Annotated in this window: 147 protein-coding genes, 5 tRNA genes and 2 pseudogenes (1 of these 154 running past the window's edge); 104 read left to right on the plus strand and 50 right to left on the minus strand. The window is 69.7% G+C overall.

Translation table 11 applies throughout. The features are described from left to right. Positions 1 to 892 carry the 5' portion of a cytosine permease gene (locus OO70_RS34775; RefSeq protein ID WP_043680308.1) on the minus strand. The gene continues 542 nt to the left of window position 1, outside the view, so 892 of the gene's 1434 nt are visible here — the first part of the coding sequence; its start codon is at positions 890 to 892; the stop codon falls past the left edge of the window. Positions 893 to 1009: 117 nt separating this feature from the next. On the opposite strand from OO70_RS34775, the gene ureA reads away from it, so the two are divergent. The 7 genes from ureA to cimA all read left to right on the plus strand — a co-directional run bounded on the left by ureA (position 1010) and on the right by cimA (position 10386). Then, complete coding sequence (gene ureA, locus OO70_RS34780; protein ID WP_043680310.1) at positions 1010 to 1690, plus strand: urease subunit gamma; 681 nt, start codon at positions 1010 to 1012, stop codon at positions 1688 to 1690. Continuing rightward, positions 1687 to 3372 (plus strand): urease subunit alpha, encoded by a 1686-nt coding sequence (locus OO70_RS34785; RefSeq protein WP_043680313.1) that lies wholly within the window; start codon positions 1687 to 1689, stop codon positions 3370 to 3372. The genes ureA and OO70_RS34785 overlap by 4 nt, the downstream gene beginning before the upstream one ends. Before the next feature lie 22 nt (positions 3373 to 3394). Then, positions 3395 to 4408 carry an agmatine deiminase family protein gene (locus tag OO70_RS34790; protein ID WP_043680316.1) on the plus strand — a complete coding sequence of 338 codons (1014 nt, stop codon included), beginning with the start codon at positions 3395 to 3397 and terminating at the stop codon, positions 4406 to 4408. Between the two features lie 11 nt (positions 4409 to 4419). Next, on the plus strand, positions 4420 to 5022 hold the full coding sequence (locus OO70_RS34795) for a TetR/AcrR family transcriptional regulator (protein WP_043680319.1): 603 nt from the start codon (positions 4420 to 4422) through the stop codon (positions 5020 to 5022). Between the two features lie 123 nt (positions 5023 to 5145). Beyond that, entirely contained in the window at positions 5146 to 7200 is a 2055-nt protein-coding gene (locus tag OO70_RS34800; RefSeq protein WP_106971818.1) for a TolB-like translocation protein, read from the plus strand. A 29-nt stretch (positions 7201 to 7229) separates the two neighbouring features. Beyond that, positions 7230 to 8480 (plus strand): TolB family protein, encoded by a 1251-nt coding sequence (locus OO70_RS34805; protein ID WP_043680322.1) that lies wholly within the window; start codon positions 7230 to 7232, stop codon positions 8478 to 8480. A gap of 301 nt (positions 8481 to 8781) precedes the next feature. Beyond that, positions 8782 to 10386, plus strand: coding sequence for a citramalate synthase (gene cimA / locus OO70_RS34810; protein ID WP_043680324.1), 1605 nt, complete (start codon positions 8782 to 8784; stop codon positions 10384 to 10386). A 7-nt stretch (positions 10387 to 10393) separates the two neighbouring features. Here the strand turns inward: cimA and OO70_RS34815 are convergent, their stop codons facing one another. Genes OO70_RS34815 through OO70_RS34825 form a run of 3 tightly spaced genes read right to left on the minus strand, consistent with a single transcriptional unit; the run spans position 10394 to position 13302 of the window. Then, positions 10394 to 10885 (minus strand): hypothetical protein, encoded by a 492-nt coding sequence (locus OO70_RS34815; RefSeq protein WP_199827472.1) that lies wholly within the window; start codon positions 10883 to 10885, stop codon positions 10394 to 10396. After that, positions 10879 to 11388 carry a hypothetical protein gene (locus tag OO70_RS34820; protein ID WP_158711557.1) on the minus strand — a complete coding sequence of 170 codons (510 nt, stop codon included), beginning with the start codon at positions 11386 to 11388 and terminating at the stop codon, positions 10879 to 10881. Before OO70_RS34820 ends, OO70_RS34815 begins: the two co-directional genes overlap by 7 nt. 39 nt (positions 11389 to 11427) lie before the next feature. Further along, positions 11428 to 13302 carry a ricin-type beta-trefoil lectin domain protein gene (locus OO70_RS34825; protein ID WP_043680327.1) on the minus strand — a complete coding sequence of 625 codons (1875 nt, stop codon included), beginning with the start codon at positions 13300 to 13302 and terminating at the stop codon, positions 11428 to 11430. A 133-nt stretch (positions 13303 to 13435) separates the two neighbouring features. Between OO70_RS34825 and OO70_RS34830 the strand changes: the two genes are divergently transcribed. Together OO70_RS34830 and OO70_RS34835 are read left to right on the plus strand one after the other, a co-directional pair. Continuing rightward, positions 13436 to 16447 carry a glycoside hydrolase family 3 protein gene (locus OO70_RS34830; RefSeq protein ID WP_043680330.1) on the plus strand — a complete coding sequence of 1004 codons (3012 nt, stop codon included), beginning with the start codon at positions 13436 to 13438 and terminating at the stop codon, positions 16445 to 16447. Positions 16448 to 16553: 106 nt separating this feature from the next. Next, positions 16554 to 17903, plus strand: a complete 1350-nt coding sequence (locus OO70_RS34835; protein WP_043680333.1) for a hypothetical protein — start codon at positions 16554 to 16556, stop codon at positions 17901 to 17903. A 6-nt stretch (positions 17904 to 17909) separates the two neighbouring features. On the opposite strand, the gene OO70_RS34840 is transcribed toward OO70_RS34835, so the two are convergent. Next, on the minus strand, positions 17910 to 19472 hold the full coding sequence (locus tag OO70_RS34840) for a hypothetical protein (protein ID WP_043680336.1): 1563 nt from the start codon (positions 19470 to 19472) through the stop codon (positions 17910 to 17912). Positions 19473 to 19594: 122 nt separating this feature from the next. Beyond that, entirely contained in the window at positions 19595 to 20020 is a 426-nt protein-coding gene (locus tag OO70_RS34845; RefSeq protein ID WP_043680339.1) for a MarR family winged helix-turn-helix transcriptional regulator, read from the minus strand. Between the two features lie 62 nt (positions 20021 to 20082). On the opposite strand from OO70_RS34845, the gene OO70_RS34850 reads away from it, so the two are divergent. Beyond that, positions 20083 to 21153, plus strand: coding sequence for an FUSC family protein (locus tag OO70_RS34850; protein ID WP_043680342.1), 1071 nt, complete (start codon positions 20083 to 20085; stop codon positions 21151 to 21153). A 55-nt stretch (positions 21154 to 21208) separates the two neighbouring features. After that, entirely contained in the window at positions 21209 to 21766 is a 558-nt protein-coding gene (locus OO70_RS34855) for a hypothetical protein (RefSeq protein WP_043680344.1), read from the plus strand. Positions 21767 to 21775: 9 nt separating this feature from the next. On the opposite strand, the gene OO70_RS34860 is transcribed toward OO70_RS34855, so the two are convergent. Together OO70_RS34860 and OO70_RS34865 are read right to left on the minus strand one after the other, a co-directional pair. Further along, positions 21776 to 22435 (minus strand): response regulator, encoded by a 660-nt coding sequence (locus OO70_RS34860; RefSeq protein WP_043680347.1) that lies wholly within the window; start codon positions 22433 to 22435, stop codon positions 21776 to 21778. After that, the gene (locus OO70_RS34865; RefSeq protein WP_043680681.1) at positions 22432 to 23583 is read right to left on the minus strand and encodes a sensor histidine kinase; all 1152 of its coding nucleotides are present in this window, start codon (positions 23581 to 23583) and stop codon (positions 22432 to 22434) included. Before OO70_RS34865 ends, OO70_RS34860 begins: the two co-directional genes overlap by 4 nt. Before the next feature lie 134 nt (positions 23584 to 23717). Between OO70_RS34865 and OO70_RS34870 the strand changes: the two genes are divergently transcribed. The 3 genes from OO70_RS34870 to OO70_RS34880 are packed head-to-tail and all read left to right on the plus strand — an operon-like array spanning position 23718 to position 26946. Beyond that, entirely contained in the window at positions 23718 to 24665 is a 948-nt protein-coding gene (locus tag OO70_RS34870; protein WP_043680350.1) for an ABC transporter ATP-binding protein, read from the plus strand. Continuing rightward, positions 24662 to 26200 (plus strand): DUF1349 domain-containing protein, encoded by a 1539-nt coding sequence (locus tag OO70_RS34875; protein WP_043680353.1) that lies wholly within the window; start codon positions 24662 to 24664, stop codon positions 26198 to 26200. Before OO70_RS34870 ends, OO70_RS34875 begins: the two co-directional genes overlap by 4 nt. Further along, positions 26197 to 26946, plus strand: a complete 750-nt coding sequence (locus tag OO70_RS34880) for an ABC transporter permease subunit (protein WP_043680357.1) — start codon at positions 26197 to 26199, stop codon at positions 26944 to 26946. The genes OO70_RS34875 and OO70_RS34880 overlap by 4 nt, the downstream gene beginning before the upstream one ends. Here the strand turns inward: OO70_RS34880 and OO70_RS34885 are convergent. Continuing rightward, the gene (locus tag OO70_RS34885) at positions 26927 to 27151 is read right to left on the minus strand and encodes a DUF397 domain-containing protein (protein ID WP_043680360.1); all 225 of its coding nucleotides are present in this window, start codon (positions 27149 to 27151) and stop codon (positions 26927 to 26929) included. The two genes, OO70_RS34880 and OO70_RS34885, sit on opposite strands and share 20 nt — an antisense overlap. After that, entirely contained in the window at positions 27151 to 27969 is an 819-nt protein-coding gene (locus OO70_RS34890) for a helix-turn-helix domain-containing protein (RefSeq protein WP_043680363.1), read from the minus strand. Before OO70_RS34890 ends, OO70_RS34885 begins: the two co-directional genes overlap by 1 nt. Positions 27970 to 28081: 112 nt before the next feature. On the opposite strand from OO70_RS34890, the gene OO70_RS34895 reads away from it, so the two are divergent. Next, positions 28082 to 28501, plus strand: coding sequence for an ATP-binding protein (locus tag OO70_RS34895; protein WP_043680366.1), 420 nt, complete (start codon positions 28082 to 28084; stop codon positions 28499 to 28501). On the opposite strand, the gene OO70_RS34900 is transcribed toward OO70_RS34895, so the two are convergent. Together OO70_RS34900 and OO70_RS34905 are read right to left on the minus strand one after the other, a co-directional pair. Next, entirely contained in the window at positions 28492 to 30741 is a 2250-nt protein-coding gene (locus tag OO70_RS34900) for a tetratricopeptide repeat protein (protein ID WP_051741926.1), read from the minus strand. The genes OO70_RS34895 and OO70_RS34900 overlap by 10 nt on opposite strands. Before the next feature lie 22 nt (positions 30742 to 30763). Next, positions 30764 to 31981: an MFS transporter gene (locus tag OO70_RS34905; RefSeq protein WP_051741927.1), complete on the minus strand. Its 1218-nt coding sequence runs from the start codon at positions 31979 to 31981 to the stop codon at positions 30764 to 30766. A 54-nt stretch (positions 31982 to 32035) separates the two neighbouring features. Here OO70_RS34905 and OO70_RS34910 point away from each other — a divergent pair, with 54 nt between their 5' ends. Further along, positions 32036 to 32782, plus strand: a complete 747-nt coding sequence (locus OO70_RS34910) for an AraC family transcriptional regulator (RefSeq protein ID WP_043680369.1) — start codon at positions 32036 to 32038, stop codon at positions 32780 to 32782. Continuing rightward, the gene (locus OO70_RS34915; protein WP_043680372.1) at positions 32775 to 33845 is read left to right on the plus strand and encodes a DNA glycosylase AlkZ-like family protein; all 1071 of its coding nucleotides are present in this window, start codon (positions 32775 to 32777) and stop codon (positions 33843 to 33845) included. Before OO70_RS34910 ends, OO70_RS34915 begins: the two co-directional genes overlap by 8 nt. A gap of 9 nt (positions 33846 to 33854) precedes the next feature. Here the strand turns inward: OO70_RS34915 and OO70_RS34920 are convergent, their stop codons facing one another. After that, entirely contained in the window at positions 33855 to 34463 is a 609-nt protein-coding gene (locus OO70_RS34920) for a YceI family protein (protein WP_043680374.1), read from the minus strand. Between the two features lie 397 nt (positions 34464 to 34860). Here OO70_RS34920 and OO70_RS34925 point away from each other — a divergent pair, with 397 nt between their 5' ends. Both OO70_RS34925 and OO70_RS34930 read left to right on the plus strand, forming a co-directional pair. After that, complete coding sequence (locus OO70_RS34925; protein ID WP_043680376.1) at positions 34861 to 36444, plus strand: acyl-CoA carboxylase subunit beta; 1584 nt, start codon at positions 34861 to 34863, stop codon at positions 36442 to 36444. A 57-nt stretch (positions 36445 to 36501) separates the two neighbouring features. Further along, positions 36502 to 36693, plus strand: coding sequence for an acyl-CoA carboxylase subunit epsilon (locus OO70_RS34930; RefSeq protein WP_043680378.1), 192 nt, complete (start codon positions 36502 to 36504; stop codon positions 36691 to 36693). A 61-nt stretch (positions 36694 to 36754) separates the two neighbouring features. On the opposite strand, the gene OO70_RS34935 is transcribed toward OO70_RS34930, so the two are convergent. From OO70_RS34935 to OO70_RS34975, 9 genes and pseudogenes are all read right to left on the minus strand, one after another. Further along, on the minus strand, positions 36755 to 39886 hold the full coding sequence (locus OO70_RS34935) for an NACHT domain-containing protein (RefSeq protein WP_078651677.1): 3132 nt from the start codon (positions 39884 to 39886) through the stop codon (positions 36755 to 36757). 70 nt (positions 39887 to 39956) lie between these two features. Next, a pseudogene (locus tag OO70_RS34940) lies at positions 39957 to 40310 on the minus strand (GTP-binding protein); the annotation flags it as partial. Then, entirely contained in the window at positions 40292 to 40852 is a 561-nt protein-coding gene (locus OO70_RS34945; RefSeq protein ID WP_043680382.1) for a DUF742 domain-containing protein, read from the minus strand. The gene OO70_RS34945 and the pseudogene OO70_RS34940, both read right to left, overlap by 19 nt. A 94-nt stretch (positions 40853 to 40946) precedes the next feature. Then, the gene (locus OO70_RS34950; protein ID WP_005479603.1) at positions 40947 to 41360 is read right to left on the minus strand and encodes a roadblock/LC7 domain-containing protein; all 414 of its coding nucleotides are present in this window, start codon (positions 41358 to 41360) and stop codon (positions 40947 to 40949) included. 10 nt (positions 41361 to 41370) lie between these two features. After that, positions 41371 to 44646: a nitrate- and nitrite sensing domain-containing protein gene (locus tag OO70_RS34955; protein ID WP_043680385.1), complete on the minus strand. Its 3276-nt coding sequence runs from the start codon at positions 44644 to 44646 to the stop codon at positions 41371 to 41373. A gap of 398 nt (positions 44647 to 45044) precedes the next feature. Beyond that, positions 45045 to 45398 (minus strand): annotated as a pseudogene (locus OO70_RS34960) (GTP-binding protein); the annotation flags it as partial. Next, complete coding sequence (locus tag OO70_RS34965) at positions 45380 to 45763, minus strand: DUF742 domain-containing protein (RefSeq protein ID WP_043680388.1); 384 nt, start codon at positions 45761 to 45763, stop codon at positions 45380 to 45382. The gene OO70_RS34965 and the pseudogene OO70_RS34960, both read right to left, overlap by 19 nt. Positions 45764 to 45874: 111 nt before the next feature. Continuing rightward, complete coding sequence (locus tag OO70_RS34970; protein WP_005479910.1) at positions 45875 to 46288, minus strand: roadblock/LC7 domain-containing protein; 414 nt, start codon at positions 46286 to 46288, stop codon at positions 45875 to 45877. 11 nt (positions 46289 to 46299) lie between these two features. Then, a complete protein-coding gene (locus tag OO70_RS34975; protein ID WP_078651679.1) occupies positions 46300 to 50205 on the minus strand; it encodes a sensor histidine kinase in 3906 nt (1301 codons plus the stop codon). Between the two features lie 572 nt (positions 50206 to 50777). Between OO70_RS34975 and OO70_RS34980 the strand changes: the two genes are divergently transcribed. The 10 genes from OO70_RS34980 to OO70_RS35025 all read left to right on the plus strand — a co-directional run bounded on the left by OO70_RS34980 (position 50778) and on the right by OO70_RS35025 (position 55453). Further along, positions 50778 to 50963, plus strand: a complete 186-nt coding sequence (locus OO70_RS34980) for a hypothetical protein (RefSeq protein WP_043680389.1) — start codon at positions 50778 to 50780, stop codon at positions 50961 to 50963. An 80-nt stretch (positions 50964 to 51043) separates the two neighbouring features. After that, positions 51044 to 51820, plus strand: a complete 777-nt coding sequence (locus OO70_RS34985; RefSeq protein WP_043680392.1) for a fumarylacetoacetate hydrolase family protein — start codon at positions 51044 to 51046, stop codon at positions 51818 to 51820. Further along, the gene (gltX, locus tag OO70_RS34990; RefSeq protein ID WP_043680394.1) at positions 51804 to 53288 is read left to right on the plus strand and encodes a glutamate--tRNA ligase; all 1485 of its coding nucleotides are present in this window, start codon (positions 51804 to 51806) and stop codon (positions 53286 to 53288) included. Before OO70_RS34985 ends, gltX begins: the two co-directional genes overlap by 17 nt. Positions 53289 to 53402: 114 nt before the next feature. Then, positions 53403 to 54074 (plus strand): DUF4241 domain-containing protein, encoded by a 672-nt coding sequence (locus OO70_RS34995; RefSeq protein WP_043680397.1) that lies wholly within the window; start codon positions 53403 to 53405, stop codon positions 54072 to 54074. 40 nt (positions 54075 to 54114) lie between these two features. Next, complete coding sequence (locus OO70_RS35000) at positions 54115 to 54846, plus strand: HAD family hydrolase (protein ID WP_043680400.1); 732 nt, start codon at positions 54115 to 54117, stop codon at positions 54844 to 54846. 92 nt (positions 54847 to 54938) lie between these two features. Beyond that, positions 54939 to 55010 (plus strand) — tRNA-Gln (locus OO70_RS35005). 42 nt (positions 55011 to 55052) lie between these two features. Continuing rightward, a tRNA-Glu gene (locus tag OO70_RS35010) sits at positions 55053 to 55125 on the plus strand. Between the two features lie 62 nt (positions 55126 to 55187). After that, a tRNA-Glu gene (locus OO70_RS35015) sits at positions 55188 to 55260 on the plus strand. Positions 55261 to 55280: 20 nt separating this feature from the next. Further along, positions 55281 to 55352, plus strand: a tRNA-Gln gene (locus tag OO70_RS35020). Positions 55353 to 55380: 28 nt separating this feature from the next. Beyond that, positions 55381 to 55453, plus strand: a tRNA-Glu gene (locus OO70_RS35025). Positions 55454 to 55502: 49 nt separating this feature from the next. Here the strand turns inward: OO70_RS35025 and OO70_RS35030 are convergent. Continuing rightward, positions 55503 to 56147 carry a MerR family transcriptional regulator gene (locus tag OO70_RS35030; protein WP_043680402.1) on the minus strand — a complete coding sequence of 215 codons (645 nt, stop codon included), beginning with the start codon at positions 56145 to 56147 and terminating at the stop codon, positions 55503 to 55505. A gap of 79 nt (positions 56148 to 56226) precedes the next feature. On the opposite strand from OO70_RS35030, the gene OO70_RS35035 reads away from it, so the two are divergent. Continuing rightward, on the plus strand, positions 56227 to 56739 hold the full coding sequence (locus OO70_RS35035; RefSeq protein WP_043680405.1) for a DUF4188 domain-containing protein: 513 nt from the start codon (positions 56227 to 56229) through the stop codon (positions 56737 to 56739). A 174-nt stretch (positions 56740 to 56913) separates the two neighbouring features. Here OO70_RS35035 and ndgR read toward each other — a convergent pair whose 3' ends face one another. Next, positions 56914 to 57630, minus strand: coding sequence for an IclR family transcriptional regulator NdgR (gene ndgR, locus OO70_RS35040; protein WP_019068721.1), 717 nt, complete (start codon positions 57628 to 57630; stop codon positions 56914 to 56916). A gap of 189 nt (positions 57631 to 57819) precedes the next feature. On the opposite strand from ndgR, the gene leuC reads away from it, so the two are divergent. From leuC to OO70_RS35060, 4 genes are all read left to right on the plus strand, one after another. Continuing rightward, positions 57820 to 59244 (plus strand): 3-isopropylmalate dehydratase large subunit, encoded by a 1425-nt coding sequence (leuC, locus tag OO70_RS35045; protein WP_043680408.1) that lies wholly within the window; start codon positions 57820 to 57822, stop codon positions 59242 to 59244. Positions 59245 to 59249: 5 nt separating this feature from the next. Then, entirely contained in the window at positions 59250 to 59843 is a 594-nt protein-coding gene (leuD, locus tag OO70_RS35050) for a 3-isopropylmalate dehydratase small subunit (RefSeq protein ID WP_043680410.1), read from the plus strand. A 275-nt stretch (positions 59844 to 60118) separates the two neighbouring features. Continuing rightward, on the plus strand, positions 60119 to 60349 hold the full coding sequence (locus OO70_RS35055) for an SCO5555 family protein (protein ID WP_019068724.1): 231 nt from the start codon (positions 60119 to 60121) through the stop codon (positions 60347 to 60349). Positions 60350 to 60487: 138 nt separating this feature from the next. After that, positions 60488 to 61123, plus strand: a complete 636-nt coding sequence (locus tag OO70_RS35060; protein ID WP_043680413.1) for an HU family DNA-binding protein — start codon at positions 60488 to 60490, stop codon at positions 61121 to 61123. Positions 61124 to 61210: 87 nt separating this feature from the next. Here OO70_RS35060 and OO70_RS35065 read toward each other — a convergent pair whose 3' ends face one another. Both OO70_RS35065 and cofC read right to left on the minus strand, forming a co-directional pair. Then, positions 61211 to 61414: a hypothetical protein gene (locus tag OO70_RS35065; protein WP_043680415.1), complete on the minus strand. Its 204-nt coding sequence runs from the start codon at positions 61412 to 61414 to the stop codon at positions 61211 to 61213. A gap of 27 nt (positions 61415 to 61441) precedes the next feature. After that, positions 61442 to 62083: a 2-phospho-L-lactate guanylyltransferase gene (cofC, locus tag OO70_RS35070; RefSeq protein WP_043680417.1), complete on the minus strand. Its 642-nt coding sequence runs from the start codon at positions 62081 to 62083 to the stop codon at positions 61442 to 61444. Between the two features lie 145 nt (positions 62084 to 62228). Between cofC and OO70_RS35075 the strand changes: the two genes are divergently transcribed. Genes OO70_RS35075 through OO70_RS35085 form a run of 3 tightly spaced genes read left to right on the plus strand, consistent with a single transcriptional unit; the run spans position 62229 to position 65262 of the window. Beyond that, positions 62229 to 63038, plus strand: coding sequence for a lysophospholipid acyltransferase family protein (locus OO70_RS35075; RefSeq protein ID WP_043680419.1), 810 nt, complete (start codon positions 62229 to 62231; stop codon positions 63036 to 63038). Beyond that, the gene (locus tag OO70_RS35080) at positions 63035 to 64045 is read left to right on the plus strand and encodes an NAD(P)H-dependent glycerol-3-phosphate dehydrogenase (protein ID WP_043680421.1); all 1011 of its coding nucleotides are present in this window, start codon (positions 63035 to 63037) and stop codon (positions 64043 to 64045) included. The genes OO70_RS35075 and OO70_RS35080 overlap by 4 nt, the downstream gene beginning before the upstream one ends. Positions 64046 to 64104: 59 nt before the next feature. Beyond that, positions 64105 to 65262 carry a D-alanine--D-alanine ligase family protein gene (locus OO70_RS35085; RefSeq protein ID WP_043680424.1) on the plus strand — a complete coding sequence of 386 codons (1158 nt, stop codon included), beginning with the start codon at positions 64105 to 64107 and terminating at the stop codon, positions 65260 to 65262. Positions 65263 to 65290: 28 nt separating this feature from the next. Here the strand turns inward: OO70_RS35085 and OO70_RS35090 are convergent, their stop codons facing one another. Next, positions 65291 to 65782, minus strand: coding sequence for a DUF3515 domain-containing protein (locus OO70_RS35090; RefSeq protein ID WP_043680426.1), 492 nt, complete (start codon positions 65780 to 65782; stop codon positions 65291 to 65293). 20 nt (positions 65783 to 65802) lie between these two features. After that, on the minus strand, positions 65803 to 66036 hold the full coding sequence (locus OO70_RS35095) for an Lrp/AsnC family transcriptional regulator (RefSeq protein WP_003997603.1): 234 nt from the start codon (positions 66034 to 66036) through the stop codon (positions 65803 to 65805). A 203-nt stretch (positions 66037 to 66239) separates the two neighbouring features. On the opposite strand from OO70_RS35095, the gene OO70_RS35100 reads away from it, so the two are divergent. After that, the gene (locus tag OO70_RS35100) at positions 66240 to 67205 is read left to right on the plus strand and encodes a thiamine-phosphate kinase (RefSeq protein WP_043680430.1); all 966 of its coding nucleotides are present in this window, start codon (positions 66240 to 66242) and stop codon (positions 67203 to 67205) included. Next, positions 67202 to 67987 carry a bifunctional hydroxymethylpyrimidine kinase/phosphomethylpyrimidine kinase gene (thiD, locus tag OO70_RS35105; RefSeq protein ID WP_043680432.1) on the plus strand — a complete coding sequence of 262 codons (786 nt, stop codon included), beginning with the start codon at positions 67202 to 67204 and terminating at the stop codon, positions 67985 to 67987. Before OO70_RS35100 ends, thiD begins: the two co-directional genes overlap by 4 nt. Positions 67988 to 68078: 91 nt before the next feature. On the opposite strand, the gene rpmB is transcribed toward thiD, so the two are convergent. Beyond that, on the minus strand, positions 68079 to 68264 hold the full coding sequence (gene rpmB / locus OO70_RS52930; RefSeq protein ID WP_078651681.1) for a 50S ribosomal protein L28: 186 nt from the start codon (positions 68262 to 68264) through the stop codon (positions 68079 to 68081). Between the two features lie 257 nt (positions 68265 to 68521). Here rpmB and OO70_RS35110 point away from each other — a divergent pair, with 257 nt between their 5' ends. Further along, the gene (locus tag OO70_RS35110) at positions 68522 to 70258 is read left to right on the plus strand and encodes a DAK2 domain-containing protein (RefSeq protein ID WP_043680435.1); all 1737 of its coding nucleotides are present in this window, start codon (positions 68522 to 68524) and stop codon (positions 70256 to 70258) included. A 2-nt stretch (positions 70259 to 70260) separates the two neighbouring features. Here OO70_RS35110 and OO70_RS35115 read toward each other — a convergent pair whose 3' ends face one another. Next, entirely contained in the window at positions 70261 to 73203 is a 2943-nt protein-coding gene (locus OO70_RS35115; protein ID WP_043680438.1) for a tetratricopeptide repeat protein, read from the minus strand. Then, positions 73203 to 75029, minus strand: coding sequence for an HSP90 family protein (locus OO70_RS35120; RefSeq protein WP_043680441.1), 1827 nt, complete (start codon positions 75027 to 75029; stop codon positions 73203 to 73205). Before OO70_RS35120 ends, OO70_RS35115 begins: the two co-directional genes overlap by 1 nt. Positions 75030 to 75198: 169 nt before the next feature. Here OO70_RS35120 and recG point away from each other — a divergent pair, with 169 nt between their 5' ends. The 8 genes from recG to mutM all read left to right on the plus strand — a co-directional run bounded on the left by recG (position 75199) and on the right by mutM (position 82512). Continuing rightward, positions 75199 to 77406, plus strand: coding sequence for an ATP-dependent DNA helicase RecG (recG, locus tag OO70_RS35125; protein ID WP_043680443.1), 2208 nt, complete (start codon positions 75199 to 75201; stop codon positions 77404 to 77406). A gap of 78 nt (positions 77407 to 77484) precedes the next feature. Continuing rightward, positions 77485 to 78072 (plus strand): 16S rRNA (guanine(966)-N(2))-methyltransferase RsmD, encoded by a 588-nt coding sequence (rsmD, locus tag OO70_RS35130; RefSeq protein WP_043680446.1) that lies wholly within the window; start codon positions 77485 to 77487, stop codon positions 78070 to 78072. Positions 78073 to 78098: 26 nt separating this feature from the next. After that, entirely contained in the window at positions 78099 to 78578 is a 480-nt protein-coding gene (coaD, locus tag OO70_RS35135) for a pantetheine-phosphate adenylyltransferase (protein ID WP_199827476.1), read from the plus strand. A 99-nt stretch (positions 78579 to 78677) separates the two neighbouring features. Further along, positions 78678 to 79751, plus strand: a complete 1074-nt coding sequence (locus OO70_RS35140) for an ATP synthase F0 subunit B (protein WP_043680453.1) — start codon at positions 78678 to 78680, stop codon at positions 79749 to 79751. A gap of 133 nt (positions 79752 to 79884) precedes the next feature. After that, positions 79885 to 80538: a YceD family protein gene (locus OO70_RS35145; protein ID WP_043680456.1), complete on the plus strand. Its 654-nt coding sequence runs from the start codon at positions 79885 to 79887 to the stop codon at positions 80536 to 80538. A gap of 2 nt (positions 80539 to 80540) precedes the next feature. Next, entirely contained in the window at positions 80541 to 80714 is a 174-nt protein-coding gene (rpmF, locus tag OO70_RS35150; RefSeq protein WP_015657589.1) for a 50S ribosomal protein L32, read from the plus strand. 19 nt (positions 80715 to 80733) lie between these two features. Beyond that, on the plus strand, positions 80734 to 81579 hold the full coding sequence (gene rnc / locus OO70_RS35155; RefSeq protein ID WP_043680461.1) for a ribonuclease III: 846 nt from the start codon (positions 80734 to 80736) through the stop codon (positions 81577 to 81579). Between the two features lie 78 nt (positions 81580 to 81657). Next, positions 81658 to 82512 carry a bifunctional DNA-formamidopyrimidine glycosylase/DNA-(apurinic or apyrimidinic site) lyase gene (gene mutM / locus OO70_RS35160; RefSeq protein WP_043680464.1) on the plus strand — a complete coding sequence of 285 codons (855 nt, stop codon included), beginning with the start codon at positions 81658 to 81660 and terminating at the stop codon, positions 82510 to 82512. Here the strand turns inward: mutM and OO70_RS35165 are convergent. Together OO70_RS35165 and OO70_RS35170 are read right to left on the minus strand one after the other, a co-directional pair. Then, positions 82509 to 82910: a winged helix-turn-helix transcriptional regulator gene (locus tag OO70_RS35165; protein ID WP_043680467.1), complete on the minus strand. Its 402-nt coding sequence runs from the start codon at positions 82908 to 82910 to the stop codon at positions 82509 to 82511. The genes mutM and OO70_RS35165 overlap by 4 nt on opposite strands. A gap of 89 nt (positions 82911 to 82999) precedes the next feature. Continuing rightward, positions 83000 to 84316 (minus strand): CAP domain-containing protein, encoded by a 1317-nt coding sequence (locus OO70_RS35170; protein WP_043680694.1) that lies wholly within the window; start codon positions 84314 to 84316, stop codon positions 83000 to 83002. A gap of 155 nt (positions 84317 to 84471) precedes the next feature. Between OO70_RS35170 and OO70_RS35175 the strand changes: the two genes are divergently transcribed. From OO70_RS35175 to OO70_RS35190, 4 genes are all read left to right on the plus strand, one after another. Then, the gene (locus tag OO70_RS35175; protein ID WP_078651682.1) at positions 84472 to 84753 is read left to right on the plus strand and encodes an acylphosphatase; all 282 of its coding nucleotides are present in this window, start codon (positions 84472 to 84474) and stop codon (positions 84751 to 84753) included. A gap of 393 nt (positions 84754 to 85146) precedes the next feature. Continuing rightward, entirely contained in the window at positions 85147 to 85347 is a 201-nt protein-coding gene (locus tag OO70_RS35180) for a hypothetical protein (RefSeq protein ID WP_033282668.1), read from the plus strand. 218 nt (positions 85348 to 85565) lie between these two features. Then, positions 85566 to 89171, plus strand: coding sequence for a chromosome segregation protein SMC (smc, locus tag OO70_RS35185; protein WP_043680471.1), 3606 nt, complete (start codon positions 85566 to 85568; stop codon positions 89169 to 89171). A 208-nt stretch (positions 89172 to 89379) separates the two neighbouring features. Continuing rightward, positions 89380 to 90801: a sugar porter family MFS transporter gene (locus tag OO70_RS35190; RefSeq protein WP_043680474.1), complete on the plus strand. Its 1422-nt coding sequence runs from the start codon at positions 89380 to 89382 to the stop codon at positions 90799 to 90801. Positions 90802 to 90887: 86 nt separating this feature from the next. Here OO70_RS35190 and OO70_RS35195 read toward each other — a convergent pair whose 3' ends face one another. Together OO70_RS35195 and OO70_RS35200 are read right to left on the minus strand one after the other, a co-directional pair. Beyond that, a complete protein-coding gene (locus tag OO70_RS35195; protein WP_234337015.1) occupies positions 90888 to 91247 on the minus strand; it encodes a hypothetical protein in 360 nt (119 codons plus the stop codon). 52 nt (positions 91248 to 91299) lie between these two features. Continuing rightward, positions 91300 to 92271 (minus strand): LLM class flavin-dependent oxidoreductase, encoded by a 972-nt coding sequence (locus OO70_RS35200; RefSeq protein WP_043680480.1) that lies wholly within the window; start codon positions 92269 to 92271, stop codon positions 91300 to 91302. A gap of 178 nt (positions 92272 to 92449) precedes the next feature. Here OO70_RS35200 and ftsY point away from each other — a divergent pair, with 178 nt between their 5' ends. Then, positions 92450 to 93637: a signal recognition particle-docking protein FtsY gene (ftsY, locus tag OO70_RS35205; RefSeq protein WP_043680483.1), complete on the plus strand. Its 1188-nt coding sequence runs from the start codon at positions 92450 to 92452 to the stop codon at positions 93635 to 93637. 155 nt (positions 93638 to 93792) lie between these two features. On the opposite strand, the gene OO70_RS35210 is transcribed toward ftsY, so the two are convergent. Then, positions 93793 to 94458 (minus strand): bifunctional DNA primase/polymerase, encoded by a 666-nt coding sequence (locus OO70_RS35210; RefSeq protein WP_043680486.1) that lies wholly within the window; start codon positions 94456 to 94458, stop codon positions 93793 to 93795. A gap of 446 nt (positions 94459 to 94904) precedes the next feature. Between OO70_RS35210 and nsdA the strand changes: the two genes are divergently transcribed. From nsdA to ftsH, 6 genes are all read left to right on the plus strand, one after another. Further along, a complete protein-coding gene (gene nsdA, locus OO70_RS35215; protein ID WP_043680488.1) occupies positions 94905 to 96389 on the plus strand; it encodes a transcriptional repressor NsdA in 1485 nt (494 codons plus the stop codon). A 532-nt stretch (positions 96390 to 96921) separates the two neighbouring features. Then, on the plus strand, positions 96922 to 98253 hold the full coding sequence (locus OO70_RS35220; protein WP_043680490.1) for an ammonium transporter: 1332 nt from the start codon (positions 96922 to 96924) through the stop codon (positions 98251 to 98253). After that, positions 98250 to 98588 carry a P-II family nitrogen regulator gene (locus OO70_RS35225; RefSeq protein ID WP_043680493.1) on the plus strand — a complete coding sequence of 113 codons (339 nt, stop codon included), beginning with the start codon at positions 98250 to 98252 and terminating at the stop codon, positions 98586 to 98588. Before OO70_RS35220 ends, OO70_RS35225 begins: the two co-directional genes overlap by 4 nt. A gap of 23 nt (positions 98589 to 98611) precedes the next feature. Next, positions 98612 to 101062, plus strand: coding sequence for a [protein-PII] uridylyltransferase (locus tag OO70_RS35230; RefSeq protein WP_043680495.1), 2451 nt, complete (start codon positions 98612 to 98614; stop codon positions 101060 to 101062). 105 nt (positions 101063 to 101167) lie between these two features. After that, entirely contained in the window at positions 101168 to 102724 is a 1557-nt protein-coding gene (gene ffh / locus OO70_RS35235; protein ID WP_043680498.1) for a signal recognition particle protein, read from the plus strand. Between the two features lie 50 nt (positions 102725 to 102774). Beyond that, a complete protein-coding gene (gene ftsH / locus OO70_RS35240) occupies positions 102775 to 104712 on the plus strand; it encodes an ATP-dependent zinc metalloprotease FtsH (RefSeq protein ID WP_043680500.1) in 1938 nt (645 codons plus the stop codon). 6 nt (positions 104713 to 104718) lie between these two features. Here the strand turns inward: ftsH and OO70_RS35245 are convergent, their stop codons facing one another. Continuing rightward, complete coding sequence (locus OO70_RS35245; protein WP_199827474.1) at positions 104719 to 105576, minus strand: SAM-dependent methyltransferase; 858 nt, start codon at positions 105574 to 105576, stop codon at positions 104719 to 104721. A 198-nt stretch (positions 105577 to 105774) separates the two neighbouring features. Here OO70_RS35245 and proS point away from each other — a divergent pair, with 198 nt between their 5' ends. The 18 genes from proS (at position 105775) to OO70_RS35335 (ending at position 120703) form a co-directional block, all read left to right on the plus strand. Further along, the gene (gene proS / locus OO70_RS35250; RefSeq protein WP_043680698.1) at positions 105775 to 107190 is read left to right on the plus strand and encodes a proline--tRNA ligase; all 1416 of its coding nucleotides are present in this window, start codon (positions 105775 to 105777) and stop codon (positions 107188 to 107190) included. Positions 107191 to 107450: 260 nt separating this feature from the next. Further along, positions 107451 to 108047: a hypothetical protein gene (locus tag OO70_RS35255; protein ID WP_019058697.1), complete on the plus strand. Its 597-nt coding sequence runs from the start codon at positions 107451 to 107453 to the stop codon at positions 108045 to 108047. 287 nt (positions 108048 to 108334) lie between these two features. Next, positions 108335 to 108754, plus strand: coding sequence for a 30S ribosomal protein S16 (rpsP, locus tag OO70_RS35260; protein WP_043680506.1), 420 nt, complete (start codon positions 108335 to 108337; stop codon positions 108752 to 108754). A 2-nt stretch (positions 108755 to 108756) separates the two neighbouring features. After that, the gene (locus OO70_RS35265; protein ID WP_005479813.1) at positions 108757 to 108996 is read left to right on the plus strand and encodes an RNA-binding protein; all 240 of its coding nucleotides are present in this window, start codon (positions 108757 to 108759) and stop codon (positions 108994 to 108996) included. A gap of 117 nt (positions 108997 to 109113) precedes the next feature. Continuing rightward, positions 109114 to 109659, plus strand: a complete 546-nt coding sequence (rimM, locus tag OO70_RS35270; protein ID WP_043680510.1) for a ribosome maturation factor RimM — start codon at positions 109114 to 109116, stop codon at positions 109657 to 109659. Continuing rightward, complete coding sequence (gene trmD, locus OO70_RS35275) at positions 109659 to 110492, plus strand: tRNA (guanosine(37)-N1)-methyltransferase TrmD (RefSeq protein WP_043680513.1); 834 nt, start codon at positions 109659 to 109661, stop codon at positions 110490 to 110492. The genes rimM and trmD overlap by 1 nt, the downstream gene beginning before the upstream one ends. Positions 110493 to 110625: 133 nt before the next feature. After that, positions 110626 to 110976, plus strand: coding sequence for a 50S ribosomal protein L19 (gene rplS / locus OO70_RS35280; RefSeq protein ID WP_043680516.1), 351 nt, complete (start codon positions 110626 to 110628; stop codon positions 110974 to 110976). Positions 110977 to 111022: 46 nt separating this feature from the next. After that, a complete protein-coding gene (gene lepB, locus OO70_RS35285; RefSeq protein WP_043680519.1) occupies positions 111023 to 111739 on the plus strand; it encodes a signal peptidase I in 717 nt (238 codons plus the stop codon). Beyond that, on the plus strand, positions 111732 to 112844 hold the full coding sequence (gene lepB, locus OO70_RS35290) for a signal peptidase I (RefSeq protein ID WP_043680700.1): 1113 nt from the start codon (positions 111732 to 111734) through the stop codon (positions 112842 to 112844). The genes lepB (OO70_RS35285) and lepB (OO70_RS35290) overlap by 8 nt, the downstream gene beginning before the upstream one ends. Further along, the gene (lepB, locus tag OO70_RS35295; protein ID WP_078651684.1) at positions 112732 to 113706 is read left to right on the plus strand and encodes a signal peptidase I; all 975 of its coding nucleotides are present in this window, start codon (positions 112732 to 112734) and stop codon (positions 113704 to 113706) included. The genes lepB (OO70_RS35290) and lepB (OO70_RS35295) overlap by 113 nt, the downstream gene beginning before the upstream one ends. Before the next feature lie 78 nt (positions 113707 to 113784). Next, entirely contained in the window at positions 113785 to 114564 is a 780-nt protein-coding gene (gene lepB / locus OO70_RS35300) for a signal peptidase I (RefSeq protein WP_043680524.1), read from the plus strand. Beyond that, positions 114554 to 115093 carry an NUDIX hydrolase gene (locus tag OO70_RS35305; protein ID WP_043680527.1) on the plus strand — a complete coding sequence of 180 codons (540 nt, stop codon included), beginning with the start codon at positions 114554 to 114556 and terminating at the stop codon, positions 115091 to 115093. Before lepB (OO70_RS35300) ends, OO70_RS35305 begins: the two co-directional genes overlap by 11 nt. Before the next feature lie 56 nt (positions 115094 to 115149). Then, positions 115150 to 115458, plus strand: coding sequence for a DUF2469 domain-containing protein (locus OO70_RS35310; RefSeq protein WP_003965949.1), 309 nt, complete (start codon positions 115150 to 115152; stop codon positions 115456 to 115458). Positions 115459 to 115610: 152 nt separating this feature from the next. Beyond that, positions 115611 to 115973, plus strand: coding sequence for a YraN family protein (locus tag OO70_RS35315; RefSeq protein WP_043680530.1), 363 nt, complete (start codon positions 115611 to 115613; stop codon positions 115971 to 115973). A gap of 1 nt (position 115974) precedes the next feature. Further along, entirely contained in the window at positions 115975 to 117600 is a 1626-nt protein-coding gene (locus OO70_RS35320) for a YifB family Mg chelatase-like AAA ATPase (protein WP_043680533.1), read from the plus strand. Further along, positions 117597 to 118901, plus strand: coding sequence for a DNA-processing protein DprA (dprA, locus tag OO70_RS35325; RefSeq protein WP_407702855.1), 1305 nt, complete (start codon positions 117597 to 117599; stop codon positions 118899 to 118901). The genes OO70_RS35320 and dprA overlap by 4 nt, the downstream gene beginning before the upstream one ends. Before the next feature lie 283 nt (positions 118902 to 119184). Beyond that, positions 119185 to 120027 carry an RNA polymerase sigma factor WhiG gene (gene whiG / locus OO70_RS35330; RefSeq protein WP_043680536.1) on the plus strand — a complete coding sequence of 281 codons (843 nt, stop codon included), beginning with the start codon at positions 119185 to 119187 and terminating at the stop codon, positions 120025 to 120027. A 118-nt stretch (positions 120028 to 120145) separates the two neighbouring features. After that, positions 120146 to 120703 carry a TetR/AcrR family transcriptional regulator gene (locus tag OO70_RS35335; protein ID WP_043680539.1) on the plus strand — a complete coding sequence of 186 codons (558 nt, stop codon included), beginning with the start codon at positions 120146 to 120148 and terminating at the stop codon, positions 120701 to 120703. Positions 120704 to 120792: 89 nt separating this feature from the next. Here the strand turns inward: OO70_RS35335 and OO70_RS35340 are convergent, their stop codons facing one another. Then, the gene (locus tag OO70_RS35340; protein ID WP_051741930.1) at positions 120793 to 121359 is read right to left on the minus strand and encodes a murein hydrolase activator EnvC family protein; all 567 of its coding nucleotides are present in this window, start codon (positions 121357 to 121359) and stop codon (positions 120793 to 120795) included. Positions 121360 to 121642: 283 nt separating this feature from the next. On the opposite strand from OO70_RS35340, the gene rpsB reads away from it, so the two are divergent. From rpsB to OO70_RS35390, 10 genes are all read left to right on the plus strand, one after another. Beyond that, complete coding sequence (gene rpsB, locus OO70_RS35345; protein ID WP_043680542.1) at positions 121643 to 122614, plus strand: 30S ribosomal protein S2; 972 nt, start codon at positions 121643 to 121645, stop codon at positions 122612 to 122614. Between the two features lie 193 nt (positions 122615 to 122807). After that, positions 122808 to 123644 carry a translation elongation factor Ts gene (gene tsf, locus OO70_RS35350; RefSeq protein ID WP_043680545.1) on the plus strand — a complete coding sequence of 279 codons (837 nt, stop codon included), beginning with the start codon at positions 122808 to 122810 and terminating at the stop codon, positions 123642 to 123644. A gap of 204 nt (positions 123645 to 123848) precedes the next feature. Beyond that, positions 123849 to 124607, plus strand: coding sequence for a UMP kinase (gene pyrH, locus OO70_RS35355; RefSeq protein ID WP_043680547.1), 759 nt, complete (start codon positions 123849 to 123851; stop codon positions 124605 to 124607). A gap of 130 nt (positions 124608 to 124737) precedes the next feature. Further along, positions 124738 to 125295 carry a ribosome recycling factor gene (gene frr, locus OO70_RS35360; protein WP_019058716.1) on the plus strand — a complete coding sequence of 186 codons (558 nt, stop codon included), beginning with the start codon at positions 124738 to 124740 and terminating at the stop codon, positions 125293 to 125295. Continuing rightward, complete coding sequence (locus OO70_RS35365) at positions 125295 to 126485, plus strand: phosphatidate cytidylyltransferase (protein ID WP_043680549.1); 1191 nt, start codon at positions 125295 to 125297, stop codon at positions 126483 to 126485. Before frr ends, OO70_RS35365 begins: the two co-directional genes overlap by 1 nt. Positions 126486 to 126577: 92 nt before the next feature. After that, positions 126578 to 127684 (plus strand): 23S rRNA (adenine(2503)-C(2))-methyltransferase RlmN, encoded by a 1107-nt coding sequence (gene rlmN, locus OO70_RS35370; protein WP_043680551.1) that lies wholly within the window; start codon positions 126578 to 126580, stop codon positions 127682 to 127684. A 134-nt stretch (positions 127685 to 127818) separates the two neighbouring features. Next, a complete protein-coding gene (locus OO70_RS35375) occupies positions 127819 to 128895 on the plus strand; it encodes a thiamine ABC transporter substrate-binding protein (RefSeq protein WP_043680553.1) in 1077 nt (358 codons plus the stop codon). A 44-nt stretch (positions 128896 to 128939) separates the two neighbouring features. Continuing rightward, positions 128940 to 130541, plus strand: coding sequence for an ABC transporter permease (locus OO70_RS35380; RefSeq protein WP_043680709.1), 1602 nt, complete (start codon positions 128940 to 128942; stop codon positions 130539 to 130541). Then, positions 130542 to 131573, plus strand: coding sequence for an ABC transporter ATP-binding protein (locus tag OO70_RS35385; RefSeq protein WP_043680555.1), 1032 nt, complete (start codon positions 130542 to 130544; stop codon positions 131571 to 131573). Positions 131574 to 131598: 25 nt separating this feature from the next. Beyond that, complete coding sequence (locus OO70_RS35390; protein ID WP_043680557.1) at positions 131599 to 132399, plus strand: maleylpyruvate isomerase family mycothiol-dependent enzyme; 801 nt, start codon at positions 131599 to 131601, stop codon at positions 132397 to 132399. A gap of 61 nt (positions 132400 to 132460) precedes the next feature. Here OO70_RS35390 and OO70_RS35395 read toward each other — a convergent pair whose 3' ends face one another. The 7 genes from OO70_RS35395 to OO70_RS35425 form a co-directional block, all read right to left on the minus strand. Then, entirely contained in the window at positions 132461 to 133153 is a 693-nt protein-coding gene (locus OO70_RS35395) for an LAETG motif-containing sortase-dependent surface protein (protein WP_043680560.1), read from the minus strand. A gap of 159 nt (positions 133154 to 133312) precedes the next feature. Beyond that, positions 133313 to 134434, minus strand: coding sequence for an LOG family protein (locus tag OO70_RS35400; RefSeq protein ID WP_043680563.1), 1122 nt, complete (start codon positions 134432 to 134434; stop codon positions 133313 to 133315). A gap of 25 nt (positions 134435 to 134459) precedes the next feature. Continuing rightward, complete coding sequence (locus OO70_RS35405) at positions 134460 to 134867, minus strand: VOC family protein (RefSeq protein WP_043680565.1); 408 nt, start codon at positions 134865 to 134867, stop codon at positions 134460 to 134462. Positions 134868 to 134930: 63 nt separating this feature from the next. Beyond that, the gene (locus OO70_RS35410; RefSeq protein ID WP_043680567.1) at positions 134931 to 136262 is read right to left on the minus strand and encodes a hypothetical protein; all 1332 of its coding nucleotides are present in this window, start codon (positions 136260 to 136262) and stop codon (positions 134931 to 134933) included. Continuing rightward, positions 136244 to 136984: an ABC transporter ATP-binding protein gene (locus OO70_RS35415; RefSeq protein WP_043680570.1), complete on the minus strand. Its 741-nt coding sequence runs from the start codon at positions 136982 to 136984 to the stop codon at positions 136244 to 136246. The genes OO70_RS35410 and OO70_RS35415 overlap by 19 nt, the downstream gene beginning before the upstream one ends. Positions 136985 to 137176: 192 nt before the next feature. Further along, complete coding sequence (locus tag OO70_RS35420) at positions 137177 to 138556, minus strand: aspartate aminotransferase family protein (protein ID WP_043680573.1); 1380 nt, start codon at positions 138554 to 138556, stop codon at positions 137177 to 137179. Beyond that, entirely contained in the window at positions 138541 to 139056 is a 516-nt protein-coding gene (locus OO70_RS35425) for an Lrp/AsnC family transcriptional regulator (RefSeq protein WP_043680575.1), read from the minus strand. The genes OO70_RS35420 and OO70_RS35425 overlap by 16 nt, the downstream gene beginning before the upstream one ends. A 165-nt stretch (positions 139057 to 139221) precedes the next feature. Here OO70_RS35425 and OO70_RS35430 point away from each other — a divergent pair, with 165 nt between their 5' ends. After that, the gene (locus OO70_RS35430) at positions 139222 to 140661 is read left to right on the plus strand and encodes a gamma-aminobutyraldehyde dehydrogenase (RefSeq protein ID WP_043680578.1); all 1440 of its coding nucleotides are present in this window, start codon (positions 139222 to 139224) and stop codon (positions 140659 to 140661) included. A gap of 87 nt (positions 140662 to 140748) precedes the next feature. Here OO70_RS35430 and OO70_RS35435 read toward each other — a convergent pair whose 3' ends face one another. Beyond that, positions 140749 to 141363: a hypothetical protein gene (locus OO70_RS35435; protein WP_043680580.1), complete on the minus strand. Its 615-nt coding sequence runs from the start codon at positions 141361 to 141363 to the stop codon at positions 140749 to 140751. 123 nt (positions 141364 to 141486) lie between these two features. Between OO70_RS35435 and OO70_RS35440 the strand changes: the two genes are divergently transcribed. From OO70_RS35440 to OO70_RS35450, 3 genes are all read left to right on the plus strand, one after another. Then, a complete protein-coding gene (locus OO70_RS35440) occupies positions 141487 to 142143 on the plus strand; it encodes a response regulator transcription factor (RefSeq protein ID WP_043680583.1) in 657 nt (218 codons plus the stop codon). Between the two features lie 32 nt (positions 142144 to 142175). Then, complete coding sequence (locus OO70_RS35445; RefSeq protein ID WP_043680586.1) at positions 142176 to 143399, plus strand: sensor histidine kinase; 1224 nt, start codon at positions 142176 to 142178, stop codon at positions 143397 to 143399. Between the two features lie 109 nt (positions 143400 to 143508). Then, positions 143509 to 144699: an extracellular solute-binding protein gene (locus tag OO70_RS35450; protein WP_043680589.1), complete on the plus strand. Its 1191-nt coding sequence runs from the start codon at positions 143509 to 143511 to the stop codon at positions 144697 to 144699. A 67-nt stretch (positions 144700 to 144766) separates the two neighbouring features. On the opposite strand, the gene OO70_RS35455 is transcribed toward OO70_RS35450, so the two are convergent. Further along, positions 144767 to 145714 (minus strand): SDR family NAD(P)-dependent oxidoreductase, encoded by a 948-nt coding sequence (locus tag OO70_RS35455; protein ID WP_043680592.1) that lies wholly within the window; start codon positions 145712 to 145714, stop codon positions 144767 to 144769. Positions 145715 to 145823: 109 nt separating this feature from the next. On the opposite strand from OO70_RS35455, the gene OO70_RS35460 reads away from it, so the two are divergent. The 4 genes from OO70_RS35460 to OO70_RS35475 all read left to right on the plus strand — a co-directional run bounded on the left by OO70_RS35460 (position 145824) and on the right by OO70_RS35475 (position 154926). Then, positions 145824 to 146489 carry a TetR/AcrR family transcriptional regulator gene (locus tag OO70_RS35460; protein WP_043680714.1) on the plus strand — a complete coding sequence of 222 codons (666 nt, stop codon included), beginning with the start codon at positions 145824 to 145826 and terminating at the stop codon, positions 146487 to 146489. Positions 146490 to 146682: 193 nt separating this feature from the next. Beyond that, a complete protein-coding gene (locus OO70_RS35465) occupies positions 146683 to 149091 on the plus strand; it encodes a carbohydrate-binding protein (protein ID WP_234337017.1) in 2409 nt (802 codons plus the stop codon). Positions 149092 to 149335: 244 nt separating this feature from the next. Beyond that, the gene (locus tag OO70_RS35470; RefSeq protein WP_043680595.1) at positions 149336 to 152896 is read left to right on the plus strand and encodes a choice-of-anchor D domain-containing protein; all 3561 of its coding nucleotides are present in this window, start codon (positions 149336 to 149338) and stop codon (positions 152894 to 152896) included. Positions 152897 to 152961: 65 nt separating this feature from the next. After that, positions 152962 to 154926, plus strand: a complete 1965-nt coding sequence (locus OO70_RS35475; RefSeq protein ID WP_043680599.1) for a galactose-binding domain-containing protein — start codon at positions 152962 to 152964, stop codon at positions 154924 to 154926. Positions 154927 to 154957: 31 nt separating this feature from the next. Here OO70_RS35475 and OO70_RS35480 read toward each other — a convergent pair whose 3' ends face one another. Next, a complete protein-coding gene (locus tag OO70_RS35480) occupies positions 154958 to 155410 on the minus strand; it encodes a MarR family winged helix-turn-helix transcriptional regulator (protein ID WP_043680602.1) in 453 nt (150 codons plus the stop codon). Between the two features lie 93 nt (positions 155411 to 155503). Here OO70_RS35480 and OO70_RS35485 point away from each other — a divergent pair, with 93 nt between their 5' ends. The 6 genes from OO70_RS35485 (at position 155504) to OO70_RS52940 (ending at position 160396) form a co-directional block, all read left to right on the plus strand. Further along, positions 155504 to 156547 (plus strand): ABC-2 transporter permease, encoded by a 1044-nt coding sequence (locus tag OO70_RS35485; RefSeq protein WP_043680605.1) that lies wholly within the window; start codon positions 155504 to 155506, stop codon positions 156545 to 156547. Between the two features lie 79 nt (positions 156548 to 156626). Then, complete coding sequence (gene lpdA, locus OO70_RS35490; protein WP_043680609.1) at positions 156627 to 158057, plus strand: dihydrolipoyl dehydrogenase; 1431 nt, start codon at positions 156627 to 156629, stop codon at positions 158055 to 158057. 192 nt (positions 158058 to 158249) lie between these two features. Further along, positions 158250 to 158639, plus strand: a complete 390-nt coding sequence (locus OO70_RS35495; RefSeq protein ID WP_043680611.1) for a hypothetical protein — start codon at positions 158250 to 158252, stop codon at positions 158637 to 158639. Next, positions 158636 to 159265: a class F sortase gene (locus OO70_RS35500; RefSeq protein WP_043680614.1), complete on the plus strand. Its 630-nt coding sequence runs from the start codon at positions 158636 to 158638 to the stop codon at positions 159263 to 159265. The genes OO70_RS35495 and OO70_RS35500 overlap by 4 nt, the downstream gene beginning before the upstream one ends. A gap of 125 nt (positions 159266 to 159390) precedes the next feature. Then, positions 159391 to 159882 (plus strand): RNA polymerase sigma factor, encoded by a 492-nt coding sequence (locus OO70_RS35505; RefSeq protein ID WP_043680617.1) that lies wholly within the window; start codon positions 159391 to 159393, stop codon positions 159880 to 159882. Further along, on the plus strand, positions 159866 to 160396 hold the full coding sequence (locus OO70_RS52940; RefSeq protein WP_078651685.1) for a hypothetical protein: 531 nt from the start codon (positions 159866 to 159868) through the stop codon (positions 160394 to 160396). Before OO70_RS35505 ends, OO70_RS52940 begins: the two co-directional genes overlap by 17 nt. Before the next feature lie 19 nt (positions 160397 to 160415). Here the strand turns inward: OO70_RS52940 and OO70_RS35515 are convergent, their stop codons facing one another. Continuing rightward, positions 160416 to 160766 (minus strand): IclR family transcriptional regulator C-terminal domain-containing protein, encoded by a 351-nt coding sequence (locus OO70_RS35515; protein ID WP_051741935.1) that lies wholly within the window; start codon positions 160764 to 160766, stop codon positions 160416 to 160418. Positions 160767 to 161140: 374 nt separating this feature from the next. Between OO70_RS35515 and OO70_RS35520 the strand changes: the two genes are divergently transcribed. Then, complete coding sequence (locus OO70_RS35520) at positions 161141 to 161671, plus strand: hypothetical protein (protein ID WP_043680622.1); 531 nt, start codon at positions 161141 to 161143, stop codon at positions 161669 to 161671. Here OO70_RS35520 and OO70_RS35525 read toward each other — a convergent pair. Then, positions 161664 to 162815 carry a serine hydrolase domain-containing protein gene (locus tag OO70_RS35525; protein WP_043680625.1) on the minus strand — a complete coding sequence of 384 codons (1152 nt, stop codon included), beginning with the start codon at positions 162813 to 162815 and terminating at the stop codon, positions 161664 to 161666. The genes OO70_RS35520 and OO70_RS35525 overlap by 8 nt on opposite strands. Before the next feature lie 247 nt (positions 162816 to 163062). Here OO70_RS35525 and OO70_RS35530 point away from each other — a divergent pair, with 247 nt between their 5' ends. Then, positions 163063 to 164361 carry an alginate lyase family protein gene (locus OO70_RS35530; protein ID WP_043680628.1) on the plus strand — a complete coding sequence of 433 codons (1299 nt, stop codon included), beginning with the start codon at positions 163063 to 163065 and terminating at the stop codon, positions 164359 to 164361. A 43-nt stretch (positions 164362 to 164404) separates the two neighbouring features. Beyond that, on the plus strand, positions 164405 to 165302 hold an 898-nt coding region (locus OO70_RS35535), incomplete at its 3' end, for an RNA polymerase sigma factor (protein WP_043680631.1).

Consider the following 165302-nt stretch of genomic DNA (forward strand, 5'->3'; position numbering starts at 1 on the left):
AGCCCGCGGAGGCGGCGAGGAGGAGCGGGACCAGGTACCAGGTCGGGGACGCCGACACCAGCGGGCCCGCGTAGTCGAGGGCCGCCCGTGCCCCGAACGCCGTGAACGTGCCGAAGAGTTGGGGCACGAGGAGACCGGCGATCAGCCCGAGCCAGGTCGCGTGCAGGACCGTGCGGGAGGTGTGCCGGGCCGGGGAGATGTAGCGCGTGTAGTCGCCGAGGAGGGTGATGAACGCGATCGGCCCGGACAGTCCCGCCGCCACCGTCGCCAGACACCACGTCGGCCAGAACCCGCCCAGCAGATAGCCGCCCGCCCCCGGCAGCGCGCCGGTCGTGAAGTGCGGGGCGTAGGCGACCACGCCCAAAATCAGCAGCGCCGTCATGCCGACGGACAGGACGCGGGACATGGCCAGCAGTACCCGGTAGCCGTACACCGCGCCCGCCACCGTCGCGCCCGCGAGCAGCGCGTACACGACGGCGTACGACGCCCCGCCCGTCGGCAGCCCGAACAGCCGGTGCAGTACGCCCACCATCACATCGCCGCCGATCCACACGGTCAGCGCGGTGTAGCCGAGGGCGAGGAGCAGCCCCACGACCGAGCCGACCAGCCGGCCCCGCACACCGAACTGGGCACCGGACGAGGTCGACAGGTTGGTGGCGGTGCGCAGGGACACCAGCGCCAGCGGGGCCGTGAACACCGTGCCGACCACCGTGCCCACGACGATCGACGAGACCGACGCCCACCAGCCGAGCCCGAACGACGGCGGCAGCCAGCCGAAGATGATCACGCCGAGACAGAGGTTGGAACCGAGCAGGATCGACACCAGGTCACGCGGACCGCTGGTGCGTTCCTCGTCAGGGATGGTGTCGACTCCGCGCTGTTCTATCGGCATGGTGGGTCCCCTCATTCTTAGAGTGACGTTCAATGTGAACCGGGGATGGCGAGCGCGTCAAGCGTTCCGGAAATGGGTTTTACTGTTTAGAGTGGTGTTCTAAAGGAGGGATACGGGATGAGACTGACCCCCACGGAACGTGACCGGCTGCTGCTGTTCTCGGCCGCCGAACTGGCCCGCGCCCGCAAGGCGCGCGGCCTCAGACTCAACGTGCCGGAGGCCACCGCGCTCATCGCGGACACGGTGTGCGAGGCGGCCCGGGACGGGCGACGACTGGCTGATGCCATCGAGCGCGCCCGCTCCGTGCTCGGCCCCGACGACGTCCTGCCGGGTGTCGCCGACGTCGTCACCGAGGTGCACGTCGAGGCCGTCTTCGACGACGGTTCCCGGCTCGCGGTCGTCTCCGACCCCATCGGCGCCGGACTCGGCGGCGACGCCCCGGGCGCGCTCCTCCCCGGCCCAGCGCACGCCGAACCCCAGGCCGTCGTCCGCGTCACGGTCACCAACACCGCGACCGTCCCCGTCTCCGTGACCTCCCACTTCCACTTCTTCGAGGCCAACCCCCGCCTTGACTTCCCGCGCGCCGAGGCCTACGGCATGCGGCTCGCCGTACCCGCCGGATCGTCCGTCCGCTTCGGGCCGGGCGAGAGTGCCGAGGTCGGTCTGCTGCCGATCGGCGGCGAGCGGATCGCGATCGGTTTCGCGGGGCTCATCGACGGACCGCTGGACGCGCCGGGCGCGAAGGAAGAGGCCCTGCGTCGGGCAACTGCCTGCGGCTACCTGGGAGTTGAGCTGTGAACCCGTACGAGTACGCCGCCACCCACGGCCCCCGCGCCGGCGACCGGGTCCGCCTCGGCGACTCGGGCCTGACCATCCGCGTCGAGTCCGACTCCCAGCGCTACGGCGACGAGTTCCTGGCCGGCTTCGGCAAGACGGCCCGTGACGGACTGCACCTCAAGGCCGCCGCCGTGCGCGACACCTGTGACGTGGTCGTCAGCAACGTGGTCGTGATCGACGCCGTGCAGGGCATCCGCAAGGTGTCCATCGGCATCCGTGAGGGGCGGATCTGCTCGATCGGGCGGGCCGGAAACCCCGACACCCTCGACGGGGTCGACGTCGTCGTCGGGACGGGCACCTCGATCGTGTCCGGCGAGGGGCTCATCGCCACCGCCGGGGCCGTCGATACCCACGTCCATCTGCTCTCGCCGCGCATCATGGAGGCCTCGCTGGCGTCCGGCGTCACCACGATCATCGGCCAGGAGTTCGGCCCGGTGTGGGGCGTCGGCGTCAACTCGCCCTGGGCACTGCGCCACGCGTTCAACGCCTTCGACGCCTGGCCGGTCAACATCGGCTTCCTGGGCCGGGGTTCGTCGTCCTCGGACGCGCCACTGATCGAGGCGCTGGCCGAAGGCGGGGCCAGCGGCTTCAAGGTGCACGAGGACATGGGCGCCCACACCCGCGCGCTGGACACCGCGTTGCGGGTAGCGGAGGAACACGACGTCCAAGTCGCCCTGCACAGCGACGGGTTGAACGAGTGCCTGTCGGTGGAGGACACCCTGCGCGTGCTGGAGGGCCGGACGATCCACGCCTTCCACATCGAGGGCTGCGGCGGCGGACACGTGCCGAATGTCCTGAAAATGGCGGGAGTCGCGAACGTCATCGGCTCCTCCACCAACCCCACCCTCCCCTTCGGCCGGGACGCGGTCGCCGAGCACTACGGCATGATCGTCTCCGTCCACGACCTGAAGACCGACCTGCCCGGCGACGCCGCCATGGCCCGCGACCGCATCCGCGCCGGGACGATGGGCGCCGAGGACGTCCTGCACGACCTCGGCGCGATCGGCATCACCTCGTCCGACGCCCAGGGCATGGGCCGGGCGGGGGAGACGGTCCGCCGTACGTTCGCGATGGCCGGGAAGATGAAGGCCGAGTTCGGCGCGCTCGGCGGTTTCCCGGAGGCGGACCACGACAACGACCGCGTCCTGCGCTACATCGCCAAGCTGACCATCAACCCCGCGATCGCACACGGGCTTTCGCACGAGGTCGGCTCCATCGAGGTCGGCAAGCTGGCCGACATCGTGCTGTGGCGGCCCGAGTACTTCGGCGCGAAACCGCAGCTCGTCCTGAAGTCCGGGTTCCCGGCGTACGGCGTGGTCGGCGACCCGAACGCGGCGACCGACACCTGCGAACCCCTCATCCTGGGACCGCAGTTCGGCGCGCACGGCACCACACCCGCCGACATCTCCGTGGCCTTCGTCGCGCAGGCCGCCCTCGACCAGGGCGGCGACGCGATGCCAACTCGGCGTCGGCGCGTGGCAGTTCGCGGCACCCGGGGCATCGGACCGGCCGACCTGCGCCTCAACTCCCGTACCGGGGCGGTCGACGTCGACCAGCGCACCGGCCTGGTCACCCTCGACGGGGAGCCGATCCGCTCCGAACCGGCCGAGTCCGTCTCCCTCAACCGCCTCTACTTCCTCTAGAACGCTAGGACTTGGACTTCTGATGAGCTTCCGTATGCCGCCCGAGTGGGCCCCGCACGAGCGCACCTGGATGGCCTGGCCAGGACCCAACCCGACCTTCACCAACGCCGAGGAACTGGCGGAGGCCCGTACCGCCTGGGCGTCCGTCGCCCGCGCCGTGCGCCGCTTTGAACCGGTGACGATGGTGCACGGGCCGGGTCAGGGCGAGTCGGCGCGCGAGCTGCTCGGCCCGGACGTCGACCTGGTCGAGCGCGAGCTGGACGACGCGTGGATGCGCGACATCGGCCCCACGTTCGTCACCGATGGTCGTGAACTGGCCGCCGTGGACTGGACGTTCAACGGCTGGGGCGGCCAGGAGTGGGCCCGCTGGGAGCACGACGCGAAGATCGGCTCGCACGTCGCGGACCTCGCGGGCGCGAAGACGTACACCTCGAAACTCGTCAACGAGGGCGGCGCGATCCACGTCGACGGCGAGGGCACGGTGCTGCTCACCGAGACGGTCCAGCTCGGCGCCGGCCGCAACCCCGGCTGGACGCGCGAGCAGGTCGAGGCGGAGATCCACGCCAGGCTCGGCACCACCAAGGCCATCTGGCTCCCGCACGGCCTCACCGGCGACTACGGCGTCTACGGCACCCAGGGCCACGTCGACATCGTCGCGGCCTTCGCCCGGCCCGGCACCGTACTGGTCCACAGCCAGCGCGACCCGGCCCACCCGGACCACGCCCGCTCCCAGGAGTACCTCGCCCTCCTCCGCGCCGAGACCGACGCGAAGGGTCGCCGCCTGGAGGTCGTGGAGGTTCCGGCCCCCACCGTGCTGGAGGCCGACGGCCACTGGGTCGACTACTCCTACATCAACCACTACCTCTGCAACGGCGGCGTCGTGCTCTGCGCCTTCGATGACCCGCAGGACGAGATCGCCGCCGGGATCTTCCGTCGCCTCTTCCCCGACCGGACGGTGACCCTGGTCGACGCCCGTACGATCTTCGCGGGCGGTGGGGGCATCCACTGCATCACCCAACAGCAGCCGAAGATCTAGGGAGTCGGACGATGGCCGGTGCGCGGAAGAACGCGCCGCCGCGCGAGGACGTCCTCGCCGCCGCCATGGGCATGATCGCCGAACGCGGTCTGGAGAAGCTCACCATGGCGGCGCTCGGCCGCGAGGTCGGCATGAGCAGCGGCCATCTCCTCTACTACTTCCACTCCAAGGACGAACTCCTCCTCCAGACCCTGGAGTGGAGCGAGGGCAGACTCGGCGCCGAACGCGGGCGCCTGCTCACCCGCAGTACGGCCACTGCCCGCGAGCGCGTCGACGCGTACGTCGACCTGTACGTCCCGCACGGCCACCGCGATCCGCACTGGACGCTGTGGCTCGAGGTCTGGAACCGCTCGCAGAACGCCGACGAGGACGCCCGCGACCGGCAGGCCGCCATCGAGGGCGTCTGGCACCGCGACCTCGTCGCGCTGATCGCGGAGGGCGTGTCTCGGGGTGAGTTCCGGGCCGTCGACCCGGACCGTTTCGCCGCCCGGCTCCGCGCCCTCCTCGACGGCTTCTCCATCCACGTGGCGATCGGGCTGCGCGGCACGGACCGGGCGCAAGTTCTCGGCCACGTACGGGAGTTCCTCGACGAGGGGCTCCTCGCGGACGCGTGACCTTCCGCCCCGGTTGTACGTAATAAGGCCGATTGACCCTGTGGTCGGCGGTGCGTTTGCCTCGGAGGAAGCCCTCGGCGCAGGGCCGGGGGAGAAGCGTCCACGGGGATCTCAGGGGGAAGCATGTCCAGATCCACAGGTGTGTTCGGTGTTGGCTTAGGGGTGACGCTGCTGCTCGCGTTCCTCTCGCCGACGGCCGCGTCCGCCGCACCGCACGTGTCCAGCACGGAGAGGGTGAGCACGGCCGCCGACGGCAGCCAGGCCGACGGACCCTCGGGCGACCCGGCGATCAGCGCCGACGGCCGCCATGTCGCGTTCGTGTCCACCGCACCGAGTTTCGGCTGCGCGGAGTTCACCCCGTGCCTGCTGGAGAAGGACCTGGGCACCGGCGAGGTCACCAGGATCGACCTCGGCAGCGGCTATCTGTACGGCTCGCCGATGCTGAGCGCCGACGGGAGCCGCGTCGCGTTCTCCGCGGGCACCCGGTTCATGGCGCCGTACCTGTACGACCGCGCCACCGGCCGCACGGAGCGGCTGTGGCCCGAGAACCCGCCCGGATCCAACGAGTTGGGCCGCGCCCAGTCGATCAGTCCGGACGGCACGCACATCGCGTACACCATCGGCAACCGCAACGGTTCGTCGAACTTCCGGCTCCTGTACGTCCGTGACACGGCCACCGGCACCGACACACTGGTCTCACCGGCCGAGGAGGGCGACAAGAACGGGGCCTCGGTGAGCGGCGACGGCGAGCGGGTCGCGTACGGCATCCACACCGACTCCGAGACGGACCCGGCCGACATCTTCGTCAGGGACCGGCGGACGGGCGAGCGGACCCAGGTCGACCAGGGCTTCGGCGCGGCCTTCCTGCTCCGCATCACCGCCGACGGCAACCGCGTCCTCTTCGACGCCGAGAGCGGCCTGTACGTCCACGACCTGCGCACCGGCGAGTCGCGGCGCGTGGCCGACGGACAGCCCCGGGCGGCCACGGCGGACGGCCGGTACGCCGTCGTCGCGGGCGAGGACGGTGTGCGGGTGCGTGACCTGCGGACGGGCCTGCGCGGTGCCGACCTCTCGCCGTACGCCGTGCCGGGAGAGCAGGGGCTGGCCGCCAAGGGGCGTGCGGTGGCGTTCTCTTCGGACGCGTCCCACCTGGTGGCGGGCGACACCAACGGGGAGACGGACGTGTTCGTCTTCTCCGGCGAACTCGCGAAGAACCCGGCCCCGATGCCGTCCGTCACCGAACGGATCAGCACGACGCGGGACGGACAGCAGCTTGCCGCCGCGTCCCACGACCCGGTGATGGCGGACGGCCGAACCGTCTCCTTCACCTCGGACGGCAACGTCTTCGTCAACGCGTCCGGCGGGATCTCCGAGGTCAACTCCAGCACACAGCAACCCTCGTCCGAGGGCACACCCTGCGCCAACGGGCGCATGGTCGGATACGTGGCACCGCACGCGACGGACGGCGCCCCCGAGGTCTTCGTCCGCAACCGCTCGGTCGGCAAACTGACCGGCATCTCCTCCTACCAGGGCATCCGCTTCACCTGGATGGGACAGCCCGCGGTGGACCCCACCTGCCAGTGGATCACCTACGCGGCCACACTCCCGGCCACCGACACCGACCCGCACCCGCAACCCCGCGTCTACCGCTTCAAGTTCAACGGCGGCACCGTCGACGTGGTCAGCGCGCCCACCGGCGAGGCCGCGGGCAACCCGGCCGTCAACTACAACGGCCGGTACGTCGCCTTCGAGCAGGGTGACGCCGTCTACGTCCGTGACCTGGACACCGGCGCCCTGGAGAAGGCCGGCGACCACGCGTCGCAGCCCTCCCTCGCCGACGACGGCCGCAAGATCGCCTTCCAGCAGGGCCGGTACGTGTACGTCCGCGACCTCGACGCCGGGACCACGATGCGGGTCAACGGCACACAGCCCTCGCTCTCCGGGAACGGCGCGCGTGTCGCGTACGTCCGCGCCGGGGCCGTATACCTGCGTGAACTGACCACCGGCACAAGCCAGTTGATCAGCGTCGACGTCCGGGGCCACCGCAACGACCTCCCGGCCGGGCACCCGTCCGTCAACGCCGACGGCACGGTCGTCGCGTTCGAGTCGGCGTCACCCGATCTGGTGGCGGGGGACACCAACGGGGTGTCGGACGTCTTCCTGCGGACAGTGCAGTGACAAGCAGCGACCACTACGGGGGAACAACCATGCACGGCAACAAGCGAGCCCTCGCGCTCGCGCTCGCCCTGGCCGCGGCCACGGCGACACTGACGGCGACCACGGCGAGTGCCGCACCCAGGGCCCCGCGCACCGAGAAGGCGAGCGTGGCCCCGGACGGCGCGGACGGCAACAGCGGCTCCAACGGGCAGAGCCTGAGCGTGGACGGCCGCTACCTGGCCTTCGTCTCCGGCGCCGACAACCTTGTCGCGGGCGACACCAACGGCACCGAGGACGCCTTCGTGCGCGACCTGAGGACCGGCACCACCCGCCTGGTGAGTGTCACCGGGGACGGCGGCGCGTGGGACGGCCATGTCCTGGACGTCAGTCTGAGCGCCAACGGCCGTTATCTGGCGTTCAGTTCGACCAAGACCTACGAGGGCGACGACAACGCGATCTGGGTCAAGGACCTGAGGACCGGAGCCCTTCAGCGGCTGAACAACGCCGTCGACACGGGCTACGACGCCATCGGCTCGCCCGCGATCAGCGCCGACGGCCGCTATGTCGCCTTCGTCGCCCAGCACACGAGCGACGAGGGACCGCAGGGCGACCGGTGGAGCCGGGTGTACCGCGTCGACCGGGTCACCGGCGAGCGGGTGCGCATCAGCCAGGTGCCGGGTGAGGGCGCCCGGAAGTCCGCCGCCACCAACCCGTCGATCAGCGCGGACGGTCGCCGGGTCGGTTACCAGTTCTTCGTGCCGTATCCCACCACTGGCGACTGGAGCGACGCCTACGTCCGTGACGTGCCGAGCGGGAAGCTGTTCTGGGCCGACAAGGCGCCGGACGGTGTGGTGTCCGACGGGCAGACCGAGTTCCCGCAGGTCAGCGCCGACGGACGGTACGCGGTGTTCAACTCGCTGGACTCGAAGCTGACGCCGGACGACACCAACAACGGGCACAACGTCTTCGTCCGCGACCTGAGGACGGGGAAGCTGCGCCGCGTCGACGGCGCCGGGCCGACCGCCTACACCGGCTATCCGCAGCTCAGCGCGGACAGCCGGTATCTCGTGTACGCCTCGGGAGACCCGGGCGGCGCGCGACAGGCGTACGTGCGCGACCTGCGCACCGGACGCACGGTGCTCGCCAGTCCGGCGGTGGGCGGCGGCCCGAGCGCCGGCGGGGTGGACTTCCCGGTGATCGACCGGCACGGCCGCACGGTCGCCTTCAGTAGCTGGGCCACCGACCTGGTGCCCGGCGACACCTACGACACCACGCACGTCTACGTACGTCACCTGAAGTGATCGACCGCATCCTGAGACACCCATGAGCGGAGCACGGGGGCTGTGCCAGACTGCCTCCGTGCTCTCGTTCGCCACGATTATTGGCAGCAGGCGCGCCGGTCCGCAGTGACCGCCTCGTACGACCAGGTACGGGCGGCCATCGTCGTCCTCGACCCGCGCGCAGACCTCTCGCACCCGCGAGGGGTTTTTCGCTTTTCTGGCCCACCTTCAGCCGGGAGCGCAGCGCGAGGGATCATTGGGGAACGGTGGAGCCGGTCATTCCGGTACAGACCGAGATCCAGATTCTCAGGAGCCAGAGACCATGACGGAAACCAGCGAACTCGACGATTCGTTCCACGTCTTCGACACGACCCTGCGTGACGGCGCGCAGCGGGAGGGCATCAACCTCACCGTCGCGGACAAGCTGGCCATCGCACGGCACCTGGACGACTTCGGCGTCGGTTTCATCGAGGGCGGCTGGCCGGGGGCGAACCCGAGGGACACCGAGTTCTTCGCCCGCGCCCAGCAGGAGATCGACTTCAAGCACGCCCAACTGGTCGCGTTCGGCGCCACCCGCCGCGCCGGCGCCAAGGCCGCCGAGGACCCGCAGGTCAAGGCGCTCCTGGACTCCGGTGCCGACGTCATCACCCTCGTCGCGAAGTCCCACGACCGCCATGTCGAACTGGCCCTGCGCACCACCCTCGACGAGAACCTGGAGATGGTCCGCGACACCGTCTCCCACCTGGTCGCCCAGGGCCGCCGCGTCTTCGTCGACTGCGAGCACTTCTTCGACGGCTACCGCGCCAACCCCGAATACGCGAAAACGGTCGTCCGCACGGCCTCGGAGGCCGGCGCGTCCGTCGTGATCCTCTGCGACACCAACGGCGGGATGCTCCCGGCGCAGGTCCAGGCGGTCGTCGCCACCGTCCTCGCCGACACCGGCGCCCGGCTCGGCATCCACACCCAGGACGACACCGGCTGCGCGGTCGCCAACACCCTCGCCGCCGTCGACGCGGGCGCGACCCACGTCCAGTGCACGGCGAACGGCTACGGCGAGCGCGTCGGCAACGCCAACCTGTTCCCGGTGGTCGCCGCCCTGGAGCTGAAGTACGGCAAGAAGGTCCTGCCCGACGGCAAGCTCCGCGAAATGACCCGCATCTCGCACGCGATCGCCGAGGTCGTGAACCTCACCCCGTCCACGCACCAGCCGTACGTAGGAGTGTCCGCTTTCGCGCACAAGGCGGGCCTGCACGCCTCCGCGATCAAGGTCGACCCGGATCTGTACCAGCACATCGACCCCGAGCAGGTCGGCAACACCATGCGGATGCTGGTCTCCGACATGGCGGGCCGCGCGTCGATCGAGCTCAAGGGCAAGGAACTCGGCGTCGACATCAGCGGCGACCGCGAGCTGGTCGGCCGGGTCGTGGACCGGGTCAAGGCACGCGAACTCAAGGGCTACACCTACGAGGCGGCCGACGCGTCCTTCGAACTCCTCCTCCGAGCCGAGGCGGAGGGCAAGGCCCGCTCCTACTTCCAGGTCGAGTCCTGGCGCGCGATCGTCGAGGACCGCCCCGACGGCAGCCACGCCAACGAAGCCACCGTCAAGCTCTTCGCCAAGGGCGAGCGCATCGTCGCCACGGCCGAGGGCAACGGCCCGGTCAACGCCCTGGACCGCGCCCTGCGAGTAGCCCTGGAGAAGATCTACCCCCAGCTCGCCAAGCTCGACCTCGTCGACTACAAGGTCCGCATCCTGGAAGGCGTCCACGGCACGTCCTCCACGACCCGCGTCCTGATCTCCACGTCCGACGGCGCGGGCGAGTGGTCGACGGTAGGCGTCGCGGAGAACGTCATCGCCGCGTCGTGGCAGGCGCTGGAGGACGCGTACACGTACGGCCTCCTCCGCGCGGGCGTCGAGCCCGCCGAGTAACCCGCCCTCAGCAGGAGTCCTCGGCGAGCTTCTCGAACTCGCCGAGGCTCATGGCCCTGCCGTCGGCCCATACCTGGCCGGGCTCGAGAGCGGTGATCTGCTCGGTCGTGAAGTCGACGATGCCGTTGTAGGAGTCGCCGGTGATGTAGTGCCCGAAGCCGAGCGAGTAGTGGTATTTCGGCTGGAGTCGCTGCGCACCGCGATGCCGGGCCTTCCAGGCGACCGGAGGCGAGAAGAGCGCGAACTCGGCGTCCCCGCTCAGCTTCTCCTTCCGCACGTCCCACCCCGTGGTGACCGGTCCGTCGTCGATCCCCTTGGCCCACCCGCCGAGCGACGGCTTCCGGTAACTGTCGTCCCCGCACGGCCGGATCAGTGCGTACGGCATCCCGTCCGCCCCGAGCCGTACCCCGGCCAGCGGCAGATCGACGGCCCCGCACCCGCTGAGCAGCAGACACCCCGCCGCCACACCCGCGACCGCCGCCACCCTCCGGGTCAGCACGCGTCGTCCACGAGGTCGTCGAAGTCGTCCCGGCTCATCGCACGGTCGTCGGCCCAGACCTGGCCGGGTTTCAGCCGGTTCAGGTCGGCGGTGGTGAAGTAGACCACGATGTCGTACGGGTCCCAGCCCGAGCGGGGGCCGGTGACGTCGAGGGCATAGGTGCGGCCGGGCCGCAGCCGCTGCGGTCCCGTCGCCTCCGTGTGCCAGGCGGCGGGTGGTGAGAAGAGCGGGAACGTCGCCGTGGAGACCTCGATCTCCGCGCCGAAATCCGGCCGCCAGCCGGTCTGCTGGTCGACCGGCTCACTGGCGCCCGCGTCCCCGGTGGGCCAACTGCTCAGTTCCGCCCGGGAGCCGCGGTCACCGTCGCACAGCCGCAACGTGGCGACCGGCGTGCCGTCCCCGTCCAGCCGGACGGCCGCGAGCGACAGGTTTGCCGGGCTGCACCCACCGAGCAGCACAGATCCCGCGACCGCACTCACAACACCCACCACGACACGTTTCATGTCCCGCCCCCGTCGAGGGCGGGACACGACCCGCCCTGCCTACTGCAAGTGCCACTTCTGGTTGGCAGCCCCCGTGCACGTCCAGATCTGCGCCCGCGTCCCGTTGGTCGACGAATTGCCCGTCACATCAAGGCACTTGTTGGCCGCCGTATTCACCACATCACCGGTCGTGGAGTTGTACGACCACTGTTGCGCGGCGGTTCCGTTGCAGTCGTACAACTGCACCTTCGCCCCGTCAGCCGTCGAAGCCGAGGTCACGTCAAGGCACTTGCCGAGCGACCGCACCGTTCCGTCGGTCCCCACGGTCCACTGCTGGGCGGTCGACCCGTTGCAGTCGTAGAGCTGGACGGCCGTGCCGTTGGTGGTCGAACCTCCGGCCACGTCAAGGCACTTGCTCGCGAGACCGACGAACGCGCCGGTCTGGCTGCCGCCGCCGGACTGTGTCCCCGTCCAGGTGAACGTGGCGGACGTCTTGCCGGGGAGGGAGTAAGTCGCGTGCTGGCCACCCCAGTTGATGGTCACCGTCTTCGCCGTGGACGCGTCGTTGTACGCGATCAGCGCCTTCGAACCGTCCGGGTTGCGCCACGCCACATTCGGCACGTTCGTGGACGCCGTGGAAGCGATCCGCTGGGCGCCGGGACGGACGAACTTCGTCAACTGGCCCATCGTGTAGTACTCGACGGTGTAGTCGACGGTCCCGCTCGCGCCGTCGCCGTTGTGGACGGTGATCAGGCCGGTGCAGGTGCCGCAACCGCCATTGTGCGGGCCCATGTTCTGGTCCACGGCGAGGGACCACTTGGTCACCGACTTCGCCCAGTTGCGGGTGTAGTCGATGATGTTGTTCATGTCCTCGCGCTGCTGGTTGGCGACCCAGGTGCCGCCGGAGTGCTCGGTGCCGAAGGCGTCCAGCGTCGGGTACTGGTTGTGGACGGTGGTCTGCTTGGTGACGCCGCTGATGTCGCTGTAGCCGTGCCAGGCGATGCCGCCGAAGTTGGGGTTGGAGCGGACGGCCGCGTCGTCCACGGTCGCCGCCGCGTACGAGTCGTATACGTCCCAGTTCCAGTCGTGCGCCAGGACCTTCGTCGTCAGGCCGGACGCGTTGAGCTTCGGCAGCAGCTCGCTCTTCGTGAAGTACGCGAGCCCGGACGCGTTCCAGCTCATCGACGGGTAGCCGGAGCAACACGTCGGCTCGTTCTGGACGGTCACGTACGAGACCGGAACGCCCTGGTCCTTGTACGCCTGGAGGTACTTGACGAAGTAGTTGGCGTAGGCGCCGTAGTCCTCCGACTTCAGCCAACCGCCGTTGAGCGACCCGCTGTCCTTCATCCACGCGGGAGCCGTCCATGGCGAGGCCATGACAGTCAGAGAGGGGTTGAGGGAGAGCGCCTGCTTGGTCAGCGGAACGACGTCCGCCAGGTCGTGCGCGATCGAGAAGGAGGTGAGGTTGGGGTCGGTCTGGCCGGAGGCCACGTCGTCGTACGAGTAGCCGTAGCGGGCCAGGTCGGAGGCGCCCATCGGATTGCGCAGGAACGAAAGGCCGATCCCGTCCGTCGGCGAGAACAGCTTGGTCATGGTCGCGTTCCGGGTCGCCGTCGACAGCGCGCCGCTGCTGTTCATCAGCCAGGCCGCGGTGTCCGTGAAGGACGCGCCGCCGCCGGTGAAGGTCTGGTAGCGGGTGTTCTCGTCGACGGTGATGTTCTCGCCGCTGCCGCCCGTCCCGGACGAGAAGGCGAACGGAGTCTGGGCCTGGAGGCCGCGGGTGACATGGCGTCCGGCGGCGTCGTCGGTGGTGGTGAGCCAGGCCGTGACCTGCTCACCGGCGGCGTGCGCGGGGGGTACGGCGGCGGTGAAGCCGGCCACGGAGAGCAGTCCGGCGACGAGCAGCCGGGCCGTGCGGGGGGTTCTCCTGGACATGGATGCGTTAGCCCTTCCTGACGAGATGTCTTGACGGGTCCTCGGGCCGTTAGTTAACTCACGGCGTGATCTAAGTCATGAGTGAACTGTGCGAACCAGAGTGAACCAGAGCCCCAGAGCCGAGGGAAGGTCCATGCCAAGAACCGCCCTGCTCGTTTCCACCGCACTGTGCGCCGCGCTGCTGACACCGGCCGCCGTGACCCAGGCGTCCGCCGCCGCCGACCCGGCCCCCACTCCCGTCGACCGCTTCGAGGGCGAGGTGCCCTTCGCGAGCCAGCCCGCCGAAGGCATCTTCACCTGGGGCAGCGACAACGACGACCCGCCCCAACTCGCCCTGACCGCGAGACCGGACGCCCCCGAGGGCGAACACGTACTCTCCGGCACCTACGACATCAGCGGCTACGGCGGCTTCACCCACGACTACGCCGCGACCGAGCCCGGCCACGACTGGTCGGCGCACCAGGGCATCCGGTTCTGGTGGGACGGCCAGAACACCGGCAAGTCGACCAACTTCGAGATCAAGGACGGTGGCGCGAACGGCGAGGCCTCCGAGCTGTGGACGACGTCCTTCACGGACGACTTCACCGGCTGGAAGCAGATCGAGATCCCGTTCACGAACTTCGTCTACCGGACGGACTACCAGCCCGTCGGCGGCATCGACCACGTCCTCGGGCTGACCCAGATGTGGGGCTACGCGGTCACGCTCCCCGTCGGCGTCAAGAGCCAATTCTCCATGGACGACGTGGAGTTGTACGGCAAGGCCGACCAGTCGCTGCGCGCCTCCGTCACCACCGACTCGGCCGTCTACCCGGTCAAGGAGGGCGGTACGGCCACGGTCAAGGTCACCGTCGCCACCACCGGCGCCGTCCCGCTCGACGACCCAGTGACCGTCGCCTACGCGTCCGACGGAGGCACCGCCACGTCCGGCAAGGACTACACCCCGGTCGCCGGCACCCTCACCTTCCCGGCGGGCACCGCGTCCGGCACCACGCAGACCGTCAAGGTCCGCACGCTCAAGGACAAGTCGGCCGAGAACGCCGAGACGATCCCGCTCAAGCTCACGGTGACCGGCGCCAAGGCCTCGACCGAGACCCCGCAGGTCGTCGTCGACGCGCACGGACTGCCGTACCTGGACAGCAAGTTGCCCATCAAGAAGCGCGTCGCCGACCTGGTCAAGCGCATGTCGCCGGCGGAGAAGGCCGGGCAGATGACCCAGGCCGAGCGCGGCGGTGTGGGCACCGGCGCCGACGTCGCCACCTACGACCTCGGCTCCCTGCTCTCCGGCGGCGGCTCGACCCCGACGCCCAACACGGCCGCGGCCTGGGCCAAGATGATCGACTCGTTCCAACTCCGGGCGCAGGCAACCCGGTTCCAGATCCCGCTGATCTACGGCGTCGACGCCGTCCACGGCCACAACAACCTGGCCGGCGCCACGATCATGCCGCACAACATCGGCATCGGTGCGACCCGCGATCCCCAACTCGCCGAGAAAACAGGCGCGGTGACGGCCAGTGAGGTCCGCTCGACCGGCGTCCCGTGGGACTTCGCGCCCTGCCTCTGCGTCACCCGTGACGAACGCTGGGGCCGCTCCTACGAGTCCTTCGGCGAGGACCCGGCGCTCGTGCAGTCCATGGAGACGATGATCCAGGGTCTCCAAGGCGCCGCGAACGGCAAGCAGTTGAAGGACGACGACAAGGTCCTCGCCACCGCCAAGCACTTCGTCGGCGACGGCGGCACGGCCTACGGCTCCTCCACCACCGGCACCTACACCATCGACCAGGGCGTCACCACCGTCACCCGCCAGCAGCTGGAAGCCATCCACCTGGCCCCGTACCAGACGGCCGTCGACCGGGGCATCGGCACGGTCATGCCGTCCTACTCCTCGCTCGACATCGTCGGCGACGGCCTCGGCCCGGTGAAGATGCACGCCCGCGCCGACATGATCAACGGCGTCCTCAAGAACCGGATGGGCTTCGACGGCTTCGTCATCAGCGACTGGAACGCCATCGACCAACTCCCCGGCGACTACGCCGCGCACGTCGACACGGCGGTCAACGCGGGCGTCGACATGATGATGGTCCCGTACAGCTACAAGGACTTCAGCTCGACGCTGATCGCCGAGGTGAAGGCGGGCCACGTCACCGAGAAGCGGATCGACGACGCCGTATCCCGCATCCTCACCCAGAAGTTCAAGCTCGGCCTCTTCGAGAAGCCGTACGCCGACACGAGCAACGCAGCGCAGATCGGCTCGACTTCGCACCGGGCCGTGGCCCGGCAGGCGGCGGCCGAGTCGCAGGTGCTGCTGAAGAACGCGGGTGGCGTCCTGCCGTTGAAGAAGAACCAGAAGGTCTACGTCGCCGGTTCCAACGCCGACGACCTCGGCAACCAGACCGGCGGCTGGACCATCACCTGGCAGGGCTCGTCCGGCACCAACACCACCGGCACGACGATCCTCCAGGGCATGAAGAACGCCGGCGGTGACGTCACCTACTCCAAGGACGCCTCCGCCTCGACCACCGGCTACGACGTCGGTGTGGTCGTCGTCGGCGAGACCCCGTACGCCGAGGGCATCGGCGATGTCGGCAACGGCAACGACCTGACCCTCACCCCGGCCGACCAGGCAGCGGTGGACAAGGTGTGCGCGGCGATGAAGTGCGCGGTGCTGATCGTCTCCGGGCGCCCGCAGCTGATCGGCGACCGGCTCCCCAAGATCGACGCCCTGGTCGCCTCCTGGCTGCCGGGCACGGAGGGCGACGGCGTGGCCGACGTCCTCTACGGCAAGCGCTCCTTCACCGGCCAACTCCCGGTCACCTGGCCGAAGTCGGAGGCTCAGCTGCCGATCAACGTCGGCGACACGTCGTACGATCCGCAGTTCCCGTACGGCTGGGGCCTGACGACCGTGACGAAGACGCCGACGGGTGGCGCGTCCACCTTGAAGGCACTGGAGGCCGCCGCGGGGAAGGCCCGCTCGGCGGGGACGGGCAAGGCGCTCGTCACCGAGGCGCGGCTGATCGTCCAGCAGAAGGTGGGCCAGAACATCACGGCGGCGGTGTCGAAGCCGTTCGCCGACGCGGACCATCTGTTGCTGACCGGGAAGTACGCGGCGGCCGTGAAGAAGCTGGAGGAGGCGTACCGGGCGGCGTGAGCGCGCTGCTGGAAGGGGGGCGGGGGCTGTCGTCGGCTGCGGGTCCGTCGTGGCTGGTCGCGCAGTTCCCCGCGCCCCTGGGGGGCGCTTCGGCTAGCGTCGGATTATGAAGGCTGTCGCTTGGGGCCGAAGCCTCCCGGGGTTGTTCGTGGCCCTGCTGCTCATCGCGCTGACCATGGCGGCCCCGGCCGTCGCGGACACCGGCGTCTCGACGATCGGCCGGGCCCTGCGCGCGGGCCCGGTCTACGTCGATCCGGCAGCGTCCGGGGTGTCGTCAGCCGACACCGACGCGCTCGCGCAGCGCATCAAGAAGGCCGACAAGCCGGTCTTCGTCGCGGTCCTCCCCGCCGACTACCCCACGGCGAACCTCTTCACGAACCTGCGCACCGCCACCGGCATCACCGGCCTCTACGCGATCCGCCTCGGCGACCGCTTCGACGCCCGCGCCGACTCCAGGGTCCTGTCGAACACGGCCGTGAAGAACCTGGTCGCCAGCGTGCAGGGTGAGGACGCGAAGACCCAGCTCGACGACTTCACCGACCGCGCGCTCGCCAACATGGGCGGTTCGGCGCCCGCGTCCTGGGGCTCGTCCTCGGACGGCGGCGGAGTCTCCACCACCGCGCTGATCGTCGCGGGCGGGGTCGTGGTGGCGGGTGGCGCGGGGGCGTACACCCTCGTACGCCGCTCCCGCCGCCGCAGGCTGGAGGAGCAGCGCGCGGCGCTGGACAAGCTGCGGGTGGTGGTCGACGAGGACATCACGGCGTTCGGCGAGGAACTGGACCGCCTCGAATTCCACCCCGCCGAACCGGGCGCCGACGACGCGATGCGCGCCGACTACGAACGCGCCCTCGACGCCTACGAGCAGGCGAAGTCGTACATGGCGGCGGCCACGAAACCCGAGGACGTCCGGTCCGTCACCCAGGCCCTGGAGGACGGCCGCTTCTCCCTCGCCCAGCTCGCCGCCCGCCGCGAGGGCCGCCCGCTGCCCGAACGTCGGGCCCCCTGCTTCTTCGACCCGCGCCACGGCCCGTCGGTCGCCGACGCCACCTGGACCCCGCAGGGCGGCGCACCGCGAGAGGTCCCCGTCTGCGCGGCCGACCAGGCCCGCCTCGCCGACGGCCGGGACCCGATGATCCGCGAGGTCGACACGGACTACGGCCGCCGCCCGTACTGGGACGCGGGACCGGCCTACGGCCCCTGGGCCGGCGGCTACTTCGGCGGCGGCCTCCTCCCCGGCCTCCTCGTCGGCACGCTGCTGGGCAGCATGATGGCCACCCCGTCCTACGCCTCCGACTACGGCACCGGTTACGGCGACTTCGGCAGCGGCGGTTACGACGGCGGGGACGTCTCCGGGGCGGACTTCGACTCGGGCGACTTCGGCGGCGGCTTCGGGGGAGGGGACTTCGGAGGGGGCGGAGACGGGGGAGGCGGCGGGGACTTCGGCGGGGGTTTCTGAACCGCGTCAGGGGACGATGGCCGCCGCGTCCCACACGATGAGTGTGCCGCCGCGGTCCACGCTCATCAGGTGTTTCCCGCCGGGCGACATGCGGCAGTCGAGTACGACGTCCATGTGGCCCGTGAGGGTGTCCAGGAGTTCACCGGTGCGGGTCGACCGGATCTGCACATGTTCGTCGTCGGGGACGGCCAGCCAGTCCTCGGTGGTGGCGAAGCGCGTGCCCATCATCTTGAGCGTGAAGCGCTCGCGATTGTCGGGCAGTTCCAGCACCCGGAGCCGGTCCACGTCGCCGATCGCGATCCACGAGCCGTCGTGGGCGAGCCCGAACCGGTGGACCGAGTTCGGCTGCTTGGGCAGCTCCGCGAGCAGCCGGCCGGAACGCGGGTCCCAGAGCAGGACCTGTGAGTCGCGGCCACGGGTGGCCAGGGTTTTTCCGTCGGCGGAGAGCGCCAGATGCGACATGTTCTTCGTCGTGGGCTTCGTGCCCCGGCGTTCGTTGGTGAGCGGGTCGACGAAGCTGCCGGTAGAGCTGTTGTAGGCGATCCACATGCCGTCCGGACCGTGCACGGACTCACCCACGGTGCCGACCTTGAAGGGGAGTATCTCCTCGCCGCTGACGGGGTCCCAGGCCTGTGCCTTCTCATCCACGCAGCTGGTCATGATGAAACTGCCGTCCGGGGAGACGTCGCAGTGGTCGATCGTGTACGTCGGGCCCTGGATCGCTCGCCGCAGGGCCTGCTTCTCCACGTCGTAGACCTGGAAGAGCCCCCTGAGCCCGACCACCACCAGCGAGGTGCCGTCCGGTGACAGCGCGAAGTTCCAGGGATGCGAGCCCAGTCGGAGCACGGCCCGGATCGCCGACAGCTGCCGGTCCTCGCGCCGCCCGCCGGCGGTGGGCGGCTCAAGGCCCAGGGCGCGCAGCAGCTCGGCCTGCTTCTCCCGGTCCAGCCGGGAGCCGGGCTCCGCCTCGCCCATGACCTCGTTGATCACCGCGGCGGTGGCCCTGGACTCCGGGGAGTCGACCATGGCCAGGTCGGCGAGCAGGCTCTCCGCTCCGAACCGCCGGATCTTGGCGATCTGCCAGTCCCGGGAGGCCACGAGCCGGGCGGCCTGATCGGGGTCGCCGTGGTGCAGGTGCCACACCAGGTGTCGCCACCAGTACTCGGCGCCGGCGGGCAGCGCCGACCACGGGGCATCGGGTTTCAGCAGGGCGAAGGCGTTGTTCACGAGCCGTCCGTGCCAGTCGGCCGCTTCCTCCGCCGACCAGCGCGACTTCAAGCGCTCGTGCAGCGTCTGCGGGACGGTCAGCCACCGCCTGCGGTCGTCGCTCTTCCTGATGCGCATGAGGCCCACGCGATGGAAGTGCTCGAACAGGCCCAGAGTGCTGTGGGTGGCGCCGTATTCGTGTCCCACTTTGCCCCAGGCGTCGGTGAGCTCGCTCGCGCTCAGTTCGACGCCCGGGGGGACGATCGCCAGCCGCCGGGCGTTGAGGGAATCCTGGAGGCTGAGATCCAGGCTCTCCAGTGCCCTGCCGATACGGTCGTCGCCCCAGTCCGCGTGGCCTGTCACCTGTTGCCAGTACTCCTGACGCGAGCGATCGCGCCGACGTTGACGCCACTTGTCCCCGAGCACCCGTGCCTCCCCCTGTCCGGACGTCCAGTCAAACAGTTCGAACGCCCGTACGCAGGCACTCAGGGCACATCGGCCAACCGCTCCATCAGCACCCCCGCCAACTCCAATACCCCCCGCTCCGTCGCACTCAGCGACGCCAACGCCCCCGCCAGCCACACATCCCGCTCGACCATGTCCCGGTCCAGCGCCCGCCGCCCCTCGGCCGTCAACGTGAGCACGGACTGACGCCGGTCCACGCTGTCCGGCTCGCGCGCGATCAGCCCCTCCGCCTCCAGTTCGGCGAAGGTCCGGGTGAGGGACTGGGGCCGCTGCCGCTCGGCCGCCGCGATCTCGCCGGGTGTCGCCGACGCGTGCCGGTGCAGATGCCCGAGCACGATCAGCTGGTTGGGACTGAGCCCGGCCTCGTTACCGCGCTCCTGCCGCAGCCGCCGGTTCAGCCGGACGACACCACGACGGATACGGGCGGCTTCGGAGAGATGATCCATGACAGAGATAGTACGCGAATGCTTACTATTCACGAATGCCTTCGCCAGCTACTGTGGGGCCAGTGACCGCAAAACTGATACGCAACGCGTACGAAGTGGCTCTGACGATGACCGCCGTGCTGCTCTGCTGGGGCATCGCCCTCTGGCTGGAGGGCGCCGAAGGACTCCACACCGACGTGCTGGTCCTCGCGGTCGCCCTGACCCTGACGCTGGCCCGCTCCCAGCGCACCGCCGACACCCGCCGCAGGCTCACCGCGCTCGTCGTGCTGCCCGTCACCGCCGGCGCCTCGATCTTCCTCGGCAGGTTGTTGGCGTCCCACTACACACTCGGCGCCGCCGTCTTCACGGCCGGCATGGCACTGGCCATCTGGATCCGCCGCTACGGCCCCGCCGCCACGAAGATCGGCACCCTGCTGGCCCTCCCGCTGGTGGCCCTCCTCGTCGTACCCGGCCCCGCGCTCCCGCCCAAGGCGCAGAGCGGGCTGGTCACTTGGGGCTGGTCGGCGCTGATCGGGGCGTTGGCGTGCGGCGGGGTCTGGCTGGTGCAGGGACTGGGCGACCGTTTCGGCCCCCGGTCCTGGCGCGCGGAACCCGCCCCCGAACAACCCCCGCGCCGGTCCCGTCTCCACCCCCGCCCGAGCACCCGCATGGCCCTGCAGATGGCGGCCGGTATCGCCGCCGCGTTCATCCTGGGGCGGCTGGTCTTCGACGACCACTGGCCGTGGGTGGTCCTCACCGCGTACGTCGCGGCAAGCGGCAACCGCGGCCGAACCGACGTCCTGCGCAAGGGAATTGAGCGACTCGCCGGAGCCACGGTCGGCACGCTGCTGGCCGCGGGCGTGGCGGCGGCCGGCATCACCGGCGACACCGCCGTGACGCTGATGTTCACCGTCCTCACGGTGGCCTTGTGGCTCCGCCCCCTCAACTACGCCTACTGGGCAGCCGGTATGACCTGCGCCCTGTCCCTCCTCCTCGGCTACTTCGGCCAGGACGCCCTGCACCTGCTGCCCACCCGCCTCGAAGGGATCGCGGTGGGTGCGGTGTTGTCGGTGGCGTCGGCGTGGTGGCTGCTGCCGGTGCCGCGCCGGCGGGCGGCGGTGACACGGTTCGTCATACGGCCAAGTGACGGCTGAAAACGGGCTGTTCGGCCGATATCCATCGGGCGGCCCGCGCGTCTAGGCTCTCGCCATGGTGACCCCACCCGAGGGGGACGACAGGGACGTCGTCGAGGCCCCCGGCGCGGACCGCGCGCTGTTCCGGGAGCGCTGGCGGGCGTTGTCGCGCCGCGCCCGTTTGCTGGTCACAGGCACGGCCTGTGTGGTCGTACTGGGCGTGCTCCTCGGATACGTCGTCACGAACCGCCCCACGCCCCCGCCGCCCGATCCGGTCGCCGTAACGACCGCCCGGATCACGTTCGTTGAGATGCCGCACCGTCTCCACCCCGACTTCGGCGTCACCGTCCGCGTCGAGACCGCTTCCCGTGTCACCTTCACCGGGTTGAAGGACGGTTACGCCAACCTGTTCGTGGTCGACCTGCCCGCACCGGGCATCGTGCTCGAGCCCGGTCAGGCGCACGCTCTGCACGCCCGCCTCGACGTCTTCTGCCAGACGCCCTTCCCCCGGCGCGGAACGCCGTTGCTGTTCGTGGCCGTGCGCAACGCCCACGGCGAGGGCCGGGCGCCGGTCGTGCCCACGGACTCCCAGGTGAAGTGCATTGTCCGCGCCGTCCGGCTGGCCTGCGCATAGGGACCCTCGTCAACTCGTCCGCGGCACGACCAGCCCCGTCTCGTAGGCCATCACCACCGCCTGCGTACGATCCCGCAGCCCCAGCTTGGACAGGATGCGGCTGACGTGGGTCTTCACGGTCTCCTCGCCGACGTGGAGGCGCTCGGCGAGTTCGGGGTTGGACAGGCCCTCCGCGAGCAGCCGTAGGACGTCGGTCTCGCGTGGGGTGAGGACGTCCAGCGTGCCCTGGGTGGGCGCCTTCGGGCGCAGGCGGGCGAACTCGGCGATCAGGCGGCGGGTGATGCCGGGCGCGAGCAGGGCCTCGCCGGCGGCGACGACGCGTACCGCTTCGAAGAGGCGTTCGGCGGTCACGTCCTTGAGGAGGAAACCGCTGGCGCCGGCGGCGAGCGCGTCGTAGACGTGTTCGTCGAGGTCGAAGGTGGTCAGGACGAGGACGCGGGGCGCGTGCGGGCCCTGGAGTCGCGCGGTGGCCTCGATGCCGTCCATGACCGGCATCCGTACGTCCATCAGCACCACGTCGGGCAGTTGCTCGCGGCAGACGCGGACCGCCTCGGCGCCGTCGCCGGCCGTGCCGACGACCGTGAAGTCGGCCTGGGTGGCGAGGAGTCCGGCGTAACCGACCCGCACGATCTCGTGGTCGTCGGCGACGACGATACGGATGGACGTCATGCCGGTGCCTCCTCCTCCGATGCGACAGGGAGCCGTGCCTCGACCAGGAAGCCGCCGCCGGGCGCGGGCCCCGTGTGCAACGTGCCCCCGACGGTCGCCGCGCGCTCGCGCATGCCGAGCAGGCCGTGGCCGGAGATGTCGGCGGCGGGCCCGGGACCGTTGTCGCGCACGCGTACCGCCAAGTCCTTGTCCCCGTACCGGAGTTCCACGTCCACGGCGGCGCCCGGCGCGTGCCGGCGGGCGTTGGTGAGGGCCTCCTGGACGATTCGGTACGCGGTGACCTCGATGCCGGGGTCGAGCGAGACGATCGGCCCGCTGACGATGAGCCGGGTACGGGAACCGGCCGCGTCCCGTGACTCGTCGACGAGTTCCATGAGTTGACGGAGGCCGGGCTGGGGCCGCCGTTGGACTCCGGTGTCCGCGTCCTCCCGCAGCACGCCCAGCAGCCGCCGCATCTCGGTGAGGGCGGTGCGCGCGGTGTCACCGATGGCGAGGAGGCGGGTGGCGCCCTCGGCCGGCAGCCCGGGGGTGGTGAGCCGGGCCGTCTCCGCCTGCACGGCGATCATCGAGATGTGGTGCGCGACGACATCGTGCAACTCCCTTGCGATGCGCGCCCGTTCACCCCGGGCGGCATGTTCGAGGAGCGTGTCCGCGAAGGCCCGTTCGGTCGCGCTGTGCGCCTGTGTCGTGCTGCGTACGTGGTGGGCGATCCCGGTGGCCGCGGCGGCGGAGGCGAGCGTCGCCACGAGGACGGCGACGATCCGGGTCGGTTCCTCGTGGCTGCCGAGCGCGATCACGACGTAGGGCAGGACGAACAGCCCGCCGAGCCGGGTGGCTCCGGCCCGTCCCAGCACGTACACGCACACCAGTTGGGCCACGACCCCGCCGGCGGTGAGCCCTCCGAAGGGCACGAGGGAGAGGACACAGGAGGCGCTGAGTGCCACGGCGGCGCAGCTCCGGGCGAGGCGGCCGGTGCCGAGGACGAAGGCGACGGGGAGGGTGGAGGAGAGGGCGAGCAGCAGCAGGGCGGCGAACCCGCCGGCCAAGTCGGTGCTGCGGACGAGGACTTCGGCGACGGCGAGGACGGCGAGGACGCCCCCCACGATCACGGCACGTGTACCGGCTTCGGCGGCCCGCCACCGGGACATCACCGCCCGCACGCCCGCACTCTTCTCACCCACCCGGTCATTGTGCCGACCCCCTTCCCCGTCGGCGTCCCCCTCGTGAGGGACCCCTTCGGCGTGACGACGCACGGCACTCCGCGCCCCTAGCCTCCCTCACCATGAGCGACGCAACCATCGAAGTCCGCGATCTACGGAAGCGGTTCGGCCGGACCCTCGCGGTCGACGGCCTCTCCTTCACGGTCGAGCCCGGCACGGTGACCGGCTTCGTCGGTCCCAACGGCGCGGGCAAGTCCACCACCATGCGCTCCCTCCTCGGCCTGGACACCCCGGACGAGGGCCAGGCGTTGATCGGTGGCCGCCCCTATCACGCCCTGCGCACCCCGCTGTTGGAGGTCGGCGCGCTCCTGGACGCCGCCGCCCTGCACCCCAGCCGCCGGGGCCGCGACCACCTCCGCTGGCTGGCCCACTCCCACGGACTGCCGATGCACCGCGTGGACGAGGTTCTCGAACAGGTCGGCATGGAGCAGGCGTCCCGCAGAAGGGCGGGCGGCTACTCCCTCGGCATGCGCCAACGCCTCGGCATAGCCGCCGCGTTGCTCGGCGACCCCCCGGTCCTCCTCCTCGACGAACCGGTCAACGGCCTGGACCCCGAGGGCATCCAATGGATCCGCACCCTCCTCCGCCACCTGGCTCTGGAGGGCAGGGCGATCCTGGTCTCCAGCCACCTGATGAGCGAACTCGAGGACACCGCCGACCACTTGGTGGTCATTGGCCGGGGCCGCCTGATCGCCGACACGGCGGTCGCCGACCTCCTCGCGGCGGCCTCCGGCGACCGGGTACGCCTGCGCACGAGCAGTCGTACGGAAGCGATGGAGCTCCTCGCCCGGGAGGGCGGCACGGTGGCGGTCACCGACCGCGAGATCCTCACCGTCACGGGCCTCCCCGCCGAACGGATCGTGGAACTGCTCTCCGCGTCCCGAGTCCCCTTCGCCGAAGTGGGCGCCCACCGGGCGACATTGGAAGAGGCCTACATGGAACTCACCAGGGACGCGGTCGAGTTCACGTCGACGACGGCCACGGACGAGGACGGGGTGACGTCCCGATGACGACGACACCCACGAGGACGGTCCCCCCGTACCGCTCGGTTCTGCACCCCGCCCGTGCGGGCTTCGTACACCTCCTGCGCGCGGAGTGGACGAAGTTCTGGACGGTACGGGCATGGCTGCTGGTGCTGGCGGTGGCGGCCGTGGTCACCGTCGTCATCTGCCAGTTGGGTGCGAGCGGTTCCAGCGTCAGCGGCGGCCCGCCGATCGTCCTGGGCCCGGGCGGCGAGGTCGTCAACGACGCCTTCCGCCTCACCCACCGCACGCTGACCGGCGACGGCACGGTCACGGCCCGGGTCACCGGCCTGAAGGACGCCTCCGGCAAGGGACTTGGGCCCTGGACGAAGGCCGGGATCATCGTCAAGTCGAGCTTGAAGCCGGGCTCCCCGTACGCGGCGGTGATGGCGACCCCCGGCCACGGAGTCCGCATGCAGTGGAACTTCACCCACGACAAGGCGGGCCCGAGCAGCGACCTGACGAAGGCCCCGCAGTGGCTCCGCCTGAAACGGCTGGGTGAGAAACTAACCGGCTATGCATCGGTAGACGGTCAGAATTGGACCCGGCTCGGGGAGGTGCGGCTCGACGGGCTGCCCGGGACGGTTCAGGTGGGCCTGTTCGTGGCGGCCCCCGTCCATGAGATCGTCCACCGCTCCTTCGGCGGCACGAGCGAGGTGGCGGGCAGCGGCCAGGCCACCGGAACCTTCGACCACCTGACCTTCCAGGGCAAGTCGACCGACAACGGCTGGACGGCCACGGACGTCGGTGCCCCCGCCCCCGACGCCCGGCCCGGGAACAGCCGTCCGGGCACGACGACGGTGTCCCCGACCGGCACCTACGCCCTCACCGGCCAGGGGGACATCGCCCCCGACGAGAACAGCCCCGACATGGTCCAGATGAGCTTCCAGGGAGTCTTCATGGGCCTCCTCTTCATGGTCGCCCTGGGCACACTCTTCGTGACGACCGAATACAAACGAGGCCTGATCCGTACGACGTTCACGGCGACGCCGTCCCGACTGAAGGTACTGGCGGCGAAGACGACGGTGATAGCGACGATCACCTTCACAACAGGCCTGATAGCTACGGCAATCGGCTTCACCCTGGCCCAACGGACCCTGCGCTCGAACGGCTTCAAGCCCCCGGAGTTCCCAGACCTGTCCCTCCTGGAGAACCCGGCGTTGAGGGCGGTCGTGGGCAGCGCGGTACTCCTGTCTTTGGTGGCGGTCCTAGCCCTGTCACTGGGAGTGGTCCTACGCAACAGCGCCGGCACGATCGCGACGGTGGTGGTCCTGGTGATCCTCCCGCAGATCCTGTCCTTCGCCCTCCCGCTCCCCGTAGCGCAGTGGCTGCTCCGGGCGACCCCGGCGGCGGCCTTCGCGATCCAGCAGGGCGTGACGTACTACCCGCAGGTCCAGCACAACTGCCTTCCCGAAAGCGGCTGTTACCCCCTCACCCCGTACCACGGCCTGGCGGTCCTGGTGGCCTACACGGCAGCGGCCCTGCTGCTGGCGGCCTGGACGGTAAGGAGGCGGGACGCGTGAGGCAGTTGCACGCGGAGTGGACGAAACTCCGCACCCTGCCCAGCACTTGGTGGCTCCTGGCGGCAACGGTCGCTCTGACGGCGGCGGTCGGCGCGGCGGCGGTCTCGTCCCTCACGACCCGGATCTGCCCATCACCGACGGCCTGCCACGAGGACACGGTCAAACTGGCCCTCACCGGGGTCCAGTTGAGCCAGGCGATCTGCCTGGTGCTGGGCGCACTGTCGATAGGCGCGGAGTACGCGACGGGCACGATCCGGACGACGCTCACGGCGATGCCGGGGAGGTGGCGGGTACTGGCGTCAAAGGCGGCGACACTGTCCCTGCTCACGGCGGTGGCGGGAGCCCTGGCGGTCCTGTCCTCCCTGGGCCTGGCCCACCTGATCCTCCCCACAACCCCGACGAACAGCGCGACGCTCCGAGCGGCAGCCGGCTCGATCCTCATCCTCGTCCTGGTGACGCTACTGGGCCTGTCCCTGGCGACCCTGCTCCGCGACACGGCAGGCGCGATCACGCTGGGCCTGGGCATCCTCTACGTCGTCCCGGTCCTGTCCCACCTCGTCAACTCCCCAACCTGGCAACACCGTTTCCAACGCTGGGCCCCGATGCCGGCGGGCCTCTCCATCCAGGCGACGACGAACCTGGAGAGGTTGGCGATCGGTCCGTGGCCGGGGCTTGGGGTGCTGGCGGCGTATGCGGTGGGGTTGTTGGGGGTCGGGGGAGCGTGGTTCAGGCTGCGGGACGCGTAGCCGCGACTTCGCCGAGGAAGGTCGCCCAGGTGCCGGGGGAGACGGTAAGGGCGGGACCGACAGGGGCGGTCTTGGAGTCCCGGACGTGGACGGCGGAGGGGTGGGCGGCGACTTCGACGCAGTCGCCGCCTTCGCTGCCGCTGTAGCTGGACTTGAACCACGCCAGCTCGTCCGGTCGGTTCTGCTGCCGTGCTGCGGTGTCCATCAGTCTCCTAGCAGTCCGTTCAAGAGGCGCACACTCTCGTCAGGAGTGAGAGCCTGAGACCGCAGCATTCCATACTTGTGGTGATAGTCGCTGACCTCGTCGGGATCATCGACAAGGAAGCTGGCTCGCTGCACCTCCAGCCAGACCAGGCGATCGTGCTCAGGCGTTTCCAGCAGCACCATGGGACCGTCGAGACAGGCGTGCGGAGTCCGATCCATCAGCATGATCTGCAAGCTCATGTTCACCGGCTCGGTGAAGTCCAGCAGTTGTTGGATCTGCACGCGCATGATCTCCGCGCTGCCGACCTGCCTCCGCAGGACGCTCTCCTCGATGATGAAGTGCCCGACCGGCGGCCGTTCGCGCTGCCAGATCAACTGCCGTTGCATCCGGTTGTCCACCCACTGCTCGGCGGTCTCGTCCCCAAGCGCTGGATAGCGGTACTCGAAGACGGCGCGGCAGTAGTCCCTGGTCTGAAGGAGACCCGGAATCACCAGGCTCTGATACGACAGGATGCTGAGCGCCTCCTGCTCATTGTCCACGAGCCCCTGTGCGAACGCCGGCATCCGCTCCCGCACCGGCAACTTCTCCACCAACGCGAACAACGCCCCACCCGTACCGAGCAGTTCATCGAACTCGATCGCCCGGTCGTCCTGCAACGCAAGCCGCCCCTGCTCGATCGACCTGATCGTGTCGACGTGCAGGTTCGCGATCTCGGCGAACTGCTCCTGCGTGAGCCGCGCCTTCCTCCGGAAGTGGGCGACAAGCCCGCCGACCGCCTGCCAAGTACCGACCTTCTTGGGCCTCTTCGCCGATTGCATGCGTGTCCCTTTCCCCCGCGCACACCCGAAGTCGTCGTAGTGAGGTCGTAGCAATGAGAACTACGACCTCACTCACTGACCCAAGATAGTGACTCCCTGTGACAGTGGCCCCATGAACGAACAACTCCAACAAGGCCACACCCGCGAGGCGTTCTACCGCCGCGACCGCAGATCGGTAGCCCTGGCCCGCGACTTCACCCGGGAGACCCTCAGGTCCTGGTCCATCACGACCCGCACCGACGACGTACTGCTCTGCGTAAGCGAGTTGACGACAAACGCGATCCTCCACGGCGTACCACCCGGCCGCGGCTTCGCCCTCCACCTCTCCCTGCACCCCGACGGAGTCCTCCGCATCGAGGTCCACGACAGCGGCTCCGGCGAACTCCACCTGGTCCGGACGCCCTACAGGTCACTGCACGCGGAGGACGGACGTGGGCTGATGCTGGTCGCCGTGCTCGCGGACAAGTGGGGGGTGGGGGAGCGGGAGTTGGGGAAGGTGGTGTGGTGCGAGTTCGCGGTGGGCTATCGCTGAGCGTCTTTGATCGCAGCGATCTGGCGCTCAGTCAGCGCGACTTGGTATTCATCACCGAACGCCCGGAACAGGTCGAGTGCTTGGTGCGCGGCCGACAAGGCTTCCTCCGTGCGGTCGAGACAGCCAAGCGCGACGCCCATGGAACCCCAGGCCGAGGCCTCTCCATAACGGTCGTGGAGGAATATGAACCAGTTCAGCGCTCGGGTGTGGGCCGCGAGAGCTTCGCTGAGCAACCCGAGCTGCCTCCAGACCATGCCCAGGTTGTTCCAACTGGTGGCTCTGCTGTGCCAGTCGCCGGACTCTGCGTAGAGTCCCAGGGCGCGGGTGAGGGCGGTGATGGCTTCCTCGTGGCGGTCCAGCCTGAGAAGAGCGGTGCCAAGGCCGCTACGGGCCGCTGCCTCGCCTTCCTTGTCCCCGAGTTCCATGTGTATGACCAGAGCTTCGCTGAAGGCGTCGTATGCCTCATCCGTGCGACCTGCGTCACCCAAGGCGCCGCCGAGATTGATGTGCGCATGGGCTGTCTGACGCCGCAGACCGACATCGGCATAGATCCGCGCACTGCGGAGGTGGGCATCAATCGCCGCGTCGTACCTCAGGAGCGCGCGCAATGTGACACCGAGCATGTTCCACGCCGCAGCCTGTCCCACACGGTCGCCGAGTTGCTCGGACACCCGCAGGGCTCGGCGCTCGGCGGTCGAGGCCTCTTCGAACCGCCGCAGCCTGAACAGGGCTCTGCCGAGAGCGTTGGACGCTGTGGCCTCCGCCTCGGAGTCATGGACCCGGCGGGCGGTTTCGCACGCGGTCTGCGCCACGGTGGCCCAGTCGTCGAAGGCGCGTCGAAGGTCGAGGTAGCTGTCCAGGTTCAGGGCGAGCGACAGAGAGCCGGGCTGTCCGTCGTCATCGCCGTCGGTCCATTGGGCGGCCGCAAGCAGTCCCTTGCGTTCGGAGTCGAGCCAGTTCAGGGCGCGTTCGCGTGCCTCGAAGGAATCGTGGGGCGCCTCTTCAGGGGTCCGCTCGATGAGAGCATTCGCAGACGTCAGTGTGTGGAAGTAGAAGTCCAACATCCGCATCCGGGCCTCGGCCACCTCCCTGCGTGCCCCGGGATCTTCGGCGGCCACGAGTTGGGCGTAGATCCGTACGAGGTCATGCATCACCCAGCGCTCACCACCGGGTATCGCGGTGAGGAGAGAGGAGGCGGTCAATTCGTCAAGGAGCGGCTCCAAGCGCTCCGGGACCAGCGCGACCAGGTTGACTGCCGACCAGATCCCGATACTGTCCCCCGGCGCCTGCCCCAACAGCCGGAAAACCCTGGCGAGTTCAGGCTCCAATCGCCCGTACATCACGTCGAACACGGGCCGCAGACTCAACTCTTGCCCGTACTGGTCAACCCCCTTCGCCCGCAACGCCCGCACCCGATCACCCGCGACCTGCAACTCATCGACCAGCGTGGCGACGGACCGCTGCCGACGCCGCCGTAGCAACGCCGAAACGATCAGCAACGCAAGCGGCAAGTGCCCACACAGCTCACCGAGTTGACGTACGGCCTCCGGCTCCTCCGCGACCCGGCGATCACCGGGGTCGTACCGCCGAAGCGACCGATCCACAAGCTCCCGCGACGCATCGGGCGTAAGCCCGTCGACCCTGAACTGCCGTACCGGAAGCGAGTCCTGAACCTCCCGCGATGTCACCAGAACCCGATGCCCGCTCCCTTCCCCGGGCAGTAAGGGAGCGATCTGCGCCGGGTCCGACGCGTTGTCCAGAACGATCAACACCGGCTCACGCGAGCTCAACTCACCCCGATACCGCGCGTACTGCTCATCAGCCGTAGGCGGCAGATCCGCATCCCCCACCCCCAGTGCCCGCAACAACGCCAACACCGCCTGATCCGCCGTCACCGGTACCTCGTCGTACCCCCGCAGGTCGACGAACAACGCACCCCCGGCAAACCACCCCCGCTCCCGCGCCGCATGCGCGACGCACAACGCCAGCGCGGTCTTTCCGACGCCGCCGAGCCCCGAGACCGCTGAGATGACGACGGACTCGGACCCTTCACCGACAGCGGGATCTAGGGCACCCAGCAGCTCGGCCACCTCGTCCTCACGGCCGGTGAAGACGGCGGGCGCGGCAGGCAGCGCGGACAGCGCGGTGGGGGAGGGGGCCGCACGCGGGGACTCCACCTTGCCGGTGACGGGGCCGTAGAACGTACTGCCCCGAAAGTCGATGTGATCCCCGTCGCCCACTGGCCCCGCCCACCGCTCGTCCTTACACCGCGCTACCCACCGCCGAGTCCCTAGTGTCCCGAAGCACCCGCCGCGGCGGAGCCGGTTCGCGCAACCCCCGGAACAGCAACCAACTCACCGCCGGCAACACGATCAACGGTGCCAACGCCGTCCGCAAGGACGTCGCGTCGGCGAGCGTGCCGATCAGCGGAGTGACGAGGCCGCCGATGCTGACGGTCAGGCCGAGGGTGATGCCGCTGGCCGTGCCGACACGGTTGGGCAGGTAGTCCTGGCCGAGGGTGACGTGCAGGGAGAAGGGGACGTAGAGGGTGAGGGAGGCCAGCGCGACGAACACGTAGAACGCCGGGCCGGGGGCGAACACCGTGCCCGCGATCGCCGGGATCGTCATCACGTACGACCAACGGGCCACCGTCACCCGGTCCCAGCGGCTGGCGAGGCTGCCGCCCAGCACGGAGCCCAGGGCGCCGCCGGCGTAGAGGACGAACAGTGCCGTCGTGCCGGCCGCCGTGCCGCCTCCCATGCGCTGCTGGGCGTAGAGGGAGATGAAGGTGCTCAGGCCGATGAACTCGATGGACCGGAGGATCACGGAAAGCGAGAGGCGTATGAATGACGCCTTGTCGTCGGTGCCCACCGCGGCCGTGCCGTCGGCAGCACCGCCGTCCGGTCTGCCCAGCGCGCGCAGCACCGGCAGGCACAGCACGCTGCCGGCGAGGGCGGGGAGGACGAGCAGCGGTGACAGGCGCAGGCCGCCGGTGGCGATGACGCCGCCGACCAGGAGGGGCGCGGCGGCGAAGCCGAGGTTGCCGCCGACCGAGAACCAGCCCATCGCGCTGTGGCTGCCTCCGCTGACGAGCCGGGCCACGCGGGCGGACTCGGGGTGGTAGGCGGCGACCCCTACGCCGGAGACGGCCACGAACACCAAGGTGAGTGCGTAGGAGTGGGTGAGGCCGCTCAGGGCGATGCCCAGGCCGCCGAGAATCGTGCTCACCGGCAGGATCCACGGCATCGCCCAGCGGTCGGTGAGCAGGCCGAACACCGGTTGGGCCACTGAGGAGAGAAGGGACGCGGCGAGCACGATGCCCGAGACCGCGGCGTAGCTGTAGGCGCGCTCGGCGACGAAGAACGGGATGAGCGAGGCGACGGCGCCCTGGTAGACGTCCACGCAGGCGTGGCCGACCGCCAGCAGAGTGATCGCTTTGGTCCTTGAGCTATGGGTCCTTGAGCTGTCGATCCTTGACATGTCGCTATGCTCATCGCCGGGCAGACTGTCGCGCTTCCGATAAACTGCCAACCAATGACAGAAATCCGCCACGAGCCCGTGGCGCCGACCCGCACCCAGTGGCTGGCGCCCGGCGCCGCCATCGACGCCCACCGCCATGACGACCACCAGATCGTCTACGCGGGGCGGGGTGTGCTGGCCGTGACGACCAGTGCCGGTTCGTGGATCGCGCCGGGCACCCGCGCCATCTGGGTACCGGCCGGCACCGCGCACGCCCATCAGGCCCACGGCGAACTCGCACTGCACCTGGTCGGACTGCCCGCGAGCGACAACCCGCTGGGGCTCGAGCAGCCGACCGTACTGGAAGTCGGGCCCCTGCTGCGGGAGTTGATCCTCGCCCACACGCGCACTCCGGACGACGGCAGTCCCGAACGCGGGCGCCTACTGGCCGTGTTGCTCGACCAGTTGCGGGCCTCGCCCCAGCAGCCCCTGCACCTGCCCACCCCAACTGCCCCTCTGCTGCGGGCAGTCTGCGAGATCCTGCGCGCGAACCCGGCCGACGAGCGCACCCTGGCCGCCCTCGGCAGGGAGGTCGGCGCAAGCGACCGTACGCTCTCCCGCCTCTTCAAGGCCGACCTCGGCATGACCTTCCCGCAGTGGCGCACCCAACTGCGCCTGTACCGCGCCCTGGTCCTGCTGGCCGAGGACACCCCGGTCACCGCCGTGGCCCACCAGTGCGGCTGGTCGTCCGCCAGTGCCTTCATCGACGTCTTCCGCCGCACCTTCGGACACACCCCGGGAGCACACTCACGCCATGCATGAACTCACCCGCACCGAAGCCCGCCGCATCGCCGTCCAGGCCCAACTCCTCGATGCCCAGCGCCCCACCGAACTGCATGCCGTGGTACGGCAGTTGACCCTCCTCCAGATCGACCCCACGGCGGCGATCGCCCCCAATGCCGACTTGGTCGCCTGGAGCCGCCTCGGCTCGTCGTACGCACCGGACGAGCTGACCACCGCGCTCACGGACCGCACGCTCCTCGAACTCCGCGCGATGATCCGCCCGAGCGAGGACCTGGCGCTGTACCGCGCCGACATGGCCGTATGGGAGAAGGAGTCGAAGCACTACCGCGAGTGGGTCGCCGCCAACGACGCGTGCAGGCGCGACATTCTGGAGCGGCTCGGTAGTCAAGGGCCGCTCACCTCACGGGAGTTGCCCGACACCTGTGCGGTGCCGTGGAAGTCGTCCGGCTGGACCCACAACCGCAACGTCAGTCAGCTTCTGGAGCTGATGGTGCTGAGGGGGGAAGTCGCGATCGCGGGGCGGGCGGGGCGGGAGCGGCTGTGGGACCTGGCCTCACGCGTGTATCCCGACGAGCCTGCCGTCCCGCTTGAAGAGGCGCGCCGCCTGCGGAACGAACGGCGGCTACGCGCCCTCGGTATCGCCCGCGCCACCGGCACCGCGCTCCCCGTCGAACCGGCGGTTGTCGGTGAGGTCGGCGAACCGGCCGTCGTAGAAGGGGTGAAGGGGGAGTGGCGAGTTGATCCGACGTACCTCAACCGGCCGTTCAGCGGGCGCGCCGCGCTGCTCTCGCCGTTCGACCGGCTCATCCACGACCGGAAGCGCACCACCGAACTCTTCGGCTACGACTACCAGTTGGAGATGTACAAGCCGGCCGAGAAGCGCCGCTGGGGTTACTTCGCCCTGCCGATTCTTTACGGTGACCGGCTCGTCGGGAAGCTCGACGCCCTCGCGGACCGCAAGGCCGGCGTGCTCCTGGTGAACGCCGTCCATCAGGACGTGGAGTTCAGCAGGAGCATCGCCGATGCCGTGGAGGCCGAGATCGAGGATCTGGCGGTCTGGCTCGACCTCAGGCGTTCTTGATCCTCGACCTCAGGCGCTCTTGATCGCCGAGATGTCGAAGTTCAGCTTGATCTTCTCGGAGACGAGGACGCCACCGGTCTCCAGCGCCGCGTTCCAGGTGAGGCCGAACTCGGAGCGCAGGATCTCGGCCTTGCCCTCGAAGCCGACGCGCTCGTTGCCGAACGGGTCCTTCGCCGCGCCGTTGAACTCCAGGTCGATGGTGATCGGCTTGGTGGTGCCGAGGATCTCCAGGTCGCCGGTGATGCGGTAGTCGTCGCCACCGAGGGCTTCGGCCGAGGTGGAGCGGAAGGTCATCGTGGGGAACTCGTCCGTCTTGAAGAAGTCCGCGCTCTTGAGGTGACCGTCACGGTCCGGCGAGCCGGTGTCGATGCTCTCCATCTTGACGTCGAGGGACGCGGTGGACTTGGCCGGGTCACTGCCGTCCAGGTGCAGCGTGCCGGTGAAGTCGAGGAACTTGCCCTTGACGTTGGTGACCATCGCGTGGCGGGCGGTGAAGCCGAGCGTGGTGTGCGACGGGTCGATGCTGTAGTCGCCGGTCAGCGCGGCCAGGTCGGGGTTGACGGCGGTGTCCGCCGAGGTGGTGTCGGTGTCGTCGCTCTTGCGGCCGAAGATACCCATGACGTGCTCCTAAGGGGACGGGGAGTGCGGGGGGTTAATCTGTTGAACGTTCAACGATGCGAACAAGAAGGACCGTAGACCTATTCCATTCAATTTTCAACATCATCCGCAGGGTGTTGCGACAACTACTACGAGTACGCCCTCCCGGCGGGGTCGGCAACGCGAGAATTACTCCGGACCGGCACGAGAATCACTCCGGCGATGGCATCCGGCCCATGTGAATGTGAGGTGGCTCTCAGCTGTCGCCTTTGTGTAACCCCTACAACGGGCACGCCCCCTGAGCAGTCGGAACGGCTGCATGCCGGTGAGGTTCTGTTCAGGGGTACCAGGAAAACGGGCCGGAGACTGTGCAGAGTCGACGGCGCGCATTTCTTGGTCTCCTTCGTAGGGTCGGTACATGACCGTTTTGGATGAGGCGCCGGGTGAGCCGACGGACGCGCGCGGGCGAGTGGCCGAACTGCACGAGATCCGTGCGCGGGCACTGGCCGGCCCGAGCGAGAAGGCGACCGAGGCGCAGCACGCCAAGGGGAAGCTGACCGGCCGGGAGCGTATCGACCTGCTCCTCGACCCCGGGTCCTTCCGTGAGGTCGAGCAGCTGCGCCGGCACCGCGCCGTCGGCTTCGGCCTGGAGTCCAAGAAGCCGTACACCGACGGTGTCATCACCGGCTGGGGCACGGTCGAGGGCCGCACGGTCTTCGTCTACGCGCACGACTTCCGGATCTTCGGCGGCGCGCTGGGCGAGGCCCACGCCACGAAGATCCACAAGATCATGGACATGGCCATCGCGGCCGGTGCCCCGCTGGTGTCGCTCAACGACGGCGCCGGTGCCCGTATCCAGGAGGGCGTCAGCGCCCTCGCCGGCTACGGCGGCATCTTCCAGCGCAACACCAAGGCGAGCGGGGTGATCCCGCAGATCTCGGTGATGCTCGGCCCGTGCGCCGGCGGCGCGGCCTACTCGCCCGCCCTCACCGACTTCGTCTTCATGGTCCGCGAGACCTCGCAGATGTTCATCACCGGCCCGGACGTCGTCAAGGCGGTCACCGGCGAGGAGATCACGCAGAACGGCCTCGGCGGCGCCGACGTGCACGCCGAGACGAGCGGCGTCTGCCACTTCGCCTACGACGACGAGGAGACCTGCCTCGCCGAGGTGCGCTACCTCCTGTCGATGCTCCCGCAGAACAACCGGGAGAACCCGCCGCGCGCCGAGTCGAGCGACGAGGCCGACCGCCGCTCGGACATCCTGCTGGACCTGGTCCCGGCCGACGGCAACCGGCCGTACGACATGGCCAAGGTCATCGAGGAGATCGTCGACGACGGCGACTACCTGGAGATCCACGAGCGTTGGGCCCGCAACATCATCTGCGCGCTCGCCCGCCTCGACGGCCAGGTCGTCGGCATCGTCGCCAACCAGCCGCAGACCCTCGCCGGCGTCCTGGACATCGAGGCCAGCGAAAAAGCTGCGCGCTTTGTCCAGATGTGTGACGCTTTTAACATTCCGATCGTTACGTTCCTGGACGTTCCGGGATTCCTTCCCGGCGTCGACCAGGAACACGGCGGAATCATCCGGCACGGAGCGAAGCTGCTCTACGCGTACTGCAACGCCACCGTGCCGAGGATTTCGCTCATCCTGCGCAAGGCGTACGGAGGTGCCTACATCGTCATGGACAGCCAGTCCATCGGCGCCGACCTCACCTACGCCTGGCCCACCAACGAGATCGCCGTGATGGGCGCCGAAGGTGCCGCCAACGTCATCTTCCGCCGCCAGATCGCCGACGCCGAGGACCCCGAGGCGATGCGGACGCGCATGGTCAAGGAGTACAAGTCCGAGTTGATGCACCCGTACTACGCGGCCGAGCGCGGACTCGTCGACGACGTCATCGACCCCGCCGAGACCCGCGAAGTACTCATCAAGTCGCTCGCGATGCTGCACACCAAGCACGCCGACCTGCCCTCGCGTAAGCACGGCAACCCCCCGCAGTAACCCAGCGGACTCTCCGCGCCACCCCCGCGGAAACCTCATCCACGGAGACTGAGACCTATGAGCACCCCTGACATTCGTGTCGAGAAGGGCCACGCCGAGCCCGAGGAAGTCGCCGCGATCACGGCGGTCCTGCTGGCCCGCGCGGCGGCCGCGCCTGCGGAAGCCCCGGCCCACCGTCCGCTGCCCAAGGCCGGCTGGCGCCGGCTGGAGCGCGAGGGCGGATTCCGCGCCCCGCACAGCTGGCACTAGCCTTCAGCGCGTTCACGGCCTCACTCTCCTGCGGGAGGGTGGGGCCGTTGGCGTTCGCGGGTCAGTCGACGCTGAGGTTCTTGACCGGAAGGTCGAGGGCGGTGATGGGGTCCCCGTCGGGAGACTGGCAGGACCTGATGGACAGCGAGTTGAGGGAACTGAGGTCGCGGTAGGCACGGGAGTCTCCAGGCACGACGCAGCCATGCAGCGTGAGCGTCCGCAGCTCGGCTGGAAGGGGTTCACGTGCTGTGAGCCACTCTGCCAAGTGCATGTCCCTGAGGCTGAGGCCTTGGAGCCCGGGCATGTCGGAGACACTGTTCAGGCCCTGCGGTGTACATGCGTCCGAGGCCGCAAGGAAAAGGGTTTTGACATCGGGGAAGTTGCGCAAAGCGGTCAGTTTGCTCGTCCTGCTCAGCCCGTAGAGGCGCAGCCAGGATGTGGTCGGCCCAAGACGCAGACTGTCGAGACCAGCCGTACCCCTGCGGCCAAGTGCCAGGTAGAAGAGGTTCCTCAAGTTCTCCACGGATTCGAGTCCGTGCAGCTTTCCTCGCCCAAAGACCGAGAACCATTCCAACTGTGGGTGAGCCGTCAGCACTGAGAGGTCTCCGGGGCCACGGAGGTTGTAGACCGACAGATCGCTCAGGGGTGGAAGCTGGTCCACGGCAGAGAGTGCCGTGAGAGGGCAATGGATTGACAGCCTCGTGATGGACTTCAACCGAGTTGCTGCGCGCCACTGCTGGGAGTGCGTGAGATTCACGAGGTGTCCCTCCAGCGGCAGCCCGGTCAGTACCTGCTCGCCGTAGGCATCCGCGTCGAAGTACGCCCAGGCGTCGATGATTTCGCCGATGACGTAGTCGCGCCGGTCCTCGGCGTACTTCACCATCAACGCCAACGCCTCCTCACCGCCGATCATCGCCACGGTCCGTACCGTCTGTATCGCGGCTTTCTCCGTCAACTCGCCCAGCGAACGAGGCAACCGCCGCAGCAAGCTCGGCCCCACAGCCGCCAGAGCCGGCGCATCTGTAGGTCGACGAGCCGGAAGCAACGCCGACATAGCCTCATCCAGCCGCCCCGCCAACCCGTCCGGAATCGTCGGCAACGTCTCCTGACACGAAGCCGCCAGCAGCCGCAACGCCCGTGCATGCCGGGGCTCGGCCTCCGCCCGGTCCAGGATGCCGTCCAACAGCTCCTGCCGCTGGCGGGAGTTGGCATGCCCCGCCGCCATGATGATCGTCTCGCGCCACAGGTCCAGGTGGGCTCGCCCGACCAGGTTCCCGATCCGGTCTTCCTCCGTGGCCTCCTCGGCAGCCAGGTACTCCTGAAAGGTCCGGTGGACGAAGTCGAGACGCCCCTCGACGGGTGAGCGGAGGATGCCCGAGCGGTCCCGTAGCTGCTCCAGGACCCCGTGACCCTCCTGTACCTCCAGGTGCCGCATCGCCGACAGCTTGGCCGCGACATGGACGGCCGCCTGGTCCAGGGCGATCTCGCTGCGGTTGTTGTCCGAGAGGCGCCACGCCAGATCCCGCAGCACGACCAGCTTGTCACCGAGGCTGAGCTTGCTGTTCAGCGCGCTCGGTACGTTCCGGTCGGCGTCGCGGTCGTGGACCAGCGTGTGGAGGGCGTTGCGGTACAACTCCATGCGGTCCCGGGGGAGTTGGCTGCCCCGGTTCAGGTGCATGGCGCACAGCATCGCGGCGAGCAACGGGGTGCCCGCCAACGACTGGAGATGCGCGCGGTCCTTGAGGCTGTTGAGCAGGGACTGTTCGTAGCGCGGCAACTCGTCAACGGCACAGGGGAGTTCGTCGCCCAGTTCCCGGACGGCCTGATGCCACTGCCGTACGAACGCGGCCAGGTCCGGTGGGGTCATCCGATCCAGGTGGAGCGCGGTGAAGTCCTCCCGGCGCAGCCAGTCCGCCCCGGCCGCGGTCGGGCGCGAGGTCACGACCACGCGTATGCCGCCGTACGCCCCGAGGAGCTTGCGCAGCCAGTCTCGTACCGATCGGCGTTCCGAGCCGAGGAGTTCGTCCACTCCGTCGACCAGCAACAGGACCTTGTTGTCCCGGAGTTGGCGCTCCACCCACCCCCTGGGCATGATTCCGGTGATGTTCCCGGCGACCCCGTCCAGCAACTCCTCGGGCTTCTTGGGCAGCGAACGGCCGCTGTACTCACGGAGCTTGACGAACACCGGCGTCAGACCGTTCCAGTCGGCCAGTTCAGCTGTGAAGGCGCCCCTCGCCGCCGTGATCGCCAGCCAGCGCAGCAGTGTGGTCTTGCCGGAGCCCGCCTCGCCGCGCAGGAGGACCCTGGACGCCCCGCCGAGCGCCGATTCCACCCGCATCCCGGAACTCTCCGTCCCGGACTCCTCCCAGCCGCTCAGATCGGGCCTGAGCGGCAGCGCGCGGACGGCGGCGCGGCGGCGGGTCCCGTCGTCCCCGGTGGCCCGCAGGCTGACGTAGGCCACCGACAGCCGTACCTGCGCGGCGGCGCGGTCGGACGTGCGGCGGAACAGCTCCACCTCGTCGAGGCTGTTGCTGACCAACTCCATGTACCAGCGGCGGAATTCCTGGTCCTGGTCGGTGCCGTCCGGGGCGAACAGGGAGCGGTCGGGGAGCCGTTCGAGGACGCGGGCGACGCCGTCGCTCAACGAGCTGGTGCGGGCGAGCAGTTCGGCCAGCGTCCGCTCCTCGAAGACCGGCAGGGTCCGCACGATGCTGACGTAGTACTCGCAGCACTCGCTGAAGAGGAGCTCGTACAGCTGCGTCTCGGGTTCGCTCAGGCCTACCGGTGGGCTCACCGATCGCGTGATGCGGCGGATCAGTTCGGCCGGCTGCGCGTCGGCCGCCAGGACCGCCTCGTCGGACAGGTCGGCGCGTGCGAACGTGTCGCACACCCCGTTGAGCGCCGCTTCCCGGCTGCTCTCGTCGAGACCGCGGAACTCCTGGGCCAGAAACGGCTCGATCCGTGCGGCCACGGCATCGGCCATCTCCTCGAACTGGCGCCGGACGCTGCGCTGTTGCCGCAACCCCGGCACCCGTAGCCGTACGAGATCGTCCATCGGGAGCCGGCGCTCCTGCTCCCGCCGTTTGCCCCCCAGCCACGTCTGGGCCGCCGTGTTCGCCACGGTCGTCCCCAGACGTAATGCGGCTGCCTCCGCGCTCATCCCGTCCCCCTTGCCGGATTCAAGAGCGTTCATTGTGGCAGGGGACGGTACGGCGAAGGGGCCCTCTCCCGAAGGAAAGGGCCCCTTGGCACAAGCGAGTTGGCTACCGCAGCCGCGCCATCAGCGCGTGCTCCACCAGCGTGATCAGCGCCGACTTCGCGTCCGCGCGGTGGCGGGCGTCCGTCGTGATGATCGGCGCGTCCGGGCCGATCTGCAGGGCCTCGCGGACCTCGTCCGGGTTGTACGGCTGCTGGCCGTCGAAGCCGTTCAGGGCGATGACGAACGGGAGACCCGAGTTCTCGAAGTAGTCGACCGCGGGGAAGCAGTCGGCGAGACGGCGGGTGTCGACCAGGACGATCGCGCCGATCGCGCCGCGTACCAGGTCGTCCCACATGAACCAGAAGCGGTCCTGGCCCGGTGTACCGAAGAGGTACAGGATCAGGTCCTGGTCCAGGGTGCGAGCAGTGTCACATCTGGCTGGCCGCCGGCGTTCTCGTCGCCGCCGGGTTGATGAATGGCGACCAGGCCCGCCTCCGCCAAGTCGGCGACGAGGATCCTGGCCACACCGAGAGGGATCGTCAGGAGGGCCGAGATCTCGGCCACCGACTTGATCTCACGGCAGAGGTTGCAGATCCGCTGATGCTCGGGCAACTGGCCCTGCAACTGGTGCGGCTGCGCGGTCGTGTGCACCAGCGCCTCGATGGCGAGCTGGTAGCGGGGGCGGGTCCGGCCGCCGGTCATGGCGTACGGACGCACCAGGGGGTTGCTCGACGACCCTGCGGGCGCCGCCTCGGGGGAGCGTCGATGGGGCTGCACGGGCTGGATGCGCGGCGCCGGCGGCTGGTCGTACGGCGACGGACCGGGGCCCTGCGGGTACTGCGGGTGGCGCGGGGAGGGCGAGGAGGGGAAGTTGTACCGGTTCCCGGAACCGTCGCCCTGCCCCTGGCCGGGGCCGTACGACCAGTTGCCCGAAGACGAACCGCCTGGGGGTGTTGCCACTTTCTCCTCCTCCGACTGTGCCGGGCACCCATCAATGTGGAGCCGCGTCCCGAAACCTTATGGCCTCGGGACGCCAAAACGCACCGTCCGTTTGTTAGTTGAGAAGGCTCCCCTGGAGCTCTGCTCGAAGGTCAGGGGTCAGAACCGTGCCCGCACGGTCCACCAGAAGTGCCATCTCGTACCCAATGAGGCCGATGTCCGCCTCGGGGTGGGCGAGAACCGCGAGCGAGGAACCGTCGGACACGGACATGATGAAGAGGAATCCCCGCTCCATCTCCACAACCGTCTGGTTCACGCTGCCGCCCTCGAAGATGCGCGAGGCACCGGCGGTGAGGGAGGTAAGACCCGACGCTACGGCCGCCAGCTGGTCGGCGCGGTCACGCGGGAAACCTTCGGACATCGCCAGAAGGAGTCCGTCGGCGGAGACCACCACCGTGTGGGACACACCCGGGGTGTTGTCCACGAAGTTGGTGATCAACCAGTTCAGGTTCTGCGCCGCCTGGCTCATCGGGCTCACACTAACGCTCCTGGTTGTAGGTGCTGTCAGAGCCGAAGCCCTGACCGTTCGTTTCACTGCCTGCGCTGCGTCCCCGCTGGACCCCGCGGCGCAGGTTGCTCAGCCTGCCCCGGATGTCCTCGGGAGCGCGGGAGACCTGGGGGCCGCCCTGGGGGGTGCTCTCGGCGGTGCCCTCGACCAGGTTGGCCTTGGGTACCCGCCGCGGCAGGCCGGAGGAGGTGACCCCGCCCGCCTTCGGCTTCTTCAGCGCCGAGGCCTGCTGCCAGCGCGCGTCGTTCGCCGACTGCCAGTCCACAGTGCCGGTGGTGCCGTTGGCGCTGCCGTTGCCGTTCGCGGTGCCGAAGACGTTGACCTTGCTCTCCGGAGCGGAGGGCGACGCCTCCTGGCGCACGGACGGCGAACCGTTGGTGCCGTTCGCGGCCGAACCGCGGCGCGGCAGCCCGGCGTCGGTCAGCGCGTGGACGGCGGAGGGGGCCGGTCCCGGACGCTCGAAGCCTACGTGATCCCGCTCACTCACGTCAGCGGCCTGCGTGGACTCCGCCTCCGGAGCGTACTGGTCCGGGTAGCCGTTGCGGTAACCGTCCTGCTGCGGCCAGTCACCCTGGTAGGACGGCTCTTCGAAGCCCGAGAAGGTCTCCGAGGCGGCGGGGTGCGCCGACGCGTGCTCGTCCTGGACCGGCTCCGCGTACCCGGGCTCCGGGTAACCGCCGTTCGACGGGAAGGAGTCGGCGAAGGTGTCGTTCTGCGGTGCGGTGCCGTTCGGCGCGAAGTACTGCTCGTCGTACGCGGGTTGCTGCGGCTCGTCGTACGCCGTCTGCTGGCCGTTGTACGCCGACGGCAGCTCCTGGTAGCCCTGCTGCCCGTTGCCGTACGCCTGCTGGGAGTCGTCGAACTCGGCGTACTCGCCCGCCTCCAGGGCCTCCTGGCCCGGCTTCTGGGACTCCAGGGCCGCGCGGCGCTCCTCGCGCATCAGCGAGCGGCCCACCGGGTCCAGCTCGCGGATGTCGTCCGGTACCTCGGGGTAGCGGGTGTCGTCGAAACCGAGCTCGGCGGCCGTGAGCGGGGCGCGGTTGAAGTCCTCGCCCACGTACTGCTGCTGCGGCTGCTCCGGCATGATCTGCGAGACGGTGAACTCGTCGCGCTGGAGCTGCTGTTCGCCACCGCCACCGTGGGTGATCGCGTCGGGCAGCATGACCAGCGAGGTGGTGCCGGCCTGCTCGCCCGAGGGGCGGAGCTGGACGCGGATGCCGTGCCGGTCGGAGAGTCGGCCGACCACGAACAGGCCCATGCGCTGGGAGATCGCGACGTCCACGGTCGGCGGGTTGGCCAGCTTGTGGTTGATGTCGGCGAAGTCCTCGGCGGTGAGGCCGATGCCCTTGTCGTGGATCTCGATCATGACGCGGCCGTCGGGGAGACGGGTCGCGGTCACGCGGACCTTGGTCTGCGGGGAGGAGAACGTCGTCGCGTTCTCCAGCAGCTCGGCGAGCAGGTGCACGAGGTCGGTCACCGCGCGGCCGTGGATCTCGGCCTCCGGGACGCCCGACAGCTCGATGCGCTCGTACTGCTCCACCTCGGAGGAGGCGGCGCGCAGCACGTCGACCAGCGGGACCGGCTGGTCCCAGCGGCGGCCGGGCTCCTCGCCGGCGAGGACCAGGAGGTTCTCGCCGTTGCGGCGCATACGGGTCGCGAGGTGGTCCAGGCGGAAGAGGTTCTCCAGCTGGTCCGGGTCGGCCTCGTTGTTCTCCAGGTCGGTGATGAGGGTCAGCTGGCCCTCGATCAGGGACTGGTTGCGGCGCGAGAGGTTGGTGAAGATCGCGTTGATGTTGCCGCGCAGGAGGGCCTGCTCGGCGGCGAGTCGTACGGCCTCGCGGTGGACCTGGTCGAAGGCCCGGGCGACTTCGCCGATCTCGTCCGTGGTGGTGATGGGGATCGGCTGGACGCGGGTGTCGACGCGGCCGGGGTCGGTGCGGGAGAGCTGGTCGACCAGCATCGGCAGGCGCTGCTCGGCGATGCCGAAGGCGGCGTTGCGCAGCTGGCGCATCGCGCGGCTCATCTGGCGGGCGACCGCGCCGGCCAGGATGAAGGCGAGGAGCAGGGCGACGACGACGGCGGCACCGGTGATGATGGCGTCACGCTTGGCGTTGTCGGAGATGACGGAGGCCTCGCTCACCGCGGTGTCGGCCTTGCTCGTCTCCAGCTTGTTGTACGCGTCGTACTTGAGGGTGGTGACCGCCCACCAGTTCTGCGCGGTGATGCCCTTGCCGGCGAGAGTGGCGCGCTCCGAGGCATCGGTGGTCTGCAGCTGCGACATGGCCGTGACCATGTCGACCGGGTTGGCCGGCGGCGGCACATACGTCTCGTTGGCGGCCTTCGCCTGCGCGGCGGCCTGCTTGACCATGGCCGCGCCGTCGGTCTTGATCTTCGCTTCGGCCTCGTTCAGCTTCGCGATGTCGTCGTCGGTACCGCCGGCCTGGTACTCCTGGATGGCGATGCCCTCCAGGTAGGCGTACGAGGTGATGGCGGTGCGCTGGGTGGCGAGGCTGCCCTGGCCGGGGCCGGGCTTGACCAGCAGCTGCATGCCGATGGAGCGCTCGAGGGAGAGCGCGCCCTTGGCCAGTGCGATGGCGTAGACCGAGCGGCCGTAGCTGGTGATGTTGCCGGTGCCGAGGCCGAGCTCGTTCGAGAACTCCAGGAGCGGGTGCTCGATGTTGACGTAGCTCTCCTCCGTCTGCACACCCGTCATCTTGGATGTGTAGGCGGCGGCGCGGATCGTCTGCAACGAGGGCTCGACCTTGCGGAAGCGCTCCAGGCGGCGCTCCAGGCCGGCCCGCTTGGGCATCGTCTGCACGGCTTCGTCGAAGGCGTCGGCGGCCTGGTCGGTGGCCTTGCGGACCGCGACGACCGTCTTGTCCTTCTCGCCCTTGCCCAGCAGCAGCGGAGCGGCGCTGGTGTCGCGCTCGACGGTGACCGCGTTGCTGTAGGCCAGGGCCGCCTGTATCAGGCGGGCGGTGTTCGCCGCGTCCCGCGCGTCCTGCCAGGTGTCGATCGAGCTCTTCACCTGGAAGCCGCCCATGATGAGGCCGACTCCCACGGGTATGAGCAGAATCGCGTTCAGCCTGGTCGGCACCCGCCAGTTCCGCGGGGAGAAACGGCCGCCGCTCGGAGCGGGTGGCGCCGTCGGCTCCGAGCCTGGCACAGGGGCGGGCGCCGCTCCGCGCGGCGGCGGGGTGAAGTTGCCCCGGGCCGACGGCTCGGGACCGTTCTTGCTTCGCCTCACTCGACCAACAACCTTCCGGCGGTCGGCACCTATCGTCGTGCCGCAGTGTCTCAAGCCCGTCAACGACCTCTGACTATCAGTACGTCGTTGACTATTGGGCAGTTCAGGCATTCCAGCACGTCAGCATGCGCGATTCCAAACAGTCGGAACGGCGGATTCCGAGTGATGTAAGCCCCAGATAAATCGGTCATAAAGAGCGAGCCCCGCCAAAAGGCGGGGCTTTGTTCGCGCAGTGGCACCGGATGACCGCGACGAGTGGCGGTACCACCCGATTCCTCTGCCGAAACGTTATGAACACCGGGGCCGACCGTGTCAAAGGCCACAGCCGGCTCCGGGGTGTCTACGACAACTGCCGTATGGCGCTGCCGACTTGAGCACTGCTTCCGGCTGGCCGAAAGCTACCGCAGCCGAGCCATGAGCGCGTGCTCGACCAGCGTGATCAGCGCGCTCTTCGCATCCGAGCGGTGCCGGGCGTCCGTCGTGATGATCGGCGCGTCCGGACCGATCTGCAGCGCCTCGCGTACCTCTTCGGGGTTGTACGGCTGGTGGCCGTCGAACCCGTTGAGGGCTATGACGAAGGGCAGCCCGCTGTTCTCGAAGTAGTCGACCGCGGGGAAACAGTCGGCGAGACGGCGGGTGTCCACCAGGACGACGGCGCCGATCGCGCCGCGTACCAGGTCGTCCCACATGAACCAGAAGCGGTCCTGGCCCGGTGTACCGAAGAGGTACAGGATCAGGTCCTGGTCCAGGGTGGCAGCGTCACGTCCGGAGCGCCGCCGTTGTTCTCGTCGCCGCCCGGCTGGTGGATGGCCACCAGTCCGGCCTCGGCGAGGTCCGCGACGAGGATCCGCGCCACACCGAGGGGCATGGCGAGGAGTGCCGACACCTCCGCGACCGACTTGACCTCGCGGCAGAGGTGGCAGATGCGCTGGTGCTCAGGGAGCAGTCCCATCAGCGCTGCCGGGTCGGCCGTCGTGCTGATCAGCGCCTCGATGGCGAGCTGGTAGCGCGGCCGGGTCCGGCCGCCGGTCATCGCGTAAGGACGTACCAGCGGCTGGTCGCCCTCGTCCCCGTACGGCTCGGCGTACGGATCATGAGAGGCGGTGGGCGGGGTCATGAATCCTCCGGGCGGGACAGCAAGTCGGTCGGGCTAGCCGTCTGACAGGGCCGGTGGGGGGATTGTGGCGGCCGGACGGTGATTTGGTGAGACGGGTGGTGCCGGGGCCGGTCAGTGAAGCAGACTGCCCTGGAGTTCGGCGCGCAGGTCCGGCGTGAGGACCGCCCCTGCACGGTCGACGAGCAGTGCCATCTCGTAGCCGACGAGACCGATGTCGCACTCGGGGTGTGCGAGCACTGCCAGGGACGAGCCGTCCGAGACGGACATGAGGAAGAGGAATCCCCGCTCCATCTCGACGACCGTCTGTGCCACGTCGCCGCCCTCGAAGATCCGGGATGCCCCGGCCGTCAGCGAGGTGAGCCCGGAGGCCACGGCCGCGAGCTGGTCGGCGCGGTCGCGCGGGAAGCCTTCCGACATGGCCAGAAGGAGTCCGTCGGCAGACACGACGACGGTGTGGGACACACCCGGGGTGTTGTCCACGAAGTTGGTTATCAACCAGTTGAGGTTCTGTGCCGCCTGGCTCATCTGGCTCAAAACTAACGCTCCTGCTGGTGAGTGGGGCTGGGGAAGCTGCCGGTCTGGCCGGTACCCGTACCGGCCTGTCGACCCTGTGCGATGCCCCGACGGAGATTGGTCAGCCGGCCGCGTACGTCATCAGGCGCACGGGAGACCTGCGGACCCGTTTGGTGCTGTTGCTGCTGTGCCGTACCCGGGACGAGGTTCGCCCTGGGCACCCGGCGCGGCAGGCCGGAGGTGGTGACGCCGCCCGCGGCCGGTTGCCGTACGCGCTCTGCCTGCCGAACGAGATCGTCGTTCGGCGAGCTGCGCCAGGTACCGCCCGTAGGACGCTGGGGGGGTGTCGCCGGAGCCTGCGGTGCCTGCGGCTGCGGGGCGGGAGCGGAGCCGTTGCTCAGGGAGCCGGTGCTCTGCTGTTCCGCCTGCTGGCCGTGGAACCAGTTGGTCTCCAGCGTGTCGTACAGCGGCGTCCTGCCGTCGCCGGGACCCGTGGCAGGCGGCAACGCCTCGGGCTCCTGGCGGGTGGGACGCTGCGGGGCGGGCGGCCGCGGGGCGCCGAAGTCGGCGCCGTTGCGGTTCCCGTTGACCTGCGGTCGCTCGAACTGCCCGGTGTTCGCGGGGTTCTGACGGTTCGGCAGATTGTGCTGACCGGTGGAGCCGTTGTCAAAGCCGGGCGTCGCGAACTGTCCCGTGGAGCTGCCGTCGTAGGCCGTGGGGACGGCGAACTGTCCCGTGTTGGCCGGGTTGGACGGGTTGGACGGGTTGTTGGCCGGGCTGTTCGGGCTGCCGAAGACGTCCGAGCGGACGAACTGGCCGCCGTTCTGCGGGGAGTTGGTGCCGGGGCGCGGGGCGTCGAAGTCCGGCCGGGGGAACGAGCCGGTGTCCTGCGAGCCGTTGGCACCCGGGCGCGGGAACGACCCGGTGTTCTGGGAGCCGTTGGCGCCGGGACGCGGGAACGAGCCCGTGTCCTGCGGTCCGCCGGTACCCGGGCGGGGGAAGGAGCCGGTGTTCTGCGGTCCGGTGGTACCGGGGCGCGGGAAGGACCCGGTGCTCTGCGGGTCGAGGCGCGGGATCGCCGGCATCTCCGCCGTGGCCGCGGGGCCCTGGCGGTCGTCGATGCGCGGCATCCGGGAGGTCTGCTCCGCGTCCCGCTCGTCGTGGCCGCGCGGGGCGTCGAGGTTGCCGCGGCCCAGCGGGGGCTGCGCGTTGTCGTCGCTCCAGCTGGGGCGCTGGTTGTTGCCGCCCGGCAGCTCGGCCCGCGCACCACCGCGCGGCGGGAGCTGCGGCTGACGCCCGCGGCGCCGGCCACCACCGCGGGGCGGCTCGGGCTCGTCGTTGCTGGTCCGCTGCGGCGGCACCGGGTTGCCCTGCGGCGGCATCCCGCCGAAGGCGTCCTGGCGACCGTCACCGAAGCCCTGCGGCGCACCCGGACCGGTGGCCTGGAGACCCTGCGGGGCACCCGGCGCCTGACCGAAGAGACCGGCACCCGTGTTGGCCGGACGGCCCTGCGGCGCCGAGGGACCCTGCGGTCCACGCGCACCGCCCGGACCACCGGGGCGTCCACCGCCCGCACCGGGCAGCGCGGCCCGCGGGCCCTGACCGGCACCGACCTGGCCGCGCGGAGCGGCCCCGGCACCGAGAAGTCCGTTGTTCCCGCCGCTCGGCGCACCCGCGCCGAGAGCGGAGCCGTTCTGGCCGTTGCGGCGGGCCGCACCGGCACCGGCCGCGGCGGCCGCAGCCGCGGCACCGACGGCAGCCTGGCCGGGCTTGCCCGGAGCGGGCTTCTTGCCGCCCTGGGCGACGTCGACCGGGAGCATGACCAGCGCGGTCGTACCACCGGAGTCGGACGGACGCAGCTGGATGCGGATGCCGTGGCGCTGGGACAGCCGGCCGACCACGAACAGACCCATGCGGCGGGAGACCGAGACGTCCACGGTGGGCGGCGAGGCGAGCCGCTCGTTGATCGCCGCGAGGTCCTCGGGGGAGAGGCCGATACCGGTGTCGTGGATCTCGATCAGGACGCGGCCGTCGGGCAGCGCGTGACCGGTGACCTTGACCTTGGTCTGCGGCGAGGAGAAGGAGGTCGCGTTCTCGAGCAGCTCGGCGAGGAGGTGCACGAGGTCGTTGACCACACGGCCGGCCACTTCGGTGGTCGGCACGGAGGCCAGCTCGATGCGCTCGTACTGCTCCACCTCGGAGGCGGCGGCGCGGAGCACGTCGACCAGCGGGACCGGACGGGTCCAGCGGCGGCCGGGCTCTTCACCGGCGAGGACCAGGAGGTTCTCACCGTTACGGCGCATGCGGGTGGCGAGGTGGTCGAGCTTGAACAGCGAGGACAGCTGGTCCGGGTCGGCCTCGCGCGACTCCAGCTCGGAGATGAGCGAGAGCTGACGCTGGATGAGGCCCTGCGAGCGGCGCGAGAGGTTGGTGAACATCGCGTTGACGTTGCCTCGCAGGAGGGCCTGCTCGGCGGCGAGGCGGACGGCCTCGCGGTGCACGTCGTCGAAGGCCGCGGCCACCTGGCCGATCTCGTCCCGGGAGTGCACACCGACCGACTCCACGGACGTGTCGACGTCCTGCGGGTCGGACTCGGACAGCTGCTTGACCAGCTCGGGCAGGCGGTCCTGGGCGACCTTGTTGGCGGTCTCCTGGAGGCGGCGCAGCGAACGGATCATGGACCGGGCGATGACGAAGGCGCCGACGAGGGAGACACCGAGCACCAGCAGGATCAGCGCACCGGAGATGATCGCCTCGCGCTCGGAGGCGGAGCGCAGCTCGCGGGCCTTCTGCTCCATGTCCTCGAGCAGCGTGTGCTCGATCTTCTTCATCTGCTCGATCTTGGTCGAGCTGTCGTCCACCCAGTCCTTGTACGACCGCTTGTCCAGCGAGGCCAGGCCGTTCGTGTTGCTCAGGACGCGCTGGGCGTAGACGTCGGCCGACTCGATGGTCGGGTTGCCGTCCTCGATGGGCTGGATGAGCTCCTCGGCGCCCTGCTCGCCGTAGACGTTGCGGAAGACGTTCAATTCGGACGTCTCGCTGTCGCGGGCGGAGTCGGCGTACAGCCGGTCGTTGTCGGAGAGGTTGCCCTGCTGGGTGTTGTTGTTCGGCAGGGCGGCGGCGATCACGGCGCGCTGGACGGACGCGAACTCCTTGGCGGAGGAGAAGGCCGCCAGGGCGCGGGTGCGCTGGATCATGTCCGGGTTGCTGGTGGCCTCCGCCATGTCCTGCGAGAGGTCGAGCAGCTGGGTGATCAGCCGGTGGTAGGCGTCGACCGTCTGCGTCGAGTTGTTCTTCGACTGGTACGCCGTCTTGCGGATCTTGTCGAGGTTGTCCAACTCGGTCGCGAGACCGACCAGGCTCTCGCGGACGCCCTCGAGGTTGCCCGTCTTGCTGGCGCTGTCCACCTCTTCCGAGGCGTTGATGAAGTTCTCGGCGGCGCGGTCGGTCTTCTGCTCGTAGCCCTTGACCTCGTAGTCGGTGGCCTTGCCACCGTGCGCCAGCGGGCCGGCCGACTGGTCGCGCTCCTCCTGGAGCGCGGCGGCGAGCTCGGTGGCCTGCTTGGTCATGTCGGTCAGCAGCTTCATGTTGTCGAGCTGCTGGATCTCGGTCATGGAGTCGCTGATGCGCAGCGCGCCCAGCGAGGTGGCCGCGACCACCGGGAGCGCGAGCAGCGACACCAGGCGCGTGGAGATACGCCAGTTGCGCAGAGCGACGCGCGAGCCGGGTCCGGTCGAGCCCTTCGGTGGCTTCACCGGGGGCGCCGGGGTCGGGGTTGCGGACACACCGGGGCGCCCGGGGCCTCCGCCGTCGCCCGACGGTGCCGGGCCCGGGTTCTGGGCGTGCTGGGGCGAGGAACCGCGGTCGGTCCCGCCGTGCGGCTCCGGCTCCGCCGAAGCACTGCCATCCCTCTTGAAACGTCCCTGCACTAGCGTCGCAACCTCTGGACCAGGCGCCCCTCCGCGTGAACGGAAGGACGGTGTCGGCGTCTTAGGGAGCGCCCTGAACGCGCACCCCAGTGTGTGGTCGTGAGTGACCGGCGCTGCTCCCCCTTCCGCCGCCCCTGGCGCTGCGTTGCGCCCTCTGCGCGCCGGGCTGATTCTGCGGCGGTCCGTGGAATTCCAGCACAGTGCCGGATCTCCAACAAGGCCCGTAGGCCAGGCTGTGACCTGTGTGACACCCCGTGAGGACAGTGTCACGAGACGTAGAAAGCTATTCACTCCAAAGTGGGCAAATCCCCACCATCCCGCTGGGCACGGGATGTGCCCAAGTCGCCATGATCAGGAGCGGAATGGGAGCTTCAGGGGGTCAATGTCCGTTTCGTTGAGGTGAGTTGAGGGTCCGAATTGGACGGTATGCCCACAGGGTGGTGAGCAAACTCACACGCGGATCACGGGCTCTTCACGTCTTCGGCCGGGAATTGAATGTTTAGCCTGACGCTTTACATGAGGGCACAATCTGCCAACCGCCCACCCACGGACGACGAGGGTCGAGTACAACAGTGAAGACGACGATGATGTTCCGCAACATTGCCAACCCGCGACGCACGACGCTGGCGCACCTCGCGGACGCCGACGCGCTGCAGACGCCGGAGCAGCAGGAACACTCGCTCGACCTGCCGGCCCAGACCGCCAACCCGCGCCGCACGATCCTCACCGAGATCCCGGTCAGCGCCGCCGCGGAGTAATTGCGCGAGGAGGGGACCCCGCACCGCGTTAGCCTGGAGCGTCAGACTCCAGCCAGCTCAGTGAGGGGCGCCAGGATCCCGTGCGCATCGCCAGATTCTCCATCGACGGGAACGTCGCCTTCGGCGCGGTCGAGGGCGACAAGCCGGACGAGCTCGTCCTCGACATCATCAAGGGCATCCCGTTCGCGGACTTCGAACTCTCCGGTACGAAGGTCCCGGTGAGCAAGGTCAGGCTGCTGCCGCCGGTGCTCCCGAACAAGGTCGTCGCCTACGGCCGCAACTACGCCGAGCACGCCCGGGAACTGGGCAACGAGGTGCCGGACGTCCCCTTCGCCTTCTTCAAGCCGTCCACCTCGGTGATCGGCCCCGGCGACGACATCCAGTACCCCTCCTTCACCGAGGACCTCCACCACGAGGCCGAACTGGCCGTCGTCATCGGCCGGATGTGCCGCGAGGTCCCGCGCGAGCGCGTCAAGGACGTCATCCTCGGCTACACCTGCGCCAACGACATCACCGCGCGCGACGTCCAGAAGCGCGAGAAGCAGTGGGCCAGGGCCAAGGGCTTCGACACCTCCTGCCCGCTCGGCCCCTGGGTGGAGACGGACCTCGATCCGAGCGACCTCACCATCCAGCTCACGGTCAACGGACAACAGCGGCAGCTCGGCCGCACCAGCGAGATGATCCACTCGATCGAGGATCTGATCGTCAACATCACCGAGGCCATGACGCTGCTCCCCGGCGACGTGATCCTCACGGGCACCCCGGCAGGCGTCGGACCGCTCACCGTCGGCGACGAGGTCGCCGTCTCCATCGAAGGCATCGGCACTCTCACCAACAAGGTTGTCAAGCGTGGCTAGCGCACCCGTACGCGTCCGTTTCTGCCCCTCGCCGACCGGTAATCCCCATGTCGGCCTGGTCCGCACCGCCCTGTTCAACTGGGCGTTCGCCAAGCACAACCAGGGCACCCTGGTCTTCCGCATCGAGGACACCGACGCGGCCCGCGACTCCGAGGAGTCCTACGGCCAACTCCTCGACGCGATGCGCTGGTTGGGCTTCGACTGGGACGAGGGCCCCGAGGTCGGCGGCCCGCACGCGCCGTACCGCCAGTCGCAGCGGATGGACATCTACAAGGACGTCGCCCAGAAGCTCCAGGACGCCGGCCGCGCCTACCACTGCTACTGCTCCACCGCGGAGCTGGACGCCCGCCGCGACGCCGCCCGCGCCGCCGGCAGGCCGTCCGGCTACGACGGCCACTGCCGCGACCTGAGCGCCGAGCAGGTCGAGGCCTACAAGGCCGAGGGCCGCACGCCGATCGTCCGCTTCCGGATGCCCGACGAGACGATCACCTTCACGGACCTGGTCCGCGGCGAGCTGACGTTCACCCCGGAGAACGTGCCGGACTACGGGATCGTCCGGGCCAACGGCGCCCCGCTGTACACGCTCGTCAACCCGGTCGACGACGCCCTGATGGAGATCACCCACGTCCTGCGCGGCGAGGACCTGCTCTCCTCCACCCCCCGTCAGATCGCCCTCTACAAGGCGCTGATCGACCTCGGCATCGCGAAGGAGATCCCCTCCTTCGGGCACCTGCCGTACGTGATGGGCGAGGGCAACAAGAAGCTCTCCAAGCGCGACCCGGAGTCCTCGCTCAACCTCTACAGGGAGCGCGGTTTCCTGCCCGAGGGACTGCTCAACTACCTTTCCCTGCTGGGCTGGTCGCTCGCGGCCGACCGGGACGTCTTCTCGATCGACGAGATGGTCGCGGCCTTCGAGATCTCCGACGTGAACCCCAACCCGGCGCGCTTCGACCTGAAGAAGTGCGAGGCGATCAACGGCGACCACATCCGCCTGCTCGACGTGAAGGACTTCACCGAGCGCTGCGCCCCGTGGCTGAAGGCCCCGTTCGCCCCCTGGGCGCCGGAGGACTTCGACGAGGCCAAGTGGCAGGCCGTCGCGCCGCACGCGCAGACCCGCCTCAAGGTCCTCTCGGAGATCACGGACAACGTCGACTTCCTGTTCCTGGCCGAGCCCGCCGAGGACGAGGCGTCCTGGGTGAAGGCCATGAAGGAGGGCTCCGACGCCCTGCTCCGTACGGCCCGCGAGAAGCTGGAGTCGGCGGACTGGTCCTCGCCCGAGTCCCTCAAGGAGGCCGTCCTGGCCGCCGGCGAGACCCACGGCCTCAAGCTCGGCAAGGCCCAGGCCCCGGTCCGCGTAGCCGTCACCGGCCGCACCATCGGCCTGCCCCTCTTCGAGTCCCTGGAGATCCTGGGCAAGGAGAAGAGCCTCGCCAGGATCGACGCGGCCCTGGCCAAGCTGACCGCGTAACGCACACGCGCGTGGAGGGGCGGCGGCCGTAAAAGGCTGCCGTCCCTTCGGCGTTGTCAGTGCGGGGCGTTAGGGTTCCGGATCATTGAAGATCGTTCAGGAGAGGCGCCTTTCATGCCGATGACCGCACGTGACTACACGTGGCTGTTCACGCCCGGCAGCACGTTCACGGAGGAAGAGACCGGCACGGCAGGCGTGATCCACCTCGCGGACGGCGGCGAACTCTGGCTGCCCACCGGCCATGTGGTCGCCTGCGACCCCTTCGTCTGCCTGGGCGGCGGCGAGGCCGAGCCCTTCACGGTCGCTGTGACCCCCGGCCACTACCGGGTCGAGGCGGCCGTCGCCACCCTCACCCACCCCGACGAACCCCCGTCCGACGCCCCCCACCTGCGCGTCGCCGCCGCCCGCCTCGTCATACGGGACGAACCCACCACCACCTGGGAACTCGCCCTCCAACCCGGCCAGGACCTCACCGAACTCACCGAGGACGAGTTCTACGGCTACGGAGTCGACGCCGGCACGGGCTGCTTCTACGACGCCTCGGTGGACGGCTCCTTCCCCGAGTGCGAGGGCGACGAGGGCCCGCTCTGGGACGTCTTCGAGAAGAACGGCCACGCTCCGGGGCCGTATCTGGTCACGTCCCCCTCCACCGGCCACACCCTGGCGGCCTTCGGCTCCGGCTGGGGCGACGGCGCCTACCCCACCTGGATCGGCCGTACGACGGCAGGCGAGGTCACCTGCTTCGTCACGGACTTCTTCGTCGCGCCCCTGTCTGACGACCTGTAAGGGGCAGACGTGTCCCCGGGCCCCGCGTTACCGTCGGATCATGAGCATTCGGGCCGTGGTCTGGGACGTCGACGACACCCTGTTCGACTACACCGGCGCGGACCGCGCGGCCATGAGCGCACACCTGGTGGCCGAGGGGCTGCTCGACGGGCACGCGGGCGTGGCGGACGCCCTGGAACGCTGGAGGGTGGCCACCGAGTTCCACTGGGCGCGGTTCTCGGCCGGCGAGGTCTCGTTCGAGGGACAGCGGCTGGACCGGGTCCGGCACTTCCTGGACCGGGAGCTGACCGACGCCGAGGCCGACGCCTGGTTCCGGCGCTACAAGGACCACTACGAGACGGCCTGGGCCCTCTTCCCGGACGTCCTGCCCGTCCTCGACACCCTCGCGGCCACCCACCGGCACGCCGTCCTCTCCAACTCCAGCATCACCGTCCAGGACCGCAAACTGCGTGCCCTGGGTGTGCACGACCGCTTCGAGGTCATCCTGTGCGCGGCCGAGCTGGGCGTCTCCAAACCCGAGGCCGGGGCCTTCCTCGCGGCCTGCGAGGCGCTGGAACTGCCCCCGCACGAGGTGGCGTATGTCGGAGATCACCCGGAGATCGACTGGCGGGGCGCGGCGGACGCCGGTCTGCTGTCCGTGTGGATCGACCGCCACGGCGGGCACACCCCGGGTGAGGCCCTCACGGGGCGGCACAGGATCGCCTCTCTCGCCGAACTCCCCGCGCTCCTCGGCGCCGATACCCGTTTTGGAGCCCCGTCCACCTTCAGGTAATGTTCTTCCTGCGCCGCCGGAGAACAGACCGAAAGGTCAGGTACCCGGAGGCGCACGCTAGAACAAGATCCCGACAGGTGATTGTGTTCCAGTGGCCTATGGTGTAATTGGCAGCACGACGGTTTCTGGTTCCGTTAGTCTAGGTTCGAGTCCTGGTAGGCCAGCTCGCAGAGCTCATCTGCAACCGCAGAGGTCAACTCTGCAAAGCCCCCGTTGTGTAGCGGCCTAGCACGCTGCCCTCTCACGGCAGTAGCGCCGGTTCGAATCCGGTCGGGGGTACAGATCCTTCCCAGGAAGGTGGTCCGGGTCGCACCCGCCGCCCTCCATGCAGGATCGCTAGGGCCCCCGTTGTGTAGCGGCCTAGCACGCTGCCCTCTCACGGCAGTAGCGCCGGTTCGAATCCGGTCGGGGGTACGCTTTACCTTGAATCACCTTGGTCTATGGTGTAATTGGCAACACTACGGTTTCTGGTACCGTCATTCTAGGTTCGAGTCCTGGTAGACCAGCTTTGATCTGCGGAAACGCACGATCTAGGCCCCCGTTGTGTAGCGGCCTAGCACGCTGCCCTCTCACGGCAGTAGCGCCGGTTCGAATCCGGTCGGGGGTACATACAGGAAGGCCCTCCACTTCGGTGGGGGGTCTTTCGCGTGCCTGGCTCACTCGAAGCCGTACCGCCGCGCCGACTCCTCCTCCTGCGCCAGCCGGTGCAGTGCCTGGAGCACCGGCTCGACGAAGATCGCGCCCGCGACCGCCGTCTCCACCTTCTCGGCCTCCGAGGGGTGCGTCTCTACGAAGTCCAGGTCGAGGACGGCCGCCTGGTGCATCAACTTGGCGTAGTTCACGACGAGTTCGGGCGGCCAGTCGTAGCCGAGCCGGCGAAGTGCGGCCACCGCCACCACCAGTGAGCGGTACGACGGCGAAATGGTCACCAGGGCCTGGGAGTTGGACCAGCCCAGCGTCTCCAGGAGCTTGTCGACCTCGCGGTGCGCGGCCTGGATGTGCTCGTCCTCCGCGTCCGGCTCGGGGACCTGCGGCAGGGCCCAAAGTGCCGCGCCCAGACGGATCGTACGGCCGAGGGAGTCGTCGTCGACATGGCCGAGCACCTCGCGGACCGTCGCCACCGGCAACCGGCCGACCTGGATCATCGCGCGCACCAGCCGCAGCCGACGCAGATGCTCCTCGTCGTACTCGGCGGTGGTCGTGTTGACCTGGCGGCCGGGCGCCAACAGCCCTTCGCGCAGGTAGTACTTGATCGTCGCGATGGACACACCGCTGCGCTCGCTCAACTCGGCCAGCCGCATGTCTTGCGTCCTTCCTCGGGTACCGGCACTATCCAAACACGGGTCATCGGATAGTGCTGGTACCCAACAAGGGGGAGTCATGTTCGCGAAACCGGTCAACGGCCCTACCACCGCAGCCGCCGAGGGGGAAGTGGTGGTGCTGCTGATCGGGATGCGCATCAACCGCTTCTGGGCCGTGCACCACTGGGTGCCGGTGTTCCTCGCGATGCCGCGCATGCTGCGGGAGTTGGGGAAGGACCCCGGTCGCGGACTGCTCGGGCACGTACTGCTGACGGCGTCCCCGCGGACGTACTACGTCGTCCAGTACTGGGAGTCCAAGGAGAAGCTCTACGCGTACGCGAGTTCGCCCGACATGTTCCACCACAAGGCGTGGGCGATCATCAACCGCAAGGAAAAGGCCGGCAAGGTGCGCGGACACGTCGGGCTGTGGCACGAGAGCTATGTCGTGCCCGAGGGTTCCTACGAGGCGATCTACGCCGACATGCCGGCCTTCGGACTGGCGGCGGCGCACGGCCAGGTGCCGGTGGAGAAGCGGGGGCGGCGGGCGAAGGACCGGTTCGCGTACCGGTCGGGGAGTGTGACGTCCAGCTGAGCAGGTCGGGCCAAGTCACTTGCGCTACGGCAGCGCGCCCGAAGGGGCGCGGGGAACTGCGCGACCAGCCACGACGGCGCGGCACCGGAACGACGGCCGATGCGCGCTTGACCCCGAACATGCCGAAGGCCTGCCGCGGCGTTGAGGCAGGCCCTCCTGTGACGTTCCGGGGGATCAGCCCGTGCGGCGCAAGGCCTCGGAGAGGCGGGCGGCGGCGTCGATGACCGCCTGCGCGTGCATACGGCCCGGGTGGCGCGTCAGGCGCTCGATGGGGCCGGAGACGGACACCGCGGCCACCACGCGGTTCGAGGGGCCGCGCACGGGCGCGGAGACGGACGCGACGCCCGGCTCGCGCTCGCCGATGGACTGGGCCCAGCCCCGGCGCCGTACGCCCGAGAGGGCCGTCGCGGTGAAGCGGGCGCCCTGGAGGCCGCGGTGGAGGCGCTCCGGCTCCTCCCAGGCCATCAGGATCTGGGCCGAGGAGCCGGCTTTCATGGTGAGGGTCGAGCCGACCGGGACCGTGTCCCGAAGGCCGGACAGGCGTTCCGCGGCGGCGACGCAGATGCGCATGTCGCCCTGGCGCCGGTAGAGCTGAGCGCTCTCGCCCGTGATGTCCCGCAGATGCGTGAGCACCGGGCCCGCCGTGGCGAGCAGCCGGTCCTCGCCGGCGGCCGCGGCCAGCTCGGCGAGACGGGGGCCGAGAATGAATCGGCCCTGCATGTCGCGCGCCACCATGCGGTGGTGTTCCAAAGCCACGGCCAGCCGGTGTGCCGTGGGTCGTGCCAGCCCGGTCGCCGCGACCAGACCCGCGAGGGTGGCCGGACCGGACTCCAGAGCGCCCAGGACAAGGGCTGCCTTGTCCAGGACGCCGACGCCGCTACTGTTGTCCATGAAACGATACTCGCGTCTCACTCTGTGAAACGCAAGTTCCTTTTTTCGTGAGACGCGCAACTCTTGTAGGCACAGCGGCCCGCGGACCAACGGGCCAGGCGGCGGCTGCCCGTGAACCAGGGGTGCGAGCGCCGTCTCCTCAAGATCTCTAGTTGGGCCGGCGCTGTTTCGCCGGCCGGAGGGAAAGCGATGGGTAGGACACTCGCGGAGAAGGTCTGGGACGACCATGTCGTCCGGCGCGCCGAGGGCGAGCCCGACCTCCTCTTCATCGATCTGCACCTGCTGCACGAGGTGACCAGCCCGCAGGCCTTCGACGGTCTCCGCCAGGCCGGGCGTCCCGTGCGGCGCCTCGACCTCACCATCGCCACCGAGGATCACAACACCCCGACCCTCGACATCGACAAGCCCATCGCGGACCCGGTCTCCCGGGCCCAGCTGGAGACGCTGCGCAAGAACTGCGCCGACTTCGGCGTGCGCCTGCACTCCCTGGGCGATGTCGAGCAGGGCGTCGTCCACGTCGTAGGACCGCAGCTGGGTCTGACCCAGCCCGGTACCACGGTCGTGTGCGGTGACTCCCACACCTCCACCCACGGCGCCTTCGGCGCGCTGGCGTTCGGCATCGGCACCTCCCAGGTGGAGCACGTGCTGGCCACCCAGACGCTGCCGCTGGCCCGCCCGAAGACCATGGCCATCACGGTCGACGGCGAACTGCCCGACGGCGTCACCGCCAAGGACCTGATCCTCGCGATCATCGCGAAGATCGGTACGGGCGGCGGCCAGGGCTACATCCTGGAATACCGCGGCTCCGCCATCGAGAAGCTCTCGATGGAAGCCCGCATGACCATCTGCAACATGTCGATCGAGGCCGGCGCCCGCGCGGGCATGATCGCCCCCGACGAGACCACCTTCGAGTACATCAAGGGCCGCGCCCACGCTCCCGAGGGCGAGGACTGGGACGCCGCCGTCGCGTACTGGAAGACCCTGAAGACCGACGAGGACGCGGAATTCGACGCCGAGGTCGTCATCGACGGTCCCTCGCTGGCGCCGTTCGTCACCTGGGGCACCAACCCCGGTCAGGGCGCGCCGCTTTCGGCGAACGTCCCCGACCCGGCTTCGTACGAAGACGCTTCGGAGCGCTTCGCCGCCGAAAAGGCCCTGGAATACATGGGGTTGGAGGCCGGCCAGCCGCTGCGCGACATCAAGGTGGACACCGTCTTCGTAGGTTCGTGCACCAACGGCCGTATCGAGGACCTGCGTGCGGCCGCCGCGATCGTCGAGGGCCGCAAAGTCGCCGACGGCGTACGGATGCTGGTCGTCCCGGGCTCCGCGCGAGTCGGTCTGCAGGCCGTCTCCGAGGGCCTGGACGTCGTGTTCAAGGAGGCCGGCGCCGAATGGCGGCACGCGGGCTGCTCGATGTGTCTGGGCATGAACCCGGACCAGTTGGCACCCGGTGAGCGCTCCGCGTCCACCTCCAACCGCAACTTCGAGGGCAGGCAGGGCAAGGGCGGCCGTACGCACCTGGTCTCGCCGCAGGTCGCCGCCGCGACCGCCGTGCTGGGCCATCTGGCCTCGCCCGCCGACCTGTCCGACGCCCCTGTGCCCGCTGGAGTCTGAGAGTCATGGAAGCATTCACCACGCACACCGGCCGGGCCGTCCCGCTGCGCCGCAGCAACGTGGACACCGACCAGATCATCCCCGCCCACTGGCTCAAGAAGGTGACCAGGGACGGATTTGAGGACGGGCTCTTCGAGGCCTGGCGCAAGGACGAGAACTTCATCCTCAACCGCCCCGAGCGCAAGGGCGCGACGGTCCTGGTGGCCGGCCCCGACTTCGGCACCGGCTCCTCCCGCGAGCACGCCGTGTGGGCGCTGCAGAACTACGGCTTCAAGGCCGTCATCTCCTCCCGGTTCGCCGACATCTTCCGCGGCAACTCGCTGAAGAACGGCCTGCTCACGGTCGTTCTGGAGCAGAAGATCGTGGACGCGCTGCAGGACCTCACCGAGAAGGACCCGCAGGCCGAGGTCACGGTCGACCTGGAGGCCCGCGAGGTGCGCGCCGAAGGCATCACCGCCGCCTTCGAACTCGACGAGAACGCCCGCTGGCGGCTGCTGAACGGCCTGGACGACATCTCCATCACCCTCCAGAACGAGGGCGACATCTCCGCGTACGAGGCCAAGCGCCCCTCGTACAAGCCGCGGACGGTCCAGGTCTGACCCCAAGGACCTCACGAGGCCTTCCCCGGGTCGAGATTCGGCCACACGACACCCCGTCTGTACCCCCGATCGCCACGATTGGGGGTACAGCCATGTCTGCACCCGAACGGCCCTGCGCGCCTGCAACGCTTTGCTCAACTTCCCATGTTAGACAGGGTGTTGACTGGGTAGGCGCAGCTTTGAGCCAAGCCTGCCGCCGGACTCCGGAAGGCTGTTTGAGGTGCCAGTTGCTACCCCCGCAGGCGACAACTCGCCCCAGATGGCACAATCTGTGCATGGAACACGACGGCCAACTCAAGCTCTATGCGGCAGTCGCGGACCAACTCAAGGAAGCGCACACAAGAGTGCGCGCACTGCAAGTCCCGGAGGGCGTACGGATGGCGCTGGCCCGGAAGCTGCTGGTCATTACGGCCGCGGCCAAGCACGATCTCGCCGACGCGACAAGGCGGCTGGACAGGTTCACGGCGGACCTCGACGCGGGTCGATTCCCGGAAGAGGAACGCTGAAACAAGTCCAGGACAGCCGAGTTCGTTGCGGCGCACGGGTGATTAGCCCGTTTCGTGTTTGATTTGCGGTATATATCTGCCTAACGTGCGAAAAAGCCGGAGCAGTTTCGTTCCGGCAATGTCTCCGAAGGGGAAGACGTGAACAAGGCGCAGCTCGTAGAAGCGATTGCGGACAAGGTCGGTGGCCGTCAGCAGGCCGCCGAGGCGGTCGACGCGGTTCTGGACGCGATCGTCCGTGCCGTCGTCAATGGGGACCGGGTTTCGGTCACCGGCTTCGGTTCGTTCGAGAAGGTCGACCGTCCGGCCCGTTACGCCCGCAACCCCCAGACGGGCGAGCGGGTTCGGGTCAAGAAGACCTCCGTGCCGCGCTTCCGCGCGGGCCAGGGTTTCAAGGACCTGGTGAGCGGCTCGAAGAAGCTCCCGCGCGGCGGCGAGGTCGCCGTCAAGAAGGCGCCCAAGGGCAGCCTGAGCGGCACGGCTTCGGCGACGGTCAAGAAGGCCGCGGCCAAGAAGACCACCGCCAAGAAGGCCACGGCCGCCGCGAAGAAGACCGTGGCGAAGAAGACCGTCGCCAAGAAGACGGTCGCCAAGAAGGCCACGGCCAAGAAGACCACCGCCAAGAAGACCACGGCGACGGCCAAGAAGACGGCGGCCAAGAAGGCCACCGGCACCGCCAAGAAGGCCCCGGCGAAGAAGGCGACGGCCAAGAAGGCCCCCGCCAAGAAGTCGACGGCGCGCAAGACCACCGCCAAGAAGGCCACCGCCACCCGCTAGTCAGCGGAACGCAGGGCACTCACGCGCCGGGCCGGACTCCCCTTGGGAGTCCGGCCCGCGGCGTATTCGCGGCCCGTAGGCGGGCGTTCAGAAGGTCTGCAGCGTCACCAGCGTGACCCTGAGCCCGTCCCTCGGCCCCTCGGTCTCGATCCGCACCCGCTGTCCCGGCCGCAGCAGCCGCAGCCCGCCCGCGTCGAACGCGGCGGAGTCGAAGGACACCGGGGTGCCGTCGTCGAGCAGCACACTGCCGGTACGGGAATCGGCGTCGTAGGTGTAAGCGGTCGCCTGCATGGCCCGCAGCCTACTGCCCGCCCATGCCTATGGCTGGCCCGGAATCAGCAGCCCCGCCGCCGCTGCCGCCGTGCGCGGCCCCACCCCCAGGGCCAGTGCCGCCCGCAGATCCTCGCCGGTGTCCACGTCCTGTCGTACGGAATCCACCGCGTCCAGGGTGAGTTCGCTCGCCCCCGAAGCGCGATGGCGGGCGCGGGAATCCGTGCCGAATGCCGGACGCAATTCGTGGCCCTCTCGCGCGGTGAGCAAGGTGGTGCCGATTGCGGCCGCGTCCGGGAGAAAAGCGCGCGGGAATTCCGCGGCCGCGTCCAGGACGCGGGCCAATTCCGCGGGGCGCAGAGCCGGCAGATCGGCGTTCAGGGCCGCGACCGCGCTTTCGGGTCGGGAAACCCGTACGACCGCCGCCGCGTGCCGCAGAGCGGCGTTCAGGCCGTCTCCCGGCTCGTCGGCGACGATACGGGCGCCCAGCGCGGCGAGTTCGCGGCCGGCCAGGGCGTCGTCCGTGACGACCGCCACATCGCGGACCGCCCGGCAGGCCAGCACGGCCGCCACGGTGTCCTGGGCGAAGGCGAGGGCGAGGCCCGGGCGCAGCCCGTCGTCCGCGGTGTCCGAGAGCCTGCTCTTGGCTCGCGCCAGAGACTTCAGGGGTATGACCAAGGTCCACTGCACGAGCGTTCCGTCCCTCTCTTGTCGCGGCCATTGTCACCCGGCACCCCTGGCGGTGTCGGTGGCGGGGCGTACGGTGTTCTCGACAGACCGGCGGCCTGGGGCGACACTTGTGCGGCCCCCCGAGGCCCTAGAGGAAGGTGTTCGCGTGCCCCGCCGCAGAATCGGGTTCTGGTACCGCTTCGCAGCGGTCCTCTGCAAACCGCCCTTGGTGGTTCTGATCAAGCGGGACTGGCGCGGAATGGAGCACATTCCGGCCGAGGGCGGATTTATCACCGCGGTGAACCACAATTCGCACGTAGATCCCCTTGCGTACGCTCACTTTCAGTACAACACCGGGCGCGTTCCGCGATTCCTCGCGAAGAGCGGCCTTTTCAAGAAGGGATTCGTCGGAGCCGCGATGCGCGGCACCGGACAGATCCCCGTCTACCGCGAGACCACCGACGCGCTGAGCGCCTTCCGCGCCGCGATCGACGCCGTGGAGCGCGGTGAGTGCGTCGCCTTCTATCCCGAGGGCACCATCACCCGGGACCCCGACCAGTGGCCGATGACCGGCAAGACCGGCGCCGCGCGCGTGGCCCTGCAGACCAAGTGCCCGGTGATTCCCGTAGCGCAGTGGGGCGCCAACGAGTTGCTGCCTCCGTACGCCAAGAAGCTGCACGTCTTTCCGCGCAAGACCAGCCATGTGCTCGCGGGCCCGCCGGTGGACCTCACGCGGTTCTACGGCAAGGAGATGAGCCCGGACCTCCTCAAGGAGGCGACCGAGGTCATCATGGCCGACATCACCCGCCTGTTGGAGCAGATCCGCGGCGCGAAGGCACCCGAGACGCCCTACGACCCGCGCCGTGAGCGGATCGAGCAGCGGCGCCGGACGGCCGCGGAAACCCAGGAGTTGGAGGCGCGGGCCGAGTCGGCGACCGAGCCGAAGGTCGAGCAGGAAGAGGGGCAGGGCACGTGAGCAAGCCGGTCAAGGCGGCTGTCTTCAGCGCCGGTTCGTGGGGCACGGCTTTCGGCATGGTGCTCGCCGACGCGGGGTGCGAGGTCACGCTGTGGGGGCGCCGCGCGGAAGTCGTGGAAGCCATCAACTCCACGCGTACGAACCCCGATTACTTCCCCGGCGTCGAACTCCCGGAGAACCTGCGGGCCACCACCGACCCCGCCGAGGCCGCCGCCCACGCCGACTTCACGGTCCTGTCGGTCCCTTCGCAGACGCTGCGCGCCAACTTGGCCGAATGGGCACCCCTGTTGGCGCCCGACACGGTCCTCGTCTCCCTCATGAAGGGCGTCGAACTCGGCTCCGTCATGCGGATGAGCGAGGTCATCGAAGACGTCGCCAAGGTCGGCCGGGACCGTATCGCCGTGGTCTCCGGACCCAACCTCGCGCGCGAGATCGCCTCCCGGATGCCGGCCGCCGCGGTGGTCGCCTGCACCGACGAGGCCGTGGCCCGCCGGCTCCAAGCCGCCTGCCACACCCCGTACTTCAGGCCGTACACCATCACCGACGTCGTGGGCTGCGAGCTCGGCGGCGCGGTGAAGAACGTGATCGGGCTCGCCGTCGGCATCGCGGACGGCATGGGGCTCGGGGACAACGCGAAGGGCTCGCTCATCACCCGCGGTCTCGTCGAGACGACCCGGCTCGGCATCGCGATGGGCGCGGATCCGCTCACGTTCTCCGGGCTCGCGGGTCTCGGTGACCTGGTGGCGACCTGTTCCTCGCCGTTGTCGCGCAACCACACCTTCGGCACCAACCTCGGCAAGGGCATGACCCTCCAGGAGACCATCGCGGTCACCAAGCAGACCGCGGAGGGGGTCAAGTCCTGTGAGTCCGTGCTGGACTTGGCGCGCAGGCACGACGTCGACATGCCGATCACCGAGACGGTCTTCGAGATCGTGCACGAGGGGAAGTCGCCGGTGGTCGCGGTCAAGGAGCTGATGTCGCGCAGCGCGAAGCCCGAGCGACGGTGAGCAACGCGGGTCAACGGACGCTGACTCAAGCCACTACCACCGGGTACTCTCATCGCGATATGAGCACCGAGAACCTCTCCCAGAACCCTGAGCAGCCGCCTCGCAAGCCGCGTGTGGCCGTCGTGTTCGGCGGTCGCAGCTCCGAGCACGGGATCTCCGTGGTCACCGCCGGCGCCGTCCTCGGGGCCATCGACCGGACCAAGTACGACGTCCTGCCGATCGGCATCACCCGCGAAGGCCGCTGGGCCCTCACCGCCGACGCACCGGAACGCATGGCGATCACCGACCGCCGCACCCCGGACGTCGAGCAGCTCGCCGAGTCGAACGAGGGCGGAGTGGTGCTCCCGATCGACCCCGGGAACCGCGAAGTCGTCGTCAGCGAACCGGGATCCGTGCCCAAGGCCCTCGGCGAGGTCGACGTCGTCTTCCCCGTCCTGCACGGTCCCTACGGCGAGGACGGCACCCTGCAGGGACTCCTGGAGCTGTCCGGTGTGCCGTACGTGGGCGCGGGTGTGCTCGCCTCGGCCGTCGGCCAGGACAAGGAGTACATGAAGCGGGTGTTCACCTCGTTCGGCCTCAAGGTCGGCCCGTACGTGGTGATCCGGCCGCGCGAGTGGGAGCGGGACGAGTCCGCCGCCCGCAAGAAGATCATCGACTTCGCGGGTGAGCACGGCTGGCCGCTGTTCGTGAAGCCCGCGCGCGCGGGCTCGTCGATCGGCATCACCAAGGTCGACGACCTGGCCGGACTCGACGAGGCGATCGCCGAGGCGCAGCGGCACGACCCGAAGATCCTCGTGGAGGCCGCGCTGCGCGGACGCGAGATCGAGTGCGGGGTGCTGGAGTTCGAGGACGGGCCGCGCGCGAGCGTGCCTTCCGAGATCCCGCCGCCGGACGCGCACGCGTACTACGACTTCGAGGCGAAGTACATCGACTCGACGCCCGGCATCGTGCCCGCCCCGCTGACCCCCGAGGAGACCGCCGAGGTCCAGAGGCTCGCGGTGGACGCCTTCGAGGCGGCCTCCTGCGAGGGGCTCGTGCGTGCGGACTTCTTCCTTACCGAGGACGGCGAGTTCGTCATCAACGAGATCAACACCATGCCCGGCATGACACCGATCTCGATGTACCCGCAGATGTGGCAGGCGAGCGGGGTGAGCTACCCCGAGCTGGTTGAATTCCTGATCCAGGCGGCGCTGCGCCGGTCCACGGGCCTGCGCTGATCCGGTCGCTTCAAAGGCCTGAGTCGAGCTAGTCGGCGATCCCTGCGGGGATCGCCTTCTTGACGGCCTTCGCCAGGTCGACCAGGGGCGCCAGTCCGTCTCCGGTGCGGTCCTTCGGGATGGTCACCTCGACGTACGCCTTGCGCAGCGTCGTGGTGAACCGGAAGGAGCCGTCGTCCTGCCTCTGCAGCAGCCAGCCGACCCCGTTCACCTCGACGCCGTCGGCCTCCGGGTCGTTCATCTTCGCGGGTCTCACGACACCGCAGCGCAGTATGATCGCCGGGTTCCCCCAGCCCGCGGTCAGCGCGGACGCGGGCTCGGGATCCCGGCGGCCCCGGCCGTCGACCTCGGACGGCAGCACCTTGTCCAGATTCCGGCACAGCCCGGTGCCCTTCGCGCCCGGCGAGGGAACCGCCGCCGACGCGCTGTCGTCTGCTGAGGAGCAGCCCGCGACGGTGATCAGCAGGGCGAGCACGGACAGCCCGAGGACAGAACGGTGCCGGGGACGGAGAGAGTTCACCGGCCAAGGGTAGACGGGGGCTACAGATGCACCACCGGGCAGGTCAGGGTGCGGGTGATGCCGTCCACTTGCTGGACCTTGGCGACCACCATGCGGCCGAGGTCGTCGACCGTGTCGGCCTGGGCCCGCACGATCACGTCGTACGGTCCTGTCACGTCCTCGGCCTGGATCACTCCAGGAATCTTGCTGATCGTCTCGGCGACGGTCGACGCTTTGCCGACCTCCGTCTGGATCAGGATGTACGCCTGTACCACGGAACCTCCAGGGCGGCCACGAGGATCATGTGGGGAAAAGGAACGCCACGGTATCGCGTCGCCGCTCACCGCGGGGAGACCCGCGGCGGCCCGGGCCCTTGTGCCGGGACATGGGCACGACTGAAGTCGACGGTCACCTCGACCGTACCGAGCACACCGACGGCTCGCGACCGGGCGCTGCCGTCACGAGAAGAGGACGAACGATGAAGGGCACCGTCGGTGAGTTGGGGGAGTTCGGGCTCATCAGGGAGCTCACTTCCCGGCTCACCACCACCCCCGCGGTCCGGGTCGGCCCCGGCGACGACGCCGCGGTCGTCGCCGCGCCCGACCGCAGGGTCGTGGCCAGCACCGACATCCTGCTGGAGGGCCGGCACTTCCGTCGCGACTGGTCCACGGCCTACGACGTCGGCCGCAAGGCCGCCGCGCAGAACCTCGCGGACATCGCCGCCATGGGCGCCGTACCGACCGCGCTGCTCCTCGGCCTCGTCGTACCGGCCGAACTCCCGGTCACCTGGCCCATGGAGCTGATGGACGGCCTGCGCGACGAGTGCCAGGTCGCGGGCGCCTCGGTGGTCGGCGGCGATGTCGTACGAGGCGACACGATCATGGTGTCGATCACCGCGCTCGGCGATCTGCGGGGCCGCGAGCCGGTCACCCGGGGCGGCGCCCAGCCCGGTGACGTGGTCGCCGTGACCGGCTGGCTGGGCTGGTCCGCGGCCGGGTTCGCGGTGCTGTCGCGGGGCTTCCGCTCGCCGCGCGCGTTCGTGGAGGCGCACCGGCGCCCCGAGCCGCCGTACCACGCGGGTCCGGCGGCGGCCGGGCTCGGCGCGACCTCGATGTGCGACGTCAGCGACGGGCTGATCGCCGACCTCGGGCACATCGCGGAGGCCAGCAAGGTCCGGATCGACATCCGGTCCGGCGCGATCGACATCCCGACGCAGATGAACGACATCGGGCAGGCCGTCGGCGTCGACCCCATCCAGTGGGTGCTCACCGGGGGAGAGGACCACGCGATCGTGGCGACCTTCGCGCCGGACGTGAAGCTGCCGGCCCGCTGGAAGGTCATCGGCGAGGTCCTCAACCCCTCGGCGCTGCCCCAGGTGACGGTGGACGGGGCGCCGTGGACCAGCAAGGGCGGCTGGGACCACTTCGGGGACATCGAGTCGTGAAGCCTCTGGTGCTGACGGTCGCCGGCTCCGACTCCGGTGGAGGGGCGGGAATCCAGGCCGACTTGAAGACCATGCTCGCGCTCGGCGTGCACGGCATGAGCGTCGTCACCGCGGTCACCGCGCAGAACTCCCTCGGGGTGCAAGGGGCTTGGGAACTTCCGGCGGAGGCGGTGCGCGCCCAGTACCGCAGCGTCGTCGACGACATCGGCGTACAGGCCGTGAAGACCGGGATGCTCGCGTCGGCCGAACTCGTCGAGACGGTCGCGGGGTTGATCGGCGACACGGACGTCCCTACGGTCGTCGACCCGGTGGGCATCTCGAAGCACGGGGACTCGCTGCTGGCGGACTCCGCGCTGGACGCCGTTCGGACGAAACTGCTGCCGGTGGCGACCGTGGCGACGCCGAACCTCGACGAGGTGGCTCAGCTGACCGGCGTACGGGTCGAGACGGAGGGGCAGTTGCGGGACGCCGCGGCGGCTGTTCTCGGGTACGGGCCGCGCTGGGTGTTGATCAAGGGCGGTCATCTGCCGGGTGACGCGGTGGATCTGCTGACCGACGGCTCCGAGGAGTACTGGCTGCGCGCACCCCGGCACGACAACCGGCACACCCACGGCACGGGCTGCACGCTCGCCTCGGCGATCGCCTCGGAGCTGGCCAAGGGGCGGTCGGTGCCGGAGGCGGTGACGGCGGCCAAGGCGTACGTCACCGGGGCGATCGCGGCGGGGTTCGCGCTCGGCGGGGGGATCGGGCCGGTGGATCACGGGTGGCGTTTCAGGAACTGAACCGGGCCCGAGGCACAGCAAAAAGCCGGCCCACATGAGGTGGACCGGCTCGATGCAGCGAACCAGCAGTGGCCGCGCGCTTAGCTGTGCGTCAGCGCGAGAGCTTGCCGGCCTTGATGCACGAGGTGCAAGCGTTCACGTGCTTCGGCGTCCCGCCGACCACGATACGGCGTCGCTGAATGTTCGGGTTCCAGCGACGGGACGTACGGCGGTGCGAAAACGAGATGTTGTTGCCGAAGCTCGGCCCCTTGCCACAGACGTCGCAGTTGGCAGCCACGGGTCACTCCAAAGACTTCAGATGCACAGATGCACTTACGGATGATCCCGGCATGCCGAGACCGAGATCTAAGATCTGGAATGGCATTGCCAGAGGGAAGGCCCGATCGGGATCGGGCAACCGGAGCAGCATACAACGACCGCGCCAGTACAACGAAACTACCATGCCTGGTCGGGGGCCCGCTCCGGCCCTCCTCGGGTCCGGGCCGCCCCGGGGTCTACGCTGCGTTCCCAGTCCAGCAGCTCAAGGAGGCGCAGGTGCCGCAGGTGCCGCAGACATTCTTCGATGCTCTCGCGGTGCGTACCTGGTGCGGTCTCGCGCTGCGGGCGCTGGGGCGTGCGCGCGAGGAGATCGACGCGATCAACGTGTACCCCGTGGCCGACGGGGACACCGGCACCAACCTGTACCTGACCATGGAGTCCGCCGTCGCCGCGGTCGAGGCGGTGTTCGACGGACACGGCACCCTGACCGAGCAGAAACCGCCGCTGGCCGACGCCGCCCACGCGATGGCCCACGGGGCGCTCATAGGGGCGCGCGGCAACTCCGGGACGATCCTCGCGCAGCTGCTGCGGGGCATGGCCCAGGTGCTCGCCGCCGACGGTGAGACGGCTCACACGGACGGAGAAGGGCTGCGGCTCGCCCTGCGGCGCGCGGCCGACTCCGCCCGGCACGCGGTGGCCCATCCGGTCGAGGGCACGGTCCTCTCGGTCGCCTCGGCGGCTGCCGACGCGGCCGACGACACCGAGGGCGACTGCGGCACCGTCGCACGGGCCGCCTACGACGGGGCGTGCGCGGCGCTGGCCGCGACCCCGGGGCAACTGGCCGTCCTTGAGCGCGCGGGAGTCGTCGACGCGGGCGGGCGGGGGCTGGTGGCGGTGCTGGCCGCGCTGGTGGAGACGTTCACACGGGAGGCGCCGGTCTTCGGGGGGCACGCACGCGTGGTCGCCGATGTGACGCACGCACGCGTGGAGGCCGTTTTGGATTCCGGCGCTGCTGGTGTCCCTGACGGTGATGCCGCTGTTGCCGACGTCATCCTGTGCGAGGACGGCCCGGAGGCATCGGAGGACGGCGGCCCCGCCTTCGAGGTGATCTACCTCCTGGAGGCCGACGACTCGGCCGTGACGCGGCTGCGGGAGCGGCTGGACGCCCTCGGCGACTCGCTCGTCGTGGTCGGCGGCGACGGCCTGTGGAACGTCCATGTGCACGTCGACGACGCGGGCGCCGCCGTAGAAGCGGGCGTCGAGGCGGGACGGCCGTACCGCATCCGGATCACTCACTTCGGGCTCGGTGACGTCCACACCACCGGTGCCGAACGGCCGCCCCGGGAGCGTGCGCAGCGGGCCGTCGTCGCCGTCGTGCCCGGTGAGGGGCTGGCGGGGCTCTACGGCGAGGCCGGCGCGACCACCGTGCTCGCGCGCCCCGGGGAGCCGCCCGCCAGCGGGGAGTTGGTCGCGGCCGTACGACGGGCACACGCGCGTGAGGTCGTGCTGCTGCCCAATGACGCGGACCTGCGGCACACGGCGGCGGCAGCGGCCGAGCAGGCCCGCGCCGAAGGCATCCGGGTCGCGCTGATCCCGACGCGGTCCGCGGTCCAGGGGATCGCGGCGCTCGCCGTGCACGAGCCGGAGCGCCGCTTCGACGAGGACGTCGTCTCCATGACCTCGGCGGCCGGCGCGACCCGCTACGCCGAGGTCGCCGTCGCCGAGCGCCAGTCCTGGACCATGGCCGGCATCTGCCAGGCCGGGGACGTCCTGGGCCTCGTCGACGGCGACGTGGCCGTCATCGGCGCCGACGTCACGGCCACCGCCCGGGCCGTCCTCGACCGCATGCTCGCGGCCGGCGGCGAACTCGTCACGCTCGTCCTCGGCGACGAGGCACCCGAGAGCGTCGCCGACATCCTGGAGGTGCACGTCCGGGAGTCCTACCTCGCCGTCGACACGGTGGTGTACCGGGGCGGCCGGCAGGGCGCCCTGCTGCTCATCGGCGTGGAGTAGGCCTACTCCTGGGCCGTCTGCTCCTCCATGAGCTGGAGCAGCTGCTCCGCCTCGGCACGACGCGCCTGTACCGTCTCGTCGCCGTCGTCGGCACCCTCGTAGGCCTTCAGCACGCCACGCGCGCGTGCCGCCGCGTCGGCCGGGCGGCTGAGGTCGGCCTCCAGCCAGCCCGCGGCGAGTTCGGCGCCGGTACGGGTGTGCACCGCGCCCTCCCCGAGGGCGGCGAACACGGAGACCGCCTCCGCCGTCTGCGTCAGGGCGTCCTCGAACGCGGTCTGGATCGCGGTGTCCTCGGCCTCCTCGGCGACGGAACGGGCCAGCAGTTCGCCGAACTGGCGGTGGGTGTGGCCGAGTTCACCGGTGAGCCGCTGCCGCGCCTCCTCGTCGTCCGTCACGAGCAGCGCCGCCTCGCACTCCTCGATCGCGGCCGACATCAACTCCCGCGCACCGTCCAGGCCCCGGTCCTCCCGGTCCGCGCGCAACGCCAGCCACCCGCGGGCGCGCAGCGAGCGGACGAGCCCGTGCACGTTCCCCAGGGACCGCCACAGTTCACCCGCGCGCGCGTACGCCTGATCCGCCTCGGCGTGCAGCCCCGCGTGCCCCAGCGACTCGGCCGCGAGGTGCGCGAGCGTCGCGTGGTCGTTCTGCTCGGGCCACTCCCGCGCGATCTCGGCGGCCTGCAACCGCCGCTCGGCAGCCGCCCGGTGCTCGCCCAGCTCGCTCAGACAGTCCCCGAGCCACCACTGCGTCTGTACGACCGCACCGTCGCCGTGCGTCTCGGCCGTTAGGTCGGGCAGCGCCGACTCCAGCACCTCCGCGGCCTCGGCCCATCGGCCCTGGCGCAGCAGGAAGCCGCCCAGCTGGTGCCGTGCCCAGGCGCCCAGCGTCGGGCCCTCGCCCGCCTCGTCGGACCAGTGCGCGGCCTCCAGGGCGTGTTCCGCGGCCTCCTCGGACCGCCCCCGGCCGCCGAGCACCTCGGCGAGCTGAAGATGCAGTTGCGCCCGCCCTGGAGCCTCCAGATACGGCCCGCCGTGCTCCAGGGCCGCCCGCAGCGCCCGCTCCGCCTCCGCGACGTCCCCGAGGTGATGGGCGAGCCCGGCCAGCCGGGCCTCGTACTCCACCGCGAACCACGGCAGCCCCGCACCCACGAAGGCCGTCGTCGCCTTCGAGAACAGCCGTACGGCCGTCTCCACGTCCCCGCCCCGCACCGCGAGCTCGGCCAGCATCGCCTGCCCCTCGGCCCCCCGCGCGGCCAGCCGGACATCGTCCCCGGTGTGCCCCTCGACAAGGGCCAACACTTCTCGTACGGCGGCTTCGGCGGCGGCCAGGACCGCACTGTCGGGGGAGTCGCCCGGGTCCTCCTGCACGCCCCGCATCAGAATGCGGGCCCGGCTCATCAGCACGGCCGCCGTCTGCCGTACGCCGGTGCCGTCCTCGGAGTACAGGGCGAGCACCCCGTCGTAGGGCTCGGCGATCGCCAGGAGAGCCTCGTCGATCTCGCCCGTGAGAGCACGTACGTACGCTCCACGCGCGCGTGCCGCCAGCGCCTCCCCGGGGTCGCCCGCCTCCGCGTACAGCTCGGCGGCGCGCTCGAAGAGGGCGATGCCCTCCGGGCCCTGGTCCATTGCCTGGTGGTCGGCGATCTCGGCACGGTCGAGGGCGGCAAGCTCCACGCCCTCGGCGGCCCGGGCGACCGCCAACCAGGCCTCTACGGCGTGCGGTTGGAGCGTGTCCGACAACCGCCGCGCCTCCGTGAGGAGTTCGGCGAGGTCCTTCTCCGAGGCGGGTTCAGGTGTGGTGTTCGTCTGTACCGGTGCCGCGACCGGCCGGCCCGCCGAACGCACTCCCAGGGGCAGCCGTTCCACCAGGGGCCGCTGGTCCATACGCGCGCGTGCCCGGTCGCCGACGTACGTCGTGCCGTTGCGCTCGTCGAAGCGGGCGGCCAGCGCGAGGGTCTCCACGCGTGCGTGCGCGGCGAGTTCGCGTGCCGTCCACGCGCGGCCGGCCGGTCCCGGCACCCGCTGGTCGCCGAGCCCCAGCTCGGTCAGGCGGTCCATCAGCAGGGTCACCACGGACAGGAAGTCCAGCCCGCTACGAGGGTTCCCGGAGTCCGTGAAGTACGCCGGACGCTCCGCGAGCAGCTCGAGACCGCGCGCCTCGTTGCCGCTCAGCGCGCAGAACTCCACATGGTCCGCGTACGCGCCCCGCATGCTCTCCATGGGCCGTACGAGACGGAAACCCCGAAGGTGATGGGCGCGCGCCTCGTCGGCCCGCCCGAGGCGCAGCAGGGGCGCCAGGGAGGACGCCAGGACGGTGTGCGGCTCGTGGGCGCAGGTGAACTCGCCCTCCAGGACCGGCTCCCACAGGGTGAGGGCCTCGGCGTCCCGCTCGCGCCGCACCTGCCACTCGCCCTGGCTGTGCAGCTCGCACGCGTGGCAGTCGGCCATGGTGTCCCGGTCGGCGGCCAGCCACGCGGCGTAGGCCCGCTCGGCCCTGTCCAGGTCCCCGATGTGCGAGGCGACGCTGAACTCGGCGCTGCGGACGGCCCGTTCGGAGTGTCCGGCCAGCCGGTAGCGGTGCTCCATCTCGCCGAGCCACTTCTCGATGGAGGCGAGCGGGATGTGCGGCTGGCCGAGCATGCCGGACGACATCCACTTGAAGACCCAGTGCAGCGAGTGGACCTCGTACTCGTCGAAGTCCTCGGGCTTCTCGTCCCACATGCGCAGCAGGCGCGCGAAGGGGACGAACATCTTGTCCTTCTCGGAGCTGTAGTTGTAGACCTTCAGCTGGTGTCCGAGCGCCTCGATCACCGCGAGCGGGATGTCCAACTTCTCGGCCTCTGCGAGCAGTTGCTCCGCGCGCGCGTTGCGGGCCGGTCCCTCCGGCTCCTCGGAGTTCTCCGCCATCGCCCGGCGCAGCGCGTCGAAGTCCGTGATCCCTGTCATCAGTGGTCGCCCTCCCCGTGTGTGGCCCACTCCAGGAGGCCGATGAACGCCCGGTTCAGCAGTGCCGAGTCGGCGGGGCGCAGTGGTCGCTGCGCCATCAGGAGTGCCTGCCCGTACAGGGACTCCGTGGCCGTCCCGATCAGGTCCCGGTCCCTGAGTGAACTGATGCGCCGGATCAGCGGGTTGAGATGGTTGAGCACGAGACGCGCGCGTGGAGCGCTGCCCCGCAGCGAGCCGAGAATGCCCGCCCACAGGTCGTCGGCCTGCTCCTCGGCCTCCGCGCGGGCCTGCTCGTGCCGGGCCGAACGGTCGTCCAGGTGCAGCGCGGGCACCGACAGCGGATGGAAGGCCCGCAGGACGACGTCACAGCCCAGGGGGTCCAGTTTGGCCCGCGCGGCGGCCAGGAAGTCCGCCAGCGCCAGTTCCTCGGCCGGGTCGACCGAGTCCAGGTGCGCGGTCACGGTGTCCGAGTCCAGCTCGGCGACCACCGTCCCCGGGCGCACCGACGGCAACGCCTCGACCAGCTCGCCGTCGTAGGTGTAACCGCCGTTGATCACCCCGATGCCCTGCGCGGACGCGATCGGGGCGACCTGCCGGTACTCCTCGACGGTCCGCGTGAAGTGCACCACCGGGTGCCGTTGCGCGAACTCCTCCAGGGAGACCCGTCCGTCGGTCGTCTCGAAGGGGAGCCACGGCAGCATCGTGCGCAGCATCTCCTTGTCGTGCCGCGCCAGGGACTTCACCCCCAGGTGGTGCACCGACAGGAACGCGGCCAGCCGCTCCGGATCGCCCGCCGCGAGCCCGGTCAACCAGGAGCGAATCCTTTCCCCGAGCGCCTCCCGTACGGCGGCCAGCGTCTCGTCCTCGTACAGCGACTCGCGCGAGGCCGTGGGCCGCAGACTGTCCGTGTCCAGCACACAGCGCACGAAGAACGCCCAGTCGGGCAGCAGCTGTTCGGCCCGCTCGGTCAGCAACATGCCCTTGAGATGCACCCGGTGCGTCGCGCGCTGCGCCGGACTCACCGCCGACGGCAGCACATAGGCCACCCCTCGGATACCGGCGAGCGGCACGGACAGCTCGATCGAGTCCAACGGCGTGAACCCGAACAGCTCGTGACAGTGCCGCGCCAGCGCCACCCGCCGCGTACTGGGACTCGGGTACGACCGGTCCCAGGGCGCGGGCAGATCGGTGATCGCCTCACCGTCCACCCGCACGTCGTACGGCAGCAGCGCCCCGAAGTCCCGCGCCAGCGCGAGGACCCGCTCCTTGGTGAGCCACTCCCCGGCCCCGGCGCGCGCCACCAGGTGCACGGTGGTGCCCGGTTCGGGGTGCTCGGAGTCGGGCAGCGTCCGCACGGTGTACGAGCCGTCGTCGGTCGCCGTCCACTCCACGGGCGGCGCGTCGGGCGTACGGGCGCTGCGGCTGACGACCCGGATCCGCTCGGCGACCACGAAACAGGCGAGCAGCCCGATGCCGAACTGGCCCAGGAATTCGGAGCGGACCTCCTGGAGCCCGTCGGCACGCTTGGAGCTACGGCCGATGGTCGCGAGGAGGTTGTGCACGTCCGCCTCGGTGAGCCCGACGCCGGAGTCCTCGACGCGCAGGGTGCCGCCCTCGGCGTACAGCCGCACCAGGGCAGGGGAGTCGGGCTGCTCGGCCCGGCGGGCGGTGATCGCGTCCACCGCGTTCTGCAGCAGCTCGCGCAGATAGACCTTGGGGCTCGAGTAGAGGTGATGGGAGAGCAGGTCAACCAAACCGCGCAGGTCGACCTGGAACGTATGAGGTGACTGGGATGCCTGGGATGACTGTGAGGTCTGGGAGTCCATCGTCGCAGCGCCGAGGTGGGGGAAGGTGCGAACGGCGCGGGGGTCGGGCGGTCCCTGTGAGGCGGTGACCGCGGGGGATGGCCGGAGCGCGCCATCCTAGGCCTCGAACGACCCGTCTGACCAGGGGTTTCGCAAGACGTATACGGCATTGTCAGTGGCGTGGTGTGCAATGGATCTCGTGCCCGCACTGGAAGAACCACTGAAAAAGGTGCTCGGCCCCGCCACCGCGAAGGTGATGGCCGAGCATCTCGGCCTGCACACAGTGGGCGACCTCCTGCACCACTACCCGCGCCGATACGAGGAGCGTGGCCAGCTCACACACCTCGCCGAGCTGCCGATGGACGAGCACGTCACCGTGGTCGCCCAGGTCGCCGACGCCCGCCTGCACACCTTCGCGTCCAGCAAGGCCCCCCGGGGCAAGGGCCAGCGTCTCGAAGTCACGATCACGGACGGCAGCGGCCGGCTCCAACTCGTCTTCTTCGGCTCGGGAGTTCACAAACCCCACAAGGAACTGCTGCCGGGCACGCGCGCGATGTTCGCGGGCAAGGTCTCCGTCTTCAACCGCCGTCTGCAACTCGCGCATCCGGCGTACGAGTTGCTGAAGGGCGACGCCGAGGAAACCGTGGAGACATGGGCGGGCACCCTGATCCCCATCTACCCCGCCACCGCCAAACTCGAGTCCTGGAAGATCGGCAAGGCCCTCCAGACGGTCCTGCCCAGCGCCCAGGAGGCCGTCGACCCCCTCCCGGACTCCCTCCGCGAGGGCCGCGGCCTGGTCTCCCTCCCGGAAGCCCTCCTCAAGATCCACCGCCCCCACACCAAGGCGGACATCGCCGCCGCCCGCGACCGCCTCAAGTGGGACGAGGCCTTCGTCCTCCAGGTGGCCCTCGCCCGCCGCCGCCACACCGACGCCCAACTCCCCGCCGTAGCCCGCAAACCGTCCCCCGACGGCCTCCTCACCGCCTTCGACGACCGCCTCCCGTTCACCCTCACGGACGGGCAGGTGAAGGTGTCCAGGGAGATCTTCGACGACTTGGCGACCGAGCATCCGATGCACCGACTGCTGCAAGGGGAGGTCGGATCGGGGAAAACGATGGTCGCCCTCCGCGCCATGCTCGCCGTGGTCGACGCGGGCGGACAGGCCGCGATGCTCGCCCCCACCGAAGTGCTCGCCCAGCAGCACCACCGCTCCATCACCGAGATGATGGGGGAGTTGGCCGAGGGCGGGATGTTGGGCGGGGCCGAGCGGGCGACCAAGGTCACGCTGCTCACCGGGTCCATGGGGACGGCCGCCCGGCGTCAGGCCCTCCTCGACCTCGTCACCGGGGAGGCGGGGATCGTGATCGGCACGCACGCGTTGATCGAGGACAAGGTGCAGTTCCACGACCTGGGCCTGGTCGTGGTCGACGAACAGCACCGCTTCGGCGTGGAACAGCGCGACGCCCTGCGCGGCAAGGGCAAACAACCCCCGCACCTCCTTGTCATGACCGCCACCCCCATCCCGCGCACGGTCGCCATGACAGTGTTCGGCGACCTGGAGACCTCCGTCCTCGACCAGCTCCCGGCCGGCCGCTCACCGATCGCCACCCACGTCGTCCCCGCCGCCGACAAACCCCACTTCCTGGCCCGCGCCTGGGAGCGGGTCCGCGAAGAGGTGGGCAACGGCCATCAGGCGTACGTCGTCTGCCCCCGCATCGGCGACGAGGACGACGACCCCAAGAAGGCCGGCAAGAAGAAGTCCCCCGAGGACGAGGCCGAGAAGCGCCCACCGCTCGCCGTCCTCGACATCGCCGCCCAACTCGCCAAGGGCCCCCTCCAGGGACTCAAGATCGAGGTGCTGCACGGCCGTATGCACCCCGACGACAAGGACGCCGTGATGCGCCGCTTCGCCGCCGGGGACACGGACGTCCTGGTCGCGACGACGGTCATCGAGGTCGGCGTCAACGTGCCCAACGCCACAGCCATGGTCATCATGGACGCCGACCGCTTCGGCGTCTCCCAACTCCACCAGCTCCGCGGCCGGGTGGGCCGTGGCTCGGCCCCCGGCCTCTGCCTCCTGGTCACCGAGATGCCCGAGGCCAGCCCCGCCCGCCAACGCCTCAACGCCGTCGCCTCCACCCTCGACGGCTTCGAACTCTCCCGCATCGACCTGGAGCAGAGGAGAGAGGGTGACGTGCTGGGACAGGCGCAGTCCGGCGCCCGTACTTCCCTGCGGGTGCTGTCCGTCATCGAGGACGAGGAGGTCATCGCGGAGGCTAGGGAGGAGGCGACGGCGGTGGTGGCGACCGATCCTGAACTGACGGGACTTCCCGGCTTGCGTACGGCCTTGGACGCCCTCTTGGACGAGGAGAGAGAGCAGTACCTGGAAAAGGGCTAGCGGCGATGCCCTAGGGGCGCGGGGAACTGCGCGACCAGCCACAATGGACCTGCACTCACCCACGAACAAGGACCCCAGATGACCCGCGTGATCGCCGGCGAAGCCGGCGGACGTCGACTCGCCGTCCCGCCCGGCACCGGAACCCGCCCCACCTCCGACCGCGCACGCGAGGGCCTCTTCTCCACCTGGCAGTCCCTCCTCGGCGCCCCCCTGAACGGCGAACGAGTCCTCGACCTCTACGCAGGCTCAGGCGCCATCGGCCTCGAAGCCCTTTCCCGCGGCGCGAGCCACACCCTCCTCGTGGAGGCCGACCCGAAGGCCGCGCGCGTCATCAGGGAGAACGTCAAGAACATCGGCCTCCCCGGCGCCGAGGTCAGGGCGGGCAAAGCGGAACAGATCGTCAGGACACCGGCGCCGGCGGAGCCGTACGACATCGTGTTCCTGGACCCTCCGTACGCCGTCACGGACGACGATCTTCGGGAGATTCTGCTCACACTCCGGACGGAGGGCTGGCTCGCGGACGACGCTCTCGTCACCGTGGAGCGCAGCACCAGAGGCGGCGAATTCGGGTGGCCGGACGGGTTCGACGCGATCCGGGCCCGTCGTTACGGCGAGGGGACCTTTTGGTACGGTCGCGCCGCCTCTACGTGCGAAGACGCACGATGACCGGACCGGAGAGCGAGGGAACTCAGTTGCGCCGCGCCGTTTGTCCGGGGTCGTTCGACCCCATCACCAATGGACACCTCGACATCATCGCCCGTGCCTCCCGGCTGTACGACGTGGTGCACGTCGTCGTGATGATCAACCAGTCGAAGAAGGGCATGTTCACCGTCGACGAGCGGATCGAGCTGATCCGCGAGGTCACCGCGGAGTTCGGCAACATCCAGGTCGAGGCCTACCACGGCCTGCTCGTCGACTTCTGCAAGCAGCGCGACATCCCCGCCATCGTCAAGGGCCTGCGCGCGGTCAGCGACTTCGACTACGAACTCCAGATGGCCCAGATGAACAACGGACTGTCGGGCGTCGAAACCCTGTTCATCCCAACCAGCCCCACCTACAGCTTCCTGTCGTCCTCGCTGGTCAAGGAGGTCGCGCAGTGGGGCGGCGACATCTCCCACCTGGTGCCGGCGGTCGTCCTGGAAGCGCTCCAGAAGCGGCTCGGCAAGGCCTGAGGGACTGACAGTGCGTCACCCGGTGTCGGGCGGGGCGGGAGTGGTCGTACAGTCGACCCGTCCGTCTCCAACACGTCGGTAGAGAGTGGCGAGCACACGGTGGACGTGCAGAAGAAGCTCGACGAGATCGTCGCCTCGGTCTCCAGCGCCCGGTCCATGCCCATGTCGGCCTCGTGCGTGGTCAACCGCGCCGAGCTGCTCACGCTGCTCGAAGAGGTGCGTGCGGCCCTGCCCGACTCGCTGGCCGAGGCGCAGGAGCTGATCGGCGGCCGGCACGAGATGGTCGAGCAGGCCCGCCAGGAGGCCGAGCGGATCATCCAGACCGCGCACGCCGAGCGCGGCTCGCTGATCTCCGACACCGAGGTGGCCCGCCGCTCGCAGAACGAGGCCGACCGCATCCTCGCCGAGGCCCGCCAGGAGGCCGAGGAGGTCCGTGCGGAGGCCGACGACTACGTCGACTCCAAGCTCGCCAACTTCGAGGTCGTCCTCACCAAGACCCTCGGGTCGGTGGGGCGAGGCCGCGAGAAGCTGCTCGGTACGGGCCCGGGCATCGACGACCAGGGCTACGAGGACGAGGACGCCCCCGAGCGCAGCCACGACCCCGAGACCCTGCGCCGCGACGCCGACGCGTACGTGGACGTCAAGCTCGGCGCCTTCGAGGCGGTCCTCGCCAAGACCCTGGAGGCCGTAGGAAAGGGCCGGCAGAAGCTGCACGGGCGGATCGCCAGCGACGACCTCGGGGCTCTCGCCCTGGACGACGAGGGCAACCAGGTCCAGCACACCAGCGACGCCGACTACCTCGCCGACCTCGCGACCGTCACGGACACCCCGGTCTCGAACACCCCGCTCCAGCCCGAGCAGCAGGACTACGCCCCGCAGGCGGCCTACGACTACCAGCAGACCGCGCAGCAGCAGGACCCGTACGGCTACCAGCAGCAGTACGCCCAGCCCCAGCAGCAGGACCCCTACGGGTACCAGCAGGCCGACCCGTACGCCTACCAGGGCTATGACACGGGCCAGCAGCCCGTGTACGACCCGAACCAGATGCAGCAGGCCCAGGTCGACCAGCAGGCTCAGCAGCAGGGGTACGCGCTCGACGAGACCAGTCTCTTCGACACCGGCATGATCAGCGCGGAGCAGCTGCGGGCGTACGAGCAGGGTCGAGGCCTGTAAGGAACCACCGGATTGGGCCGTGAGCGAAAGGTCCAGTATCCTGGCTCTTCGGTCGCGTGTACGTCCGCGATCAACGCTGCCCGGAAGCACCGAAGGGCAGCGTCCTCTTGAGCTAGCAGACCGAAAGACAGGGATGGCTCTGAACGCCCGCCTCGACCACCGCAACCCTCTCGTGTTCGACACTCACGAGCTGGGGCGGCGTCCTGGTGCGCTGCAGCGCCTGAACCGTTCGATCGACGCTCCCAAGGATCTCGGGATCCAGGGAGTCATCGGAGTGCCGGAAGGCGCACCGGTGGAGCTCGACCTCCGGCTTGAGTCGGTCATGGAAGGTGTGCTTGTCACAGGCACCGCCCGTGCACTGGCGAAGGGGGAGTGCGTAAGGTGTCTGGAGCCGCTCGAGCTGTCGCTCGAAGCGGACTTCCAGGAGATGTTCTCGTACCCTGACGCCGACGACCGTGGCCGTGTGAAAGCGGAACCGGTCGACGACGCCGAGGAAGACGAGGACAGGCTCTTCATCGAGGACGGCCTGTTCGACCTCGAACCCGTGCTGCGCGATGCGGTGGTGCTCGCACTGCCGATGCAGCCGGTGTGCCAGGACGACTGTCTGGGCCTGTGCTCCGAGTGCGGAGCGCGGCTCACGGACGACCCGGACCACCACCACGAAGCCGTCGACATCCGTTGGGCGGCACTGCAGGGACTCGCCGGTTCACTCGAAGACGGCGAGAAGGACGAGATCAGTGGCGAAGCGCCCCGACCGGCGCGCGCCAACGAGAAGCAGGAGAAGTAGCCGTGGCTGTTCCGAAGCGGAAGATGTCGCGCAGCAACACGCGCCACCGCCGGTCGCAGTGGAAGGCTGCGGTCACCCCTCTGGTTGCGTGCGAGCGCTGCCACGAGCCCAAGCAGCAGCACATCGCGTGCCCGTCTTGCGGCACGTACAACAAGCGCCAGGTCCTCGAGGTCTGAGCGGCTGGTGAGAGGCTCCATGTCTGACGTCAAGGCGGAATCGACCGCCAAGAAACAGGCGGACACGGCCTCGTCCCACACGCTGTTGGAAGGGCGGCTCGGGTATCACCTCGAGTCCGCCCTTCTGGTGCGTGCGCTGACCCACCGTTCGTACGCGTACGAGAACGGCGGTCTGCCGACGAACGAGCGGCTGGAGTTCCTCGGGGACTCCGTGCTCGGCCTCGTCGTCACGGACACGCTGTACACGACCCACCCCGACCTGCCCGAAGGCCAACTGGCCAAGCTGCGGGCCGCGGTGGTCAATTCTCGTGCGCTGGCGGAGGTCGGTCGCGGTCTGGAACTCGGCTCCTTCATCCGGCTCGGCCGCGGTGAAGAGGGCACGGGTGGCCGGGACAAGGCGTCCATCCTCGCCGACACCCTTGAAGCGGTGATCGGCGCGGTCTATCTCGACCAGGGCCTCGACGCGGCCTCCGAACTGGTACATCGCCTGTTCGACCCGCTCATCGAGAAGTCCTCGAACCTCGGTGCCGGCCTGGACTGGAAGACCAGTCTCCAGGAGCTCACCGCGACCGAGGGGCTCGGTGTCCCCGAGTACCTGGTCACGGAGACCGGCCCCGATCACGAGAAGACCTTCACTGCTGCCGCCCGCGTCGGAGGCGTCTCGTACGGCACCGGCACCGGCCGCAGCAAGAAGGAGGCGGAGCAGCAGGCCGCCGAGTCCGCCTGGCGGTCCATCCGGGCCGACGCGGACGAGCGTGCCGAGAAGGCGAAGGAGACGGCCGAACAACAGGCCGTCGAAACCGCCGCCGAGGCCGCTGAGCAGCCTGCCGAGGAGAGCGCCGACCAGTCGTCGGCGTCCGCCTGACCGAACAGTGCGACCCGAGCGCCCGTCCCCGAGTGGGGCGGGCGCTCGGCTCATTCACCCGTGACCACAGGGGATGCCATGCCCGAGTTGCCCGAGGTCGAGGTCGTCCGGCGAGGCCTGGAGCGGTGGGTCGCCCGGCGCACCGTCGCCGACGCCGAGGTGCTGCATCCGCGTGCGGTACGGCGTCATGTCGCCGGTGCCGACGACTTCGCGCACCGGCTCAAGGGGCATCGCATCGGCACCCCCAGCCGGCGCGGCAAGTACCTGTGGCTGCCGCTGGAGGACACCCACCAGGCGGTGCTGGCGCACCTCGGGATGAGCGGTCAACTCCTGGTCCAGCAGCACGAGTTCCCCGACGAGAAGCATCTGCGCATCCGGGTCCGCTTCGCCGACGGCCTCGGCACCGAACTCCGCTTCGTCGACCAACGCACCTTCGGCGGGCTGTCGTTGCACGACACCACCCCCGACGGACTGCCGGACGTCATCGCGCACATCGCGCGTGACCCCCTGGACCCGTTGTTCGACGACGAGTTGTTCCACCAGGCCCTCCGCCGCAAGCGCACGACCATCAAACGGGCCCTGCTCGACCAGTCGTTGATCAGCGGAGTCGGCAACATCTATGCGGACGAGGCCCTTTGGCGGGCCCGCGTCCACTACGAACGCCCGACCGCGACCTTCACGCGCCCGCGCACCGCCGAACTCCTCGGTCACGCACGGGACGTGATGAACGCGGCCCTCGACGTCGGCGGCACCAGTTTCGACAGCCTGTACGTCAACGTGAACGGGGAGTCGGGCTACTTCGACCGCTCGCTCGACGCGTACGGCCGCGAGGGTCTGCCGTGCCGGCGCTGCGGTACGCCGATGAGCCGGCGGGCGTGGATGAACCGGTCGAGCTACTTCTGCCCGAAGTGCCAGCGGGCACCCAGGCCTTAGAGGCCGCCGCGCGTCTCGTCGTAGCGCGTGCGGGCCGCGAGGACGTCGCCCATGCGGCTCTCCACGAAGTCGACGAGTCCCATCAGGCGTTCGGCGACGCCGTGTCCCAGCGGGGTCAACTCGTAGTCCACGCGGGGCGGGTTGGTCGGCTGGGCCTCGCGGTGCACCAGGCCGTCGCGCTCCAGGGCGTGCAGGGTCTGCGAGAGCATCTTCTCGCTCACGCCGTCGACGCGGCGCCGCAGTTCGTTGAAGCGCAGGGAGCCCTCGTGCAGCGCGCACAGGGTCAGACCGCCCCAGCGGCCGGTGACGTGCTCCAGGGTGACCCGGGAGGGGCATGCTTTGGCGAACACGCTGTACGGGAAGTTCTGCTCCTCCGTACGCTCCTGAGTGGTGTCCATTTCAACAGCGTACGCGAACGCAGCGCTAACCAAAAGGGAGCACTAACCAGAGGTTAGTGCTCCCTGTCGGAATCGGTGCCAGTCTTGGACTAGTACCCGAAGTCCTGCGTCCACCAGGGGCCGCCGGTGCCGAAGTGCACACCGACGCCCAGGGTCTTGAAGTCGCAGTTCAGGATGTTGGCCTTGTGGCCGGCGCTGTTCATCCAGGCGTCCATGACCGCGGCCGCGTCGGCCTGGCCGCGGGCGATGTTCTCGCCGCCGAGGTTGGTGATGCCGAGCTTCTCCGCCCGGTCCCACGGGGTGGCCCCGCTGGGGTCGGTGTGGTCGAAGAAGTCCTCGGTGGCCATCTGCGTGCTGAAGTTCTCGGCGAGTTCGGTCAGCGCGCTGTTCGCGGCCACCGGGCTGCAGCCGACGAGGGCCCGCTGCTCGTTGACGAGCTTGAGCACCTCGGCCTCGGCGGCGGCCTCCGCGGAGACCGTCACCGGCGCGGCGGCGGACTGCGTAGGCGTCGGAGTGGTGGGCTTCGCCGAGGGAGTCGTGGTCGGCTCCTCGGTCGGGGTGGCCGTCGGCTTCTTCGCCGGGGCCTTGGCGGCGGGCGCGGTGGCGGACTTGGTCGGAGCCGCCGAGGGGGAGGCCGGGCGGTTCGCGTCGCGGCTCGTGGACGAGCCGTCGTCGCGCGACTCCGCGCTGCCGGAGGTACCGCCCTGCTCGGTCGCCGAGTTGGACGGCGAGCCGGCGGCCTGCACCTTGTCCGAGCTGTTGCCGCCGCCGAGCTTGTAGTTCTCCAGCCCCGGCATCGCACCCGCGGCGACCGCCACCGTGCCGATGGCGACGGCGGCGGAGACACCGATCAGGCCCGTCTTGACCGGCGTCACGCTCTTGCGCTTACGACGGCGTCCGCGGCCCGGGCGTGAACCGTCGCCCCGCGAGGAGGCGCCGGCCGCCTCGGGGAAGACCACGGCGTAGTCCTCCTCGGTGGCGAACAGATAGGCCTCGCTCTTCAGGCGTCCTTCGGCCTTCAGACGGGACTCGGCCCGCAGACGGGCTTCGCTCTTCGGCGGGACCTCGTGGTGCGCGTGGCCCTGGTGGTCCGTGGGGACCTGGTGGTCCGTGGGGACCTGGTGGTCCGTGGGGACCTGGTGGTCCGTGGGGACCTGGTGGTTCGCGTGGGTCTGGTGCTGCTGGTGGAACTCGGCGGGACCCTCGGGGTGCAGATAGGGCGCCATGCCTATCGTCGAGCCGTCTGCCGGGTTCCAGCCGGAGTGGTCGTTCCGGTCGGAGCGGTCGTTCCAGTCGTACGAGTCATGCGGGTCGTAGCCGCTCGTATATGAGCCGTGCGTCTCTGTGACCCCCGTGGCGCGGCCCGTGGCGGCGCGGCCGGCGGCGGAGCGTCGGTGGCGTCCCATGTCCTTGCCTTTCGTCCTTGCGGTCAACTCGTCCGTGCGGTGACCCAGCTCACTCGATCGAGTGAGTTTCATATGAGATTCATTGGGGCGGACGGTACCGCATGGCGCGAGGGGAGCAAGTGCCCAGAGAGGTTTTGGCCGGTTAGGTTGCAGCCATGAGCGAGGATGTGCGGATGGTCGCCTGGGTGCGAGGGCGTGTGCAAGGTGTGGGTTTTCGGTGGTTTACCCGTGCCAAGGCTCTGGAGATCGGGGGCCTGAGTGGTTTTGCTCTCAATTTGGGCGACGGACGCGTGCAAGTGGTCGCCGAGGGGGCGCGCGAGGGCTGCGAAGGACTCCTCGGTTGGCTCCGGGGGCACGACACGCCCGGGCGCGTGGACGGCGTCACCGAGATCTGGGACACACCTCGTGGCGGCTACGACGGCTTCGCGATCCGCTGAGCACATTCTGCGAAACGGTGTAAACCGGCCCTGGCGGAAGCGGGGGAACATGCCACCGGCAGCTGCCCATAGCAGAAATTGCCTGGTGGTTGCCAAGAACGGCTCGCTCTGGCAGGCTCACCGGCTAAGAATGATCGCCACCCGCTGAGAGGCCCCGCAGGAGTCGCAACGCCGCCCGCTCCGGGCCGCGTGCCCCCGGGTTGCCCACCAATACGGCGCGTGATCGTGTTGACCGTCAAACATTTTGGTGAGACGCTGAAAACCCCGCGCACCTTAGCTGTTTGGCATGGAAGAACAGCAGAGCAACCCTCGAGTGTGTCAAGCATCGCGGGTGCGATTCCCTCACGACCCACACCGCTTCGGTCGGTCACTCAGTGTGGAGGACCATCCATCATGGCAAAGGCGCTTCTCGGTTACGTCGGCGGCTCTGACCCGCGACTCCTCGCCGAGATGCGACGGCTCCAGCAACGCGTCCAGGACCTGGAATCCGAGCTCGTTCGGATCCAGGACGAGAACGACGCGCTGACGGCTGCCGCAACTCACGATTCGCTTCTCGAGCTCGACGCACGCCAGGCGGAGCCCGCGCTCACCTGATCACTGCGACGCATCACATGACAAGCAGTGGTTGGGCGGACTGCATCAACCGCTAAATTGTCAGAGTTTGCAAGGGACGCTTCGGCGTCCCTTCTTTCTTTCCCCCGCCTGCCTCCACCCTCTTTAACGTTTGGTGTGCCCTGCACGTTCAAGGGCGAAACCGCGGGGAACCGGACGTTCATGGAGAGAGCGAGCGGCGGAAGGTAGAGTCCAGCGGCGTGCACCTCAAGGCCCTGACCCTGCGAGGGTTCAAGTCGTTCGCCTCGGCGACCACGCTCCGGTTCGAGCCGGGGATCACGTGCGTCGTCGGTCCGAACGGCTCGGGCAAGTCCAATGTCGTGGACGCGCTCAGCTGGGTCATGGGCGAACAGGGCGCCAAGTCGCTGCGCGGCGGCAAGATGGAGGACGTCATCTTCGCCGGCACCACCGGCCGCCCCCCGCTGGGCCGCGCCGAGGTGTCCCTGACCATCGACAACTCCGACGGGGCACTGCCCATCGAGTACGCCGAGGTCACCATCACGCGGATCATGTTCCGCAACGGCGGCAGCGAGTACCAGATCAACGGCGACACGTGTCGCCTCCTCGACATCCAGGAACTCCTCTCCGACTCCGGCATCGGCCGCGAGATGCACGTCATCGTCGGCCAGGGCCAGCTCGACTCCGTGCTCCACGCCGACCCCATGGGCCGCCGCGCCTTCATCGAGGAAGCGGCCGGAGTCCTCAAGCACCGCAAGCGCAAGGAGAAGGCACTCCGGAAACTGGACGCGATGCAGGCCAACCTCGCGCGCGTGCAGGACCTCACGGACGAACTCCGGCGCCAGCTCAAGCCCTTGGGCCGCCAGGCCGCCGTCGCCCGCCGCGCCGCCGTCATCCAGGCCGACCTCCGCGACGCCCGCCTCCGCCTGCTTGCCGACGATCTCGTACGACTGCGTCAGGCGCTCAACACCGAGATCGCCGACGAGGCCGCGCTGAAGGAACGCAAGGAAGCCGCCGAACTGGAGCTGCGCAAGGCACTCCAGCGCGAGGGGCTCCTGGAGGACGAGGTACGGCAGCTCACGCCGCGCCTCCAGCGCGCCCAGCAGACCTGGTACGAGCTGTCCCAGCTGGCCGAGCGGGTACGCGGCACGATCTCGCTCGCCGACGCCCGGGTGAAGAGCGCGACCTCGGCACCGCCCGAGGAACGGCGAGGGCGCGACCCCGAGGACATGGAGCGCGAGGCCGCCCGGATCCGCGAGCAGGAAGCCGAGTTGGAAGCGGCCCTGGAGGCGGCCGAGCACGCCCTGGAGGACACGGTAGCCCACCGCTCCGAACTGGAGCGGGAGTTGACGGCCGAGGAACGGCGACTGAAGGACGTGGCCCGTTCCATCGCCGACCGCCGAGAGGGCCTCGCCCGGCTCAACGGCCAGGTCAACGCGGCCCGTTCACGCGCCGCCTCCGCCCAGGCCGAGATCGACCGCCTCGCCTCCGCCCGCGACGAGGCCCAAGAACGGGCCGTCACCGCGCAGGAGGAGTACGAGACACTCCAGGCCGAGGTCGACGGCCTTGACGCCGGCGACGCGGAACTCTCCGAGCGGCACGAGGCGGGCAAGCGCCAACTGGCCGAGGCAGAGGCCGCGCTGACGACAGCGCGCGAGGCGGCCACCGCGGTGGAACGCAAGCGAGCGGCCACCCAGGCCCGCCACGAGGCGCTGGCACTGGGCCTGAGGCGGAAGGACGGCACCGGGATACTGCTCGGCTCACGAGATAGGCTCACCGGAGTCCTGGGCCCGGCGGCGGAGCTGCTGACGGTAACCCCGGGCCACGAGGTAGCTCTGGCAGCAGCCTTCGGCGCCGCGGCGGACGCGATCGCGGTGACGACTCCGGCGTCGGCAGCCGACGCGATCCGCTTGCTGCGCAAACAGGACGGCGGCAGGGCAGCGCTGTTGCTGGCAGGGGGCGTTGACCATACGACGCCGACCACTGAGGCGCCCTATAGGGGCGCGGGGAACGGCGCGACCAGCCACGACGAACCCGCAGACGCCCAACGACCTTTCGCAGCCGAGCTGGTCCGCGCCCCCGCCGACCTCATGCCCGCAGTCCGCCGCCTCCTCCACAACATCGTCGTCGTGGAAACCCTCGAAGACGCTGAAGAACTCGTATACGCGCACCCCGAGTTGACCGCAGTAACCGCCGAAGGCGACCTGCTCGGCGCCCACTTCGCCCACGGCGGTTCCGCCGGCGCCCCCAGCCTCCTCGAAGTCCAGGCCTCCGTGGACGAAGCGGCCGCCGAGCTGGAGGAACTGGCCGTCCGCTGCGAGGAGTTGGCCGACGCACAGCAGGCCGCAGGCGAGCGCCGCAAGGAATGCGCCGCACTCGTCGAGGAGTTGGGGGACCGGCGCCGCGCCGCCGAGCGCGAGAAGTCCGCCGTAGCACAGCAGTTGGGCCGGCTCGCAGGCCAGGCGCGGGGCGCCGCCGGCGAGGCCGAGCGGTCGACCGCGGCGACGGCACGGGCGCAGGAGGCGCTCGACAGGGCCGTGGAAGAGGTCGAGGTGTTGGCCGAGCGGCTTGCCGTGGCCGAGGAGATGCCGGTCGAGGAGGAGCCCGATACGAGCGTGCGGGACCGGCTCGCCGCCGATGGTGCCAACGCTCGGCAGACCGAGATGGAGGCGCGGCTTCAGGTCCGTACGCACGAGGAGCGGGTCAAGGGGCTTGCCGGGCGGGCCGATTCGCTCGACCGTGCCGCACGCGCGGAGCGTGAGGCACGCGCGCGTGCGGAGCAGCGGCTCGCGCGGCTGCGGCACGAGGCGGCCGTGGCGGAGGCGGTTGCCTTCGGGGCACGGCAGTTGCTCGCGCACGTCGAGGTGTCCCTGCGCCGCGCCGACGAGGAGCGGACCGCCGCCGATGCCGCCAAGGCGCGGCGCGAGCAGGAGTTGGCCGCTGCCCGCAATCAGGGGCGCGACCTCAAGGGCGAACTCGACAAGCTGACCGACTCGGTGCACCGCGGTGAGGTGCTCGGTGCCGAGAAGCGGATGCGGATCGAGCAGCTGGAGACGAAGGCGCTGGAGGAGCTGGGCGTGGAGCCGGCGGGGCTCGTCGAGGAGTACGGCCCGCACCAGCTCGTGCCGCCCTCGCTCGCCGCCGAGGGCGAGGTGCTGCCGGACGACCCGGAGGACCCGCGCAATCAGCCCCGGACGTTCCACCGCACCGAGCAGGAGAAGCGGCTCAAGTCGGCCGAACGGGCGTACCAGCAGCTCGGAAAGGTCAACCCGCTCGCGCTGGAGGAGTTCGCGGCGCTGGAGGAGCGGCACAAGTTCCTCAGCGAGCAGCTGGAGGACCTGAAGAAGACCCGCGCCGACCTGCTTCAAGTGGTGAAGGAGGTCGACGAGCGCGTCGAGCAGGTCTTCACCGAGGCCTACCGGGACACGGCCCTGCAATTCGAGGGTGTCTTCAGCAGACTGTTTCCGGGTGGCGAGGGCAGGTTGATCCTGACCGATCCCGACAACATGCTCACCACGGGGGTGGATGTGGAGGCCCGCCCGCCCGGCAAGAAGGTCAAGCGGCTCTCCCTGCTCTCCGGCGGGGAGCGGTCCCTTACGGCCGTGGCGCTCCTGGTGTCGATCTTCAAGGCACGGCCCAGCCCGTTCTACGTGATGGACGAGGTCGAGGCGGCGCTCGACGACACCAACCTCCAGCGGCTGATCCGGATCATGCAGGAGCTGCAGGAGGCCTCGCAGCTGATCGTCATCACCCACCAGAAGCGCACGATGGAGGTCGCCGACGCGTTGTACGGCGTCTCCATGCAGGGCGACGGGGTGTCGAAGGTCATCTCTCAGCGTCTTCGCTAGACCTCCATCAAGCGTTCAAGTGTTGAACGCACTGCCGCTGCCTGCGGGGTTGAAGTTCACAGGAGACCCCCTGTTGACTTCGAAACTTGAAGGCATATTCTCTGCAACGTTGCTTTTACCTTCAGGTGGTGGGCAGCGGGAAGCTGTGCGCCACTGGAAGGGTCGCCCCCCACCCCGGCAGCGACGCCGGTGGCCTCAGGAGTTACACGTGACCAGCACTGCGCAGGCACCTCAGTCAGGAGCCGGGTCGGCTCATCCCGAACATCTCGGGCACGTCATCTTCATCGCGGCGGCGGCCGCGATGGGCGGCTTCCTCTTCGGCTACGACAGTTCCGTGATCAACGGCGCCGTAGAGGCCATCCGGGACCGCTACGACGTAGGCTCCACGCTCCTGGCGCAGGTCATCGCGATCGCCCTGATCGGCTGTGCGATCGGCGCCGCGACCGCCGGCCGGATAGCCGACCGCATCGGCCGTATCCGCTGTATGCAGATCTCCGCGGTGATGTTCACCGTCAGTGCCGTCGGTTCGGCGCTGCCCTTCGCGCTCTGGGACCTCGCGTTCTGGCGGGTCATCGGCGGTTTCGCCATCGGTATGGCCTCCGTCATCGGCCCGGCCTACATCGCCGAGGTCTCGCCGCCCGCCTACCGCGGCCGGCTCGGCTCCTTCCAGCAGGCCGCGATCGTCATCGGCATCGCGATCTCGCAGCTGGTCAACTGGGGTCTGCTGAACGCCGCCGACGGCGACCAGCGCGGCAAGCTCATGGGCCTGGAGGCCTGGCAGGTCATGCTCGGCGTCATGGTGGTCCCGGCCGTCCTCTACGGCCTGCTCTCCTTCGCCATCCCCGAGTCCCCGCGCTTCCTGATCTCCGCGGGCAAGCTGAGCCGCGCCCACGACGTGCTGCGTGAGGTCGAGGGGGACGACATCGACCTGGACGCCCGCGTCGCCGAGATCGAGCACGCGATGAAGAGCGAGCACAAGTCGACCTTCAAGGACCTGCTCGGCGGTGGCGGCTTCTACTTCAAGCCGATCGTCTGGGTCGGCATCGGCCTCTCGGCCTTCCAGCAGCTGGTCGGCATCAACGTCGCGTTCTACTACTCCGCCACGCTGTGGCAGTCCGTCGGCGTCGACCCGACCCAGTCGTTCTTCTACTCCTTCACGACGTCGATCATCAACATCATCGGCACCGTGATCGCCATGATCTTCGTGGACCGCGTCGGCCGTAAGCCGCTGGCCCTCATCGGCTCGGTCGGCATGGTCGTCGGTCTCGCGCTGGAGGCCTGGGCCTTTTCCTACGACCTCGTCGACGGCAAGCTGCCGGCCGCGCAGGGCTGGACCGCGCTGATCGCCGCGCACGTCTTCGTCCTGTTCTTCGCCCTGTCCTGGGGTGTCGTGGTCTGGGTCTTCCTCGGCGAGATGTTCCCGAACAAGATCCGCGCCGCCGCGCTCGGCGTCGCCGCCTCCGCGCAGTGGATCGCCAACTGGGCCATCACCGCGAGCTTCCCGTCACTGGCCGACTGGAACCTCTCCGCGACCTACGTGATCTACACGGTCTTCGCCGCGCTCTCCATCCCGTTCGTCCTGAAGTTCGTGAAGGAGACGAAGGGCAAGAAACTGGAGGACATGGGCTGACCCGGCCCTCCTCATGAGCTCGGGGAGACGGGCTCAATCCCCCGCCGCCCGTCTCCCCGAAACCCCTCCGCCGTACGCCGGCGGACTCACCAGATCAGGACGCCGCCGCCGATCTCCCGGGCCCGCAGGGCCGCCGCCTCGATGTTGTCCAGCCGGCTCCCGACGAGGTCGGAAGGCTCCCCGGTGCCGGCCGCGACGGCGTCGAGATGGGCCCGCAGCAGCGCGAGCTCGTCCAGAAAGCCGGGCACGTCGGAGGCCTCGACGTACAGGTCGCTGGAGGCCAGCACGGGAAGGTACGTGGCGCCGAGCGAGCGTACGGCCTGCGAACCCCACACGGTCTCGCGCCAGTTCTCGAACCCGGCCGAGTCGTCACACCCCTCCGGAACGTCCAGGACGTTCCACTTGCCATCCGGGTCGCGCAGGAACACATCCACTGCCAAGGTCATGACCGCAGTGGACCACCGGCGGACCGGCCGGTCCACCGGTTGCGGGTAAGAGTCACTCCCCGAGCCTCGGCAGCACCCGTTCCGCGAACAGATGCAGGCTGCGCCATCCCTCGTCCACCGGCATCCCGCCCGACAGCGGATGCAGTACGAGATTGTCCAGACCCAGCGCCACGCACTGGTCCGGCGTGAGGATGCGGTAGACGCCCTCCGCGCGCAGCTCCGCCACAGTCGTGGCCCCCGATTTCACCGCCGAGCGGATCTCCCCGGACTGCCAGGAGGCGTAGGTCCGCGCCTCGTGCAGGAAGTGCGCGCCGTACTCGGCCCAGGCCCGGTCCGGGTCCTCGGCGATGTGCAGCAGCGGGGTCTCGGCCCCCGGCATCATGGTCCAGCCTTCGGTGCCGTACTCGACCAGCCGGTCCTTGTAGTACGCCTCCAGTTCCGGCAGATGCGCGCTGGGGAAGAAGGGCAGGCCCAGCCGGGCGGCCCGACGCGCCGCGGCCTTCGAGGAACCGCCGACCAGCAGCAGGGGGTGCGGGTCGGAGAAGGGGCGCGGGGTGACCCGTACGGTACGGCCGTGGTACTCGAACTCCTCGCCGGACCAGGCTTTCACGAGGGTTTCGAGCACCTCGTCCTGGAGCCGGCCCCTGCGCTTCCAGTCCACGTCGAACTGGGCGTACTCCTCGGGCCGGTAGCCGATCCCGGCCACGGTCACCAGCCGGCCGCCGCTCAGCAGATCGAGTACGGCGATGTCCTCGGCCAGCCGCAGCGGGTCGTGCAGCGGGCCGATGATCGCCGACACGGTCACGGCGATGTGCCGGGTCGCGCCGAACACCGCGCCCGCGAAGGCGAAGGGCGACGGCATCCAGTTGTTGGCCACACCGTGGTGCTCCTCCGTCTGCACGGTGGTGATCCCGCGGTCGTCGGCGTACGCGGCCATCTCCAGGGCCGCCCGGTAGCGGGCGCTCAGCGAGGCGGGGGTCGCGCCGGGTTCGACGAGGTTGAAACGTACGACCGAGACGGGCATGGGAGGTCCCCCTTACGTGGTTGGTGGGGGACGGTAGCTGACGGTACGTCAGATGGCCATGGTCATGGCGATGACCATCCGGGCGTCGTCTCGGCGGCGATGCGGTCAGGCGGCGCCGACGCCCCGGCCGTGCCCGCGCTGGGCCCCGGCGAGGCCCATGGCTGATACTGGGTGGGTTATGGAAACCGTCATCCTTGCTGTAGTCATCGCCGTGGTCGTGCTCGGTGCGCTGGGCGGGCTCGTCGTCGGCAGTCGGCGCAAGAAGCCGCTGCCCCCGCCGCCCACCTCCGTCCCCGACATCACCGCCCCGCCGGCCGAGCCGCACGTCGGCGACGAGGCCGAGACGCCGCGCGACGAACCGCGCCGGACGATAGAGGAGGTGGATCTTCCGGACGGCTCGGCCCCGGTCGCCGTCGAGGAACCCCCCGTACTGGAGGTCCCCGAGCCGACCGCCGGGCGCCTGGTCCGGCTGCGCTCCCGGCTCTCCCGCTCGCAGAGCGCGCTCGGCCAGGGGCTGCTCACGCTCCTGTCGCGCGAGCACCTCGACGAGGACACCTGGGAGGAGATCGAGGAGATCCTCCTCACCGCCGACGTCGGCGTCGCGCCCACCCAGGAACTGGTCGACGCGCTGCGCGAGCGCGTGAAGGTGCTCGGCACCCGGACCCCGCAGGAGCTGCGCGCACTGCTGCGCGAGGAACTGCTCAAGCTGGTCGGCACCGACGTCGACCGCACGGTGAAGACCGAGCCCGAGGACCGCAAGCCCGGCATCGTGATGGTCGTCGGGGTCAACGGCACGGGCAAGACCACCACCACGGGGAAGCTCGCGCGGGTGCTCGTGGCCGACGGGCGGACCGTCGTGCTCGGTGCCGCCGACACGTTCCGGGCCGCCGCCGCCGATCAGTTGCAGACCTGGGGTGAGCGTGTCGGTGCCCACACCGTGCGCGGGCCCGAGGCCGGTGACCCCGCCTCCGTCGCCTTCGACGCGGTGAAGGAGGGCAAGGAGATGGGGGTCGACGTCGTCCTCATCGACACGGCCGGGCGGTTGCACACGAAGACCGGGCTCATGGACGAGCTCGGCAAGGTCAAGCGGGTTGTCGAGAAGCATGCGCCGCTGGACGAGATCCTGCTCGTGCTCGATGCCACGACCGGGCAGAACGGGTTGGTGCAGGCGCGGGTCTTTGCCGAGGTCGTGGACATCACCGGCATTGTTCTGACGAAGCTGGACGGGACGGCGAAGGGGGGCATCGTGGTTGCCGTGCAGCGGGAGCTGGGGGTGCCGGTGAAGCTGATCGGGCTTGGTGAGGGTGCGGATGATTTGGCGCCCTTTGAGCCGGAGGCGTTTGTCGATGCCCTTATTGGGGACTGAGCGCTCCGCTGGTTGGGCGGTTTTTGGCTGCGGGTCGGTGGGGGCTGGTCGCGCAGTTCCCCGCGCCCCTTGCAGGGGCGCCCTAGTCACCGTCTCCGAAGAAGTGTCCGTTCCTCAACTCACCGTTGGGGACGGGCACTTCGTCATCTGTACGACTACGCCCGCGACCTGTGTGCCACATACGCCAGCGTGCCCAATAGCAAGCGTGCCGCCGGGGGCTTCGTCGCCGAGTCCAGTGCGGGGGAGCGGAGCCAGGTGACCGGGCCCAGGCCTGCTCGGTCGGAGGGCGGAGCCGTGATGTGGGTGCCGGGGCCGAGGCCGCGGAGGTCGAGGGACGTGGGGTCGTCCCAGCCCATGCGGTAAAGCAGGGAGGGGAGTTCGGCGGCTGCGCCGGGGGCGACGAAGAAGTGGGCGCGGTGGTCGGGGGTCGCCGCGACCGGGCCGAGCGGGAGGCCCATGCGCTCCAGGCGGGCCAGTGCGCGGCGACCGGCGGGCTCGGCCACCTCGATCACGTCGAAGGCGCGCCCGACCGGCAGCATCACCGACGCGCCCGGCAGCTCGGCCCAGGCCTCGGTCACTTCGTCCAGGGTCGCGCCGGCCCGTACCTCCGGCGCGAAGGTCAGGGGATGCGCGCCCGGCGTGGGGCACTTGGTGTCGCCGCAGGAACAGGCGCCGCCCGCGGCCCGTGCGCCCGCGACCACGTCCCAGCCCCACAGCCCGGTGAACTCGGCCACGGCCGTGCACTCCGACGAGCGGCCGCGGCGGCGCGTGCCGGACCGGATGTCGCGGATACCCCGGCTGCTGCCGATCGTGAAGCCCATGCCCCCTCCAACGGGTCCAACGCACCGGTGGTTACGAGACGGATGCGGACCGTTACTCTGCGTCCACGCCTACCCTGTGCCGCACGGTCCAGACGGCGCTCAGGAGTGCCTCGGGTGGTGTGTTCGGCGGCGCGCGCCCCTGCGTGCACCGCTGCGCCCACTCCCGGCCGTCCTATGTCAAGTGAATCGTGCGCGGGCAACCGTAGGTTCATTCGAAGGGGTGGCGAATGGTGGCGTTTCCGGGATCGCCGTGGCTGGACGGGTGATCGTAGGATTACTTTGAGTGCACAAGTCCTCGGGGCACATGCACTTGTGGGTATGCCGGAGGCAACTCGTCATCTCGTTCGAAGGGTGACAAGTGCGGGACGGGAAGCCGTATTTACCGGCATTCTGATAGGGCTTGGCGCACAGCGGCGACAAGTGGTTCCAGGGATGGGGGCGTTCCAGTGGGCGGCAACGGCGGAAGCGGGACGACCGCGGCCAGTACGGACAAGCGCCCCAATGAGCTGCTCGGCTCGTGGTTCGTGCGCAGCGGCTGGTCCAAGGGTGAGCTGGCGCGTCAAGTCAACCGAAGGGCCCGGCAGTTGGGGGCCAATCACATCTCGACGGACACCTCGCGCGTGCGCCGCTGGCTGGACGGCGAGAACCCGCGCGAGCCGATCCCCAGGATTCTCTCGGAGCTGTTCTCCGAGCGCTTCGGCTGTGTCGTCTCGGTCGAGGACCTGGGCCTGCGCGCGGCCCGCCAGGCACCCTCCGTGTCCGGCGTCGACCTGCCCTGGACGGCCCCGCAGACGGTGGCCCTGCTCAGCGAGTTCTCGCGCAGCGACATCATGCTGGCGCGGCGCGGCTTCCTCGGGGCCTCGCTGGCCCTGTCCGCGGGACCGTCCCTCATCGAGCCGATGCAGCGCTGGCTCGTCCCCGGCCCCTCCGCCCTCCAGCAGGAGCCCGAGCCGACCGCCGCCTCCCGGCACGTAGGGCGGCTCTCCCGGCCCGAGTTGGAGCTGCTGGAGTCCACCACGGCGATGTTCCGCAAGTGGGACGCCCAGTGCGGCGGCGGCCTGCGCCGCAAGGCGGTCGTAGGACAGCTGCACGAGGTGACCGACCTCCTTCAAGAGCCCCAACCGGACGCCACCAACCGCAAGTTGTTCAAGGTCGCCGCCGAACTCGCCGAGCTGGCGGGCTGGATGTCGTACGACGTGGGGCTCCAGCCCACCGCGCAGAAGTACTTCGTGCTGGCCCTGCACGCGGCCAAGGAGGCGGGGGACAAGCCGCTCGGGTCGTACGTGCTGTCCAGCATGAGCCGTCAGATGATCCACCTCGGCCGGCCCGACGACGCGTTGGAGCTGATCCATCTCGCGCAGTACGGCAGCCGGGACTGTGCGAGTCCGCGCACCCAGTCGATGCTGTATGCGATGGAGGCCCGCGCCTACGCCAACATGGGGCAGCCCGGCAAGTGCAAGCGGGCGGTCCGGATGGCCGAGGACACCTTCGCGGACGTACACGACTGGGACGACCCGGACCCGGACTGGATCCGTTTCTTCTCCGAGGCCGAGCTGTACGGCGAGAACTCGCACTCCTATCGCGACCTCGCCTACGTCGCCGGCCGCAGTCCCGCCTACGCCTCGCTCGCCGAGCCCGTCATGCAGCGGGCGGTGGACCTCTTCGCGAAGGACGACGAGCACCAGCGGTCGTACGCACTCAACCTCATCGGCATGGCCACCGTGCACCTCCTGCAGCGGGAACCCGAGCAGAGCGCGGTGCTGGCGACGGAGGCGATGACGATCGCCAAGAAGGTGCGCTCCGAGCGCGTCAACACTCGTATTCGAAAGACCGTCGACACGGCGGTCCGTGACTTCGGTGAACTGGCCGAGGTCGTCGACCTCACCGACCGGCTCGCGATCGAGCTGCCGGAGACCGCCGAAGCGGTCTGAACCCCCAAGCCCCGGCCGCGGCCGGCCTTCCCGAACCGCCCGACTCGGCTCCCCCATGCCAGGTCATCGGAAGGCCGACCGCGGCCGGTTCCACGTGTCGTATTCGAAAGGCGGTCCGCGCGATGGCCTGTGGCGTCGGCGGTCCGGCCGGAATCGTCGACCGCGCGGGCAGGCTCGCGGCCGGGTTGCGGGCGACCCTCGAAGTGGTCCGAACCCCATGCCCCGCCGGGGACCGCCCCTCCCGGACCGCCGGACCCCGGCGTCCCGTGCCAGGTCAGCGGAAGGCCGGGCGCGGCCGGTTTCGTACCGTCGGGGAAGGTTGCGCCACGATAACGATCGCGCGGTCGGAGATCCGGCAGTTCATCGACGCGTAACACGCACGGCGCCTTCGTCACTCCGGTGAAACAACGTGGGGCTTCGACGGAAACCGCGCTGCGCCAATCTCATGGCGCATAACCGGACCCCCCGCCTTGACCGGACCGCATCCAGGCTTCGCCCGCACGGGGCCGTACCAACCGACGAGGAGACGCCGATGGCATCAGCCGCCATCACGCTTGCCGCTGAGGCACCCAAACTGTCCTCCGCGAACACAGGCTTCATGCTGATCTGTTCTGCCCTGGTGCTGCTCATGACGCCGGGACTCGCCTTCTTCTACGGAGGCATGGTCCGCGTCAAGAGCACCCTGAACATGCTGATGATGAGCTTCATCAGCATCGGGATCGTCACCATCCTGTGGGTTCTCTACGGCTTCTCGCTCGCCTTCGGTTCGAGTAACGGCTTCATCGGCTACAACTCCGACTGGCTGGGCATGAGCAACGTCGGCCTGACGGAGCTCTGGGACGGCTACACCATCCCGATCTTCGTCTTCATGGTCTTCCAGATGATGTTCGCCGTCATCACGCCCGCCCTGATAAGCGGTGCCATCGCCGACCGCGTCAAGTTCTCGGCCTGGGCGCTCTTCGTCGCCCTGTGGCTCACGGTCGTCTACGTCCCGGTCGCCCACTGGGTGTGGGGCGCCGACGGCTGGGCCTTCAAGCTCGGTGTGATCGACTTCGCCGGTGGTACCGCGGTCCACATCAACGCCGGTGCCGGCGCCCTCGGCGTCATCCTGGTCATCGGCAAGCGTGTCGGCTTCAAGCGTGACCCCATGCGTCCGCACAGCCTCCCGCTGGTCATGCTCGGCTGCGGTCTGCTGTGGTTCGGCTGGTTCGGCTTCAACGCCGGTTCGTGGCTCGGCAACGACGACGGCGTCGGCGCGCTGATGTTCGTCAACACGCAGGTCGCCACCGCCGCCGCCATGCTGGCCTGGCTCGCCTACGAGAAGATCCGCCACGGCGCGTTCACCACGCTGGGTGCCGCCTCCGGTGCCGTCGCCGGCCTGGTCGCCATCACCCCGTCCGGTGGTGCGGTCTCCCCGCTCGGCGCGATCGCCGTCGGCGCCATCGCCGGTGTCGGCTGTGCCGCGGCCGTCGGCCTGAAGTACAGGTTCAACATCGACGACTCCCTCGACGTCGTCGGCGTCCACATGGTCGGCGGTATCCTCGGCTCCCTGCTGATCGGCTTCTTCGCCACCGGCAAGGGCCAGTCCGCCGCGACCGGCGTCTTCTACGGCGACCACTCCTTCACCCAGCTGTGGAAGCAGTTCGCCGGTGTCGGCGCGGTCCTCGGCTACTCCCTGGTCGCCTCCGCGGTCCTCGCCTTCCTCATCGACAAGACCATCGGTATGCGGGTCACCGAGGACGAAGAGGTCGCGGGCATCGACCAGGCCGAGCACGCCGAGACGGCGTACGACTTCAGCGGCGCCGGCGGTGGCATCGGCACCTCCGCCCTGGCCGCCCCGGAGACGAAGAAGGTGGACGCATGAAGCTCATCACCGCCGTCGTGAAGCCCCACCGGCTCGACGAGATCAAGGAAGCCCTCCAGGCCTTCGGGGTCCACGGTCTGACGGTCACCGAGGCGAGCGGCTACGGTCGTCAGCGGGGACACACCGAGGTCTACCGGGGCGCCGAGTACACGGTCGACCTGGTCCCCAAGATCCGCATCGAGGTGCTGGCCGAGGACGACGACTCCGAGCAGCTGATCGACGTCATCGTCAAGGCAGCCCGCACCGGCAAGATCGGTGACGGCAAGGTCTGGTCCCTCCCGGTCGAGACGGCCGTCCGGGTCAGGACCGGCGAGCGCGGACCGGACGCGCTCTAAAAGAAACGAACAGGAGTCGCTGGGTGACGAGTACGGACGTGCGCAAGGATGCAGAGGACTCCGGACCCAGCGGCTACGCGGCGGCCCGGCTGCGCCTCCTCACTGAGGGGGTGCGGTCCGGGCCGCCGCGCCGTGCCGCCCTCGCCGAACTGACCGACGAGTGGCTGTCCGGCCTCTTCACCGCAGGCTCCGAGGCACTCAAGGGCGTCTCCCTCGTCGCCGTCGGCGGCTACGGCCGCGGCGAACTCTCCCCGCGCAGCGACCTCGACCTGCTCCTCCTGCACGACGGCAGCGACTCCGGTGCGGTCGCCGCGCTGGCCGACCGCATCTGGTACCCGGTCTGGGACCTCGGCCTCGCCCTCGACCACTCCGTGCGCACCCCGTCCGAGGCCCGCAAGACGGCCGGCGAGGACCTCAAGGTCCAGCTCGGCCTCCTCGACGCCCGCCACCTCGCCGGCGACCTCGGCCTCACCGCGGGATTGCGTACGGCCGTCCTCGCCGACTGGCGCAACCAGGCGCCCAAGCGTCTCCCCGAACTCCAGGAGCTGTGCGCCGAACGCGCCGAGCGCCAGGGCGAGTTGCAGTACCTCCTGGAACCCGACCTCAAGGAGGCCCGCGGTGGCCTCCGTGACGCCACCGCGCTGCGCGCCGTAGCGGCCTCCTGGCTCGCCGACGCCCCGCGCGAGGGCCTCGCCGATGCCCGCCGCCGTCTCCTCGACGTACGCGACGCCCTGCACCTCACCACCGGCCGTGCGACCGACCGGCTCGCGCTCCAGGAGCAGGACCAGGTCGCCGCCGAGCTGGGCCTGCTCGACGCGGACACCCTGCTGCGCCAGGTCTACGAGGCGGCACGCGTCGTGTCGTACGCCAGTGATGTCACCTGGCGTGAAGTGGGGCGCGTGCTGCGGTCGCGGGCCGTGCGGCCCAGGCTGCGCGCCATGCTCGGTGGGGGCGCCAAACCCGCAGCCGAGCGCTCACCGCTCGCTGAAGGCGTGGTCGAGCAGGACGGCGAGGTGGTGCTCGCCCGTGCTGCCCGCCCCGAGCGCGACCCGGTCCTTCCGTTGCGCGCCGCCGCTGCCGCCGCACAGGCAGGACTTCCGCTCTCCCTGCACGCCGTACGGCGCATGGCGACCGCCGTGCGCCCGCTGCCCACTCCATGGCCCGCCGAGGCGCGCGAGCAGCTCGTGACGCTGCTCGGTTCCGGGCAGCCCACGGTGGATGTGTGGGAGGCGCTGGAGGCCGAGGGCCTGATCACCCGACTCCTCCCCGACTGGGAGCGGGTGCGCTGCCGGCCGCAGCGCAACGCCGTGCACATCTGGACCGTCGACCGGCACCTCATCGAAACCGCCGTCCGCGCCTCGGAGTTCGCCCGCCGCGTCAGCCGCCCCGACCTTCTCCTGGTCGCCGCGCTGCTGCACGACATCGGCAAGGGCTGGCCCGGCGACCACTCCGTGGCCGGCGAGATCATCGCCAAGGACGTGGCCGCCCGCATCGGCTTCGACCGCGCTGAAGTCGCCGTGCTCGCCACCCTCGTACGCCATCATCTGCTGCTCATCGAGACCGCCACCCGGCGCGACCTGGAGGACCCGGCGACGGTCCGTTCGGTCGCCGAGGCGGTCGGTACGACGAGCACCCTGGAGTTGCTGCACGCGCTGACGGAGGCGGACGCGCTGGCCACCGGCCCGGCCGCCTGGTCCTCCTGGCGGGCCTCGCTCGTCAACGACCTGGTGAGACGAGTCGCCGCCGTCCTTTCCGGGGACGCCCCCGAAGAGCCCGAGGCCGGCGCGGCCACCGCGGAACAGGAACGGCTCGCGATCGAGGCCGTGGCGACCGGCGGCCCGGTGCTGGCCCTGCGCGCCCAGACCGAACCTCCGTCCGAGGACGAGCCCGTCGGCGACCCCGAACCGCTGGGCGTGGAACTGCTGATCGCCGTACCGGACCAGCCGGGCGTCCTGCCCGCGGTGGCCGGCGTGCTGGCGATGCACCGCCTCACCGTCCGCACGGCGGAGTTGCGCGCGCTCGACCTGCCCGACGGCGTCGAGGGCTCGGTGCTGCTGCTGAACTGGCGGGTCGCCGCCGAGTACGGCTCCCTGCCCCAGGCCGCCCGGCTGCGCGCCGATCTCGTACGGGCCCTGGACGGGTCCTTGGACATCGCGGGCCGGCTCGCCGAACGTGACGCCGCCTATCCGCGCCGCCGGGGTGTCGTGGCCCCGCCGGCCCGCGTGACGGTCGCCGCGGCGGCCTCCCGGCACGCGACGGTCATCGAGGTGCGCGCGCACGACGCCCCCGGGCTGCTGCACCGGATCGGCCGCGCGTTGGACGAGGCGAAGGTCCGGGTGCGCAGCATGCACGTCAGCACCCTGGGCTCGAACGCGGTGGACGCCTTCTATGTCACCGGCGCGGAGGGCCTGCCGCTGCCGGGCGAGGAGGCCACGGCGATCGCGCGGAAACTGGAGGAGACGTTGCGGGCGTGATCCCGCCCGGGGTTTCCGACCTCGCGGGCGGGGACGATTCGCTTGCGCGGCCGGATACCCTGGAAGACGCTCACACTGCCCCCGACTCCGAGGACCGACGCCGCCGTGTTCGATACTCTCTCCGACCGCCTCTCAGCGACCTTCAAGAATTTGCGTGGCAAGGGGCGTCTGAGCGAGGCGGACATCGACGCCACCGCGCGCGAGATCCGGATCGCCCTCCTCGAAGCGGACGTGGCGCTGCCGGTCGTCCGGACGTTCATCAAGAACGTCAAGGAGCGTGCCCTCGGCGCCGACCTGAACAGGGCGCTGAACAACCCGGCCCAGCAGGTCGTGAAGATCGTCAACGAGGAACTCGTCACGATCCTCGGCGGCGAGACCCGGCGGCTGCGGTTCGCCAAGAACCCGCCGACCGTGATCATGCTCGCGGGTCTGCAGGGTGCCGGTAAGACGACCCTCGCGGGCAAGCTCGGCAAGTGGCTCAAGGACCAGGGGCACTCGCCGCTGCTCGTCGCCGCCGACCTCCAGCGCCCGAACGCGGTGAACCAGCTGAGCGTCGTCGCCGAACGTGCCGGTGTCGCGGTCTACGCGCCCGAGCCGGGCAACGGCGTCGGTGACCCGGTCAAGGTCGCCAAGGACTCGATCGAGTTCGCGAAGACCAAGGTCCACGACATCGTGATCGTGGACACCGCGGGCCGCCTGGGTATCGACCAGGAGCTGATGCAGCAGGCCGCGGACATCCGCGACGCCGTCAGTCCGGACGAGATCCTGTTCGTCGTCGACGCGATGATCGGCCAGGACGCGGTCAACACCGCCGAGTCCTTCCGCGACGGCGTCGGCTTCGACGGCGTGGTGCTCTCCAAGCTCGACGGCGACGCCCGCGGTGGTGCGGCCCTGTCGATCGCCTCGGTCACCGGCAAGCCGATCATGTTCGCGTCGAACGGCGAGAAGCTCGACGACTTCGACGCCTTCCACCCGGACCGGATGGCCTCCCGCATCCTCGACATGGGTGACCTGCTCACCCTGATCGAGCAGGCGGAGAAGACGTTCAGCCAAGAAGAGGCCGAGAAGATGGCCTCCAAGCTGGCGTCCAAGAAGGGTCAGGACTTCACCCTCGACGACTTCCTGTCCCAGATGGAACAGGTCAGGAAGATGGGCAGCATCAGCAAGCTGCTCGGCATGCTCCCCGGCATGGGCCAGATCAAGGACCAGATCAACAACCTCGACGAGCGCGACGTCGACCGTACGGCCGCGATCATCAAGTCGATGACCCCGGGCGAGCGCGCCGAGCCGACCATCATCAACGGCTCGCGCCGCGCCCGTATCGCCAAGGGCTCCGGCGTCGAGGTCAGCGCCGTCAAGGGCCTGGTCGAGCGCTTCTTCGAGGCCCGCAAGATGATGTCCCGCATGGCGCAGGGCGGCGGGATGCCCGGCATGCCGGGGATGCCGGGCATGGGCGGCGGCCCCGGCCGCACCAAGAAGCAGCCCAAGCAGGCCAAGGGCAAGCAGCGTTCCGGCAACCCGATGAAGCGCAAGCAGCAGGAGCTGGAGGAGGCCCAGCGCCGCGAGGCCGGTGCCGCTCAGGGCGGCAACGCGTTGGGGCTGCCGCAGCAGGGCGCCCAGGACTTCGAGCTCCCGGACGAGTTCAAGAAGTTCATGGGCTGAGTTCACCCTCTGCACATGCCAAGGGTTGGTCCATGTCGTAACGTCCCGATATGACCAACCCTGCGCCGCCGCGCAAGTCCCCCGATCAGCCTTGGCGTACCGAAGGCACCCCGGATGAGCCCCCGAAGCCGTCGCCGGGCGGGAAGAAGATGCGCGGCGGCTGGTGGAGCCTCGTCCTCACCGCGCTGGTCGTGTACCTGGTCGCCAACCTGATCCTGTCCTTCTTCAACGAGGGCAACGAACCGACGATCTCGTACACGGAGTTCAGCAAGCAGGTCGACGCGGGCAACGTCACCAAGATCTACGCCAAGGGCAACGCGATCCAGGGCCAGCTCAAGAAAGAGCAGAAGAACCCGGACGGCGACGGCAAGTACACCAAGTTCGACACCGAGCGGCCGACCTTCGCGGACGACCAGCTCTGGGAGGACCTGACCAAGCACAACGTCACCGTCACGGCGGAGCCGGTCGTACAACACCGTAGTTTTCTGGCCAATCTGCTGCTCTCGCTGGCGCCGATGCTGCTCCTGGTCGTCCTGTGGATCGTCATCGCGCGCCGGATGAGCTCGGGGCTCGGCGGCGCGGGCGGCATGCTCGGCCGCAAGGCCCCGCCGAAACCGGTCGAGCTGGAGCCGGGCAAGCAGCGCACGACGTTCGAGGACGTCGCCGGCATCGACGAGGTCGAGGGCGAGCTGAACGACGTCGTCGACTTCCTCAAGAACCCGGACGCCTACCGCAAGATGGGCGCGAAGATGCCCCGGGGCGTACTCCTCGCCGGCCCGCCCGGCACCGGAAAGACGCTGCTCGCGCGGGCGGTCGCGGGGGAGGCGGGGGTGCCGTTCTTCTCGGCGTCGGCCTCCGAGTTCATCGAGATGATCGTCGGTGTCGGTGCCTCACGCGTGCGTGAACTGTTCGCGGAGGCCCGCAAGGTGGCCCCCTCGATCATCTTCATCGACGAGATCGACACCATCGGCCGGGCCCGCGGCGGCGGTTCGGGTATGGGCGGTCACGACGAGCGTGAGCAGACCCTGAACCAGATCCTCACCGAGATGGACGGCTTCTCCGGCTCCGAGGGCGTCATCGTCATCGCCGCGACCAACCGCGCCGACGTCCTGGACCCGGCCCTGACCCGCCCCGGCCGCTTCGACCGGGTGGTCATGGTCTCGCCGCCCGACCGCGGCGGCCGCGAGGCGATCCTGGAGATCCACACCCGTCAGATCCCGCTCGCGAAGGACGTGAACCTCGCCCAGGTCGCCCGGACGACCCCGGGCATGACCGGGGCCGAACTCGCCAACCTCGCCAACGAGGCCGCCCTCCTCGCCGTCAAGCGCAAGCAGGACCAGGTCACCCAGTCCGACCTCTCCGAAGCCCTGGAAAAGGTCCAACTGGGCGCCGAACGCCCGCTGGTGATGCCCGAGGAGGAGCGCCGGCGCACCGCCTACCACGAGAGCGGCCACGCCCTCCTCGGCATGCTCCAGCCCGGCGCCGACCCGGTCCGCAAGATCACCATCGTCCCGCGCGGGAGGGCACTCGGCGTGACGCTCTCCACCCCGGACGCCGACAAGTACGCGTACACCGAGGAGTACCTGCGTGGCCGGATCATCGGCGCCCTCGGCGGCATGGCCGCGGAACAGGTCGTCTACGGCGTGATCACCACCGGCGCCGAGAACGACCTCGAACAGGTCACCAACATCGCGCGCGGGATGGTCGCCCGCTGGGGCATGAGCGAGCGCGTCGGCCGCCTCTCCGCCCTCCCGAACGACGCTCAGCAGGCCTACGGCCTCGCCGCCGCGCCGCAGACCCTGGACGTGATCGACGACGAGATGCGCCGCATCGTCGACGAGTGCTACGACGAGGCCATCCGCAAACTCGGCGACCACCGCGACCAGTTGGACGCCCTCGCCGAGGCCCTCCTGGAGAACGAGACCCTGGAGGAGACGGACGCGTACCGGATCGCGGGCGTCACGCGCCTGTTCAAGGAAGAGCCGTAGTCATCCTCAGGTCGTACGCGCGATCAGATACCGGAACACGTTCGGCATCCACACCGTGCCGTCCTGCCGCCGATACGGATGCAACGCTTCCGCCAACTCCTTCTCCACCTGCACCTGATCCGTCGCGATGATCGCCGCGTCGAAGAGTCCCGTCGACAGCAGCCCTCGTACGGCACTGTCCACGTCGGCGTACCCGAAGGGACAGGCCACCCGTCCCGAGCCGTCCGGCCTGAGTCCCGCTCGGTGGGCGACCTCCTCCAGGTCGTCGCGCAGGACCGGGCGCGGGCTCCCCGTGCCGCGCAGCGGGTCCGCCAGCCTGGTGGCCACCCGCAGCACGGACGAGGTCGCGCAGCGCTCCGGCGGACCCCAGCCGGCCAGCACCACGGGTGTCCCGTGCGCGGCGAGCGGTGTCGCGGCGGCGAGCAGCTCGCCGAGGCCCTCCGAGTCGCCCGCGAGGCACCCGATGGGCTCGAAAGAGGTCACCAGGGTGTACGCGGGCGTCTCCGCGTCGGCCGCGTCCCTGGGGGAGCCGTAGACGAGTCGGGTGTGCGCACGCGCGCGTGGCGACCACTGGTCCGGCAGGAGGCGCTCCCGGGCGAGGGTCAGTCGTTCGGGGGAGGAGCCTTCGACACCGGTGACCGCCGCGCCTCTGGAGGCCGCCATCAGCAGGGCGAGCCCGGAGCCGCAGCCGAGGCCCAGCAGCCGGGTGCCGGGGCCCACTTCGAGTCGCTCGTAGACGGCTTCGTAGAGCGGTACCAGCATCCGCTCCTGGATCTCGGACCAGTCACGCGCGCGTGCACCCAGGTCCACGCGGGGCGCGGGCCCCGCATGAGGCAGGTAGTGCCGCACGAGCGTAGGTGTCATCGAAAGCGCCCCAATCCGCCGAGAGTTGTGGCCGTGCCCGTTTCCGAGGCCCCCGTGATGTGCGCCCGCACTTCCCCCGTATGCCAGCAAACTCCGCACTCGCTACCGCGTCCAGGGGTTGTGGGGCCCTGCTTGTGGCTTCTCTGTGGGAGTGGCGAGAATTCACATGACGGCAACGTGGGCCCGTACGATCTCGCCATGGCCAAGGCACCCGTACTCACTCCGCGGGCGGACGACTTCCCCCGCTGGTACCAGGATCTGATCAGCAAGGCCGAGCTGGCCGACAACGGCCCGGTGCGCGGCTCCATGGTCATCCGACCGTACGGGTACGGCATCTGGGAGCGGATGCAGGCCGAGATGGACGCCCGGATCAAGGACACGGGCACCGAGAACGCGTACTTCCCGCTGCTGATCCCGCAGTCCTACCTCGCCCGCGAGGCGGACCATGTCGAGGGCTTCGCGCCCGAGTTGGCCGTGGTCACGCACGGCGGCGGCAAGGAGCTGGAGGAGCCCGCGGTCGTCCGTCCCACCTCCGAGATGATCGTCAACGAGTACTTCTCGAAGTGGGTGCAGAGCTACCGCGACCTGCCCCTGCTGATCAACCAGTGGGCGAACGTGGTCCGTTGGGAGCTGCGGCCCCGGCTCTTCCTCCGTACGAGTGAGTTCCTCTGGCAGGAGGGCCACACGGCGCACGCGACCTACGAGGAGGCGCGCGACTTCGCCGCGCACATCCACCGTCAGGTGTACGAGGACTTCATGGTCAACGTCCTCGCGATGGACGTCGTACCGGGTCGCAAGACGGTCAAGGAGCGGTTCGCGGGCGCGATCAACACCCTCACCCTGGAAGGGATGATGGGCGACGGCAAGGCGTTGCAGATGGCGACCAGTCACGAGCTGGGGCAGAACTTCGCGAAGGCCTTCCACACGCAGTACCTGTCCAAGGAAGGCAAGCAGGAACTGGTCTGGCAGACCTCCTGGGGTTCCACCACGCGCATGATCGGCGCCCTGGTGATGATGCACGGCGACGACGACGGGCTCCGGGTGCCGCCGCGGCTCGCCCACATCCAGGTCGTCGTCCTCGCGATCAAGGGGGACGAGGCGGTTCTGGCCAAGGTCCGCGAGATCGGGGCTCGGCTGAAGGCGGCGGGCGTGCGCGTCCGGGTCGACGTCCGCACGGACATCCCCTTCGGGCGCCGGGCCGTCGACTGGGAGCTGAAGGGCGTGCCCGTACGGATCGAGGTCGGGCCCCGCGACCTGGAGAACGGCACGGCGATGCTGGCCCGCCGCATCCCGGGCGGCAAGGAACCGGTGGCGATCGACTCCCTCGTAGAGCGGCTTCCCGTCATCCTTGAGGAGGACCAGGCGCTGCTGCTGAGGCAGTCGCGCGAGCGGCGCGAGTCCCGTACCTCCGAGGTGTCCACGATCGCGGAGGCCGTCGAGGCCGCCACCGCCGGCGGCTGGGCGCGCATCCCGTGGGCGAACCTCGGCGAAGAAGGCGAGGCCGAGCTGGCCGAGCACGCGGTGACCGTACGGTGTCTGGTCGCCGAGGACGGGTCGGTACCGGACGCCGACAAGGCACCCGGTAACGTCGCGGTCGTCGCGCGCGCTTACTGATGTAGCGCCCTCCGGCGGCAGAGCGACCGAAACGCCCCTTGCGCAACGGGGGAGACCAGCTCCCCCGGCGCGCGGACACCGTCTACACGCCGGGTCGTACGTGGGCCTACGCACCAGCTTGTGATGAGCTGTGAGGCTTCTCCGCAGATCAGCGCACCCGCCCTCCTCCGGACGCATCAGCGGCAACTGACGGGTACGTGCAAATTATTTGGGATGCCCCGGAATCGGAACACAGGGGCACTCCGGCTCGTTGTCATTACGTGAGCACGACACAGACACCACCTGTTCTCGCCGCAGAGCTGGCAGAGGCGTGGGCCGACATTCAGCGGTACCACCCCGAACTGCCCGATCTGGCCGCGCCCGAGTCCCTGATCGGAGAGTCGTCGTCCGCCTGCGGACACGAGCTCTCCTTCGAGCGACTGCTGCATGAGGCAGTCCATGGCATCGCCGCTTCGCGCGGCGTGCGTGACACGTCCCGTGCCGGCCGCTACCACAACCGCAGATTCCTTGCGATCGCGGAGGAGCTGGGCCTGGACCACCCCGACGAGCCGCACCCCAGCAGCGGTTTCTCGCTGGTCCAGCTCAACCCCGAGGCCAAGCGCCGCTACCGGCCGACGATCGAGCGCCTCCAGCGCGCGCTCAAGGCCCACACCGTCGCCACCTCGGCCGACACGTCCCGCACCTTCCGCGGCCCGGCCGCCCGTCACGGTTCGTCCGGTGGCGGCGTCCGCGTCAAGGCGGTGTGCGACTGCGGTCGTAACGTACGGGTCGTCCCGTCGGTGCTGGCCCAGGCGCCGATCGTGTGCGGGGGCTGCGGCAAGCCCTTCCGCATTCCGGAGGTCGTGGGCGCGGCCTGAGGACGCGGCTGCTCGTGGCAGCCGCATCCCGCAGGTCCGGGTTGCGCACACCCGCGCCGGTCACCTCCCGGCGCCGGGTGTCGCTTCCGTATGGGCGGGAGCAGGTCGGGGCATGCTCCCCGGTCGGGCGGACCGCCAGGGTGTGGCACAATGGCTAGCTGTACTCGACAGCCGCACAGGAACCCTCTCGCCTCCGGCTGACGCGTCCATCGGGCACTCGGGTACCGCAACCCCACGCGGCCATCTCGCCGTGCCCAACCACGTCAAAACCAGGAGAACCCACTCCCGTGGCAGTCAAGATCAAGCTGAAGCGTCTGGGCAAGATCCGTTCGCCTCACTACCGCATCGTCGTCGCCGACTCCCGTACCCGCCGTGATGGCCGGGCCATCGAGGAGATCGGTCTGTACCACCCGGTGCAGAACCCCTCGCGCATCGAGGTCGACACGGACCGCGCGCAGTACTGGCTGGGTGTCGGCGCGCAGCCGACCGAGCCCGTCCTCGCCATCCTGAAGCTCACCGGCGACTGGCAGAAGTTCAAGGGCCTGCCGGCCCCGGCTCCGCTGCTCGTGGCCGAGCCGAAGGCCGCGCGCCCGGTGTTCGACGCCCTCGGTGGCGACGACTCCGGCAAGGGTGAGGCCATCACCCAGAAGAAGAAGGCTGACAAGAAGGACGAGGCTGCGGCCGAGTCCGAGTCGACCGAGGCCTGAGCATGCTCGAGGAGGCTCTCGAGCACCTCGTGAAGGGCATCGTCGACAACCCTGACGATGTGCAGGTCGCCTCGCGCGACCTGCGTCGCGGGCGCGTGCTGGAGGTCCGGGTGCACCCCGACGACCTCGGCAAGGTGATCGGTCGCAACGGCCGCACCGCTCGCGCTCTGCGCACCGTCGTGGGCGCCATCGGCGGCCGAGGTGTCCGCGTCGACCTTGTCGACGTGGACCACGTCCGCTGACGCTTATCGCAAACCGGCTCGGGCCGGGGAAGGCCTGTGGGCCGTCCCCGGCCCGTCGTCGTACCGCGGGTCGTACGAGGTGTGACAGGTGAGTTGTATGACAGGAGATCAAGCACAGTGCAGCTGGTAGTCGCTCGCATCGGCCGTGCCCACGGCATCAAGGGCGAGGTCACCGTCGAGGTACGCACCGACGAGCCGGAGCTGAGGCTCGGGCCCGGTGCCGTCCTGGCCACCGAACCCGCCTCCACCGGCCCCCTGACCATCGAGGCGGGCCGTGTCCACAGCGGCCGTCTCCTCCTGCGCTTCGAGGGCGTCAGCGACCGCACCGGCGCCGAGGCCCTGCGCAACACCCTCCTGATCGCCGAGATCGACCCGGAGGAGCTGCCGGAGGAGGAGGACGAGTACTACGACCACCAGCTCATGGATCTGGACGTGGTCACCAAGGACGGGGTGGAGGTCGGCCGGATCACCGAGATCTCGCACCTGCCCTCCCAGGACCTCTTCATCGTGGAGCGGCCCGACGGCAGCGAGGTGATGATCCCGTTCGTCGAGTCGATCGTCACCGAGATCGACCTGGAGGAGCAGCGCGCGGTCATCGACCCGCCGCCCGGTCTGATCGACGACCAGGCCGAGATCGCCTCCTCCCGGGAGGAGGAGGCGTAATGCGGCTCGACGTCGTCACGATCTTCCCCGAGTACCTCGAACCGCTGAACGTCTCCCTCGTAGGGAAGGCACGCGCGCGTGGACAGCTGAATGTGCACGTGCATGATCTGCGCTCCTGGACCTACGACCGCCACAACACGGTCGACGACACCCCCTACGGCGGCGGCCCCGGCATGGTCATGAAGACCGAGCCCTGGGGCGACGCCCTGGACTCCGTCCTGGCCGACGGCTACGAGACGGGCTCCGGTGCGCCCGCCCTCATCGTGCCCACGCCCAGCGGCCGGCCGTTCACCCAGGAACTCGCCGTGGAACTGTCCGAGCGCCCCTGGCTGGTCTTCACGCCCGCCCGCTACGAGGGCATCGACCGGCGGGTCATCGACGAGTACGCGACGCGGATGCCCGTCTACGAGGTGTCCATCGGCGACTACGTGCTCGCCGGCGGCGAAGCGGCCGTCCTGGTCGTCACGGAGGCCGTGGCACGGCTGCTGCCGGGTGTCCTGGGCAACGCCGAGTCCCACCGCGACGACTCCTTCGCGCCCGGGGCCATGGCCAACCTCCTGGAGGGGCCGATCTACACCAAGCCGCCCCAGTGGCGCGGCCGGGAGATCCCGGACGTGCTGCTCAGCGGCCACCACGGCAGGATCGCCCGCTGGCGGCGCGACGAGGCGCTGAAGCGCACGTCCGCCCACCGCCCCGACCTCATCGAGCGCTGCGAGCCCAAGGCGTTCGACAAGAAGGACCGCGAGATGCTGTCGATCCTGGGCTGGGCCCCGGACCCGGCGGGGGAGCCGTACGGCCGATTTTGGCGCAGGCTCGAAGGCGTGGAAGAATAGGTCGCTGTTGTGCGTCGTCCGGCGTGCGCCCCTGCCACAGGGGGACACGACGCCCGCCCCGACAGGCACAGCATCCTTCTGAAAACCCAGCTCCCGTTGGTGACCTGTGGCATCAACGAAGAAAGCAGACGAAATGTCTCACCTGCTCGACACCGTCGACAGCGCCTCGCTGCGCACCGACGTCCCGGCCTTCCGCCCGGGTGACACCGTCAACGTCCACGTCCGCGTCATCGAGGGCAACCGCTCCCGTGTGCAGCAGTTCAAGGGCGTAGTCATCCGTCGCCAGGGCGCCGGTGTCCGCGAGACCTTCACGGTCCGCAAGGTCTCGTTCTCCGTCGGCGTCGAGCGCACCTTCCCGGTGCACACCCCGATCGTCGAGAAGATCGAGCTCGTGACCCGTGGTGACGTCCGTCGCGCGAAGCTGTACTACCTCCGTGACCTGCGCGGCAAGGCCGCGAAGATCAAGGAGAAGCGCGACAACTGATCGCGCTTGGGGAGTTCACATCTCGGCCCGATAACATCTGGCCCCGATGGACACCGAAGCACAGCCGACGGAGCGCGACCGCTCCTCCCGCCCTTCCGACTCCGAGGACACCTCGGACGAAGGGGGCCCGGAGGAACGGTCGCGTTTCGCGTTGGTGTCGCGGGTCGCCGACTGGCTGCCCGGCGGCCGGATCACCCTGACCGCCCTGGTCTGCCTGGTGTTCGTGCTGCTGCTCAACACCTTCTTGCTCCAGCCATTCCAAATTCCTAGCGGATCCATGGAATCCGGATTGAGGATCGGCGACCGCGTTCTCGTAAATAAGTTGGCGTACCGTTTCGGTGCTCATCCGCGGCGCGGCGACATCGTCGTGTTCGATGGCACCGGCTATTTCGGGGACGCCGACTACATCAAGCGCGTTGTGGGTGTGGGGGGAGACCACGTGGTCTGCTGCGACAAGGAGGGGAGACTCCAGGTGAACGGGCGGTCGGTCGACGAGACGGCGTTCCTGTACCCCGGTGACACTCCGTCCACCGTGCCCTTCGACGTGGTCGTGCCCGCGGGCACGCTCTTCGTCCTCGGCGACCACCGCGGCGACTCGAGCGACTCCCGGGACCACCTGGGCGACCCTGGCGGAGGCATGATTCCTGTTGGTGACGTCATCGGGCGAGCCGACTGGATCATCTGGCCCGCCGGGCACTGGACCCACCTCGTCCGACCCGGCGCCTACGCGCGCGTACCGGCCGCGGACGGCGCCCATGGGTAACCGCGGCAAGCCGCGCGGCGCGGCACCGGGCGGCAACTTCGGGAACGAGAACCTGCTGCCGACCGGCTTCCGACGCGCGGGCGCGCTCGCCCCGGCGGGGGGCGCCGGCCGCAGCAGGGCCGAGCGGCGCAAGCTCCAGCGCAAGGTCAAGCGGCGGCGCAGGCGCGGCGCGGTCCGGGAGATACCCCTCCTGGTCGGTGTCGCCGTCCTCATAGCCCTCGTCCTGAAGACCTTCCTCGTCCAGGCGTTCGTGATCCCGTCGGGCTCCATGGAGCAGACGATCCGCATCGGCGACCGTGTCCTGGTGGACAAGTTCACGCCGTGGTTCGGCTCCGAGCCCAAGCGCGGTGACGTCGTCGTCTTCCACGACCCGGGTGGCTGGCTGGGGGACGAGGAGACCACCAAGAAGAACGACCCCGTCGTGATCAAGCAGGTCAAGGAAGGCCTTCAGTTCATCGGCCTGCTGCCGTCCGACAACGAGAAGGACCTCATCAAGCGGGTCATCGGCGTCGGCGGTGACCACGTCAAGTGCTGTGACTCGCAAGGGCGGGTGACCGTCAACGGCGTTCCGCTGACCGAGGGCGACTACCTCTATCCCGGGAACGCACCGTCCGAAACAGCGTTCGACATCACCGTCCCCAAGGGCCGGCTGTGGGTGATGGGCGACCACCGCGGCAACTCGGCCGACTCCCGCGCACACCAGAACACCAGCTACGGAGGCACGGTCCCGCTCAGTCTGGTGGTGGGACGGGCCAAGATGATCGCCTGGCCCATGGGCCACTGGACCAGCCTGGACGAACCTAAAACCTTCGCATCGGTTTCCAACTCCGTGTCGGGGACGACCGCCGCCCCCGAACTGTCGCATAGGGTTGCCCCGGTCGATCCGAACGGATCGGTCCAACTCCCGAGCCCTGCGGAACTCCCGCTCGTTATGGGAGTGGTGGGTCTGCGCCGAGGATGGGGCAGGCGGCGGCACAGAGTGAGGAGTTGGCGTGGGGGATGTGGCGGTTGGCGCACGGTCCGGACACGATGGCGAGGAGCAGCACGGACAGCCCGTGGAAGCACCCGTCCCGGCCGCGGACAGCGCCGTGACCTCCGGGAGTGACGCCGGAGCGGACGAGGACGGTACGGCGCCGGGTGACGCGGTCCGGGTCGAGGAACAGGGGCCGGGCGAACCGACCTCGCAGGCGAGGAAGCCGCGCTCCTTCTGGAAGGAGCTGCCGATCCTCATCGTCATCGCGCTCGTCCTCGCGCTGCTGATCAAGACGTTCCTGGTGCAGGCGTTCTCGATCCCCTCCGACTCGATGCAGAACACCCTCCAGCAGGGTGACCGGGTCCTGGTCGACAAGCTCACCCCGTGGTTCGGCTCCGAGCCGGAGCGCGGCGAGGTCGTCGTCTTCCACGACCCGGACGACTGGCTGGCGGGTGAGCCTGCGGCCAACCCCAACGCCCTGCAGACGGTGCTCAGTTGGATCGGTCTGATGCCGTCCGCCCAGGAGAAGGACCTCATCAAGCGGGTCATCGGCGTCGGCGGCGACACCGTCTCCTGCAGCGGCACCGGCCCGCTGATGGTCAACGGCAAGGCGCTGAACGAGCCGTACGTCTACCCCGGCAACACCCCGTGCACCAACGACGACCAGGGCGGCCAGTTCACCGTCAAGGTCCCCAAGGGCGACATCTGGGTGATGGGCGACCACCGGCAGAACTCGCGGGACTCGCGCTACAACCAGTCCGACAAGCACCACGGCATGGTCCCGGTCAAGGAAGTCGTCGGCCGCGCCATCGTCAAGGCCTGGCCCATCAACCGCTGGGGCACGCTGCCGATCCCGGACACCTTCGACCAGACGGGCATCAACACCCAGGCCTCGGCCTCCCGTCTCCTGACGGCCGCACCTGAGGGCCTCGCCCTCGTCGGTGTCCTGCCGCTGGTCCTGTGGCGCCGGAAGCGGTCGGCCAAGACCGAGTAAAGGCCTTGTAGAGCTTGTGACCTTGGTCCCGGAGGAAGGGCTGACCACCCTCGGTACCGCCGGGTAGGGTGCGGACCCATGGGTGGCGAGAGCGCAACACGTACGGCCCCGCGTACCGGCGGTGGCACAGGCAAGGGCCCGGTGGGCAGCCGGACCGGACAGCGGTTGTCCGGACTGGCCGTCGCGCTGGGCCTTGTGCTGTTCCTCGGCGGATTCGGCTGGGGAGCGGTGGTCTACCGGCCGTACACGGTGCCGACCAGCTCGATGACGCCGACCATCGACATGGGCGACCGGGTGCTGGCCCAGCGGATCGACGGCGGCGAGGTGCGCCGGGGCGATGTCGTCGTCTTCACCGACAAGACGTGGGTGACGAACGCGCCCGTGGTCAAGCGGGTGGTCGCCGTCGGCGGGGACACCGTCTCCTGCTGCACGAACGGCAAGCTGGTCGTCAACGGCAAGCAGATCGACGAGGGCTATCTCAAGGGCGGCGCGGTCGAGGACAAGACGATCCCGACGGTGAAGGTGCCCAAGGGCCGACTGTTCCTGCTCGGCGACGAACGCCAGGGCTCGCTGGACTCCAGCGCCCACCTCACGGACGTGGCCAGCGGCACCGTCGCGAGCAGCGCCGTGAACGCCCGCGTGGACGCCGTCGTCTGGCCCATGAAGGGCATGCTGGAGCGCCCGACCGGCTTCGAGGAGCTCGGCGGTCTCTCCCAGCCCGGCCCCCTGAGCGTGATCGTCGCCATGATCGTGGCGGGTGCGGTGCTCGTCCTCGGCGGCGGCGCCTACGGCCCCGTCGCCAAGCTGCTGGCCGGCCGCCGCTCCCGCACCCGTACGGAGCCCGCCGGTGCCCGCTGAGGCCACCGAGGAGGGCGCGTACGGCGACTCGTACGAGGGCGGACTGCGCAAGGTCGCCCGGGTGGTCCTCCTCGACCCGCAGGACCGCATCCTGCTGCTCCACGGCCACGAGCCGGACGATCCGTCCGACGACTGGTGGTTCACGCCAGGCGGCGGCCTGGAGGGCGACGAGACCCACGAGGAGGCCGCGCTACGGGAACTCGCGGAGGAGACCGGCATCACACAGGTGGAGCTCGGCCCGGTGCTGTGGACGCGGACGTGTTCGTTCCCGTTCGCGGGCCGCCGCTGGGACCAGGACGAGTGGTACTACCTGGCCAGGACGCCCGCCGCGGCCGAGGGCGTGCCCGGCGCCACGGCCCTCACCGAGCTGGAGCGACGCAGCGTCTCCGGAGCACGTTGGTGGACGTACCGGGAACTGGACCGGGCGCATGAGACGGTGTATCCGACCAGACTCGCCGAGCTGCTCCGTAGGCTGCTCGACGAAGGTCCCCCGGCCGGGCCCGTGACCCTTGACACCGAAATCGTCTAGGGGCTCAGGGGACTGGCGCACAATGGTGGGATCGCACGGCTGAAGGGGAACATGCCATGAGCGCCGAGGACCTCGAAAAGTACGAGACCGAGATGGAGCTGAAGCTCTACCGGGAGTACCGCGATGTCGTCGGTCTGTTCAAATACGTGATCGAGACCGAACGGCGCTTCTACCTCACCAACGACTACGAGATGCAGGTGCACTCGGTCCAGGGCGAGGTGTTCTTCGAGGTGTCCATGGCGGACGCCTGGGTGTGGGACATGTATCGACCGGCTCGCTTCGTGAAGCAGGTCCGTGTGCTCACGTTCAAGGACGTGAACATCGAGGAGCTGAACAAGAGCGATCTGGAGCTGCCGGGCGGCTGACGGCGGGCTTTGCCGGGTCTTCGCGGGACCGGGTCTTCGCGGGACGGCCGTCGCTCGTGCGGGTGACGGAGTTCTCCACAACCACTGAACGGTCCACCAAGATCCACTTGGTGGACCGTTCCGCGTGACGGTTGGCGCGGAGGTGGTGCGAGATGAACGCACGCAGTGCACTCGGCAAGTACGGCGAGACGCTGGCCGCACGACGGCTGGTCGCGGCCGGTATGACGGTCCTGGAGCGCAACTGGCGCTGTGGCAGGACCGGCGAGATCGACATCGTGGCGCGGGACGGCGACGTCCTGGTCGTCTGCGAGGTCAAGACACGGCGGGCCGGTGCCTTCGAGCACCCGATGGCCGCGGTGACCCCCGAGAAGGCGGAGCGCCTACGAGGCCTCGCCGCGCGGTGGATCCACGCGCACGGCGGAGCCCCGCCGGGAGGGGTCCGTATCGACCTGGTGGGCGTCGTCCTGCCCCGGCGCGGCGGGCCCGTGGTCGAGCACGCGCGGGGGGTGGCCTGAGATGGGGTTCGCTCGTACGTGTTCGGTGGCGCTGGTGGGCGTCGAGGGCGTGGTGGTCGAGGTCCAGGCCGACCTCGAACCGGGCGTCGCCGCGTTCACGCTGGTGGGACTGCCCGACAAGAGCCTGACGGAGAGCAAGGACCGGGTGCGGGCCGCGGTGGTCAACTCGGGCGCGCCCTGGCCGCAGAAGAAACTGACCGTCGGGCTCAGTCCGGCGTCGGTGCCGAAGAGCGGCAGCGGGTTCGATCTCGCCGTGGCGGCGGCCGTGCTCGGCGCGGCCGAGCGGATCGATCCGCGCGTGCTCGCCGACATCGTGATGATCGGCGAACTGGGTCTGGACGGACGGGTCCGGCCGGTCCGGGGCATCCTGCCGGCGGTGCTGGCCGCCGCGGACTCCGGATACGAGCAGGTCGTCGTGCCGGAGTGCGCCGCCGCCGAGGCGTCACTCGTGCCCGGCGTGTCCGTGCTGGGCGTCCGCACACTGCGGCAGCTGATCGCCGTACTCGCCGACGAACCCGTACCCGACGAGGAACCGGACGAGCTGGGACGTCCGGACCCCCTTCTCGCCGGACTGCGCATGCCCGGCACGGGCGCTGCCACGGGAATGCACAGCATGGGCGCGGCCCAGCACGACGCGGGGCACGATCTCGCGGATGTGGTCGGCCAGTTCTCGGCGCGGACGGCGGTGGAGGTCTCGGCGGCCGGCGGCCATCATCTGTTCCTCGAAGGCCCGCCGGGAGCCGGGAAGACGATGCTCGCGGAGCGGTTGCCCGCCGTTCTGCCCCGGCTCGATCGGCAGGAGTCGCTGGAAGTCACGGCAGTGCACTCGGTCGCGGGCCTGCTGCCACCGGGCAAACCCCTCATCGACGTCGCCCCCTACTGCGCCCCGCACCACTCGGCCACGATGCAGGCCCTCGTCGGGGGCGGACAGGGGATCGCGCGGCCCGGCGCGGTGTCGCTTTCGCATCGAGGTGTTCTGTTCCTGGACGAGACACCGGAATTCAGCGGTCAGGCCCTCGACGCGCTGCGGCAGCCCCTGGAGGCCGGGCATGTGGTGATCGCGCGCAGTGCGGGCGTCGTCCGGTTCCCGGCGAGGTTCCTGATGGTGCTCGCGGCCAACCCGTGTCCGTGCGGCCGTTTCTCGCAGACCGACGATCTCTGCGAGTGCGCGCCGATGTCGATCCGGCGGTACCAGGCCCGGCTCTCCGGGCCGCTGCTCGACCGGGTGGACCTGCGGGTGGAGGTGGACCGCGTCACGCGTGACCAGCTCACCGGAAGCGGCTCGCGGGGCGAGTCCACGGCGACGGTCGCGGACCGGGTGCAGGCGGCCAGGGAGCGGGCGGCGGCGCGGCTCGCGGACACGCCCTGGCGCACCAACAGCGAGGTGCCCGGCCGTGAGCTGCGCAGCCGCTGGCACGCCGAGCGCGGGGCGATGGACGAGGCCGAGCGCAGTCTGGAGCGCGGCGCTCTCACCGCGCGCGGGCTCGACCGGGTGCTGCGCGTCGCCTGGACGGTCTCGGACCTGGTCGGCCACGACCGACCCGGCGCGACCGATGTCGCCCTCGCGCTCCAACTGCGCACGGGCGTACCGCGAGGTGTGCCGATGGCGATCGGGGCGATGACATGACCGGGACCGGTGAAGTGAGCGGGGCCGATGGCTGGGTCGGGACCGGTGATGCGACCGGGACCGACGACGAGACCTGGGCCGACGGCCGGGGCGGGACCGATGGCCGCGCCGGGGCCGACGATGCGACCGGGGTGGATGACCGGACCGGGACCCATCGCGCGGGTGACGACCTGCTCGCCCGCGTCTTTCTCTGCCGTGTCGTCGAACCCGGTGACGAGGTTGCCGGCCGGTGGATCCGGGAGCTGGGGGCCGGGGAAGTGGTCCGGCGGCTGCGGAACGGAGGGCCGCAGCTCGTCGGGGTGACCGACAAGCGGTGGGCCGGGCTGTGCGCGCGGGCCGGACTGGTCGATTCCGGGAGGGACTTGGCCGTCGCACAGGAGGCGGGGGTGAGGTTCGTGTGCCCCGGGGACGCCGAGTGGCCCGCACAACTCGACGACCTCGGGGACGCGCGGCCCATCGGACTGTGGGTGCGCGGGCACTCCAACCTGCGGGTGTGGGCCCTCAAGTCGGTCGCCGTCGTCGGGGCCCGCGCCTGCACCGAGTACGGCGCGCACATGGCGGCCACCCTTGCCGCCGGACTGGCCGAACGCGGCTGGGTGGTCGTGTCCGGCGGGGCCTACGGAGTCGACGGTGCCGCTCATCGCGGCGCCCTCGGCGCGACTGGCGTCACTGTCGCCGTACTCGCCTGCGGTGTCGACCAGCCCTACCCGCGCGGGCACGCCCAGTTGATCAGCAGGATCGCCGAACAGGGGCTGGTGGTAGGCGAGTTGCCGCCCGGCGAGCATCCGACGCCGAGCAGGTTCATCCTCCGGAACAGGGTGATCGCGGCGCTCACGAGGGGGACCGTGGTCGTCGAGGCCGCGTATCGGAGCGGGTCCCTCGTCACGGCTCGGGCGGCGCAGCGGCTGGGGCGCCACACGATGGGGGTGCCCGGGCCGGCCACCAGCAGCCTCTCCGCCGGTGTGCACGAACTCCTGCGCGGGGACGCGGTGCTGGTGACCGACGCCGCGGAAGTCGTCGAACTGGTCGGTGACATGGGCGAACTGGCCCCGGACCGACGCGGACCGGTGCTCCCGCGCGACCTGTTGGAACCGGCGGCCCGCCGCATCCTCGCCGCACTGCCCGGCAACAGGGCCGCGCCACCGGGGGAGATCGCACGCGGTGCCCAGACCACGGAGGACGACGCGATCGCGAGACTGTACGAACTCCGAGCACTTGGTTACGTCGAACGACACGGCGACGGCTGGAAGTTGACACGCCAGGCGATGATCTCGGTCCGGGCCGATTGGGGGTGCCGCTGACCGAGCGTGTTCGGCCGTCCGGGGGAACCCCGACACCCTTGGGAATTCCCGCAGTTGGCGCATTCCGATGATCACGCAGAGCAATCGGAGTGACCTGTTCCGGCACCCTCTCGAACGCGTCCGTGCCCGGTCCGGGCCTTGCCCTTCGCACACCGCGACACTCCAGTCACGCTACGCTCACGGGGATTCCGGCACAGAACGGCAAACAGACCGGTAACTCGACATCAGTCCGACAGCTCACCCAGGCAACCCCACTTCACGGCAGAACGGCACAAGGCGACGAATGCCCCAGCACACCTCCGGGTCCGACCGGGCGGCGATCCCCCCAGCCGCCCGTGACGGTGGCAGCGTCCGGCCGCCCGCTCCCTCGACGCTCGAGGAGCTGTGGCGGTCGTACAAGACGACGGGCGACGAGAGGCTGCGTGAGCAGCTGATCCTGCACTACTCGCCGCTCGTGAAGTACGTCGCGGGACGGGTGAGCGTCGGGCTGCCGCCCAATGTGGAACAGGCGGACTTCGTGTCGTCGGGGGTGTTCGGACTGATCGACGCGATCGAGAAGTTCGACATCGAGCGGGAGATCAAGTTCGAGACGTACGCGATCACCCGCATCCGGGGCGCGATGATCGACGAGTTGCGCGCCCTGGACTGGATCCCGCGCTCGGTGCGGCAGAAGGCGCGGAACGTGGAGCGGGCGTACGCCACGCTGGAGGCGCGGCTCAGGCGTACGCCCAGCGAGGGCGAGGTGGCCGCCGAGATGGGCATCGCGGTGGAGGAACTCCACGCCGTCTTCAGCCAGTTGTCGTTGGCCAACGTGGTGGCCCTCGAGGAGTTGCTGCACGCCGGCGGGGAGGGTGGCGACCGGCTGAGCCTGATGGACACCCTGGAGGACACCGCCGCCGACAACCCGGTGGAGGTGGCCGAGGGCCGGGAGTTGCGGCGGTTCCTGGCGCGGGCGATCAACACGTTGCCGGAGCGCGAGAAGACCGTCGTCACGCTGTATTACTACGAGGGCCTCACCCTCGCCGAGATCGGCAATGTGCTCGGGGTGACCGAGAGCCGGGTCAGCCAGATCCACACCAAGTCCGTGTTGCAGCTGCGCGCCAAGCTGGCGAGTTTCGGCCGTTGAGCGCAAGCCCTACCGCGTTCTCGACCTCGCAGAATCGTGCCTGCATGGCCCCGGTCACTCCCGTCCGGGGTGGACCGTCCGTAGAGTGGTTGACGTGCCAAGGATTCGAGCGGCCTCCGTGGCCGAGCACCGGTCGATGCAGCGAGCCGCCCTGCTGGACGCGGCTCGTTCCCTGCTGTCCGAGGGTGGGACGGAGGCGCTGACGTTCCCGGCCCTGGCCGAGCGGACGGGGCTCGCGCGGTCGTCCGTGTACGAGTACTTCCGCTCTCGGGCCGCGGTGGTCGAGGAGCTGTGCGAGGTCGACTTTCCCGTGTGGGCGGCGGATGTGTCGGCGGCGATGCAGCGGGCCGGCTCCGCCGAGGGCAAGGTCGAAGCGTACGTGCGGCAGCAGCTTGCGTTGGTCGGGGATCGGCGGCATCGGGCTGTTGTTGCCATCTCCGCGAGCGAACTGGACGCGGGGGCGCGGGAGAAGATTCGGGCCGCGCATGGTGGGCTGGTCGCGATGATCGTTGAGGCGTTGGCGGAGATGGGGCATGGGGAGCCTCGGCTGGCCGCGATGTTGCTTCAGGGGGTTGTTGACGCGGCTGTGCGGAGGATTGAGCTGGGGGCTGCGGAGGATCCCTCGGTGATTACTGAGGCTGCGGTGAGTATGGCTTTGCGGGGCGTTTCGGGTTGAGTTGTCGGCTGCGGGCCGGTGGGGGGCTGGGCGCGCAGTTCCCCGCGCCCCTAAAAGCGTCAAGCACCGGCAGCAAGCAGTACAGGCCCCTAGAAGCTGAGCACCGGCAGCAAGCGGGATGGGCCCCTGTTCAGTAGCCACGGCGGCAGTAGCCCCAGCGGGTCCAAGTACATCTCCCCTCTCAGCAAGCCCCAGTGCACGCACGAAGTCGCGCCGCAGTGCGAGCCCGTGAGCTCCACCGTTCCCACCACATCGCCCGCCTCCACCTCGTCGCCCTTCTTCACCGACGCGGTCACCGGTTCGTAGGTCGTGCGGAGGTCGGTCCCCGTCAGTTCCACGGCGACCACCCCTCTCCCCGCCACCCGGCCCGCGAAGGACACCCGGCCCGGGGCCACCGCTCGTACGGGAGCGTTGGCCGGCGTCGACAGGTCCACGCCTCGGTGGCCCCGGGCGTAGAGCGTTGCCGGGGGTTCCCAGCCTCGTAGGACCAAGGGGTGGGAGCCGACGGGCCAGGTGCGGGCCACGGCCGGTACGGGAGGGGGTGGGACTCCCGGTGCCGGAGGGGCGTCGTCCGCCCGGGCCGCGCAGGTCAGCAGGGTCAGGAAGAGGGCCAGCAGTGAGCCCAGGGCCGTGTGCAGATGTCGTCGTGATCGCATGGCACAAACCGTGCCGTATCCGTGCCGATCATGGCCGGGACCTGTGGACCGCCGGGTGGTTGTGGACATCGGCGTCACCCGGTACCTCGCGGGTCCCGTACACTTCCTTTGGCGATCCGGGTCACCGGGTCGACTTCGCACGCCCCGACATCTGGTCCTCCGTCGAAGAGACGAAAAACCGGTGTCAGCGCTCCTCGGTCCTCTGGGCACGCGCACGTGGGCGTCAGGCGCGAGTGCCGTCCCGGTGCTCGCGGCACAACCGAGAAAATCAAGGAGAACGGCCATGGCCGTCGTCACGATGCGGGAGCTGCTGGAAAGCGGCGTCCACTTCGGTCACCAGACCCGTCGTTGGAACCCGAAGATGAAGCGGTTCATCTTCACGGAGCGCAACGGCATCTACATCATCGACCTGCTCCAGTCGCTGTCGTACATCGACCGCGCCTACGAGTTCGTCAAGGAGACCGTCGCCCACGGCGGCACGGTCATGTTCGTCGGCACGAAGAAGCAGGCGCAGGAGGCCATCGCCGAGCAGGCCACCCGCGTCGGCATGCCCTACGTCAACCAGCGCTGGCTGGGCGGCATGCTCACCAACTTCTCCACCGTCTACAAGCGTCTGCAGCGCCTCAAGGAGCTCGAGCAGATCGACTTCGAGGACGTCGCCGCGTCCGGTCTCACCAAGAAGGAGCTTCTCGTGCTGTCGCGCGAGAAGGCCAAGCTGGAGAAGACCCTCGGTGGTATCCGCGAGATGTCCAAGGTTCCCAGCGCCGTCTGGATCGTGGACACCAAGAAGGAGCACATCGCGGTCGGTGAGGCCCGGAAGCTCAACATTCCGGTCGTCGCCATCCTCGACACGAACTGCGACCCCGACGAGGTCGACTACAAGATCCCGGGCAACGACGACGCGATCCGCTCCGTCACCCTGCTCACCCGCGTGATCGCCGACGCCGTCGCCGAGGGCCTCATCAGCCGCTCCGGTGTCGCCGCCGAGGCCAAGGGTGACAAGGCCGCCGGCGAGCCGCTCGCCGCGTGGGAGCGCGACCTGCTCGAGGGCGAGAAGAAGGCTGACGAGGCTCCGGCCGCCGACGCCGAGGTCCAGACCTCCGCCGAGACCGAGAAGGTCGCCGACGCCGAGCAGGCCGACGAGGTTCCCGCCGCTGAGGCCGCTGCCGAGGTCGAGGCTCCTGCCGCCGAGGCCGCTCCGGTCGCCGAGGCTGAGGTCGAGGCCGCTCCGGCCGCCGACGCCGAGCAGGCCTGACCCTCCGGCCAACGGCCTGACCTTCCGGGCCAAAGGGCTGACTGAGTGACGGCGGGTGGTGCGGACCGCGCCACCCGCCGTTCATCCACAGCCCCTAGATCTTCGTAGCCCGTAGATCTTTGGCGGAAGCCCGCTCACCACGCGGCCGCCGCCGACTTCGAGACTTCGAACTCCGAGAAGAGATTTTCAGATCATGGCGAACTACACCGCCGCCGACGTCAAGAAGCTCCGTGAGCTCACCGGCGCCGGCATGATGGACTGCAAGAAGGCGCTGGACGAGGCCGACGGCAACGTCGAGAAGGCCGTCGAGGCGCTCCGTATCAAGGGCCAGAAGGGCGTCGCCAAGCGCGAGGGCCGCTCCGCCGAGAACGGCGCCGTGGTCTCCGTCATCGCCGACGACAACACCTCCGGTGTCCTGGTCGAGCTGAAGTGCGAGACGGACTTCGTCGCCAAGGGCGAGAAGTTCCAGGCTGTCGCCAACCAGATTGCCCAGCACGTCGCCGCGACCTCCCCGGCCGACATCGCGGCGCTCCTCGCGTCCGAGATCGAGTCCGGCAAGACGGTCCAGGCGTTCGTCGACGAGGCCAACGCGAACCTGGGCGAGAAGATCGTCCTGGACCGCTTCGCCCAGTACACCGACGGCTACGTCTCCGCGTACATGCACCGCACGATGCCCGACCTGCCCCCGCAGATCGGTGTCCTCGTCGAGCTGGACAAGCCGAACGCCGAGGTCGCCCGCGGTGTCGCCCAGCACATCGCCGCCTTCGCGCCGAAGTACCTGGCCAAGGAAGACGTGCCGGCCGAGGTCGTCGAGTCCGAGCGACGCATCGCCGAGGAGACCACCCGCGCCGAGGGCAAGCCCGAGGCCGCGATCGCCAAGATCGTCGAGGGTCGCGTCAACGGCTTCTTCAAGGACGCGACGGTGCTCGGTCAGCCGTACGCGCTCGACCCCAAGAAGTCCGTCCAGAAGGTTCTGGACGAGGCGGGTGTCACCCTGAAGCGCTTCACGCGCATCAAGGTCGGCATCTGAGTCCGTACCGCGATCGACGCGCGGCGCCCGGCGGAATCCCGCTAGGGTCGTCAGCAGTCGGCCCGGTACGCCGTCGCGCACGCGCGCGTGGCGGACGACAGCAGATCTGACGAGGAGGCCATTGCCGAGCATGGGATGCGAACGACACCCCACCGGCAGTGGCCTTCTTCGTATGTGCGACCACGTTGAAGAGGCGAGAACTCCATGACCACCAAGCCCAAGAAGACCGACGACGGCAAGGTACGCGGCCGGTTCATGCTGAAGCTGTCCGGAGAAGCCTTCTCCGGAGGCGGCGGCCTGGGCGTGGACCCCGACGTGGTGCACAAGATCGCCCGTGAGATCGCGGCCGTCGTACGGGACGGCGCGGAGGTCGCCGTCGTCATCGGCGGCGGCAACTTCTTCCGCGGCGCCGAACTCCAGCAGCGCGGCATGGACCGGGCCCGCTCCGACTACATGGGCATGCTCGGCACGGTGATGAACTGCCTCGCCCTCCAGGACTTCCTGGAGAAGGAGGGCATCGACAGCCGCGTCCAGACCGCCATCACCATGGGCCAGGTCGCCGAGCCGTACATCCCGCTGCGTGCCGTGCGCCACCTGGAGAAGGGCCGCGTGGTCATCTTCGGCGCCGGTATGGGCATGCCGTACTTCTCCACCGACACCACCGCCGCCCAGCGCGCCCTGGAGATCAACGCCGAGGCGCTGCTCATGGGCAAGAACGGCGTGGACGGGGTCTACGACTCCGACCCGAAGACGAACTCCGAGGCCGTCAAGTTCGACGCGCTCAGCTACGGCGAGGTCATCACCCAGGACCTCAAAGTCGCGGACATGACCGCCATCACGCTGTGCCGCGACAACAAGCTTCCGATCCTGGTCTTCGAGCTCCTGGCCGAGGGCAATATCGCCCGCGCCGTCAAGGGTGAGAAGATCGGCACGCTTGTGGGTGACCAAGGCAGCCAGGGCTGATGACCCTGACCGGGGGATGGACAATGTCCTGCCGGTCGGGAACCGTGCAGGAAGAAGACGCGACGCAGCCGGCCGCCGACGCCGACACAGCACAGCAGCCGGGCCTACTCAAGACACGCAGGAGCAAGTGGTGATCGAAGAGACCCTCCTCGAGGCCGAGGAGAAGATGGAGAAGGCCGTCGTGGTCGCCAAGGAGGACTTCGCCGCGATCCGCACCGGCCGTGCGCACCCGGCGATGTTCAACAAGATCGTGGCGGACTACTACGGAGCGCTGACGCCGATCAACCAGCTGGCTTCGTTCTCCGTGCCGGAGCCGCGCATGGCCGTGGTGACCCCGTTCGACAAGACCGCGCTGCGGAACATCGAACAGGCGATCCGCGACTCGGACCTGGGCGTCAATCCCAGCAACGACGGCAACATCATCCGAGTGACGTTCCCCGAACTGACCGAGGAGCGCCGCAAGGACTACATCAAGGTCGCCCGGACCAAGGCCGAGGACTCCAAGGTGTCCATCCGCGCCGTCCGCCGCAAGGCCAAGGACGCCCTGGACAAGCTCGTCAAGGACAAGGAGTCCGGCGAGGACGAGGTCCGTCGTGCGGAGAAGGAGCTCGACGACACCACGGCGAAGTACGTCGCCCAGGTGGACGAACTCCTCAAGCACAAGGAAGCGGAGCTGCTCGAGGTCTGATGAACGACTCTTCCTGGGGGGCACCGCCACAAGCCGGGTACTGGGGGCCGTCCGACCAGGGGCCTGTCCAGGGGGCTGCCCCGGCGGGTCCCACGTACGATGCGCCTGAGGCGCAGCAGACTCGCCCCATGCCCATCGTGCCCGACGAGCCCGCATACGGCGGACACCAGGATGACGACCGGGGGGCCGCTCGGCTGAGCGGCCCCTTGTTCCGCGACGAGACGCAGCAGCCGCCGTACGACGTACGGCAGCCGCAGCCGTACGACCCGCGGACGCAGCCCACTGACACGCCGCAGGCGCAGCCCTACGGGGCGGTGCCGCAGAATCCGGAGCCCATGCCCGACGCCCCGCCACCGGCGCCCGCCCCGCAGAAGAAGAGCGCGGGCCGGGACCTGGGTGCGGCCATAGGGGTCGGGGTCGGACTCGGCGCGGTCATCATCGCGTCCCTGTTCGTCGTCAAGGCCGTGTTCGTCGGCGTGATAGCGGTCGCGGTCGTCGTGGGCCTGTGGGAGCTGACCTCACGGCTGCAGGAGCGCAAGGGCATCAAGGCGCCCCTCGTGCCCCTAGCGGTCGGCGGGGCCGCGATGGTCGTCGCCGGATACGTACGGGGCCCCGAGGGCGCCTGGGTCGCCATGGCGCTCACGGCGCTCGCCGTCCTCGTATGGCGGATGACGGAGCCGCCCGAGGGCTACCTCAAGGACGTCACGGCGGGCGTCTTCGCGGCGTTCTACGTGCCGTTCCTGGCCACGTTCGTCGCCCTGATGCTCACCGCCGACGACGGCGCCTGGCGGGTCATGACGTTCCTGCTGCTGACCGTGGTCAGCGACACGGGCGCCTACGCCGTCGGCTGGCGCTTCGGCACCCACAAGCTCGCCCCGCGCATCAGCCCCGGAAAGACCCGCGAGGGCCTGTTCGGGGCGGTTTCCTTCGCGATGGTGGCGGGCGCGCTGTGCATGCAGTTCCTGATCGACGACGGCAGCTGGTGGCAGGGCCTCGTCCTGGGCCTCGCGGTCGCGGCCAGCGCCACACTGGGCGACCTCGGCGAGTCCATGATCAAGCGCGACCTGGGCATCAAGGACATGGGCACGCTGCTCCCGGGCCACGGCGGCATCATGGACCGCTTGGACTCCTTGCTGCCGACCGCTCCGGTGGTGTGGTTGATGTTCGTGCTCTTCGTCGGGTCCGGCTGAAACACGGCTCGACCTGCGGGTTTGTGCGTGAGGGGCTCGTTGTCCACAGGGCGGCGAGTCCCTCTTCGTATGTCTGCGACACTGGTAGGGCCATGCCTAAGCCCGGAGAACTTACATTCGTCGCCCCCCGCGGAGCCAAGAAGCCGCCGCGGCACCTTGCCGATCTCACGCCCGCCGAGCGCAAGGAAGTTGTCGCCGCGATCGGGGAGAAGCCGTTTCGCGCCAAGCAGCTGTCGCAGCACTACTTCGCGCGGTTCGCGCACGACCCGGCGGAGTGGACCGACATCCCCGCCGGTTCGCGCGCCAAGCTGCAAGAAGCGCTGCTTCCTGAGCTGATGACCGTCGTACGGCATCTGTCGACCGACCAGGAGACCACGCGCAAGACGCTGTGGCGGCTGTTCGACGGGACGCTCGTCGAGTCCGTGCTGATGCGGTACCCGGACCGGGTGACCATGTGCATCAGCTCGCAGGCGGGGTGTGGCATGAACTGCCCGTTCTGCGCGACCGGGCAGGCCGGCCTCGACCGCAATCTGTCGACCGGTGAGATCGTGCACCAGATCGTCGACGGGATGCGGGCGTTGAGGGACGGGGAGATCCCCGGTGGTCCCGCTCGGCTCTCCAACATCGTCTTCATGGGCATGGGCGAACCCCTCGCCAACTACAAGCGGGTCGTCCAGTCCATCCGCGCCCTCACCGACCCCGAGCCGGACGGGCTCGGCCTCTCGCAGCGTGGGATCACCGTCTCGACGGTCGGACTGGTCCCGGCGATCCACCGCTTCTCCGACGAGGGCTTCAAGTGCCGGCTCGCGATCTCGCTGCACGCACCCGACGACGAGCTGCGCGACACCCTGGTCCCCGTGAACACGCGGTGGAAGGTGCGCGAGGTCCTCGACGCCGGCTGGGAGTACGCGGCGAAGTCGGGGCGCCGGCTGTCCATCGAGTACGCGCTGATCCGTGACATCAACGACCAGGCGTGGCGCGGTGACCGGCTCGGCCGGCTCCTCAAGGGCAAGCCCGTGCACGTCAACCTGATCCCGCTGAACCCGACGCCGGGCTCGAAGTGGACGGCCTCACGTCCCGAGGACGAGAAGGCGTTCGTCGAGGCCATCGCGGCCCATGGGGTGCCGGTCACCGTCCGGGACACCCGTGGCCAGGAGATCGACGGAGCGTGCGGCCAGCTCGCGGCCACCGAGAGGTAATCTTCACCCGTACGACCTGTACGTACATCTTCATATCCGACAGGGGAGCGCGAAGCGCTGAGAGTGCGGCAATCGGGCCGCAGACCCTCTGAACCTCGCCCAGGTCATTCTGGGTAGGAAGTTCGGTCATCACCGTGAACACCAAGAAGTACTGTGCTGTCCTCGTCGGCCTCGGCCTGGTCACGCTCTCCGCGTGCGGGTCGGGGTCGGACCAGGGCAGTGGCTCCGGCTCCAAGACCGTCACCCTCGTCAGCCACGACTCGTGGGCCGTCTCGAAGAACGTCCTCAAGGACTTCGAGAAGCAGTCCGGCTACACCGTCAAGGTCCTCAAGGACGGCGACGCCGGCCAGGCCGTCAACAAGGCGATCCTCACCAAGGACAACCCCCAGGGCGACGTCTTCTTCGGCGTCGACAACACCCTGCTCTCCCGCGCGCTCGACAACGGCCTCTTCCAGTCCTACGACGCGAAGGGTTCCGCCACCGTCAAGCCCGCGTACCGCGTCGACCAGACCAAGCACCGGGTCACGCCCATCGACACCGGCGACATCTGCGTCAACTACGACAAGGCCTACTTCAGCAAGCACAAGCTGACCCCGCCGGCCTCCTTCGCGGACCTCGTGAAGCCCGAGTACAAGAACCTCCTCGTCACCGAGAACGCCGCCACCTCCTCACCCGGCCTCGGCTTCCTGCTCGGCAGCGCGGCCCAGTTCGGGGACGACGGCTGGCAGGGCTACTGGAAGAAGCTCAAGGCGAACGGCGTGAAGGTCGTCGACGGCTGGGAGCAGGCCTACGATCAGGAGTTCTCCGGTTCGGCCGGCGGCAAGAAGGCGGGCGGCGACCGGCCGCTCGTCGTCTCGTACGCCTCCTCGCCGCCCGCCGAGGTCATCTACGGCGACCCGAAGCCGACCACCGCGCCCACCGGGGTGTCGTACGGCACCTGCTTCCGGCAGACCGAGTACGCGGGACTGCTCAGCAACGCCGCGAACACCAAGGGCGGCAAGGCCTTCATCGACTTCCTGCTCACCAAGGAGTTCCAGGAGGACATGCCGCTGAACATGTTCGTCTACCCGGTGGTCGAGGGCGCGACCGTGCCGGCCGAGTTCACGCAGTACGGTCCGCAGGCCAAGGACCCCGAGACCATGGCGCCCGCGAAGATCGCCGCCGACCGGGACCAGTGGGTCAAGTCGTGGACCTCGCTCGTACTGAAGTAGCGCCACGCAGGACCCGAAAGGGGAACGTGACGCGGCTCGGCCTCATGGCCCTGCCCGTCGCGTTCTTCGCGGTGTTCTTCGCCTATCCCGTCACCGCGATCGTCGCGCGCGGCCTCAAGGTCGACGGCGCCTGGCAGTTGGGCCGGATCGGGGACGTGCTCGCGCAGTCCGACATCCGGCACGTCCTGTGGTTCACGACCTGGCAGGCGCTCGCCTCCACCGCGCTCACGCTGCTGATCGCGCTCCCCGGCGCGTATGTCTTCGCGCGCTTCGACTTCCCGGGCCGACATGTGCTGCGGGCCGTCGTGACGGTCCCCTTCGTGCTGCCCACGGTCGTCGTCGGTACGGCCTTCCTCGCGCTCCTCGGCCGGGGCGGACTCCTCGACGACCTGTGGGGCGTACGGCTGGACACCACCGTGTGGGCCATCCTGCTCGCGCACGTCTTCTTCAACTACGCGGTCGTCGTAAGGACGGTGGGCGGCCTCTGGGCACAGCTCGACCCGCGTCAGGAGGAGGCCGCGCGGATGCTCGGCGCCTCCCGGCTCCGGGCCTGGCGGAAGGTCACGCTGCCCGCGCTCGGGCCCGCCGTGGCCGCCGCCGCGCTGATGGTCTTCCTCTTCACCTTCACCTCCTTCGGCGTGGTGCAGATCCTTGGCGGTCCGACCTTCTCGACCCTCGAAGTGGAGATCTACCGCCAGACTTCCGAGGTCTTCGACCTGTCCACGGCGGCCGTGCTGACGATCGTCCAGTTCGTCGCGGTGGGCGCGATCCTCGCCGTCCACGCCTGGACGGTACGACGCCGGGAGACCGCCCTGCGGCTCGTGGACCCGTCGGTGACCGCACGGCGCCCGCGCGGGGCCGGCCAGTGGTCCCTGCTGGCCGGAGTCCTCGTCTCCGTCCTCGTCCTGCTCGTGCTGCCGCTCGCCGTGCTGGTCCAACGGTCCCTGGACTCACCGGACTTCGGCTACTACCGGGCGCTGACCCACGACGACGGCGGCACCTTCCTGGTCCCGCCGATCGCCGCGATCGGCAACTCGCTGGAGTACGCCGTCGCCGCCACCGCCATCGCCGTGGTGATCGGCGGTCTCGCCGCCGCCGCCCTGACCCGGCGCGACGCCGGGCGACTGGTGCGGGGCTTCGACGCGCTGCTGATGCTGCCGCTCGGGGTGTCGGCGGTGACGGTCGGCTTCGGCTTCCTGATCTCGCTCGACAAACCCCCGGTGGATCTGCGGAGTTCATGGATCCTGGTGCCGCTCGCGCAGGCGCTGGTCGGTGTCCCCTTCGTCGTACGGACGATGCTGCCCGTGCTGCGGGCGGTGGACGGGCGGCTGAGGGAGGCGGCGGCGGTACTCGGGGCCTCGCCCTGGCGGGTGTGGCGAGAGGTCGATCTGCCCCTCGTACGGCGGGCGTTGCTGATCGCCGCCGGGTTCGCGTTCGCGGTGTCGCTGGGGGAGTTCGGGGCGACCGTGTTCATCGCGCGGCCCGACAACCCGACCCTGCCGGTCGCGGTGGCCCGGCTGCTGTCCCGGCCCGGTGATCTCAACTACGGCCAGGCGATGGCCCTTTCGACGATTCTGATGGTGGTGTGCGCGGTGGCCCTGCTGGTCCTTGAGCGGCTGCGCACGGACCGGACGGGGGAGTTCTAGATGCCGCCGAACATGCTGCTCAGTCTCGCGGGCGCGACCGTACGGTTCGGCGGGCGGCCCGTGCTCGACGCCGTCGACCTCGGAGTCGCCGAGCACGAGATCGTGTGTGTGCTCGGGCCCAGCGGCAGCGGCAAGTCGACGCTGCTGCGGGCGGTGGCCGGGCTTCAACCCCTCGACACCGGGCGGGTGTTGCTCGACGGACGCGACCAGGCCGGCGTGCCCGCGCACAAGCGCGGGGTGGGTCTGATGTTCCAGGACCACCAGCTGTTCCCGCAGCGGGACGTGGCAGGCAATGTCGCCTTCGGGCTGCGCATGCATGGGGCGTCGAAGGGCCAACAGGAGGCCCGGGTCGGCGAGTTGCTCGACCTCGTGGGCCTGCCGGGTGCCGCCCGCCGTGCCGTCGCCGGGCTGTCCGGCGGAGAGCAGCAACGGGTGGCGCTCGCCCGCGCCCTCGCGCCCCGCCCCCGGCTCCTCATGCTCGACGAGCCGCTCGGCCAGCTCGACCGGTCACTGCGGGAGCGGCTGGTCGTCGAACTCCGGGAGCTGTTCGGTGCGTTGGGCACGACCGTGCTCGCGGTCACGCACGACCAGGGCGAGGCGTTCGCGCTCGCCGACCGGGTCGTCGTGATGCGGGACGGGCGGATCGCCCAGTCCGGTACGCCACTTGAGGTCTGGCAGCATCCCGCGGACGAGTTCGTGGCCCGTTTCCTGGGCTTCGACAACGTGGTCGAGGCGACAGTCGCCGGCGAGGCCGCCGACACCCCCTGGGGCAAGGTGCCGGTCCCCGAGGACGCCCCTCAGGGCATCCACGCGCTCCTCGTACGGCCCGCGGGGGTACGCCTGTTGCCCGCCGACGAGGGCCTGCGCTGCACGGTCGTAGCCCGCACTTTCAGGGGCACCCATGTGGCCGTACAGCTGCAGCCGGAGGACGCGCCGAGGCTGGAGGCGGCGTGTGCGCTGCGGGAGGCGCCGGAGGTCGGGGGCGCGGTCGGGGTGGAGTTCGACGCGGCCGAAATTGTCGTGCTCGGCTGACCGTGCCCTCACTAGGGTGCGGTGCATGACGTCACTCACGCACGACCGCTGCTGCGACGAGATCGCCCATCAGGTGGGGCAGTTGAGGGCCGTGGTGACCTCCGGAGCGGATCTGGCGGCCACCGTGCCGACCTGCCCGGACTGGACGCTGGAACAGCTCGTACGGCACACGGGTGGCGCCCTGCGCTGGGTGGAGCTGCTGGTGCGTACACGCGCACAGGAGAACATCCCGGACGAGGAGATCCCGCTCCACGGCGGTCCCGAGGCCGAGGGGGACGCGGGTGCGCTGGACGCCTGGCTCGCCGAGACCGGCCGGACGGTCGTCGGGACGCTCCGGGAGGCCGGGCCCGACACCAAGGTGTGGGCGTGGGCCGGAACCCTCAACTCGGGCTTCTGGGCCCGCCGTATGACCCACGAGATCACTGTTCACCGCGCGGACGCCACGCTCGCCGCCGGGCTGCCCTACGAGGTGGCGCCCGAGGTGGCCGCCGACGCGATCGACGAGTGGCTGGAGATCCTCGTCTTCGCGCAGCGGGTGGAGGGCGACAAGGACGCGATGGAACTGCGCGATCCGGGGCGTCGCAGCATCCACCTCCACGCCACCGACGTGCCTGCCGGGTCGAACGCCGAGTGGATCATCGAGCTCACCGAGGACGGTCTCGCCTGGCGCCGGGGCCACGAGCGGGCGACCGTCGCCCTGCGCGGCACGCTCACCGACGTCCTGCTCGCCTTCTACCGCCGACTGCCGCTGGACAGCGAGGAGTTGGAGATCGTCGGCGACCGGGCGCTGCTGGAGTTCTGGCTGGAGAAGGCGTCCTTCGGGTGACGTGACATGCGTGTGGCCCGCCCCCACGAACGGACGGGCCACAGCAGTAACAGCGGGTGGATCAGCGGGCGTTGGCCGCACCGCGGCGACGCATGCCGAAGTAGACGGCTCCGCCGCCCACGACGACGAACGCGCCCGCGATACCGGCGATCATGCCGGTGTTGGAGTTGGCACCGGTCTCGGCGAGGTTCGAGCTGCCGGCCGCGGGAGACGGAGCGTTGTCCGTCGTCGTCGCGGGGGCGGTGCTGCTGCTCTCCGAGGCCGACGGGGTCGGAGTGTCGGACTCGGCCGGGGTCGTGGCCGTGTCCGACGGCGACGGAGAGGCCTCCGTCGGAGTCGGGGTCGGGCTGGGCGACTCGTCGGCCTTGCAGGCCTTGGACGGGGTGGTCAGGTTCGGCGAGATATTCTTGTTGAGGCCATTGGCGGCCTCGACGTGGACGCGGTACGTCGCGTTCGGCTGCCAGTCCTCGGCGAAGGAAACGGTGACGCCTGCCTTCGAGCCCTTGACCGTCTGGGCGTCGCCGATCTGCTTGGCGTCGGCACCGTTGTTCTCCAGGAACACCGTGATGGTGGCCTCGGTGCCGCCGGCGTCCTTGTCGGTGACGGTGATGACACCGCTGGTGCCGTCACAGGTGGCTTCGGCCGAGAACTCGCCGATGCTGCAGGCGAGCGCGTTGCCCGCGAATCCGAGCGCGAGCGCGGCCGAGGCGGACGCGACACCGAGGATGCGTACGGAACGTCGAGATATGGACACGTTTGCCCTTCACGGGATGTGCAACTGCGGGGGGTGAAGGGGGAGATGAGGCAGCGTTGAGGTGAGCATCACCACCCCCAGGAGTCTCACTGGTCTATAAGTGCTGCGTAAGCAGTGTCAATGCGAATGTGGGGTACAGCAGTTGTCTTTGCCTGCGTTTTACACTGTGAGGCGTTTCAATGCGACCGGAGCCTCCTCGATCCGGTCAACGAGGGTGATACGGGCCTCCATTGACCGTTCCTGGGCAAGTGCACGCAGGAGCGGCCACGCGGGCAGCCGCTCCGTCCAGTGCTCCCGGTCCACGAGCACCATCGGCGTGGGCTCGCCCCGCGACTCGTAGTAGTTCGGCGTCGCGTTGTCGAAGATCTCCTGTACGGTCCCGGCCGCGCCCGGCAGAAACACCACACCCGCGTTCGAGCGGGCCAACAGACCGTCCTCGCGGGTGGCGTTGGCGAAGTACTTGGCGATGTGCGAGGCGAAGGCGTTCGGCGGCTCATGGCCGTAGAACCACGTCGGGATGCCGAGCGAATGGTTGCCCTTCGGCCAGCGGGTGCGGACCTCGAAGGCGCGCTGCGCCCAGTCCGTGATCGAAGGGCTGAACGAGGGTGATTTTGCGAGGAGTTCGCACGCCTCCTCCAGCATGGCGTCCTCGTACGGTGCCGCGTACGCGCCCAGGTTCGCCGCCTCCATGGCACCCGGCCCGCCGCCGGTCGCCACCGTGAACCCGGCGCGGCTCAGCTCGCGGCCGAGGCGCGCGGCACCGCCGTAGGCCGCCGTTCCGCGTGCCATCGCGTGGCCGCCCATCACGCCCACCACCCGCGCCCCGCGCAGGAGTTCGTCGAGGGCGTCGGAGATCGAGTCGTCGTGGACGGCGCGCAGCATCGACGCGTAGACGTCGCCGTCGGCCTTGGTCTGCTGGAACCAGGCGTACGCGAGCGCGTCCGGCGTCCGCTCGTACCCCTTGTCGAGCGAGGCGAACAGCTCGGCCGGCGTGTAGAGATGGCCGCGGTAGGGGTCGAAGGGGAGGTGCGGCACGGGCGGGAAGACCAGGGCGCCGTCGGCACGGATCTTCGCGGCCGCCTCGTCGCGCATCGGGCAGCCGAGGAAGACGGCGCCGACGGTGCTGGTGGTGAGCAACTCCCGCGTACGGTCCGTCAGATCGCCGCCCTGGACGCGGTATCCGGCGAGGGTGCCGCGGGACGAGACGGTCGCGTCGAAGTCCTCGACCGTCTCGATCTCGCGTTCGTCGTGGTGGGCCGCATGGGCCGGGCTCGTCTGCACGGGCCCATGCTAGGCACCGGGTCGGTCAGCTCTGGACGGCCGCCGGGTCCATCCACATGACCTCCCAGGAGTGGCCGTCGAGGTCGTCGAAGGAACGGCCGTACATGAAGCCCTGGTCGATCGCGTCGTCGTTGCCGGAACCACCGGACGCGATGGCCTGGTTGACGAGCTCGTCGACCTTCTCGCGGCTCTCGGCGCTCAGACACAGCAGCACCTCACTGCTCTTCGTCGAGTCCACGATCTCCTTCTTCGTGAAGTCGCTGTAGCGCTGCTTGCTGAGGAGCATCGCGACGATGGTGTCGCTGATCACGACGCAGGCGCACTCGTCGGTGCTGAACTGGGGGTTGATCGAGTAGCCGAGCTCCGTGAAGAACTTCCTCGACGCGTCGACGTCGTTCACGGCCAGGTTCACGAAGATCATCTGCTGGTACATGCTGGGTCTCTCCCATCGGGCGTGCGTGCTAATCGGTGGGTAGACCGGCGGCCGACGCGAAACTCATCGGCCGGCCAGCGGCAAGGCCGCCAGCTCGGCCACGAGCAGGGTCAGCGGGAGGAACAGGGCGAGCAGCGCGCCCGCGCGCAGGGCGGCGGCGCTGCGCAGCATGGTCGCGGGGGCGCCGAGGCGGAGCAGCGCGGCCGTGGTGTCGGCGCGGGCGTGCTTGGCCTCCAGGGCGGCGGTGAGCAGGGTCGCCACCGTGCAGCCGGTGACCAGGAGTCCGCCGAGGGTGGTCAGCGGGCCGAAGGACGGGGCGTTCGGGTCGTAGAGCGCCGTCATCGCGAACGCGCCGGACGCCACCGCGCAGACCACGCCCAGCGGGCGTCCGATCCGCGTCGCCTCCTCCATCAGCACCCGCCCGGCCAGCAGCCGCAGCGCGCCCGGGCTGACGGACTGGAGCAGCCGCCCGCACAGGTGCGTGAGCCCGGGACCGGCCAGCGCAAGACCGATCGCGGTCAGCACCCAGCCGACCAGGACACTCGCGGGCCCGTCCGCGAGCCCGCCGGGCAGCGACAGCCCGCCGCCGTCCTTCGCCCGGCTCGCGTACGCCTCCACGGCGAGCCCGGCCGCAAGTACAGCAATGCCCCAGGGGAGGCCGCGGGGGGCCTCACGGGGGGCCGGAGGGCGGGAGGGGTCCGGGTCGGGGGCGGGGGTCGGCTCAGGCTGTTCGGCGGTTCCGTCCTCCGTCTCGCTACGACCACCGCCACGCAGGCGCGCGCCGAAGCGTCCGTACGTCCCGAAGGTCTCCCGTGAGCCCGAGCGGCCGTACGCGCCGAAGCGGCCGTACGACCTCGCCGGGCCCTTCTCGGAGGCGGGGCGGATGTCCCGGGGCCGTAGGACGAGGGCCACCGCGACGGAGGCGATCACCGGGACGAGTGCGAGGAGGGTCAACGCGGCCGGGAGGGGCAGGGGTTGGTCCGAGGCCAGGAACTCCGCCGCCGCTCCGTCGAAGGGCATGCCGGTGAGGTCGCCGCGGAGGTGGAGGAAGAAGAGGAGGGCCAGCATGGAGCCGAGGGTGCAGGCGAGGGCGGTCGTCGTCGCCGAGATCGCCATCAGGCGGCCCGAGCCGAGGCCGATCGCGGAGAGGCCGGGGCGGGGTTTCGTCGCCGGGTCGGTGCGGGCGACGGCCACCGCGAAGTACACGGTGGCGGCCAGCGGGGTCGCGCACCAGCCGAGGCGCAGGGCCGAGGCGGCGGGGGAGTCGGGGTGGCCCATCGCGTAGCCCAGGGTGCACAGCAGCAGGAAGCCCGTGCCCGCCGAGGCCACCGCGACCAGCAGGCGGCGCAGTTGGACGGCGGGGTGCGAGCCGCGGGTCAGACGGAGAGCGAGCACGCGGCCCGGCCTTCCGTCTCGGTGACCGGGGGAAGGTGAACCGTGTTCACACGGCGTCCGTCGAGCAGCGACACCGTACGGTCCGCGAGGGCCGCGGTCTCCGCCTCGTGGGTCGCGAGGACGACCGTGATGCCGTGCGAGCGGGCGGCGGTGGTGAGCGTGCGCAGGACCTGGGCGCGGTCCGCGCGGTACAGCGGGGCCGTCGGCTCGTCGGCGAACAGGACCGTCGGCGCCGGAGCCAGCGCGCGGGCGATGGAGACGCGCTGGCGCTCCGCCTGGCGCAGTTCGTGCGGGCGTTTGCGGGCGTGGTCGCCGATGTCGAGGCGGTCCAGCCACTCCAGGGCGGCGGTCTTGGCCCGGCGGCGGCTGGTGCCGCGCAGCATCAGGGGGAGGGCCGCGTTCTCCCAGACGTTCAGCTCCGGGACGAGGACGGGCGCCGGGTCGATCCAGCCGAAGCGGTCGCGGCGCAGCCGTTCGCGGGTCATCGGGCCCATGGTGTGTACGGGCACGCTGTTGAACCAGACCTCGCCCTGCCGGGGCCGCTCGAGACCGGCGAGGCAGCGCAGCAGGGTCGTCTTGCCGCTGCCGCGCGGGCCGTTGACGGCGAGGATCTCGCCCTCCCGGACACCGAGCGAGACACCGCTGAGCGCGGGCGTTCCGTCGTGGTGCTGGAAGTGCAGGGCACGTGCCCAGAGCACGTCGTTGTCCGGCGGGGCCACCATGCGCGTACACCTCGTTCAGATCCGTTTTCCCGTATCGCATCCCCCGAGCGGGGGAACGAGGACAGGGCCGATCGGTTACCAGGCACGCTAAGGAGGAGGGGGCGCGACCCCGGACAGCACACGGCCCGGGGTGCATCCTTCCCACTCGTACGGGTGCACCCCGGGCCGTATAAACCGCTGAACTGCCGAAGGCTAGAGCTTCGTCCAGGCCTCCGTGAGCACCTGGCGGACGATGCCCTCGATCTCGTCGAAGGTCGACTGGTCGGAGATCAGCGGCGGCGACAGCTGGATGACCGGGTCACCGCGGTCGTCGGCGCGGCAGTAGAGGCCGTACTCGAAGAGCTTCTTGGAGACGAAGCCGTAGAGCACGCGCTCCGACTCCTCGTCCGTGAAGGTCTCCTTGGTGGCCTTGTCCTTGACCAGCTCGATGCCGTAGAAGAAGCCGTTGCCGCGGACGTCGCCGACGATCGGGAGGTCGTGCAGCTTCTGCAGGGTCTGCAGGAAGTTGGCCTCGTTGTCGAGGACGTGCTGGTTGAGGCCCTCGCGCTCGAAGATGTCGAGGTTGGCGAGGCCGACCGCGGCGGAGACCGGGTGGCCGCCGAAGGTGTAGCCGTGCAGGAAGGTGTTGTCGCCCTTGTAGAACGGCTCGGCCAGGCGGTCGGAGATGATGCAGGCGCCGATCGGGGAGTAGCCCGAGGTCATGCCCTTGGCGCAGGTGATCATGTCCGGGACGTAGTCGAACTTGTCGCAGGCGAACATCGTGCCGAGGCGGCCGAAGGCGCAGATGACCTCGTCGGAGACCAGGAGCACGTCGTACTGGTCGCAGATCTCGCGGACCCGCTGGAAGTAGCCGGGCGGCGGCGGGAAGCAGCCGCCGGCGTTCTGCACCGGCTCCAGGAAGACCGCGGCGACCGTCTCCGGGCCCTCCATGAGGATCTGCTGCTCGATCTGGTCGGCGGCCCAGCGGCCGAAGGCCTTCGGGTCGTCGCCGAAGAGCGGGGCGCGGTAGATGTTGGTGTTCGGGACCTTGTGCGCGCCGGGCACGAGGGGCTCGAAGGGAGCCTTCAGCGCCGGGAGTCCGGTGATGGACAGGGCGCCCTGCGGGGTGCCGTGGTAGGCGACCGCGCGCGAGATGACCTTGTACTTGGTCGGCTTGCCCTGGAGCTTGAAGTACTGCTTGGCGAGCTTCCAGGCGGTCTCGACGGCCTCGCCGCCGCCGGTGGTGAAGAAGACCTTGTTCAGGTCGCCGGGCGCGTAGTGGGCGAGACGCTCCGCCAGCTCAACGGCCTTCGGGTGGGCGTACGACCAGATGGGGAAGAACGCCAGCTCCTGCGCCTGCTTGGCGGCGGTCTCGGCCAGCTCGGCGCGGCCGTGACCGGCCTGGACCACGAACAGACCCGCGAGACCGTCGAGGTAGCGCTTGCCCTTGTCGTCGTAGATGTAGGTGCCCTCACCACGGACGATCGTGGGAACGGGCGCGTTCTCGTACGAGGACATGCGGGTGAAGTGCATCCACAGGTGGTCGTACGCGGTGCGGCTGAGGTCCTTGCTCACGGTTATCGGGTTCCCCACATGTAGGTCTGCTTCTTGAGCTTCAGATAAACGAAGCTCTCGGTGGAGCGCACGCCGGGCAGCGCCCGAATGCGTTTGTTGATGACGTCCAGCAGGTGGTCGTCGTCCTCGCAGACGATCTCGGCGAGGAGGTCGTACGAGCCCGCGGTCATCACCACGTACTCCACTTCCGGCATGGCCGTCAGCGCGTCCGCCACGTTCTCGACGTCGCCCTCGACGTTGACACCGACCATCGCCTGTCTGCGGAAGCCCACGGTGAGCGGGTCCGTGACGGCGACGATCTGCATGACGCCCTGGTCGAGCAGCTTCTGGACGCGCTGGCGCACGGCCGCCTCGGAGAGGCCCACGGCCTTGCCGATCGCGGCGTACGGCCGGCGGCCGTCCTCCTGGAGCTGCTCGATGATGGCGAGAGAGACGGAATCCAGGTGAGGGGTCCCGTTCCTGGACTCGCGGGAGTCCCTGGGTTCTGCGCTGCGACTGGCCACGGCTTCACTGTGCACGACGTCTCGACAGTTCCGCAAGGCTGCTTCGATGAAATTCGTTGTTTACGTGGTCGAGACTTGCGGATTTCGCAGTCTTGGTGCGATCGGGGGTGTTGAAAACGTGGCCCGGGCGATTAGGGTGGGTGTCTCAGTGATTGGACACCTGAACTTGGAGGGCCGGCAGTGAGCACCGAGCTGCGTCGTCTGCGCAATTACATCGACGGTGAGTTCCGGGACGCCGCCGACGGACGGACCACCGAGGTGGTCAACCCGGCGACCGGCGAGGCGTATGCCACCGCCCCGCTGTCCGGGGCGGCGGACGTGGATGCCGCGATGGCGGCCGCCGCGGCGGCCTTCCCGGCCTGGCGGGACGAGACTCCCGCGGCTCGGCAGCGCGCCCTGCTGAAGATCGCGGACGCGTTCGAGGAGCGCGCGGAGGAACTGATCGCGGCCGAGGTGGAGAACACCGGCAAGCCGATCGGGCTCACCCGCTCCGAGGAAATCCCGCCGATGGTCGACCAGATCCGCTTCTTCGCGGGTGCCGCCCGGATGCTCGAAGGCCGTTCGGCCGGCGAGTACATGGAGGGCATGACCTCCATCATCCGGCGCGAGCCGATCGGCGTCTGCGCGCAGGTCGCGCCCTGGAACTACCCGATGATGATGGCGGTCTGGAAGTTCGCCCCGGCGCTGGCGGCCGGCAACACGGTGGTGTTGAAGCCCTCGGACACCACCCCCGCCTCCACCGTCCTGATCGCCGAGATCCTCGGCTCGATCCTCCCCAAGGGCGTCTTCAACGTCGTCACCGGCGACCGCGACACCGGCCGCCTGATGGTCGAGCACCACACCCCGGCGATGGCCTCCATCACCGGCTCCGTGCGCGCCGGTATGTCGGTCGCCGAGTCCGCGTCCAAGGACCTCAAGAGGGTCCACCTGGAGCTGGGCGGCAAGGCCCCCGTCGTCGTCTTCGAGGACACCGACATCGCCAAGGCCGTCGAGGACATCTCGGTCGCGGGCTTCTTCAACGCCGGGCAGGACTGCACGGCGGCGACGCGCGTGCTGGTCCAGGAGTCGATCCACGACGAGTTCGTGGCGGCGCTCGCCAAGGCGGCGGCGGAGACGAAGACCGGTCAGCCGGACGACGAGGACGTGCTCTACGGCCCGCTCAACAACCCGAACCAGCTCAAGCAGGTCACCGGCTTCATCGAGCGGCTGCCCGCGCACGCGAAGGTGGAGTCGGGCGGTCACCGGGTCGGCGAGGTCGGATACTTCTACGCGCCGACCGTCGTCTCCGGCCTCAAGCAGGACGACGAGATCATCCAGAACGAGGTCTTCGGACCGGTCATCACCGTTCAGTCCTTCACGGACGAGGCGCAGGCCGTCGAGTGGGCCAACGGTGTCGACTACGCCCTCGCCTCCTCGGTGTGGACCAAGGACCACGCCCGCGCGATGCGGATGTCGAAGGTGCTCGACTTCGGCTGCGTGTGGATCAACACCCACATCCCGCTGGTCGCGGAGATGCCGCACGGCGGCTTCAAGAAGTCGGGCTACGGCAAGGACCTTTCGGCGTACGGCTTCGAGGACTACACCCGCATCAAGCACGTGATGACGTCGCTGGACGCGTAGCTCGTACGACCACAAGTGCGCGGCCCCGGACGGGAGTTCACCGTCCGGGGCCGCGCTGTTCCCCCCTCTTTTCCCCCTCCTCAGTGGTCAGGCGTGCTTGAAGACGCTGCTCAGCGAGGGCAGTTCGGACGTGACCTTCCCCGGCCTGCCGGGCTCGGGATGCTGGGTGATGCCGCCCTCTCCCTTGCCGGGGGCCGGCAACGACGACGGCGGCGACGGCAGGTCGCCGGGGTTCGGGAAGGAGATGCCGGTCTTCTTCAGGATGGGTCCGCAGGTGCTGACGGCCTTCTTGTAGCCGGCCGACGTCGGGTCGAACCCCGGGCCGCCCTTGCCGTTGATGTTCACGCGCAGCATGACGCCGCCGTCCGCGCCCTTGGACGCGTGGAAGCCGGGGAAGACCGACTGCCCCTGCGCCCGCATGCACTTGGCGAAGCGCGTGTTCGCCGCGTTGAGGTCACCGGGTGCGTTCGCGGTCGGTGTGTACGCGACCGCGAAGGGGATGCCCTTGGCGGACCCGAACTCCTTGCCGCCCTGGCCTTTCTGCTTGACGAGGGTCTTGCCGGCGACGACCGTCCGGTGGGAATCGGAGTTCGTCGTGTGGGACGCGGGAGCCGCCGAGGCGGTGACGGTGCCGAGCGCGGCGGCGGACAGTACGGCGATCCCGAGGGCGAGCCGCTGCGGCCTGGTCGCCAGTGGACGCATGGTTCCTCCTGCTGCTGTGTGCGGGTACTGCTGGGCGGGACCCACACAACCGCTCGCCCGGTTACGCCACGGGAACGGCCGCCCTTATATCCGTGTAACCGCCCGCCCGCCACACTGACGGCCATGCGTGTGCTGGTGGTCGAGGACCACGAAGAACTCGCCGAGACGGTGGCGGCGGGACTGCGCCGCGAGGGCATGGCGGTCGACCTCGCGTTCGACGGCCCTACGGCTTTGGAGCGCGCGGAGATCAACGGCTACGACGTCGTCGTGCTCGACCGGGATCTGCCCGGCGTGCACGGCGACCAGGTGTGCCGGACGCTCGCCGCCGGGGACAGTCGGGCGCGGCTGCTGATGCTCACCGCGTCCGGGACCGTCGCCGACCGGGTCGCGGGGCTCGGGCTCGGCGCCGACGACTATCTGCCCAAGCCGTTCGCGTTCACCGAACTCGTCGCCCGCATCAGGGCGTTGGCACGCCGTGCGCAACCCGCGCTGCCGCCGGTCCTGGTGCGCGGCGAACTCCGGCTCGACCCGGCACGGCGGGAAGCCACCCGGGCCGGCTGCCAACTGCCGCTCAGCCCCAAGGAGTTCGCCGTGCTCGAACTCCTTCTCGGCGCGCAGGGGACGGTCGTGTCCACCGAGGAACTCCTGGAGCGGGCATGGGACGAGGCCGCCGATCCGTTCAGCCAGACCGTGAAGGTGACCGTCAGCAGACTGCGCCGCAAGCTGGGGGAGCCGCCGTTGGTCGAGACGGTGGACCGCGCCGGGTACCGCATCCGATGAGGGCGTGGGGCCAGCGGCGGGCGGACGATCCGATGAGGGCACGGGTCCTGCGGCGGCTGCACGGGCCGCGCACCGTCCGCTGGCGCCTCACGCTTCTCTACGGCGCGTTGTTCGTGATGGCCGGCGCGCTCCTGCTGACCTTCGTGTACCTGCTCGCCCACACCACCGCCGGCGTGTCCGCGACCCCTGGCAAGAGCACCCAAGTGGTCGGCGGCACACCCGCCGTGAACGCGCCGACCCTCACCGCCGTCGCCGAGGCCGCCCGCAGCGACCAGTTGCACCAGCTGGTCGTCTACGCCGTCGTCGCGCTCGCCGTGATGACCGTGGCGTCGCTCGTGCTGGGCTGGGTGATGGCCGGCCGGGTGCTGTCGCCGCTGCGCACGATGACGGCCTCCGCCCGGCGGATCTCCGCCGACAACCTGCACGCACGGCTCGCGGTGCCCGGTCCTGACGACGAGCTGAAGGCGATGGCGGACACCTTCGACGCCGTACTGGCCCGGCTGGAGGGCGCGTTCGAGGCGCAGAAGCAGTTCGTCGCGAACGCCTCGCACGAACTGCGCACCCCGCTCACGCTCCAGCAGGCCATCGTGGATGTCACCCTCGCCGATCCGGACGCGGCGGTGCGGGTGCTGCGGGCGGCGCTGGCGCGGGTGCGGGCGGCGGGGCAGGAGCAGGAGCGGCTGATCGAGGCGCTGTTGACGCTGGCGCGTAGCCAACGGGGGCTGGAGGCGCGGGAGTTCGTCGATCTCGCGGCGGTCGTACGGGACCGGCTGCCCGACGCGGGCCCGGGTGACGCCGACCTGCGCGTCGAGGCCAGGCTCGAATCCGCTCCCGTGCACGGTGATCCGCAGCTCATCGAGCGGCTGGTCGTCAACCTGACCGACAACGCCGTACGGCACAATCTCCCGTCGGCGGAGGGGAGTTGGGTGAGCGTGTGGACGGGGCTCGACGCGCTGGGCAGGCCCGGGCTGCGGATCGAGAACAGTGGGCCGGTGATCGCGGCCGACCAGGCGGCGGGGCTCTTCGAGCCGTTCCGGCGGCTGGGCGCGGAGCGGGTCCGTAAGCGGGAGGGGCTCGGCCTCGGCATGTCCATCGTGGCGGCGGTCGTGGCGGCGCACGGGGGTCGGGTGTGGGCGCGGACGCGTCCTCGGGGCGGACTGGTGGTGGAGGTGAGCCTGCCGAGGTATGTGCCGGTGGCTGTCCCGGTGCCGGCACCTGCGCCTGCCGGGGTTCCTGCGCGCACACGCGCCGTGTGAACAGGCGGTTACTTCACGGCCGACCGATCGACAAGGTGTCGGGTCCGCGGGACCGCGCTCGACGCAGCGTCCATTGATCGGACACGGCTCGGCGGGTCATGCTGCGCGGGTGCCCCAGACTCCGAAGTCGTTCCCGCCCTCCCGCCGCTCCCTGCTGCGCGCGCTCGGAGGCACCGCCGCGCTCGGCGCGCTCGCCGGGTGCGGTGTGCCCGCCGCGTATGTGAAGGCGGGGGACCGTGCAGGCGCCGATCTGTCCGCCACGGACAAGCGGCTGACCTGGGCGAACTGGCCGTTGTACATCGACACCGACGACAACGACGAGACGAAGCGGCCCACCCTGGACGCCTTCGAGAAGCGCACCGGGATCTCCGTCGACTACATCGAGGAGATCAACGACAACGACGAGTTCTTCGGCAAGATCAGCCCGGCGCTCATGAACCACCAGCAGACCGGTCGCGACCTGATCGTCATGAGCGACTGGATGTGCGCGCGGTTCGTCCGCCTCGGCTGGGTCCAGCGGATGGACCGGTCCGCGCAGCCCAACGTGGCGAAGTACCTCGACCCGCAGCTCAGCTCGCCCGCGTTCGACCCGGGCCGCCGGTACACGGTGCCGTGGCAGTCGGGCATCACCGGTATCGCGTACAACCGCCGCAAGCTCGGCCGCGAGATCCGTCAGGTCTCCGACCTGTGGGCGAGCGACCTCAAGGGCCGGGTCACCCTGCTCTCCGGCCTCGACGAGGCGTTCGCGCTGCTGATGCAGGGCAACGGCGTCGACATCACCAAGTGGACCGCCGCGGACTTCCACAAGGTGTGCGACCAGGTGCAGACGCAGATCAGCAGGAAGCAGATCCGCCGCTTCACCGGCAACGACTACACCAAGGACCTGGTCAGCGGTGACGTCCTGGCCTGCCAGGCCTACTCCGGCGACGTGATCCAGCTCCAGGCCGACATCCCGGACATCCGCTTCGTCGTCCCCGAGTCGGGCGCCGAACTCTGGGCGGACTCCCTGATGATCCCCGACCTGGCCCGCCACAAGACCAACGCGGAACGCCTGATCGACTACTACTACGACCCCGAGGTCGCCGCCGAACTCGCCGCCTGGGTCAACTACGTCTGCCCCGTCCCCGCCGCCCAGGCCGTCCTCGCCGCCTCCAAGGACAAGGACACCGCGGCCCTCGCCGAGAACCCCCTGATCTTCCCGGACACCACGATGCGCAAGCACCTCGCGATCGCGCGGGACATCACGTCGACGGAGCGGGTGGAGTTCGCGAAGGAGTGGAACAAGATCGTGGGGTTGTAGGGGGGCGCGTCCCGCTATTGATCGGTCGCGGGGGCAGGTGGAGCCGAGGTTCATCCCCTCGTCGGTCCTACTTCGTGAGGGCCGATCCGGAGGGGAGCGGGTTCTGCTGGGGCTGGACGACGGGGAACGTCACTCCGGTGAGGTCTTCGGAGACGGTCCACAGCCGCTGCTGGACGGCTGCCTCGTACGACTGCGGGCTGGAGGTGACCAGCCGGGGGTGGCCCTTGACCTCGTTGCGTCCGCCGGGGCCGTAGTACTGGCCGCCGAGTGCGGCGGGGTCGGTGGCGGCGCGCAGGGTCGGCAGTGCGCCCATCGCCGCCGGCTGGCTGATCAGCGGCGCGAGCCAGGTGATCGGAACCCGGAGGGCCGCGGGGGTGTTGCGGGCGAGCTCGGTGCTGGAGATGCCGGGGTGCGCGGCCAGCGCGACGGTGGTGCCGTGCGGGGCGAGCCGGCGCTGCAGCTCGTACGTGAACATCAGGTTGGCCAGCTTGGACTGACCGTAGGCGGCGACCCGGCTGTAGGACCGCTCCCACTGCAGGTCGTCGAAGTGGATCGCGGCCCGGATGCGGTGGCCGGTGCTGCTGACCGTCACCACGCGCGAGCCGGGCACCGGCAGCATCAGGTCCAGCAGCAGCCCGGTGAGCGCGAAGTGGCCGAGGTGGTTGGTGCCGAACTGCATCTCGAAGCCGTCCCGGGTGGTCTGCTTCGGGGTGTACATCACGCCGGCGTTGTTGATGAGCAGGTCGATCCGGTCGAACCGGGACCGCAGCGCCGCCGCCGCGGTCCGGACGGAGTCGAGCGAGGTCAGGTCCAGTGCCTGCACGGTCACGTCGCCGGTCATGCGGGCCGCGGCCTGCTCGCCCTTCTCGGTGTTGCGCACGGCGAGGACCACGGAGGCCCCGCGCTCGGCGAGCGCCTTGGCGGTCTCGTACCCCAGTCCGGTGTTGGCCCCGGTCACCACGGCCACCCGCCCGTGCTGGTCCGGAATGTTCGCCGTCGTCCACTTCTCGCTCATGTCGGGCTCCCCATCATCTAACGTACCGAAGGTATCTTGCATTGGCGACGCTAAAGTACTTTCGGTACGTTGTCAACGTACCGCAGGTACGTAAGTTAGGCTGGTGATCGTGACTTTCCAGCGGGCGCGAACCGAAGAGCAGCGGGCGATCCGCCGGCGGGCGATCCTCGACGGGGCGTCGGCGATGCTCGACGAGATGCCCGTGGCCGCGGTCACCCTGAACGAGCTCAGCCGCCGGGTGGGCCTGGCGAAGCCGAACGTGCTGCGCTACTTCGAGTCCCGCGAGGCGGTGCTGCTGGAACTGCTGGACCAGTTCCTGCAGGAGTGGCTGACGGGACTGGCGGGCGAGTTGGCCGCCGGCGTCGACGAAGATCTGCCCATGGCCGAGCGGGCGGCGGCGGTGGCCGAGATCCTCAGCCGCTCACTCTCCGGCCGGGTGGTGCTGTGCGACCTCTTCGGCGCACAGGGCGGCGTCCTGGAACACAACGTCTCCGTCGAGGTCGTAGCACGCTACAAGCGCGCCTCCCTGGACCGCCTGGCGACCATGACCGCCCTGCTCCAGAAGTGCCTGCCGGAGCTGGGCGAGAACGCGACGCTGTTCAGCCTGCGGACCATGGTCATGGCCGGCGCGCTGTCGGCGTACAGCACACCCCCGCCCAGCCTGCAGGCGGCCTACCGGGCCGAACCCGACCTGGCCCGCCTCCACCTGGAACTGAAGGACTCCCTGAAGCTGGCCCTGACCGCAACCCTCCTGGGCGTGCTGCCCCGCCGCTGACCAGCGGTGCACTGGACAGGCCGGAACCTCAGTTTTTCTCGCGCTTGCTGCATCTGTGATTTGCGGATCGCTGCAAGAAACTTGCGTCAGCTTGCGTGAATAATTCTTTGCTTCGTCGGAATCTAGCGGGGTCGATGCGTGCTCTGTACGTTCGGGGCGCCGGTTTCCCCCCCACTCCGCGAAGGAGCATCAGATGCTGACGATCCCGAGACCCCGGCGACTGGCGGTGGCCGTCGTCGCCGCGGTCGGCGCGCTGTGCGTGTCCGTCTTACCGGCCGCCGCACAGGAGCCGTCGCCTACCAAGGAGGCGGTGAGCCCGGCGGTCGGTGCGGCCACGTCCTTCTCGGTGTACGAGGCCGAGGCCGGAACGCCCGGCGGTGGTGCGGCCGTTCGGTCGCTGACCTCCGCGCCGACGACGCAGTACTCGAGCGCGGCCCTGGAGGCCTCGGGCCATTCGTACGTCCACCTGGACGGCACCGGCCAGTCCGTGCAGTGGACGAACGCCACCGGGCAGCCGATCTCCTTCCTCAACGTCCGCGCCGGCATTCCGGATTCGGCGTCCGGCGGTGGTGTCACCGGGACGCTGGACCTGTACGTCGACGGGGTGTTCCGGCAGGCGCTGGACCTCAACTCGAAGCAGAGCTGGGTGTACGAGGGCAACGGCAACTACAACACGAGCGACAACCAGAACCCGGCCGACGGCGACCCGAGGGTCTTCTGGGACGAGTCGCACACCTTCGTCACCGGGGCCCCGATCCCGGCGGGCGCCACGTTCTCGCTGCGGAAGGACTCCGACAACAGCGCGTCCTTCTACGACGTGGACTCCGTCGACGTGGAGAACCCGCCGGCGCCGCGCACGCAGCCCGCGGACTCCATCTCGATCACGAGTTGCGGCGCGGTGGCGGACGACAACCCGACCAACGGCGCCGCCGACAGCCAGTCGGTGGACAGCCGGGCCGCCATCCAGAGCTGCATCGACCAGGCCCAGCAGCAGGGCAGGACCCTGTGGATTCCGCAGGGCACCTTCTATGTGAAGGGCACCGCGGGGCTGGACGCACAGGGGATCACCATCGCGGGCGCGGGGCTCTGGTACAGCACGATCTACCGTGACGTACCCGTCCCCAACTCCACCCCGCTGGCAGCCCTGTTCGACCTGACCTCCTGCACGGTGCGTGACTTCCACATCGACGCCAACGCGGTTAGCCGGAGCACCGTCGGCGGGGACGGCGGCGCGATGGACACCACCGGTACCGACTGGCTGGCCGACGGCATCTGGACCCAGCACACCATGTCGGGCTTCTGGGCCTCCGGCACCGGCGGGACGGTGAAGAACAGCAGGCTGACGTCGGTCTGGGCGGACGGGATCAACGTCAACAACGTGTCGCTGGGCGCGGACACGGGCAACGACCTGACGGTCACCAACAACTTCGTCCGGGGCACCGGGGACGACGCGATCGCCATCAACTCGGTGAACTACAACACCAACGGCGACGGTTCGAAGACCTACTACAACCCGATGACGAATGTCACCGTCAGCGACAACACCTCGATCGCACCCTGGGGCGGCAAGGGCGTCGGGATCTACGGCGGCAGCGGCCACCAGGTCAAGGACAACTACATCAGCGACACGGCCCGTTACATCGGTCTGGGCGCCGGACGCTTCGGTGTCAACGGCAGCGACCTGCTGTCCGCGACCGTGACCGGCAACACCGTGGTCCGCTCCGGCGGCAACGCCTACAGCCAGGGTCAACCCGCCCTGCACATCGGCAACGGCGGCGACGGACAGAACACCGGGACCGTCGACAAGGTCACGGTGACCGGCAACACCGTCACCGACTCCCTCTACGACGGGATCGGCTTCTCCACCTCGACCAACACCCTGCTCCAGGACAACACGGTCAACGACCCCGGCCGCAACGGCATCGTGATCTCGCCGCCGTTCTACCCCGCGCCCACCGGCTCCGCGACGATCACCGGCAACACGGTCACCGGACTCGACCCCGGCACCTCGGCCTTCGTCAACAACTCCACCGGTTTCACCGCCAAGTTGAGCGACAACCACTGGCCGCCGCCCGCTCCCGAGGGCCCCTACGGGGGCACCCCGGCCGCCGTGCCTGGAACGGTCCAGGCGGAGGACTACGACACCGGCGGTCAGGGCGTCGCGTACAACGTCACCTCTGTCAACGGCAACGCCAACTCCTACCGGGCCGACGGCGTCGACCTCGACAACACCTCGGACACAGGGGGCGGTCACAACCTGGGTTGGACCGGTCCAGGGCAGTGGTTCCGCTACACGGTCGACGTCGCCGCGGCCGGTACCTACACCCTCGACCTCCGTGTCGCCGCGCCCTCCGCAGTGGCAGGCGCGCTGCACCTGTCGGACGCCTCCGGCACGAACCTCACCGGCCCCGTCGACCTGCCCGCCACCGGCGACTGGCAGACCTGGTCCACCGTGACCACCCACGTGACCCTGCCCGCCGGCCGGCAGGTTCTGACGCTCGACCAGGACACCGGCGGCTGGAACATCAACTACCTGAACTTCGCCGCGAGTTCGGACACCCCCGGCACCGCCGCCACCACCTTGAAGTCATCGGCCACCTGACCCCTGACCCCACCCTCCCCACGGTGCCGCCGGACCCTTCGTCCGGCGGCACCGGCATATGCGCGGCCCGCATGAGATCTTGCGGGTCGCGTTTTTGTTTGTTGCAGAGTTCTGTCTAGTTATTGCGTGATCATGTCTATGACATTACGGTCCCCCATGCATCGTCACCAATCCCCCGTCTCCCTCCCCTCCCTGGCGATGCCCGCGGAACAGTTGCGGCATTTCGTGATCAAAGGAGTGGCACGTGTTCCATTCCATCCGAGAACTGAGACGAGCCCTTGTCTGGGCGGTCAGCACCGCGATGCTGGCCGCCGTAGGCGTCTTCGCCCTGGCCGCTCCAGCCGCCTGGGCGGCGTCCACCGCCACCGGCGGCAGCGGCGCGAGCCTTCCGTACGTCGAGGTGCAGGCGGAGAACTCCGCCAACAACGGCACGAACATCGGCCCGAGTTACGCCCAGGGCCAGCTCGCCGACGAGGCGTCGTACCGCAAGGCGACGACGCTCCAGGGCACCGGCCAGTACGTCACGTTCACCACGCCGGTGGCGACCAACTCGATCAACTTCCGGTACAGCATCCCCGACACCTCGGGTGGCTCGGTCTACACCGCCGCGCTGTCGCTGTACGTCAACGGCGTCAAGCAGCCCGACTTCACCCTGACCAACGCCTACAGCTGGTACTACGGCAGCTACCCGTTCACCAACACGCCGGGCAGCAACCCGCACCACTTCTACGACGAGGCCCACCGCCTGTTCTCCACCACGTATCCGGCCGGAACGACCTTCAAGTTCCAGGTCGACGCGGGCGACACCGCCTCCTCGTACACGATCGACTTCGCCGACTTCGAGCAGGTCGGCGCCGCGCTGACCGCCCCCTCCGGGTCGGTGTCGGTGACCAGCAAGGGCGCCGACGCGACTGGTGTGGCCGACGCGACCAGCGCGTTCAACGCCGCGATCAGCTCGGCGGGCCCCGGCGGCACAGTGTGGATCCCGCCGGGCACCTTCAACATCCCCGGTCACATCAGCGTCAACAACGTCACGATCGCCGGCGCCGGCATGTGGTACTCGACCGTCGTCGGCACGGCCCCCGGCTTCTACGGCAACTCGGCGCCCAACGCGAGCACCGGTGTGCGCCTGCAGAACTTCGCGATCTTCGGCAATGTGCAGGAACGCGACGACAGCGCGCAGGTCAACGGCATCGGCGGCGCGATGAGCGACTCGACCGTGTCCAACCTGTGGATCGACCACATGAAGGTCGGCGCCTGGATGGACGGGCCGATGGACGGGCTGACGTTCACCGGCATGCGCATCCGGGACACCACCGCCGACGGCATCAACTTCCACGGCGGCGTCACCAACTCGAAGGTGACCAACAGCGACATCCGCAACACCGGCGACGACGGCGTCGCCACCTGGGCGGACTCCGGCATCGGCGCCGACGCCAACGACACGATCTCCAACAACACCGTGTCCCTGCAGATCCTCGCCAACGCCATCGCGATCTACGGCGGCCACGACAACACCGTCAGCGGCAACCGGGTCGTGGACACCGGCCTCGCCCAGGGCGGCGGCATCCACGTGGGGCAGCGCTTCACGTCGACGCCGGTCGGCACCACCACGATCTCCGACAACACCATGATCCGGGCCGGCAGTCTCGACCCCAACTGGCAGTTCGGCGTAGGGGCGTTGTGGTTCGACGGCAGCCAGGGCGCGATCACCGGCCCCATCAACGTCACCAACGCGCTGATCCAGCAGAGCCCGTACGAAGCCGTCCAGTGGGTCGAGGGCACCATCAGCGGCGTCAACCTCAACAACGTCACCATCGCCGGCACCGGCACCTTCGCCCTCCAGGAACAGACCGGCGGCGCCGCCAAGTTCACCAACGTCACGGCCACCGGCGTCGGTTACTCGTCCCCGGTCTACAACTGCTCGGGCGGCAACTTCGTCGTCACCGACGGCGGCGGCAACTCCGGCATCAGCGGCACGCCGTACTGCGGCGGTTGGCCGACTCCGGTCTTCCCGCCCTACCCGCCCGAGGGCGTGACGGCCACCCCCGGCGCGCTCAACTTCGGTTCCGTGGCGACCGGTTCGACGAGCGCCGCGCAGACCGTGACGGTCTCCAACCCGACCAACAGCGTCGCGTCCGTCTCGTCGATCTCCACCAGCGGCGACTACTCCCAGACCAACACCTGCGGTTCGTCGATCGCGGCGAACGGCTCCTGCACCGTCAGCGTGAAGTTCGCGCCGACGGCGACCGGCAGCCGTAGCGGATCCCTGACCGTGAACGCGGGCGGGATCACCAACACGGTCAGCCTCTCCGGTACCGGCACCGCGCCGGGCCCGGTGCTGAACACCGATCCGGGGAGCCTGTCCTTCGCCGGTACGGTGGTCGGCTCCTCGGCCACCGCGCAGACGGTGACGGTGACCAACTCCGGTACGGCGTCGGCGACCGTCTCGGCCGTCGCGGCGACCGGTGACTTCAGCCAGACCAACAACTGCTCCACCCTCGCGGTCGGCGCGTCCTGCACGGTCAACGTCGGCTTCAAGCCCACCGCGGGCGGAGCGCGTGCGGGCAACCTGACCGTCACCAGCAACGCCAACAACAGCCCGACCACCGTCGCCCTCACCGGCACCGGTATCGACAGCACCACGAACATCGCCGCCGGGCGGCCGGCGTCGGCGAGTTCGAGCAGCAGCCCGTACGTCGCCTCGAACCTCACCGACACGGACGCGTCGACGTACTGGGAAGGCACGCTCGGTTCGTTCCCGCAGTGGGCCCAGGTCGACCTAGGCCAGAACTACGGCGTCGGCAAGGTCGTGCTCAAACTCCCGCCGGCGACGGCGTGGTCGACGCGCACGCAGACCCTGTCGGTGCAGGGCTCCACGGACGGCTCCAGCTTCTCCACGATCAAGGCCTCGGCGGGCTACACCTTCGACCCGAGCGCCAACAACAACACGGTGACCATCACGTTCAGTTCCGCCACGGCGCGCTACGTGCGGGTGAACATCACCGCCAACACCGGCTGGAACGCGGCCCAGTTGTCGGACTTCGAGGTGTTCCCCAGTGACGGCGGCTCGTCACCGGCGACCCTGTCGGCAAGCCCGGCGTCGTTGACGTATCCCACCCAGGCGCTCAACACCGCCAGCAGCGCGCAGACGGTCACGGTGACCAACACCGGTACCGCCGCCGCGACCGTCTCCGGCATCACCGCCACGGGCGACTTCGCGCAGACCAACACCTGCGGGTCGTCGATCGCGGCGAACGCCTCCTGCACGGTTGCCGTCACGTTCACACCCACCGCCTCCGGCACCCGCACCGGCGATCTCAGCATCGCCAGCAACGCGTCGAACGGCACGACCACGGTCGCGCTGACCGGTACCGGCGCCGGCACGGTGAGCAGGAACCTGGCGGCCGGCGCGGCCACCACCGAGTCCAGCCACACCGACGTCTACCCGTCGTCGAACGTGACGGACGGGAACCAGGGCACCTACTGGGAGAGCGCCAACAACGCCTTCCCGCAGTGGGTCCAGGTCGACCTCGGTTCGGCGCAGAGCGCGAGCCGCGTCGTCCTCCAGCTCCCCGCGACCTGGGGCGCCCGCAACCAGACGCTGACCCTCTCGGGCAGCACCGACGGCTCGACCTTCACCACCCTCAAGTCGTCGGCCACGTACACCTTCGACCCCACCACCAACAACACGGTGACCATCTCGTTCACCGCGACCACCCAGCGATTCCTCCGGGTGAACATCACCGCCAACACCGGCTGGCCGGCCGGCCAGATCTCCGAGTTCCAGGTCTGGAACACCTGACCTGACCTGACGGTGCCGCCGGGCGCGGGCGCGTCCGGCGGCACCGACCACCGAGAGGAGTCGAGATGGGTGTCACACGCAGAGTCTTCTTGAGAGCCGCGATCGCGGCCACCGCGGTGGGAGCGTCGGAGACCGTACTCTCTCCGACCGCGTCTGCCGCGAGTTCGCCGGGCGACGTCGTCGGCAAGATCACCGTCGGCTACCAGGGCTGGTTCGCCTGTATCGGCGACGGCGCGCCCATCAACGGCTGGTGGCACTGGACCCAGAACTGGAGCCAGCCGCCGTCCCCGACCAACACCGGCATCAGCTGCTGGCCCGACGTGCGCGAATTCACCAACACCTACCAGACGTCGTACGCCGCCCTCGGCAACGGCCAGCCCGCCAAGCTGTTCTCCTCCTACGACCAGCAGACGGTGAACACCCACTTCCTCTGGATGCAGCAGAACAACATCGACACCGCCGCGCTCCAGCGCTTCAACCCCACCGGCGGCGAGGGCCCCACCCGCGACGCCATGGCGACCAAGGTGCGCAGCGCCGCCGAGTCGTACGGGCGGAAGTTCTACATCATGTACGACGTCTCCAACTGGACGAACATGCAGTCCGAGATCAAGACGGACTGGACGAACAAGATGTCCGCGCACACGGCGAGTTCGGCCTACGCGAAGCAGAACGGCAAGCCGGTGGTCTGTATTTGGGGCTTCGGCTTCAACGATCCCAACCATCCCTTCACCCCCGACGCCTGTCTCGACGTCGTCAACTGGTTCAAGGGGCAGGGGTGTTACGTCATCGGTGGCGTCCCGCGCGAATGGCGAACGGGCACCGGGGGCTCGCAGCCCGGCTTCCTGGGCGTCTACCACGCGTTCAACATGATCTCGCCGTGGATGGTCGGCGCCATCGGCAACGTCACCGAGGCCGACAACGCGTACAGCACGTACACCGTCCCCGACCAGGCCGACTGCAACGCAAACGGCATCGACTTCCAGCCCTGCGTCCTGCCCGGCGACGTCTCCGGCCGGCAGCGCGCGCACGGCGACTTCATGTGGCGGCAGTTCTACAACATGGTGCGGGCCGGGGTGCAGGGCATCTACATCTCGATGTTCGACGAGTACAACGAGGGCAACCAGATCGCCAAGACCGCCGAGACCCAGGCCTGGGTGCCCACCAACTCCGGGTTCCTCGCCCTCGACGAGGACGGCACCGCCTGCTCGTCCGACTACTACCTGCGCCTGACCGGCGACGGCGGCCGCATGCTCAAGGGCCAGCTCGCGCTGACCGCAACTCGCCCCACCCAGCCGGTGGTTCCCACCGGCGGTGACACCACACCGCCCGCCGCGCCCGGTGCGCTGACCGTCTCCGGGCACACCAGCGACTCCGTCTCGCTGGCCTGGAACACGTCCACCGACAACGTCGGTGTCACCGGCTACCGGATCCTCCAGGTGTCCGGCTCGACCAGCACCCAGGTGGGCACGACGGGCTCAACGTCCTTCACCGTCACCGGACTTGGCGCGTCCACCGCTTACACCTTCGACGTCATCGCCTACGACGGGGCGGGCAACGTGTCCCAGCCCTCCAACCAGGTCACCGTCACCACCGACCCCCCGTCCAGCACCACCAACCTCGCGCTCCACCGCCCCACTTCGGAGAGCAGCCACACCCAGGTCTACGGCTCGGGCAACGCGACCGACGGCGACACGAACACCTACTGGGAGTCAGCCAACAACGCCTTCCCGCAGTGGATCCAGGTCGACCTGGGCGCCGCGACCGCCGTCAAGCGGATCGTCCTCCACCTTCCCCCGGCGACCGCCTGGGCCACCCGTACCCAGACGATCACCGTCCAGGGCGGCACGGACGCCGGCACCTCCACCCAACTCCTCGCCCCGGCGGGCTACACCTTCGACCCGGCGACCGGCAACGCCGCGACCCTCACGCTCCCCTCCACCGTCACCACCCGCTATGTACGACTCACCTTCACCGCCAACACCGGCTGGCCGGCCGGGCAGGTCTCGGAGTTCCAGGTCTTCGGCGCCTGACGAGCCGTGGGCCCCTGACGGCCGTAGCTCCTCACGTCGCGTCCCCGCCCTCCACGGCCGAGGGGTTCAGCGACACCAGCAGCTTCAGCAGCAGCGCGTGCGTCTGCTCCTGCTCCGCCGGTGTCAGTACCTGGAGCGCCTCGGCGTGGGCGGCGTCCACCGTCTCCGCCGCCTCCGCCGCGAGCCGTACGCCTGCCTCCGTGGCGTGCAGGCGTTGGGTGCGGCGGTCGCCGGGGGTGGTACGGCGCTCCAGCATCCCGCGCTCGACCAGCCCGTTGACCGCGGTGCCCATGGACTGCGGGGTGATCGCCGCCCGGCGTGCCGCGGTCGCGCTGGAGACCCCCGGGTCGAGGACGGCCTGCATCAGGGCGCGGTGCTGGGCGAGGGTCAGCTGGAGCGGGCGCAGGGCGCGCTCCATCCGGGCCGCCATGATCTGGCCGATCTGCCAGGCCACATAGCCGGTACGGCGGTCGGGGTGGTTCACGGAGTGGACCTCTTCTGCGGAGAACTTTTTGTAAGGCAGCTGATGGTGATGTACAAATAATATCAGTTGCCTTCTAATTCGAGGACCGCTCTGATGTCCCAGCAAGTCGCCACCCGACAGCCGCACAAGCACGCCCTGGACGTGGCCCATCCGCCGCCCGGCCCCGGAAACCTGCGTGCCGTCCTGCTCCCCGTGGCGGTCGTCCTGCTGATCGGCACCGTGTTCGTCAGCGTCTATCTCGCCGCCTTCCACGCCCCGCGCCCGCACCAGCTCCGGGTCGGCACCACCGAGATAGGCACGGCGCAGGTCCACCTGAGTCAGGACCTGGAGCGCATCGCCCCGGGCGGTTTCACCGTCGAGACCTACCCCGACGAGTCCGCCGCCCGGGACGCCGTACAGGACAGGAAGGTCTATGCGGCCTACCTCGGCGACGGAAAACTGCTCTACGGCAGCGCCAACGGAGCCGCCGTCACCGCGACCGTGACCACCGCCTTCGGTACCGTGGCCCACGCGGAGCGGCACGAACTCGCCGTCGAGGACGTGGCCCCGGCGGCAGCGGGGGACACCCGGGGCCTGTCCGTCTTCTACGCGGCCTTCGGTCTGGTCCTCGCGGGCTACCTCTTCGGTATGACGACCTACCAGCTCGCGCCCCGGCTCCAGTACCGCTGGCGGATGGCCAGCCTGGCCCTGTTCGGAGTCGCCGGCGGCCTCCTGATCGCCACCATCGCCGGCAGCACGGGCTTCGGCGCGCTGCCCGGCTCCTTCGTGCCCCTCGTCGTGGTGATCTCCCTGATGGGCGCCGCGGTCGCCGCCACGACCATGGTCCTGCTACGGCTGTTCGGCTCGGCGGGAGTCACCCTCGCCTCCATCCTCATGCTGATCCTCGGCAACAGCAGCAGCGGCGGCATCATGCCGGCCGCCTACCTGCCGGGCTGGCTGCGCCCGCTCTCCGAGATCCTGCCGGTCGGCGTCGGCGTCCGCGCGATGCAGGGCCTGTCCCGGTTCCAGAACGACGGCCTCGTCCGCGCGCTGGTGATCCTCCCGGTGTGGGTGCTCGGCGCCGCCCTGATCCTCTACCTCAAGGACGTGTACCGGCGCGGGGCGGCACCGTCCGCCACGGGCGAGCGGTTCGCCTGATCGTCGACGGGCGCGGCATCCTGGACACCGAAGAGGATCTCCAGAAGACCACGGGCCTCCCGTGGGAAAGGACCTTTCGATGGACCAGCAGGACGCGCAGGACTCGCAGGACGAGCGGTTCGACGTCGTCGTACTCGGCGCGGGCCCCGGCGGCTATGTCGCCGCCATCCGTGCCGCCCAACTCGGCAAGCGGGTCGCGGTCGTCGAGGAGAAGTACTGGGGCGGTGTCTGTCTGAACGTGGGCTGCATCCCGACCAAGGCCCTTTTGCGCAACGCCGAGTTGGCGCACATCTTCACCCGCGAGGCGAAGACCTTCGGCATCAAGGTCGAGGGGGAGGTCTCCTTCGACTACGGGGAGGCGTTCCGCCGTAGCCGCCGGGTCGCGGACGGCCGGGTCAAGGGCGTCCACTATCTGATGAAGAAGAACAAGATCACGGAGATCGACGGTCGCGGCACGTTCCTCGACCCGCACACGCTCCAAGTGGCGGGCTACGACGGCGAGTCACGCACGATCGGCTTCGAGCACTGCATCATCGCCACCGGCGCGACCCCCAGGCTGCTGCCCGGCACCAAGCGCAGCGCGCGCGTCGTGACGTACGAGGAGCAGATCCTCGCCGACGACCTCCCGCGGTCGATCGTGATCGCGGGTGCCGGCGCCATCGGCATCGAGTTCGCGTACGTGCTGCACAACTACGGTGTGAAGGTCACGATCGTCGAGTTCCTCGACCGGGTGGCCCCCCTTGAGGACGCCGAGGTGTCCGCCGAACTCGCCAAGCAGTACCGCAAGTTGGGCATCGACGTCCTCACCTCCACCCGCGTCGAGTCGATCGACGAGTCCGGCCCGCAGGTCCGTGTCACGGTCACCGGCAAGGACGGCACCCAGCAGGTCCTGGAGGCCGACAAGGTGCTCCAGGCGATCGGCTTCGCGCCGAACGTCACCGGCTTCGGCCTGGAGAACACGGGCGTGACGGTGACCGAGCGCGGCGCGATCGACGTCGACGGCCGGTGCCGCACCTCCGTCCCGCACCTGTACGCCATCGGCGACGTCACCGCGAAGCTGATGCTCGCGCACGCCGCCGAGGCGATGGGCGTGATCGCCGCCGAGACCCTCGCGGACGCGGAGACCATGGAGCTGGACTACGCGATGATCCCGCGCGCCACCTACTGCCAGCCGCAGATCGCCAGCTTCGGCTACACCGAGGCGCAGGCACGGGAGTTGGGCCACGACATCAAGGTGGCGAAGTTCCCGTTCACCGCGAACGGCAAGTCGCACGGCCTCGGTGACACCACCGGCTTCGTGAAGCTGATCAGCGACACGAAGTACGGCGAACTCCTCGGCGGCCACCTCATCGGCCCCGACGTCACCGAACTCCTCCCCGAACTCACCCTGGCCCAGCAGTGGGACCTCACCGTCCACGAGGTCGCCCGTAACGTGCACGCCCACCCGACCCTGGGCGAGGCGGTGAAGGAGGCGGTGCACGGTCTGGCCGGACACATGATCAACATGTGACGCGCCGAGGCATGTGGGCGACCGCCCAACTCGCCGTCCCCGCCCGCAGGGTGACCCTCCGGACGACTTTGCCAGCTCTTTACAACCTGCCCACCCGCTGCCTCGTCTCTCCGCTCGATCAGTAACCCGCCCCGCCGCCGGACCGTCCCCTGGACACGGTCCGGCGGGGCGGCCGACGAGAGAGAGCGATTCATGCGCCGAACTGTCCTCAGCGCCATGGCACTTGCGTGCGGCGCCGTCCTGGCGAGCACCTTGCCCGCGTTCGCGGCGGGGGCCTCCGCGTCCCCGACCCGCACCCCCTCCGCCTCGGCGTCCGCGGCGCCGACCGCCACCAGGGCGCCGACCCCGGCCCCCACCGCCGAGCCCACCCGCAGCGCGAGCGCCGCGCCCTCCGCCGAACCGACCGTGGCGCCGAGCCAGGTCGCCGAGGTCCCCAGCGGCGCCCCGGACACCGGTGTCCAGCCGACGTCGAAGTCGTCCGGCGACCTGACGACCGGGCTGGTCGGCGGGGGAGCCGCCGCGCTGGTCGTCGGCGGCGGCGCCTTCGTCGTCGTCCGGCGTCGGAGGGCCACCGGGGTATGACCTCGCTCTCCAGGCGTGCCTTCGTCACCGCGGCGACGGCGACGCTGCTCGCCGGCTGCGGCGGCAACGGGACCACCCCGGCCGCGAACTCGGCTCCCCAGCAAGGGAGTTCGACACCTTCCGGGAAGCCTTCCGCGCAGACCGGCGCCAAGAAGGTGCACGCCCTCGCGCGTTCCGTCCCGGTCACCCTGCGCGTCCCGGCCATCGGGGTCGACACCCCGGTCATGAAGCTGGGGCTGGCCTCGGACGGCACCGTGCAGGTGCCGCCGATCGCGGCGCACGACCGGGCGGGCTGGTACCGGCACTCGCCGACACCCGGCCAGACCGGGCCGTCGGTGATCCTCGGGCATGTGACCGTCGGCGCGTACGGGGACGGGGTCTTCCGCCACCTCGCGCGGCTGCGCAAGGGCGACCGGATCGAGGCGGGCCTGGAGAACGGCACGACGGCCACGTTCACCGTCACCGCCGTACGGACGGTCGCCAAGGCGGACTTCCCGTCGGACGAGGTGTACGGGAACGTGGACCGGCCCGAACTGCGGCTCATCACCTGCGGCGGAACCCGTACCGGTACGGGCTACCTCGACAACGTGATCGTCTTCGCGGCGCTGACCGCGGGGAGCCCCTGAGCCGGTCCTGAGCACCGCCTGAGTACCTTCTGTGTCCGGGCCGATGGAACGTACGCCGTCGGCCCGGGCTCTTCCCCCACGAGCGCCCCACCGGCGCACGCACCACGTCACGACCATGGAGAGCGTTGAAACGGTCCCGCGAGAGGGCAGCGTCCGAACTGTTCGCCGCCGTCTACCCGCGCCTCGCCGGCTGGTGCCGCCGGCTCGTCGACGACGACGAGACGGCCCACGAGATCGCCTCCGAGGCGTTCACCCGGCTCTGGGCCCGCTGGACGAAGGTGACGGAACCCCGCGGTTTCCTCTACGTCACCGCGGCCAACCTCGTCCGGGACCACTGGCGCAAACTGGAGCGCGAACGTCGGGCCGTGCGCCGCGTCACCAACGAGGAGGCGCTACGCCCGCCGACCGAACAGACCGACCCGTCCGTACGACTGCTCGTGCAGTCGCTGCCCGAACGACTGCGCGTCCCGATCCTCCTGCACTACTACGCTGACATGCCGATCCACGAGGTGTCCGTGCTGACCGGGCGCAAGGAAGGAACCATCAAGGCCGACCTCCACGCGGCCCGCGAACTGCTCCGCGCCCACCTGAGGAGAAGCCTTGACCACACACTTTGACGAGGGGGAGGACGGCCCGGCCATGAACCCCGACGACCCCCTCACGGTCATCCTGCGCCCCTCCTCCGCCGAATACCTCGGCCCACCCCTCGGCCGCTACGAGTCGATCCGCCGCGGCGCGCACCGCCGCCGCCTGCTCCGCGCGGCGGCCGGCGCCGGCGCGACCTGCGCGGTACTGGTCCTCGCCGCCCTCCCGTTCCGCCTGGCCCACCACGACTCTCCTACGACCCCCACGGTCCCGCTCGCCCCACCCCCGGCGAGCAGCAGTCCCACGCCCTGGCCCACCCCATCGCCCACGACGACCCCCAGCCGCGGCGCGAGCCCGAGCGCCCCCGACAGCTCCCGGGACCCGAGCCGCACGAGCGTCCCCACCGCGGAACCGTCCAGAGCCCCGACGGCATCGACTGGAACGTCAACACCAGCCTCACCTGCTGCTTCCGCTTCTGCCTCCGCTCCCGCCTCGTCGACAGCCCACTCCGTCGAACCGTCGGCCGTGCAGACGCACACGGGCTGACTCCCGGGACCCGCCTCCACTACGGCTGATCCAGCACGCGGCCCACAGCGGCGGCGGCCTCCCGCACGGCGGCGCCCAGCCGGTCGTACGGTGTGCTCGTGGCCGCCGTGACCGAGACGGCCGCCACCGTGATGCCGGCCCTCAACACCGGTGCCGCCAGCGAGAGTTCGCCCAGCCGGTACTCCTCGTGAGCGGCGGCGAGTCCGGTCGCCCGGATACGGGCCAGCTGGGCGCCGAGAGGACCCGGCGCGGTCACCGTGTGCGGGGTGTGGCGTTCGACGCGGGCCGGTGGGCCGTGGCCGTGGGCCAGCAGGATCTTGCCCGCGGCTGTCGCGTACAACGGCAGCCGCCCGCCGCTGACCAGGCACAACGCCGTCCCCTCCGCCGGAACGGCGACATCCGCATGCCCGCCGGTGCGCGCGGACAGCGCCCGGAGCGCGGGAAGCGCCGCGTCCAGCAGCCCACGGGGGCAGGGCGCCGCCGCGCCGAGCGCCCGGCCAGGCCGCCACCTGGGGATCCATCCTCCCTGCCGTCTGGAGCTTCATGCTCGCCGCCCGCGCCTAAGGCCTCGGCACCTGCTGGACCACGGGCAACCTGGTCCACGAGAAGGAAACGGTCCGCCTCCTCGGCATCCCCTACGCCGACGTGGTGCAGACGGCCCTCGTCCCCGTCGCGTACACCCTCGGAGGGGGTGGCACCGCTCATTGTTTTGAACGTGTTCAATTTTCGGCGTACGCTGCCGTCATGAGCGACAGAGCCGCCCTCCTGAAGGGCATCCGCGCCTGGCTGGTCCTGTTCGTCGTCTGTCTGGTGCTCAGCGGCGCCACGGCGTTCCCGCTGGTCCATGAACTCCGCTGGACCGAGGACGTGTTGAGGTCCCTGTCCGTACCGCACTACCTGCCCACCCTGATGGACTGGATCGTGCAGGTGCGCCAGGGACTCGACACCGCCGACACCGACTACCCCTTCCTCCTCTACGGCACGGACTGGCTGGCCTTCGCGCACCTCGTCATCGCGGTCGCCTTCTACGGCCCCTACCGCGACCCCGTCCGCAACATCTGGGTCGTCGAGTTCGCGATGATCGCCTGTGCCGGGATCATCCCGCTCGCCCTGATCTGCGGACCGATCCGTGGGATCCCCTTCTGGTGGACGGTGATCGACATGTCGTTCGGCGTCGTCGGGATCGTCCCGCTGTACGTCGTACGGAAGAAGATCAAGCGCCTGGAAGCGGTACTGGAGCTCGCGTCAACTCCCGCTCCCGCCCTCGCTACTTGAGCGCGGCCAGCGCGATCCGCAGCGCGACCGCGTTCATCGACTCGCCCTTCGCGTCCGTCGAGTCGACCGAGTAGACGAGGGTGCGGGACAGGTCGCGGGTGGCGACCACCACCGCGCTGTAGCCGTACCGGGCACCCGACTTGAGCCAGTACACCCTGCCGCCGTACTCGAACCGCTGGAGCCCGGCACTGTAACTGGCGCCCTCGATACCGGCCGGGACCGTGAACATCTCCTTCAGTTGGGGGCCCGGCACGATCCGGCCCCGGAACAGTGAAGTGATCAGCCGCTCCAGGTCGGCGGTCGTCGAGATCATGTCGCCGGCCGCCCACCGGTCCGCCTGGTTCCAGTCGGTGACGTCGACGAACTCCGTTGTACCGTCGGCCTGTTGGGCCGTCTGGTAGCCGTGGTTGTGCGGGCCGAGGATGCGCGGGTCGGTACCGGGGAAGTACGTGTCCCGCATGCCCGCCGGGCGCAGCACGAGCCGGGTGGCCTCCGAGGCGTAGGAGTGTCCCGTCACCTTCTCGATCAGCAGGCCGAGGATCGTGTAGTTGATGTTGAGGTAGTCCTGCCGCTCGCCCGGCCGGAATTCCGGTCCCTTCGCCACCGCCGACGCCACGACCTGCCGGGGCGTGAGCGTGTCGAAACGGTGCGCGTACTGGTCCGCGAAGGCGTCCCCGAAGCCGTCGCCGGCTTGGATACCGCTGGTGTGGTTCAGCAACTGCCTTACGGAGACGGGCTCGAAGGCCCGCGTGAGCAGCCCCGGAAGGTAACGCTGGATGGGTGTGTCCAGGTCGACCTTCCCCTGCGCCGCGAGCCGCAGCACGGTCGCCGCGGTCACGACCTTCGTCGTCGAACCGGCCCGGAAACGGGCGTCGGGGTCGGCGGCGGCACCGCTCTCCAGATCGTGCACGCCCGCGCTGCCGCGCCAGATCCCGTCGGTCCCTCCCACCCGTACGAGAGCCGCCGTGGCATCGGCGTTCGGCAGCCCGGCGAGCGCGGCGCGCAGCGCGTCGGCGTCGGGTGCGGCCGTTGCCCGCGCGGTGGCTGAAGGGGATGCGGCGAACGCGGGTACGGCCAACGGGCCTGCCGCGAGGGCGAGTACGAGGGAGGCGGTGAGGACGGTGGTGCGACGGCGGGGGCGCATCGGCTGCTCCTGGGATCTCCGGTGGCTGTCGGTGATCAGCCTCGTCCTCCACGGCCGTACGCGGATCGTCGGCGAGGAGGGCACCCACCCCTGGTACAGCCAGGGTCAACTGCCGTGCGGTGCAAGGGGTTTGCCGGGGGTTCCCCCCTACGGGATCCAACTGGGCACGGCAAAAACTGTTATCGCGGAAGCCTCCCCCACGTCTCCCTCTGCGTCCCCCGTCTCCTCACGCACCGGAGCCACCCACATGGCCACCAGCGCACGCAACAAGCCCGGCAACAAGCCCAGCAACAAGCACCGCCTCACCCGCCGGGGCCTCTTCACGCTCGGCGGCGGAGTCGCGGCGGCCGGAGTCGTCGGCGGCGGGATCGCCGCGTTCTCCGGCGGAGGGGCGGACGCCGCGCAGACCGGCACCGCCATCGGCACCGCGACCGCGAGGCCGATGGCCCTGGCGCACCCGGGCATGCTGCACAACGCCGGCGACCTGCACCGCGCCAAGGTCCGCGTCGCCGCCCGCAAGGACCCCTGGCTGAAGGGCTGGACGCGGCTCACCGACAACTGGCACTCCGCCGCCACTTGGCAGCCCCGCCCGCAGGCCGTCGTCGTGCGCGGCGGCACAGGCCAGAACTACGGCATCCTCTACAACGACATCCACGCCGCCTACCAGAACGCCCTGCGCTGGAAGATCGCCGGCACAAAGGCCAACGGCGACACGGCGGTTGCCATCCTCAACGCCTGGTCGGCCACCCTCACCACGCTCAACGGCAACGCCGACCGCTTTCTGGCCTCCGGCATCTACGGCTACCAGTTCGCGAACGCCGCCGAACTCGTCCGCGACCACCCGCACTTCGAGTTCGCCCGCTTCAAGAAGATGCTGCGCACGGTCTTCAAGCCGATGAACATCGACTTCCTGACGAACCACAACACCGCCAACATCACCAATTACTGGGCGAATTGGGACCTCTGCAACGTCGCCTCCCTCATGGCGACCGGCATCCTGTGCGACGACCGCGCCACCTTCCAGCGCGCGGTCACCTACATGAAGTCCGGCGCGGGCAACGGCTCGTTCCGGCACGCCATCCCCTTCGTCTACGGCGGCCAGAACCTCGCCCAGTGGCAGGAGAGCGGCCGCGACCAGGGCCACACCATGATGGGCATCGGCCTCATGGGCGCGATCTGCGAAATGGCCTGGAACCAGGGCGTCGACCTCTACGGCTACCTCGACAACCGGTTCATGAAGGCCGCCGAGTACGTCGCCAAGTACAACCTCGGCGCGGCCGTGCCCTTCACGACGTACGCCTGGCGCAGCGGCCAGGGCAACGGCCGGTACATGGAACAGCCTGTGATCTCCGACATAGCCCGGGGCGCCGTTCGCCCGGTTTGGGAGATTCTGCACAACCACTACGCCCGCCGACGCCGTCTGAGCACCCCGTTCATCACCCTCATGGCTGAGAAGGTGCGTGCGGAGGGCGGTGGCGGCGACTACGGCCCGAACAGCGGCGGCTACGACCAACTGGGCTTCGGGACGCTGCTGTACAGCAAGTGACATCGGGCGACAGCGGATGATGCCTGGGAGGGCGGGGAGCGACATGGACGGACGACAGTGGCACTCCACCATCGCGGCGGCGCAGGCCGGTGACCGACGGGCGCTGGACGAACTGGTCGCGGGCTGGCTGCCGTTGGTCTACAACGTGGTCGGCCGCGCTCTCAACGGCCATGCGGACGTGGACGACGTGGTCCAGGAGACGATGCTGCGCGCCGTCGACCACCTTGCCTCACTCCGCGACCCCGACAGCTTCCGTTCCTGGCTGGTCGCGATCGCCATGCGCCAGATACGGGACAGGGCCCGCCGCCGCAAATCCCCCGACCAACTGCCGGACGGCCTACCGGGCGACGCCGCCGACTTCGCCGAACTGACCGTTCTTCGGCTCCAGTTGGAGGGTCAGCGGCGCGAGGTCGCGGAGGCGGTGCGCTGGCTCGACGACGAGGACCGCCAGCTCCTCTCCCTGTGGTGGCTGGAGGTCGCCGGCGAACTCACCCGCCGCGAACTGGCGTCGGCGGTCGGCATCAGCCGCCAGCACGCGGCGGTCCGCGTCCAGCGGATGAAGGAACGCCTGGAGACCGCCCGAGGCGTCGTCCGCGCCCTCGACGGCGCCTGCCCCGACCTCCGCGACGTCACCGCCCGCTGGGACGGCCGCCGCGACTCGGTCTGGCGCAAACGCCTCGCCCGCCACCTACGAGGCTGCACCTACTGCGGCGACCCCCGCGAGTCCGTCGTACCGGCAGAACGCCTCCTCGTCGGCATCGCCCTCGTCCCACTCCCACTCGGCTTCACCCTGTCACTGGCCTTCGGCGCGAAGACGGCGGCTGCGGCGGCGGGGTTGGCGGGGGCGGCGTTCGTGGCGGGGGCGAGTGGGGCGGGGGGTGCGGCGGGGGTGACTGGAGCGGCGGGGGCTGCCGGTTTGGCGGGCACGGCGGGAGTAGGAG

Origin of the sequence: Streptomyces xylophagus, assembly GCF_000716435.1 — a bacterium.
GTDB classification, from domain to species: Bacteria; Actinomycetota; Actinomycetes; order Streptomycetales; family Streptomycetaceae; genus Streptomyces; species Streptomyces xylophagus.

What these genes read in the sequence shown, in the direction of transcription:
- leuC (WP_043680408.1), top strand. Translation starts at nt 57,820, where the DNA reads ATGGGTAGGACACTCGCGGAGAAGGTCTGGGACGACCATGTCGTCCGG.
- rpsB (WP_043680542.1), top strand. Translation starts at nt 121,643, where the DNA reads ATGGCCGTCGTCACGATGCGGGAGCTGCTGGAAAGCGGCGTCCACTTC.
- OO70_RS35100 (WP_043680430.1), top strand. Translation starts at nt 66,240, where the DNA reads ATGAAGGGCACCGTCGGTGAGTTGGGGGAGTTCGGGCTCATCAGGGAG.
- rlmN (WP_043680551.1), top strand. Translation starts at nt 126,578, where the DNA reads ATGCCTAAGCCCGGAGAACTTACATTCGTCGCCCCCCGCGGAGCCAAG.
- OO70_RS35035 (WP_043680405.1), top strand. Translation starts at nt 56,227, where the DNA reads ATGTTCGCGAAACCGGTCAACGGCCCTACCACCGCAGCCGCCGAGGGG.
- OO70_RS34865 (WP_043680681.1), bottom strand. Translation starts at nt 23,583, where the DNA reads ATGTCCCGGTGGCGGGCCGCCGAAGCCGGTACACGTGCCGTGATCGTG.
- OO70_RS35030 (WP_043680402.1), bottom strand. Translation starts at nt 56,147, where the DNA reads ATGCGGCTGGCCGAGTTGAGCGAGCGCAGCGGTGTGTCCATCGCGACG.
- OO70_RS35475 (WP_043680599.1), top strand. Translation starts at nt 152,962, where the DNA reads ATGGGTGTCACACGCAGAGTCTTCTTGAGAGCCGCGATCGCGGCCACC.
- mutM (WP_043680464.1), top strand. Translation starts at nt 81,658, where the DNA reads ATGCCCGAGTTGCCCGAGGTCGAGGTCGTCCGGCGAGGCCTGGAGCGG.
- OO70_RS34870 (WP_043680350.1), top strand. Translation starts at nt 23,718, where the DNA reads ATGAGCGACGCAACCATCGAAGTCCGCGATCTACGGAAGCGGTTCGGC.
- OO70_RS35210 (WP_043680486.1), bottom strand. Translation starts at nt 94,458, where the DNA reads ATGGGCTTCACGATCGGCAGCAGCCGGGGTATCCGCGACATCCGGTCC.
- OO70_RS34965 (WP_043680388.1), bottom strand. Translation starts at nt 45,763, where the DNA reads ATGACCCCGCCCACCGCCTCTCATGATCCGTACGCCGAGCCGTACGGG.
- OO70_RS35500 (WP_043680614.1), top strand. Translation starts at nt 158,636, where the DNA reads ATGACCTCGCTCTCCAGGCGTGCCTTCGTCACCGCGGCGACGGCGACG.
- OO70_RS34800 (WP_106971818.1), top strand. Translation starts at nt 5,146, where the DNA reads ATGTCCAGATCCACAGGTGTGTTCGGTGTTGGCTTAGGGGTGACGCTG.
- OO70_RS35170 (WP_043680694.1), bottom strand. Translation starts at nt 84,316, where the DNA reads ATGGGACGCCACCGACGCTCCGCCGCCGGCCGCGCCGCCACGGGCCGC.
- OO70_RS35405 (WP_043680565.1), bottom strand. Translation starts at nt 134,867, where the DNA reads ATGTACCAGCAGATGATCTTCGTGAACCTGGCCGTGAACGACGTCGAC.
- pyrH (WP_043680547.1), top strand. Translation starts at nt 123,849, where the DNA reads ATGACCACCAAGCCCAAGAAGACCGACGACGGCAAGGTACGCGGCCGG.
- OO70_RS35440 (WP_043680583.1), top strand. Translation starts at nt 141,487, where the DNA reads ATGCGTGTGCTGGTGGTCGAGGACCACGAAGAACTCGCCGAGACGGTG.
- OO70_RS34890 (WP_043680363.1), bottom strand. Translation starts at nt 27,969, where the DNA reads ATGCAATCGGCGAAGAGGCCCAAGAAGGTCGGTACTTGGCAGGCGGTC.
- lepB (WP_043680519.1), top strand. Translation starts at nt 111,023, where the DNA reads ATGGACACCGAAGCACAGCCGACGGAGCGCGACCGCTCCTCCCGCCCT.
- trmD (WP_043680513.1), top strand. Translation starts at nt 109,659, where the DNA reads ATGCGGCTCGACGTCGTCACGATCTTCCCCGAGTACCTCGAACCGCTG.
- OO70_RS35180 (WP_033282668.1), top strand. Translation starts at nt 85,147, where the DNA reads ATGGCAAAGGCGCTTCTCGGTTACGTCGGCGGCTCTGACCCGCGACTC.
- cimA (WP_043680324.1), top strand. Translation starts at nt 8,782, where the DNA reads ATGACGGAAACCAGCGAACTCGACGATTCGTTCCACGTCTTCGACACG.
- recG (WP_043680443.1), top strand. Translation starts at nt 75,199, where the DNA reads ATGGATCTCGTGCCCGCACTGGAAGAACCACTGAAAAAGGTGCTCGGC.
- rsmD (WP_043680446.1), top strand. Translation starts at nt 77,485, where the DNA reads ATGACCCGCGTGATCGCCGGCGAAGCCGGCGGACGTCGACTCGCCGTC.
- OO70_RS34795 (WP_043680319.1), top strand. Translation starts at nt 4,420, where the DNA reads ATGGCCGGTGCGCGGAAGAACGCGCCGCCGCGCGAGGACGTCCTCGCC.
- ftsH (WP_043680500.1), top strand. Translation starts at nt 102,775, where the DNA reads ATGACCAACCCTGCGCCGCCGCGCAAGTCCCCCGATCAGCCTTGGCGT.
- OO70_RS34915 (WP_043680372.1), top strand. Translation starts at nt 32,775, where the DNA reads ATGCATGAACTCACCCGCACCGAAGCCCGCCGCATCGCCGTCCAGGCC.
- OO70_RS35175 (WP_078651682.1), top strand. Translation starts at nt 84,472, where the DNA reads ATGAGCGAGGATGTGCGGATGGTCGCCTGGGTGCGAGGGCGTGTGCAA.
- OO70_RS35390 (WP_043680557.1), top strand. Translation starts at nt 131,599, where the DNA reads ATGACGTCACTCACGCACGACCGCTGCTGCGACGAGATCGCCCATCAG.
- OO70_RS35245 (WP_199827474.1), bottom strand. Translation starts at nt 105,576, where the DNA reads ATGACACCTACGCTCGTGCGGCACTACCTGCCTCATGCGGGGCCCGCG.
- OO70_RS35495 (WP_043680611.1), top strand. Translation starts at nt 158,250, where the DNA reads ATGCGCCGAACTGTCCTCAGCGCCATGGCACTTGCGTGCGGCGCCGTC.
- ftsY (WP_043680483.1), top strand. Translation starts at nt 92,450, where the DNA reads ATGGAAACCGTCATCCTTGCTGTAGTCATCGCCGTGGTCGTGCTCGGT.
- OO70_RS35465 (WP_234337017.1), top strand. Translation starts at nt 146,683, where the DNA reads ATGCTGACGATCCCGAGACCCCGGCGACTGGCGGTGGCCGTCGTCGCC.
- OO70_RS34970 (WP_005479910.1), bottom strand. Translation starts at nt 46,288, where the DNA reads ATGAGCCAGGCGGCACAGAACCTCAACTGGTTGATAACCAACTTCGTG.
- OO70_RS34895 (WP_043680366.1), top strand. Translation starts at nt 28,082, where the DNA reads ATGAACGAACAACTCCAACAAGGCCACACCCGCGAGGCGTTCTACCGC.
- OO70_RS35435 (WP_043680580.1), bottom strand. Translation starts at nt 141,363, where the DNA reads ATGCGTCCACTGGCGACCAGGCCGCAGCGGCTCGCCCTCGGGATCGCC.
- proS (WP_043680698.1), top strand. Translation starts at nt 105,775, where the DNA reads ATGGCCAAGGCACCCGTACTCACTCCGCGGGCGGACGACTTCCCCCGC.
- OO70_RS34885 (WP_043680360.1), bottom strand. Translation starts at nt 27,151, where the DNA reads ATGGACACCGCAGCACGGCAGCAGAACCGACCGGACGAGCTGGCGTGG.
- OO70_RS35310 (WP_003965949.1), top strand. Translation starts at nt 115,150, where the DNA reads ATGAGCGCCGAGGACCTCGAAAAGTACGAGACCGAGATGGAGCTGAAG.
- rplS (WP_043680516.1), top strand. Translation starts at nt 110,626, where the DNA reads ATGTCTCACCTGCTCGACACCGTCGACAGCGCCTCGCTGCGCACCGAC.
- dprA (WP_407702855.1), top strand. Translation starts at nt 117,597, where the DNA reads ATGACCGGGACCGGTGAAGTGAGCGGGGCCGATGGCTGGGTCGGGACC.
- OO70_RS35455 (WP_043680592.1), bottom strand. Translation starts at nt 145,714, where the DNA reads ATGAGCGAGAAGTGGACGACGGCGAACATTCCGGACCAGCACGGGCGG.
- OO70_RS35320 (WP_043680533.1), top strand. Translation starts at nt 115,975, where the DNA reads ATGGGGTTCGCTCGTACGTGTTCGGTGGCGCTGGTGGGCGTCGAGGGC.
- rnc (WP_043680461.1), top strand. Translation starts at nt 80,734, where the DNA reads ATGTCTGACGTCAAGGCGGAATCGACCGCCAAGAAACAGGCGGACACG.
- OO70_RS34790 (WP_043680316.1), top strand. Translation starts at nt 3,395, where the DNA reads ATGAGCTTCCGTATGCCGCCCGAGTGGGCCCCGCACGAGCGCACCTGG.
- OO70_RS35525 (WP_043680625.1), bottom strand. Translation starts at nt 162,815, where the DNA reads ATGCGCCCCCGCCGTCGCACCACCGTCCTCACCGCCTCCCTCGTACTC.
- OO70_RS34825 (WP_043680327.1), bottom strand. Translation starts at nt 13,302, where the DNA reads ATGTCCAGGAGAACCCCCCGCACGGCCCGGCTGCTCGTCGCCGGACTG.
- OO70_RS35195 (WP_234337015.1), bottom strand. Translation starts at nt 91,247, where the DNA reads ATGACCTTGGCAGTGGATGTGTTCCTGCGCGACCCGGATGGCAAGTGG.
- OO70_RS34930 (WP_043680378.1), top strand. Translation starts at nt 36,502, where the DNA reads ATGAGCACCCCTGACATTCGTGTCGAGAAGGGCCACGCCGAGCCCGAG.
- OO70_RS34860 (WP_043680347.1), bottom strand. Translation starts at nt 22,435, where the DNA reads ATGACGTCCATCCGTATCGTCGTCGCCGACGACCACGAGATCGTGCGG.
- OO70_RS35145 (WP_043680456.1), top strand. Translation starts at nt 79,885, where the DNA reads ATGGCTCTGAACGCCCGCCTCGACCACCGCAACCCTCTCGTGTTCGAC.
- OO70_RS35085 (WP_043680424.1), top strand. Translation starts at nt 64,105, where the DNA reads ATGAGCACCGAGAACCTCTCCCAGAACCCTGAGCAGCCGCCTCGCAAG.
- OO70_RS34845 (WP_043680339.1), bottom strand. Translation starts at nt 20,020, where the DNA reads ATGGATCATCTCTCCGAAGCCGCCCGTATCCGTCGTGGTGTCGTCCGG.
- OO70_RS35065 (WP_043680415.1), bottom strand. Translation starts at nt 61,414, where the DNA reads ATGCAGGCGACCGCTTACACCTACGACGCCGATTCCCGTACCGGCAGT.
- whiG (WP_043680536.1), top strand. Translation starts at nt 119,185, where the DNA reads ATGCCCCAGCACACCTCCGGGTCCGACCGGGCGGCGATCCCCCCAGCC.
- OO70_RS35445 (WP_043680586.1), top strand. Translation starts at nt 142,176, where the DNA reads ATGAGGGCACGGGTCCTGCGGCGGCTGCACGGGCCGCGCACCGTCCGC.
- OO70_RS34920 (WP_043680374.1), bottom strand. Translation starts at nt 34,463, where the DNA reads ATGGGTATCTTCGGCCGCAAGAGCGACGACACCGACACCACCTCGGCG.
- OO70_RS34950 (WP_005479603.1), bottom strand. Translation starts at nt 41,360, where the DNA reads ATGAGCCAGGCGGCGCAGAACCTGAACTGGTTGATCACCAACTTCGTG.
- OO70_RS35000 (WP_043680400.1), top strand. Translation starts at nt 54,115, where the DNA reads ATGAGCATTCGGGCCGTGGTCTGGGACGTCGACGACACCCTGTTCGAC.
- OO70_RS35265 (WP_005479813.1), top strand. Translation starts at nt 108,757, where the DNA reads ATGCTCGAGGAGGCTCTCGAGCACCTCGTGAAGGGCATCGTCGACAAC.
- OO70_RS34875 (WP_043680353.1), top strand. Translation starts at nt 24,662, where the DNA reads ATGACGACGACACCCACGAGGACGGTCCCCCCGTACCGCTCGGTTCTG.
- OO70_RS34835 (WP_043680333.1), top strand. Translation starts at nt 16,554, where the DNA reads ATGAAGGCTGTCGCTTGGGGCCGAAGCCTCCCGGGGTTGTTCGTGGCC.
- lpdA (WP_043680609.1), top strand. Translation starts at nt 156,627, where the DNA reads ATGGACCAGCAGGACGCGCAGGACTCGCAGGACGAGCGGTTCGACGTC.
- OO70_RS35115 (WP_043680438.1), bottom strand. Translation starts at nt 73,203, where the DNA reads ATGACAGGGATCACGGACTTCGACGCGCTGCGCCGGGCGATGGCGGAG.
- OO70_RS35340 (WP_051741930.1), bottom strand. Translation starts at nt 121,359, where the DNA reads ATGCGATCACGACGACATCTGCACACGGCCCTGGGCTCACTGCTGGCC.
- OO70_RS35385 (WP_043680555.1), top strand. Translation starts at nt 130,542, where the DNA reads ATGCCGCCGAACATGCTGCTCAGTCTCGCGGGCGCGACCGTACGGTTC.
- OO70_RS34805 (WP_043680322.1), top strand. Translation starts at nt 7,230, where the DNA reads ATGCACGGCAACAAGCGAGCCCTCGCGCTCGCGCTCGCCCTGGCCGCG.
- ureA (WP_043680310.1), top strand. Translation starts at nt 1,010, where the DNA reads ATGAGACTGACCCCCACGGAACGTGACCGGCTGCTGCTGTTCTCGGCC.
- OO70_RS35055 (WP_019068724.1), top strand. Translation starts at nt 60,119, where the DNA reads ATGGAACACGACGGCCAACTCAAGCTCTATGCGGCAGTCGCGGACCAA.
- leuD (WP_043680410.1), top strand. Translation starts at nt 59,250, where the DNA reads ATGGAAGCATTCACCACGCACACCGGCCGGGCCGTCCCGCTGCGCCGC.
- OO70_RS35120 (WP_043680441.1), bottom strand. Translation starts at nt 75,029, where the DNA reads ATGGACTCCCAGACCTCACAGTCATCCCAGGCATCCCAGTCACCTCAT.
- OO70_RS34910 (WP_043680369.1), top strand. Translation starts at nt 32,036, where the DNA reads ATGACAGAAATCCGCCACGAGCCCGTGGCGCCGACCCGCACCCAGTGG.
- OO70_RS35530 (WP_043680628.1), top strand. Translation starts at nt 163,063, where the DNA reads ATGGCCACCAGCGCACGCAACAAGCCCGGCAACAAGCCCAGCAACAAG.
- lepB (WP_043680524.1), top strand. Translation starts at nt 113,785, where the DNA reads ATGGGTGGCGAGAGCGCAACACGTACGGCCCCGCGTACCGGCGGTGGC.
- OO70_RS34855 (WP_043680344.1), top strand. Translation starts at nt 21,209, where the DNA reads ATGGTGACCCCACCCGAGGGGGACGACAGGGACGTCGTCGAGGCCCCC.
- OO70_RS34830 (WP_043680330.1), top strand. Translation starts at nt 13,436, where the DNA reads ATGCCAAGAACCGCCCTGCTCGTTTCCACCGCACTGTGCGCCGCGCTG.
- OO70_RS34905 (WP_051741927.1), bottom strand. Translation starts at nt 31,981, where the DNA reads ATGTCAAGGATCGACAGCTCAAGGACCCATAGCTCAAGGACCAAAGCG.
- ndgR (WP_019068721.1), bottom strand. Translation starts at nt 57,630, where the DNA reads ATGGACAACAGTAGCGGCGTCGGCGTCCTGGACAAGGCAGCCCTTGTC.
- OO70_RS34995 (WP_043680397.1), top strand. Translation starts at nt 53,403, where the DNA reads ATGCCGATGACCGCACGTGACTACACGTGGCTGTTCACGCCCGGCAGC.
- OO70_RS35220 (WP_043680490.1), top strand. Translation starts at nt 96,922, where the DNA reads ATGGCATCAGCCGCCATCACGCTTGCCGCTGAGGCACCCAAACTGTCC.
- OO70_RS35415 (WP_043680570.1), bottom strand. Translation starts at nt 136,984, where the DNA reads ATGGTGGCCCCGCCGGACAACGACGTGCTCTGGGCACGTGCCCTGCAC.
- tsf (WP_043680545.1), top strand. Translation starts at nt 122,808, where the DNA reads ATGGCGAACTACACCGCCGCCGACGTCAAGAAGCTCCGTGAGCTCACC.
- OO70_RS35165 (WP_043680467.1), bottom strand. Translation starts at nt 82,910, where the DNA reads ATGGACACCACTCAGGAGCGTACGGAGGAGCAGAACTTCCCGTACAGC.
- OO70_RS35485 (WP_043680605.1), top strand. Translation starts at nt 155,504, where the DNA reads ATGTCCCAGCAAGTCGCCACCCGACAGCCGCACAAGCACGCCCTGGAC.
- OO70_RS34820 (WP_158711557.1), bottom strand. Translation starts at nt 11,388, where the DNA reads ATGAAACGTGTCGTGGTGGGTGTTGTGAGTGCGGTCGCGGGATCTGTG.
- OO70_RS34935 (WP_078651677.1), bottom strand. Translation starts at nt 39,886, where the DNA reads ATGAACGCTCTTGAATCCGGCAAGGGGGACGGGATGAGCGCGGAGGCA.
- OO70_RS35200 (WP_043680480.1), bottom strand. Translation starts at nt 92,271, where the DNA reads ATGCCCGTCTCGGTCGTACGTTTCAACCTCGTCGAACCCGGCGCGACC.
- OO70_RS35380 (WP_043680709.1), top strand. Translation starts at nt 128,940, where the DNA reads ATGGCCCTGCCCGTCGCGTTCTTCGCGGTGTTCTTCGCCTATCCCGTC.
- OO70_RS35520 (WP_043680622.1), top strand. Translation starts at nt 161,141, where the DNA reads ATGAGCGACAGAGCCGCCCTCCTGAAGGGCATCCGCGCCTGGCTGGTC.
- lepB (WP_043680700.1), top strand. Translation starts at nt 111,732, where the DNA reads ATGGGTAACCGCGGCAAGCCGCGCGGCGCGGCACCGGGCGGCAACTTC.
- OO70_RS35365 (WP_043680549.1), top strand. Translation starts at nt 125,295, where the DNA reads ATGAACGACTCTTCCTGGGGGGCACCGCCACAAGCCGGGTACTGGGGG.
- OO70_RS35315 (WP_043680530.1), top strand. Translation starts at nt 115,611, where the DNA reads ATGAACGCACGCAGTGCACTCGGCAAGTACGGCGAGACGCTGGCCGCA.
- OO70_RS35225 (WP_043680493.1), top strand. Translation starts at nt 98,250, where the DNA reads ATGAAGCTCATCACCGCCGTCGTGAAGCCCCACCGGCTCGACGAGATC.
- OO70_RS34925 (WP_043680376.1), top strand. Translation starts at nt 34,861, where the DNA reads ATGACCGTTTTGGATGAGGCGCCGGGTGAGCCGACGGACGCGCGCGGG.